The 227,009-nt window shown below is 63.9% G+C and carries 228 protein-coding genes, 1 tRNA gene, 1 pseudogene and 1 riboswitch (1 of these 231 running past the window's edge); of the genes and pseudogenes, 157 read left to right on the top strand and 73 right to left on the bottom strand.

Annotated features, from left to right (window positions below; genetic code table 11):
* Positions 1-53: 53 nt before the first annotated feature.
* Together LDN90_RS15885 and LDN90_RS15880 are read left to right on the top strand one after the other, a co-directional pair.
* The gene (locus LDN90_RS15885; protein WP_223946323.1) at positions 54-1,853 is read left to right on the top strand and encodes a dynamin family protein; all 1,800 of its coding nucleotides are present in this window, start codon (positions 54-56) and stop codon (positions 1,851-1,853) included.
* On the top strand, positions 1,850-3,469 hold the full coding sequence (locus tag LDN90_RS15880) for a GTPase (protein WP_223946322.1): 1,620 nt from the start codon (positions 1,850-1,852) through the stop codon (positions 3,467-3,469). Before LDN90_RS15885 ends, LDN90_RS15880 begins: the two co-directional genes overlap by 4 nt.
* A 6-nt stretch (positions 3,470-3,475) precedes the next feature.
* Here the strand turns inward: LDN90_RS15880 and LDN90_RS15875 are convergent, their stop codons facing one another.
* Both LDN90_RS15875 and LDN90_RS15870 read right to left on the bottom strand, forming a co-directional pair.
* On the bottom strand, positions 3,476-4,012 hold the full coding sequence (locus tag LDN90_RS15875) for a DUF1697 domain-containing protein (RefSeq protein WP_223946321.1): 537 nt from the start codon (positions 4,010-4,012) through the stop codon (positions 3,476-3,478).
* Between the two features lie 27 nt (positions 4,013-4,039).
* Positions 4,040-4,759: an IclR family transcriptional regulator gene (locus tag LDN90_RS15870; protein WP_014922101.1), complete on the bottom strand. Its 720-nt coding sequence runs from the start codon at positions 4,757-4,759 to the stop codon at positions 4,040-4,042.
* A 151-nt stretch (positions 4,760-4,910) separates the two neighbouring features.
* Between LDN90_RS15870 and leuC the strand changes: the two genes are divergently transcribed.
* The 6 genes from leuC to LDN90_RS15840 all read left to right on the top strand — a co-directional run bounded on the left by leuC (position 4,911) and on the right by LDN90_RS15840 (position 11,536).
* A complete protein-coding gene (gene leuC / locus LDN90_RS15865) occupies positions 4,911-6,362 on the top strand; it encodes a 3-isopropylmalate dehydratase large subunit (RefSeq protein ID WP_223946320.1) in 1,452 nt (483 codons plus the stop codon).
* Between the two features lie 9 nt (positions 6,363-6,371).
* Positions 6,372-6,971: a 3-isopropylmalate dehydratase small subunit gene (gene leuD, locus LDN90_RS15860; protein WP_216923874.1), complete on the top strand. Its 600-nt coding sequence runs from the start codon at positions 6,372-6,374 to the stop codon at positions 6,969-6,971.
* A gap of 206 nt (positions 6,972-7,177) precedes the next feature.
* Entirely contained in the window at positions 7,178-8,503 is a 1,326-nt protein-coding gene (gene murA, locus LDN90_RS15855) for a UDP-N-acetylglucosamine 1-carboxyvinyltransferase (protein WP_223946319.1), read from the top strand.
* An 11-nt stretch (positions 8,504-8,514) separates the two neighbouring features.
* Complete coding sequence (locus LDN90_RS15850; protein ID WP_216923872.1) at positions 8,515-9,348, top strand: lysophospholipid acyltransferase family protein; 834 nt, start codon at positions 8,515-8,517, stop codon at positions 9,346-9,348.
* Complete coding sequence (locus LDN90_RS15845) at positions 9,345-10,397, top strand: NAD(P)H-dependent glycerol-3-phosphate dehydrogenase (protein WP_223946318.1); 1,053 nt, start codon at positions 9,345-9,347, stop codon at positions 10,395-10,397. Before LDN90_RS15850 ends, LDN90_RS15845 begins: the two co-directional genes overlap by 4 nt.
* Positions 10,397-11,536: a D-alanine--D-alanine ligase family protein gene (locus tag LDN90_RS15840; protein WP_223949306.1), complete on the top strand. Its 1,140-nt coding sequence runs from the start codon at positions 10,397-10,399 to the stop codon at positions 11,534-11,536. Before LDN90_RS15845 ends, LDN90_RS15840 begins: the two co-directional genes overlap by 1 nt.
* A 72-nt stretch (positions 11,537-11,608) precedes the next feature.
* Here LDN90_RS15840 and LDN90_RS15835 read toward each other — a convergent pair whose 3' ends face one another.
* Positions 11,609-12,118: a DUF3515 domain-containing protein gene (locus LDN90_RS15835; protein ID WP_216923870.1), complete on the bottom strand. Its 510-nt coding sequence runs from the start codon at positions 12,116-12,118 to the stop codon at positions 11,609-11,611.
* A 245-nt stretch (positions 12,119-12,363) separates the two neighbouring features.
* Between LDN90_RS15835 and thiL the strand changes: the two genes are divergently transcribed.
* From thiL to rsmD, 4 genes are read left to right on the top strand one after another with little or no spacing between them, the layout of a single operon-like run.
* Entirely contained in the window at positions 12,364-13,323 is a 960-nt protein-coding gene (thiL, locus tag LDN90_RS15830) for a thiamine-phosphate kinase (protein ID WP_263426298.1), read from the top strand.
* A gap of 22 nt (positions 13,324-13,345) precedes the next feature.
* Positions 13,346-14,425: a DAK2 domain-containing protein gene (locus tag LDN90_RS15825; protein WP_223946316.1), complete on the top strand. Its 1,080-nt coding sequence runs from the start codon at positions 13,346-13,348 to the stop codon at positions 14,423-14,425.
* Entirely contained in the window at positions 14,415-16,670 is a 2,256-nt protein-coding gene (locus LDN90_RS15820) for an ATP-dependent DNA helicase RecG (protein WP_223946315.1), read from the top strand. The genes LDN90_RS15825 and LDN90_RS15820 overlap by 11 nt, the downstream gene beginning before the upstream one ends.
* A 57-nt stretch (positions 16,671-16,727) precedes the next feature.
* Positions 16,728-17,294 (top strand): 16S rRNA (guanine(966)-N(2))-methyltransferase RsmD, encoded by a 567-nt coding sequence (rsmD, locus tag LDN90_RS15815; RefSeq protein WP_216923866.1) that lies wholly within the window; start codon positions 16,728-16,730, stop codon positions 17,292-17,294.
* Here the strand turns inward: rsmD and LDN90_RS15810 are convergent.
* On the bottom strand, positions 17,291-18,085 hold the full coding sequence (locus tag LDN90_RS15810; RefSeq protein ID WP_223949305.1) for a fused MFS/spermidine synthase: 795 nt from the start codon (positions 18,083-18,085) through the stop codon (positions 17,291-17,293). The two genes, rsmD and LDN90_RS15810, sit on opposite strands and share 4 nt — an antisense overlap.
* Entirely contained in the window at positions 18,082-19,332 is a 1,251-nt protein-coding gene (locus LDN90_RS15805; RefSeq protein ID WP_223946314.1) for an aminotransferase class I/II-fold pyridoxal phosphate-dependent enzyme, read from the bottom strand. The genes LDN90_RS15810 and LDN90_RS15805 overlap by 4 nt, the downstream gene beginning before the upstream one ends.
* 35 nt (positions 19,333-19,367) lie before the next feature.
* On the opposite strand from LDN90_RS15805, the gene coaD reads away from it, so the two are divergent.
* The 9 genes from coaD to LDN90_RS15760 all read left to right on the top strand — a co-directional run bounded on the left by coaD (position 19,368) and on the right by LDN90_RS15760 (position 26,064).
* A complete protein-coding gene (gene coaD, locus LDN90_RS15800) occupies positions 19,368-19,850 on the top strand; it encodes a pantetheine-phosphate adenylyltransferase (RefSeq protein ID WP_216923864.1) in 483 nt (160 codons plus the stop codon).
* Between the two features lie 183 nt (positions 19,851-20,033).
* A complete protein-coding gene (locus LDN90_RS15795; protein ID WP_216923863.1) occupies positions 20,034-20,561 on the top strand; it encodes a DUF177 domain-containing protein in 528 nt (175 codons plus the stop codon).
* A 33-nt stretch (positions 20,562-20,594) separates the two neighbouring features.
* Positions 20,595-20,798, top strand: coding sequence for a 50S ribosomal protein L32 (rpmF, locus tag LDN90_RS15790; protein WP_011775139.1), 204 nt, complete (start codon positions 20,595-20,597; stop codon positions 20,796-20,798).
* A gap of 23 nt (positions 20,799-20,821) precedes the next feature.
* Positions 20,822-21,532 (top strand): ribonuclease III, encoded by a 711-nt coding sequence (gene rnc, locus LDN90_RS15785; protein WP_216923862.1) that lies wholly within the window; start codon positions 20,822-20,824, stop codon positions 21,530-21,532.
* A 19-nt stretch (positions 21,533-21,551) separates the two neighbouring features.
* A complete protein-coding gene (gene mutM / locus LDN90_RS15780; protein ID WP_223946313.1) occupies positions 21,552-22,508 on the top strand; it encodes a bifunctional DNA-formamidopyrimidine glycosylase/DNA-(apurinic or apyrimidinic site) lyase in 957 nt (318 codons plus the stop codon).
* Between the two features lie 46 nt (positions 22,509-22,554).
* Positions 22,555-22,989 (top strand): hypothetical protein, encoded by a 435-nt coding sequence (locus LDN90_RS15775; protein WP_216923860.1) that lies wholly within the window; start codon positions 22,555-22,557, stop codon positions 22,987-22,989.
* A complete protein-coding gene (locus LDN90_RS15770; protein ID WP_216923859.1) occupies positions 22,986-23,693 on the top strand; it encodes a hypothetical protein in 708 nt (235 codons plus the stop codon). Before LDN90_RS15775 ends, LDN90_RS15770 begins: the two co-directional genes overlap by 4 nt.
* A gap of 8 nt (positions 23,694-23,701) precedes the next feature.
* Positions 23,702-25,030 carry an MFS transporter gene (locus tag LDN90_RS15765; RefSeq protein WP_223946312.1) on the top strand — a complete coding sequence of 443 codons (1,329 nt, stop codon included), beginning with the start codon at positions 23,702-23,704 and terminating at the stop codon, positions 25,028-25,030.
* On the top strand, positions 25,027-26,064 hold the full coding sequence (locus tag LDN90_RS15760; protein ID WP_216923858.1) for a hypothetical protein: 1,038 nt from the start codon (positions 25,027-25,029) through the stop codon (positions 26,062-26,064). Before LDN90_RS15765 ends, LDN90_RS15760 begins: the two co-directional genes overlap by 4 nt.
* A 143-nt stretch (positions 26,065-26,207) precedes the next feature.
* Here LDN90_RS15760 and LDN90_RS15755 read toward each other — a convergent pair whose 3' ends face one another.
* A complete protein-coding gene (locus tag LDN90_RS15755; protein WP_223946311.1) occupies positions 26,208-30,950 on the bottom strand; it encodes a DUF4082 domain-containing protein in 4,743 nt (1,580 codons plus the stop codon).
* A gap of 367 nt (positions 30,951-31,317) precedes the next feature.
* Here LDN90_RS15755 and smc point away from each other — a divergent pair, with 367 nt between their 5' ends.
* Together smc and ftsY are read left to right on the top strand one after the other, a co-directional pair.
* Positions 31,318-34,902, top strand: a complete 3,585-nt coding sequence (smc, locus tag LDN90_RS15750; protein WP_223946310.1) for a chromosome segregation protein SMC — start codon at positions 31,318-31,320, stop codon at positions 34,900-34,902.
* A 20-nt stretch (positions 34,903-34,922) separates the two neighbouring features.
* Positions 34,923-36,131, top strand: coding sequence for a signal recognition particle-docking protein FtsY (ftsY, locus tag LDN90_RS15745; RefSeq protein WP_216923855.1), 1,209 nt, complete (start codon positions 34,923-34,925; stop codon positions 36,129-36,131).
* 57 nt (positions 36,132-36,188) lie between these two features.
* Here the strand turns inward: ftsY and LDN90_RS15740 are convergent, their stop codons facing one another.
* A complete protein-coding gene (locus tag LDN90_RS15740; protein ID WP_223946309.1) occupies positions 36,189-37,418 on the bottom strand; it encodes an MFS transporter in 1,230 nt (409 codons plus the stop codon).
* A gap of 227 nt (positions 37,419-37,645) precedes the next feature.
* On the opposite strand from LDN90_RS15740, the gene LDN90_RS15735 reads away from it, so the two are divergent.
* Both LDN90_RS15735 and LDN90_RS15730 read left to right on the top strand, forming a co-directional pair.
* A complete protein-coding gene (locus LDN90_RS15735; RefSeq protein ID WP_216923853.1) occupies positions 37,646-38,977 on the top strand; it encodes an ammonium transporter in 1,332 nt (443 codons plus the stop codon).
* Positions 38,974-39,312 carry a P-II family nitrogen regulator gene (locus LDN90_RS15730; RefSeq protein ID WP_017199639.1) on the top strand — a complete coding sequence of 113 codons (339 nt, stop codon included), beginning with the start codon at positions 38,974-38,976 and terminating at the stop codon, positions 39,310-39,312. The genes LDN90_RS15735 and LDN90_RS15730 overlap by 4 nt, the downstream gene beginning before the upstream one ends.
* 96 nt (positions 39,313-39,408) lie before the next feature.
* Here the strand turns inward: LDN90_RS15730 and LDN90_RS15725 are convergent, their stop codons facing one another.
* Positions 39,409-40,809 (bottom strand): glucose-6-phosphate dehydrogenase, encoded by a 1,401-nt coding sequence (locus LDN90_RS15725; protein WP_223946308.1) that lies wholly within the window; start codon positions 40,807-40,809, stop codon positions 39,409-39,411.
* 172 nt (positions 40,810-40,981) lie between these two features.
* Between LDN90_RS15725 and ffh the strand changes: the two genes are divergently transcribed.
* Positions 40,982-42,559, top strand: a complete 1,578-nt coding sequence (gene ffh / locus LDN90_RS15720) for a signal recognition particle protein (RefSeq protein WP_216923851.1) — start codon at positions 40,982-40,984, stop codon at positions 42,557-42,559.
* Between the two features lie 106 nt (positions 42,560-42,665).
* The gene (locus LDN90_RS15715; RefSeq protein ID WP_223946307.1) at positions 42,666-43,388 is read left to right on the top strand and encodes an alpha/beta hydrolase; all 723 of its coding nucleotides are present in this window, start codon (positions 42,666-42,668) and stop codon (positions 43,386-43,388) included.
* Here LDN90_RS15715 and thiC read toward each other — a convergent pair.
* Positions 43,371-45,218 (bottom strand): phosphomethylpyrimidine synthase ThiC, encoded by a 1,848-nt coding sequence (gene thiC, locus LDN90_RS15710; RefSeq protein ID WP_275963194.1) that lies wholly within the window; start codon positions 45,216-45,218, stop codon positions 43,371-43,373. The genes LDN90_RS15715 and thiC overlap by 18 nt on opposite strands.
* Positions 45,214-45,321, bottom strand: a riboswitch (TPP riboswitch). It overlaps the preceding gene by 5 nt.
* Before the next feature lie 84 nt (positions 45,322-45,405).
* Here thiC and LDN90_RS15705 point away from each other — a divergent pair.
* The 14 genes and pseudogenes from LDN90_RS15705 to LDN90_RS15640 all read left to right on the top strand — a co-directional run.
* Positions 45,406-46,488, top strand: coding sequence for an amidohydrolase family protein (locus tag LDN90_RS15705; protein ID WP_216923849.1), 1,083 nt, complete (start codon positions 45,406-45,408; stop codon positions 46,486-46,488).
* 77 nt (positions 46,489-46,565) lie between these two features.
* On the top strand, positions 46,566-47,438 hold the full coding sequence (locus LDN90_RS15700; protein WP_216923848.1) for a VOC family protein: 873 nt from the start codon (positions 46,566-46,568) through the stop codon (positions 47,436-47,438).
* 106 nt (positions 47,439-47,544) lie between these two features.
* Complete coding sequence (locus tag LDN90_RS15695; RefSeq protein WP_223946306.1) at positions 47,545-47,997, top strand: hypothetical protein; 453 nt, start codon at positions 47,545-47,547, stop codon at positions 47,995-47,997.
* Positions 47,998-48,185: 188 nt separating this feature from the next.
* Entirely contained in the window at positions 48,186-48,605 is a 420-nt protein-coding gene (gene rpsP, locus LDN90_RS15690; RefSeq protein WP_017199647.1) for a 30S ribosomal protein S16, read from the top strand.
* Position 48,606: 1 nt separating this feature from the next.
* Positions 48,607-48,849, top strand: a complete 243-nt coding sequence (locus LDN90_RS15685) for an RNA-binding protein (RefSeq protein ID WP_144659985.1) — start codon at positions 48,607-48,609, stop codon at positions 48,847-48,849.
* Between the two features lie 131 nt (positions 48,850-48,980).
* On the top strand, positions 48,981-49,535 hold the full coding sequence (gene rimM / locus LDN90_RS15680; RefSeq protein WP_223946305.1) for a ribosome maturation factor RimM: 555 nt from the start codon (positions 48,981-48,983) through the stop codon (positions 49,533-49,535).
* The gene (trmD, locus tag LDN90_RS15675) at positions 49,536-50,345 is read left to right on the top strand and encodes a tRNA (guanosine(37)-N1)-methyltransferase TrmD (protein WP_223946304.1); all 810 of its coding nucleotides are present in this window, start codon (positions 49,536-49,538) and stop codon (positions 50,343-50,345) included.
* A 254-nt stretch (positions 50,346-50,599) separates the two neighbouring features.
* On the top strand, positions 50,600-50,953 hold the full coding sequence (rplS, locus tag LDN90_RS15670) for a 50S ribosomal protein L19 (protein ID WP_014922079.1): 354 nt from the start codon (positions 50,600-50,602) through the stop codon (positions 50,951-50,953).
* A gap of 81 nt (positions 50,954-51,034) precedes the next feature.
* Positions 51,035-51,709, top strand: a complete 675-nt coding sequence (lepB, locus tag LDN90_RS15665; protein WP_223946303.1) for a signal peptidase I — start codon at positions 51,035-51,037, stop codon at positions 51,707-51,709.
* Positions 51,710-52,543 carry a signal peptidase I gene (gene lepB, locus LDN90_RS15660; protein WP_216923844.1) on the top strand — a complete coding sequence of 278 codons (834 nt, stop codon included), beginning with the start codon at positions 51,710-51,712 and terminating at the stop codon, positions 52,541-52,543.
* A gap of 5 nt (positions 52,544-52,548) precedes the next feature.
* Entirely contained in the window at positions 52,549-53,259 is a 711-nt protein-coding gene (locus LDN90_RS15655) for a ribonuclease HII (protein WP_216923843.1), read from the top strand.
* Positions 53,260-53,327: 68 nt separating this feature from the next.
* Positions 53,328-53,672 carry a DUF2469 domain-containing protein gene (locus tag LDN90_RS15650; RefSeq protein WP_216923842.1) on the top strand — a complete coding sequence of 115 codons (345 nt, stop codon included), beginning with the start codon at positions 53,328-53,330 and terminating at the stop codon, positions 53,670-53,672.
* Positions 53,673-53,788: 116 nt separating this feature from the next.
* Positions 53,789-54,154, top strand: a complete 366-nt coding sequence (locus LDN90_RS15645) for a YraN family protein (RefSeq protein WP_223946302.1) — start codon at positions 53,789-53,791, stop codon at positions 54,152-54,154.
* Positions 54,154-54,837 (top strand): annotated as a pseudogene (locus LDN90_RS15640) (magnesium chelatase domain-containing protein); the annotation flags it as partial. The gene LDN90_RS15645 and the pseudogene LDN90_RS15640, both read left to right, overlap by 1 nt.
* Positions 54,838-55,310: 473 nt before the next feature.
* Here the strand turns inward: LDN90_RS15640 and nhaA are convergent.
* From nhaA to LDN90_RS15615, 5 genes are all read right to left on the bottom strand, one after another.
* On the bottom strand, positions 55,311-56,642 hold the full coding sequence (gene nhaA, locus LDN90_RS15635) for a Na+/H+ antiporter NhaA (protein WP_142938773.1): 1,332 nt from the start codon (positions 56,640-56,642) through the stop codon (positions 55,311-55,313).
* Between the two features lie 74 nt (positions 56,643-56,716).
* Positions 56,717-57,106 (bottom strand): CBS domain-containing protein, encoded by a 390-nt coding sequence (locus tag LDN90_RS15630; RefSeq protein ID WP_142938774.1) that lies wholly within the window; start codon positions 57,104-57,106, stop codon positions 56,717-56,719.
* A gap of 33 nt (positions 57,107-57,139) precedes the next feature.
* Positions 57,140-57,490 carry a transcriptional regulator gene (locus LDN90_RS15625; RefSeq protein ID WP_142938775.1) on the bottom strand — a complete coding sequence of 117 codons (351 nt, stop codon included), beginning with the start codon at positions 57,488-57,490 and terminating at the stop codon, positions 57,140-57,142.
* Positions 57,487-58,971: a DUF1538 domain-containing protein gene (locus tag LDN90_RS15620; protein WP_142938776.1), complete on the bottom strand. Its 1,485-nt coding sequence runs from the start codon at positions 58,969-58,971 to the stop codon at positions 57,487-57,489. Before LDN90_RS15620 ends, LDN90_RS15625 begins: the two co-directional genes overlap by 4 nt.
* A gap of 132 nt (positions 58,972-59,103) precedes the next feature.
* On the bottom strand, positions 59,104-59,376 hold the full coding sequence (locus LDN90_RS15615; RefSeq protein ID WP_142938777.1) for a hypothetical protein: 273 nt from the start codon (positions 59,374-59,376) through the stop codon (positions 59,104-59,106).
* Positions 59,377-59,546: 170 nt separating this feature from the next.
* Here LDN90_RS15615 and LDN90_RS15610 point away from each other — a divergent pair, with 170 nt between their 5' ends.
* Both LDN90_RS15610 and LDN90_RS15605 read left to right on the top strand, forming a co-directional pair.
* Positions 59,547-60,566 (top strand): histidine kinase, encoded by a 1,020-nt coding sequence (locus tag LDN90_RS15610; RefSeq protein ID WP_142938778.1) that lies wholly within the window; start codon positions 59,547-59,549, stop codon positions 60,564-60,566.
* A gap of 25 nt (positions 60,567-60,591) precedes the next feature.
* The gene (locus LDN90_RS15605) at positions 60,592-61,224 is read left to right on the top strand and encodes a response regulator transcription factor (protein ID WP_238703402.1); all 633 of its coding nucleotides are present in this window, start codon (positions 60,592-60,594) and stop codon (positions 61,222-61,224) included.
* A gap of 438 nt (positions 61,225-61,662) precedes the next feature.
* On the opposite strand, the gene LDN90_RS15600 is transcribed toward LDN90_RS15605, so the two are convergent.
* Complete coding sequence (locus LDN90_RS15600) at positions 61,663-61,938, bottom strand: hypothetical protein (protein ID WP_142938780.1); 276 nt, start codon at positions 61,936-61,938, stop codon at positions 61,663-61,665.
* A gap of 171 nt (positions 61,939-62,109) precedes the next feature.
* On the opposite strand from LDN90_RS15600, the gene LDN90_RS15595 reads away from it, so the two are divergent.
* Complete coding sequence (locus tag LDN90_RS15595) at positions 62,110-62,385, top strand: NAD(P)-binding domain-containing protein (protein ID WP_160147639.1); 276 nt, start codon at positions 62,110-62,112, stop codon at positions 62,383-62,385.
* Here the strand turns inward: LDN90_RS15595 and LDN90_RS15590 are convergent.
* Positions 62,360-64,195 (bottom strand): GAF domain-containing protein, encoded by a 1,836-nt coding sequence (locus LDN90_RS15590; protein WP_160147640.1) that lies wholly within the window; start codon positions 64,193-64,195, stop codon positions 62,360-62,362. The two genes, LDN90_RS15595 and LDN90_RS15590, sit on opposite strands and share 26 nt — an antisense overlap.
* 167 nt (positions 64,196-64,362) lie before the next feature.
* Between LDN90_RS15590 and LDN90_RS15585 the strand changes: the two genes are divergently transcribed.
* From LDN90_RS15585 to LDN90_RS15575, 3 genes are all read left to right on the top strand, one after another.
* Complete coding sequence (locus LDN90_RS15585; protein WP_202979311.1) at positions 64,363-64,797, top strand: MFS transporter; 435 nt, start codon at positions 64,363-64,365, stop codon at positions 64,795-64,797.
* Between the two features lie 4 nt (positions 64,798-64,801).
* Positions 64,802-65,287, top strand: a complete 486-nt coding sequence (locus LDN90_RS15580; RefSeq protein WP_202979312.1) for a hypothetical protein — start codon at positions 64,802-64,804, stop codon at positions 65,285-65,287.
* 178 nt (positions 65,288-65,465) lie between these two features.
* Positions 65,466-65,789 carry a hypothetical protein gene (locus LDN90_RS15575; protein ID WP_202979313.1) on the top strand — a complete coding sequence of 108 codons (324 nt, stop codon included), beginning with the start codon at positions 65,466-65,468 and terminating at the stop codon, positions 65,787-65,789.
* A 147-nt stretch (positions 65,790-65,936) separates the two neighbouring features.
* On the opposite strand, the gene LDN90_RS15570 is transcribed toward LDN90_RS15575, so the two are convergent.
* Both LDN90_RS15570 and LDN90_RS15565 read right to left on the bottom strand, forming a co-directional pair.
* Positions 65,937-67,781 (bottom strand): helix-turn-helix domain-containing protein, encoded by a 1,845-nt coding sequence (locus LDN90_RS15570; protein WP_142938783.1) that lies wholly within the window; start codon positions 67,779-67,781, stop codon positions 65,937-65,939.
* A gap of 10 nt (positions 67,782-67,791) precedes the next feature.
* A complete protein-coding gene (locus tag LDN90_RS15565) occupies positions 67,792-68,850 on the bottom strand; it encodes an alcohol dehydrogenase (protein WP_142938784.1) in 1,059 nt (352 codons plus the stop codon).
* Between the two features lie 253 nt (positions 68,851-69,103).
* Here LDN90_RS15565 and LDN90_RS15560 point away from each other — a divergent pair, with 253 nt between their 5' ends.
* The 5 genes from LDN90_RS15560 (at position 69,104) to LDN90_RS24210 (ending at position 74,681) form a co-directional block, all read left to right on the top strand.
* Positions 69,104-70,039, top strand: coding sequence for an alpha/beta hydrolase (locus LDN90_RS15560; protein WP_142938785.1), 936 nt, complete (start codon positions 69,104-69,106; stop codon positions 70,037-70,039).
* 85 nt (positions 70,040-70,124) lie between these two features.
* Positions 70,125-71,750, top strand: coding sequence for an NAD(P)/FAD-dependent oxidoreductase (locus tag LDN90_RS15555; RefSeq protein WP_142938786.1), 1,626 nt, complete (start codon positions 70,125-70,127; stop codon positions 71,748-71,750).
* 103 nt (positions 71,751-71,853) lie between these two features.
* A complete protein-coding gene (locus tag LDN90_RS15550) occupies positions 71,854-73,233 on the top strand; it encodes an NAD-dependent succinate-semialdehyde dehydrogenase (RefSeq protein ID WP_142938787.1) in 1,380 nt (459 codons plus the stop codon).
* The gene (locus LDN90_RS15545) at positions 73,230-73,988 is read left to right on the top strand and encodes a glucose 1-dehydrogenase (RefSeq protein WP_142938788.1); all 759 of its coding nucleotides are present in this window, start codon (positions 73,230-73,232) and stop codon (positions 73,986-73,988) included. Before LDN90_RS15550 ends, LDN90_RS15545 begins: the two co-directional genes overlap by 4 nt.
* Before the next feature lie 66 nt (positions 73,989-74,054).
* Positions 74,055-74,681 (top strand): hypothetical protein, encoded by a 627-nt coding sequence (locus tag LDN90_RS24210; RefSeq protein WP_263426265.1) that lies wholly within the window; start codon positions 74,055-74,057, stop codon positions 74,679-74,681.
* A 65-nt stretch (positions 74,682-74,746) separates the two neighbouring features.
* Here LDN90_RS24210 and LDN90_RS15530 read toward each other — a convergent pair whose 3' ends face one another.
* The 5 genes from LDN90_RS15530 to LDN90_RS15510 all read right to left on the bottom strand — a co-directional run bounded on the left by LDN90_RS15530 (position 74,747) and on the right by LDN90_RS15510 (position 80,225).
* Positions 74,747-75,616, bottom strand: a complete 870-nt coding sequence (locus tag LDN90_RS15530) for a 3-hydroxyacyl-CoA dehydrogenase family protein (RefSeq protein WP_142938789.1) — start codon at positions 75,614-75,616, stop codon at positions 74,747-74,749.
* A complete protein-coding gene (locus LDN90_RS15525; RefSeq protein WP_223946301.1) occupies positions 75,616-76,422 on the bottom strand; it encodes an enoyl-CoA hydratase/isomerase family protein in 807 nt (268 codons plus the stop codon). The genes LDN90_RS15530 and LDN90_RS15525 overlap by 1 nt, the downstream gene beginning before the upstream one ends.
* Positions 76,422-77,645, bottom strand: coding sequence for an acetyl-CoA C-acyltransferase (locus LDN90_RS15520; RefSeq protein WP_142938790.1), 1,224 nt, complete (start codon positions 77,643-77,645; stop codon positions 76,422-76,424). Before LDN90_RS15520 ends, LDN90_RS15525 begins: the two co-directional genes overlap by 1 nt.
* 63 nt (positions 77,646-77,708) lie before the next feature.
* Positions 77,709-78,914, bottom strand: coding sequence for an acyl-CoA dehydrogenase family protein (locus tag LDN90_RS15515; RefSeq protein WP_142938791.1), 1,206 nt, complete (start codon positions 78,912-78,914; stop codon positions 77,709-77,711).
* Between the two features lie 66 nt (positions 78,915-78,980).
* Positions 78,981-80,225 (bottom strand): CoA transferase, encoded by a 1,245-nt coding sequence (locus tag LDN90_RS15510; RefSeq protein WP_142938792.1) that lies wholly within the window; start codon positions 80,223-80,225, stop codon positions 78,981-78,983.
* 106 nt (positions 80,226-80,331) lie between these two features.
* Between LDN90_RS15510 and LDN90_RS15505 the strand changes: the two genes are divergently transcribed.
* From LDN90_RS15505 to LDN90_RS15485, 5 genes are all read left to right on the top strand, one after another.
* Positions 80,332-81,252, top strand: coding sequence for a LysR substrate-binding domain-containing protein (locus tag LDN90_RS15505; RefSeq protein ID WP_142938793.1), 921 nt, complete (start codon positions 80,332-80,334; stop codon positions 81,250-81,252).
* 90 nt (positions 81,253-81,342) lie between these two features.
* The gene (locus tag LDN90_RS15500) at positions 81,343-81,774 is read left to right on the top strand and encodes a hotdog domain-containing protein (protein WP_142938794.1); all 432 of its coding nucleotides are present in this window, start codon (positions 81,343-81,345) and stop codon (positions 81,772-81,774) included.
* Between the two features lie 877 nt (positions 81,775-82,651).
* On the top strand, positions 82,652-82,969 hold the full coding sequence (locus LDN90_RS15495; RefSeq protein ID WP_142938795.1) for a hypothetical protein: 318 nt from the start codon (positions 82,652-82,654) through the stop codon (positions 82,967-82,969).
* An 894-nt stretch (positions 82,970-83,863) separates the two neighbouring features.
* Positions 83,864-84,589: a hypothetical protein gene (locus LDN90_RS15490; RefSeq protein WP_223946300.1), complete on the top strand. Its 726-nt coding sequence runs from the start codon at positions 83,864-83,866 to the stop codon at positions 84,587-84,589.
* A gap of 110 nt (positions 84,590-84,699) precedes the next feature.
* Entirely contained in the window at positions 84,700-85,857 is a 1,158-nt protein-coding gene (locus LDN90_RS15485) for a DUF4238 domain-containing protein (protein ID WP_142938797.1), read from the top strand.
* Positions 85,858-85,963: 106 nt separating this feature from the next.
* On the opposite strand, the gene LDN90_RS15480 is transcribed toward LDN90_RS15485, so the two are convergent.
* Entirely contained in the window at positions 85,964-86,689 is a 726-nt protein-coding gene (locus LDN90_RS15480) for an NYN domain-containing protein (RefSeq protein ID WP_162520268.1), read from the bottom strand.
* Between the two features lie 103 nt (positions 86,690-86,792).
* Between LDN90_RS15480 and LDN90_RS15475 the strand changes: the two genes are divergently transcribed.
* Positions 86,793-88,076, top strand: a complete 1,284-nt coding sequence (locus LDN90_RS15475; protein WP_142938799.1) for a hypothetical protein — start codon at positions 86,793-86,795, stop codon at positions 88,074-88,076.
* 550 nt (positions 88,077-88,626) lie between these two features.
* Here the strand turns inward: LDN90_RS15475 and LDN90_RS15470 are convergent.
* Complete coding sequence (locus LDN90_RS15470) at positions 88,627-89,697, bottom strand: DUF4238 domain-containing protein (protein WP_160147641.1); 1,071 nt, start codon at positions 89,695-89,697, stop codon at positions 88,627-88,629.
* A 342-nt stretch (positions 89,698-90,039) separates the two neighbouring features.
* Here LDN90_RS15470 and LDN90_RS15465 point away from each other — a divergent pair, with 342 nt between their 5' ends.
* Together LDN90_RS15465 and LDN90_RS15460 are read left to right on the top strand one after the other, a co-directional pair.
* Positions 90,040-90,636 carry an RNA polymerase sigma factor gene (locus LDN90_RS15465; RefSeq protein WP_223946299.1) on the top strand — a complete coding sequence of 199 codons (597 nt, stop codon included), beginning with the start codon at positions 90,040-90,042 and terminating at the stop codon, positions 90,634-90,636.
* Complete coding sequence (locus LDN90_RS15460) at positions 90,602-91,636, top strand: CU044_5270 family protein (RefSeq protein ID WP_142938801.1); 1,035 nt, start codon at positions 90,602-90,604, stop codon at positions 91,634-91,636. Before LDN90_RS15465 ends, LDN90_RS15460 begins: the two co-directional genes overlap by 35 nt.
* 492 nt (positions 91,637-92,128) lie before the next feature.
* Here LDN90_RS15460 and LDN90_RS15455 read toward each other — a convergent pair whose 3' ends face one another.
* A complete protein-coding gene (locus tag LDN90_RS15455; RefSeq protein WP_142938802.1) occupies positions 92,129-92,830 on the bottom strand; it encodes an AbiV family abortive infection protein in 702 nt (233 codons plus the stop codon).
* A 96-nt stretch (positions 92,831-92,926) separates the two neighbouring features.
* On the opposite strand from LDN90_RS15455, the gene LDN90_RS15450 reads away from it, so the two are divergent.
* The 8 genes from LDN90_RS15450 (at position 92,927) to LDN90_RS15415 (ending at position 101,554) form a co-directional block, all read left to right on the top strand.
* Positions 92,927-93,385 carry a hypothetical protein gene (locus tag LDN90_RS15450; protein ID WP_142938803.1) on the top strand — a complete coding sequence of 153 codons (459 nt, stop codon included), beginning with the start codon at positions 92,927-92,929 and terminating at the stop codon, positions 93,383-93,385.
* A gap of 163 nt (positions 93,386-93,548) precedes the next feature.
* The gene (locus LDN90_RS15445; RefSeq protein ID WP_142938804.1) at positions 93,549-94,463 is read left to right on the top strand and encodes a hypothetical protein; all 915 of its coding nucleotides are present in this window, start codon (positions 93,549-93,551) and stop codon (positions 94,461-94,463) included.
* A gap of 18 nt (positions 94,464-94,481) precedes the next feature.
* Complete coding sequence (locus tag LDN90_RS15440; protein ID WP_160147642.1) at positions 94,482-94,619, top strand: hypothetical protein; 138 nt, start codon at positions 94,482-94,484, stop codon at positions 94,617-94,619.
* Between the two features lie 15 nt (positions 94,620-94,634).
* A complete protein-coding gene (locus LDN90_RS15435) occupies positions 94,635-95,036 on the top strand; it encodes an SHOCT domain-containing protein (protein WP_223946298.1) in 402 nt (133 codons plus the stop codon).
* Positions 95,037-95,910: 874 nt separating this feature from the next.
* On the top strand, positions 95,911-96,729 hold the full coding sequence (locus LDN90_RS15430; protein WP_223946297.1) for a nuclease-related domain-containing protein: 819 nt from the start codon (positions 95,911-95,913) through the stop codon (positions 96,727-96,729).
* A gap of 502 nt (positions 96,730-97,231) precedes the next feature.
* The gene (locus LDN90_RS15425) at positions 97,232-97,684 is read left to right on the top strand and encodes a hypothetical protein (RefSeq protein ID WP_223946296.1); all 453 of its coding nucleotides are present in this window, start codon (positions 97,232-97,234) and stop codon (positions 97,682-97,684) included.
* A gap of 54 nt (positions 97,685-97,738) precedes the next feature.
* Positions 97,739-100,888 (top strand): hypothetical protein, encoded by a 3,150-nt coding sequence (locus LDN90_RS15420; RefSeq protein ID WP_160147643.1) that lies wholly within the window; start codon positions 97,739-97,741, stop codon positions 100,886-100,888.
* Between the two features lie 9 nt (positions 100,889-100,897).
* Positions 100,898-101,554, top strand: a complete 657-nt coding sequence (locus LDN90_RS15415; protein ID WP_142938808.1) for a uracil-DNA glycosylase — start codon at positions 100,898-100,900, stop codon at positions 101,552-101,554.
* Between the two features lie 75 nt (positions 101,555-101,629).
* On the opposite strand, the gene LDN90_RS15410 is transcribed toward LDN90_RS15415, so the two are convergent.
* The 7 genes from LDN90_RS15410 to ung form a co-directional block, all read right to left on the bottom strand.
* Positions 101,630-102,046, bottom strand: a complete 417-nt coding sequence (locus LDN90_RS15410; RefSeq protein WP_142938809.1) for a hypothetical protein — start codon at positions 102,044-102,046, stop codon at positions 101,630-101,632.
* Entirely contained in the window at positions 102,018-102,317 is a 300-nt protein-coding gene (locus LDN90_RS15405; protein ID WP_142938810.1) for a DUF4193 domain-containing protein, read from the bottom strand. Before LDN90_RS15405 ends, LDN90_RS15410 begins: the two co-directional genes overlap by 29 nt.
* Positions 102,318-102,466: 149 nt before the next feature.
* Positions 102,467-103,219, bottom strand: coding sequence for a PP2C family serine/threonine-protein phosphatase (locus LDN90_RS15400; protein WP_142938811.1), 753 nt, complete (start codon positions 103,217-103,219; stop codon positions 102,467-102,469).
* Positions 103,220-103,900, bottom strand: coding sequence for a VWA domain-containing protein (locus LDN90_RS15395; protein ID WP_142938812.1), 681 nt, complete (start codon positions 103,898-103,900; stop codon positions 103,220-103,222).
* Between the two features lie 36 nt (positions 103,901-103,936).
* Positions 103,937-106,309 carry a hypothetical protein gene (locus tag LDN90_RS15390; protein WP_142938813.1) on the bottom strand — a complete coding sequence of 791 codons (2,373 nt, stop codon included), beginning with the start codon at positions 106,307-106,309 and terminating at the stop codon, positions 103,937-103,939.
* Complete coding sequence (locus LDN90_RS15385; RefSeq protein ID WP_223946295.1) at positions 106,309-106,677, bottom strand: helix-turn-helix domain-containing protein; 369 nt, start codon at positions 106,675-106,677, stop codon at positions 106,309-106,311. The genes LDN90_RS15390 and LDN90_RS15385 overlap by 1 nt, the downstream gene beginning before the upstream one ends.
* Positions 106,678-107,230: 553 nt before the next feature.
* Positions 107,231-107,854 carry a uracil-DNA glycosylase gene (ung, locus tag LDN90_RS15380; protein WP_142938815.1) on the bottom strand — a complete coding sequence of 208 codons (624 nt, stop codon included), beginning with the start codon at positions 107,852-107,854 and terminating at the stop codon, positions 107,231-107,233.
* A gap of 479 nt (positions 107,855-108,333) precedes the next feature.
* On the opposite strand from ung, the gene LDN90_RS15375 reads away from it, so the two are divergent.
* Both LDN90_RS15375 and LDN90_RS15370 read left to right on the top strand, forming a co-directional pair.
* On the top strand, positions 108,334-109,158 hold the full coding sequence (locus LDN90_RS15375; protein ID WP_223946294.1) for a hypothetical protein: 825 nt from the start codon (positions 108,334-108,336) through the stop codon (positions 109,156-109,158).
* A gap of 65 nt (positions 109,159-109,223) precedes the next feature.
* Positions 109,224-109,922, top strand: a complete 699-nt coding sequence (locus LDN90_RS15370; RefSeq protein WP_142938816.1) for a DUF6308 family protein — start codon at positions 109,224-109,226, stop codon at positions 109,920-109,922.
* A 90-nt stretch (positions 109,923-110,012) separates the two neighbouring features.
* Here LDN90_RS15370 and LDN90_RS15365 read toward each other — a convergent pair whose 3' ends face one another.
* Positions 110,013-111,224, bottom strand: coding sequence for a hypothetical protein (locus LDN90_RS15365; RefSeq protein WP_223946293.1), 1,212 nt, complete (start codon positions 111,222-111,224; stop codon positions 110,013-110,015).
* A gap of 444 nt (positions 111,225-111,668) precedes the next feature.
* On the opposite strand from LDN90_RS15365, the gene LDN90_RS15360 reads away from it, so the two are divergent.
* Both LDN90_RS15360 and LDN90_RS15355 read left to right on the top strand, forming a co-directional pair.
* On the top strand, positions 111,669-114,332 hold the full coding sequence (locus LDN90_RS15360; RefSeq protein WP_142938818.1) for a UvrD-helicase domain-containing protein: 2,664 nt from the start codon (positions 111,669-111,671) through the stop codon (positions 114,330-114,332).
* Between the two features lie 186 nt (positions 114,333-114,518).
* A complete protein-coding gene (locus LDN90_RS15355; protein WP_160147644.1) occupies positions 114,519-116,288 on the top strand; it encodes a recombinase family protein in 1,770 nt (589 codons plus the stop codon).
* A gap of 10 nt (positions 116,289-116,298) precedes the next feature.
* On the opposite strand, the gene LDN90_RS15350 is transcribed toward LDN90_RS15355, so the two are convergent.
* The 3 genes from LDN90_RS15350 to LDN90_RS15340 form a co-directional block, all read right to left on the bottom strand.
* Complete coding sequence (locus LDN90_RS15350) at positions 116,299-116,529, bottom strand: hypothetical protein (protein ID WP_142938820.1); 231 nt, start codon at positions 116,527-116,529, stop codon at positions 116,299-116,301.
* A gap of 137 nt (positions 116,530-116,666) precedes the next feature.
* Positions 116,667-116,954: a hypothetical protein gene (locus LDN90_RS15345; RefSeq protein WP_056387699.1), complete on the bottom strand. Its 288-nt coding sequence runs from the start codon at positions 116,952-116,954 to the stop codon at positions 116,667-116,669.
* 19 nt (positions 116,955-116,973) lie between these two features.
* Entirely contained in the window at positions 116,974-117,309 is a 336-nt protein-coding gene (locus LDN90_RS15340) for a hypothetical protein (protein WP_142938821.1), read from the bottom strand.
* Positions 117,310-117,902: 593 nt separating this feature from the next.
* Between LDN90_RS15340 and LDN90_RS15335 the strand changes: the two genes are divergently transcribed.
* On the top strand, positions 117,903-118,484 hold the full coding sequence (locus LDN90_RS15335) for a hypothetical protein (RefSeq protein WP_071416348.1): 582 nt from the start codon (positions 117,903-117,905) through the stop codon (positions 118,482-118,484).
* A gap of 129 nt (positions 118,485-118,613) precedes the next feature.
* Complete coding sequence (locus LDN90_RS15330; RefSeq protein ID WP_142938822.1) at positions 118,614-119,078, top strand: hypothetical protein; 465 nt, start codon at positions 118,614-118,616, stop codon at positions 119,076-119,078.
* Between the two features lie 107 nt (positions 119,079-119,185).
* Here LDN90_RS15330 and LDN90_RS15325 read toward each other — a convergent pair whose 3' ends face one another.
* The 5 genes from LDN90_RS15325 to LDN90_RS15305 form a co-directional block, all read right to left on the bottom strand.
* Positions 119,186-119,698 carry a hypothetical protein gene (locus LDN90_RS15325; RefSeq protein WP_142938823.1) on the bottom strand — a complete coding sequence of 171 codons (513 nt, stop codon included), beginning with the start codon at positions 119,696-119,698 and terminating at the stop codon, positions 119,186-119,188.
* 77 nt (positions 119,699-119,775) lie between these two features.
* Positions 119,776-123,417 carry a hypothetical protein gene (locus LDN90_RS15320; protein WP_223946292.1) on the bottom strand — a complete coding sequence of 1,214 codons (3,642 nt, stop codon included), beginning with the start codon at positions 123,415-123,417 and terminating at the stop codon, positions 119,776-119,778.
* Entirely contained in the window at positions 123,414-125,699 is a 2,286-nt protein-coding gene (locus LDN90_RS15315) for a hypothetical protein (protein ID WP_202979317.1), read from the bottom strand. Before LDN90_RS15315 ends, LDN90_RS15320 begins: the two co-directional genes overlap by 4 nt.
* Positions 125,700-125,740: 41 nt before the next feature.
* Positions 125,741-126,640: a hypothetical protein gene (locus tag LDN90_RS15310; RefSeq protein WP_142938825.1), complete on the bottom strand. Its 900-nt coding sequence runs from the start codon at positions 126,638-126,640 to the stop codon at positions 125,741-125,743.
* Positions 126,641-126,893: 253 nt separating this feature from the next.
* Positions 126,894-129,311 (bottom strand): type IA DNA topoisomerase, encoded by a 2,418-nt coding sequence (locus tag LDN90_RS15305; RefSeq protein ID WP_142938826.1) that lies wholly within the window; start codon positions 129,309-129,311, stop codon positions 126,894-126,896.
* A 240-nt stretch (positions 129,312-129,551) separates the two neighbouring features.
* Here LDN90_RS15305 and LDN90_RS15300 point away from each other — a divergent pair, with 240 nt between their 5' ends.
* Positions 129,552-130,043, top strand: a complete 492-nt coding sequence (locus tag LDN90_RS15300; RefSeq protein ID WP_142938827.1) for a hypothetical protein — start codon at positions 129,552-129,554, stop codon at positions 130,041-130,043.
* 157 nt (positions 130,044-130,200) lie between these two features.
* Here LDN90_RS15300 and LDN90_RS15295 read toward each other — a convergent pair whose 3' ends face one another.
* From LDN90_RS15295 to LDN90_RS15285, 3 genes are all read right to left on the bottom strand, one after another.
* Positions 130,201-131,631 carry a hypothetical protein gene (locus tag LDN90_RS15295; RefSeq protein WP_142938828.1) on the bottom strand — a complete coding sequence of 477 codons (1,431 nt, stop codon included), beginning with the start codon at positions 131,629-131,631 and terminating at the stop codon, positions 130,201-130,203.
* Positions 131,632-131,748: 117 nt separating this feature from the next.
* On the bottom strand, positions 131,749-132,786 hold the full coding sequence (locus tag LDN90_RS15290; protein ID WP_202979318.1) for a hypothetical protein: 1,038 nt from the start codon (positions 132,784-132,786) through the stop codon (positions 131,749-131,751).
* Positions 132,783-133,193 carry a hypothetical protein gene (locus LDN90_RS15285; RefSeq protein ID WP_202979319.1) on the bottom strand — a complete coding sequence of 137 codons (411 nt, stop codon included), beginning with the start codon at positions 133,191-133,193 and terminating at the stop codon, positions 132,783-132,785. The genes LDN90_RS15290 and LDN90_RS15285 overlap by 4 nt, the downstream gene beginning before the upstream one ends.
* 272 nt (positions 133,194-133,465) lie before the next feature.
* Here LDN90_RS15285 and LDN90_RS15280 point away from each other — a divergent pair, with 272 nt between their 5' ends.
* The gene (locus tag LDN90_RS15280; protein WP_160147645.1) at positions 133,466-133,621 is read left to right on the top strand and encodes a hypothetical protein; all 156 of its coding nucleotides are present in this window, start codon (positions 133,466-133,468) and stop codon (positions 133,619-133,621) included.
* Positions 133,622-133,701: 80 nt separating this feature from the next.
* Here the strand turns inward: LDN90_RS15280 and LDN90_RS15275 are convergent, their stop codons facing one another.
* Both LDN90_RS15275 and LDN90_RS15270 read right to left on the bottom strand, forming a co-directional pair.
* Positions 133,702-134,094 carry a hypothetical protein gene (locus LDN90_RS15275; RefSeq protein WP_142938829.1) on the bottom strand — a complete coding sequence of 131 codons (393 nt, stop codon included), beginning with the start codon at positions 134,092-134,094 and terminating at the stop codon, positions 133,702-133,704.
* Positions 134,091-135,332: a hypothetical protein gene (locus LDN90_RS15270; protein ID WP_142938830.1), complete on the bottom strand. Its 1,242-nt coding sequence runs from the start codon at positions 135,330-135,332 to the stop codon at positions 134,091-134,093. The genes LDN90_RS15275 and LDN90_RS15270 overlap by 4 nt, the downstream gene beginning before the upstream one ends.
* A gap of 438 nt (positions 135,333-135,770) precedes the next feature.
* Between LDN90_RS15270 and LDN90_RS15265 the strand changes: the two genes are divergently transcribed.
* Positions 135,771-136,271 carry a hypothetical protein gene (locus tag LDN90_RS15265; protein ID WP_142938831.1) on the top strand — a complete coding sequence of 167 codons (501 nt, stop codon included), beginning with the start codon at positions 135,771-135,773 and terminating at the stop codon, positions 136,269-136,271.
* Positions 136,272-136,366: 95 nt separating this feature from the next.
* Positions 136,367-136,804, top strand: a complete 438-nt coding sequence (locus LDN90_RS15260; protein WP_056388145.1) for a hypothetical protein — start codon at positions 136,367-136,369, stop codon at positions 136,802-136,804.
* Positions 136,805-136,881: 77 nt separating this feature from the next.
* Here the strand turns inward: LDN90_RS15260 and LDN90_RS15255 are convergent, their stop codons facing one another.
* Entirely contained in the window at positions 136,882-137,715 is an 834-nt protein-coding gene (locus LDN90_RS15255; protein WP_202979320.1) for a hypothetical protein, read from the bottom strand.
* Between the two features lie 323 nt (positions 137,716-138,038).
* On the opposite strand from LDN90_RS15255, the gene LDN90_RS15250 reads away from it, so the two are divergent.
* The 16 genes from LDN90_RS15250 (at position 138,039) to LDN90_RS15175 (ending at position 145,497) form a co-directional block, all read left to right on the top strand.
* Positions 138,039-138,689: a hypothetical protein gene (locus tag LDN90_RS15250; RefSeq protein ID WP_142938832.1), complete on the top strand. Its 651-nt coding sequence runs from the start codon at positions 138,039-138,041 to the stop codon at positions 138,687-138,689.
* Positions 138,690-138,762: 73 nt separating this feature from the next.
* Positions 138,763-139,074: a hypothetical protein gene (locus tag LDN90_RS15245; RefSeq protein WP_142938833.1), complete on the top strand. Its 312-nt coding sequence runs from the start codon at positions 138,763-138,765 to the stop codon at positions 139,072-139,074.
* A gap of 85 nt (positions 139,075-139,159) precedes the next feature.
* Positions 139,160-139,447, top strand: coding sequence for a hypothetical protein (locus LDN90_RS15240; RefSeq protein WP_142938834.1), 288 nt, complete (start codon positions 139,160-139,162; stop codon positions 139,445-139,447).
* 173 nt (positions 139,448-139,620) lie between these two features.
* Positions 139,621-139,968 carry a hypothetical protein gene (locus LDN90_RS15235; RefSeq protein WP_142938835.1) on the top strand — a complete coding sequence of 116 codons (348 nt, stop codon included), beginning with the start codon at positions 139,621-139,623 and terminating at the stop codon, positions 139,966-139,968.
* The gene (locus LDN90_RS15230) at positions 139,968-140,207 is read left to right on the top strand and encodes a hypothetical protein (RefSeq protein ID WP_142938836.1); all 240 of its coding nucleotides are present in this window, start codon (positions 139,968-139,970) and stop codon (positions 140,205-140,207) included. The genes LDN90_RS15235 and LDN90_RS15230 overlap by 1 nt, the downstream gene beginning before the upstream one ends.
* A 19-nt stretch (positions 140,208-140,226) precedes the next feature.
* Positions 140,227-140,490, top strand: a complete 264-nt coding sequence (locus LDN90_RS15225) for a hypothetical protein (protein WP_142938837.1) — start codon at positions 140,227-140,229, stop codon at positions 140,488-140,490.
* A gap of 232 nt (positions 140,491-140,722) precedes the next feature.
* Positions 140,723-141,214 carry a single-stranded DNA-binding protein gene (locus LDN90_RS15220; protein WP_021473537.1) on the top strand — a complete coding sequence of 164 codons (492 nt, stop codon included), beginning with the start codon at positions 140,723-140,725 and terminating at the stop codon, positions 141,212-141,214.
* 175 nt (positions 141,215-141,389) lie between these two features.
* Positions 141,390-141,653 (top strand): hypothetical protein, encoded by a 264-nt coding sequence (locus LDN90_RS15215; RefSeq protein ID WP_142938838.1) that lies wholly within the window; start codon positions 141,390-141,392, stop codon positions 141,651-141,653.
* Positions 141,650-141,880 carry a hypothetical protein gene (locus tag LDN90_RS15210; RefSeq protein WP_142938839.1) on the top strand — a complete coding sequence of 77 codons (231 nt, stop codon included), beginning with the start codon at positions 141,650-141,652 and terminating at the stop codon, positions 141,878-141,880. The genes LDN90_RS15215 and LDN90_RS15210 overlap by 4 nt, the downstream gene beginning before the upstream one ends.
* Positions 141,881-142,247: 367 nt before the next feature.
* Entirely contained in the window at positions 142,248-142,661 is a 414-nt protein-coding gene (locus LDN90_RS15205; RefSeq protein WP_142938840.1) for a hypothetical protein, read from the top strand.
* A gap of 66 nt (positions 142,662-142,727) precedes the next feature.
* Positions 142,728-142,873 (top strand) — tRNA-OTHER (locus LDN90_RS15200).
* Between the two features lie 71 nt (positions 142,874-142,944).
* Positions 142,945-143,253, top strand: a complete 309-nt coding sequence (locus LDN90_RS15195) for a hypothetical protein (RefSeq protein ID WP_142938841.1) — start codon at positions 142,945-142,947, stop codon at positions 143,251-143,253.
* 17 nt (positions 143,254-143,270) lie between these two features.
* Positions 143,271-143,573 carry a hypothetical protein gene (locus LDN90_RS15190; protein WP_142938842.1) on the top strand — a complete coding sequence of 101 codons (303 nt, stop codon included), beginning with the start codon at positions 143,271-143,273 and terminating at the stop codon, positions 143,571-143,573.
* A 165-nt stretch (positions 143,574-143,738) separates the two neighbouring features.
* On the top strand, positions 143,739-144,386 hold the full coding sequence (locus LDN90_RS15185; RefSeq protein ID WP_142938843.1) for a thermonuclease family protein: 648 nt from the start codon (positions 143,739-143,741) through the stop codon (positions 144,384-144,386).
* 37 nt (positions 144,387-144,423) lie between these two features.
* Positions 144,424-144,762, top strand: a complete 339-nt coding sequence (locus LDN90_RS15180; RefSeq protein WP_071416399.1) for a hypothetical protein — start codon at positions 144,424-144,426, stop codon at positions 144,760-144,762.
* A gap of 141 nt (positions 144,763-144,903) precedes the next feature.
* Positions 144,904-145,497 (top strand): hypothetical protein, encoded by a 594-nt coding sequence (locus tag LDN90_RS15175; RefSeq protein ID WP_142938844.1) that lies wholly within the window; start codon positions 144,904-144,906, stop codon positions 145,495-145,497.
* A 62-nt stretch (positions 145,498-145,559) separates the two neighbouring features.
* On the opposite strand, the gene LDN90_RS15170 is transcribed toward LDN90_RS15175, so the two are convergent.
* Positions 145,560-145,781, bottom strand: a complete 222-nt coding sequence (locus LDN90_RS15170; RefSeq protein ID WP_142938845.1) for a hypothetical protein — start codon at positions 145,779-145,781, stop codon at positions 145,560-145,562.
* Positions 145,782-146,032: 251 nt separating this feature from the next.
* Between LDN90_RS15170 and LDN90_RS15165 the strand changes: the two genes are divergently transcribed.
* The 6 genes from LDN90_RS15165 (at position 146,033) to LDN90_RS15140 (ending at position 148,515) form a co-directional block, all read left to right on the top strand.
* The gene (locus LDN90_RS15165) at positions 146,033-146,272 is read left to right on the top strand and encodes a hypothetical protein (protein ID WP_071416402.1); all 240 of its coding nucleotides are present in this window, start codon (positions 146,033-146,035) and stop codon (positions 146,270-146,272) included.
* A gap of 67 nt (positions 146,273-146,339) precedes the next feature.
* Positions 146,340-146,669 carry a hypothetical protein gene (locus tag LDN90_RS15160; protein WP_142938846.1) on the top strand — a complete coding sequence of 110 codons (330 nt, stop codon included), beginning with the start codon at positions 146,340-146,342 and terminating at the stop codon, positions 146,667-146,669.
* Between the two features lie 5 nt (positions 146,670-146,674).
* Positions 146,675-147,055 carry a hypothetical protein gene (locus tag LDN90_RS15155; RefSeq protein ID WP_021473549.1) on the top strand — a complete coding sequence of 127 codons (381 nt, stop codon included), beginning with the start codon at positions 146,675-146,677 and terminating at the stop codon, positions 147,053-147,055.
* A 36-nt stretch (positions 147,056-147,091) separates the two neighbouring features.
* Positions 147,092-147,355, top strand: coding sequence for a hypothetical protein (locus LDN90_RS15150; protein WP_142938847.1), 264 nt, complete (start codon positions 147,092-147,094; stop codon positions 147,353-147,355).
* Between the two features lie 155 nt (positions 147,356-147,510).
* Positions 147,511-148,233, top strand: a complete 723-nt coding sequence (locus LDN90_RS15145) for an HD domain-containing protein (protein ID WP_142938848.1) — start codon at positions 147,511-147,513, stop codon at positions 148,231-148,233.
* Positions 148,234-148,272: 39 nt separating this feature from the next.
* On the top strand, positions 148,273-148,515 hold the full coding sequence (locus LDN90_RS15140; protein ID WP_142938849.1) for a hypothetical protein: 243 nt from the start codon (positions 148,273-148,275) through the stop codon (positions 148,513-148,515).
* A gap of 111 nt (positions 148,516-148,626) precedes the next feature.
* On the opposite strand, the gene LDN90_RS15135 is transcribed toward LDN90_RS15140, so the two are convergent.
* From LDN90_RS15135 to LDN90_RS15110, 6 genes are all read right to left on the bottom strand, one after another.
* Complete coding sequence (locus LDN90_RS15135) at positions 148,627-148,839, bottom strand: hypothetical protein (protein ID WP_142938850.1); 213 nt, start codon at positions 148,837-148,839, stop codon at positions 148,627-148,629.
* A 79-nt stretch (positions 148,840-148,918) separates the two neighbouring features.
* On the bottom strand, positions 148,919-150,373 hold the full coding sequence (locus LDN90_RS15130) for a site-2 protease family protein (protein ID WP_202979321.1): 1,455 nt from the start codon (positions 150,371-150,373) through the stop codon (positions 148,919-148,921).
* Positions 150,374-150,608: 235 nt separating this feature from the next.
* Positions 150,609-151,082, bottom strand: coding sequence for a hypothetical protein (locus tag LDN90_RS15125; RefSeq protein ID WP_142938851.1), 474 nt, complete (start codon positions 151,080-151,082; stop codon positions 150,609-150,611).
* A 3-nt stretch (positions 151,083-151,085) separates the two neighbouring features.
* Positions 151,086-151,472: a hypothetical protein gene (locus LDN90_RS15120; protein WP_142938852.1), complete on the bottom strand. Its 387-nt coding sequence runs from the start codon at positions 151,470-151,472 to the stop codon at positions 151,086-151,088.
* A gap of 26 nt (positions 151,473-151,498) precedes the next feature.
* Positions 151,499-152,812 carry a hypothetical protein gene (locus tag LDN90_RS15115; protein WP_142938853.1) on the bottom strand — a complete coding sequence of 438 codons (1,314 nt, stop codon included), beginning with the start codon at positions 152,810-152,812 and terminating at the stop codon, positions 151,499-151,501.
* Positions 152,813-152,864: 52 nt separating this feature from the next.
* Positions 152,865-153,332: a hypothetical protein gene (locus LDN90_RS15110; protein ID WP_142938854.1), complete on the bottom strand. Its 468-nt coding sequence runs from the start codon at positions 153,330-153,332 to the stop codon at positions 152,865-152,867.
* A 2,147-nt stretch (positions 153,333-155,479) separates the two neighbouring features.
* On the opposite strand from LDN90_RS15110, the gene LDN90_RS15105 reads away from it, so the two are divergent.
* Positions 155,480-155,812, top strand: coding sequence for a hypothetical protein (locus LDN90_RS15105; RefSeq protein WP_071416415.1), 333 nt, complete (start codon positions 155,480-155,482; stop codon positions 155,810-155,812).
* A gap of 168 nt (positions 155,813-155,980) precedes the next feature.
* Positions 155,981-156,469 carry an SLOG family protein gene (locus tag LDN90_RS15100; protein WP_071416416.1) on the top strand — a complete coding sequence of 163 codons (489 nt, stop codon included), beginning with the start codon at positions 155,981-155,983 and terminating at the stop codon, positions 156,467-156,469.
* A gap of 123 nt (positions 156,470-156,592) precedes the next feature.
* On the opposite strand, the gene LDN90_RS15095 is transcribed toward LDN90_RS15100, so the two are convergent.
* Positions 156,593-156,928 (bottom strand): Lsr2 family protein, encoded by a 336-nt coding sequence (locus LDN90_RS15095; RefSeq protein WP_056387574.1) that lies wholly within the window; start codon positions 156,926-156,928, stop codon positions 156,593-156,595.
* A 206-nt stretch (positions 156,929-157,134) separates the two neighbouring features.
* Between LDN90_RS15095 and LDN90_RS15090 the strand changes: the two genes are divergently transcribed.
* From LDN90_RS15090 to LDN90_RS14950, 29 genes are all read left to right on the top strand, one after another.
* Positions 157,135-159,060, top strand: coding sequence for a DHH family phosphoesterase (locus LDN90_RS15090; protein ID WP_142938855.1), 1,926 nt, complete (start codon positions 157,135-157,137; stop codon positions 159,058-159,060).
* A 19-nt stretch (positions 159,061-159,079) separates the two neighbouring features.
* Positions 159,080-159,904 carry a type II CAAX endopeptidase family protein gene (locus LDN90_RS15085; protein ID WP_142938856.1) on the top strand — a complete coding sequence of 275 codons (825 nt, stop codon included), beginning with the start codon at positions 159,080-159,082 and terminating at the stop codon, positions 159,902-159,904.
* A gap of 101 nt (positions 159,905-160,005) precedes the next feature.
* The gene (locus tag LDN90_RS15080) at positions 160,006-160,485 is read left to right on the top strand and encodes a hypothetical protein (RefSeq protein WP_223946291.1); all 480 of its coding nucleotides are present in this window, start codon (positions 160,006-160,008) and stop codon (positions 160,483-160,485) included.
* Between the two features lie 1,119 nt (positions 160,486-161,604).
* On the top strand, positions 161,605-163,533 hold the full coding sequence (locus tag LDN90_RS15075; RefSeq protein ID WP_200953126.1) for a phage/plasmid primase, P4 family: 1,929 nt from the start codon (positions 161,605-161,607) through the stop codon (positions 163,531-163,533).
* A gap of 7 nt (positions 163,534-163,540) precedes the next feature.
* Positions 163,541-163,777, top strand: a complete 237-nt coding sequence (locus LDN90_RS15070) for a hypothetical protein (RefSeq protein ID WP_056387559.1) — start codon at positions 163,541-163,543, stop codon at positions 163,775-163,777.
* Positions 163,778-164,075: 298 nt separating this feature from the next.
* Positions 164,076-167,300 (top strand): hypothetical protein, encoded by a 3,225-nt coding sequence (locus tag LDN90_RS15065; protein ID WP_142938858.1) that lies wholly within the window; start codon positions 164,076-164,078, stop codon positions 167,298-167,300.
* A 163-nt stretch (positions 167,301-167,463) separates the two neighbouring features.
* On the top strand, positions 167,464-167,913 hold the full coding sequence (locus LDN90_RS15060; protein ID WP_142938859.1) for a hypothetical protein: 450 nt from the start codon (positions 167,464-167,466) through the stop codon (positions 167,911-167,913).
* A 6-nt stretch (positions 167,914-167,919) separates the two neighbouring features.
* Positions 167,920-168,249 (top strand): VRR-NUC domain-containing protein, encoded by a 330-nt coding sequence (locus LDN90_RS15055; RefSeq protein WP_223946290.1) that lies wholly within the window; start codon positions 167,920-167,922, stop codon positions 168,247-168,249.
* Positions 168,246-168,665 (top strand): dATP/dGTP diphosphohydrolase domain-containing protein, encoded by a 420-nt coding sequence (locus LDN90_RS15050; RefSeq protein WP_142938860.1) that lies wholly within the window; start codon positions 168,246-168,248, stop codon positions 168,663-168,665. Before LDN90_RS15055 ends, LDN90_RS15050 begins: the two co-directional genes overlap by 4 nt.
* A gap of 200 nt (positions 168,666-168,865) precedes the next feature.
* On the top strand, positions 168,866-169,492 hold the full coding sequence (locus LDN90_RS15045; RefSeq protein ID WP_223946289.1) for a hypothetical protein: 627 nt from the start codon (positions 168,866-168,868) through the stop codon (positions 169,490-169,492).
* Between the two features lie 39 nt (positions 169,493-169,531).
* The gene (locus LDN90_RS15040; RefSeq protein WP_056387546.1) at positions 169,532-171,400 is read left to right on the top strand and encodes a DEAD/DEAH box helicase; all 1,869 of its coding nucleotides are present in this window, start codon (positions 169,532-169,534) and stop codon (positions 171,398-171,400) included.
* A 98-nt stretch (positions 171,401-171,498) separates the two neighbouring features.
* Positions 171,499-172,575, top strand: coding sequence for a hypothetical protein (locus LDN90_RS15035; protein WP_187697160.1), 1,077 nt, complete (start codon positions 171,499-171,501; stop codon positions 172,573-172,575).
* On the top strand, positions 172,568-173,104 hold the full coding sequence (locus LDN90_RS15030) for a hypothetical protein (protein ID WP_142938862.1): 537 nt from the start codon (positions 172,568-172,570) through the stop codon (positions 173,102-173,104). The genes LDN90_RS15035 and LDN90_RS15030 overlap by 8 nt, the downstream gene beginning before the upstream one ends.
* Before the next feature lie 328 nt (positions 173,105-173,432).
* Entirely contained in the window at positions 173,433-173,732 is a 300-nt protein-coding gene (locus tag LDN90_RS15025; RefSeq protein WP_142938863.1) for a hypothetical protein, read from the top strand.
* Positions 173,733-173,821: 89 nt separating this feature from the next.
* A complete protein-coding gene (locus LDN90_RS15020) occupies positions 173,822-174,340 on the top strand; it encodes a hypothetical protein (protein WP_142938864.1) in 519 nt (172 codons plus the stop codon).
* 104 nt (positions 174,341-174,444) lie between these two features.
* Positions 174,445-174,762: a hypothetical protein gene (locus LDN90_RS15015; protein ID WP_056387538.1), complete on the top strand. Its 318-nt coding sequence runs from the start codon at positions 174,445-174,447 to the stop codon at positions 174,760-174,762.
* On the top strand, positions 174,759-174,959 hold the full coding sequence (locus LDN90_RS15010) for a hypothetical protein (RefSeq protein WP_056387535.1): 201 nt from the start codon (positions 174,759-174,761) through the stop codon (positions 174,957-174,959). The genes LDN90_RS15015 and LDN90_RS15010 overlap by 4 nt, the downstream gene beginning before the upstream one ends.
* On the top strand, positions 174,956-175,225 hold the full coding sequence (locus LDN90_RS15005) for a hypothetical protein (protein WP_056387532.1): 270 nt from the start codon (positions 174,956-174,958) through the stop codon (positions 175,223-175,225). Before LDN90_RS15010 ends, LDN90_RS15005 begins: the two co-directional genes overlap by 4 nt.
* Positions 175,222-175,902 carry a hypothetical protein gene (locus LDN90_RS15000; RefSeq protein ID WP_142938865.1) on the top strand — a complete coding sequence of 227 codons (681 nt, stop codon included), beginning with the start codon at positions 175,222-175,224 and terminating at the stop codon, positions 175,900-175,902. Before LDN90_RS15005 ends, LDN90_RS15000 begins: the two co-directional genes overlap by 4 nt.
* 59 nt (positions 175,903-175,961) lie before the next feature.
* The gene (locus LDN90_RS14995; RefSeq protein ID WP_142938866.1) at positions 175,962-176,303 is read left to right on the top strand and encodes a glutaredoxin family protein; all 342 of its coding nucleotides are present in this window, start codon (positions 175,962-175,964) and stop codon (positions 176,301-176,303) included.
* Positions 176,303-176,770, top strand: a complete 468-nt coding sequence (locus LDN90_RS14990) for a hypothetical protein (RefSeq protein WP_142938867.1) — start codon at positions 176,303-176,305, stop codon at positions 176,768-176,770. Before LDN90_RS14995 ends, LDN90_RS14990 begins: the two co-directional genes overlap by 1 nt.
* An 11-nt stretch (positions 176,771-176,781) precedes the next feature.
* Positions 176,782-177,126 carry a hypothetical protein gene (locus LDN90_RS14985; RefSeq protein ID WP_071416432.1) on the top strand — a complete coding sequence of 115 codons (345 nt, stop codon included), beginning with the start codon at positions 176,782-176,784 and terminating at the stop codon, positions 177,124-177,126.
* Between the two features lie 202 nt (positions 177,127-177,328).
* Entirely contained in the window at positions 177,329-177,739 is a 411-nt protein-coding gene (locus LDN90_RS24300) for a WhiB family transcriptional regulator (RefSeq protein ID WP_142133561.1), read from the top strand.
* 29 nt (positions 177,740-177,768) lie between these two features.
* The gene (locus LDN90_RS14975; RefSeq protein WP_142938868.1) at positions 177,769-178,083 is read left to right on the top strand and encodes a hypothetical protein; all 315 of its coding nucleotides are present in this window, start codon (positions 177,769-177,771) and stop codon (positions 178,081-178,083) included.
* A gap of 29 nt (positions 178,084-178,112) precedes the next feature.
* Positions 178,113-178,565: a hypothetical protein gene (locus tag LDN90_RS14970; RefSeq protein ID WP_142938869.1), complete on the top strand. Its 453-nt coding sequence runs from the start codon at positions 178,113-178,115 to the stop codon at positions 178,563-178,565.
* A gap of 3 nt (positions 178,566-178,568) precedes the next feature.
* Entirely contained in the window at positions 178,569-179,870 is a 1,302-nt protein-coding gene (locus tag LDN90_RS14965; RefSeq protein WP_056387510.1) for a replication-associated recombination protein A, read from the top strand.
* Between the two features lie 108 nt (positions 179,871-179,978).
* A complete protein-coding gene (locus LDN90_RS14960) occupies positions 179,979-180,341 on the top strand; it encodes a hypothetical protein (protein WP_142938870.1) in 363 nt (120 codons plus the stop codon).
* A gap of 28 nt (positions 180,342-180,369) precedes the next feature.
* Complete coding sequence (locus LDN90_RS14955) at positions 180,370-180,717, top strand: hypothetical protein (protein ID WP_133830752.1); 348 nt, start codon at positions 180,370-180,372, stop codon at positions 180,715-180,717.
* Between the two features lie 160 nt (positions 180,718-180,877).
* Positions 180,878-181,567, top strand: coding sequence for a class I SAM-dependent methyltransferase (locus LDN90_RS14950; RefSeq protein WP_056387501.1), 690 nt, complete (start codon positions 180,878-180,880; stop codon positions 181,565-181,567).
* Here LDN90_RS14950 and LDN90_RS14945 read toward each other — a convergent pair.
* Together LDN90_RS14945 and LDN90_RS14940 are read right to left on the bottom strand one after the other, a co-directional pair.
* Positions 181,564-182,649 carry a hypothetical protein gene (locus LDN90_RS14945; RefSeq protein WP_142938871.1) on the bottom strand — a complete coding sequence of 362 codons (1,086 nt, stop codon included), beginning with the start codon at positions 182,647-182,649 and terminating at the stop codon, positions 181,564-181,566. The genes LDN90_RS14950 and LDN90_RS14945 overlap by 4 nt on opposite strands.
* Before the next feature lie 2 nt (positions 182,650-182,651).
* Entirely contained in the window at positions 182,652-183,341 is a 690-nt protein-coding gene (locus LDN90_RS14940) for an SDR family NAD(P)-dependent oxidoreductase (RefSeq protein WP_160147647.1), read from the bottom strand.
* A 125-nt stretch (positions 183,342-183,466) separates the two neighbouring features.
* Between LDN90_RS14940 and LDN90_RS14935 the strand changes: the two genes are divergently transcribed.
* From LDN90_RS14935 to LDN90_RS14905, 7 genes are all read left to right on the top strand, one after another.
* Positions 183,467-184,024 (top strand): hypothetical protein, encoded by a 558-nt coding sequence (locus tag LDN90_RS14935; protein ID WP_142938872.1) that lies wholly within the window; start codon positions 183,467-183,469, stop codon positions 184,022-184,024.
* Complete coding sequence (locus tag LDN90_RS14930; protein ID WP_133830748.1) at positions 184,024-185,145, top strand: hypothetical protein; 1,122 nt, start codon at positions 184,024-184,026, stop codon at positions 185,143-185,145. Before LDN90_RS14935 ends, LDN90_RS14930 begins: the two co-directional genes overlap by 1 nt.
* Positions 185,142-185,780 (top strand): hypothetical protein, encoded by a 639-nt coding sequence (locus LDN90_RS14925; protein ID WP_142938873.1) that lies wholly within the window; start codon positions 185,142-185,144, stop codon positions 185,778-185,780. The genes LDN90_RS14930 and LDN90_RS14925 overlap by 4 nt, the downstream gene beginning before the upstream one ends.
* 230 nt (positions 185,781-186,010) lie before the next feature.
* The gene (locus LDN90_RS14920) at positions 186,011-186,328 is read left to right on the top strand and encodes a transcriptional regulator (RefSeq protein WP_056387481.1); all 318 of its coding nucleotides are present in this window, start codon (positions 186,011-186,013) and stop codon (positions 186,326-186,328) included.
* 61 nt (positions 186,329-186,389) lie between these two features.
* On the top strand, positions 186,390-187,025 hold the full coding sequence (locus LDN90_RS14915; protein WP_223946288.1) for a hypothetical protein: 636 nt from the start codon (positions 186,390-186,392) through the stop codon (positions 187,023-187,025).
* Positions 187,026-187,241: 216 nt separating this feature from the next.
* The gene (locus tag LDN90_RS14910; protein WP_142938876.1) at positions 187,242-187,538 is read left to right on the top strand and encodes a hypothetical protein; all 297 of its coding nucleotides are present in this window, start codon (positions 187,242-187,244) and stop codon (positions 187,536-187,538) included.
* A complete protein-coding gene (locus LDN90_RS14905) occupies positions 187,531-187,872 on the top strand; it encodes a hypothetical protein (RefSeq protein ID WP_142938877.1) in 342 nt (113 codons plus the stop codon). The genes LDN90_RS14910 and LDN90_RS14905 overlap by 8 nt, the downstream gene beginning before the upstream one ends.
* A gap of 70 nt (positions 187,873-187,942) precedes the next feature.
* Here LDN90_RS14905 and LDN90_RS14900 read toward each other — a convergent pair whose 3' ends face one another.
* The gene (locus LDN90_RS14900) at positions 187,943-188,500 is read right to left on the bottom strand and encodes a LysM peptidoglycan-binding domain-containing protein (RefSeq protein ID WP_202979322.1); all 558 of its coding nucleotides are present in this window, start codon (positions 188,498-188,500) and stop codon (positions 187,943-187,945) included.
* 171 nt (positions 188,501-188,671) lie between these two features.
* On the opposite strand from LDN90_RS14900, the gene LDN90_RS14895 reads away from it, so the two are divergent.
* From LDN90_RS14895 to LDN90_RS14825, 15 genes are all read left to right on the top strand, one after another.
* Positions 188,672-189,610: a hypothetical protein gene (locus tag LDN90_RS14895; protein ID WP_142938878.1), complete on the top strand. Its 939-nt coding sequence runs from the start codon at positions 188,672-188,674 to the stop codon at positions 189,608-189,610.
* 136 nt (positions 189,611-189,746) lie between these two features.
* Positions 189,747-190,778 carry a hypothetical protein gene (locus LDN90_RS14890; RefSeq protein ID WP_142938879.1) on the top strand — a complete coding sequence of 344 codons (1,032 nt, stop codon included), beginning with the start codon at positions 189,747-189,749 and terminating at the stop codon, positions 190,776-190,778.
* A 218-nt stretch (positions 190,779-190,996) separates the two neighbouring features.
* Positions 190,997-192,241: a MoxR family ATPase gene (locus LDN90_RS14885; protein WP_142938880.1), complete on the top strand. Its 1,245-nt coding sequence runs from the start codon at positions 190,997-190,999 to the stop codon at positions 192,239-192,241.
* 103 nt (positions 192,242-192,344) lie between these two features.
* On the top strand, positions 192,345-194,036 hold the full coding sequence (locus tag LDN90_RS14880; RefSeq protein WP_142938881.1) for a hypothetical protein: 1,692 nt from the start codon (positions 192,345-192,347) through the stop codon (positions 194,034-194,036).
* 148 nt (positions 194,037-194,184) lie between these two features.
* Positions 194,185-196,119 carry an AAA family ATPase gene (locus LDN90_RS14875; RefSeq protein WP_142938882.1) on the top strand — a complete coding sequence of 645 codons (1,935 nt, stop codon included), beginning with the start codon at positions 194,185-194,187 and terminating at the stop codon, positions 196,117-196,119.
* A 106-nt stretch (positions 196,120-196,225) separates the two neighbouring features.
* Positions 196,226-196,429 (top strand): hypothetical protein, encoded by a 204-nt coding sequence (locus LDN90_RS14870; protein WP_142938883.1) that lies wholly within the window; start codon positions 196,226-196,228, stop codon positions 196,427-196,429.
* Positions 196,430-196,757: 328 nt separating this feature from the next.
* Positions 196,758-199,547, top strand: coding sequence for an AAA family ATPase (locus LDN90_RS14865; protein WP_142938884.1), 2,790 nt, complete (start codon positions 196,758-196,760; stop codon positions 199,545-199,547).
* 107 nt (positions 199,548-199,654) lie between these two features.
* Entirely contained in the window at positions 199,655-200,275 is a 621-nt protein-coding gene (locus LDN90_RS14860; RefSeq protein ID WP_142938885.1) for a hypothetical protein, read from the top strand.
* 62 nt (positions 200,276-200,337) lie between these two features.
* Positions 200,338-201,279 carry a hypothetical protein gene (locus LDN90_RS14855; protein ID WP_142938886.1) on the top strand — a complete coding sequence of 314 codons (942 nt, stop codon included), beginning with the start codon at positions 200,338-200,340 and terminating at the stop codon, positions 201,277-201,279.
* Between the two features lie 36 nt (positions 201,280-201,315).
* Positions 201,316-202,017 (top strand): hypothetical protein, encoded by a 702-nt coding sequence (locus LDN90_RS14850; protein ID WP_142938887.1) that lies wholly within the window; start codon positions 201,316-201,318, stop codon positions 202,015-202,017.
* A 2-nt stretch (positions 202,018-202,019) separates the two neighbouring features.
* The gene (locus LDN90_RS14845; RefSeq protein ID WP_142938888.1) at positions 202,020-202,283 is read left to right on the top strand and encodes a hypothetical protein; all 264 of its coding nucleotides are present in this window, start codon (positions 202,020-202,022) and stop codon (positions 202,281-202,283) included.
* A complete protein-coding gene (locus tag LDN90_RS14840) occupies positions 202,280-202,564 on the top strand; it encodes a hypothetical protein (protein WP_071416456.1) in 285 nt (94 codons plus the stop codon). Before LDN90_RS14845 ends, LDN90_RS14840 begins: the two co-directional genes overlap by 4 nt.
* Before the next feature lie 28 nt (positions 202,565-202,592).
* Positions 202,593-203,087 carry a hypothetical protein gene (locus LDN90_RS14835; RefSeq protein ID WP_142938889.1) on the top strand — a complete coding sequence of 165 codons (495 nt, stop codon included), beginning with the start codon at positions 202,593-202,595 and terminating at the stop codon, positions 203,085-203,087.
* A gap of 157 nt (positions 203,088-203,244) precedes the next feature.
* The gene (locus LDN90_RS14830) at positions 203,245-203,616 is read left to right on the top strand and encodes a hypothetical protein (protein WP_056387433.1); all 372 of its coding nucleotides are present in this window, start codon (positions 203,245-203,247) and stop codon (positions 203,614-203,616) included.
* On the top strand, positions 203,609-203,794 hold the full coding sequence (locus LDN90_RS14825; RefSeq protein WP_142938890.1) for a hypothetical protein: 186 nt from the start codon (positions 203,609-203,611) through the stop codon (positions 203,792-203,794). Before LDN90_RS14830 ends, LDN90_RS14825 begins: the two co-directional genes overlap by 8 nt.
* 167 nt (positions 203,795-203,961) lie before the next feature.
* On the opposite strand, the gene LDN90_RS14820 is transcribed toward LDN90_RS14825, so the two are convergent.
* Positions 203,962-204,141, bottom strand: a complete 180-nt coding sequence (locus LDN90_RS14820; protein WP_160147648.1) for a hypothetical protein — start codon at positions 204,139-204,141, stop codon at positions 203,962-203,964.
* A gap of 54 nt (positions 204,142-204,195) precedes the next feature.
* Here LDN90_RS14820 and LDN90_RS14815 point away from each other — a divergent pair, with 54 nt between their 5' ends.
* Together LDN90_RS14815 and LDN90_RS14810 are read left to right on the top strand one after the other, a co-directional pair.
* Positions 204,196-204,510, top strand: coding sequence for a hypothetical protein (locus LDN90_RS14815; RefSeq protein ID WP_142938891.1), 315 nt, complete (start codon positions 204,196-204,198; stop codon positions 204,508-204,510).
* Between the two features lie 11 nt (positions 204,511-204,521).
* The gene (locus tag LDN90_RS14810; protein ID WP_142938892.1) at positions 204,522-204,764 is read left to right on the top strand and encodes a hypothetical protein; all 243 of its coding nucleotides are present in this window, start codon (positions 204,522-204,524) and stop codon (positions 204,762-204,764) included.
* Between the two features lie 70 nt (positions 204,765-204,834).
* Here the strand turns inward: LDN90_RS14810 and LDN90_RS14805 are convergent, their stop codons facing one another.
* Positions 204,835-205,614, bottom strand: a complete 780-nt coding sequence (locus LDN90_RS14805) for a hypothetical protein (RefSeq protein WP_223946287.1) — start codon at positions 205,612-205,614, stop codon at positions 204,835-204,837.
* A gap of 28 nt (positions 205,615-205,642) precedes the next feature.
* A complete protein-coding gene (locus LDN90_RS14800) occupies positions 205,643-206,704 on the bottom strand; it encodes an ATP-dependent DNA ligase (protein ID WP_308292712.1) in 1,062 nt (353 codons plus the stop codon).
* Between the two features lie 111 nt (positions 206,705-206,815).
* On the opposite strand from LDN90_RS14800, the gene LDN90_RS14795 reads away from it, so the two are divergent.
* Positions 206,816-207,190, top strand: coding sequence for a hypothetical protein (locus LDN90_RS14795; RefSeq protein ID WP_142938894.1), 375 nt, complete (start codon positions 206,816-206,818; stop codon positions 207,188-207,190).
* Between the two features lie 10 nt (positions 207,191-207,200).
* Here LDN90_RS14795 and LDN90_RS14790 read toward each other — a convergent pair whose 3' ends face one another.
* The 9 genes from LDN90_RS14790 to LDN90_RS14750 form a co-directional block, all read right to left on the bottom strand.
* The gene (locus LDN90_RS14790; RefSeq protein ID WP_223946286.1) at positions 207,201-208,178 is read right to left on the bottom strand and encodes a hypothetical protein; all 978 of its coding nucleotides are present in this window, start codon (positions 208,176-208,178) and stop codon (positions 207,201-207,203) included.
* A gap of 222 nt (positions 208,179-208,400) precedes the next feature.
* On the bottom strand, positions 208,401-208,772 hold the full coding sequence (locus tag LDN90_RS14785) for an HU family DNA-binding protein (protein ID WP_133830707.1): 372 nt from the start codon (positions 208,770-208,772) through the stop codon (positions 208,401-208,403).
* A 109-nt stretch (positions 208,773-208,881) separates the two neighbouring features.
* Complete coding sequence (locus LDN90_RS14780) at positions 208,882-209,247, bottom strand: hypothetical protein (protein ID WP_142938896.1); 366 nt, start codon at positions 209,245-209,247, stop codon at positions 208,882-208,884.
* A gap of 30 nt (positions 209,248-209,277) precedes the next feature.
* On the bottom strand, positions 209,278-211,032 hold the full coding sequence (locus LDN90_RS14775) for a hypothetical protein (RefSeq protein WP_142938897.1): 1,755 nt from the start codon (positions 211,030-211,032) through the stop codon (positions 209,278-209,280).
* Between the two features lies 1 nt (position 211,033).
* A complete protein-coding gene (locus tag LDN90_RS14770) occupies positions 211,034-216,595 on the bottom strand; it encodes a hypothetical protein (protein WP_142938898.1) in 5,562 nt (1,853 codons plus the stop codon).
* A gap of 166 nt (positions 216,596-216,761) precedes the next feature.
* Positions 216,762-220,856 (bottom strand): type IV secretory system conjugative DNA transfer family protein, encoded by a 4,095-nt coding sequence (locus tag LDN90_RS14765; protein WP_142938899.1) that lies wholly within the window; start codon positions 220,854-220,856, stop codon positions 216,762-216,764.
* 124 nt (positions 220,857-220,980) lie between these two features.
* On the bottom strand, positions 220,981-223,038 hold the full coding sequence (locus tag LDN90_RS14760; protein ID WP_142938900.1) for a hypothetical protein: 2,058 nt from the start codon (positions 223,036-223,038) through the stop codon (positions 220,981-220,983).
* A gap of 132 nt (positions 223,039-223,170) precedes the next feature.
* Positions 223,171-224,925, bottom strand: coding sequence for an AAA family ATPase (locus LDN90_RS14755; protein WP_202979323.1), 1,755 nt, complete (start codon positions 224,923-224,925; stop codon positions 223,171-223,173).
* A gap of 165 nt (positions 224,926-225,090) precedes the next feature.
* The gene (locus tag LDN90_RS14750) at positions 225,091-225,363 is read right to left on the bottom strand and encodes a hypothetical protein (protein ID WP_142938902.1); all 273 of its coding nucleotides are present in this window, start codon (positions 225,361-225,363) and stop codon (positions 225,091-225,093) included.
* Between the two features lie 16 nt (positions 225,364-225,379).
* Here LDN90_RS14750 and LDN90_RS14745 point away from each other — a divergent pair, with 16 nt between their 5' ends.
* Complete coding sequence (locus LDN90_RS14745; RefSeq protein WP_142938903.1) at positions 225,380-225,907, top strand: hypothetical protein; 528 nt, start codon at positions 225,380-225,382, stop codon at positions 225,905-225,907.
* A 363-nt stretch (positions 225,908-226,270) separates the two neighbouring features.
* Here LDN90_RS14745 and LDN90_RS14740 read toward each other — a convergent pair whose 3' ends face one another.
* Both LDN90_RS14740 and mobL read right to left on the bottom strand, forming a co-directional pair.
* Entirely contained in the window at positions 226,271-226,810 is a 540-nt protein-coding gene (locus tag LDN90_RS14740; protein WP_071416492.1) for a hypothetical protein, read from the bottom strand.
* A gap of 159 nt (positions 226,811-226,969) precedes the next feature.
* Positions 226,970-227,009 carry the 3' portion of a relaxase MobL gene (gene mobL / locus LDN90_RS14735; protein WP_142938904.1) on the bottom strand. The gene runs 2,237 nt beyond the window's last position, so only the last 40 of its 2,277 coding nucleotides appear in the window; the start codon falls outside the window, past its right edge; it ends in the stop codon at positions 226,970-226,972.

The raw sequence follows: 227,009 nt of genomic DNA, 5'->3' as shown, positions 1-227,009 counted from the left end.
CAGCCGGGCTCCTGATGACCCGCTGACAGTCCTTAGGCTGGCATGATGATGCTGTGACCGCACATGAAGAGCCGCCAAGAGCAGGGACCAGTCCTGTCACGAATAAAGCCCAGGCTGATGCCGTCAACACCCTTGAAGCGGCCCGGAGCGAACTAGCGGGCGCAGCCTTGCCACTCGCCTTGCCCGATGCCGAAGCCGGGCGCCGCTTGATCAGGGAGACCCTCGCACAGCTCGACGACTATGTGATCCCCAGGTACCGCAGCCTGGACGCGCCGCTGCTGGCCGTCGTCGGAGGTTCCACTGGTGCCGGTAAATCGACGCTGGTTAATGCGTTGGTAGGCTACCCGGTGACACGTGCCGGAGCTATTAGACCGACAACGCGCCAGCCGATCCTCCTCCACCATCCGCAGGATGGGGAGTGGTTTGAGGGCCAGCGCATTCTTCCCAACCTGGAGCGGATCAGGGGCAGCGTCTCTGAGGAACCGTTGCCTGCAAATCAAGCCGGGATGGCGCCGGATGCCCAGGCAATCACCTCCCTGGTGCTCGTGGGTCACGACCATGTGCCCCAGGGCGTGGCGATTCTGGATGCGCCGGACGTCGACTCCATTTCCGATAACAATCGCAGGCTGGCGGGTCAGTTGCTCGCCGCAGCGGATCTTTGGGTGTTCGTCACCACGGCAAACAGATACGCCGACGCCGTCCCGTGGCGCCTGCTCCTGGATGCGGCTTCGCGGGACATTACGGTCGCCGTGGTGCTGGACCGCGTGCCACCGGCAGCGGAGGAAGAAGTCAGGACGGACCTCAAGGCGATGTTGGATCGTCAGGGCTTGGCTACTGCAGAACTCTTCGTGGTTCAGGAAAGTGCATTGGACGATTTGGGCATGCTACCTGCCGAAGCGGTCGACGGATTGCGTCATTGGCTCGCCGGTCTTGCCGCTGATGCTGCCGGACGAGCGGACGTCGCGCGGCGTACGCTCAATGGTGCCATCAAAGCAGTGAGCGCCCGGTTTGAAGCCATTGCAGCTGCGGCTGCAGCCCAGGATGCTGCGGCGCATGAGCTGCGCTCCGTCTGCATTCACGAATACGACGACGCCCTGCTTCGCATTCTGGAAGCAACCAAGGACGGTGCGCTGCTGCGCGGGGAAGTGCTGGCACGATGGCAGGATTTTGTGGGCACGGGAGAATTCTTCCGTGCACTTGAGCAGAACATAGGGCGTATGCGGGACCGGATTGGGGCATTCTTCAGGGGTGAACCCGCCCCGGCTGTGAAAGTCGAGACCGCGATCGAGACAGGTTTGCAAGCAGTGATTCTTGATGAGGCCGCCAATGCCGCAGAAAACGTCGACAGGCGCTGGCGCTCGGACGCGGCAGGCCGCCAGCTCTTGGGCGCCGCAGATCTTTCAGGGACCAGTCCTGGCTTTGACGCGAAGGCCGCGGCCGCCATCCGCTCCTGGCAGGAAGGACTCATGGAACTGATCCGCACCCAAGGTCAGGAAAAGCGCACGCAGGCCCGGTGGCTCTCCTTCGGCGTGAACGGGCTGGGCGCAGCGCTGATGGTGGTGGTTTTCTCCATGACTGCCGGTTTGACAGGGTTGGAGATAGGCATTGCGGGTGGAACGGCTGTGGTGGGGCAGAAGCTGCTTGAAGCTGTCTTCGGTGAGGATGCCGTCCGTCGGCTTGCCCAGCAAGCCAGGGCCGATCTTCACACGTCCTGCCAACGCCTTCTCGAGGAAGAACGGGACAGGTTCCTCGGTCGGCTGGAGGCCACTGGCTTGGACGGTGGCACCGTCCATAGCGATATGCACCTCGACCACCATGCCAAGGCACTCCGTCGCTTGGCAGGAGCGGCATGAGCCGGCACAGCCAAGTCCGGGAATCGTCCCAACTCCAGCGGCGGCTCGAAGCGCTGAACACAGCACGGGAGCTGGCCGAGGGAGTGCTGCCCGAGGAGGAACTGCAATCCGTCTATGAGGTCCTTGAACGGGCCTCGTCCAGACGCTCGTTGTCGGCAGGACACACGGTGGTGGGCTTTTTCGGGGCCACAGGAAGCGGCAAGTCATCCTTGTTCAATGCCGTTTCCAGCAGCAATCTGGCAACCGCGGCAGCCCGTCGGCCCACCACATCCGCGCCGTTGGCAGGAATTTGGGGCGAGGACGGAAGTGGGCCGCTGCTGGACTGGCTCGGAGTGCAGGAGCGGCACAGCCTGCCCGGGCTCCCAGGCCTGGCCTCTGCGGAGAGCGGCCTGATCCTGCTGGACCTTCCCGACTTTGATTCAACGAAAGTGGAGAACCGGGAGGTAGTCCAGCGCATGGTCGGGATGGTGGACGTCCTGGTCTGGGTGCTGGACCCGCAGAAGTATGCAGATGCTGCCGTGCACAACGACTTCCTGCGTCCGATGGCCTCCCATGGAGCCGTCACACTTGTTGTCCTGAACCAAATAGACAAGCTCAACGACGCCGACACCGCTGACGTGCTTCATTCCCTGAAAGGCATCCTTGAGCGCGACGGCCTGGATGACGTTCGCATCCTGGGCGCCTCGGCACTGACTGGCGAAGGCATCGATGCCGTCCGTGGTGCCATCCGGGACGTCGTGATCCAACGGGAGGCCGCCACAAAACGCTTGGCTGCCGATGTCTCCAAGGCTGCTGCCGAACTGTTCCAGGTTTCAGGTGCAGGCGAGGCTCGCGGCATCAAAGCAAACACCAAGGCTAGACTCGCCACTGAATTGTCGACGGCGGCCAACGTACCTGTGGTGGTTGACGCGGTAGCGCGATCCTTCAAGAGGGAATCGGCGCGGCGGACGGGATGGCCCGTGACGCGCTGGTTGCTGCGATTCCGGCCTGATCCCCTGCGGAGGCTGAACCTGGGTAGGCAGGACACCAGGCCCGAACTCAACCGGACTTCCTTGCCGGTAGCGGGCGCACCCGAACGTGCGAGGACGGATGCCGCAGTGCGTGATTTTGTGGATGAGGCTTCGGAAGGCGCTCCTGGCCCGTGGCGGGCGTCCATCCGTGCTGTGGCCAGGGAAAGCCGCGAGCAACTGCCGGATGCCCTGGACCAAGCCATCGCCGGGACGGATCTCAAAACGTCAAAACGCCCGTTCTGGTGGTTGTTGTTCAACTCACTTCAATGGATCGCACTTCTCCTGGCGGTCGGTGGACTTGGTTGGCTTGGGCTCCTGGCCGCGCTCGGCTATTTCCAAATGCCTGTGCCGGAGGTTCCGAGGACTGAGGGATGGCCCTGGCCTACGTTGATGGTGGCCTGCGGAGTGGTTTTGGGGATTGTTCTTGCCATCTTCGGCAGAATCATCGGCGGCTGGGCCGCTCGCCTGCGCGCCAAGGGCGTGGCCAAAAGACTGAAAACCGCGATAGCAGGCGTAGCTGAGCAGCGCATCGTGGAACCGGTGGAGGTGCAGATTGCCCGTTTAGGTGCCTTCAACGCGGCGATAGAAACCGCGCGCAAAGGATAGGGACGTCTATAGATCGGCCGCAGCGTCCTTGACTTTGATCAGGGTCCGAAGGTTCCGCGTTGTGGTGCTGGCCTTGTACCGCGGCTTGGCAGAGAGTTTGCTGAAGGGACTATCCAAGGTGCCTCCGGCCGGTGATAGCCAAGCGGTAGCTTCCGGTCCGAGCCGCACCTGTTCCACGCCACCAAGGGCCTCTCCGGCCTCAAAGAGCTCGTCCAGCATGGCTTTGTCCGAGGTGAGCGTGATGTAGCTGTGCGTGGCTTTGTCGTCGGCAGGGTACGGGCAGGCATCCACGAGTTCGGCCACCCGCGAAGAAGTGAGGACAACAACCCAGGCGTCGTAGCCGAAGGATTCACGCAGGCACTTTTCGAACTGGGCTTTTACATCCTTGATGCTCAGATCACTCTTCAGGACAACGTTTCCACTCGCCAACAGCGTCTTCACGTCAGAGAATGGGTAGCCCTTAAGTGCCGATTTCAGGTCGGCCATCTTGATGTTGATCCCGCTGACGTTGATGCCCCTCAGGAATACTGCGTAGGTGGTCATGGACGTCCCCCTTCAAAGACAGCAGGTCTAGTCGTTGTTCTTGCGCAAGGCTTCTGTCAGTACCCGGGCGGCATTGCAGACGACCTCGGCGTGCAATCGTCCTGGCTGACGCGTGAGGCGCTCAATGGGACCTGAAATGGACACTGCGGCTATGACCCGTCCAGAGGGTCCACGGACCGGAGCGGAAACCGAGGCGACCCCCGGCTCGCGTTCGCCCAGGCTCTGACCCCAGCCCCGGCGTCGTACTCCTGCCAGGACGGTGGGCGTAAAGCGGGCGTTCTGGAGTCCTTCCAGCAGGCGGTCGTGGTCTTCCCAAGCGAGGAGGACCTGCGCGGCCGAGCCAGCTTTCATGGACAGCTGGGTTCCCACCGGAATGGTATCGCGCAGCCCGATCGGACGCTCCGCTGAGGCAACGCATACGCGCCAATCGCCCTGCCTGCGGAAAATCTGGGCGCTCTCGCCGGTAGCGTCCCGCAGTTGGATGAGCACCGGCCCTGCAGAAGCGATGAGCCGGTCTTCACCGGCCGCGGATGCGAGTTCCACCAAGCGGCTGCCCAGAACGAATCGTCCCTGGATGTCGCGACTGACCAGCCGGTGGTGGACCAAGGCCAGCGCGAGCCGGTGAACGGTGGGCCGGGCGAGGCCCGTGGCCGCTACAAGTTGTGCAAGTGTTGTTGGCCCGGCCTCGAGGGCATCGAGTACTTGGGCCGCTTTATCAATGACCCCGACTCCACTAGAATTGTCCATGTAATGATATTGCCGTCTCAATATCTGAGATGCAAGTTGTTTCACTGGCCTATTTTGCGGCCCTGCTGGTTCAGTGGTTAGAAGAGTTCAGTGGTTAGAAGAACAGTTCAGTGGATGAAGAACATCCAACTTCAGTGAAGGGAGCAAGGCCGTGGGAAAGACACTGGCCGAGAAAGTCTGGGACGCGCATGTAGTGCGCAAGGGTGAAGGCGAAGGAGCCAATGCCCAGCCCGACCTTCTTTTCATTGACTTGCACCTGGTCCACGAGGTGACGTCACCGCAGGCTTTCGAAGGGTTGCGCCTGGCTGGCCGCAAGCTGCGCCGCACCGATCTCACCATTGCCACGGAGGACCACAACACTCCCACACTGGACATCGACAAGCCCATCGCGGACCTGACCAGCCGCACGCAGATTGAAACGCTGCGCGCCAACTGCAAGGAATTCGGCGTCCGCCTGCACTCGCTCGGCGATAAGGAACAGGGCATCGTGCACGTTGTGGGTCCGCAGCTGGGCCTGACCCAGCCGGGCATGACGGTGGTGTGCGGCGACTCGCACACCTCCACGCACGGCGCCTTCGGTGCACTGGCCATGGGTATCGGAACCTCTGAGGTCGAGCACGTCATGGCAACCCAGACGCTGTCCTTGAAGCCGTTCAAGACCATGGCGATCAACGTTGAAGGGACACTGCGTCCCGGCGTCACTGCCAAGGACATCATCCTGGCCGTCATTGCGAAGATCGGGACGGGCGGTGGACAGGGCTATGTCCTGGAGTACCGTGGTTCCGCCATCCGGGCCCTGTCGATGGATGCCCGCATGACCATCTGCAACATGTCCATCGAGGCTGGCGCCCGTGCCGGAATGGTCGCCCCGGACCAGACCACCTATGACTACATGCAGGGCCGTCCGCATGCGCCCGAAGGCGCTGACTGGGACGCCGCCGTCGAGTACTGGAACACTCTGCACACTGACGCCGACGCGACGTTCGACGTCGAAGTGGACCTCGATGCCAACACCCTCGAGCCGTTCGTCACCTGGGGCACCAACCCTGGCCAGGGCGTTTCGCTGTCAGCCAAGGTTCCGTCCCCGGAAGACTTCGGAGATGAGAACGCCAAGGCTGCCGCGGAGCGCGCGCTTCAGTACATGGGCCTTGAGGCAGGCACACCCATGAAGGACATCCGCGTGGATACCGTGTTCCTGGGCTCCTGCACCAACTCCCGGATTGAGGACCTGCGGGCCGCGGCGGACATTATCCGCGGCCGCGAGAAGGATCCGGAGGTCCGAATGCTTGTGGTGCCGGGTTCCGCCCGTGTCCGTCTGGAAGCTGAAGCTGAGGGCCTGGACAAGGTGTTCAAGGATTTCGGTGCCGAGTGGCGCTTCGCCGGTTGTTCCATGTGCCTGGGTATGAACCCGGACCAGCTGGAGCCGGGGGAGCGTTGCGCATCAACGTCCAACCGCAACTTTGAGGGCCGCCAGGGCAAGGGTGGCCGTACGCACCTTGTCTCTCCCGTGGTGGCTGCCGCGACAGCCGTTCGCGGAACATTGAGCTCGCCGTCGGACCTTGAGCCCGCTTCTGCAGGCACATTGACCGAAATCGCAGTCTAGGAGGATCCCATGGAAGCATTCACCACCCACACCGGCATCGGTGTTCCGCTGCGCCAGAGCAATGTGGATACCGACCAGATCATCCCGGCGGTCTACCTCAAGCGCATCACGCGCACAGGCTTTGAAGACGCCCTCTTCGCTGCGTGGCGCAAGGACGAGTCGTTCATCCTCAACCAGGCCCCGTTCAAGGCCGGCTCCGTGCTGGTGGCCGGCCCCGACTTTGGCACGGGTTCCTCCCGTGAGCACGCCGTCTGGGCGTTGAAGGACTACGGCTTCAAGGCCGTGTTGTCCTCTCGTTTCGCCGATATTTTCCGTGGTAACTCAGGCAAGCAAGGACTCCTGGCCGCCCAGGTTGCCCAGGATGACATCGAGCTCATCTGGAAGGTCCTGGAAAATGCCCCCGGCACCGAAGTCAAGGTGGACCTGGTCTCCAAGACGGTGGAATGCGGCAACGTCGTGGCCCCGTTTGAGATCGACGACTACACCCGCTGGCGCCTCCTGGAAGGCCTCGACGACATCGGCCTGACCCTCCAGCACGAGGAAGACATCACCGCTTACGAGGCCACCAGGCCCGCCTTCAAACCGAAGACCCTTCCGGCGAAAAGCTGACGGATCCGTCGTCGGCTGAATGCTGCGGAACCAGGACCGGTGGGCCCCTTAGGGTGGGCTCGCCGGTCCTTTTTTCGGAGGATTGATGGATACAGGATCTGCCCGGCACGGGGCGGCTCCATTTCGGTTAGGTAACCCGAGCTTCTATGCTTAGCTGGAGCCTTTGTAAGTATGGGGGGCGAGTAGTCGTGAGGAAACCGGTATAGATGAGTAGTGTTCTGACAATCCGCGGTGGCGTCCCGTTGACAGGGCGGGTGACCGTTCGCGGTGCCAAGAACCTTGTGCCCAAGGCCATGGTGGCGGCGTTGCTGGGCAGCGAACCATCAGTGCTTCGGAACGTGCCGGAAATCAAGGACGTGGAGGTTGTTACCAGCCTCCTGAAGCTCCACGGGGTGACTGTGGTCAAGGACCCCGCCACGGGCGATCTGACACTGAATCCGAAGGATGCCAAAACCGCATCCAGCACCGCTATTGACGCGCACGCCGGCGATTCACGCATCCCGATCCTGCTGTGCGGCCCTTTGATCCACGCGATCGGAGAGGCTTTCATTCCGGACCTCGGCGGCTGCAAAATCGGCGATCGTCCTATCGACTACCACCTGAACGTCCTGCGCCAGTTTGGCGCCGTCGTGGAAAAGCGCCCGGGTGGCATCCACATCTCCGCGCCCAACGGCCTGCACGGCGCCAAGATCTCCCTTCCCTATCCATCTGTGGGTGCCACCGAGCAAGTGTTGCTGAGCGCCACGCGCGCGGAAGGAATCACGGAACTCAGCGGCGCTGCAACGGAACCGGAGATCATCGACCTCATCTCCGTGCTGCAGAAGATGGGTGCGATCATCAGCGTCCAGACTGACCGCACTATCCGTATCGAGGGTGTCAAGGACTTGGGCGGCTATAACCACCGGGCCCTTCCGGATCGGAACGAGACGGCGTCCTGGGCCTCGGCCGCGTTGGTGACGCGTGGCGACATTTTTGTTGAAGGCGCTTCACAGCGGGACATGATGACCTTCCTGAACACCTACCGCAAGGTGGGGGGCGGCATGGACATTGGTGATGACGGCATCCGTTTTTACCACCCCGGAGGCAAGCTTTCCCCACTGGTCCTGGAGACGGATGTGCACCCAGGCTTCATGACTGACTGGCAGCAGCCCTTGGTGGTGGCTTTGACCCAGGCGGAGGGTGTGTCGATCGTGCATGAGACGGTCTATGAGAACCGTTTCGGGTTTACCGATGCCCTGGCCCGGATGGGTGCAAACATCCAGGTCCACCGTGAGTGCCTTGGCAGCGTCCCCTGCCGCTTCGGCCAGAGGAACTTCCTGCATTCTGCCGTGATCTCCGGTCCCACGCCGCTGCGGGGGACCGAGATTGACATCCCTGATCTTCGCGGTGGCTTTAGCCACCTCATCGCAGCTTTGGCCGCGACGGGCACCTCCAGGGTCACTGGCATCGATATCATCAACCGCGGATATGAGCGCTTTACGGAGAAGCTCGCTGGCCTGGGCGCCGATTTCGACATCATCACCACCAAGTAGCGGGGGACCCTTTGAAGGAATCGGCCAAGAGCCGGGCTACGTTCATGCTCCTGGCGGGCATTGCGCGTCCGTTGATGAACGTGTTGATGGGCAAGAAGTGGGAGGGCACTGGGAAGCTCCCCGCGGGCGGCTTCATCGCAGCACCGAACCACTGCACCGAAATTGATCCCGTCGTGATCGGGCACATGCTGTACAACCAGAAACGTCCTCCGCACTTCCTCGCGAAGGCAGGACTCTTCAAAGCACCTGTGCTGGGAACTTTGCTGCGGGCGACGAACCAGATTCCGGTTGAACGCTCGACGGCGGGAGCGAACCGCTCGCTGCAAGTCGCCAAAGAGGTGGTGGACGCCGGAGGTGCGATCATCATCTACCCCGAGGGAACCCTGACCCGGGACCCGGACCTGTGGCCGATGAAGGGGCATACTGGCGCTGCCCGCTTGGCATTGCAGACAGGTGCACCCGTAGTTCCAATGGCTCACTGGGGGGCCCATGAGGTTTTCCCCCGATACGCCAAGCGCTTCCATATCTTTCCTCGAAAGACCGTCAGGGTTCTCGTCGGTGAGCCCGTGGATCTGAGCGCTTTCGCGGACCGGCCCATGGACCGGGCCACGCTGTCCGAAGCTACAGACGTCATCATGGACGCGGTCACCGCGCTCCTGGCAACCCTGCGCGATGAGGAGCCGCCCGCCGAACGCTGGGATCCGGCCGTTCATAAGCAAGCCAAACATGGCCGGTTCGTGGAGCGGGGTTCAAACGCTGCACTGGGCGCAGCGCCTGAAACGGCTGCAGAACCCGCTGGCAACGAAGCATCTCTTGAGGATCCGGAATCGGAGGGCAGCAAATGACGGTCATTGAAAGCCCTGTCCCTGCTCCGGACACCGTAGCGGTACTTGGCGCAGGTTCGTGGGGAACTACGTTCGCCAAGATCCTCGCGGATGCTGCTGCAACTGCCGGGGTGGAGCGGAGGATCCGTATTTGGGGGCGGCGCGCCCGGGTAGTTGATCAAATCAACGCGGATCACCGCAATGAGCAGTACTTGAAGGACATCGAACTTCCCCACGCAGTCACCGCATCAACGGATGTTGCAGAGGTCCTGCAGGATGCCGGTCTCGTGGTCCTGGCCGTGCCGGCCCAATCGCTGCGGCCCCAGTTGGGAGAATGGAAGCGCCTGCTCGCACCGGACGCAATTGTCGTATCGCTCATGAAGGGCCTCGAACTGGGGACTGATGCACGCATGAGCGAGGTCATCGCCCAGGAGCTCGGCATCCCCGAATCACGTGTGGTGGTGGTCTCTGGACCCAACCTCGCCATGGAGATTGCAAGGGAACAACCCACTGCGTCTGTAGTTGCCTGCAGTGACGCCGATACCGCCGCCGCAATCGCACTCTGCTGCACCGCACCGTACTTCCGTCCCTACACCAGCACCGATGTTGTGGGCGTTGAGATCGGCGGGATCGTCAAGAATGTGATTGCCCTGGCCGTGGGGATCTGCGAGGGGCGACAGATGGGTGACAACACCAAAGCGTCAGTCATCACACGAGGCCTCGCTGAGACGTCCCGGCTTGCCTTGGCGCTGGGTGGAGAGGCCCACACTATGGCGGGTCTCGCGGGGCTCGGCGACCTCGTTGCAACGTGCTCATCTGCGCTTTCCCGAAATCACACAGCTGGAAGGCTTTTGGGCGAGGGGCTGAGCCTCGAGCAGGTGGCGGAACAGATGACGCAAACCGCTGAAGGCATTAAATCCGGCCCTGCCGTGCATGAATTGGCGGGCAAACTGAACGTCGAAATGCCCATTACCGCCGCCGTTGTGGCGGTGCTTGAAGGCAAAATGTCCGTTGATGACCTGGGGCCGCGATTGCTGGCCCGGGCCCTTAAGTCCGAAGGCGACTACTGATTGTGACTGAAGAATCCACCCCCGTGACCGGCCGTCGACCCCGTGTAGCGGTCCTTTTCGGCGGACGTTCCAGCGAACACGCTGTTAGTTGCGTAACGGCGGCAGGCGTCATGGGTGCCATTGATAAGAGCAAATACGATGTCGTGCCGATTGGTATTGCCAAGTCCGGACAATGGGTCCTTGCATCGGGGGACACCAGCCAGTGGTCCTTGAGCTCGTCGGCGCTTCCTGAGGTTTCGCCGTCGGACCGGACTGTCACCTTGGCAGAGGTGGGCGGCGAGCACCAGTTGATCGTGACCGCGCCGAATGCGATACCCGAGGAACTCGGTTCCGTGGACGTCGTCTTTCCTTTGCTCCATGGCCCTTGGGGCGAGGATGGAACAGTCCAAGGCCTCTTGGAGCTATCCGACACACGCTATGTTGGTGCCGGCGTGCTCGCCTCGGCAGTCGGCATGGACAAACACTTCATGAAGGTAGTTTTTGAAGCCGCTGGACTGACCGTGGGGCCCTACATCGCCGTCACGGACCGAGAATGGCTCACGGACGCCGAGGCTGTCCGCAAGCGCGTAGACAAGCTCGGTTTCCCGGTCTTCGTTAAACCTGCCCGTGCAGGCTCCTCCATGGGAATTTCCAAGGTGGATTCTTTGGAAGGCCTTGACGCCGCCATCGAGGAAGCCCGCCGCCACGACTTGAAGCTGGTCATCGAAGCCGGGATCGTCGGGCGCGAAATCGAGTGCGCTGTGCTGCAAGGCAGGGGCACCGATGCGCCCCGCACCTCCATGCCCGGCGAAATTGCGGTGGCTATGGGGGAACACGAGTTCTATGACTTTGCTGCCAAGTATGTTGAAGATGGTGCTGCCGCGTTGAGTTGCCCGGCTGATATGCCGGACGAAGCCATCGCGCGCGTCCGGGAATTGGCCGCTGCCGCCTTTGACGCCGTGGGCGCGGAAGGCCTGAGCCGGGTGGACTTCTTCTACACGCCCGCGGGTGAACTGATTATCAACGAAATCAACACCATGCCGGGCTTCACTCCCAAGAGCATGTACCCGCAGATGTGGGCGGCCTCAGGCCTGTCGTATCGCGAGCTTATCGATGAACTCATCCACTTGGCACTGACCCGCAAAACGGGCCTGCGCTGAACCCTGGCAAATAGCAGCTGGTGTCGGTTGGAACGACCGGCACCAGCTGCTGTGTATGCGGTTGAGTGCCCGCTACTTGGCGGTCGGGAGGTTCTGCAGGTCTTCCTGACCCACGCAGTGCCGCGTTGCTTTGATTTTGCCGGCAGCGGCGGCAAGTTCGGTGAGGACTGTGGCAGAGCTGATGTTGGCGGCTTCCAATTTGACCGGATCGACGAGGATTTCCGTTGCCGGTTCGCGTCCAAAGGTGGTCAGGGTATAGACGCCATCGCCTTCTTTGATCACCCAGTCGATGTCATTCACGCTGACGCAGCGGTCAGTGGTTGGTCCAGGGACGTTTACACCGCAGCGCAGGATGATCTGGGAAGGATCGCCCCAGGCAGCAGTGGCCTGGCTGTTGGTCTTGCGGAGCGCGGCATCGCCGATCTTGTCCGGCAGCGCCACCATCATTGGGGCGCAGGCCGGATTGGCGGCGTCGGTTGCCGCCGTGACGTCCACGGTGGGGGCGCAGGCTGACACTGCGAGGACGGACGCTGCGGCCAGGCTGAAGGCCACGGCGGTCCGCGGAAGGGTCTTTCGGTGCATCACTCCAGCCTATCCCGCCCACGAGGCCGCTTGGCATGCGGTTGGTGCACCGGTTAGGAGAGTCACATTGCCGACGGGGCGCCCGGCTCAGGCTCCGGCGGTATTTTGTCGGTGTCCCGCGATAGCGTAGAGCCGTGCCCCCAAAACAGTCATCCGAAGCCCCAAAACAGTCATCCGAAGTCCCGAAACAGTCATCGGAAGATTGTCCAACAGTCGCAGATCTCTCGGAGTCCGAGCTCCTTGCCCTGATCTTCCCCCGCCTGAACAGCAGCCCCAGTGTCCTGCTGGGTCCCGGCGACGACGCCGCTATGGTTGCCGCCACGGACGGCCGCACACTGATTTCCATCGATACCCAGACCCAGGACCAGGACTTCCGGCTGGAGTGGAACAACGGCTATCGAACCACCGGATACGACGTCGGATGGAAGTCCGCGGCACAGAACCTTAGCGATATCAACGCCATGGGCGGAACGGCTACCTCACTGGTGGTGAGCCTAACCATGCCGCCGGCCACGCCAGTTCAATGGGTTGAGGACTTCGCGGATGGCCTCACCGCTGGGATCATCGGGCTGGGGGTTCCTGATTGCTCCGTCGCTGGGGGTGACCTGGGCCGTGGGCGGGAGATTGCGGTGACTGTCGCCGTCGTCGGTACTTTGGCTGGACAGACGCCTGTGTTGCGTTCCGGTGCGAGGCCGGGAGATGTCGTGGCAGTGGCAGGCACCCTGGGGCGAGCCGCCGCCGGCCTGGCGCTGTTGGAAAGCGATGTCACTGTAACGGACCTCTCAGCTGAGCAGCGTGCACTGTTGGATAGCCAATGCCGGCCCTTGCCTCCGTTGGCTGCCGGGCCGCTAGCCGCACGTTCGGGCGTAACAGCAATGATGGACATTTCAGATGGTTTGCTGCGCGACGGCGGCCGGCTCGCCGCAGCAAGCAACGTCATCCTGGACTTTGACGCTGTTGCGTTGAAGGCCCACGCCCTTCCGCTCGAACCCGCTGCCGCCTTGCTGGGCGTAGATTCCATGCCGTGGGTTCTGGGCGGCGGAGAAGACCACGGACTGCTGGCTACGTTCCCAGCTGGAATTCAGCTGCCGCAGGGCTTCACTGCGATAGGCTCAGTTCAGGCCGTTGTCCAGTCTCAAGGCAGCGGCGTCCGGATTGCCGGACAAGCTGCTGACACCGTGGGATGGGATCATTTTGCAGACTAAGATCGCCGCGAATGCGCACGCCATGAAACGTTGGCTCGGCAAGACAGAGGTGGTCCTTGGCAACCATAGCGACCGCCTGAACGCGATCAACATCTTTCCCGTCGCAGACGGCGATACTGGAACCAATCTTTATCTCACCGCGCGCGCGGCTGTGTCCGCGTTGGCTGGCACCGCTCCTGACGCTGTCGAGACCGGTAACGACGTCGGTGCTGTGCTGTCGCGCGCTGGTCAGGCCGCCATGGAACAGGCAAGGGGTAACTCCGGCACCCTCTTTGCTGTTTTCTTGTGCGCGGCGGCGGAGCCGCTTGCTGGAAAGGCGCGCCTGAGTGCGCCACTGCTGGCCACGGCCCTTAACAGGGCCCAGATCCGAGCCTGGTCGGCCTTGAGCGAACCGGTATCCGGAACCATGCTGTCCGTCCTTGAAGCAGCGGCCCATGCGGCCCAGGCGGTGGATTCCTCCCAGAATAGTGATGACAGCAACCACGCACTGGGCCTTGCCTTGGACGCCGTGGTGGAAGCTGCCTTTCAAGCCGTCGTACGCACAGAGGATGAACTCGCACCCCTGCAGGCGGCGCATGTGGTTGACGCCGGCGGTGTAGGTATGTTGCTGGTGCTGGACTGTCTCCGCTCTGCAGTGCTCGGCGAAGAACTGCAGGATGAGCTCCTGGATGGCCTCCACGGCTACCAGCTGCAGGATCCGCACATCCACCAGCAGATGCCGGCCGACGACGGCGTTGAAGTGATGTGTACCATCAGCCTTTCACCCTTGGACGCGGCCGTGCTGCGCCAACGCCTGGACGAGATGGGTGATTCCGTCATCATGAGCCAGGTTGGCAATACAGGTCACCATCCAGACGACGACGAATCCACCGCTGAGGCCAGTTATCGTTGGCGGGTGCATGTCCACGTACCTGATCCCGCGCCGGCAGTAGCGCTGATCCGGTCTCTGGGGGAGCCAACGGACATCGCAGTCAGCCAACTTGCCCTTCCCCGGGATTCTGAAGAGGGGTCCCGGGATTCTGAAGACGGTCACCGGGACCAGCAAGCAACACAAACTGCAGACCCCAGCAGCATCCCGGGCAAGTCACGGCATGAACACTGAGCTGGAACTGCCCCTGGAACGCAGGATCGGCAAGCGCTCGGCGTCCGTCATTGAAAAGCATCTAGGCCTCAAGACAACCGGCGCGTTGCTGAACTACTTTCCGCGCAGGTATTTGAGCAGGGGCGAACTTACTCCCATCAGCAACCTTCCCCTGGATGAGGAAGTCACTCTCATTGCGCGGGTCCTGTCCAACAGCACCCGTCAGATGCGTGCCCGTCGGGGTTCCATCACGGACGTCGTGGTGACCGATGAAGCCGGTGGAAGCCACGTTTCCGGCACCCTGAAAGTCAGTTTTTTCAATGGTTTCCGGGCCAAGGCCGAGCTCCTCCCGGGACGCCGTGCAATGTTTTCCGGCAAGGTGACCCGCTACGCGGGAGCTTTGGGCCTGACCAATCCAGACTTCCTCCTGCTGGATGAGGATCCGGATGCTGACGGTTCGATGGACCCCGAAAAGCTGGCAGCCATGCCGATTCCCGTCTATCCCGCCACGGCAAAACTAACAAGCTGGTCCATCCACAAGGTGATTACCGCGTTGCTGCAAACCCTGGACCTCGATGCCTTGGCCGATCCCCTTCCGGAGTCGATTGTCAGCAGGGACGGACTGGTCAGTGTGGCTGAGGCGTACCGCCTGATCCATTCGCCTGAAACGGCAAAGGACTGGCAGCGGGCACAGGAACGGTTCCGCTACCAGGAGGCGTTGGTGCTGCAGGCAGCTTTGGCGCGACGACGTGCCCAGCTTGCTGCAGAGGAAGCCACTGCCCGACGCCCAGTCAGCGACGGCCTGCTGCGCGAGTTTGACCGGAACCTGCCCTTTACGCTCACCGCTGGCCAGACAGCAGTGGGAAAGACACTTTCCGAAGAACTTGGCCAGGACACTCCCATGAATCGACTCCTGCAAGGTGAGGTCGGTTCGGGCAAAACCATTGTGGCACTGCGGGCGATGCTGCAGGTGGTTGACGCGGGGGGACAGGCAGCACTCCTCGCGCCCACTGAGGTTTTGGCTGCACAGCATTTCGATTCCATCCGCAGGACCCTGGGTCCGCTGGCCCGCGATCATATGTTCGGGGGTGCCGGCATGCTTGGTGCCGATGCCGGGCAGGCTGGCGTCATGGTGACCCTGCTGACTGGATCCATGCCTGCCTCCGCCCGAAAGCAGGCCATGCTCGACGCCGCCTCGGGCAACGCCGGCATCGTGATCGGCACCCACGCTCTGTTGAGCGACAAAACCAGTTTTCAGGACCTCGGCTTGATCGTGGTGGACGAGCAGCACCGCTTCGGCGTGGAGCAACGTGACGCCCTGCGTGCCAAGGCCCAACGTCCGCCGCATCTGCTGGTTATGACTGCCACGCCGATTCCCCGCACAGTGGCGATGACCGTGTTTGGCGACCTTGAGACTTCCATCCTCGATGAACTCCCCGCTGGGCGCGCGCCCATTTCCACCCATGTTGTAGGGCTCGCCGAGAACCCGGGCTGGGCGGAGCGAATCTGGAAACGATCGCGGGAAGAAGTCGACGCCGGTCATCAGGTCTACGTTGTATGTCCCAAAATCGGGTCTGACGACGACGGCGACTTCAGCCCAGGAGAGGCGGAACCAACGGATGCCGAACTTTCGGATGAAGGTCCGGCCCGCGAACTCGCTTCGGTGACAGCCGTCGTCGAAAGCCTGGTGCAGGAGCCATCCTTGGCCGGGGTGCCCGTGGCGCCCCTCCATGGTCGTCAGGACCCGCTGCTTAAAACCGAGACCATGGCATCGTTCGCGGCAAACCAGACCAAGGTGTTGGTCTCCACCACGGTCATCGAGGTGGGTGTCGACGTTCACAATGCCACCCTGATGGTCATCCTGGACGCCGATCGTTTTGGTATTTCCCAACTCCACCAGCTTCGTGGCCGGGTTGGCCGTGGCGGTCTGCCGGGGACTTGCCTGCTGGTCACTAATTTGGAGCCTGGGCATCCGAGCCGTCGAAGGTTGGACGCAGTGGCGTCCACCACCGACGGGTTCGCGCTCTCCCAGGAAGACCTGAAGTTCCGCCGTGAGGGCGATATCCTCGGTGCCTCACAATCAGGTGGGCGCTCCACGCTTAAGCTGTTGCGTGTCCTGGAGCATGAAGATCTGATTGCCCGTGCTCGCGCGGATGCACAGGCGCTGGTGGCACATGACCCGGCGCTGCGACACCAGCCGGTCCTGGCGGCGACCATTGATGAATACTTGAACCCTGAAAAGGAGGCGTTCCTTGAACGCGGTTAGAGAATCCCCAGGTACGCGAATCGGTAAAGGGTCGGGCACCGGCAATGGAGAGGCGCTGTGAGCCGGATTATTGCCGGAGTTGCTGGTGGCAATCCGCTCACGAGCGTGCCCGGGACCGCAACGCGGCCTACTACGGACCGTGTTAAGGAAGCACTGTTTTCCCGGCTCGAGTCTTTGGCTGTCATCGACGATGCCCGGGTGCTGGATCTCTATGCCGGTTCCGGAGCCCTGGGTGTGGAGAGCGCGAGCCGGGGCGCCCGCAGCGTGGATCTGGTGGAATTCGATGCCAAGGCCAGCGATGCCTGCCAGCGCAACGCGGACTTGGTCAACCAAATCCTGGGTGGCAAGAAAGTCTCAGTGCATCGATCCAAGGTGGAGTCTTTTCTGGAGCGCGCCACAGCACGCGATGTGTGGGACCTGGTGTTCCTGGATCCGCCATACCCGCTGGACGAACCAGCGTTGAGTGCCGTGCTGGCCAAATTGTCGCCTCACTTGGATGAAGGGGCGGTTGTGGTGGTGGAGAGGTCGTCCAGGAGTGCCGAACCGGCCTGGCCTGAAGCGTTGGAATGTTTCGCTGACAAGAAGTACGGCGAGACCAAACTATGGTTCGCTGAACCCTCCTAGTCTGAAATTCTGTCCAGGTCCACGCCATGGAGGACTGTTGCCGGGTGTGGGCCCCGCGAGAGCAGCGCGCTGGTCCACGCTTCCGGCCATGGCGTTCGGGTGCCTACCAGGATGATGTTGCCGGGGTAGCGCCCCGCGAACATTCCCGTCTCGGCAAATGCGACTACGTCCGCCATGGCTTGCCGGAGGGCTGCTACCTGGCTTCGCACCAGCGTTAGTGCCGGTTCGTCGCCGACGTTGACGATCAGTACGCCGTCTGGCCCCAAGCGGGCAGCGGCCTCTTCGTAAAACTCCCTGCACGCGATGTGGGCGGGTGCTTCCGGCCCGGAGAAGATATCAAGGATGACGACGTCGAACCTCACGTTCGCGGGAAGTTCGGCCAGCGCCTCGCGTGCGTCGCCTATGTGCGTATGCAGCCGCGTGCCCTCGGGCATGGGTAGCTTTTGCAGGACAAAGTCCAGTAATTCGCGTTCGAGTTCCACGGCATATTGGTCCGAACCTGGACGCGTGGCCTGGATGTAACGGGCCAATGTCAGGGCACCGGCGCCGAGATGAAGCACGGAGAGTGGCTCACCAGGCTCTGCGGCCAGATCCACAACATGGCCGATCCTGCGAAGATATTCGTAGAAGATCTCCGAGGGGTTGGCCACGTTCACGTGGGATTGTTCAGCGCCACCGATGCTGAGGATGTAACTGCCTTCAATGAGCGTATCGGCATCAATAGTGGCGTGCTGTCCTGTGGTTCGCAGGAAACGCGTGGCGTGATGGCGGCCGGAGTCGTTGCGGTTCAGAGCAGGTCCTTAAGCGTGGCCAGTCGTTCGGCCGCTTCTTCCAGGACACTGGTTTTTTTGCAGAAGGCGAAACGCAACAAGCTTCGGGTCCGCTGCGCTCCTTCAGGATGGCAAAAAACAGGAACCGGGATCGCAGCGACACCTACCAGGCCAGGCAAGCGGCGTGCCAGGTCCACGGAGTCTTTGATGCCCAGGGGTTCTGTGTCGACGTTGATGAAGTACGTACCGCGTGGCGTGAAGACGTTGAATCCTGCAGCGCGAAGGCCTTCGGAAAGGATGTCGCGTTTGCGTCGGAGCGTTTCGGCTATGCCGGCGTAGAAGGTGTCGGGAAGGGCGAGTCCCACGGCGATGGCGCTTTGGAACGGCGTGCCCGAGCTGTATGTAAGGAACTGTTTGACGGTGCGGACCGCGGCAACCAGGTCCTGGGGGCCGCTGAGCCAGCCGATCTTCCACCCGGTGAAGGAGAAGGTCTTTCCTGCAGACGAGATTGTGAGGGTCCGTTCCGCAGCCCCAGGCAAGGAAGCTACTGGAATATGCGTTACGCCGAAGGTCAGGTGCTCGTAGACTTCGTCGCTGACAATGATGGCGTCGTACTTCCTGGCTAGCTCAACCACCTTTTCCAGGACCTCTTGGGGGAAAACGGCGCCTGTGGGATTGTGTGGGTTGTTCAGGAGCACCACTTTGGTGCGGTTGCTGAATGCCTCTTCAAGTCTGGAGAGGTCCGGAAGGAAATCCGGAGCGGTCAGGGGAGCAGTGACATGTTGTGCTCCGGCCAATCCGATGATGGCTCCATAGGAGTCATAGAACGGTTCGAAGGTCAGGACTTCGTCGCCGGGCTGGATGAAAGCCAAAAGTGACGCCGCTATGGCTTCCGTAGCGCCCGTAGTGATGACGACTTCTGTCTGCGGGTCTGGAGTGAGTCCATAGAACCGGAGTTGGTGTTCCGCGACAGCTTCGCGCAATTCCGTGATGCCCTTGCCAGGAGCGTATTGGTTGGCTCCTGCGGCGATGGCTGCCTGCGCTGCGGCTTTTATCTCCACGGGTCCGTCTTCGTCGGGGAAGCCCTGTCCGAGGTTGATTGCGCCGGAGGATATTGCCAAGGTGGTCATCTCCTCGAAGATGGTCACTCCGAGGTTTCCGTCAGGGGAGAGCAGGTTGGCGCCAGTAGCGGCCCGTTGCCATGGCGAGGAACCGTGGGCCGTTGTGTTGAGCGGTAAAGTGCTGCCTGCTGGTGACATGTCAGCCATGGTATCCCGGCGAAGCTATGGGGTAGGTTCGTCTCATGAGACGTGCGGTATGCCCTGGATCCTTTGACCCTATCCACAACGGACATCTCGAAGTCATCGCGCGGGCGGCTGGCCTGTTTGACGAAGTCATCGTGGCCGTGTCCACCAACTACGCCAAGAAGTACCGCTTTAGCCTCGAAGACCGGATGGAGATGGCCCGCGAGACTCTGGCGTCCTTGCGTGGCATCATCGTTGAGCCGATGGGGGAGGGGCTGTTGGCCGAGTACTGCCGGCATCGGGGTATTTCGGCAATTGTTAAAGGCCTTCGCTCGTCTTCGGACTTTGACTACGAATTGCCGATGGCCACCATGAACCGTCAGCTTACCGGCGTCGAAACCGTCTTCCTGCCGGCAGAAGCGCATTACGTCCACCTTTCTTCCACCTTGATCAAAGAGGTCAATGTCTTGGGCGGCGACATTTCCGATTTCGTACCGAAATCCGTGTTGAAGCGGCTCCTCGCTGGCGAGTCTGGAACGTAACCCTCCCGCAAGGGGGTAGTCTTTATAGGTACCTCGCAGCTTCTTGCGGTGGATCCCAGCTGAAACCGTGACGCTCTTCGCGCGCCCGGCACCGGTTTGAGTCCTCAGGCTTGATCAGGCTAAGATGGTACGTCGGTCATATGTTCTACAGGAGTTCTCATTAAGCGAGATGCAAGTTCGCCCTTGGCGCTGGTAGTCAAGGACCTTGGACGCAGTCCAGGGACCATGCGGACACTCAACGAACATGTACCTGCGCCAAGTGACCTTGGTGTGGCGCTCATTGGCGTGAAGGAAGGCTCGGATGTCGAGTTGGATCTTCGCCTTGAGGCCGTACACGAAGGAATTCTGGTATCAGGATCCGTAATCGTCGAAGTAACCGGCGAATGCGGTCGATGCCTGGATCCCCTTGCGTATGACCTTGAAGTCAATGTGCAAGAACTTTTCTTCTATGAAGGCGTCGAGCTTTCGGACGAAGAAGACGATGAAGAGCAACGTCGAGTCGAGCACGATCTGATCGATCTTGAGCCGGTGTTGCGGGACGCAGTTGTCACTATGCTGCCGTTCCAGCCGGTGTGCCGGGAAGACTGCCAGGGCCTTTGCTCCGAATGTGGAGTACGCCTGGAAGACGAGCCGGGGCACCACCACGAGGTCATTGACCCTCGCTGGGCTGCCCTAGCTGATCTGGCTAAGACTGACCGGCAAACTGATTAGTAAGTGTTGGACTAAGAGAGAAATGAGATAGCCGTGGCTGTTCCCAAGCGGAAAATGTCTCGCGCAAACACACGCGCCCGCCGTGCCCAGTGGAAGGCAACTGCCCCCAACTTGGTCAAGACCATCGAAAACGGTCAGGTTACTTACAGCCTGCCGCACCAGGCAAAGGTCGTCACTGACTCTGCCGGCACCGCGCTGTTCCTTGAATACAAGGGCCGCAAGGTAGCAGACGCCTAATCTGCCCAATAGGCTGACAAAGGATGTCTTCAACTGAAGAGCTTCTGAAGCGTCTCGGTGTCTCCATTGACACCGAGACGCTTCGTCTTGCTCTGACACATCGCTCATATGCGTATGAGAACGGTGGGATTCCCACCAATGAGCGTCTCGAGTTCCTCGGCGACTCCATTCTGGGGTTCTCTGTGACCGATTCGCTTTACCGCGAGAACCCAGCGCTGCCTGAAGGTGAGCTCGCAAAGCGGCGATCCGCCGTCGTGAGCACGCGCGCCCTCGCAGGAATTGGTCGCGAGCTTGGTGTGGGCGAGTTCATCTACCTCGGACAGGGCGAGAAGCTCACCGACGGCAAGAACAAGGCCTCGATCCTCGCGGATACCATGGAAGCGCTCATTGGCGCCACCTACCTCTCCAACGACATCGAAACGGCACGCCAGCTGGTGATGCGCCTTGTGGGCCCGCTCCTGAAGGACGCCGGCGCCCTTGGAGCCGGCACCGATTGGAAAACGAGCATCCAGGAACTGACCGCCAGCCGCCAACTCGGAGCAATCCACTATGCCGTGGAAGGCTCGGGCCCGGATCATGCTCGTACATTCGAGGCTGTCCTGAACATTGGTGGGACTCCTTATGGTCGCGGCGCTGGCCATTCGAAGAAGGAAGCCGAGCAGGAAGCTGCCGCTGACGCTTGGCGCGCCCTGACTGCGCTGGACCAAGCTCCGGCCGGACCCGCTTCCGCCTGAAGCCGAGTCCACAGACCCAATGCCTGAACTTCCCGAAGTAGAAGTGGTTCGCCGTGGCCTGGCCCGCTGGGTCCGTGGCCGTACGATCACCGCGGTTGACGTCCTTGACGCCCGCTCCATCCGCAGGCATGGCCTCGGCACCGAGGACTTCATCGGGAATCTTGAGCACGCCACGGTAATGGACGTCGTCCGGCGCGGTAAGTTTCTTTGGATGCCGCTCGCCATGGACACCCTGGGTTCCGTTGACAGCACGCTGCCCAAGGTAGCGCTCATGGCTCATCTGGGGATGAGCGGACAATTGCTCATGCAGGACCCCCATGTCCCTGACGAGAAGCATCTCAAAGTCAGAATCTGCCTCAGCCCGGAGGACGGCATGCCGGAGCAACTGCGATTCGTGGACCAGCGCATTTTCGGTGGCCTGTTCGTGACGTCCCTGGTGCCAACTTCCGACGGCGGCCCTGGAGGTTTGGGAGAGACGCCCCTGCCCGAAATCGCCGAGGAAGCCTCCCACATTGCCAGGGACCCGCTGGACCCTTGCTTTTCCTTTGACACCTTCTATCGCAAAGTAAAGAGCCGAAAAACAGGCCTGAAGCGGGCATTGCTGGACCAGTCGGTGATTTCCGGGATCGGCAACATCTATGCTGACGAGGCCCTGTGGCGCGCCCGCCTCCATTACGCAAGACCTACCGACACGTTGCGGCGCCGTGATGCCGCCCGGCTTGTGCAGGCCGCACAAGAGGTCATGTATGCGGCGTTGGCTGCCGGAGGCACGAGCTTTGACTCCTTATATGTCAACGTCAACGGCGATTCGGGATACTTCGCCCGCTCTCTCAACGCCTACGGACGCGCAGGCGAGTTGTGCAGCCGTTGCGAGGCAGCAGGCTTGCACAGCATCATCAAACGTGAGCAATTCATGAACCGCTCGTCCTACACGTGTCCGGTTTGCCAGCCACGGCCGCGAAATGGGCGTTGGTAGGGCCAAAACTGTTCCGGAATCCGGATCGCAATGGCAGACTGTCCCCATGAAAAGCTTGGCGGTTCGGATCGCCATCGCACTGGTTTTCAACGCCATCACGTTGTGGGTGGCGTCAGTTCTTCCTGGGGTCCGTTTGGGAGCCGGGTTTCTTTGGGCCGTCGTGGTGTTCACGGCGGCCACGCTTTTGGTCAAGCCCTTGATCCTGGCCATGTTCCACCGCCGCCACGCGCAGCGGGCAGACGGGCGTAAGCGGGTCCTCAGCAAGGCAGTGACGATGGCTGCGGGACTCCTGGCCACCCTGGCAATTCTTGTGGTAACAAGCATCTTTTCGAACGGTTTCACCATCAACGGCATCTTGGGCTGGATCGCCGCGACCGTGGTGATTTGGCTGGCATCGTTCATTTACGATTTCGTCGACGACGGGCTTGAGGCGAAGGCCAACGAGCTCCTCGGCGGCGCGGCAAGTACGGGCAAGCCATGATGGCGCGGCGCTTGGTGATCGCGGGCATCTGCCTCGCCGTCCTCATCGCCGCGGTAGCCCTCGTGCTGGACCAGATGGCTTCGAAACCCGGACCGGCAACGGCCCAGAGCTCCGTATCGTCGGGTCCTGGCGGGGATCCGTCGAACGGCAACGCTTCCGGCAGCGCCAGTGCGCCTCCCTCCGGCAGTCCGACGTCGGGCGGTCCGACGTCAGGCAGTTCGGCAAGCAGTCCAGCGGACGGTTCAGGCGACGGTGGAACAACAGCCAAGCCGCTGGAGGTCCTGCCTCCTGTGACAGCCACACCCACCGGGCTCCCGGTGCCGTCTGCACCGGCCCCACTCATCACTGGTCCATTGCCGAAATCCGCCACAGCGAAGGGCTCACTGGTAGAGGGCTGGCCCAGCAGCGTTGTGACCATGCCGGCCGGGACTACCGTGGGCTCCACCAGTATTTCCACTTCGGGCAACGTCCTGCAGCTGACGGCGGACGGAGTCGTGGGCACGTCTCAGGAGGAGGTTCTGGGAGCCTTCCGCCAGTCGTTGGTCGGGCAAGGCTTCTGGTCCGAGGATGCGCCCGCACCGGACGGAGCTGTGGCCGCGAGGTTCGTGCGCGGTACGGACACGGTGACGGTGTCAGTTTCGGTGACTGGAACCGGCGTTTCACGCTTCCAGCTTTTGGGCAGCCTGCACACGACGGCGGACTAGGGGCACCTATGTACATCTCACTTTCGGATCGCAGCGGTGGCAAACGGGAAAAACCCCGGGGAGCCACAACGGCACTATCCAGCGAGGTGCCGTTTCGTTTGTCTCCGGTCATCCTGTGGCTAGGCCTTGTCAGCATGGTGACGGATGTGTCCTCAGAGTCTGTGACGGCAATCCTCCCGCTGTATGTGACAGGATTCCTGGGCCTTTCGACCATCGCCTTCGGATTCATCGACGGCATCAACCAGGGCGCGAGCGCACTTGTCAGGATCGCCGCGGGCTGGGCTGCGGACCGCAGCGGACACCCAAAACGCATCGCATTGGCTGGTTACGGGTTGTCCATGCTCGCCAGGATAGGTTTCCTTTTCGCAGGAGGGTTCTGGGCGGTAGCCGCGATTGTGACCGGGGACAGGATCGGCAAAGGCATTCGCACGGCGCCACGCGACGCGCTGATCACTGTTTCAGCGCAACCGGAACACCTGGCCCGTTCCTTTGGCGTACACAGGATGCTGGACAACATCGGGGCGGCTGCGGGGCCGATGATTGCCTTCCTAGTGCTGCTCATGATCCCCAATGGCTTCAGCACCGTTTTTGTGGTGTCCCTGGCCTTTGCGGTTATCGGCGTTGCAGTTCTGGGGCTGGTGGTGCCGGACCTGCGGGCGGATAGGCTCAAGGGGATCGAAGGCCTCAAGGGGATCGAAGGCGCAGGGCAAACAGCCGTCCTCCCGAAGCAGCGACGCCGGCTCTTCGCGTTCTCGTGGAGCCACCTGCGGGAGCCAGGCCTGGGAAGGTTACTGATCTCTGCGGGTCTCCTTGGCTTGCTGACCATTGGTGACGGTTTCATCTACCTCGTGTTGCAGGACCGGGACTCCTTCGCCGTGCAGTGGTTTCCGTTGCTTTTCGTCGGCACCAACATCGTGTTCCTTGCGTTTGCGATTCCGCTGGGGCGGCTGGCTGACAGGGTGGGCAGGGTGCCGGTCTTCGTGGGCGGCCACATCGCGCTGCTTGCCTGCTACTTGCTGGCGGCGGCCCCGTTCGGTGGCTTATGGAGCACCCTGGGTTGCCTGATCCTTCTTGGCGGGTTCTACGCAGCCACTGACGGTGTGCTGGCGGCACTGGCCAGCCAGTTGACTCCACCAGGGAAGCTTGCCACAGGTATCGCCTCTGCACAGACTGTGGTTGCGTTGAGCCGGATGACGGCCGCGGCCGGCTTTGGCGTTCTCTGGTACGCAGTAGGAGCCTCCACAGCCATGGTTGCAGCCGGAGCGTTGTTGGCATGCGCCGTGGTTGCGGTCGTCTTCATTCTGCCTGGAGCCAAGCCAAAGCCGGTCAACGCATGATGAGCACCCTCACGGGAGGGAAACTGCGTTGGGGCATTCTCCTGGCAGTCACATTGCTGGTGCTTGCGGCAGCGGGCATTTATGCGGTTGGCGCCTATCAGCGTTTCGAGGAGAGCCGTACGGCTGCGCCCTCTGTGGGTGTTACTGCGGGCCAGCCACTGCCTGGTGTCCCCTTCGTCCTGTTCCGGAACACGGCAGGCGGACAGGGGTACGGTAATGCGGCCACGGTGCCGCTCTCGAACCCTGGCGGCACGCGTGCTGTCAGCGAACAGGCCTGTGACAGGGTCTACGGAACTGCCGTTACAGTGGTTTGCCTCAGGACGAACCGGGGGATTGTGACTGCCTTCGAAGCGGCCGTCCTTAATAGAGACTGGCAGCAGCAGCGGGCATGGCCCCTGCCGGGAATACCGAGCCGGACGCGAACCAGTCCAGACGGATCCATGATTGCAACAACTGTGTTCGTTACCGGCCACTCGTATGCCACAGCAGGGTTCTCCACCGCGACTGAAATCAACTTCACGGCGGCTGGTTCAGGTGGTTCGGGGAATCTGGAGGACTTCGCCCTGATAGTCAACGGCGAGCGCTTGCAGGCCACGGACAGAAACATCTGGGGGGTCACCTTTGCGCCTGGGCAAAGCGACGTCTTCTACGCGACTGCGGCTTCCGCCGGGCGGATCTGGCTTGTTCGTGGCAGTTTGTCGGCCAAGACCCTGACTGCGGTCCACGATAACGTCGAGTGCCCTTCCATCTCTCCTGACGGCACGCGAATCGCCTACAAGAAGAACGACGGCGGGACGTTGACTGCGCATTGGAATGTCGCTGTCCTTGACCTCGCTACCGGACAGGAAACCGTCCTGCCCGAGAAGCGAAGCGTGGATGACCAGATTGAATGGTTGGACAATCAAAACGTCCTTTACGGATTGGCCGACGAAAATACCCCAGGTGACAGCAATATCTGGAAGCTGGCAACGGATACCGCGTCACAGCCAAGCCTGTTTATCCCCCATGCGTGGTCGCCGAGCGTAGTCCGCTGAAGACATGGTGCGTTGAAGACTTGGTCCGGTGAATAAGCCTGGCCGGTGAGTACGCGTTGCGTTGAAGCTTGTTTGCTGACGTTAAATGCCGACGTCCGGCCCTGGAGTTCAGGGGGCCGGACGCCAGCAGTTCGGAGGCGGACCTAGCCGCCGGATTGGATGGAGTAGACCACGTCTACAAAGTAGTTCGTGGCATTCCAGGAATTGTTTGGCATTGTCCCAGAGGCACCGTACCGATACACGCCATTATCGGGACCGGAAGCCGTGAAGACGCCACTGGTCCACGTTTGGTTGAAGAAGCCGGTGGTGTAGGAGTACCTGCCATTGGGTGCCCGGTAGGAGACTACATACCTCTGACCTGTAGCCAGTGCCACTGGTGTGGACAGTGTGGCTGTTTGCCATCCGGTTGCTGTCTCGTTGACGAAGGTCACTTGTGCCAGGCGGGTGCCGGCCGCGTTCCACAGCGACCCAACATGGGTACCGGTGTTCCCGGTGCCTTTATAGAAACGAATGCCTGTCACGTTGCCTGCCTGGGAGACGCTGAATGCGGTCCCCAGTTCCACCGCTTTCGTTTCCGAAGCGGAGGCCACTTGCGGTAGGAGCGACCCAAAGATGGTGGACTGTTGCACGGTGGGGCTGGCTGTAGTGAACTGCCAGCTGGTTGGCGGCAGGGTTTGCCCCTGTTGCGAAACCACGTTCGTCACGCTGACGGATACTGACGCGCTGCTGGGCAGGGCCGTTGTCGGGGTAAACGTCACGGTCTTGCTGTCTGCTGACAACGCGGTGGTTCCCGCTACAGACGCGCCATTGGCAGTCAACGCCATCGATGCCCCGGATCGAATAGCAGCGGAGAGCGTTATCGAGGGTTTGACGTCGGCAGGGATGCCCGTAGCGCCCGGTGCCGGCACCTGGGCCGTGACCGTCAGTGGAGGTTCCGGCACCGTGAGCACCAGGTCCACCAGATAACTTGCCGTGGAGGGCACGTTCGGGAAATCGCTGCTGTAAGAGTACGCGCCTGCGTCTGACGCGGTTCGCAGGGGTCCGCTGGTGAGACCCTCGCCGAAGCCGTTGGCGGTGTAGGAGTACTTGCCGGTCGGAGACTTGTACGCAACAACGTATTCAGTGTCAGCGGCAATATTAACTGGTTGGCTGAAGGTTGCTGTCTGCCAACCCATACTGGACTCGTTGGTAAACGTGACCGATGCAAGGAGCTGCCCGGCGCTGGAGTACAGCGAACCCGTATGCGTTCCGGTGTTTCCAGCGGACTTGTAGAAGCGGATGCCCGTCACCTGGCCTGCAGTGTCGCTGGAGAAGCGGACGCCCAGCGTCAGCGGTGTACCATCATCAACCTCGGCAGTCGTCGGTGTGACGCTGTCCTGGTACAGGGTGCAGGGGCACGAGCCCGGAACACGAGGGGCTGGAACCGTCGTGAAGGTCCAAGTGCCACCAGTCAACTGCTGCCCGGAGGCAGACGATGTTGCAGCCAGAGTGGCCGTGAATGACGTACCCGCGGCGAGAGGCGAGGCGGGGGTGAACGTCACCTGGCGCGTTGTTTGGTCATAGCTCGTTGTTCCGGCTACGGCGGCGCCACTGGCTGCTTTCACTCCAAGCGTGACGCTTGACGGTGTGGCTGCTTCGGACAGTACGGCGCTGACCTTGGTGTCCAGCGGGACACTGGATGCGCCGGGCAAAGGCGACTGTGCGCTTGCCGTGAAGGCGGGCGGTGGAATCATGGCGACCACGTCAACCAGATAGCTGGCGGTTGAACTGGAAGCGGGGAAGCCTCCGCTGTACGTGTAAGCACCAGCATCCGAGTCTGTCCGCAAGGGCCCAACACTCATGCCCGAACCGAAGCCATTTGTGGTGGCCGAGTATGTGCCGGTCAGCGATGTGTAGGAGACGATGTATTGCGTGTTGGCAGCGATCTGGACAGGCTGGCCGAAGATCGCTGTTTGCCATCCGGAAGCACTCTCATTGGCGAAGGTTACTGTCGCCAATTGTTGTCCGGCCGCGGTGTACAGGGCCCCATTGTGGGTGCCCGTGTTGCCGGCCGACTTATAGAACCTGACGCCGGTGACCTCGCCGGCCCTGACGCTGTAGAAACGCACGCCAAGCGTTAGTGGAACTCCGTCCCGGATCTCGGCGATTCCAGGGGTAACGCTGTCATCGAAGAGACTGCACGGGCAATCCCCGGCGACCGGCAGGGTTGCCGCCGTCGTGAAGGACCAGGTTCCGCCGGCAGTTACCGATCCGCCGATCGAATCGGTGCCGGCGAGGGTCGCCGTGTACGTCGTGCTGAAAGCCAAGGCAGATGATGGCGTGAACGTCGCCCGACGCGTAGCGGAGTCGTACGCGGTGGTGCCCGCCACGGTCCCGGAGGCGGACTTCAACGTCAGCTGGACGCTGGATGCAGTGACTGGTTTGGAGAACACGGCACTGACCTTGGTATTGACGGAAACGCTGGAAGAGGACGGGTAAGGATTTTGTCCGGAAACCGTCATCGGCGTGGTGTCAACCGTGCTGAAAAGAGCGTCAACGAAGTAGTGGCCGCCGTTGTGGCTGGCGATCGGGAATCCCGATCCGCTGTAGACGCCCGCAGGCTGGGCACCGAAGCCGCCGGCAACTGTTAACGGTGCTTCCGTTGAACCGCTGTAGGCCCACTGGTATTCCTTGCTGGCATAGTGGCCGTTCGGATCCCAGTAAGAAACTGTGTACGTTTGGCCTGCTGCCACAGGGACGGCTTGGCTGAAGAGGACTTGCTGCCAGCCGGAGGTTGTTTCGTTGGTGAAAGTGGCCGTGGCCAGGCGCTCGCCGGAGCTGCTCCAGAGTGAACCGATGTGCGTTCCTGTATTGGCCTGGCTCTTGAAGAACCTCACACCCGTGACGAAACCATCTACGGTTGGTGAGAACCGCAGTCCGAGTTCATAGGCCCCGGCGTCGCCGGCGTCCTGGATGGCGGGGACAGTCTGGCCAAAGACGCTGTAGGGGCCGGTGATTGTGAGGTTCCGGGTGGACGTGGCACCAATGTTGGCGCTGTCATCGATGGCCCGTACCTGGACAGTGGCCGATGAGAGGCCTTTCTGGATGTAGTTGTAGGTCCAGTTTTGCTTCCCTTGTGCCGGGTGCCACGTCGCGCCACCGTCGGTTGACACCTCGACGCCGGCCACAACGCCGCCGCCGGTGTCTGAAGCAGTACCGGATACGGTGACGCTTGTTCCGTGGGCGATGGTGGCAGCGTTGGCTGGTGCGGCAATGGTGACGGTTGGCCCGGTCAGATCCGTGCTGGCCGTTGCGGCGGCTATGCCGGCTGCCCGTGTAGCGGGTTGAGCACCCATGTCTGCGAGCAGGTTGACTTGGGCCTGCCGCATCCGGGGATCGGCCGCTGCGCCGCCGCCATCATGTTCCTGGTCCAGGCCCCAGGTCCACTGGACGCTGCCGGCAGAGAACACCAAGGCACCACTGGGGGCACGGTACAGAGTCAGGTGGTGTGTTGTGCGGCCCGGTTTGACCGTGTTGCCGAAATCCTGCAGGTACTGATCAACGTCCCCAACTGTGGTGGACAGCTGGATCAGCCCTGCCGGCCTGAAACCATTGTCCAGGTCCTCGTTGGACTCATATCCGATGGTGTGGGGGGCCAAAGCAGCCGAGGAACCTGCAGGCAGCGAAGTCAGGGAAGTATTTCGCCACAGCCTCGTCTTCCCTTCCTCTGCGGATACGGTTACGGGGAGATCGGTGTAGTTGGACATATAGAGAGTCCCGGTAAGCCCGTTTTCCGGTAAGCCTGCGCCAGCACTTTGCGAAGCAAACCGTGGGTCCCGCCACGTACCAGTCCATTGGGTGCTTGGGTCGCTCTTGGTGTTGGCCCACGTCTCCTTGTAGCAGGTCAAAGTGCGGCCAGCGCCCCCGTCAACCGTCGAGGCCTCGAAACGCGTGCGCCAGTACATCTCATTGCCGGAGAGGAACTGCAGGTTTACCCCCGCGTCCCTGGCCGCGGTGACGGCGGCGCGTTGGGGGCCGGACCAGTATTCATCGTGGCCCACTGACAGGAAGACCTTGTGGTTAAGCAACTGGGCGCCGCTGCGGTCGGTATCCAGACCACTTATGTAGCTGACGTCGTACCCGTTCTGCTCCAGGAAGCGGACCATCGGATACTCATTGGCGAAGTAGAAGTCCCGCCCGCCGATCCCGCCACGGGTATCCATGGGACGGTTGTAACTGAGTTTGTAGGCCCGGCCGTTGGCCGCGCCCTGGTAGAAGTTGGAACCGCCATAACCGTTGTACGCCTGCCACGTGGTGTCTGAGGTCTGGAAGACGACGTCGGAATGGTTGCCATCGTTTCGCACAATGAACGTGATGTGGCTCTGGTCTCCGTTGTCAGGCCGTGTGAGAAGAGCTATGTAAATGCCCGAGACGGCTGTCGACGGAACCTGCCAGGTAGCTGAAACGGCCCAGTTGCCGCAGTCATAGAGTTCGGTGGTCAGATCGCTGATGCATTGGGGTTGGTTCTGTCGCAGTACCGAGGGTGTCACATCGGCAATCTTCCGGGCGCCGTTCCCGCCGTACCAGCCTGTGCGGTAGATGGCGATCGTGTAGTTGGCGGCGTTCGTATCGATCTTAAACTTGATCGGCTGCCCGGCGTTGACACTGATCTCCGTGGAAAATCCCTGTATCCCGGCATCCCCGGCGCCGGCTATGTCCCACTCTGAAGGTGGACTTCCGGCTTTGGAGTTTTCACACACCACGGGGTTCATACCGGGGTCGCAAGGTCCCGCTGCGACGGCCGCCGGGGCAGTAAGAGGCAGCAAAGCTGCAACCATGGCAATCACCAAAGGCAAGAGGAAGCCTTTGAGGACTTGCTGTGGTCGGGTAGCTGAAGGACCGGTCATCAGAACTCCTGGAGTGGTACGCCAATTGCGAATATGGGTCCGCGTTTAGCGCACGGTCCCTGCTTGCCGCTCCCCAGCCAGGGTCAAACCAAGATCTTCAGTTATGGAATATGGGTCCTGCACTTGGATGATCGTTTCCGAATATCTGGACCGTATCCAGCCTTTACCCGAGGGACCTTCAGGTCAAAGCCGGATCACCGGAGCGAATCCGCCAAGTAACCCTTGGCAGGAGTGTAGGGGCGCGGCATCCTTGCCGCAAGGCTTTCCCGTTACAGATCCATGGATTTCGGCCAAACGGCAGTAGATTTAGGGAGATACAGCCGCCCCCAAGGGCTGACAACAGGCCACCCAGGAGAACCGAACCGCCTTGCATTTGAAAAGTCTGACTGTCCGCGGATTCAAGTCGTTTGCGTCGGCCACGACGTTCGACTTCGAGCCCGGCGTCACCGCCGTCGTCGGTCCGAACGGCTCGGGTAAGTCCAACGTCGTGGATGCCTTGGCATGGGTGATGGGGGAGCAAGGTGCCAAGACGCTGCGCGGTGGAAAGATGGAAGATGTCATCTTTGCCGGCACGTCCGGCAGGCCTCCTTTGGGGCGGGCGCACGTTTCCCTGACCATCGACAACGCGGACAACGCGCTTCCCATTGAGTACAGCGAAGTCACCATTTCCCGGACATTGTTCCGGACAGGTGGCTCCGAATACGCCATCAACGGTGCGCCGTGCCGGCTCCTGGACATCCAGGAGCTTTTGTCCGATTCAGGACTGGGACGCGAGATGCACGTGATAGTGGGCCAAGGCCAACTGGACCGCGTGCTACACGCGACGCCCGAAGACCGCCGCGGTTTCATCGAGGAAGCAGCCGGGATCCTCAAGCACCGCCGCCGCAAGGAAAAAACCGTCCGCAAGCTCGAAGCCATGCAGGCCAACCTTGCCCGGCTTGGCGACCTCACCGCAGAGATCCGCCGCCAACTAACACCCCTGGGCAAGCAGGCAGAAATCGCCCGACGTGCACAAACAGTCCAGTTCGATGTCAGGGATGCCCGCGCACGCCTCCTCGCCGACGACATCGTTGCACTGACATCGAGCCTGGAACAGGACGTCGCAGACGAAGCCGCCCTCAAGGAACGCCGCCAGGTGGTCGAGTCTGAACTGGGCCACGGCCGGCGACGCCAGGCCGCATTGGAACAGCAAGCAGCGGAAGCAACCCCCCGGCTCAACGCAGCACGGGACAACTGGTACCAGCTGTCTGCAGGCCGTGAGCGGCTCCGCTCGCTGGGCTCCCTCGCAGCCGAGCGTCGCCGGCTGTTGGGCTCCTCAGAAGCTGTGCCGGACTCGGGCCGGGACCCCGAACAACTGGAACGCCAGGCGGCGAAGGCCCGCGGCGAACAGGCCGCCTTGGAACATGACATCCTCGCCAAGCAGGCCGCCCTCCTGGAAGCAACAGTGGCTAAGGATTCTGCGGAGGCGCTCGCAGCCGCCGAGGACAAACGGCTGACGGCCATGCTAAGGGCAGCGGCAGACCGTCGTGAAGGACTCGCCAGGCTCGCGGGCCAGGTCGCGGCGGCACGCTCCAGGGCAGAAGCGGCGGAGGCCGAGCGTGGCCGCCTCCGCGAATCACTGGCCGCGGGCAACGAGCGACGCCGCCACGCCCAGAGCGAATTCGCAGCACTCGAATCGCAGGTTGCAGGGGTTGAAGATGGCGAAGAGAGTCTTGACGCCGAGTACGAGAATGCCACCGAGGCCCTGGACGCCGTGCTGGCGGAGATCGAAGAGCTGAAATCCGCAGAAAGGGAAGCACTTCGCCAGCGGGATGCCCTGACCGCCCGCCGCGATGCACTTCTTTTGGGGCTGAATCGCAAGGACGGCTCGGAGCATCTGCTTTCCGGCGATGTCCAGGGCATTCTGGGGCCCCTTGCCGGGATGCTGGCTATTGAGCCCGGTTATGAGGCCGCGATAGCAGCGGCACTGGGCTCTGCATCGGACGCCCTCGTGGTCGGGGACTCCACTGTCGCCGTCGCCGCGATCCAACAGTTGAAAGAGGACGACGCCGGCAGGGCTGCGTTGCTCTTGGCCGACGTCGGCCGCGGGGCTGGTGAAGCGGCGTTCCCCTTGGAGCTGCCGGCTGGCAGCAGATGGGCAGTGGACGTCCTTAAGGTCACGGAACCAGCTGCCCAGGGTGCCCTGGCCCTGCTGGCTGGGATCGCCGTCGTCGATGATACGGCAGGTGCGGCAGCGCTGATTGGTGGACACCCGGAAATCAAGGTGGTCACCCGTGCAGGCGACGTCTTCACTGCACTGACGGTCCAGGGCGGTTCAGCCACGGCGCCCTCCCTGCTGGAGATCCAGGCAGCAGTGGACGACGCCGTGGCCGGGCTCCACGAAGTTACGGCACGCTTGGAGCGGGGACGGTTTGCCCTGGCTGGCGCTGAAGCTCGTCGCGCCGAAGCCCAGGACCGGGCTGATGCGGCATTGGAAAGGCTGCATGAATCCGATGCCCGCCTTGCTGCCGTGGCAGAGCGCCTGGGGCACTTGAACTCACTTCTTCGCAGTGCGGTGGGTGAAAGCGAACGCCTGGAGGCTTCACTGGCGCGTGCAGAAGCGAATATTGCAGAAGCCCGGTTGGACCTTGAAGTTGCGGCTGAGCGGCTCGCCGCCGCCCAGGAAGCTCCGGATGAGGAGCCATCCACGGACCAGCGGGATGAACTCGCGGCGCAGGCGCGGTTGGCCCGTTCCAACGAAATGGACGCTCGGCTGGCCCTTCGCACCGCCGAAGAACAAGTGGGGGCCATCGCTGGCCGGGCTGCCTCCCTGGAACGTGCAGCAGCCACAGAGCGGCGGGCCCGTGAAGAGGCCGCCCGCCGGGCGCAGAGGCGGCGCGCCCAAGCCCAACGTGCTGGTGCAGTGGTGTCGGCAGTTGAGCAGGTGCTTCGATTCATCGATATCTCAGTGGATCTCGCCGGCCATGAACGCGACCTTGCCGAGCAAGCGCGTGAGCAACTGGAGAAGGAACTGTCCGGCGTGCGTTCCGGAAACGATGACCTCGCAAAGGAACTCGCCGAACTTACCGACTCCGTGCACAAGGACGAGATGGCCAGGACCCAACAGCGTCTTCGAATCGAGGCGTTGGAGGCCCGTTCTATCGAGGAACTCGGGCTATCGGCCGAACAACTCGTTGCAGATTACGGCCCGGATCAACTTGTCCCTCAGCCAGCCGGCGCAACCACTGACAAGTGGGCGGAACTCCGTGCGCCTGTGGACGAAACGGGTGCACCGCTGGTGGAAGGAATTCCCTTTGACCGGGCGGAGCAGGAGAAACGGCTCAAAAAGGCTGAGCGGGAACTGGCGGCACTGGGAAAGGTCAACCCTCTGGCCCTGGAAGAGTTTGCCGCCCTTGAGGAGCGTCACCAGTTCCTCAGTTCGCAGCTGGAGGACCTCAAGTCCAGCCGGAAGGACTTGCTGGACATCATCAAGGAAGTGGATAACCGCGTCCAGCAGGTCTTCACCGAAGCCTTTGCCGATACTTCGGCCCAGTTTGACCGCGTCTTCGCGCGGCTCTTCCCAGGAGGCGAGGGCAGGCTGGTCCTGACGGATCCAAACGACATGTTGACCACTGGCATCGAGGTCGAAGCCCGGCCGGCAGGTAAGAAGATCAAGAGATTGTCCCTGCTCTCCGGCGGCGAACGTTCACTCACCGCTGTGGCACTGCTGGTGGCGATCTTCAAAGCCAGGCCGTCGCCGTTTTACGTCATGGACGAAGTGGAAGCGGCCTTGGACGACACCAACCTGGGCCGGCTCATCACGATCTTCGAAGAGCTCCGGGAGTCCAGCCAGTTGATCGTCATCACACACCAGAAGCGCACCATGGAAGTGGCCGATGCCCTTTACGGCGTCACGATGCGCGGCGACGGGGTGTCCACCGTCATCAGCCAACGGCTCGGTGCCGGGGCATAGCTTTATGAGAAGGTAGGGGAGTGAACGATTTCCTACCCATAATTCTTTCCATTGTCGCTGCGCTCGTCGTGGTCGGCGGGCTGGTGCCGGTACTGATGAAGGCCCGGAAGTCCGGCGCCAACTACCCTGGAACGCGGGATGCCAATGACCCCGCTCAGTCATCGGCCGCAGGCAGCGGAACCCTTGTGGAGGACCGACCGGATGCCGTAATCGCACCTCCTGCCCCAACTTTCGACGGAAGAGTCGAAGGTGCTGATGTTCCGGATGATGCCGCCGGGTTGGAGACCATCGCTGTAGAGACGCCGGCGCCTGTGGAAGGGCGCCTGACCCGCCTCCGTGCCCGTTTGGTGAAATCGAACAACATTCTGGGCAAGGGTCTGCTGGCTCTGCTGTCCGGGGACAAAATCGACGAGAACGTGTGGGACGAGGTTGAGGAGACGCTGCTCCTCGCCGATCTTGGCACCGAGCCCACCATGCAGTTGGTCGATGCACTCCGGGAACGCGTCAAGGTGCTGGGTACCCGCAGCCCCGAGCATGTCAAAGACATGCTCCGTGAAGAACTCATCAAGCTCGTGGATCCCACCATGGACCGTTCCCTCAACGTCGAGCGCAAAGCTGACCGACCCGCCGTCGTGCTTGTTGTTGGTGTCAACGGCGTGGGCAAAACCACAACCGTGGGCAAACTGGCGCGCGTGCTCGTGGCCGAGGACAAGGACGTGCTGCTCGGTGCTGCGGACACTTTCCGCGCAGCAGCTGCTGAGCAGTTGGCCACGTGGGGCCAACGTGTTGGCGTACCCACCGTCAAGTCCGACATCGACGGCGCCGACCCCGCCTCTGTTGCCTACGAAGCCGTCAAGGCCGGCATCGACCAGGAGGTCGACGTCGTGATGGTGGATACCGCTGGGCGCCTGCAGAACAAGACCGGCCTGATGGACGAACTCGGCAAGGTCAAGCGTGTCATCGAAAAACTGGCTGAAGTGGACGAGGTCCTACTGGTCCTTGACGCCACCACGGGCCAGAATGGCCTGAACCAAGCACGCGTCTTTGCCGAGGTGGTCAACATCACAGGTATTGTGCTCACCAAATTGGATGGCACAGCGAAGGGCGGCATTGTGGTGGCTATCCAGAAGTCGCTGGGTGTGCCCGTCAAGCTCATCGGTCTCGGCGAAGGTCCGGACGACCTCGCACCGTTCGAAGCCGAGGGCTTCGTGGACGCCCTTCTTAACTAGCGCAATCGCCCAACTGACTGGCAATAGTGGTTGTTTTCGAAGCGCTCTAACCAACCACTATTGCCAGTCACTTTTGCTTTTAAGCGGTTCCCGCGCCAACAGCCAGCCAGCGGCGGTGAGCAGCAGCACGCCGCCCGTGACGGCAAACGCAAGCCCGTAGCCGAAGCGATCGGCGAGGATGCCGGCTACAACGGGCCCGATGATGGCGCCCGTGTCTGCGGCCATCTGGAAAATCGCCAGTACTTTTCCGCCGGAGCGGCCCCGGCCAATGACATCAGCGACCGCGGCCTGTTGCGCGGGGCCCAACAGACCGGAACCGAAGCCTGCCACAGCGGAAGCGGCGAAGAATGCCGGAAGGTCCGTCGTCCACCCGATGACACCGGTGGCGAGGCCAGTGATGACAAGGCCCGAAATCAGCAGGGGCTTCCTTCCCCAGGCGTCGGCGAGGCGTCCCGAGAACGTCAAAGCTGTGGCATTGCCTACGGCAAAGACGGCCAAGGCCCACGCCGCCGTCTCCGGCCGCGAGTGAAGTGCCGCGACGGCAAAGAGCGGGATGGTTGCCATGCGGACGCCAAAAGTCACCCAGCCATTGCCGAAGCTGGAAAACACTGCAGCCCGGTAGGCGGAATCCGTCACCGCCTCCTTCAGCGTCATGGGTGGGGCAGGGCTGCCATCCTGGGCTGAGGTGCCCTCGCCGCTGAGCATCGTGCGGACTACAAGCGCCGCAACGAGCAAGGCCGCCGCGTAGGCAAGGAACGGTACCCGAAGGCCAAAGCCTGCCAGCAGGCCACCAACAACCGGGCCGAGGACACTGCCAATCAGAAAAGCCGACGCGTACGCGCCCGACACCCGGCCTCTTCGTTCAGGTGGCGCCAAACGGATGAGCAGTCCCATGGCGGCGACTGTAAACATTACGGACCCCGCTCCGCCGAGGCCCCGGAAAATCAGCAGCTGCCAATAATTCTGGGCGAAGGCGCAGGCGGCAGTGGAAACGGCAACGATCAGTAGGCCGGATACATACACGTTCCGCTCGCCGAAGCGACCGATGAGGGAGCCCCCTGCCGGCGCAAAGACCAGGCGCATAAAAGCGAAGATGCTGACAATGACGGCGGCAGCGGTGGCACCGACGTCGAAGGTAGTGGCAAATTGCGGGAGCACCGGCGCTACAAGACCGAAGCCCAGCGCAATCAGGAAGGCTGCGGCCAACATCACCTTGATGTCGCGGGGCAGTGGTTCCTTCTCCGGCCTGATCCTTGGCTCTTCAACGGATCGGGGCTGTTCAGTCATGCGGTGCGGGTCCTTCAAATTCTGGCTGTTTTCGGGGAAGTGTGACGCATGAAACATATCCGTAACAACGGGGATATGCACCATTTACGTTGGGGAGGTTGTTGTAACGAGCCCGCAATGTAAAACCTGCGCAGGCGAAACACGGTGGCACAAAAATCTTAAGCAGGACGCAAAACGGCGTCAGACCGCGGTTGAACCGCAGATCTAGCAAGAGAGGAACGTGCACCATGGAACTTACCGCAGGTCACGTATGGGTCATGGTGGCGGCGGCACTCGTGCTGTTCATGACTCCCGGTTTGGCATTCTTCTACGGCGGCATGACGCGCGCCAAGGCAGCACTGAACATGATGATGATGAGCTTCATCTCCATCGGCATCGTGGGTGTTGTCTGGGTGCTGTGGGGCTCGTCGATGAGCTCCGGCGAAGGCTTCATGGAGATCGTGGGCAATCCGTTTGCCACCTTCGGCCTTGAAGGCATCAGCACTCCCGATGGTTTGATCAAGGTCGGCTATGCGGCCACCTTCGCCATCATTACGGTTGCCCTTATCAGCGGTGCCATCGCAGACCGCGCCAAGTTTGGCGCCTGGAGCCTCTTCGTTCCAGTGTGGGTCACCCTCGTCTACGCGCCGCTGGCGTACATGGTGTGGGGTGGCGGCTTGTTCGGCGCTGAAGGAGCCATCGGCAAGGCCCTCGGCCCGGCCATTGACTTCGCAGGCGGCACCGTCGTACACATCAACGCAGGTGTTGCAGCACTCGTCCTCGTTCTGATCATTGGTAACCGCCGCGGCTTCGGCAAGGACCCGAACCACCGCCCGCACAACATTCCGTTCGTCATGCTTGGTGCAGCCATCCTCTGGTTCGGTTGGTTCGGCTTCAACGGCGGTGCAGCAGCCACTGCTGAACAGGCTGGCCTCATCTGGATCAACACGCTGGCGGCCCCCGCCGCCGCCATGATCGCCTGGCTCGTCACCGAACGCATCCGCGATGGGCACCCGACTTCATTGGGGGCAGCGTCCGGTGTAGTTGCGGGCCTGGTTGCCATCACTCCCGCTTGCGCCAATGTCAGCCCGGTGGGTGCCCTTGGACTCGGTGTTGTAGCCGGTGTCGCTTCAGCCCTGGCAGTCGGCTTGAAGTTCCGCTGGGGCTTCGATGACTCCCTGGATGTTGTCGGCGTCCACCTCGTGTCGGGCATCATCGGCACCGTGGCATTGGGCTTCATCGCCACCCCAAGTGAAGGCGTCACTGCCGGTGGTCTCTTCTACGGTGGCGGTATGACCCAGATGTGGGCCCAGCTCGCAGCTGCCGGAGTCGCAATTGCCTTCTCGGCAGTCATGACAGCCATAATCGCCATTGCCATTCACAAGACCATGGGCTTCAGGGTCTCCACGGAGCAGGAGAACGTGGGTGTTGACCTCAGCCTCCACGCCGAAACGGCCTACGAGTTCGGTGTCAATGGCCACGGTGGCAGCTTCCAGCCGCTGCACGAGGCCATGACCGGAAAGTCTGAGTCCGCAGCAGCCAAGACGCCCGCAGAAGGCAAGGAGAGTGTCCAGGCATGAAGCTCATCACAGCGATTGTCCGCCCGGAAAAGCTTGAAGCAGTCCGGGAAGGCCTGGAAGCGTACGGCGTCCAAGGCTTGACGGTCAGCGCAGCAAGCGGCTACGGCCGGCAACGTGGCTACACCGAGGTGTACCGCGGCGCCGAATACAACGTGGACCTGTTGCCAAAGATTCGCATTGAGGTTCTTGCCACGGACGAGCAAGCAGACGATATCCTGGATGTCCTGATCGCAAGCTCGAACACCGGCCGGGCCGGAGACGGCAAGGTCTGGACCGTGGATGTTTACGAAGCAGTTCGAGTAAGGACCGGGGAGCGCGGCGCTGCCGCTATCTAAGTCCTAATAAATAAAGCGGGCCGGATACCTCTCAGGTATCCGGCCCGCTTCATGTCTGGACGGTTTCCTAACGCCCTATGAGGGTCGCCGCCCGGCCTAACCCACGACGGCGGTGGGCCAGTCCGCCGGCCCGGCGCCACCGGCGTCGTACTCCTCCAAGGGGACTGTATCCCGTTCCCAAGCCCGAAGGACGGGCTCAATGATCCGCCAGCAGTCCTCGGCTGTGTCGCCCCGGACGGAGAGCAAGGGATCGCCCGTGAGTACGCCTTCAAGTACTTCACCGTACGGAAGCATGTCTGTCGCGTACAGCTCTGCGACGAGGCTGGCCCGGTCCAAGGCGAAGATGTCGCCTGGACCGTTGACATCGACGTCGAGTTGGAGGGTGTCTGGCCCGAACCCAATCCGGAGTTGGTTGGGGGAGTCCACGCCGGAGAAGCCGGTGGGCAGGTGCGGTACTGGCCGGAAGGTGATCACGGCTTCCTTCCTCCGGCGCCCCAAGGCCTTGCCGGAGCGCAGGAGGAAGGGAACTCCCTCCCACCGCCAGTTATCAATGTCCACCCGGACTTCGGCGAGTGTCTCGGTGTTGCGTGAGGGGTCAACGCCTTCCTCGGCGGTGTAATCCGGCACTGTCCGTTCCCCGAGCGTTCCTGCCGTGTAGCGCGCCCGCCGCGTTGAATCGCGGTAAGGGGCTTTGATACTGCTGGCCCTCAAGACCGTAGCCACGGCGTCGCGGAGGTCACGTTCATTGATGCTGGCTGGCGCGTCGATGGCGATGAACGCCATGATGTGCAGCAAATGGCTCTGGATCATGTCACGCAACGCACCGGCGCCGTCGTAATAACGGGCCCGTCCTTCAAGGGCGAGGTCCTCGTCAAAGACGATTTCCACCTTTTCGATGTGGTCGCGGTTCCACACAGGCTCAAGGAATCGGTTGGCGAACCGCAAGCCGAGGATATTCAGGACAGTGGCCTTGCCCAGGAAGTGGTCCATTCGGTGGATGTGGTCCTCAGGCACGAGAGTGGCCAGCGTTTGGTTGAGTTCGCGTGCAGATTCGCTTCCGGAACCGAAGGGCTTTTCCATCACCAGGCGGGTGCCGGCGGGCATTTGCTCGCGACGGAGGACTTCACACGCTTTCTGGCTGATGTGGGGCGGCAGGGCGAAATAGATGGCTATGGGTCCCTCCAGGCGTGCCAAGAGGTCCGCCAAGGGCCCGTCGGTAGTGACATCCACTCGGTGGTATTCGGTGGATCCGGCCACAGCTGCCAAGGCGTTGCGTCCATTTGCATCGGCGGTCTTTGACGCAGCCGCAAATGCTCCATGGACGCGTTCCTGCCATTGCTCCGGCGTCCAGGGGTCGGACCCGGCCCCCACCAGTCGCAACCCGGGCGCCCGACCCGTGGCTATAAGCCCTGCCAGTCCCGGGAGGAGCAGCCTGCCTGTAAGGTCCCCGGACGCGCCGAGGATGAGCAACGTTTTCACAGTTGTTTTGCTGGTCACTGTGCCAGCATGCCATCTTGCAGGTGCGACTTGGTACCCTAGATAGTCGAGTCCCTTGGTTGACACGGATTTGTTGGGGTTGAGGCAAATTTGTTTGGGGCAAGAATAAGTCAAGACTCTGGCGTGCCGCACTGGCCGCCAATCGCAGACCATCGAAAGAAGTGCACGGCGCGTGTTCAATTCACTCTCTGACCGGTTGACAGCAACCTTCAAGAACCTCCGTGGCAAGGGCCGCCTCTCCGAGGCTGATGTCGATGCCACCGTCCGGGAGATCCGCCGTGCCCTTTTGGACGCGGATGTTGCCGTTTCGGTGGTCCGCGAATTCACGTCCCGCATTCGCGAGCGGGCTCTTGGCGCCGAGGTTTCCGGTGCCTTGAACCCGAGCCAGCAGATCGTCAAGATCGTCAACGAGGAACTCGTGGAGATCCTCGGCGGTGAAACACGGCGCATCCGCTTGGCCAAGACCGGCCCCACCATCATCATGCTGGCCGGCCTCCAGGGTGCAGGCAAGACCACCCTTGCTGGCAAGCTGTCCAAGTGGCTTAAGGCGCAGGGCCACAGCCCCATGCTGGTTGCCTGCGACCTCCAGCGGCCCAACGCCGTAACGCAGCTTCAGGTTGTCGGCCAGCGCGCAGGCGTCCCTGTCTTCGCGCCGCACCCGGGAGCAACCTCCGAGCTGGACCACCCGGCCGGTGACCCTGTGGCGGTTGCCAGTGCCGGTGTGGAAGAAGCGCGCCAGAAGCTGCACGACGTCGTGATTGTTGACACCGCGGGCCGCCTCGGCGTTGATGCCGAGATGATGGACCAGGCGCGAAGGATCCGTCAGGCGATCATCCCGAACGAAGTCCTCTTCGTCATCGACTCCATGATCGGCCAGGACGCCGTCAACACGGCCATGGCGTTTGATGAAGGCGTCAACTTCACCGGCATCGTGCTGTCCAAGCTCGACGGCGATGCCCGCGGTGGTGCCGCGCTCTCCGTTGCGTCCGTCACTGGTAAGCCGGTCATGTTTGCATCCACTGGTGAAGGCCTGGACGACTTCGAACTCTTCCACCCGGACCGGATGGCTTCGCGCATCCTGGACATGGGTGACGTACTGACCTTGATCGAACAGGCTGAGAAGGCTTGGGACAAGGACGAAGCTGCCCGGATGGCGAAGAAGTTCGCCGACCAGGAAGACTTCACCCTGGATGACTTCCTCGCCCAGATGCAGCAGATCCGCAACATGGGTTCCATGAAGAAGATGCTCATGATGATGCCGGGTGCCCAAAACATCCGCCAGCAGCTGGAGAACTTCGACGAACGCGAAATCGATCGCGTTGAGGCGATCGTCAGGTCCATGACGCCGCACGAGCGCGTAGCTCCCAAAATCATCAACGGCTCCCGCAGGGCCCGCATCGCAAAGGGTTCAGGTGTGCACGTCTCCGAGGTTAACGGCCTCCTGGAGCGCTTCGCCCAAGCCCAGAAAATGATGAAGAAGATGGCCCAGGGCGGTATGCCCGGTATGCCGGGCATGCCGGGAATGGGTGGCCCCGGCGGAGGCCGCAAGGGCGGCAAAAACGCTCCGAAGAAGAAGGCGCGCTCCGGCAACCCCGCAAAGGCAGCCCAGGAACTCCGGGACGCCGAGGCCAAACGGGCCAATGCGGCCTCGGCAGCCCCCACGGGAGCGGCGTTCGGTCAGGGCGCTGCGGACTTCGATCCGTCCACGCTGAACCTCCCCAAGGGCTTCGAGAAGTTCCTGGGCAAGTAACCCGGAACCTCCGACTCACTGTGACAGTTGGCGCCGTTGTGAATTCCCATAACGGCGCCAACTGCTTTTTGGCGGGGATGTCAGGGCTCTGGACTAGGGTGAATCCATGCACAAGCAGCGCGTAGTCTTCGTCCACGGACTGGGGAGTTTTGGCGCCTCGGCATGGCCCAAGCAGCACGGCATGGCCCTGTCATATGACGCACTGTTCCTCCGCCGGCACGGCTTTGATCCCGTGGCTGAACCCATGGAATCCGACGTAGCTGCGGATGTCGGCATCGTGGTTGCTTCGCTGGTGGATTCTGGTGGCGGCCATGTGGTGGCGCATGAGCAAGGTGCAATCTCCGCCATGCTCGCAGCAGTTGAACGCCCGGACCTGGTGCATTCACTGACACTGGTTGAACCGGCTTGTTTATCCCTGACAGCCGAGCTGCCTGCCACGACATTCCATCGTTCGCTCATGGAACCGCTGTTTGACGTGCGGAACCAGCTTAAGGACGCCGACTACCAACGCGAATACTTCAGGCGTGCTTTTTCGGCCGAAGCCAGCGGGCTGGACACGCCCGAAGCGCGCCGTTCCGCACGCCGCCTCCGGCTGCAGGCACCTCCTTGGGAGGCGTCCCTGCACATCGTTCCTGGCGTGCCTACCCTTGTCCTTACGGGCGGGTGGGAACCACTGTACGAAGAAATCGCAGGGTACCTGGAGGACACCGGTGCCCTCCGCCGCGTAGCAGCTGGAGGGCACCGGCCCCAGGATTCAGTGGATGGAGACCGGATTATTCGCTCTTTTGTTGCCGATGTTGTCCGGACGAGGTCAGTTAAGGTTTCCTGAAGTCTCCGCCGTCCGGGTAGTGGGAAGCTGCAGCTCAGGCAGGTACACCTTGCCACCCGACGCCAGGAATTCTTCGCTCTTTTCCCGCATGCCGTCGTATATACCGGCAATGGCGGCCTGCGCGTCGGCCGAACCGAACTCGTCCCTGATGTCCTGGCTGATGCGCATCGAGCAGAATTTTGGTCCGCACATCGAGCAGAAGTGCGCGGTCTTGGCAGGTTCGGCGGGAAGTGTTTCGTCGTGGAAGGCTTCTGCGGTAACCGGGTCCAGGGACAGTGCGAACTGGTCGCGCCAACGGAACTCGAACCTGGCCTTGGACAAAGCGTCGTCGCGTTCGTTTGCGCCCGGGTGTCCCTTGGCGAGGTCCGCTGCGTGCGCTGCGATCTTGTACGTGATCACACCGGTCTTCACATCGTCCTTGTTTGGCAGTCCAAGGTGTTCTTTGGGCGTCACGTAGCAGAGCATGGCCGTGCCATAGCGCGCAATTTCCGTTGCACCGATTGCCGATGTGATGTGGTCGTAGCCAGGAGCAACGTCCGTGACCAGCGGTCCCAAGGTGTAGAAGGGGGCACCTTTACAGAGTTCCTGTTGGCGTTCCACATTCTCGCGGACCAAGTGGAAGGGAATATGCCCGGGTCCTTCAACCATCACCTGCACATCAAATTCCCAAGCGCGCTGGGTCAGCTCGGCAAGCGTATCGAGCTCAGCGAACTGCGCGGCGTCGTTGGCATCGGCTGTGGCGCCGGGACGCAGGCCGTCGCCCAACGAGAAGGCGACGTCGTACTTGGCAAAGATTTCGCAGAGCTCATCAAAATGCGTGTAGAGGAAGTTCTCCTCGTGGTGCGCCAGGCACCACCCCGCCATGATCGAGCCGCCGCGGGAGACGATTCCTGTCACACGGTTTGCCGTCAAGGGCACGTACCGCAGGAGCACTCCGGCGTGGATTGTCATGTAGTCAACGCCCTGTTCGCATTGCTCGATGACGGTATCCCGGAAAATTTCCCACGTGAGCTTGTTGGCTTCGCCGTTGACCTTCTCCAGGGCCTGGTAGATGGGTACAGTGCCGATCGGAACGGGGGAGTTGCGGATGATCCACTCGCGGGTTGTGTGGATGTCGTCGCCAGTGGACAAGTCCATGACGGTGTCGGCACCCCACTGGGTTGCCCATTGCAGCTTGTCAACTTCCTCGGCGATGGAACTGGTGACGGCCGAGTTTCCGATGTTGGCGTTGATTTTGACCAGGAAGGCCTTGCCAATGATCATGGGCTCGGATTCCGGGTGGTTGATGTTGTTGGGAATGATGGCGCGCCCGGCAGCCACTTCGCTGCGTACCAGTTCGACGTCACAATTCTCACGCAGTGCGACAAACTGCATTTCCGGCGTGATGATGCCTTGCTTTGCATAGTGCATCTGGGTGACCGTCTTACCTTCGACGGCGCGGCGGGGCACCGGTTGCGCCCCCTTCCACTCCTGGGATGCTGCACCGCGGCGTACCGCTGATTTGCCGTCGTCGAGCAGGTTCCTCTCCCGCCCGGAATATGCCTCGGTATCTCCCCGGGCTTCGATCCATCCGGTGCGGAACGGTTCCAGGCCCACCACGGGGTCGCTGCCCGGTCCGGCAGTTCGGTATACCTGCAGTGGTTCGTTGGCCTCACCGTTGGGGGAGGGCTCCAACGCAATCTCCGTAACGGGGACCCGGATACCATTTGCCGGGTCTTCCAACCAGGCCAACGAATGGGACTTCAGCGACTGCGTGACGGTTTCCGCCGCTTTTTCGCTGGTGTTGGTCTGGTTTTCGGCAGAGCTGTGCTGTGTTTTGGTGGTGCTCAAAGGATTACTCACTTCCTTCGCCGGCATTACCCGGACAGGTTCAACGGTCGCAGACTGCTTCAGTCCGATCTCAGCCCTTGCAGGGGCCCCCGTGTGGTCGTAGACGAAGCTACCACAGCTCCGATCGGCGTCCCAGTCACACCCGGTCGTGAGGATTGGCCCATGCCTGGCAGATTAGGCTTTTGCCATGGCCAACATCATCGAATTCACCGGTCCTGTGCTTGTCGCAGGAGACGAGCAACGACACGGACTGTGGTCCGTTGATGGCAAACTGACGTTCGACCGTCCCGTTGCCGCGCCCGATTCCACACTGGAGGGGTGGGTCCTTCCTGGTTTTGTAGACGCCCATTGCCATATTGGACTTGGCGTCGGCGGGGCGGTTGATGAGCAAACAACTCTTGCCCAGGCACAGGCGGACCTAAAAGCCGGCACATTGTTGATCCGCGACGCCGGCTCGCCAAGCGATACACGTTGGGTTCAGCGGCGGGAGGACCTCCCACGGCTGCTTCGTGCCGGACGCCACATCGCCCGGAGTCGGCGTTACCTGCGTGGCTTGGGCCACGAAGTGGAGCCGGGCGAGCTCGTGGAGACAGTCCGTAAGGAAGCCCGGGACGGGGACGGTTGGGTGAAACTAGTGGGCGACTGGATCGATCGCGGTGCCGGTGACCTCTCCGCCTCGTTTCCCGCGAACGTCGTAAGGGATGCCATCGCCGCCGCCCACGACGAAGGGGCCAGGGTGACGGCCCACTGCTTCGCTGAAGACACCATTGATGACATGCTCGACGCCGGGATTGACTGCATTGAGCATGCAACCGGCCTTTTGCCCCGGCATATTCCCCGCCTGGTGGAGCAGTCTGTCCCGATTGTTCCTACGTTGGTAAACATCGCGACTTTTCCGGATATCGCCGCCCAGGCCGCACCTAAGTTTCCGGTCTATGCCGAGCACATGACCCGGCTTTGGGAGCGGCGCCGAGAACGGGTGCTGGAGGCCTACCAAGCCGGTGTTTCCATCTATGCGGGAACTGACGCAGGGAGCGTGATCAAGCACGGCAGGATCGCTGACGAAATGAAGGAACTGCACGACGCCGGCCTGCCGCCCACTGCCGTTCTGGGCGCCGCCACATGGGGCGCACGGAAGTGGCTCGGAGCCGAGGGCATCAGCGAAGGGGCAAGTGCCGACGTCGTGCTGTGCCGGGATGATCCCAGGAAGAACCTCGCAACTGTGGCAAGCCTGAAGCATGTAGTCCTGCGCGGAAAACTGGTCTACTAGGAATAAATTGAAGCTTCAAGTAATTTAGATAAGTAGAACGTGCCGAAGGGCGGCCATCTATGAACCGGGAGCTTCACATGACGACGATATCCAACCAGGATCTCCTTCCTGCCGAACTCACCATGGGCACCGTCATGCTCAAGGTCGGCGATATGAGGGTAATGAGTGACTACTATCAGCGTGCCTTGGGCTTGGAGATCGTGGCCGAGCAGGATGGCGGGCTGTACCTCGGGCGCTTGGGCAAGCCTGTAGTCCACCTCGCTCCCGCTGCCGGCCTGCAGATTCCAGGCCGTGGGGAAGCGGGGCTTTTCCATACGGCCATCCTGTTCCAGGACCAGCCTTCCCTGGCGGCCACCATCGCCACTGCGGCAGAGTATGAACCGCGCGCCTTTGTAGGCAGTGCTGACCATTTGGTGAGCGAAGCGTTCTACTTCACTGATCCGGAAGGCAACGGCATCGAGCTCTATTACGACAAACCGCGCGATGTGTGGCAGTGGGATGGCAAGACCGTGGTGATGGACAATGTTGCCTTGCCGCCCCAGCGTTTCCTCCAGCAACACTTGAGTGAGGCCGCCGTGACTGGCCAGCGGGAAGCCGCAGCCGGCGTCGGGCACGTGCACCTTCAGGTAGGTGACGTGCAGACCGCCCAGGATTTTTATGTGGACACGCTGGGTTTTGAGAGGACGGCGGGCTGGCACGGGCAGGCGTTGTTCGTATCTGCCGGCGGGTACCACCACCACATGGCGATGAACGTGTGGAACAGCCGAGGGGCTGGACCCCGAAAGGACACTCTGGGCCTGGGCGAAGTCTTGATCGAGGTGCCGTCCGCGGATGACGTCGCTGCACTGGCTGACCGGCTGAAAGTTGCGTCCGTGGCGAACCACCATACGGGCCTGGAGCTTCAGTTCGAAGACCCTTGGCGCAACAAGCTGCGCGTGGCAGTGCGCTAAGCATCCTCGCGCTGGCTTCCGCGAGCATGGGCAGGGACTGCATTAGGCTGGGCATTGACGGTATTTGCCCCCTTGGGCCTTGCCGCCGCCCCGTCAGCACGAACGAATGAGAGCACTCTCCATGGGCTTTGCCGAAATTTTTGTAGCCACCCACGATGAAGCACTCAAGAGGGCAGCTGCCTTGGATCGGGGCGCTGACGTTACCGGCCCCGCCGTCAGGATCGATGGCATCACCGACTTTGAGGTCGAACAATTGGGTGACCTTGCGGGTAAAGCCGTCCACGCTGCCGGCGCAGACTACGAACTGGCGCTGGTGGATGTCACCAGCGACGCCCTCCTTGGTGTTCCGGAGGCGATGGTGAGGGCGCTGGCCGAGCTGCTGACGTATGAAAGCGAAGGCGACGGGAACGTTCTTGACGACGTCGCTGCGGCGTGGGCGGCTCAGGACGACATGCCTTTTGGTGCGGACGAATCGCGTCAATACGTGCAGCAGTTGGCCGCCTTGGCCACTGACGTGGAAAAGGCGGAGCGGTCAGGGCTCTACGTTTGGTCTGTCTGACCGTTGTGGCCGGGAGTGGCGAAAGTCGTAATTACTTCCGGCATCTGGCACAATGGTCAGGTACTTGATTGGCGCGGCCCCTCTCTCCGTGCCCAAATCTTGTCCTTTCGAACCCCCAAGTATGGCCCGCCCCACGGGTGCAGAACGTCGGGTTCAACCCCGTTTCAGAAACAGGAGTGACCACAAAAGTGGCCGTAAAGATTCGCCTTAAGCGCTTCGGTAAGATGCGCGCACCGTACTACCGCATCGTCGTCATGGATGCCCGCGCCAAGCGCGATGGCCGTGCCATTGAAGAAATCGGCAAGTACCACCCCACCGAAGAGCCGTCGTACATCGAGGTCGCTTCCGAGCGCGCCCAGTACTGGCTTTCCGTTGGCGCCCAGCCGACCGAGCAGGTTGCCGCGATCCTCAAGATCACCGGTGACTGGCAGAAGTTCAAGGGCCTGCCGGGCCAGGAAGGCACCCTGAAGACCAAAGCTCCGAAGGAAGCCTTCGTAGCCCCGGAGAAGGGTTCCGTCATCATTCCGGAAGCCATCACCAAGAAGGCCAAGAAGGACGAAGCCGAAGCTCCGGCCGAGGCTGAAGCAGAGACCACCGAGGCTGAGTAAATTGCTGGCAGAAGCGCTCGAGCACTTGGTCCGTGGGATCGTTGACAGCCCTGAGGATGTCAAGGTCAGTGCCAGGAACAACCGCCGCGGGGAATCCCTCGAGGTGCGCGTTCACCAGGAGGACCTCGGACGGGTGATCGGCCGTCAGGGACGTACCGCACGCGCATTGCGCACTGTGGTTGCAGCCCTGGCAGGTGGCGAGCAGGTCAGGGTCGACGTCGTCGACACCGATCGTCGCCGGTAACGCGCTCAGCAATACTTGTCTTAGATCCGGCCCCTTCACCGAATATGGTGGAGGGGCCGGATTGCTTTATCGATCATTTCACTTCCGTTGCTGCCAGGCAGCGCGGGCACAACGAGAATTCAGAGGAACCCATGCAGCTCCAGGTGGCCCGGATCGGCAAACCCCATGGCATACGCGGCGAGGTGACGGTGCAAGTGCTCACCGACGCCCCCTCCGAGCGCTTCGTCGCTGGAACCGAATTCGTCGTGGAACCGGCCTCTGCGGGCCCGCTGACCATCCGCAGCGCCAGATGGAACAAAGACATCCTCCTGCTGGGCTTCGAAGAAATTGCAGACCGCAATGCCGCCGAGGCCATCCGTGGCGCGAAGCTTTTCATTGAAACCGAAGAACTCGACGACGAAGACGACGACGAAGGCTGGTATGAGCACGAACTCGTTGGGCTGGAGGCGCGGGTTGGCTCACAGGTTGTGGGCAAAGTTGCCGCGCTGACCACAATGCCGGTTCAGGACCTGTTGACGGTCAAGACGGAGGAAGGAAAGGAAATTCTGGTTCCCTTCGTCGATGAAATCGTGCCAGAGGTCAACATCGAGGACGGCTTCATTCTCATCACCCCGCCTGCTGGTCTCTTCGAAATCAACGATGACACGGCCGAGGAGTCCAAGGACGGCGCCGGGGATGATGCCTGAATGAGGATCGATGTCGTCAGCATCTTCCCTGAATACCTTGCCCCGCTTGAACTTTCGCTGATAGGCAAGGCACGCCAGGATGGGCTCGTGGAACTTAACGTCCACGACCTCCGGACGTTCACCACTGACAAGCACCGGACCGTGGACGACACTCCCTATGGGGGCGGCGCCGGCATGGTGATGAAACCCGAGCCGTGGGCGCAGGCGCTTGAGTCGGTTGCGGGGGTTCGTGAGGGCACCAAACCTGTGCTGATCGTGCCTTCGCCGGCAGGGGAGAGGTTTACCCAGGCCCTTGCCTATGAGCTCGCCGAAGAGGAACAGCTGGTCTTTGCCTGCGGGCGGTACGAGGGAATTGACGAGCGCGTCATCGACTGGGCCCAGGAGCACTTCACGGTGCGGCCTGTCAGCCTTGGCGACTACGTCCTCAATGGCGGGGAAGTTGCTGTCCTGGCCATGGTTGAAGCAATCGGCCGTTTGCTCCCCGGAGTGGTGGGCAACCCCGAATCGCTCGTTGAAGAATCCCACTCGGACGGCCTCCTTGAGTATCCGGTGTATACCAAGCCATCCTCATGGCGGGACCACGAAGTGCCGCCGGTCCTGCTCAGCGGCAACCACGGGAAGATCGCGCAGTGGCGGCGTCACGAACAGTTCCGCCGCACTGCCGAGCGGCGCCCGGATCTCCTTGACAACTTCGACGCCGGTCAGCTGAGTCGTGCGGACCGCAACGCACTCGCGGACCTGGGTTACAACGTCGTGGATGGTCGCTTGCGCCGCCGCATGGAAAGCAACACGGCACAGCAGACCCGCTAACCGCCCTCGGGCATTTCGAGTCCGCATAATTGGCCGGATGCTGCGGCATGTGGCAGAATTAACCCTTGTGTCTGCTGGGCTAGCACCTGCCACAGGGGGAGCGAAGCCAACAGCCGGACAACCCGGTGCCGCCAATCAGTGGCGGAATCGGACACCAAGAAACTTCGGCGGAGATTTCCGGTTGGCTTTGTGCCGCGGGCTTGTCTGCCGTAACCCAAAGTGGATGACCTGTGGCGTTCACCAGGAGTGGATTAATGCATATCCTCGATAGCGTAGATGCAGCCTCGCTGCGTAACGATGTTCCCGAGTTCCGCGCGGGTGACACCCTCAAGGTTCACGTCAACATCATCGAAGGCAAGAACTCCCGTGTCCAGGTATTCCAGGGCTTTGTCCTGGGCCGCCAGGGTGACGGCGTTCGCGAAACCTTCACCGTGCGCAAGGTTTCCTTCGGTGTCGGCGTAGAGCGTACCTTCCCGGTACACTCCCCGATCATCGACAAGATCGAGGTCGTTACCAAGGGTGACGTCCGTCGCGCCAAGCTTTACTACATGCGCGCACTGCGCGGTAAGGCTGCGAAGATCAAGGAAAAGCGCGACTTCGCCAAGTAAGTCCAGCGACTTACGCAACGGGTCCAGGATTCGTGCCCGGTTTGTCCCGGAGCAATCCGCAACGCAACAGGGATACGAGTCATGGACACATCAGAACGCCAGCCCCGGAAACAGGGCTGGCGTTTTGTTTTGCTGGCATTGGTCCTTGCAATCGCGATCAGCGGCTTGGTCCGCTCCTTGTGGGTCGACGTTTACTACATCCCTTCCGAGTCCATGGAGCCGTTACTGGGGACTGGGGACAGGATCCTGGTTTCCCGTACAGCATTCGCCTCCGAGGCGATCCAGCGTGGAGACGTCGTTGTCTTTGACGGGCGTGGGTCGTTCGCCCCGCTCAGCAGCGGTAAGGGTCCCCTTGTTGACACGGCTGCTGCAGTGACTCAGTGGTTCGGGCTCACTGGAAGCGATACCACATATGTGAAACGGGTCATTGGGATTCCGGGTGACCACGTTCAGTGCTGCTCCTCCGAGGGGCGGCTCACAGTGAACGGTCAGGTACTTGAGGAACCCTATGTGTACCCCGGGGACGAACCCAGCAAACAGAAGTTCGACGTCGTGGTTCCCGAGGGCCGGCTCTGGCTTATGGGCGACCACCGATCCCGCTCTGCTGATTCCCGCGGATTGCTGGGAGCACCTGGTGGGGGAATGGTCCCGCTTGACCGGGTGATCGGCAGACCAGTCCAGATTATCTGGCCCCTTGATAGATTTGCAGAGGTGCCTCGCTCCCCGCAGGCCGAACCATCAAAGAACGGACAATAAATGCCGGACAAAGTTCCCGAGAACCCCGAGCGGCACGACGACGACGCGCGGCTCTCGGACGGAACGGCTGGCGTGGCCGGAGTGGCTGAGCCCAGCCCGGCCGCTGACGCTGCCGCCGATACCGGCAACAAAACCGACGAGGACGAAAAGCCACGCAGGAACCCTGTCCTTGGATGGCTGAAGGAAATCGTCACGGTCGTGGCCATTGCTGTAGTGCTCTCCTTCCTTATCAAGACATTCCTTTTCCGGGCGTTCTACATTCCTTCTGAATCCATGGAAAGTACCTTGGACGTGAATGACCGCATCTTCATCAACCTGCTGGTGCCGGAGCCCTTCGCTTTGGAGCGGGGCGACGTGGTCGTCTTCAAGGATTCGCAAGGTTGGCTGCCCGCAGTTCTGAAAAAACCGGCGGGCCCCCTTGATTGGGTAGGCGACACTTTGGAGTTCGTTGGGTTGGCGGCCGACGACAATGAGCAGCACCTGGTCAAGCGTGTGATTGGGCTTCCCGGCGATCACGTTTCCTGCTGTGACGCGCAGGGTCGGGTCAGCATCAATGGCACACCAGTGGACGAAACATACATCAATCCTGCAGAAGTGCCCCAGCCCAACCCGTTCGACATCGTCGTTCCAGAGGGCAAGGTCTGGGTGATGGGAGACAACCGCAACCACTCCGCAGATTCCAGGGCCCACCAGGAGGTCAATGGTGGTTTCATTAATATCGAGGACGTTGAGGGCAAAGCCACAGTCATAGCCTGGCCCGTCAACCGGTGGACGGTGCTGGACAATTACCCGGATGTCTTCAAGAACGTTCCCGCGGGCACGTCAGGAAAATAGCGGCCATGGCAAGCACCCGGCTGAAAACCAAGACACCAATCGAAGTTCCGACCCTGGACGTCGAGCGTTCCTTCCTGTCTCCCCGGGTGCGGTTGCTGGCAGGTGTGGACGAGGTTGGCAGGGGCGCCCTGGCTGGCCCCGTCAGTGTGGGAATCGCAGTGGTCAATCTCGAGGACCACGTACTTCTGGCCGATGTCCGGGACAGCAAGTTGCTCAAGCCCGAGGACCGCGACAGGTTGGAGCCCATGGTCCGTGACTGGGCTGTAGCTTCCGCAGTTGGACACGCGTCCGCCCGCGAAATCGATGACGTCGGTATCATAGCTGCCCTGCGCCTGGCGGGAACACGGGCGTGGTGTGAGATTTTGGCCGGTGGCATCACGCCCGATGTCGTGTTGTTGGACGGCAGCCACAACTGGCTTTCTCCGGAAGTTCAAGCCTCACTGTTCGACACCGCACCCACAGGACCCTGGTGTGAAGCTCCGGTCCACACAAAGGTAAAAGCAGATATGAGCTGTCTCAGCGTGGCTGCTGCCAGTGTTTTGGCAAAAGTAGCCCGCGATCGGATCATGGTTGATCTCCACTCCGAAGTACCGGCCTACGGCTGGAACGAAAACAAGGGTTACGCCACAGCAGCGCATCGCGAAGTGATCAGGGTGCAGGGTCCCAGTGCCTATCACCGGACGAGCTGGAACCTCACCGGGCCGGACGTTGTCTGACAGCCTGCTCTGCAGCGTGTGTCCTGCTGATGGCGTCCGGTTCGCGGCAGATGGTGCAAGATGGAACTATGAGCGCCGAGGACCTTGAGAACTATGAAACCGACATGGAGCTGCAGCTCTACCGTGAATACCGGGACGTTGTCGGTTTGTTCAGCTACGTTGTCGAAACCGAGCGGCGTTTCTACCTGGCCAACCATGTTGATTTACAAGCCCGCAGCGCAGACGGCGAAGTCTATTTCGATCTAACCCTGCAGGATGCCTGGGTTTGGGATGTCTATCGTTCAGCCCGCTTCGTGAAAAATGTCCGGGTCATAACGTTCAAGGACGTCAACGTCGAGGAACTCCCACGCAATGAAGACCTTGCGTTGCCCAAGGATGGTGGCCTCGGGGATCTGGGAGACCTCGGCAACTAGCACCTGCAGCCCGCGGGTACTCTTCCTCCACAAGAGAAAGATGTGACGGGTTTACCCACATAGCATCAGGGCCGTCTGTCACGAGCCGCTGCCAGCATCAAAGCTGGATAGCGGAGGTGATGCTCATGAGAGCAAAAGACATACTTGGCCGTAACGGCGAGGCTTTGGCAGCAGGATTCCTGGAACACCAGGGCATGCGGATCGTCGATCGCAATTGGCGGTGCGCCGATGGTGAAATCGACATCGTTGCACTGGAGGGCGACACCCTGGTGGTCGCGGAGGTAAAGACCCGCAGCAGCCTGGATTACGGACATCCCTTTGAGGCAGTAGGTTCGGCCAAGCTGGCTCGCCTGCACCGGCTCGCTTCATCGTGGTGCCGGGAGCATGAAGTGACTGCTCGACGAAAACGTATTGATGTGGTGTCGGTCATCCACGACGGCATTGGGGATCCCCAACTGGAACACCTGAGGGGTGTTGGCTGATGGGGGTCGGGCGCAGCTACTGCATTGCCCTGGTTGGCCTCAACGGCTACGTCGTTGAGGTAGAAGCCGACATTGGCCAGACTCTCCCAGCATTCGTGATCCTGGGACTACCCGATGCCGCCCTTAACGAAGCAAAAGAGCGAATACGCTCCGCGGCACAAAACTCGGGAATTCCTTTGAGTCGGAGGAAGATCACCGCAAATCTCATTCCAGCATCCTTGCCCAAACGTGGTTCGGGCTTTGACCTTGCCATCACCATGGCTGTTCTCCGTGCTGCCGAGGACATTCGTTCGATCGATGGGACAGTCTTCATTGCTGAGCTCGGTTTGGACGGCCGGCTTCGGCCGGTGAGGGGCATCCTCCCTGCCGTCATGGCAGCCGTCCAGGCCGGGTATCGGGAGATCGTCGTGGCCGAAGCTAACGTCGCCGAGGCAACGTTGGTACCGGGGGCTCACGTCAGGGGATACAGGACTCTCGCCCGGCTCGCCTACGACTTCGGCGCGGACCCCAAAGAACTCGCCCTGGACTACGACCCGCCCGGCGGTGAGCCCGGGGACGAAAACGAAGACGAAGTGGGCATCGTGCCTGATCTTTCCGACGTCTCGGGGCAATTAGAGGCCCGGCGAGCGCTGGAAGTCGCAGCTGCAGGTAGCCACCATATGCTGCTGACCGGTCCACCGGGGGTACGTCCTTAACCATGTATGCGTGAAGGCATTCGAGCGGCGGGGCTTACCGTCAAACATGTGCGCGGAAGCAGCGCCTGCCCGAACCCGCCAAGCTGCTGCCCGGGCTCGCCGTTGGTGCGGACTCTGACGATCTTCAGGCCATGCCTAAGCATCGCGGCCGAGATGGGTTCACGACTCCGGGCCCAGCCGGGTCACGAGGTCGAAGCTATACGTTTCCGTCTACGACGTCGCGCTTGCCGTCGGCCCCTACCGGTACAGCGACACTGGCGTCCGCCCGAAGGCCGGAACGCGCTGGAGGAGTACGCGCAGGCGTTGGCTGTCTGGGTGACGGTCCTGCCCTCGGCGAGTAACGCTAGACCGCAAGATCGCAGTGATGGTTCTCTTCCGGCTCCATGATCTGGTGCAGCGGGTTGCCGTGGCAGGTCGGCCGGCAGCCTTGCTGCGGTGCCAGGCCCGCTGCGTCGAAGAGTTCATGCAGCCGAATGCGAAGACTCTTCGGAGCCTGGGCCGGCCGCGCTGGAAGGCCGGGACGAGTTGGTGCGCCGGTAGTGCCGGTTCCTGGGCAGCAGGACTGCAGCAGCCAGGAGTGAGGCTATGAGGGACGCCGCCAGGATCCCTGTCGTCGCCTGGTCACCATAGTTGCTGCCGTGGCCGAAGCTGAGCTCCGCGACCAGCAGGGAAACGGTGAAGCCGATCCCGCCGAGGAGCGAAACCCCGAAAATATCGATCCACTTGATGGAGCGGTCCAGTCTTGCCCTGGTGGCCTTGGTAATCAGCCAGACCGTTCCGAGAATTCCGACTGGTTTGCCCATGACCAAGGCGATGATGATCCCGACGGTCACCGGGTTCGAGAACAGGGATCCGATCCCATCCCGGCCGCCGACCTGTACACCGGCGGAAAAGAAGGCAAACACCGGCACAGCGATACCAGCCGAAACGGGGCGCAGCCGGTGCTCCAGGATCTCGGCCAACCCCCCACCCGGCTGCGGTCCGCCCTTGGAGTGAGCGAGCGGAACAGCGAAGCCCAGCATGACTCCTGCAACAGTCGCATGGATCCCTGAATTGCGGACCAGTACCCAGACGGCAGCGCCCAGGGGAAGCAGGATCAGCCAGGCCGCTGTCCGTGTAGCGAAGAACCGCCGGTACCGGTGTGCAAGAAGGGTGTAGGAACCTAAGGCGAGCAGCACCAGCAGCAGCAGCTCCGGACGAATGTCCTGCGAATAGAAGAACGCGATGATGCCAATGGCGATCAGGTCATCAACCACGGCGAGTGTCAGGAGGAAAATCCGCAATGCGCCCGGCAGGTGCGAACCGATCAGGGCCAGAACAGCGACGGCGAAGGCGATGTCCGTCGCCGTCGGGATCGCCCATCCCCTCAGCGTTTCTGGACTGGCCAGGTTGACCACGGAATAGATGATGGCGGGAACAGCGACCCCACCGGCGGCGGCGGCAACGGGCACGACCGACTTGCTGGGCTCGCGCAGATCCCCGATCAGGAACTCCCGCTTAAGTTCAAGGCCGACGAGGAAGAAGAAGATGGCCAGCAGACCGTCCGACGCCCACTCGCCCAGGCTGAGTTCCAGATGCCACGGCCCGTATCCGATCCGGATATCCCTCAGCTGGAAGTAACCGGCGGAGAGCGGGGAGTTTGCCCAAATCAGCGCGATGATCGCAGCTGCCACGAGCAGCGCGCCGCCGACAGTCTCTTTGCGCAGGACGGAACCGATGCGCAGCAACTCGGAAGAACTTTCCCCTCCGAGCAGGAAGAAGCGGGGGCGGGAGTCCGGTGAGTTCTGGTCCATTCGGTGCGTCCTCGAGTAGTCCCGACAAGACAATGTCCCTCGCCGACGTAGTGGTCAGCGCAGCCGGGCGAATGTCACGTTAGCTCCTCCATGAGCCGGGCGAGAATGTCATTCATGGCGAGCAACCCGACGAGCTGATTGCCTTCCACAACGACGAGCCGGCTGAGGTGATAGCGGCTCATCAGGGCCGCTGCCTGGCGGACGGACAGGTCCTCGTTGACAGTGATCGCGGGGATCGTGGCGGCGTCATAGACGTTCAGGAGGTCCACATCCCCCTCCTGCGCTACGACGGTGTCCAGGAGTTCTCTGTAGCTGAGCAGGCCGTAGGCGTCGTGGGCGTGCTGCCGCTCCACTACCAGGCTCTTCACCTGGCGCTCCTTCATCATCGACAGCGCCTCCCGCAGCGTGCTGTAAGGGGAGATCGTGACGACCTCGGCGACCATGACATCTTTGACAGTGAGCATCTCTTTCCTCCTCGTAACGTTTCCGGGCCTGCTTCAGGAGCCCTCGCGGCGCAGATGCTCCTCGAACCTGACCACCTGCCGCATATCGATCCCGGTCAGGTGCTCAATCGGAATCGCGAAGGCCAGGCCCCGGGATTCCGTTCCTTGAACCAATATCGAGTGCAGTTCCTTCAGGATGGGGGCAGTCAGGTGAGCGCCGACGACCATCAGCAACACGGACTGCGTCCCTTCGAAAGTGAGCCCGAAAAACGTCTTCCGGGCCTCACCCCCGATGCCCTTGCCCGGCAAAATGGTCACCCCCGTGGCACCGGCCCGCTGCGCATGTTCAATCACCCTGTCTTCAAGCTCGTCAGGGGCGATCACGATGACTGCTGTGAATTTCATGCCGGTTCCCTCCTCAGACGGGGAAATCTCTCCATCACCATGGCATACACCATGACGGAAATGACGGGGAAGATCGAGGCATACGCGATCAGCCCAAAACCGTCGATCAGGGCGTCGCGTCCTTCGACCGCTGTTGCCAGGCCGATGCCAAGGGCTGTTACCAGCGGCACGGTGACCTCCGACGTCGTCACCCCGCCCAGGTCGAAGGCCAGCGCGATGATGTACTTCGGGGCGAAGAACACCAGCACGATAGCGACGGCGTAGGCAGTCATGATGAAGTAGTGGAACGGCCCTCCCACCAGAATGCGGTAGACGCCGAATCCGATCCCGAGGGCGACGCCAACGGCCACAATGACCCTGACGGTGAACGCGCTGATCTTCCCCGGGGATGCTTCCTGGGCCTGTTCTCCGATGGCGACCAGGGCTGGCTCGGCCATGGTGACCGCGAAGCCGATGAGGAATGCGAAGAGCAGGATCAGGGCCGGGATTCCCTTCTGAATCAGCTGTTCCGCCATCAGGGTCCCGAGCGGGAACAGCCCTAGCTTGAGCCCCACGACAAAGGCATACAGTCCCACCAGGACCATGATGAAGCCGATGACGACCCGCAGGGGGTGGGGCAGCTTGCGTCGGAGCGCAACCCATTGGAAGAAGAGGACAACGCCCACGATTGGCAGCACTTCCCGGATCATTCCGGCGAGGCCAAGGATCACGCCGACCACCCAATCCGTTGGGGCCTCCCCGGTGTCGGTGACCGGCGGAGCCGGCCCGGCATCGCCGAAGGTGTAGACCCAGATGCCGTAGAGCTGGACCCCGATCATGGGCACCATCACGCACAGCGCGACCAGGCCAAAGCCGTCGGCCAGCAGGCTGCGTCCCCTGATGGAATTCGCCAATCCAAGGCCGATCGCCGCGATCAGCGGGACACTGACGATGTTGGTGGTGACCCCGCCCGAATCGTAGGCAAGACCAATGATCTCGGGCGGGGCGATATACGTCAGTCCCAGCGCCATCGCGTAGCCGGCGATCAGCAGTTTGTACACGGCCCAGCCCCGCAGGACACGCAGTACGCCCAAGATCAAGACCAGACCCACCGACACAGCGATGACAAAGCGCAGCACCAGCGCATTGATCCGACCATCGCTGACCAGCTGGGCCTGCTCCGCGACAGCGATCACCGCCGGCTCCGCGACGGAGGCAGCGAAGCCAATGGCAAACCCAAAGGGCAGCAACAACCCGAGCGCCCCGCTCCGGACAAACTGATTAGCCAGGTTCTTACCGACCGGAAAGATACTCAGATCCAGGCCATGCAGGAACAGGGCAATGCCCACAGCCACGATCAGGAGCCCCGTCACCAGCTCCAGTGGGTCATCGGGCATGGAGCGGAACACCAGCAGTTGGAACAGAACAACCACGATAACGATGGGCAGAAGGTTCCTGAGCGCCTTAAGGAATTCGCGGGCAAATCGGCTGAGGTGCGCCATCGGGTCCTCTCCCGGAATGATCCTGCGAGTACCTGGCTGAGTACCTGGCTTTTCAGTTCGCCGATCCAGCCCAGTCGCGTCTGCCAACCGAGGCTCCGGTGTGAATCGGCGACACGGGCGGGTCCACGATCGTCATCGCTCCATCCCTGCGAGCCGGGCGACCCGGCGTTCGAGTTCGGCTATGCGATCGGTGATCGGCTGGCTGTGCAGGAGCTCGGCGACCTGATCGGCCTCGTCCTCCTCGAGCACGATCCTTGCCACGGCCCGATCGGGCTCGGCCGAGTCGTAAACGAAGATTTCGCGTCTGCCGGGATGCGCGACGAGGATGCGGAATTGCTGGCCGTCGCGGGTCTGGCAGTCGTGCAGCACGCCGGAGCCGGGAACGGTGGAGTGGGTGGTCTCCATTGGGCCCTCCGTTCCGTCGGTTCTAGGGGTAGATCCAGTCTCCCCGTGCGGTCAGGGAGGTGCCATTGGGCCTGACACCCATTTCTGGTGCGCCGCGCGCACGGGTTTCCGCCGCCCGTGGGTGCGAGCCCTCATGGACAAAGGTCGCGGGCCGCGCAAGGCTAGTACGCATGCGGACCGCGCTCGAAACCAGGGCCGCCGGAAAGGCACGCGGCGTGCCTCCGAAAGGACCGGCACAGTTGCTGTTCTGGCGACTGTTCTTCATCAACGGATTGCTCTTCGCGGCCGGCACACTCGTGTTGGCGCTCTCGCCCGCGACGGTGTCGTCGCCCGTCCTGCTCACCGAGGTGCCGGTCCTGCTCATCGGACTGGCACTCATCCTCGCTGCCAATGCCGCCCTGGTGCGTGCAAGCCTGGCGCCGTTGGACGCCTTGACAACCGTGATGCGCCGAGTGGGCCTGCTACGGCGCGGTGGCGATCGGGCGCCCGAAGCCGGTAACGGCGACCTCGGGCACCTGATCCATACCTTCAATGAGATGCTCGACCGGCTCGAGGCGGAGACCAGCGCGAGCAGCGCCCTCGCGCTGGCCGCGCAGGAGGGGGAACGTCAGCGGATCTCGCGGGAACTGCACGACCAGATCGGCCAGAGCCTGACCGTTGCTCTCCTCAGTCTCAAGCGAGTTGTCGACCGGTCTCCCGACGATCTTCGCGAAGAGAGCCTCGTCGCGCAGGAGGCGGTCCGGGCGAGCCTGGAGGAAGTCCGCCAGGTGGCGCAGCGTCTGCGCCCGGGCGTGCTCGCGGACCTCGGCCTGCGGAGCGCCCTGACTTCGCTGGGTACAGAGTTCTCCCGCTCGAGCGGGATCCCGGTGACCTGGGAGCTCGATGACGAACTCCCCGAGCTCAGCGGGGAGGTCGAGCTGGTGCTCTACCGCATTGCGCAGGAGGCGCTCACCAACGTCGCCCGGCATGCACACGCGACACGAGTCGATTTCGCGCTCACCTCGTCCACGACGGGGCTAACCCTGCGGATTCGAGACAACGGGCAGGGCGGTGACCTCCGCGAGGGCGCGGGCATCCGCGGGATGCGCGAACGGGCCCTGCTCATCGGTGCCGAGCTGACAGTCGCCGCACGGGCGAGCGGGGGGACCGACGTTCGCCTCGTCGTTCCCGGAGTCGAGGCGGGGAGCTGATCCGATGGGCGTACCTACACGTATCTTGCTCGCCGACGACCACGCCCTGGTCCGCCGTGGCCTTCGCATGATCCTCGACGCGGAACCCGACCTCACCGTTGTGGCCGAGGCCGCCGACGGCACAGAGGCCGTCGCCGCCGCGACCACCGGCGGGGTGGACCTCGCTATTCTCGACATCGCCATGCCCCTGATGACCGGCATCCAGGCGGCTCGACAAATATCGCGGAACGCGCCCGACGTGCGGATCCTCATCCTTTCGATGTACGACAACGAGCAGTACTTCTTCGAGGCGCTGCGCGCCGGGGCTTCGGGGTATGTGCTCAAGTCGGTCGCCGACCGCGACCTCATCGAGGCGTGCCGTGCAGCGATGCGCGGGGAGTCGTTTCTCTACCCCGGCGCGGTCACCGCGCTCATCCGCGACTATCTGGAGCGCGACCGCCGTGGCGACCGGATGCCGGACAGTATCCTCACGCCCCGGGAGGAGCAGATTACGAAGCTCATCGCAGAGGGGAACTCCGCCAAGGAGATCGCGGACATCCTCAGGATCAGCGTGAAGACCGTCGATCGCCACCGGGCCAACGTCCTGCAGAAGCTCGGGTTGCGCGACCGGCTGGACCTCACAAGGTTTGCCATCCGCACCGGGCTCATCGAGCCATAAGCGGTCCGACCTGAGGAGCGGACGGCTCATGACTGCACCACCACAACCTGTCGTTGAAACTCTCGGCCTTGTCCAAGATTTCGGCAGGACACGTGCACCGTGCAGCCCTTACCCGAGAGTCGCCGGCGGTGAATTCCACGATTTTCTGGGCCCCCACAGTGCAGGCAAATCCACCACGCTGAGGATTCTCCTGGGCCTCATCGGCCCCGCCGCCGGTACAGCCCGGTTGTTCGGCCTGGTCTCCTGGACCGATCCTGTCGGAACGCGCCGGGACGTTGCAGTCCTCCGGCTCACGGTTGTACGTAGGAGGGCGGGAAGCGGTCATGGCCCTGTCAGATGAAGAGCCTGCTTCTCGCGGGGTGTGGGCGTTCACCATCGATACCTCACCTGACAGGAGACTTACCGATGAAGGTATTGATCACTCCTGCAAAGGAACATCTACAGTTCCTTGCGGCGGAACAGCATTACGGCCAGACAGACCAATGCCAGAGAGAGCACGAGCGACGTCGTAATCGCCCAGAATGACGTCGGAACCTCAGCGCCGGAGGCAATCGACGTTGCCTGGCCGGTTATGCCTGCCGGGGAGTAGCTGTTGAGCGGGTTCCAGTTGGCACCGATGGACAACAGCACGTACGCTCCGAGTCCGGCCCCGGCGGCTCCCGCCGAGGATGGTACCAGGATGGACAAGAGGGCCATGAGGGCAACAAAGAGCACGCCCAGCACTAGCCAGAGAAGCGATGACCTCCACAGGGTGTTTCCCGGTGCTTCTCCGAAGACAGAGGCGGGGGTACTTAAGAGATACAAGCCGAAAAGGGGCTCTTCATCTCAGGTCTCGGGATCGGGATGCTGACCGCGACGGCGACCGCTCACCTTCACGATCTGCACGTGCGGCACCGTCCTGGAGCGTCGAAGCAGCGTTTCGAAATCGTGTCCACGCTCGCAGTGGGGCGCGTCGGCGCCGTGGCCGCCCGCACAGCACTGGCCGCCGGACTCGACGTCCACGTCGCCGGTTCCGGACCAGCGGAAGACATCGCGCTACTCGCCGAGGTGGTTATCCCGGGCGCCCGCGCCATGACGGCTGAGGACGCGGTCGAGGATGCGGAGATCGTTCTCATCGCCGTACTGCTGCACAAGTTCAACGACCCTGTCTGGCCTCGATGACGTCGTCGATTTCGAGGGCATTTGAGATGCGCGTTAGGTCGGCAACGCGTGAAAGGTCAAGTGCGAGCAGAGCCTCGATCCGTCGGCGGGCTTCGACGACGATGTCTTCTTGGATATGAAGCTGTTCGGCCGTCTTACTCGCACTGAGATTATTGTGAATGAGGGCTGACAAAGTTGGTACGAGCGACGGATCTTGGGCCGCGTCGTTGGCACGTAACGGGCCAAGCACGTCGCTCACATAGTGGTCCAGGGCGGATACGTCCGGGAGCTGAAGCAGAAGCCCAGTCAAACCTAGATCGCGCAACACCAGGGTCGCGGGGGGACCCTCACGAAGGGCCGCCAGCTCAATGGCTCCGCGGGCCGTTGCAAATGCTGCCGGATAGTCAGCGATGCTTGTGACCGGTCCCGTGATGACAGCGTGCGCTCGATCGGTGTTTTGGGCGCTTTCTGATGGAATCCGGCTGACTTCGTCGCCCATGCCTCGCACTTCGTCGATTGGCGTCGCCGGCCCCAGCGGCCAGAGAGCAACAACGTACCCCTCGTGAGATCCGAGCAGCGGCTTTGGTGAGACTTGTTGGGCCATCCGCGCGAACGTGGCGGCAAGCCAGTAGGGTAGGGCGCCCTCGTTGTAGCGTTCAAATCGGACTGCGATGACTGCGTGGGGAAGTGACAGATCGTGGCCGAGGCGTGCGGCTTGGGTCAAGAGCGCTGTAGACCCGTGCCCTTTACCTGACAGGAGTTCGGCGAGAATCTCGCCAGTTTCCCGCCACTCTGCCTCGGTCGCTGTCCGGGTTCGAAGGAGTTCCAAGGCCAGGGGCGCCGCGGCCCGTTCCATCGCCTGGCGATCCAGCGGTCGGAGCTCGGCGACCCTACCGCTCGTCCAGATCCACGCGACGGCCTTCTCCTTGATCAGCACCGGAACCTGAACAACAGTCCGCGTCCCTCTTGGATCCGGAAGATGCACATCGGTCAGCAATCCGGCATTATCTGCCGGCTTGGCATCAAGGAGTGGGAGTCCGGCCGCGTTCGCGAGGAGGGTAGCCGGGAGCGCAACGCCATGACGTTCGGTGTTGCAGAGGATGGTCCCGTTGGTATCGCACACGGCGACGGGACGATCCAGGATCTCTGCCAGGGCTCCGCCAAGGGCCCTAACTCCGCCCCCTTCGAGCGTCAGGGCCATCAACCGCTCGTGGATCGATTCGGCTTGCCTTTGCTGTTCGTACTGCTCCTCGAGCGACTCATTCAGCTCCTTGAGGGCCGTGATCCTGTCCGCCTGTTCCGAGCGCAGCCGACTGGTGGAGATGGCTACGGCCGCCTGGTCTGCCAACATCAGGAGACGCGATTCTTCTTCCTTAGTGAAGTGATGGGGTGATCGGGTGTAGCAGTTGAGGGTCCCGAGTGTTTCATCGGCGGAATTCAAAGGCACTGAGATCATGGAGCTGTAACCTTGGTCTCTTGCCGCAGCTCTCCAAGCGAGCATCGCCGGATTACTTCCGAAGTCTTCGATCTGCACTGGAACGCCCATCGCGAACGCTTGGCCGGACGGCGTGGGTGTGTGAACGCCATGAAGTCGGAGCGGGTGCGCTGAGTTTATTTCTCGGATGTAATCGGCTGAGAGGCCGTAGGAGCCTTCGATCAGCAGGACTTCCGACGCCTTGTCCGGGATAGTGATCGCGCAGAAGTCGTAGGACATCAATTTGCAGGCGGTCTTGGCGATCAGGTCCAACAGCTCGTTCAGCGAAACGCCGTGGTTGACCGCCGCACCTACATCGGCCAGCGCCTTCAGCCATCCTTGAAGATGCTGGGCCATACGATCAGGCCCCATTTTCACACTTAGAGTTTTTCACGAATTCCCTGGACCAGCGAGGGCGAGGTTCAGCAGCGGAAGTCGGTGGGCTTTGGCACAGGCGCTGATGCCACCGTTTCACATTGGAACACTGTGGGCTGAATCACGCCTCTACTGTGGAGGCGGATGCCGTGTCGGCCATCACATTGGTGGCGTCCGCGGCAACGCATGCTTGGCACCTTGCCCTGCTGACCTCCCAGTCTGTTTTAAAGGAGAACCCCAAGAAGGAGAACCCCAAGACTAGAAGCACCTCGTCGCCTCCTGCGATGACCCCTCGTCGAGCGGCGACGGCTGCACTCCTCGGCAGCGCACTCGAGTACTACGACTTTTTCGTCTACGGTGCCGTAGCGGCGCTCGTTTTCAAGGTGCTGTTCTTTCCGTCCAGCGACCCCGCCGTTGCCTTGGTCGGATCGTTCGCCACCTTCGCGGTGGGCTACGTGGCCCGGCCCGTCGGCGCGATGGTGATGGGTCACTTCGGCGACCGCCTTGGCCGCAAGCGGGTCATGCTTGCCACGGTGGTCATGATGGGGGTTGCCTCCTTCGCCATCGGGTCTACCGACGTTTGACCAGATGGGCCTGTTGGCTCCGGCGCTGCTGGTGGTGCTGCGCGTGGTCCAGGGCTTCTCCGCGGGCGCCGAATCCGCGGGATCCTCGACCCTGACCGTAGAGCATTCCCCGTGGGCAAGCGCGGGTTCTTCACCAGCTTCGTTATGGTCGGCTACGCCGTCGGCTGCTCGCTGGCGATTATCGTCTTCCTCCCTGTGGCGCTCCTGCCCGGCCGAGCGCCAGCACCTCTACGGCTGGGGCTGGCGGGTTCCCTTCTGGCTTAGCGCCGTCGTCGTGGTCATCACCTACTACGTTCGCAGCCACCTGGACGAGACCCCGGTGTTTGCCGAAGCGAAGGAAGAAAGCGCCGTTCGGAGGCTGCCGCTGAGCGATGTGTTCGAGCACCCCTGGCGCTCCGTCATCTGTGTGGCCGGATCCTCGCTGATGGCAGCCATGCAGACGCTGTTCGCCGTGTTCAGGCCTGTCCTAGGCCACCTCGGTTGGCGTTGACCGCAGCGCGATGCTCGGCGTCATCTCCGGGGCCATTGCGCTCTCGATCGTTGGCATCCCCGCGGACAGTTACCTCTCTGACGTCATCGGCCGCAAGCCGACCATGCTGATTTCCTCCGCCGGCTGAACGCTCACGCTATTCGGGTACCTCTGGGCGATTTCGACGACGGACATCCTGATGATCGCGCTGTTCGCCTTCGTCAAGATGACACTCTTCTTCAGCTGCTACAACGGCGTGTGGACGTCCTTCTTCGCCGAGCAGTTCCCGGCACCCGTCCGGTTCACGGGCATGGCCGTCAGCAACCAGCTGGGCGACCTCCTGGCCGGATTCGCTCCGATGGTCGCGGCAATGCTCCTTCTCCCCGGCCCGTCAGGCTGGCTGCCGGTGGCCATCTTCGGTGCGGTGGCCGCCGCGATCGATGCTGTTGCGGTGCTGGTCGGTGCTGGGAATGCCCGAGACGGCGAAGACTCCCACGGAACTGCTTGGCGGTCCGCGGGTTGATGCCCTGGCCTGCCCCCGGCTGAACCTGCCGAGTCCAAGCGATCTGACGCCGTCATGAGTTAGTCCGCAGGACTCCACAATGAACAAGACCCCCGACGCAGCGTCGGGGGTCTTGTTCATTGTGGAGGAGGTGGACCGGTTCACGGGTTACGCCCCGGGAGCGATCATGCGTTCGTCGTCAGAAATTTTCAGGGCACGCATCTTGCGGTACATCGTGGTGCGGCCAATGCCAAGGATTTCCGCGGCGCGGGACTTGTTTCCGTCCGCTTCGGCCAGGGCGGCAACGATGGTATCGCGCTCGGACTGCTCATAACGGCTCAGCGAGGACAAAGAAGGCTGACGCATGGTCGCTGGCAGGTCCTTGGTCTGGATCAGGCCGCCGGCGGCCGACCGATGCAGGCCGGCGAGAAGCCGGGTCAGCTCGGCCGCGTTGCCGGGCCAGCGCCAGGCCAGCAGGCATTGGAGGGCGGCGGGGGAGAAGCGTGGAGCCGGTGCCCCCGGGAAGAGCTCGGCCGAGACTTCCCTCACGACGTCGGGGAGCTCGCCGCGCAGTTCCGCGAGGGAGGGAACGCGCACCGGCGCCGGCAGGCCTTCGGCTTCGTAGCCGGGGGTGGCTGGACCGCTGGTGCGTTCAGTTAGGATGACGCGCGCGCCCGGGTGGACACCGGGACGGGCAACCTGCGCGAATGCCGCCAGTCGGCCGGGCAGCTCACCGGCGGGGCTGCCTCCTCCGACGACCACGATCCCGCAGCCTTCGCTTAACGCGGACTCCATGCCTGCCCAGGACGTTTCGTCGGAAACGAGGTCGCCGGCGCTGAAAGACCTGGGCTCCTGGCCGGTGTGCTTCCGCAGCCACTTCGATGCCTGGTGTCGCTTCCCGGCTCCGGGTCCGCCAACCACACGAATCAGCCCTCCGACGGCAGCAGCGGCGGTGAGCTGCTGTTGGACCACGCTGTAGGGGGTGGGCCGGGCCTGGCGGGAGGACAGCCCATCGAGCACGTCGCGGAGTGCGGGCGTGGGCGTCCGCGTCGCGGTATGGCCCTGGTTGTGGACCACCGCGACCCCGGCCTCGGTGATGGTACTTGCCGGCTCCATGAACTCCAGCGCGAAGATCGCATCCTGGCCGGCGCGGCCGAGGCGCCGAACCATGGCCTCGGTGCCCAGCACGGGGAGTTCCAGCTGCAGTTTGTCCTGGTCCCAGTGGTGCAGGCGCAGCATCTCCCACAGATAGGCATGGGATTCCGCGTCAAAGTGGGCCAGGGCGGGCAGGTCCGTCATAACTGTTTCGGAGTTCATGACCAGGACCGGGTGCTTGGAGGATCGGAACTGGCGGTAGGTCCGGGCCAGCTCGAGGTTCCGGGAATCGGCCATCAGCTCAAGCGCTTCGGCAATCTGGTAACCGGCCTGCCGGGCCATGGACACCATCAGGGGACTGGAGGCGTCAACGTGGGAGGCAACGGCGAGTGAGCCCACGATCCGGCCGGTGATGGGGTGTTTGATGGGAGCCCCGGCACAAGCCAGCCGGGACAGGGCCTCGTTGAAATGTTCGCTGCCGCGGACGAAAACCGCGCCGCGTCCCTCGATGGGTGTGCCCAGGCCGTTGGTGCCCAGGGCTTGTTCGGAGAAGACAAAACCTTCTGCCGCATTGGCACCGTCGAGGGTTCGCTCATCCTGGGCGTCCACAATGCGGCGGGATACGATCCGGCCGTCCTCGTCGGCGAGGAAAAGGGCCATCCGGGTGTCCGTGAGGTTGTTTTCCCACTGGTCCAGGATCCTGCCGGCGGCACGCAGGATGGCGCTGTCCGGATCGATCTCGCCGAGGATGTGGGGCCCGGCGGCGGGATTGACGTGGTGCGAGACCGAGCGCCGCCAGCTCTGCTCGATTTCCTCGGCCACCAGGGACGCGGGAACGGAGGCGCGGACGAGGCCCTCAGTGATCAGCCGTTCGCGGGCGCTGCGGACAGCGTCTTCGCGGTGTGATTTGTATATCACTTTCCCATTCTCAAGCAGTCAGGACGATGCGTCCAGCCACGCCGCCGGTGGTCAGGTCGTCCAGGGCGCGGGACACTTCGGCCGCGGACAGTGTGCGTTCCACGACGGGGATGGTGGGCAGTTCGCCGGTCTGTGCGATCCGGACCAGATCCTGGAGCTGCGAGAGCGTCCCAACGAAGCTGCCTTCAATCCGGATCATGCGCAGGGCCAGCATTGCGGTGGGGAGGGTGACTTCACCGCCGAAGAGTCCCACCTGGATCATGGTGCCTGCCTTGGCGAGGACATCGAATGCGGCGGTGGCGGTTACTCCGTTGTTGACGAAATCGACGACGGCGCTGGCGGGGCCGCCGATTGCCTGCTGGATGTCCCCAGCCCCGCTGTTTTTTCCTGAGAGGACGGTGCTGGTGGCGCCCATGTCGCGGGCCAGTGTGAGGTTGCGTTCGGCGACATCCACCGCGCAAATGTTGCGGTGGCCCCGGGCGCGGAGGATCGCGATGGCCGTTAGGCCAAGGCCTCCGGCGCCGAAGATGACCACCGGCTCGTCCGGTTCGAGGGGGAGTACCTTGTCCACGGCGCTGTGGGCTGTGAGACCTGAGCATGCCAGCGTGGCAGCCCAGCTCGGATCGATTCCATCGATGTCCACTAGGTACTTTTCATCGGGAACAAGGATGTAGTCGGCGTAGCCGCCGTGGCGGGCCACACCGAGGTTCCGCCCGGCGGCACAACGGTTGTCGTGCCCTTCGCGGCACTGCCGGCATTCGCCGCAGCCGATCCAGGGGTAGATCAGGCGCACATCGCCTTCCCGGACGGAGGTCACGTCCCCGCCGACTTTCTCGACGACGCCGACTACCTCGTGACCGAGGACCATCGGGTACTGAATGCCCCGGTCCTTCATGCTCAAGTGCCCGCGACTGCCGAGGTCGTAACCGCCTTCCCTCAGGTGCGTATCGGTGTGGCATACGCCGGCCCGCACGACTTTCAGGATGACCTGCCGGCCTTCAGGGCTTGGCGTGGGAAGCTCCAGGTCATGAATGGTGGGGTCATCGGGGAGGACAGCGAACGCATGCATGGAAGAGCACCTCATTGTGATTGGGGTATCAGGATATCCCTTCATCATGGCTAACTTTTTGGTAATCATCCAATACCAAGTCCGGTGATGATTGATGTGTCTGAGGCAATAATCGGAAGCTTGCGGGCAGTGTTTCACATTGGAACACATGTGGGGTGGAACACAGACCTACCTTTGAAGTAATCACCGTGGCGCCCGTCACATACGGTCCGCCGAATACGGAAGAACGAGAACCAAGTCAAAGGAGACTCTCATGAGCACCAACGTTGCCGAACAGTCCTTCGCTACCTCCTCCGCCGTCGAGGGCCAGGACGTGCTGCGCGATCTGTACGCAGACTGGGCGAACATCATGGCCACCACGCCGGACCTGACCATGCGCCTGTTCCGTTCCATTTTCGACGAGTGGCACCAGCCCACCGTTGAGCCCGAGGGTGTCACTTACCGCGAGGACACCGTTGGCGGAGTCCCGGGCATCTGGTGCCTGCCCGAGGGTGCGGACCAGACCAAGGTCCTCCTGTACACTCACGGCGGCGGATTCGCCGTCGGTTCGGCCTCCAGCCACCGTAAGCTGGCCGGCCACGTTGCCAAGGCGCTCGGCGCTGTCAGCTTCGTCCTGGATTACCGCCGTGCCCCCGAGTTCCAGCACCCGGCCCAGATTGAAGACGGTGTGGCAGCTTTCGACGCGCTCGTCGCATCCGGCATCAGCGCGCAGGACATCACCACCATCGGTGACTCCGCCGGCGGCAACCTGGCCATCGCCATCGCCCTTTCCCTCAAGGAACAGGGCAAGGGCCTCCCCGGCCAGGTCATCGCCTTTTCACCGTGGCTGGACATGGAGAACAAGGGCGAAACCCTCGTCACGAACAACGATACGGACGCGCTGATCACCCCCGAACTGCTCGAAGGCATGATCGCCGGTGTCCTCGGCGGCACGATCGATCCGAAGAACCCGCTGGCCAACCCGCTGTACGGCGACTTCGCCGGATTCCCGCGCCTCTACGTCACGGCCGGCAGCGTGGAATCCCTCCTGGACAACGCCACCCGCCTTGAGGAGCGTGCCACGGCGGCAGGCGTGGATGTCACCCTGTCCATCGGCGAGGGCCAGCAGCACGTCTACCCGTTCCTGGCCGGACGCTCCGTCCTCGTGGCCGAGGAATTCGAGAAGCTCGCCACCTGGTACCGGAAGTAACCCCGGCTCCACCGCGCAGCGCCTTCCCATTTAGCTTCACCACAAAACCTTCTTTCCCTGCATCAGAACGACAAAGGAGTTCGCCATGACTGCACAGAACACTTTTCAGACCGTTGACGCCGTTGTAATTGGCGCCGGCTTCGGCGGCATATACGCTGTCCACAAGCTTCACAACGAACAGGGCCTCACCGTGGTGGGCTTCGACAAGGCTGGCGGCCCTGGCGGCACCTGGTACTGGAACCGCTACCCGGGAGCCCTCTCGGACACGGAAAGCCACGTCTACCGTTTCTCCTTCGACCGCGACCTTCTGCAGGACGGCACCTGGAAGCACACGTACGTCACCCAGCCCGAGATCCTCGAATACCTCGAAGGTGTGGTGGACCGCTTTGACCTGCGCCGCCACTTCCGTTTCGGCACCGAAGTAAAGTCGGCCGTTTACCTGGAAGACGAAGCGCTGTGGGAAGTCACCACGGACGCCGGTGAGGTGTACCGCGCTACGTACGTCGTCAACGCCGTCGGACTGCTCTCGGCCATCAACCTCCCGAAGCTGCCCGGCCTGGACACCTTCGAGGGCGAGACCATCCACACGGCAGCCTGGCCGGAAGGCAAGGACCTCGCAGGCCGCCGCGTCGGCGTCATCGGCACCGGCTCCACCGGCCAGCAGGTCATCACGGCCCTGGCGCCGGAGGTGGAACACCTGACCGTTTTCGTCCGGACCCCGCAGTACTCCGTCCCGGTGGGCAAACGCGCCGCGACCGCGGAGCAGATCAACGAGATCAAGGCCGACTACGACAACATCTGGGCACAGGTAAAGTCATCCGGCGTGGCCTTCGGCTTCGAAGAAAGCACCGTGCCGGCGATGAGCGTCTCGGCGGAAGAACGCCAGCGCGTCTACGAGAAGGCCTGGGAATACGGCGGCGGTTTCCGCTTCATGTTCGAAACCTTCGCGGACCTCGCCACGGACGAGGACGCCAACGAGACTGCAGCGTCCTTCATCCGTAACAAGATCGCCGAGACCATCGCGGATCCGGAGACAGCCCGCAAGCTGACGCCGACCGGCCTGTTCGCCCGCCGCCCGCTGTGCGACGACGGCTACTTCCAGGTCTTCAACCGGCCGAACGTGGAAGCGGTGGCCATCAAGGAAAACCCCATCCGTGAAATCACTGCCAAGGGGGTGGTGACTGAGGACGGCGTCCTGCACGAACTGGACGTGCTCGTTTTCGCCACCGGCTTTGACGCCGTGGACGGCAACTACCGGCGCATGGACATAGTGGGCCGCGACGGACTGAACATCAACGACCACTGGGACGGGCAGCCCACCAGCTACCTCGGAATCGCCACGGCGAACTTCCCCAACTGGTTCATGGTGCTCGGGCCCAACGGCCCCTTCACGAACCTGCCGCCAAGCATCGAGACCCAGGTCGAATGGATCAGCGACACGATCCAGTACGCGCAGCAGAACGGCGTCCGTGCGATCGAGCCCACCCCCGAAGCCGAATTCGAGTGGACTGAACTCTGCACGACGATTGCCAACATGACGGTGTTCACCAAGGTGGAATCATGGATCTTCGGTGCGAACATCCCGGGTAAGAAGCCGAGCGTTCTGTTCTACCTGGGTGGCCTCGGCAACTACCGGGGTGTCCTCGCGGACGTCACGGAGAACGGATACCGCGGCTTTGAACTGAAATCAGAGGCCGCAGTCGCTGCCTGACACCGCCGAACGGGGCCGGGTGCCCGCCGAAATGCGGGCACCCGGCCGACATTCTTCATAACAGTGCCTTCAGCACAGCCTTCACCACAGAGGAGAACCACCCATGGGTGTGTACAAGACCATCGACCCGGCAACCGGCGAAGAGTCCGCACAGTACGCGGAGATTTCCGACGCCGAACTGGACGATCTCATTGCACGCAGCGCGGCTGCCTATCGTTCCTGGCGCACTACGGAACTTGAGCAGCGCCGCGCCGTTCTCCTGCGTGCCGCGGAGCTCCACCGGGAACAGGCCGATGAGCTCGCCAGGCTCCTGACGCTGGAAATGGGCAAGCCGATCGCGCAGGCGAAGGGTGAAGTGGCGCTGGTGGCCTCGATCTACCAGTACTACGCCGAGAACGCGGAGGAATTCATGGCCGACGAGCCCCTGAAATTCCAGGGGTCAGGCACTGCGGTGGTCCGCACCGAGCCCATCGGTCCGCTCGTCGGGGTCATGCCGTGGAACTACCCGTATTACCAGGTGGCGCGGTTTGCTGCTCCGAACATCGCCCTCGGCAACACCATCATCCTCAAGCACGCCCGGAACTGCCCGCAGTCCGCCCTCGCCATCCAGCGGATTTTGGATGAGGCCGGCCTGCCAGCAGGCGTCTACTCCAACGCCTTCATTTCATCGGCCCAGGTCGCGGCCGCCATTGCGGACCCGCGCGTCCAGGGTGTCTCACTGACAGGCTCCGAAACCGCCGGCGCAGCCGTCGGCGCCGTCGCCGGCCGGCACATGAAAAAGAGTGTTCTGGAACTCGGCGGTTCGGACCCGTTCATTGTGCTGGAGGACGCTGACATCGACGCGGCGGCCGCCGCCGCCGCCGTAGGCCGCCTCGCCAACGCGGGGCAGGCATGCACTGCCTCGAAGCGTTTCCTCGTGGAAGACGGCGTGTACGACGCATTTGTGGAAAAGTTCGTGGCCGGCATGGCCGGCTGGGAGCTGGGCGACCCGACCAGTCCCGAGACGAAGCTCGGCCCTATGGCTTCAACCGCAGGCGTGGAAGAGCTGGACGAACTGGTCCAGGACGCGATCTCCCACGGGGCCACGGTCTTGCTGGGCGGCACCCGGCCGGACAGTCCCGGCGCCTACTACCCCGCGACAGTACTGGCTGGGGTGACCTGTGAAATGCGCGCCTTCAGCGAGGAACTGTTCGGCCCGGTTGCGGTTGTCTACCGCGTCAATTCCCTGGACGAGGCCATCGACCTGGCCAACGATTCCCCCTTCGGTCTTTCCTCCAGCGTCTTCACCACCGACCAGCAGAAGGCAGACCGGGTGTCCGCGGAGCTTGAGACGGGCATGGTCTGGGTCAACAGCACCAGCAAGAGTTCGCCGGACCTGCCGTTCGGCGGCACCAAAGCGTCCGGCATCGGCCGCGAGCTGGCCAACTACGGTTTCAATGAGTTTTCCAACAAGAAGCTAGTACGTAACCCGAAAGGACAATGATGGCCAATCGCGTAGAGGGCAAAATTGCAGTGGTAACCGGCGGCGCAGCCGGCATGGGACGGGCGCATTCCCTGCTGCTGGCGCAGCAGGGAGCATCCGTTGTAGTCACGGACGTCGACGGCAGCGGGGGCAAAGAGACTGTCCAAATGATTGAGGCCGCCGGCGGGACTGCCTCCTTTGTGCAGCACGATGTATCCAGTGCCGCGGACTGGGCTGCCGTGGTGGACCATGCCGTGGAGCGCCACGGGCGCATTGATGTGCTGGTGAACAACGCAGGCATCCTTGCCTTCAAGTCCCTGCAGGACACCGATGACGAATTGTGGGACCGCATCTTTGCGGTCAACGTCAAAGGCACCTTCCTAGGCTGCAAGGCGGTGATCCCGGCAATGCAAAAGTCGGCGGCGCCGACCATCGTCAACATTTCGTCGATGTACGGGATCATTGCCGCGCCCAATGCTGCGGCATATGAGGCCTCCAAGGGTGCCGTGCGAAACCTGACGAAAGCCGCCGCAGTGGACCTGAAGGAATTCGGCATCCGGGTTAATTCCGTCCACCCGGGCGTCATCGCCACGGCCATGACGAACGACATCCTGGCCTCTGAGGAGGGAACGAAGGCACTGCTCGGGACCACCATTCTGGGGCGGCCTGGCCGGCCCGAGGAAGTGTCGGCCGTGGTGCTGTTCCTGGCCTCCGACGAGTCCTCTTTCATGACCGGCTCCGAAGTGGTAGTTGACGGCGGATACATCGCCCAGTAACCACCGGTTTAGCAGTGCTCCGCGTCCTGGTTGTTTCCGCCCGGACGCGGAGCATTGCCGTATCCCGTGACTGCCCCGGTTCTTGGTAGCCCCCTGGAGTTACTGCGTCCGCTATGGCGCGAAGGCGGGAAGCAGCGTATCGACAAGCCGCTTGCCAAATCCCTTGTCCATGGGGGATCCGCTGAGGAAGAACCGGTAGTAAATAGGGCCAAGCAGGAGATCGGTAGCCACTTCCGAGTCCGGGCCCGCCTTCAGTTCGCCCCTGGAAATGCCTCGCTCCACGAGCTCTGTGACGTCCGCCAGTCAGTGGGTGACCACGCGTTCCCTGTAAACGCGGGCCAGTTCAGGATCCGCCGCGACCTCAGAAACCAGGCCCTGCATGACCTTGCCCAACTTCGAGTGGCAGGTGAGTTCCACCGTCCGGTCCACCAGGCGCACCAACTCGGCAGCCGAATTTCCGTTGTAGGGCTGCGTACTGACGTCCCCCACCATGTCCAGCAGGACAGCGAGGGCAAGATCGTTCCTGGAGCGGTATCTGCGCCAAATCGTCGTCTTGGCCACGCCCGCCCGTTCTGCGACACCCTCAGCCGTCAGGCTGCCGAACCCGTTCTCTGCCAGCAATTCAATGCCCTGACCCTCCTCAAGGAAGTCATGGCAGAGCGCGGACTCACCCCGGAAGCAGAAGCGGACTAAGTCGAAACAGGCGAAGCTGGCCAGGACCTCACGGTCCCGGCCAGCTTCACCTGTTTTGGCTTGGGTCAGCTCCAGTCGAAGAAGCCCTTGCCGGTTTTTCGTCCCAGCTCGCCGCGGGCCACTTTGTCCCTGAGGATCTGCGGCGGGGCGAACCGCTCACCGAGTGTCTCCTGAAGATACGTGGCGATGCCCAGGCGAACATCCAGGCCCACGATGTCCGTGGTGCGCAGCGGGCCGGTGGGGTGTTTGTAGCCGAGGACCATGGCGTTGTCGATGTCCTCAGCGGAGGCCACGCCTTCCTCGACCATGCGCATCGCTTCCAAAGCGATCGCCACCCCCAGCCGTGAGGAGGCGAAGCCCGGGGCGTCGTTGACCACCACGGCGGTCTTGCCCAGTCCCTGGACCCAGGTCCGGGCCTGCTCGACGAGTTCGGGACGGGTCTGCTTGCCGATCACCACCTCAACCAGCGTCGAAGCGGGAACCGGGTTGAAGAAATGCAACCCGATGAAGTCCTGCGGGCGTGCCAGCTCCTCGGCCAGCCCGGACACGGACAAAGAGGAGGTGTTGGAGGCCAGGACCGTGCCGGGCGCGATGTGGTCCTCAACCCTGCGGAGGGCCGCGACCTTCAACGCCCAGTCTTCAGGGACGGCCTCCACCACCAGCTCGCGGTCCCCGAAGGCTGCGTAGTCCACTGAAACGGAGAGGCGGGAGACCATCCCGTCGAGGCTGCCGCCCTGGGGGTCCCGCTCGATGGACTTCGCGGCGGAGGCCTCAACCCGCTCCCGACCGGCCTGCGCGGAGGCTTCGTCGCGCTCGACCACCACCACATCGGCCCCCTTGACGAGGAATGCGTGGGCGATTCCGGCGCCCATTCGGCCGCCGCCGAGGACCCCTACCCGCGCCGGGAGTCCGGCCGGCACAACTGCGTCATTCATTACTTCTTCTTCCTGTCGAGGAACGCCTGCATGCGGTCGAACTTGGCCTGGGATTCGAAGAGTATGCCCTGGGCCAGGGTGTCGATAACGGGATGGGCTTCCCGCGGGGTGTGGAAAACGGCTTTGGTGATGCGTACTGCCAGCGGGTCCTGCGCCGCGATGGCGTCTGCCAGCGCGTGCGCCGCATCCAGCAGCGTTTCCGGGTCCACTAGTTCGGTGACCAGCCCGACGGCGAGGCATTCTTCACCTTTGAGGACTTTGCCGGCCAGCAGGATCTGCTTGGCCACGGGTTCGCCGACGAGCTCCTTCAGCCGCCAGGTGGCACCGGCCGCGGCCAGGATGCCCAAGTTTGTCTCGGGATTGCCCATCCTCAGTGCAGGGGTGCCGATGCGGAAGTCGGCCGCGTAGGCCAGTTCCGCGCCGCCGCCGAGCGCAAAGCCGTCCAGCGCCGCGATGACGGGCATGGGCAGTTTCGCGATCCGGTCGAACGCCGCGGAGTTGATCCCCGCCAGGGCGTCGCCGCGGCGCCGTTCGCGCAGCTGCGCGATGTCCGCCCCGGAGGCGAAGACCGCTTGTGCGCCGGTTGCCGGGTTGGCGGGCGTGCCGGAGAGGATCAGGATTTTCGGTGTGTGCTCGAGGTGGATGCACACGGCGTGCAGCTCGTCCACCATTGCCTGGTCGATGGCGTTCTTCACTCCGGGGCGGTGCAGCCGGACCGCTAGACGGTCTTCGCGCTCCTCAACCAGCAGCGTGACGAAACCCGAGGTATCAAGCCGCGTGCCGGCGTCGTTCATTACTTCTGTCATCAGATGCCTTCCAGCAGGAGTGCGGTGCCTTGCCCGACGCCGACGCACATGGTGGCGAGGCCGAGCTTGCGGCCCTGGGTGGCTCCGCGTTCGAGGCGCCCGAGGAGGGTGATGACCAGGCGGGAGCCCGAGGAGCCGAGCGGGTGGCCGAGGGCGATGGCGCCGCCGTCGTTGTTAACTGTCTCCGGTTCGAGTTTCAGTTCGCGCATGCAGGCCAGGGCCTGGGATGCGAAGGCTTCGTTAAGTTCGACGGCGGCCAGATCCGCTACCGTGAGCCCGGTGCGGTCCAGGACTTTGCGGGTGGCCGGGACCGGGCCGATGCCCATGATCTCCTGCGCCACACCGGCGGACGCGCCGTCGAGAATGCGGGCGCGGGGAGTGAGGCCATACTTCTGCACGGCGGCCTCGGACGCGACGATGATTGCTGAAGCGCCGTCGTTGAGTGTCGAGGCGTTTCCGGCGGTGACCACGCTGCCGCCCTTGACCACCGGGCGCAGGCCGGCGAGGACGTCCGTGGACGTTCCGGGCCGGGGTCCTTCATCGGTATCCACGATGGTTTCGGCGCCCTTGCGGCCCTTGACCGTCACGGGGACGATTTCGTCGGCGAAGCGCCCGGACTCGATCGCGGCGAGGGCGCGCTCGTGGGAGCGGACGGCGAAGGCGTCGCAGTCCTCACGGGAGATGTTGTAGGCGCGTGCCACTTCCTCGGCGGTTTCGGGCATGGAGTAGGTGGCTTTGCCATCACGGGAGAGTTCCCCGGAGAGGAAGGCGGGGTTGGGAAAGCGCCAGCCGATGGAGGTGTCAACGACGGCGCCGGGTTTGGCGAAGGGTTTGTCCGGCTTTTCCATGACCCACGGGGCGCGGGACATGGACTCGACGCCGCCTGCCACCACAATGTCCGCGGCGCCGGCCTTGACCATGTGGGAGGCCATGATGATGGCGCTCAGGCCGGAAGCGCACAGACGGTTGACGGTGATGCCGGGGACGGTGTCCGGGAAGCCGGCGAGCAACCAGGCCATGCGGGCGACGTTGCGGTTTTCCTCGCCGGCGCCGTTCGCGTTGCCGAGAATCACCTCGTCCACGAGGGCCGGGTCCAGGCCGGCGCGTTCGACGGCGGCCCGAACCGCGATGGCAGCCAGATCGTCCGGGCGTACGGAGCTCAGGGCGCCGCCGTAGCGACCGACGGGCGTGCGTGCCCCGCCGATGAGGAATGCTTCAGACATGGAAAAACTCCTTAGTGAATCTTGGTATGGGAGGGGACGGGGCGAGGCAGGGCATGTGTCCGGTTAGCGGAAGGCTGAGATGCCGGTGATGTCGCGGCCTACCAGCAGTGCCTGGATTGAGTCCGTGCCCTCGTAGGTTGACACCACCTCCATGTCTGTCAGGTGGCGGGCCACATGGTTTTCGAGCAGCAGGCCGTTGCCGGCAAGGAGCTCACGTGCCTCGTTGCAGATCCATTTGCCTTTCTGGGAGGTGGACATCTTGACCATGGAGGCCATGGCGTTGGTCAGCATGCCCTGATCGGCCAGTTCCGCCATACGGTTGCACATCAGCTGCATCGCCGTCAGCTCGCTGAGCATATTCGCCAGGCGGTGCTGGACCAGCTGGTAGCCGGCGATCGGGTTGCCGAACTGCTCACGCTTGGCGGCGTAGTCGACGGCGATCTCAAAGCAGGCCATGGCGTGGCCCACGGCCTCCCAGGCGGCGCCGCCACGGGTTGCCTGGAGGACGCGGGAGACGTCGGCGAAGGACCTGCAGTTCTCCAGCCGGTTGGTTTCCCGGATCTGCATGTTCTCGATGACGATGTCGGCCTGCAGGATGGCGCGCTTGCCGATCTTGCCGGTGATGACGGTGGGGTTGTAGCCCTCCGGGTGGTTGCCGTCTGCGTCCTTCTCGACGACAAAGGCGTTGACCTTGCCGTCCTCCGTGTTGCGGGCAAACAGCACGATGACGTCGGCCGCGTGGCCGTTGCCGATCCAGCGCTTGTGGCCGTTGATCACCCAAGTGTCGCCGTCGCGGGTTGCGCTGGTTTCCAGGGCCACCGAGTCGGAGCCGTGGTCCGGTTCAGTCAAGGCGAAGGCGCCGGTCTTCTTGAGCTTGGCCATGTCCGGGAGCCAGCGCAGCCGCTGTTCGTCGTTGCCGAGCATGTTCAGTGCCCCCATGCACAGGTTGGAGTGTACGCCGAGGAAAGTGTTGATGCTCCCGTCGGCCCGTGCCATTTCCCGGGCCACCATGCCCGCGGCCTTGCGGCTCATTCCCGGGCAGCCGTAACCCTTGATGAACGTCCCGATGATGCCGAGTTCAGCCAGCGGAGGGAGCAGTTCCTCGGGGAACTCCGCCCGTTCCCAGTAGTCGTTGATGATGGGAAGGACCCTCTCTTCGGCGAACCGGCGGACTTTGTCGCGGATTGCCAGCTCTTCTGGGCCCAACTCGTCGTCGAGGTTGAAGTAATCGGAGTTCACGGTGCTGCGGGCAGTTGCAGTGGTTGTCATGAGAGGTCCTTTATGGTTCCGCGGACGGGTGCTGGTTGCTTCTGGGATGGCTGATTGGGGAGAGGGCTAACGGTGCGGCGTCGACTGCAGCCACTGAAGAATGTCCCCTCGGTCTGCGTCGATGCCGGGCGGCACCAGGTCATAGCTGGCGGGTGTCGCTGAGAAGGTGATCGGGTTACGGACGCCGGGGATGGAATCCTCACCGGTGCCAACTTCCACGACCGGTTCCAGCCCCAGGCGCTGGGCAAAATCAATCCCGCTGCGGACGTCGTTGATCGGAGCGCACGGCAGCCGTGCCTCGGTGAAGATGTCGAACCACTCCGATGCGGTCCTGACGGCCAGCAGTTCCTGCAGGATGGGGCGCAGCGCCGATCGGTTGAGGCTGCGGTCCGGGGGTGTGGAGAACCGGGGATCGTCTGCCAGTTTGGGGGCACCAATGACGTTGCAGAGCGTCCGGAACTGCCGGTCGTTGCCGATGGCAAGGACGATTTCCCCGTCCGCGGTGGGGAGCGGTTCGTAGGGGTAGATGCTGGGGTGCTCGTTACCCATCCGAGTGGGTACGTTTCCGCTGAGCAGGTATCCGCCGGTCTGGTTAACCATGCCCGACAGGGCCGAGGACATAAGGTTCACCTCGATGCGTTGTCCGCGGCCGCTCTGGCTCCGTTCGTGCAGCGCCGACAGGACACCAATGGCGGCATGGAGTCCTGTAATGACATCAAAGACCGCAACACCGGACCGGTATGCGGGGAACTCCGGGTCCCCGGTGAGGCTCATGAGCCCGGACATGGCCTGGACGAGCAGGTCGTAACCCGGCAGGGCTGCTCCGCCGGCGGCGCCGAACCCGGTGATGGACGCGTAGACCACAGCGGGGTTGCGTTCGGCGATGGTCGCGTAGTCCAGGCCGAAGCGGTCCAGCCCGCCAGGTTTGAAGTTCTCGATGACCACGTCGGCGCCCGCAGCAATGTTCCGTGCCGTGTCGATGTCATCCGGATCGCCGAAGTCCAGTGCGATGGATCTCTTGTTCCTGTTGATTGAGAGGTAGTACGTGGATTGGCCATCGAAGACCGGGGGCTTCCAGGCCCGTGTTTCATCGCCGGACGGGCTTTCCACTTTGATGACCGTGGCACCCATGTCCGCCAGGAGCATGGTGCAGTACGGTCCGGCGAGGACCCGACTGAAGTCGGCAATGACGATTCCCGCCAAAGGACCGCTGGCGTTGCGACCGAAGGCGTCCCGGCGTGCTTGATCGGGCTGGCGGTCGTGAGCAGCAGCCCCTGGAGCCAGGGGAGCGGCGTTGCTCTGCAGTGTCATGGGTCCTCTTCCATAGGCGGTTCTTTTTCACTATCCCACCGGGCATTACAGCGCGTCCAATACTTATTGGGAGTCCGATTATTGATGCTTCTGCAATAATGGCGGAATGGAGATTCAACAAATACGGGTGTTCCTCGCCGTGGCGGAGGAGTTGCATTTCGGCCGGGCTGCAGCCCGGCTCCATATGGCTCAACCACCTGTGAGCCGGATCGTGCGGCAGCTGGAGCGGGATCTCGGGGTCGACCTCTTCATCCGGAGCACACGCAGCGTCCAGCTAACGGCGGCCGGAGTGGCCCTGATGGCATCGGCCCGGGAGGTCCTGGCTGCAGCGGAGCGTGCAAGGGCCGGCGCACTTGCCGCTGGCCGCGGAGAGGCGGGAATGGTCAAGCTCGCCTACGCCGGCGCATCAACCCATGTTCTCGTGGGAGTACTGGCACGGGAAGTCCGAAAGGTCCACCCAGGCATAGAAGTTCACCTCAACAGCCAGGACTTCGCACTCCCAGCCCTCGCCCGGGTCCTCCGCGGTGAAGTTGATATCAGTCTCGGCCGTTGGGACTTTGTGCCCGCGGGCATCAAGTCCCGCATCGTCGTGGAGGAACATCTCGTGATGGCCGTCCCTGCATCACACCGCCTGGCCTCGCAAGGCGAAGTTCGTTTGGTAGAACTAGCTGGGGAGCCATTCGTCGCACTGCCCCCACATGAAGGCTCTGTCCTGACCGACCGCCTGCGCCGGTTGAGCCTGGGAGCCGGATTCGATCCCAACATCGTGCAAAGTGCGCCCGATTCGTGGACCGCAATGGCCCTGGTTGGAGCCGAAGTAGGATGCTCCCTAACGGTTTCCTCTGTCGCGGAAAACGTGACCGACCCGCATGTAAGGTTCTTGCGGGTGCTCGACGAGACCCTGCCGGTCTATCTCAGGATGGCGTGGCGCGGGGATTCGGACAACCCGGCCCTCCCACCGGTCCTCACGCTTGCGGAACAGGTTTGGGCCGGTCGTCCCGACAGCCTCGCCAGTGTCAAGGAATAGCTCACCAAGAGGTGGACGCTGCTACAACCGCCGGAACTCGTCTCAAAGACATGAAAACCGACCATCTACACTGCAGAAGTAAGGCCACACATGGAATCCTCCGATATAACCTTCCGCACCCGAAAATGGGTGCGCCCAGAAGACCTAAACGCCAACGGCACCCTGTTCGGTGGAAGCCTCCTCAAATGGATCGATGAGGAAGCAGCAATCTATGCCATTCTCCAGCTGGGCAATGGCCGGGCGGTGACGAAATATATTTCGGAAATCAACTTCGTCAGCTCAGCAGTCCAAGGAGACCTCATAGAAATGGGCCTAACGGCAACTAAATTTGGCCGCACCTCCCTGACCATGCGGGCGGAAGTCCGGAACATGATCACCCGACGAAGCATCCTCACCATCGAAGAGATCGTGTTCGTGAACCTGAACAGCGAGGGCAAGCCCGAGCCTCACGGCTACACGGAAATCACTTACGACAGAGACAGGATCCCCACACACCACCTCACGGAAACCTCACACAACTAGGGACAGCGACCGCGTCCGTGATGTGGCAAGCATGCCGATGGTGCGTCGGACGTGGTTCTTTCATCTGTTTGGACTCGTCCTGTTTGAGCGCCGATAACCGCCGACGTATAACCCATCGCCAGCCGACGGGGCTCTGTGGCCCAGCCCCGCTTAGTGAGTCGGGGCGCCGTCTCAGCGGCGACCGCCGCCCACACTCCGATTCATAGGCCGGGGTTGTTCAAAGCGAATGGCGGGCGCATGAGTCCGAGGCCAACATGCTCTCGCGTGTAGAGCGTTTCGCGGCCTGTCGGTACCCGCGAGATCGCAGGGTTGGTCGGATCGGGTCCTGGCTATCGTCCACACGAATCAGCCAGAGTTTCGATGTCAGCAGGGCGCGCGCACACATGGTCTTTACGCTTTCCTGCACCTCCGGGAGTCCGTCCTTAAATGTATGGAGGTGATGGAAAGCCCTCGAATGAGCAATACCTGGTTCTGAGGGGTTTTATGAACCCGCAGTGCTAAAGAAAGGCGGGGGCGTTGATCGCTTCGACCGGACCGTTCGATGCGCCTCCACGCTTGTAGAACGCCGGCACCTGAGCCCATCCGAGCCACAGCGTCCTGCCCCAGCCGGGCAAGCTCTTCAAGCCCTTCCGGCAGGACCTTGCGCAACTGCTCATTCACTTTCTGCATGCCACGCTTGCTGGTCCACCCATCGGTATGCTGAAAGGCGTCGATGACGTCCTGGTACGCCAGGTAAGTGACGTCCAAAGCAATGTAATGATCGTGGTCGGCCCGCTGGCGTTCCAGCCAGGCGGAGCCCGGCCGGGGGCATCCTGACGGTCTCAGATCGAGAGTCATCACAGCCGAGTGGCAGTCCCAGAACCAAGGAGAAGCATCCATGAACAAGAACGAGCTGGCCCAGTTGGGCCTCGATACGGATGGCCTTACGCCGGACGCCGACTACGTCCCGAACCCCTTCACCGCCGATGACGGTGTGCATGTCGACCTCGTGTACCGCGCCTACCTGCAGCTCGAGCAGATCAACGCGCTGGGCGGTATCAGCCTTCTCGGCGGCTCGCGCGAGCGGCTGGAGGACATCTATGGCGCACTTGAGGATGGCATGGATCTGCTGACGGCGGTGGCGCGCTTTGGCGACGATGAGCAGCAGCATCGCGCCCAGCAGCTCATCGCGGCAGGGAAGATCAGTGGCTCCTGACAGGCCTCAACGGAACCCCGACAGCTCAGGCTGTCGGGGTTCATTCTTTTCGTCATGCAGACCGAGCTGGCGAGAACCCCTGGATTTGCCGGGGCCCGGCATGCCTCGCGCGGACATCAACTGAACCAGACGAGCGCCGATCAGCGGGCTCACACTGGTGGTCGGCTCTCAGATATGTGCCTCGCTCGTCTCGTCTGAAGACGTGATTCCTTGTGCACTCCATGATGAATCATCATGCAGTGATCACACTAGCTGTTTACTGGTTGTGCTGGAACTGCAGTGGGCCACCTGTAACACGTTGATGCCGTCTGCACCAGGTCTATGTTCTAAAACATGTATGCGTGAAGCATGAGCGGTGGCCGAATTGCCGCCGAAAATGCGCGCGACATCCATCGCCTGGAAGCAGCGCTGCCCTGAGCTCGCGGGCGAACAGTGAGCGTGAGGGCCGACCTCGACGCTGCGGTGAAGGCCAGCAGACCAAGCCGCCTGCCGGCAGGTCTCCGGCGAAACTTCTCAGATGGGTACCTCCGTTAGGCTTAATTCCAAAACTCCCACTAGTCCAAAGGACACCATGGCTGAGAAGACGAAAACGGGTCCCAGGGCTGATAGCGGATCCGATGGGACCACTCCGCCCCTTCCAACTGTAACGATCTACCAGAACCCCGATTACGTCAGCGGAATCCTGCAGCAGCTTTACCGCCAGCCGCTAGTTAAGGGGAACACCTTGGAAGAAGGTGGTTCCCACGAACGGTCGGAAAATCGTAGCGTCGAGGGCAGCGGTCAGATCAAGGGCAGCGTAGGTTGGTTCGGATCTGGTGCTGAGGTGGCGGGCAAACTCGCTGCAGCCGCTGGGAGTGCAGACAAGGATTCCACGTCGGGGAAGCGGACCTCGGTTTGGGAGTATACGCAGGCTACTATCTTCACGTCGTTCGCGAATCATTGCGTAACTTCGGCTTGCTGCATTCAATCTCCGGCTTGTCCGAAGCCGAAGACCTCAAGGTAGGCGATTTCGTCGAATTTGAGACTGAATTCGTTCCCGACCAGATGGCAGTCTTCCTGGATGTACTCACGCCCGAGCTAGTGTCTGCAATTGTGCGTCACCAAGTGAAGAAGCAGGCACTGGAAGCATTCGATGGAGACTGGAGCGACCATGAGGCGCGTGAGGGCTACTTCGAAAAAACAAGAATGCGAGTCCAGACGCAGACGGAGCTCGCCGAGGCCATAACATCCGCCGTTCGCACGGATTTCCGCAGTGAGGGTACCAAGGAGTTCTTCGGCCGGTTGGGGAGCCCGGATGGGGAGGCTGTTACCGTCATCACCATGTGCGATCGATCCTTTTTCACTGTGGAAGACTCAGACAGAATCTTGGACGGCCGGTTCACGGTCCTCGGCAAAGTAACAGCCGAAATTGATATGGATCGACCCACTCTGGAGAGGAACAAGCTTCTTAGCTCGATTCCTCCTGAGAGCATCGACAAGCTCATGGGGAAGATGAAAAAGCAGCTTGACGCCGGCATCGCAGATGCCAAGATGACGGGGGCCATGGCTTTCGAACCGAAGTTCTCGGCCAGAGTGGAAGGCGCTTCACTCAAGGTCGTCCCGATTGCCATCTATGTTTGACTCCTCCTGCCGAAATGGGGGTCCCGGTTCCCAAGCTGTGCGCGTAGTCGGAATGACGGTTAGCCAGGCACAGTTCTTCCAGTGCTGTTGTCTCCGGATACGCTCCTGAGATGGGGTCAAACCTTACCTACGACCTCTGGGCTACGGCAGCTGCGCGGGCCGCTGCGATGACAGCCGCGGGGCAGGAGCCAAGACGCCATCATCTCGTGCCCCGGTTCTACCTTGAGCGCTGGGCAGTGGATGGGAGAGTACGAGTCGTTGATCTTCTGCGCGGGCGGAACGCCTACGAACTTTCTCCGGCCCAGGCTGCGTTGGAGACTGACTTCTATCGACTCGATGTGCCGGGCGATCAGACGTCTCCGGTCTATTGGGAAGCCTGGCTTTCGGAAGTAGAGGAGAAGGCCGCGGCATCGATCGCACGCGTCGATGCTGCCGGCCCGGGGGCCATGGACGACGAAGCACATCAGTGGCTGTGTCTCTTTCTGGCTGTGCAGATGACGCGCAGCCGCTCTGCGCGTCTGCGGCGGCGTGCAATGATTGCCGAGCAGATGGCCCGGGTCCTGGAGATCGGCGGACCTGGAGAACTAGCTCGCGAATTGTCCACCGGTGACCGGTCGTTCGCCTCCGAAGACCTGGAAAAGCTTGTTGCGGATGTCGAACGTTTCCGCGCCGATCCGTCGCAACTGCCGCTCGCACGGAAAGAAGACCTGGAGTCTTCAGCAAAAACAGCGACACATATCGCCGGCATCCTCATGACACGCCTTGTGACCCTTTATGGGACTCGAAGGGCGTTAATTACTTGTGATGAGCCTGTCGTCGAGCTGCACGAGTACATGGCCAAGCCAGCCATAGGGGGTGGAGTGTGGGGCGCTCCGATTTTGGCCTTCCCTTTTGGTCCGCATTCAGTGCTTGCTTTGTACCGACGTGATCTGGAACCTCCCTTGGAGCCGGGGTCGATGTTAACGACGAGCGAAACGATCGACCTCAACAGTTCGATCCTCGCGAATGCGCATAGCTTCGCGATTGCTCCCGCGGGTGACCACATTGCGGAGGGGCTGTACCTTCCTTCGCAGCCAGTCAGCATCCGGTCTCAGCTGATCGACTTACCCAAGTCGGACGAATCCCTATTTCGGTTCTGGACGCCGCGGAGGTGGGAGGGCCAGCACGATGCGCCCGTCCGTGTGGTCAATCGGTGGTGGCCCGGGCACGTGCCCGCAGCTCCTCGTCCGACTCCTGAGGAACAGAAGATATTTGACGCTTGGGGTTAGTGGTCGCTGCCAAGCACCCATGGTACGAGCAGGGCACGGTGTCCATTTAGATCACAAGCCACGTCGCATCGAGCCGACGTTGGATGCGTCGCCACCGGGAAGTGCTCTATCTCAAGGTTCGCTTATCCCGAACGAGAACTTGCTGATTCCCCCGCTTGAGTTCGAACAGGCCTATTCCCTCAATGAGGTCACTCAGCTTCTGATAGCCATAGTTGCGGGGGTCCAGCGATGCTTGGTTACCTATTTGATTTCCAACTGCGGAGAGGTGCGCCCAGCCATCATCTCCACTAGCAGCTTCGACAGCGTTGCGTACCAGAAGCACGAGTCTGGCGTCGCCGCGCATCTCCTTCGTTCCACCAAGCCCGTCTAAAGACTTGTCAGGGATGGTGTGGGGTTGCCCCAGTCCCTCGACATAAGTGAACAGCGAGCAAGCGTTAACAAAGGGCTCCGGCGTTTTTCTCTCTCCAAATCCATACACCTTTAGGCCGTCCGCCAAGATGCGCATCACCAACGGGGTAAAGTCGGCGTCGCTCGAAAAAAGGGCGAGCCCATCCACCGAGCCTGCCGTAAGCAGGTCCATAGCATCAATCACCATCGCCATGTCAGCCGCGTTTTTTCCAGTGCTGTACGCGAATTGCTGCATGGGCCGTATCGCGTACGGATGAAGAGCAGCTTGCCATTGCTGCAAATAGGGGCTCTTCCAGTCCCCATAGGCCCGCCGCACGTTGGCCACGCCGTGACGTGCAACTTCAGCAAGGACGAGATCAATCTTCGACGCTGGTGCGTTATCGGCATCAATGAGCAAGGCAATGCGCTTCTCGTCAGGATTCACCCTGTTGATCATGCAGGGAGACATGAGCCCGGTCAACTTGTTTGGTGTGGCAGCGTGAGTTGAGATCCGAGAAGTGCAACGATAATTAATCGAATCAGACCAAATGATGCAACTTGACCTCGGCGGAAGGCGCACCACCGTGTATGTACCGGCAAGACGTGATGAGATGCTCCGCTTCTTCCGGGCGCGGATTTTGGGTGATTTGCCCAGGTTCAGATGGGGTCTCTTTCAAGAGGCTGTCCGGGCCGGAAACTACCAGCGTGCGCTGGACATAGCCGCGCAGGCGTTGGACGAAGAAGCAGAGCGTTACGCAGTCCGCAAGACGATGTTCGGCAGCAGCCACGTCAATGTATCTGCACCGGACAGGGTTCCCCTTTACCTGGCCTCAATTTTCGGGCGATTGGACGTTATCGATCGGGTAATAGCCCTTGAACGGTTCGCGCTGGATGAGGCAAAAAAGCCCTATGACGGAGCAGAGGGGGAAACGGGCCGCATCCGGTACGACCGCAATACGGCCTTCGCCGTGGAAACCCATGACAGTCGGCTGGAGCAAGCCCTCGAGCACAAGGCCGATTACGAACGCTTCGCAGCCATCCTGAGTGCGGTGCGCCAACGTCCCGGCATCCTCCAGGTGGACCTGACGGGAGTGGTCACAGACAGGGACACCAAAGGGGTCATTAGGATGGTGGACCAGTTGGAGGCCACCGATCTGGTGGCGACAAAGAAGGTTGGAAGCCGCGTCGGTGTCTGGCCTGCAGAACACCCGAAAGGTCCGTCCCCTTCTGATCGCCGCGAACAGCGATGGTATTGGGCAGTCGATGATTATTGGGAGGAGCGGCCTTTCGAGTGGCTGGATCTGTCCGCCACGATCTCCGGCATCGAAACCTTGGCGCGAATAGTGGAGGAAGCGGCACGGCAGACCGGCATTGACGGTGGTCTCCGACCAACACCGTTGGACTTTATCCAAGGCAGCAAATGGCATTTCGCTTCCCCCGCACTGTCCGGGGGAATACCCACTCATGAGGACCCTGATCAGCTTGCCATGGTCTTCTGGGGCCACCAGGACCTCACTCAGGCAGCTGCGATGGCCGGGAGGATCATTCACGACGGGGGAGCCCAAACGACTGCGAACCAGAAGAAGAAATGGTTGCTGGCCGAGCCGCGGCATACGCACATGGAACGGATGCCGTTCACCGAGCGTTTTAGCCTCGACACGGGCCGTCACACGGGGTGGCTCCTGCGTGAAGTCCCGGAACCGACCGCAGACAGTGTCCCGGCCACCGCGTTCACCGCCGCCGGAGTATGCACGGACCAGGAGAAGGCAGCCGAGCTGGGCGTCGCGTGCTGGCTGAAGCGGAGCAAGGGGCGGGCCCTAAGACCAGCATGAGGTCAGATGCGGATCCCCTCGAAGGCAACGCCAGCTGTGAGGCTGCCGAAGCCTGAGGTGCCTGGCTGAGCGATGTGATTGTCCGAACAAGGGCTTCCATGCCTTATCCCACAGCTCGTCATGCGGTCCTGCCGGGTAATAGTCCGGACTGTCGCTCATGGCCGTTTTCATCCGTCTGGGTTCTGTTGGCCTGCATCCCGGACAGTGGCGAGTTTGAGTGAGACCAAATCCGGAAGGTGATCGATCTGAGCTGGGCCCGCCCCGGACCCTAGAGAGACTGCTTCAGGTGTAAGCAGGTGCGGCGAATCAGCGGCTATCAGCGGATCGGCTGGCTCATTTCGAAAACGCCTCCGGCTCCGGCCTCGTCGCCGGACCGTGATCGGAAGTCGATCGAGGCTCGACTCGCCGCGGCGGAGGCAGAGGTCCGGTGGCTGCGGATGCAACTCGATGATGCGTGAGCTGTTCTTCGGCGCGCTGACGCGTGCGCGGCTTTCCGCGCTCTTTCTGTCCGAAAGGCAAGAAGCGGACCATGAAAGAACGCATCGGGTACTCACGTCCTGTCGAAGTCTTCATCCCTAACTTCCGGCGTTTCCAACTTCCCGAACCACGGTCCGCCATCGAACTCCGCGTCCATGAATCCACCTGCAGTCATGTTGATGAGGTTCGGCCCGGGGAGGCCATCCGGGACAAACTTCGCGTCTTCGGGATGGTGGTAAACATATTCCTTCGCGGAGTGCGCCAAATGCTCGTTGAAGAGCTTCTCCATGGCTGTTGTGCCCCTTTGTATTCTGTCGGCCTCCCCTCGGAGAACAGCACCTCTGATCTTCTGAACACGCGGATCGTCTGATTCGAGGCCGTCAACCATGACCATCGGATCGCTCATGAGTAACCCGAGCTTCCGTGTGAGGGGAAACGTAATGCCCCATGCCGTCATGAAACCCACACCTTCCGACGGCTCATCCTTTGGATTGGGGATCAGATTCACCGGGGCGTCCGAGGTGATGAGGGAACGTTGCTCAAATTGCACCAGGCTCCACGGTCTGGTTGCGAAGTAGGGCGTCAACTTTTCGGCCGTATCTACCATGTGCTGAATGTGTGCAATGTTTGAGAAGCTGATCGGCGGGCCGCCAGGCTGAGTAGCTTCGGCCCAGATCCGATCTGCCTGTTCCGGGGACGGATCGAATCCCAGATTCTTCCTGGCCCAGTTACCAACGTTCTTACGCCCGCCGGCACCGATCTCGACGCGGATGAACTTAGCCCGAAGATGTTCCATGGTCTTGCGAGTGTCCGGTCCGCGCACGCTCTGAAGGGCCATGTAGTAGGAGAATGTCCACCGGTCGCTTTCTGATAGAGGGAACTCGTTCCCTTCGAGCTTCCCGATGATGCTGATGGCTTCCCCCTCCATGCCACTCAACGCCTTCTCGAACTCGTCAGGTTCCTCTAGGTCGTCTAACGTGTGAAAGTGTGTTTGCGCTGCCACGTTCTTAACTGATGAGGTGAACGATTTCCGGGAGCGATCGAGGGGCACAGCAACGATTCGCCCCTTTTCGGAAGCGAATCCCCGAAGGTATCCCTGGGGCACGTAATGGTGAAGCTTTGCGGTATTGCCCTTGCCGGTCATGTCTGGCATCCTGCCACAGGCAGGGCCAGGAAGCGCTGGCGACGGCAAGACCTATCTATGGGAGTTGAGGATGACGACTGCAGGTAGGTGCGGTGCGCGGCCACTGCTGGCTACAGCCCGAGGAAGCGCCTGCTTTGCAGTCCGGCTGGACGTATGGCCACGGTAGCGGCCAGCCGTAGGGCCTTAAGAGGATCCCCGAGCAGGTAAGACCGTGCCGCCCACGCAGCCCGACTACTGGGAAAGGTAGAACGCGCGTTGGCCAGCTGTACGCTTCGGTAGGGGAGCTATCGCAAGGGGAAGCAACCCCGTGAACCCTTTTCCGGCCAACGGGCAATACATAGTGTGAGCACAGACAACGACATCATCAGGCGGTCACGCGACAGCCCCGCAGCTTTCGGGGAGCTATACGACAGACACGCCTCAAGCATCTACAGATTCGCCGCGAGACGGGCCGGCGAATTCGTTGCCGACGACGTTACGTCCGAGACTTTCCTGGTTGCTTGGGAGCAACTGGAATCCTACGACCCGGACAGGGAGGATGCCCGGCCTTGGCTTTTTGGCATTGCCACCAATCTCCTGCGGCGACACCACCGCGCTGAAACCAAGGTCCTTAAAGCGGCCGCAAAAGCAGCCCTAAAAGACTCTGTCGCAGATGATACGGAGCGTATCGCTGCGCGGGTTGACGCTGTAGTGGCGTCCGGACGCATTGTTGGTGCCCTGAAGTCTATGGCTGCTATCGACCGGGAGACGCTGTTGCTCTACGCCTGGGCCGACTTGACCTATGAAGGCATCGCCTTGGCTATGGATGTCCCTGTGGGGACCGTCCGCTCCCGCTTGAACCGTGCTCGTAGGACCCTTCGGACCGAGCTGAACCTCGAAATACTTGATGAAACGGAGAACGACCATGGACGACTTGCAGCTGCTCCGCGAAATGCGTAACGACATCGGCACCCCGCCGCAGGCCGCTCTGGCGCGCGGGCGCAATAAAGTCATGGACAAAATCAGCCAGGCCTCTGCTGCTCCCACAGCTGTCGCACCCGCAGCGGCCACTGTTACGCCCATCCGGTTCAAGCGCCGCATACTCTTCGCTTCGGCCGCTGCCGCTTTGCTCGTAGGCGGAATGGTGGTCGCGGACGTAATCAAGCCGACTGGCCCTGGAGCTAGCGCCCAAGCCGCCGAAGTTCTGAACAAGGCAGCGGCAACAACCATCCGAACAGCTGACCCCGTTGTAACCCCCGGACAGTACCTGAAGATTCAAAGCACCAACCTGTGGGCCTCGGCCGCAGTGGACGAAAACCGAGAAGAATATCAGTGGCTGGATACGGAAAAGCAGACCATGTATATCCCGGCCGACAGGAACCAGGAATGGGTATGGGAACGCTCAGGCCGGATCCCCACGACATTCTTTGATGACGTGTCGAAGGCGTATGTAGAACGCACTCAACCTGGCGGCCCGAAGGCATACGTCCTGCGCGGGGCGAACGGAGCCTTCTACGGGCCAGGAAGCGATTCCACATTCCCTTCTCTCAGCTACCTTGACTCCCTGTCCAGGGATCCCCGAATGCTTCTGGATGACATCTATAAAAAAACCTCGGGAAAGGGTCAGTCAGTTGACGGTGAAGCACTAGTCTTCATCGCCGATCTGCTCCGCACTGGAGTCGTTCCCGGCGATCTCCGCGCCGCGCTGTACAAGGCAGCTGCGCTGATCCCAGGAGTGACGGTCACCGATGAACAAGCAACCCTCGACGGCCGCAAGGGCATAGCCATAGGCCGTGTAGAAAATTCCTCTCATTTCCGGCAAGACATCATCATCGATCCCCAAAACGGGCTTCCCATTGGGGAGCGGCAAGTCCTCACCGAACCACGAGGCACGATGCCAGCCGGAACGACGACCGCATGGACAACGGTAGAAACCACAGTCTCAAACAACGCTCCCTAGTTGCACTGCAGATGTCCGCCTCCGTCACGCACAAGGGGCGGAGGCGGACGTCTCGTAACATTTAGGTCATCGCAGCCTAAATAATGCGGCACCAGTAGAGGATCCTGCATTGGGAGAGCTTCAAAGTCGACCCGACAGCCCGGGATATGGGCAATCGCGCGGCTGAGCACTCCCTGGCCGCTGCCCGTCTGGACAAGCACGAGGGCGTCGCGGCGAGCGGCAGGACCTGGTCGTCCAGCATCGGATTGCCCGGCTCCATCGAGAAGCCCCTCCGCCCATCGCCATGGTCGGTCCGGCAGTCATGTTCCCTATTGCTCTGACGGCGTGGTCGAGGAGAGTGGTTAGCTCCGCCGTCTGAAGCCGAACTTGATGTTCATGTGATGATCGCACCCTTTCGCCTGGTATTGCAGCGGTTGCAGTATCACTCTTCATGCCGTTATTCGCACTCCTCCGGGTCCATGTCCTTAAGTATGAATGCGTTGCGTCGGCTTCCTACGCCTCGGGATCCATCCAGTAATCGCCGCGTTTGAACTCTTCTGGCGCGGTAGCCCAGTCGTCGGGGTGGGAGATGGGCAGCAGTCGATGCTGCTGCTCGTGAGTGCTGTCGTACGGCGTCGCCGCGTAGAACTTCATCCGGCTGTGGTCTTTGATGAGCAACATCTCGATAACCTGAGCTGCGGTCTGCAGGTCCTCGGCGATGTTCCCGGAGGTTATGTCAGTGGGGGAGAGGACAGTCTCGCCGGTCCCATCCATGTCCACGTAGAAGCCCGCCATCTTCTCGTCGTTGGCGCGCTGTCCCGCTGCTGTGGCCTTGCTCTTCCTCTCAGCAAAGAAGGCTTCCCAGCCGTCCTGTGAGTCCTCCTCTGGAGACTCGATGCAGTCGTAGTCGCCCCAGAATGCTGCGAGGTCCTGACCGAAGACGAAGGCGTCCATGTATTTGGTCGCGTGGTGACGCCCGTGGGTTTTCAGCTTCGCTACTTCCTTTGGTGCCTCAGCGCCCGTGTTCCAGGACCTTTCAAAGGTCTCGTAGATCCACAGGGCTTTGCCCAGTTCCTCCTGGGCAAGGACAGTGAGTGATCGAGCTCGGCCGAATGACTCGCGTTCAAGCAGGGCATGTGCGTCGGCGATCAAGCCGGTGGCGTTGTCCATCAGGGCCTTCCAAAACTCGCGGGCTGTGCTCGGGGTCATCTCCATGCAATTCATTCTCGTGCACGAGCACACCCCGGCGATGCTGACGCCTCGCCGATTAGCAGCACTCACTGCCGCAGATTGGCACGTATGGTTGAGCCCATGGTCGATACCCTCGATGCCGAGAAGGAGCAATTCTTCCGGGTAATGGCATTGCACAAGTACTTTCTCAATGCTGATTTTGCGCGCGATGTGTTCATGCGCCGGACAAATCGAGAGCAATCGCCAGCCGGGGTCGACTTCGCCTCTTCGATGGACGACTCGATCGCACTCAGTCTCTGGTACGCAACTGTGTACGTTGTAATCGAAGGATGGCGCGCTACAGGGATCTCCGATTCGGAGGTTGATGCGCTCCTTGGAGATGACCGTGTCGACGATCTGCGTCGTTTTCGCAACCAGATCTTCCACTACCAGCCGGCGTACGACAATCCCAAGCTTCTCGAGTTCTTAGGAACCGAGGATGCGGATGCTCAAGAGGCAACCGCCTGGATCCGGCGCACACACGCGGCGCTGGGTAGAGCTATCGCGCAGGCATTGCAGGGCCTCGTCGATCCCAAGTGAGCGGAGGGAAACAGCGCGCCTGGCGATCGCCGGCGTCCACGTGTCCCGACGATCATGGACCTATGGACTTGAGCAATGTATCGCTTTCAAGCCCGCGCTCTTCCCGTTGGTGTCCCCGGCGCGTTCCCTCGATTTGTCCGGTGCTCTGGGCGAGGATCAAAGAATGAGCGCGGCCGAGACTGACACTGTTCCCGATGACCAGACTCCTGAGCCTGGGAGACTGCTGACGCGGGTACCGGGGCGGGCACGGCCCCAGAAGCAGGCCCTCCGGGAGTTCGAGGAGGGTGTCGCCCAGTTGCGTCAGCAGTACGACCCGGTATTCTGGCCGCTCTTCGTCCCGGAAGCCAAGAACATGTTTCGCTGGCGCGTCCAGTTGGAGTGCGGATGTACGCACGAGGTCTACACGCACGGCGAGGATAAGTATCCGGACGATCGCCGCTACCTCGACCGCTTCACCCGAGGCCGGTTTCCCGCCGACGAGTACTGGTGCCCGACCAACCACGGACCTGCTCAGAAGCCGTATCGGGACATCGTCGAGTGGGTCGATCGCAAGGTCATGGAGTTCCCGGCGGACCCTGTGGAGCCGGAATACGACTGGATGGACGCCGAGGACTGGGCGAAGATCCGGAAACCCAAGCCACACTCGTCGGCGTTCTGGCGGGTCAAGCTCTCCTGCGGGCACTATGAGCAAGTCTGCACTGATGTGGATTGGAAGCTCGAGGACGGGCCCAAGCTGGTGTCCGAGGAGCGCATCGTGGAAATCCGCCGTGATTTCGAGGAAAGCTGGGCGGCAGCGGATAATCCTGGATGGCCTGAAAAGGGTTTCGAGCGAGACCACATCCGGAAGATGATCGATCTGCGCTGGCCGCGCCCCGAGCCCGAGAGGGACTGCTTCACCTGTACGCAGGTGCGGCGGATCACTGGCTATCAGCGGATCGGCTGGCTCGTTACGAGGACGAGGCCGGCACCGCGCCCGTCGACGAACCTCGATCGGGAGAAGATCGAGGCTCGACTCGCCGCGGCGGAGGCTGAAGTCCAGCGGCTGCGCAAGCAACTCGACAACCCCGACAACGCTTGAATCCACAACGACGCGATCTTGCCTTCGTATTTTGGGAAGGGTCGCAAGGACTACACCCCCGATGGGAACGGGAAGCGGACCAAGGACGCCTATGACGAGTTCAGCGATCGACAGTTCATCGCGTTCACATCAGGGATGTTCTATGAGTATTCGTAGGGCTATCCTCGGCAGATGAACCAACATGCAGTACCGACCGAACCAGGCCATTACATATTCGCGTTCAGCCTCAGTCGAGGGTGGCTCCGGATAGCTGGGACGGGTGCAGTTGCTGCGGTGGTTATTGCCGTCGTGGCAAACGCAACGGAGCCGTTCCGAGCCCCCTTGGGAATCGGGCTAGGCGTCCTGGCAATAACCCTACTCATCGCATTTGCCATCGAAGGTTCATCACGACGGCAGACGCAGGAACCAGCGGCAGCCCACGCCCGCATGGGCGGGCATCGGATGTTGCTTGGCAACGTGCGGGGCAGAAGGTCCTTGGCGGCAGAACTGGCTCTCCTTGCAGAACTCCATGCGAAGGGTGCACTCTCTGACGAGGAATTCAGTGCCGCCAAGCTCCGTACCCTTGCGGACTGATATCCAGCGGTTGCTTCGTCAGTCTCTTAGCGACTTCAGGGGCGACTTCGGCCAAGAATTTGCCCATCGTCCCCCGCAGCGAGGGAAAAAGAAGGCCCACCGATGGGGGACCGGCAGGCCTTCAGCACTCCACGCTACAGCGGCGCGCATTGAATATCGACTGGACTAAGGGGTCAAACGAAGGAGCAACAAGTTGTTGTTCTTCTCGTTTCCTGGGGCATGGATAGGGGTTGTTTCCGGCGTTGGAAACGCCGCCCGCCGCACGGAAGAGTGCACTATTCAGCTGCTGCTATCCGCGCGACCGGGGGCTCGGCGCTCGGTCGCAGTGTCCCGGACGCATTGGGGGGACATTGATACTCTGGGCAGAGGGGAAAGGGGGAACAGAAATGGGTCTTAGAAGTCTTTTTCGGCGAAGAGGCGCAACCGCGGCACCCATAACTCCAGTCGTGGCGGCGGAACGTGTCCCGGGCGCGCCCATGTCACCGGAGCTCCAAGCGGAACTGCGGGAAGCGTGGGCAGAACTAACTGAGGCTGCCAAAGCATCGAAAGTGACAAACTTCCACGCCTGTACACGTACGGCCCGGCACTGGACCGAGGACCCGGCGGCAGTCAGGGCCATAGCGGCCACACTCCGTGAATTCCCGGATACAGACAGCCAGCAGACAACATAGTGACCTACGGGCCGTTCGCCCGAGGTCATCACAGCTGGCCGGAAGGCCGGCGGTGCGAGATTTCCACTAAGATCCTGGGGCAAGTTTGCAAGGTCTGGACGTTGCCGTGGGCGAGGATTGAGCCATGGTAAACGTATCCGCGGTTTAACCGCCGTGATCTACAAGCAGATTGGGTCCGTGTCGATGCTCCACCCTGTGTCCTCATGAAGAAGATGAGGCTCCGGTACGCCGGAGCGTGTCGGCTGTGCGGTGCATCTCTTCCGGCCAGGACGGAAGCGATCTACGAGAGCGAGACGAAGACCGTCCGATGCTTGGAGTGTGCCACCGAGACCCCGGAAACAACCCCCGACCTGGAACGACTTGATGATAAGTCGTTGTCGGCTGTATCCGGAGTAGCTGGGTCGTCAGCCCGACGCGAGTATGAGCGTCGCAAAGCGAAAGATGAGGAAAAGCTCCGCGAGAAGTGGGGCCCATTCGGGGGCATCGCAGTCACCCTCTCTGACGAACGCCAAAGCACCAAGTCCTGGGATCGAGGCGCGATTGGCGAGGAACGCCTCGGCGCTCGGCTGGATGCCCTGGCCGCCGATGGCCTGGCCGTCCTTCACGACCGACGCATCCCCGGATCGAAGGCCAACATCGACCACATTGCCATCACTCCCAGTGGAATCTGGGTCATCGACGCCAAACGGTACAAGGGACGGCCTGAACTGAAGATCGAGGGTGGCATCCTTCGCCCCCGCGTCGAGAAGCTCCTCGTCGGCCGACGTGATTGCACGAAACTGGTCGATGGGGTGCTCAAACAGATCGACGTCGTGCGAGACCTCGTCGGGGATGTTCCGGTCACCGGGGCGCTGTGCTTTGTTGAAGCCGACTGGCCGTTGATCGGAGGCGCATTCTCGACCCATGGCGTTCATGTACTCTGGCCGAAACGGCTGGCCAAAGTGCTTGTAGAAGAGCCCGCCGGCGACCTTGACGTGGCGAGGATGCGTGAGACGGTTGCCTCCCGGTTCAAGCCTGCTTGAGTCAGGTGCCCACGTTCCAGGCCGCTCGGAACCATACCGAGGGGACAGCTTACGGGAAGGAAGCCAGGCATCGATGGATAGTGAATTTCAGTCCGGCCGCCTGCGCAGGATCCCATGATGAAGCATCGGCCGCCTCGCCGTCGGAGCATCTTCCGCTGTCGCCTTCTACGCCATGGGTTACGGTCTCCGAGTCGGTAGCACCAAGGTTCAAACGCTGTGTCGGTGCCGGACAGTACCTTTATAGCAATTGCTGACCACATCCGAAGCGTGCACTCGAGATCCAGGAGAACCGCCACATGACACCGATAAGCGGCGACGGACATCGCGCCGCGCTGCACCAAAAGAGCCGGGGCACTGCGAATGCCGTGAGCGGTGACGTTCACGGCTGGACTCCTGACATGCGTGAAACGATATGAACAATCGCCGCATGCGCCTTGGGGATTTCTCTCAGCTCGCTAGACAATGCCGCGAGAGCGGGTACGGATTCGCCCAGTTTCGGCAGATGCCGAGCGTCAGCCAGCTTCGCTGGCCAGATGATGTTCTGGAGCAATGGGTCTTCGACCACGCTGAGAATGTTTCATTCCTGAATGACTACGGGGAGGTCGATCTCACGCAGATCGATTGGCAGGTCGAAGACTTGCCCGTCGACGATTTCATGGAAATGCCGACAGGACCGTCCGACCGAGGAGCCATCGAGGATTTCGCGGAGAATCCGGACCACTGGATCGCCGTGCGCAGGTACGGCGTGCACATGGGTGTGGAGCTGTGTTGGGAAGTCCACGGCACCTGGAAGCGGTGGCCGATCGTGCTGGACCGGGACCTGGTTAATCCAGGGGATCTCAGACTTCAGCTTGTCGAAGGGCGCACCCGTGTGGGCATCCTGCGCGGCCGTCGACGGCGGGGGAGCGTGGTCGCAGACAGGCATCTGGCCTGGGTCGGCCGCCGACGAGCATGAGCGGCCAGACACCAGCCCGCGGCGCGGCGATCAACGCTCATCATGAGATGCACTATGAAATCCTCACCTATCCGAAAGCCCTCCACCTTGACCTCGCCAACCCAGCTCGCCACTATGATCCGCTTTCACCTAGAGACCCTTGGCGAGACTAACGCGCATCACCCGTTCGAGCAGCTATGTCTCGGTCTGACCCGCCGTCGCATCGTCAGCAACGTCTTGCCTGCGACGGGCCCGGTCTCAGCCGGCGGCGACGGAGGACGTGACGCCGAGAGCTTCTGGAGCCTGGTGGCCAAGGAGCTGCCGGACACGTCACTCTTCACCGCTCTTGCCACTGAGGACGCGGTTGTCCTCGCAGTGACAGCGCAGCGCGAGAACGTTCCGTCTAAGATCCGGTCTGACCTTGCGAAGATCTGCGGCAAGGGGGAGCCAGTCGACCGCGTCATTTATTTCACGGTGACGCCTGTCGACACGGCGAAGAGGCATGAGCTCCAGGCACACGCGCGCGAACAGCATTCGATTGGACTGCAGATCTGGGATGCGCAGGCGATCGCGAACGAGATCGCCAGTGCGGACCTGTTCTACCTCGCCGTCGATTTCCTCCATCTACCATCCTCCATCGCGCCCGCGCGCGGAGAGTCCAGTGATGAGCTCCCTGACTGGTATATCGAGGAACGCGATCGCTGGCGAACACCCTCAGACCGCTCAGGCTCGATGGGGGAGTTCGTCGACCTGCGGGAAGGCCTTCGGTTCTCCAGCCTAAATCCCGAAGCGCGTGCCGACCTACCCGACTGGCTCGCTTCGGCGCGGGTACTGAGAGATGCAGCACATAGAAGAGACGATGTGCTCAACCGCATCGACTACGAAATCATCCTCGCAACCGGGTTCGGGCTCAACACACTGAAGCCTGTCGACGGGATCCTCCGCGGCTACTTCGGGCGGCTATCCTCCCAAGCATCCGACTCCGGCGTGCTGGTCGACGCCATCACCCTGCTGCGCCTCGTGCAGGCGACGTTGCCGCGAGGCGGGACCACCATCACATCGGAAGAAGCGGAAGCGTGGACCGAGGACTTGGAGAGGGTGCTTGAAGCCAAGCTGCGTGCAGCGCCCGGGATGAATGCGAAGGTGGGCCTGCTGTCAGCCGGTGCGATCCTCGCTCTTGGTCCCCGGGGCTTCACGCCGGAGGAGCTCGACGACGTCTCCGGCCCTGGTCCGTTGATGTCGGAGATCCACCAGAAACTGAGCGCCGCCAAGCGGGAAGGACGCGGGCTCCCGGCTGTGCCGTCCGACGCGGAGCTGCGCGACCTCGAAGCAGGCATGAGGCATTTGGTCGACCTCGTGGAGACCCTGCCGGCGGCTCCGATGGTACCCCTAGATGAACTCATGTCGATCTTCGATTTCACAGCGCCTGCCCTGATCGACCACCCTGACTATCTCAAGGTGCGCCAAGCGCTGGACGATGTAACGATCGAGCGCTCGGGGCGGGCTTCGGCAGGAGATCGGGCACAAAGCCGCGCCATGGCTCTGCTCCAAGGAGGCCGGGCCTTGGACGCCCTTCGTGAGATTCATTCCGCGAAGTTCAGCTGGCTCAACGGCGACGCTGCCGAGGGCGCGGCCATCATGATGCTGCTCGCGTCGGCCGTATACAGCGACCTCGGACTTCCGCTGGCCGCGAAGCAGTACGCGATGAGCGCGGTATCGGTCGCAAGAATGAGCGGCGGCCCCGATCTCGCCGTCCTCGTGGCCCGGGGCATCATCTTGACTGCGACGTACGAGCACCAGGCCGGCCAGTGGCTAACCGCCACCGAAACGTTCAAAATCGGGATCTGGGCGCAGGCGCAACTGGCGGGTGATCCGTGGAGCTTCGAGCGCTATCCGTATTTCATGGACATGCTGATCGACCAGTGCCACGTCCTGCGGGCCGCGTCTTCGCTTCGCCCCGGGCTGTTGCCTGCCATCGAACGCGTGGTCCAGTCCACCCAGCTCGACGAGCTCGTCGCTCCGATGCTGGCCTCGGTCGCACACATTGAGCCCCCCGGAGAGGATGAGACCGCAGACGCGGCGGACCGCGGGGGCCTTGGGCGGCCCTTCTCCGATGCAGGCCCGGTGCGCGAGTACAGCTGGGCTGCGCTCGGCAACGTGTGGGTCGTAAACGCACCGAACGATCGGATCCATGTGTTGGCGGCCGAGAGGTTCGTGGCTGCTGTGCAGATCACCCTCGCTGACCTCGCCGGCGAGGACCTCCTTCTCGTGCCAGGTGAGATCCGCATCGCGGTTGAAGTCTCTGACCGGCCCGTCAAGCCCGGATCGGTGTTCACCGCGGAGTCGGAGCGCGGCCGTGGCACGGTAGGGCATCGGGTGATCCTCTCCCGTTCGGGAGCGTTGGCACCCGAAGCGGACCAGCTCGAGGTCACCTCCGCGGCGCTCCAGGCGATCGTCACCCAGTCGCTACTCGGGCAGCCGGCATTCATCGCCGTGATGGAGCGGACCTTCGAACGCGGGCTTCCGCACATGCTGACCTGCGTGCGCCCCTACGACGACCTCGTCGACGTTCACAAAGACTCGTTCTACGACGAGATCAGCGGATTGTCAGGGGGTCTCATCGGAGCCGACAGGCCGCGGTCGCCAAAGCCCGCCACCGGACTGCGCAGGAAGCTTCCGGAACATGCATCGGCCTACGACCGTGCCGCGGCCATTGATGCGATCGCCGGACGATACGAGAAAATGCTGCCACCGGTGCGGCTGACGCTCCCGCGGCTTGCTGGGGACCCGGCCTTCATTCAACTTGTGACATCGCTGCGTGCCGAAGGGTGGAAGGACTGGCACCTTCTCCTCGCGGTCGTCAACATTGTGGTCAATGGACGCGCAGCGCAGCGCGGCCTGAACATGACAACCTCGATCACCAAGGCCGACGTCGAACGAGTCAGTTTGCTCACGCAGGAGGAGGAACGGGCGGAGGACCCGGAACCGCCGCTGAAGATTTTCACCGAAGACAGGATGTGGTTTCACCTCTCGAACGCCGCGCTCACGACCGTACGTCGGTGGGGACTGGAGGTGCGCCTCAACCGTGTGGACCCACGATCGTTCCTCGGACTCTTGGGCGACCGCTTCAACTACTGGGACGACGACGTTGAACATGAGCCAATCTTCACGAGTAGCGATGATCACAGCACACCGCACGACGGACCGGGACGGGACGACGGCTAGTATCCAAGGATGGTCAAACAGATGAGGGACCCGGCCTTCAAAGCTGAGCAGTTTGCCGGTGTGCACCTTCCACACGTCACCGCAGTGAACCAGCTGGTCGAGTCCCTCCGGGAGCCTGAGCCTTCGACCGGCCGGGGGTGGGTGCCGTACGTCGCGCCTCTTCATGGGGGCTCAGAGGCCCGGATCCTGAGCATTTTGCGTGATCCCGGGCCGATGACCCACGAGACCATGGGCTCCGGAATGCTGTGCGTGGAGAACGACGACGATTCCGCAGCCCTCCAATGCCAACTGCTCGCCTCGGTGGACCTGACGCCTGCTGACCTGACCCCTTGGAACGCCTACCCATGGTACCGCCACGATCAGTCCAGCGGTCTGAGGAGCCCGCAGATCACGGAAGGGCTGAACCCTTTGGCCCGGTTGATCGACTTGATGCCAAAGCTCGAAGTTGTAGTCCTCCAAGGCGGCGAAGCGCAGACCCTGTGGAAGCGGTTCGCCCGCAAACACCCCCGTGTCGCTGCCCGATATGCAGCAGTGGAAACCTACCACCCCGGCAGGACGGCACTCAGAGACCCTGATCCGACAGTTCGGGAAGCCCGTGCCAACCGCCGTTTCGAAGCTTTTCGCGAGGTTCGTCAGATTCTGGACCGCGGGCAGGATGCCCGCTAGGTCGGGTACATGTGCAGCCATTTATCCATGCCTTCCACGAAGCCATCTGACTTCGGATACGGCAGAGCCAAGCCGCTAGTTGGGCTTTTCGGCCGGCCGGTACCTGTCACCAAAGGCGACCAAGGAGCTCTGGAGCAGCGTCATGCTGCCCAGTATGTCCACTGGCCGGGAACGGGTTTCTGCCGGCAGTGGGCTGACCATCCAGGCGGCGAACACGTTATGAGGAATCTTCAGGCTCATCGCCTGGTCAAAGAGGCGCAGCACAGGTTCGTGGAAGAGCCCATCTTTGAGCTGGAAGCCCGGGCAGAAGGTTCCTTCGCCGATGAATACCCGAACTGCCCGGCGCATGGCCTCCGGGTCGCCGAGGGATTGGAAATGCGTCTCCAGGTCTGCCGCTGTCGGCAGGGTGAATTCTTCGCGGATGCTGTCCCAGATATGCTCCGGGACAGCCGGCCAAAACCGCTCAGCCTTCACATTCGACGCAGTAGGCATGGCCGTCCTTCTCGCTCGCCTTTTGCGAACGGTGGCGGACCAGGAAGCAGGACCAGCAGGTGAACTCATCGTCAGCCTGCGGGATGACCTGGACGACGAGCTCTTCGGCAATGAACTCCCCGCCAGGGGTCAGGCCGTCCAGGGTGTCAGCCTCGTCGAGCTCCTGAACCACGGATTTAGCATCCGGGGCTTTGGCGGACTTCAGGGCCTCCAGGGAGTTTTCCTGGGATTCCTTGACGTCAGTGCGCAGTTCATCGTAATCGGTTGCCACGAAAGTGCATCTCTTCTCTGTTGAAGGGGTATTACCGGTCCTGCAACTTCCGCCTTCGCACACAGCGGCATGCGGCCCCGATCGGCAGGGGGCGCGCTGCAATGGCAACGTTTAGCCTTGGATAGAGTCAGCAGGCTTATGCGTCGGCTCTAAGCGAGCTTCCTGGCCAGGACAGCGATCGCACAGTCGTCCTTCGTTGCGACCCGGATCTTAGTATCCACGAGACGGCGGAGTTGTTTCTTGTGCTTAGGATTCTTAGCCTGACGAGTTGGGGCAGACGCGAGCAACTCCACGATTTTTGCACAGGCCGGGGCTAGCCCCTTAGTGCGAGAGTTGTACAGGCTGTTGGCCGTCCCGTCACTCATGAGGATGAAGCCCGTAATACCGTCCAGGCCCCCACGGATGATCCTCATCCCAACGGCCGACCGTTCCGAAGTGAGGAACGTTGTTTGGTTGGCGAATTCAGAATTATCGGGTCCTGAAGCTACCCGTGCAATTCCGTCCTTCACGTACCCGACGACGCCGTCACCCACATGAAGGACAAGGAACTGGTCACCCGCTGTCGCGACAGCCAGGAATGTGCCGGCCAAGTCGCGAATTCCGACCGCACGGCGTTCCGCGACATCATGCAGACGATCGAGTAGGTAATTCACGATCTCAAGCTTTAAAGCGACCCCATCATCGCTCGACACAAAATCTCCGAAACGCTCCGAGAGAAGTTTGCAGCCAGTATCCACGAGCGCTTGCGCACCAAACTCAGAGTGCGTTGCCGAGCCGGCACCGTCGGAAAGACAAACCACTTGCACCCCACTGCGAGCAAGGTAGGCGGTTCGATCTTGACCGCGGCTGCCATCGAGAACGTGCCCTCGTCCCCGAACCTGATAGTGGAATTCTCGAAACAATTAGAGATCCTCGATGCCTCGGATTGAGCCGAAGTCGATCGGCGGCTCGCCCCCAGGCATCGACTGCGAGACTTTTGAAACGGACTTGGAGAGCCACTCGAAGAACTCCTTGAAGTCGATTCCCTTCAAGCGAAGAGGAGGCTTCTCCGGAGTGAATCGACCCAATACATCAAGATCTGCGTCGCTTCCGATCCCGATAGGGAAGACCGTGAGCTTCTTGCTGGCGACCATGCGCGTCACGCGCTGGATCGCCCGCTCCAACTCGCTCTTGTCACCGTTTGGCTGTCCGTCTGTCATAAGTACAAGCCAAGGCTGGAAGTATAGGACGCCGGTGTCGGAGTACAGTGACTTGCGCTTCTCCAGCGTATCGAGGGCGAGGTTCACGCCCTCGCCAAGATGGGTAAGACCGCTCGGCGCAATCGTGATGTCCCGCTGAAGGCCCTCGACACTCGCAAAATCCTGAACGAGGTTGGCTCCGGTGTTGAAAGCGACGACGCTAACCTCTGCGGAGTCGTGAGCATCATCGTCCTCATCGATGGCGTCATAGAAGAGGCCGATGCCCTCAACAAGTTCGCGGATCTTGTCGCCAGCCATTGAGCCACTTGTGTCGATGCAGAGAGAGACCGGGACTCGGGGAGTTGGGTTCTCGACTAGGTCGGCGGCTCGGATATCAAATGTCATTTGTTCAAAATTCCTTTCGGGATGAGTTTAGGGATTTCAACCGTTCCACCACTTCTTCAAGCGCTCCCAGAAGGTCGGCTGCGGCCGAGCACTTGACTTCGATGCCGCCTGTTTGGTGGTCGTGGTGGCTGCGCGTGGAACATTTGGGTAACGCTGCGATGACGCAGGTTGGACGCTCGTAGTCCTCGGTGGGCACTGTTTCTTGATCGCCACGTGAGATTTCGCGACATCAAGTCCTTTGCCCTTGAACCACTCAATGTGGTCGAAGTCAATGAATGATTGACGACAATCTGTGCATAGCCTCAACGGATCGAGTTCATTACCTCGCCTCTCGCACGCGGTGCAACGACCGTAGGAAAGATCCGACTTCAGAACTGACTTCTTGCAGCTCTTGCAGGTTCCCAGCTGACACTGGGAGCAGCGGCCACCGACGAGGTAGCGATGGGGCGTCTCCGTTCCGCATCTCTCACACGTACCGAAGTCACGCTTGCGATTGCAATCTCGGCACCTGCCGTCCTTGAGAGCGCCGGCCGGTCGCGGGGTGCCGCAATCAGAACACCTCGGCCGATTCTGCTGACTACAGTCAAAACACATTCCGGGGATGACGTGATCTTGAGTGGCCTCATTCCATTCCCCCACCAGGGCATTGCGGCGGTTGCACTGTGGACATTCGAGAATCGGAGTTTCAGGTTTGAACGCCTTGAACCTGAAGGGGTAGACATCGTTGGACATTGGGTCGAAGTTCTTGTCGCTTCCGAGCCACCAGCGGTATTGCCGAAATGCTCGGAGCCACTCCTCGGCAGACGGTGGAGAGGTGTACCGCTGGCCTTCCCGATGGAAGGTATTCCAAAACATCTCCTTGAGGCCGCGTGGCATGTGGCTCCACATGTACTTCCAGTTGCCCTCGGGTTGGTCACGATTTGAGCGCTCTCCGACCTGAAACGCAAAATTGCCGTCTTTGATGAGGCGAGCGATGTCACCATCGGACCCCGTACGCGCATAGGGGAACTGGCCCGTGATCAGAACCATGAAGAGCATCGTTGCGACAGCGAAAAGTTCTTCTTCACTCGTCCGCAGTGATTCGGCATACGGGCGGCCAAGTGCAGATGCTGCAGTGAACATTGGAGTCCCGACCGGGCACGGGTATCCATCGACCTGCCAAGAATCTGCATCAATCATCCAGACGTTCTTGCTGGCATCAACGATGACGTTCTTGGGATTGATGTCGCCGACGATCACGTTGAGTGAGTGCAAGTACGACACCTTCTCCAGGAAAGAGATGCAGACATCGACGAGGTCGGCCTTGGTCCACCCGGGGAACGCCTTGAGGAACCGCCGCGGGTTCATAATCACGCGGAACTCATTGCCACGAGCCCTTGGCATCATGTACCCGACGAACTCGCCCGCATCGTTTGTGACAACTGCTTCGGGAAAGCAGATGCCTTGTGAGTACAGACTCCGGGACGCAAACTGTTCGACCTTCGCTTGGCGGTGGCGCGTCACATGGTCTCGGTCGAAGATCTTGACGACTCGATCCCCATGGACTGCATAGGCAGCGCCCTCTCCGCCCTCTCCCAGGAGTTCATCGAGGACCACCGACCCACTGCCCGAAGGGGAGCTGAAGTGGACCTTGTCTCCGACACTTGGAATGGTGGCAACCTCAAGTAATGAGTCGGCCCCCTTAAATGCCGGCTCTCTATCAAAAGGCTCGACCCGGCAGCGAACCCCTGATTCCGCGCTTGGCGACCCGAGTACCGGTGATCCCGTCCGGCGATCCGCCAGCTCCGAGGTTCCGAACTGACCCTTGAAGTCAGCGAGGAGTGGGCTGAGCGCGGCCACTTCTCGCGCATCTCCCTCGTCTTGCTTGCGACGAAGTTTCCGCACCCCACGCTCGTACAGAATTTGGTCGCTCTCGATTCTGACGCGGCCATCGCTGGTCAGAGACCCAGCTACGAGCTTCTTGCTGCTCGTGTGCGACAGCAAGCGGACATGAAGAAGCGGCGTAATATCGTTGATCAGGAGGCACATGTCGTACTGGTTTGCATAGCGTGTGAAGATGGCCTCGAAGACAGAGTCGGCGTAGTGGTTCGAGTCGTGGCCTATGTCGGTACGTACCAGCCCGAGCGCCGCAGCGTCCCCGATGAACCCAAGCGAAACTCCAGCCCGGCGAATCGCCTCTGCTCGCTCCGGGTCAACCTTGCGGCTCTGCTTCGTCAGTTCCTCAACCACGTCGATCGGGATCACGATCGGGTTGTCGTTCAGCCGAATCGTCTGACCACACCGTTGGAGCAGCGCCTTCAGACCACCTCGCCTTTCCGGTCGGTCGTCCATAAATACGCTTGTGTCAATTAAGAGACGGCCGCTAGGACCAACGAAATCAATCGGGTCCAGCAGTTCCTGAGCCGCCATCAACTTTGCTTCCCAAACGTCACGTTGTTCTGGAAAGCTTCCTTCGCATCGTGTGCAAACTCCTCGAGTGCCTTTGCGGTGCGGTGTTGGCTTTCTGTTCTAGCCTTCTCGTATCGCAGGATTGCTGGCGCAGGAATCCGGTGATGACTGGCGACCTTGACGCTGTCGATTTCTCCCGAGTCGATCAACTTCATGAGGGTTGAGCGTGAGATACCGAGCATCCTCGCGGCCTCAGTGGTAGTGAACTGCTCCTTGACTGGAACTACAACGGCACCAGCTCTACCTTCTGCTTCCAATAGTTCAAGGATCTTCTCAGCGCTGTTGCGAGGCAACGAGAACGCAACCTCGATAGGGTCGCCCGGCTCCATCAGAGCGGTTCGAACTGCCTCGATGGCGCTCTCAACATGACCGACCATCACACCTCGTAACTGTCACAAATCCACCTAACTGATGCATCTAAACGGTAACTGTTGCAAGTGTAACGCCAAGTCGACTTTGTCCACCACCTTTTCTGGCTGAGCGGCTACTGTGTCGGATCGTCGGTGAGGCACGCCGGCGGGCAAACCGGCCCTGACCGCACTTGTTGTACACACTAGCGACGGGATGGTTAGGAAGGGATACGCCGCGGTTGTCATCGAGGCGGGCGAACCTCCCGCAGAGGACGAGAACGCCCGGAACAACATGCTGCTGCAGCGCGCTTCGAGCGCGACCGCCATTTTGGGCCGGTCCTCGCGCCCAAGGTCGCCCAGAAGCTCCCTCGACAATACCCTAGAGCCATGCCCACCCGACCAAGCTGTCAGGTCGCTGTCACGAAGTGGCCTCGAATCGACTCCAGTCGATTCGATCAAATTCAGCCAGATCTGCGTTCGCTCGCGAGAACGCACTCGAACCAACAAGAGGGTTCTTGGCATTCAACCTCGCCTATGGATGCGCGGTCTCAATCACGGAGTGAACTGATTCATCGATGAGTTCGCGCTTAGCTTTCGCGGGACCGCCAAAGAGCAGGAATACAACCCGCTTCGATCGACGGCTGAGTGCGCGTATCGCTTCGTCGGTGAAAATCTCCCAGCCCTGGTCCTGATGGGATCCGGCCGCGCCGCGACGGACTGTGAGAGTGGTGTTCAGCAGCAGGACACCCTGTTTGGCCCAGCCATCCAGGTTGCCGTGGGACGGCGGTTCGATCCCGAGGTCGCGCTTCAGTTCCTTGTGGAGCTTCCTCAGCGAGGGCGGCGTGCGCACGCCCTTGTGAACGGAAAAGGCCACGCCGCGCGCCTGTCCAGGACGGTGATAGGGGTCTTGTCCGAGGACGACGACGTCGACACACTCGAACGGCGTCTTGCCGAATGCCGCAAACGTCTCCGACTGCGGTGGGTACACATCACTTGTTTTGCGTTCCGCCTCAACGAACTGCTGCAATTTGCACCAATACCCCTTCTCGAACTCGTCACCGAGCTGGAGGGCCCACTCATCGTGCAACCGGTAGTCCTGTCGCACCGGCTGTTCAGGAACAGAAGCCTCCGGAAAGGGTGGAGTCGAATCGGCCATGATGGCTTGAGTACTCGCTCGAGGAGCACTATTCGGGGTGACTCGCAAAAAGTGAAATATCCGGCACCCAGAAATTCCTAAACGTCGGATATTCTACTTTTTCACAAGCCACCCCTACAAGGGAGCCGAGAACATGCCGACCCGGACGGAAAACGTTCTCAGTCCACACGGTGGATTCGGTGAGTCCTGAGTTGTCCAGGGCGTCCGCCAACCGGACGGCTACGTCTTTCCCCTCATTGGATGATCCAAGAAATACCTTCGACCTATCCACGGTTCTAGGCCGAAGGCTTGATGGGGATGTATGGGACACGGGAGAAATTCCCTATAAGAGCGGAGCTGCATGGGCACACAATAAGAACCTCAGGGAACATGGCATTGCCGACGGTCAGTGGGGCACCTGGGGTTTCAATATCAGGAAGTGACACCTAGTCTGGGACAGAGCCGATGGCCGCGACATTTGCGGACCCAACCACCGGTTCGTGCGTCTTATAACTCTGGTCTTTGGGGGAACCTTGAGTGATCCGGAATACCCGCAGCAGCAACAGCCGCGCGTCTTCGATACTTCGTTCAATTACATGACCGACACCCCTCCAGGGACTGACCCGGGCAGTGGCAGTCCGAATCTCCGGGCGGACCACGAGCTGCTGTGGACCAAGACGCTGAACTCCGGCGTCCTGTTCGAACCGACCGCGCCGCCGAAGCGTACGGACGGCTACCTCATCTTCACCGACCCCTCCAGAGCGATGCATTGGTACGGCAGTGACGCCATCACCCACTCCTACACCGGCCGGGCACGTACGGCGTCTCTGGCGAACGCCATCGCCTCGCTGAATGAGGAGCAGCGGGCCCGCTACCTGAAGCCGCCGTACACCATCGGCAGTGCGATGATCTGGCCCGTCAGGAAGAAGGACCGGCCCACGATGAACCAGGCGAGGGGGCTCAGGTCGCTCATCGCCGACCGGATGGATCTGACCCTGGAGTGCATCCGGCGTCATTACGCAGGAGAACCGGAGAGCCCACTGGCCAATGTCATCAACGCGTACGCGGACTTCTTTGCGTTCTTCGACGGATTCAAGGAGTTCGTGGACTTCTTCCACTTTCAAGACCTCGTGACGCCCGACTACGAAGAGGTTCGGTTCTACCTGCCCTTCGACAACTTCAAGCGTTCCGGGATGCCGGCCACAAAAGACGAGTACGTAACGTACCGGGAGGCCACGCTGGAGTTCATCTCGGCACGGAACCGTCGGATGGCCGCTTGGGTCATGGAGAACCACCCCGGGATTGAGGTACGCCATACAGACTGACTACCCAGCGACGTCGCAGGGTCAGTCAGGGTCATAGTCCGCGCATTGAAGCCATAGGGGGATTCATGGAACTACCAGCCATCCTGAAAGACGAGAACGTCGAAGCCGCAGCCGAACTGCTCCGGCGCTACTACCTTGAACCGTCCACAAAGACGGGGCTGCTCAGTACCGGCAGTTACTTTGATGAATGGGCGAACCGCGGCGACAACCCGGAGGTGAGGGACAGGATCACCGACAGCGACGCTGTCGCCGTGTCCATGCTCAGCGTCAAAGTGCCGGCCCAGGCCATCATCGGACTGCAGGAGAAGCTGTTGTCGGCGAATATACGGGATCTCCTGGCTGATATACCCACCGACGTGAAGATGAGCGACCTCACGGTCGCGGAAGCAGAAGCCACTCTCGGGGAGGGCAGCCCCTCATGGCTGCTCTGGCAGGAGCTGAGACGCACACCCAAAACGCGCTGGGATGTCGGGGCCACCACAGCCAGCAAGATCATGGCGAGGAAGCGACCGCATCTCATCCCCATCTGGGACAAAGTAATTGGGGCAGTCGTGGGCAAAGACAGCTCTGAAGGCCAATGGCTGAATTGGCACAACCTCTTCATGGAAGACCCCGACCTTGCTGGACGATTGGGGCGCATTCACAAGCTTTCTATGGTCCAGACACCCATTTCCGAACTGCGCATCATCGACGCCATCCTGTGGCGCTACGGCAAGGACCATGGCATCAAGGGCGGGCGATCCGGCAAACTCGGAATCACCTGAATCCCGCCAGTGTCAGCCATGCCACGAGGAACCTGGTCGCATAGCGGGCCAGCGCCCGCGCCAAGTTCGTAGCCGGCCAAGGTCTGCTGACTATAGAGCTCCATCGCCTTTCATCATTTGCTGCGCCAAACGAATCGGATCGTTGGGGTCCTGGGCCGACACAATTTCATTAAGCTTCGCTGTTAGGTATGCGAGAAGCTCGCGGTTCCACTCCAGTGGCGACCCGTCAAAGGAAATCGGTCGTTCTCTGCCCGCATTCTGAATGGCACAAACGACCAGACCGTACATCTCCTGTGTGGAGTCGAGGATGAAGTCCTTTAGGGCCGCGTGTTCGGATGCGCCCAGATCACCCTGCTGCTGGTGATGATTACTGTGTTGAAGCAAGCACAGGCTTTGTCCCGCGTATGAAATGTACTTCTCAATGAGCCATTGACCATCCACTTCGTCATTGGTCATGTAGGTCCTCAAGGAGTACCGGTAGAGCATGGGTTGAAGGTACTGCTCCATAAGCGGCCACAGCATCCGGGGGTTGTTGCCGTTTTCAAAGTACCTAAACGACAGCTCTTCCATGGCGGCGTCAAAGGCTGGCAGAGACCGCGCATCCGCAAGGTCAGGTATTCGGACGGCAGGCCTTGAATCCTGGATATGTTTGGGCTCCGGGCGCAGCGGTATGTGGTCCGTTGACGTATTGTCCAGGCTGGGAGTCAGGGCTTTATCAATAATCCGAAGTAGCTCGGATATACCCTCCATCGCCTCGCCGTAGAGGTTTGGTGGGAGCCCTTCCAGCCAGACCGCGATGCGCATTCGATTGCCGTCACGGAACCGGAGCGAGGCAATGAGATTGTTCGAAGGCCCTTGATAGTCGATATGGCTGAGCGCCGGAGCGGACGAGGCGGGCATCAATATGGAGCAGGCGTTGAGTTCTCCAAGCTGAGCAAGTATGGGGCTCCCTTCGGCAGGGTCATCCGCCAAGAGGTCGCTTTCCTCGAAGAATCCGATTACACCGTCCTTTGTAATGAGCCAGCCATCCCATCGCCGCTCTTCTGCCCCTTCCCCAGATACGTAGGTAGCAGGGAGCATTACTCGATCCCCGAGGAAGGACAGGTCGACTGTCTCGAAGTAGCGGTCCGCTCCTTCCGCCATCGCTTTTACTTCGCGCTCCGCTGTTCCTGCCGGATACCCAGCATCGAATACAGCGCCGCCGGCCGCGCCGAATACCCGATCACACATCTCCTGGACGAGAGCTGCCCTGGCGAAGGGATCCTGGTCGTTCTTGAGTTGCTCCTCGTACTTGCTGATCAACCAGGCCGCTTCTGCTCTTCCAACTATCGGTTGGGGAATACCGGGGATCCTGCTGTTACGAGGCAAGTAGGCTACCTGTCCCATAGCGATAGCAATCGCAGGAGGCACACCCAGAGCCTCAAGTCGACGTCGGACATCATCGGCTGCGCCGTCCAGGATTCTCCCCATGGTCATATGATCTGACCCCAATGGTTCAACGACAACCCTAAGCCGAGAAACTCCCTGCCTTGACAGCGGCCGAAACCATGTCTGGTGGAGACGGGCCCGGCGGGAAGAGACCTGGTGCGAAGGATTGCCCCCGTCCCGCTCGGTTTGGTCGTGTTGCCTGTAGGCTGCAGATCAGCACGAACCCGGTGAACGCACTCGACGACACACAATTCCTCGCTGATACCGTGGAAAGAGGGCAAATGGTCTCCTTTTGAACATGTGTGAGTCGGGGGAAGCATGACGGAATGGAAGCCGGGTTGGTGGGCACGCGCGTTCAGAGGTGCCGGGTCATGGGTGCTGTCGATCCGTGAGGGCCGCCTGCGCGTCTGCGGAATCCCCCAGGAGGTGGACGCTGATGTCATCGACGTCCTCGGACTCGCAGTCGATGCAGGCTCAGGGCAGCTCATCGTCACTCTCGTCCACGGGACGGAGACGGTGCTCAATGGGCTGTCTCGTCGCGCAGTGCGTGAGGTCGCCGCGGCGTACCACTCCGAGCTCGATGAGCGACGGCATCTCGCCGCCCTGCTCTCAAAGGCTGAGGAGCAGGGCGAGACGGCGCGCCTGTGGTGGTCCCGGGTGCAAGAGGTGATGAACCGACCCCGGTGGGCGGACCAGGACACGATCGCCGCGCTCGAGGGCTCCCGTCCGGACGTCGCTGTGTGGCTGGCTGCCGACAGCGATCCGAGGCTCTCCGGGCTTCCCAAGGGTAAACGTGAGGACCAGCGTGCCGCAGTCGACGCCTGCCGCACCACTGACTTGTCAAGGTGGGCTGCCCAGCGGAACGAGGCGTTCCTGGAGTGGGAGAAAAACGAGTTGGCGGACTTCTTCCGCAAGGTCGAGAAGTCGCCGTTGACGGAAGAGCAGACGAGGGCGACGGTCTGCTTCGACAACCGGGTGCGTGTTATCGCGGCCGCGGGCTCCGGGAAGACGTCGACGATGGTAGCCCGCGCCGGGTATGCGATCCGGCGTGGCATCGCCCAGCCGACGGAGATTCTCGCCCTCGCATTCAACAAAAAGGCAGCCGGTGAGCTTTCGGAGCGGCTCTTCTCCCGCCTCGGCGATGATGGTGCCGGCGTGGCGTCGAGCACGTTCCATGCCTTCGGGCTGCGTATCATCGGCGAGGCCACTGACCGCAAGCCGTCCCTTCCCGATGACCTGACCGCGGACAACGGGATCGGGCGGCTCGCGAGGATCGTGGATGTCCTCCGCGACCAGGACCAGGCCTTCCGGCGGGACTGGGACCTCTTCCGGCTCGTTTTCGGCCGGCAGCTTCCGGATCTCGGTGATGAAGCCGATCCTGAGAAGTCGGACAGGAACACAGGTATTAACGGCTTCGGCACTCTCGCTGGAGAGGTCGTCAAGAGCCAGGAAGAGGTGATGATCGCCAACTGGCTCTTCCTCAACGGCGTCCGATATGAATACGAGCGACCCTACGCGCACGACGTTGCGGACGCGCACCACCGTCAGTATCAGCCGGACTTCTACTATCCGGACACCGACGTCTGGCATGAGCACTGGGCGCTCGGTTCAGACGGCAACCCGCCGCCACATTTTGACGGGTATGCCGAGAGTATGGCGTGGCGGCGTCAGACCCACAATCGATACAGCACAAGACTTATCGAGACAACCTCGGCAACCATCCGGGACGGGTCCGGGTTCGAGCACCTCGAACAGGAGCTCCGCCGACACGGAATCCAGCTCGAGGAAGACCCCTACAGGGAGGCACTCGGGGAACCGCCGATCAGCGACCAGGCGATGCTGGCGCTGACACGGTCCTTCATGTCACACGCGAAGGGCAACCGCCTCACCCCTGATCTGCTGGCGGAGCGGGCCGGCCGGACTTTGCGGGCCAGGCTCTTCACTCGCCTGTACGGCGTCGTCCTCGCCGAATGGGACAGCCAGCTCCGCGCTGCGGGCCAGATCGATTTCGAGGACATGCTGAATCTCGCCACCGATCACGTAGAGTCCGGCCGGTGGATGAGCCCTTACCGGCTCGTCATGGTCGACGAGATGCAGGACACCAGCGCTGCCCGTGCGGCGCTGGTGAGGGCGCTGATGAAGACTCCTGGAAACTACCTGTACGCGGTCGGCGACGACTGGCAGTCCATCAACAGGTTCGCGGGCTCAGACCTCAGTGTGATGACCCGCTTCGATAATTGGTTCGGGACAGCGTCCACCATCTGGCTGGACCGCACCTTCCGGTCCCCGCAGTCCCTGTGCGATGTCGCCGGTGGGTTCGTGATGAAGAACCCCAATCAAATCTCCAAGAACGTCCGATCTTCAGCGCCGGAGACTGACGAGACGGTGTGCGCCGTCAGTGTACGGGAGCGCAGCCACTACGGATCGGTCGTTCGGCAGCACCTGACAACCCTTGACTCAGAGCTCACTGAGCCGGCCACTGTGCTGCTGCTCGGCCGGTACTCCCGGTCCAAGGACGATGTCATCTCGGCGCTGGAAGCCAGATACGCCAACCTGACCATCGAGTTCAACACCGTGCACGCCTCAAAAGGAAAGGAGGCAGACTACGTCGTTGTGCTCGGCCTTGAGAGGAACGGATTCCCCAGCATTGTCGAGGATGATGCTCTCCTGCAACTGGCCATGGCCGCCCCCGACTCCTACCCACACGCAGAAGAACGACGCCTGTTCTACGTCGCACTGACCCGTGCCAAGCGCTCAGCGCTCCTGGTCACGCGCGCCGGTAGGGAATCAGCGTTCCTCCTCGAGTTGGCCGGAGATCGTGTCGTCAAGATCCGATCCGCGACAGGCGACGATATCACCCCAGTGGTCTGCCCGAAATGCAAGAAACACACGATGAGGGAACGCAAAGGGCGCTACGGCCGGTTCTTCGGCTGCACCGGGTACCCGACCTGCAAAGGAACGATGAAACTCGCCGATAGTTAGGGACAAGGATGCCTTCCATGTTCCGAGGCGCACGTTCTACGCTTCGCGATTTTTTGGCCGGCTGACGAGTCCGACCCACGTGGTCGGCCAAGCCGAGCCTTGCGGAATGCAGCACTTGCAGAGGCCATCATCACAACGATACGCAGACCACGCGGGTCGCCACCCTTAAAAATGTATGCTTTACGGGTGCGAGCCGTTGCCTATATCCGCAGATCCAAAGATCCCACCGAGGGCAACGCGTCGCTCGTCGACCAGCGTGTTTGGATTATGGCGGAAAGCCGGAAGCACCACCACACGGTCGCCAAGCACGACATCTTCGAAGAAATCGTCAGTGCCTACCGCGACCGGCACCGCCCCGAGCGCGACCGCCTCGAAGGGGTCCTCGCCGAAGGCGACGTCAAGGCGCTCTACGTCCGGGACCTTGACCGGCTGGCACGGCGGTTGATGGACACCGCCCGCATCGTCGACACCTGCAACCGCCACAACGTCACGATCTACACCCATGACCGCGTGTTCGCCCCTCGATCGCCCGACACCATCCTGCTGATCTCCGTCCTCGGCGGCCTGGCGGAGACCGAGGCGGCGACCACGAGCAAGCGGCTGAAGCGCACCGCTGAGAACATCCGCCAGAAGGGCGGCTGGAACGGCCCTGCGCCGTACGGCTGGATGCGGCCCGAGCAGCGCAACGCCGACGGCGTGAAGACGCTGAAACTGCACCCGCAGGAGAGCAAGACCGTCCGCCGCATCGTCGAATGGCGGCTCGACGGACTCTCCGTCGCCGAGATCGTCCGGGAGCTCAACCAGCAGGGCCTGACCAACCGCGAGGGCCGGCCGTTCCAATACCGCGCCGTCGCCTCGCTACTGCGCCATCCGCTCCTGGCCGGATACAATTCCCTGACTGCCAAGGCCGATGGACGCAGCGGCGGCCCAGGTCCGGACTTCCGCGACACGCGCAAGATCGTCATCGACAAGGATGGGCGTCCGGTCAAGAGTCATGAGGCGGTCTGCACGGAGGCCGAGTGGGAAACCCTGCGCCTGCTGATGAAGCCCCAACCGCTCAAGCGGACCCGGGCCCGCGCCGGAGGCCTTCCCCTGGTCGGCCTCGTCTACTGCGCCGGCTGCGGCACCAAGATGACCAGCAACAGGTCGATGGGTGAGTCGGGATCGTACGTGTGCAACGGACGGATGCGCGGCGCTAACTGCCCCGGCGTTGCAATCAACAGGGAAGCCCTGGAGCGCTTCATCCGCGACGTCGTCGCCGGATCGCTCGACAGCCCCGAGGTGATGGAGCTGCAGGCCGAGAGGCTGAACCAGGCCGCGGAAGGGAGCGCGAGCTCGGAGTTGTCCGAGCTCCACGAACAGGCTGATGCCCTGGGGGACTCCATCCTGATCCTGCGGGCCCAGATCAACACCGCGCCGGCCAGCGCGATGTCGGCACTGCTGAACCGCATCGGTGAGGAGGAGGCCCTCAAGGGCCAGATCGAGATGCGGATCTCGGAGAAGACCGAGGGGCGACCGAGGGCGATCCCCGACATCAGCGGGGCCGAGTTCCTCGAGCTCTCCGAGACGGAGCAGAAGTCGATCATCAGGGCCTTCCTCCGCAAGGTCGTGGTCTACGCCGACGACGGAAAGCGCGGGTCGGTCAAGGGGATGTTCGGCTCCCAGGGCACGAACCTGAGCCGGATCGGCTTCTGGTATCTCGGCGAAGCTGACGACCAGGAGCCGCGCCGCGGGGGCGGGTACTCGCTCATGCCCTCGAACGGCAGCTACCAGTGCCCCAAGTGCGAAGAACCCCGGACGTTCCGCTACCGGAACAACCTGCGCCACCACAAGAACTACGCGCACCCGCAGCCAGTGCCGTGTCCTGAGTGCGGCCAGGAATTCCCTTTGCCCGGGCTGCCCAGCCACCGCCGCAACAAGCACGGGGTCAAGGGCTCACGCCAGTCCTGGAGCTGACTCTCGGGGACTAGGCGGCCCGACGGCGACCCAAGCGCGCAGGCTTGGCAGCCTCAGCTGCCTCCGCCCGCCGGATGGCCACCGAGGCCGCCACGGCGGCTCCGGCCTTGATGGCCTCCACCGGGATCGGGCGGACGGCGATCGCGGCTGCAGCTGCCGCCGAGATCTGCACTGGCCTGCGCGGGGAGGCAGATGCAGACGAAGCCACACCGCGTTCAGCGGTGGTGACCTGTCCTGCCATGACTGCCTGCCTCAGATAGCTGTGCCTTGAATGCCTATCGGCACTCTATCAACTAATGAGTCAGAGGATCAATCGAATGGAATCTGATACGAGTCGAATCGTCACACTCGGGGATGAGTCGACGAGATGGAGCGGGCTCAGGCCGCGGCAGCCCCGGTGTCGCTGATCCCGGCCAGCAGCCACTGCTCGGACAAGGGGTCGCGGCGCAGCTCGAAGGTTCGCAGCGCCGAAGTGGACGTCAACCGGACCTGAACCTGCCAGTGTTCGACGCTGATCAGGTCGCCGCTGCCCACCGGTGCCCGCTTGGCGGTGTTCCACCAGTCGGCACGGGTGAACCAGTGCACAGGTTCCGCGGCCACGGCCCAGATCCTGCCGTCATGCCTGACGGCCAGGGGAACCCCCTTCGCCGTGAAGCGGACCTCCACTGGAGCGTCCAGAGGTTTGCTATTTGATGCTGTTGCTGCCACGGGTCCGCTCTCCAAGATTCCTGTTCATCATTTCTTCCCGGCGGGTAACCGCCGAACTCCACACCCAGGTCCGGTACGTCACCGGCCCGTCCTTCCATGTCACTTCGACCGCTTTCGCTGTCCAGGCGAAGACCTCGCCGTCCACCAGTTCTGCGCTGTTCGGGAACCGGATCCATGCCTTGACGGGGATTCCGGGATACCCGTTCTTGGCCGGGAAGTGTTCGAAGTCGAGCTCTTCCACGGTCAGCCCGATCGGGCTGGCCCGCCGCGCATACTGCGCTTGCAGTGCAGCGGCGAACTCTTCGGAGGACATAACACAACCTTAGAACACATATTCGAATAGGCGACCCACATAGATGGCGGCTACGGCCGGCCGCCTCGCTCCCGGGAATCACCGTTGGTCCTGTTTTTCGATCCCCTGGGCACCAAGCTATAAAAGGGCTCCGACAACGTCCGGAACGGACTGATCCTGGTCCGCTGCCGGCTCGGCACAAAACGGCGCAGTGTCCGACAATGGGGACATGCCAGCTGCTTCTGCCCCCTGCACCGTCCACCACCTCTACTCCACACCCGGTCACCTCCTCCCCGCGTGCGGTGTAACCCCCGGCCCCGACGGGTCCGAGTGGCACACCGGACACGACGCCGGGGTCCTGCAGGCGTTCTCCGCGCAGGGATCCGCGTGCTGCTCTCTGTGTCTGGAGTTGTGCCTGTCATCTCCTGACTGACATGTGCAAGGTGGTACAGGTGGTACGTGGTCTGCCATACTGGTAGAGAAAACAGGTATACGAGTGGAAATCCTGCTCAGCCCCGGCTGAGCAGATCGTCCGTCCAGGCGGGCGCGGATAGTCCAGCTTCGGCTCCCGGGCATGGCCTGGGAACGGGGGCTCGGGGAAACAGTTCTGAACTGTGGAGCCGAGACGCTGGACCTTCCGAACACTCATTGCCTGGACACAGAGCCAGGACGACAGGACCGACCAGAAGGACGAGAAGACCATGGACATCACCAGGACCGCACACGTGACGCGGACGAAGCTGGCCGCGACCGCTGCAGCCCTGGCATGCGCCGCGCTCGTGCTCAGCGGCTGCAGCAGCTCCGGCGGGGACGGGCGGTACTTCGCCACCTCGGAAGGACAGAACGGCGACATCGTCGTCGTGGACGGTGACCAGATCACCTACTTCGACACCGCCAGCCGCCAGGACCTCGCCTGCCACTCCATCAACTCCGTCCTCGACGACCCGAAGGCGGCCGCGGCGAAGGGCGAGCTCAAGGACGCCTACACCGTCCGCGGCACCGGCAAGATCAACGAGTCCAAGTCCTCCGTGGACTGGACCGAGGCTGGCCGCAGCACCACCGAGACCGGCTCGATCAGCTTCGGCAAGGACAAGTCGACCATGGAGTTCGTCTTCTCCAACGGCGTCAACGACGTCGTGCTCGTGCCAGTCGACAGCGAGCAGGGCAAGGCCGTCAAGACCAAGTACTGCGGCTGAGGAGGCTGACCCCTTGACTGCCCCGATCGACCTGCAGTACCGGAGCCCCGTGGACCACGCGTCCGCGGGGCTCTGCTTTTTCTCTCCCAGGACGCGCCCGTGCGCCAGACAGGATGCAGGAGGTCGGGCATGACGCTCATCGGACCGATCAGGTACTACAAGGGGCGGGTGGCGTACCCCTGCGACGAGCAGCTGCGCACGGCAAGAGCCACCTGGGATTTCGACGACATCCGCCGGCCGACGGACGATGTGGACTGCACGCACATCCAGCTGATCGAAGTCTCCGGCCGCAACGCGGGGGAGCGGCGGCAGCTCGAGGAGGAGAAACTCACACGCTTCTTCGACTACATCGGCACCCGGGCCGGCTTCCGGGTGCTCACCCACCAGAAGAAGCCGGACTCGGCCACTTCGGCCTTCGTTTCGCACGAGATCGTCTACGTCATCGAGTCCCGGCCGACCAGGGGGTACGCCAAGCTCACCCTGCGCTCGGAGCTGCCGCGCAGCGGGACCGCCGGTGCCGTCTCGGACATCTTCAGCGCCGAGGGAATCGACCGCATCTCGCGGATCTTCGACAAGGGCCCCCGGAGGGATTGAGGCCGGTGCTGCAGTACGACTGCCGCCCGACGGGAAAGGAAGACCCCATGGACATCACGTCCACGGGGTCTTCTTGTGTCTGACTGGCTGGCAGTCCCGTATGAGCCCTACAGCCGTCCGCCCTTCAGGCGCAGCGCCCGGTACTCCTCGATCGTCTCCGGCGGCCGTCCGTACTTTGGCGCATGTGTCTCGACGAAATCGATCTCGGCCCAGGTGTCCCGGTGCCGGACCCGCGACCTGGCCAGCACCGCAAGCGCGGTTACTGAAACGACCACGTTGGCCAGCCACCACAAGATGGCGATGAGGACCGCCGCCTGGACCAGTCCCCGTTCAGAGGAGCCCGTCTGTGCTGCCACGGCCGCCAGGGCCGTTGAACCACCCAAAGCCATGCACCCGAGCAGGAGCCCGGCCACCCAACCCTCCGTCGGCACCCGCCGGCGCGCCAGATCAGCGGGGCTGTCGCGATGGCGGACCAGCCGCAGCGCCTCGCGCAGGAAGAACACAGCAGCCAACGCGGCCAGGCAGTTCACCGCCAGCTCGCGCGCTCCCTCGAGCCACCAGCGCCCCGAGTGCCACCAGCCCAGCGGAAACTCGTCGCGCGCCTTGCCTCGCAGATTCATCCGTTCCATCCTTTCCCCCGTGGCAGGCAAAGGGCGGCGCACGCCTTGTCGGAGTGCGCCGCCCTCATCACCAACGATCAGTTCTTCGGGTCCTCAGCCGGCTTCCTCCGCGACACGGGACCGTCCGTGCGCTTCGGAGCCGGATCCGCCGTCCGCCGCGGCTGGGCCGGAGCCGGCTGCGACGGCTTCGGGGCCGGGGCCTTCGGAGCCGGGGTGGGAGCCGAAGCCTTCGGAGCCTGAGCCGCCGGTGCCGATCGACGTCCGCTGCGTGGAGTCGGCTGGACACCCTGGCTGCCCTGAGCGCCTCCGGCAACCCGGCCACCGACACGGGGCTGGATAGGAGCAGGAGCAGGAGCAGGAGCAGGAGCAGGAGCAGGAGCAGGAGCAGGAGCAGGAGCAGGAGCAGGAGCAGGAGCCGGGGCCTGCGGACGCTGACCGGACTGGCCCTGCGCCTGCGCCGGAGCGCCGGTGCGGGGCTGGATCGGAGCCCGGTGGACACTGCCCTGGCCGGTCGGAGCCTGGACCGGAGCCTGCGGGCTGCGGCGCTGACTGCCGCTGGCCTGCGGGATACCCGGTCCCGCCTGCACAGCACGGGAGCCGGAACCCGCGTTGGCCTGCGGCTGCTGGCCTTCGGCGGCCCGCGTCGCCCGGGTGCCCGGAATCCCCGGGACCGCTGCGACGACGGGGTTCACCTGCGCGGGCCCGCCGGTACCAGCGGTGAAGCGCGGGCCCTGGCCCGAGGAGGCCGGAGCCGCCTGCTGTCCGGTGCCGAACTGCGTCGGTGCCGACTGGCCGGCGTCCGCCTTGCGGCCACCGCTGGTGTGCGCACCGCTATCGGTGCCGCCCGTGAGCCCGTCCCGCTTCTGACCCTGACCCTGGCCATGGCCCGGCTGCCCGGTACCAGGAGCACCCTGCGCGCCGCCGAGCCCATGGCCGCCCCGCGAGGAGGGACCCTGGCCGGTGCTGTAGCCGAGGTTCGACAGGCCGCCCTTGCCGCTCAGGGTCTGAGCAGTCTCCTTGTCGGAGCGGGAGCTCCCCGCCTTGCCTCCCGTGAGCTGCAGAGGACCGCCCTTGTCGCCGGGACCCTCGGGACCACCAGCGGACGGACCACGGCCGCCGCTGTCACCACCACCGCCGGGAACCGGACCGGGGCCGGCGGGGCTGCCGCCGTCGGGGCCGGCTTCCGGACCGTCGTTCGGACCGGCGGCCAGGGCCAGTGGGCCCTTCCCGGCAGCAAGCGACTTCTGCTCGCCGTTCAGGCCGCCGGCGTTGGTCGACGAGCCCTTGCCGCCACCCGGGGTGCCGCCGGGCTTCGTGGCCCCGCTGCCGCCGAGCTTGCCGCCGACGCCGGAGGCGAGCTTGTTGCCCATGGCCATGCCCGCTCCGGCCCCGGCTCCCGCAGCCAGCGCGGGGAGCATGCCGCTCTTGTCCGGCTTCGGTGCGGTGTTGGTCTCGAGGAACTTGTCCACGAGCTTGGTGAACACCTCGTCCATCGCCTGCAGCACAACCTTGCGCACACGCAGGAGCGCCAAGGTGATGCCGATGATCAGCAGCGAGGAGATCAGGGTCAGGATGACCACGATGATCCCGCCAAGCATGCCTGAGCCCCACAGGCCGTCCTGGGACATCCAGGCCGACACGGGCCCGGAGATGATGTCCGGGATGGAGATCAGCAGCTCCGAGACGAACTGGTAGATGAACAACGTCACCAGCACCTCGAGGATCAGTGCGACGGAGTAGACGATCACCTTGCTGATCGCGGCGATCGCGCCCAGCGTGGCGAACGGCACCGCGGCCACGAGGCTGAAGGTGCGCTTGACCGCGCCCACCAGCATGCCGATGGCGTACCAGAATCCGAGCAGGACCATGCTGCCCAGGACGACCCCGGCGTTCTGCCAGTACATGAACTTCGCCGGGCCCGTACCGACCTGGCTGACCGCCATGTGGTCCTCGCGGGTCAGGCCGCTGGTGACGTTGTTCGAGCTGTACATCGTCATCGAGTCGGGGCCGAAGCCGGTGTTCAGGTAGTTGTACGCCGACAGCGCCGACATGTTGCAGGAGACCGGGGCGTTGTCCGCCCAGACTGAGAACCCACAGCCGTGCTTGGTGCCCTGGGTCGAGAAGCTCGTCGTGTTCCCGCCCGGGTTCGAGGAGGTCAGGCCCTTGCCGCCGGCCGCCAGCACCGGGTGGTTGGTCGGGATGTAGTCCGACTCGCCGTGCCCGCCGAAGTTGTCGCTGTCACCGTAGGACTTCTTGTCGATGAACCACTCCTTCTTCACGTCGCTGTTGACCGGCAGGTTGGTGATCGCGCTCTTGATGCCCGACTCGAAGTCCGACGCCGATGTAATCTGGCCCGAGATGTAGCTGTTGAGCATGCCGAAGGTCTCGCCCACGGCGTTGAAGTCACCCGCCGGGCTGCCATCCATGCCGACCAGGCTGTTCTTCCAGGCCGTCTCGGCATTGGTCGCACCGGGGCCCACGCTGATGTCGCGGAAGGTCGAACCGTGCGCCTGCTTGTTGATCGCCAGTGCCGTCGTGCGCACCGACATCATCGCGTTGTTGCTTGCCTGGCCGTTGTCCCAGGCGATAACGGCCTCATCGGGAACGCCGAGACGGTCGTTCATCATCCAGGCCTCGAAGTCCACGTACGTGGAGAGCACCACACGGGTCGGGCCGGCGTGCTGGCCCAGCAGCGAGTCATCGAACTTGTCCAGGACGCCGGTGTACATCGAACCCATCAGCGGAAGGCCCACGCCAATGAAGACGACGCGCACGACGAGCTTCTTGATCGCCGAGCCGCGGTCCATCTTCTTGAACAGCACCAGGCCAATAATCAGGAACCCGATGAAGAGCGGGACCAGCGCCTCCCAGGCGATGGACTGCAGCAGGCCGTACCAGCTTGCGATCCAGTGCTGCAGGCCCGCCAGGGCACCGCCGCCGGCCTGGCCACCGGTCATCCCGTCGGCGAGGTCCTGCTGGTGCGCGCTGTTCGTATTGCCGCCGGAGTCCGCGACGCCTGCGACCGCCTGGTAGAACCACATGAACGGGTTCAGCACCTTCAGCAGCTGGATGATGAGATAGAACAACGTGCCCACGGCCAGCGCCATCGCGTAGAGCAGCCAGATCGCGCCGCCGCCGATGAGCGACAGGATCTGTCCACCGATGCCCGAGGACATCGTGTCCAGGCCGAGGTCGGCGTTGGCCGCGCCGAAGTGGGCGTAGTCCACCATGCCGGAGTAGACGTTCTTGCCGCTGCCGCTGGCTGTCGCATTCAGCGTGTCGTACCCGATGGTCTGCGTGGAGCCCGTCGCCTCGGCGAAGAGCCAGCCGACTACGTTGAAGAGGCTGAATTCGGAGTCGGCGTAGCCGAGCATGTCGCCGCCCGTCGCCGGGTCGGCGGTGATCGCCCGCCAGTCCTCGTTCATCCGATCCTCGGGCTTGTCCTTGCCTTCGGGGGAGTTCTCCTGACTGAAGTACGTCGAGGCATTCGACGCCAGCTGGTACAGCGAGTAATTGTCGCGGTCCTCGTCGTCGGCAGCGTGTGCTGACGGCGCGAACACCGTCATCAGCAGCGGCACAACCAGTGCCACGAGCAGCGACAGAGCAAGGACGCGCACCAGCCCGCCCCGGGCAGTCGCCGCGGCCCGGGCCCGCGCCGCGAGCGTGATGGTCCCGTTCATCTTTCCCTTCCTGTCTGTCGTGTCCGTGATGGCCGTCATGACTTGCCCAGCTTCCGCGGGGCGGTCCCGGCCTTCTTCATGGCCTTCCTGCGGTCGGCCCGCGCCACCTGGTCCTCAGAGCGGTCCTCCTCGGACTCGACGCTCTGGCGGGCGCTGGTGAGCTTCGCGCCGGGTGCCGGCTTGTCCTTCATCAGCTGGTCCATCCGGGCCGCCTCGTCGGCCTTGGCGGCCTCCAGGCGAACCTGCCTGCGCTGGGCCTCGCGGAAGGGGTTGATCCCCAGCGCGAGGTCGAGGTGGAAGACCACGTTCGACACGTCCCGGCGCAGGTAGGTAAGGTTCTCGCCCTTGGTCGTGATGAGCTGGGCGAGGTCCGGCGGGATCTGCTGGTGCAGCTGCTTCTGGTACTCCGCCACCGTGCGGTCGCGCATCGGCCCGAAGAGCGTGTAGTCCGCGGCGTCGAACTTGTTGAAGTCCGAGTCCGCGAGCATCTTGTCGACGTCGTTGTAGCTGTAGACCACGCGGCCGCCGCGCTCGTGCATGTGGTCGAACTGGTCGCGCAGGTACTTCTTGACGCGGTCGTCAATCTGCTCGGTGCCGTGGATCACCACGGTGTCCCCGAGCCCGAGCTTGCCGACGGCGAAGCCGACGATGTTGACCAGCTGGGCCATGGCCACACCCTTGCCGCGGCGCATCAGCCGCGAGAAGTCGTAGACCACGCGCCGGGCATCCCGGACCCCGTCCACGGCCGATGCCGTGTGGTTGTTGAACAGGTCGCCGTTCGTGCTGAGCATCGTGTTCGCGATGCCGCGCAGCACGTTGTACGCGCGCAGCTGGTCGGGGTCGGTCTTGCTTGAGTTCAGCAGGGCCTTGTGCGCGGTGTCGAGGTACGAGACGAACATCTGCAGCCGCGGCACCTGCTGGTGCGGGATGTTGACCACGCGCAGGCGGTGCCGCTGGTCCTTGGCGTTGTGCCGCCACATGCCCTGCTCGACGTAGAAGTCGGTCGCCGTGTCCTCCAGCGCAGAGCGGATGATCGAGCCGATTGCCCCGTCCGTGGTCTCGTAGAGCTGCTCAAACATCAGCTTGAGCTTCTCCATCTGCGCTGCGAAGACCGTCAGTTCGTCGTCCTCGTCGCCGAACAGCTCGAAGGGGTTGACGTCACCGCGGTTCAGGTCCACGCGCGAGGTCAGCCGCTCGAAGTTCGGGCCGAGCTTGTCCAGGTCCGCCCCGTCCAGCACGAGGTGGACCACCGAGCCGTTGCCGAGCATGCAGGCCTGCGAGATCTTCGAGCACCACATGTTCGACACACGCTGGCGGTCCAGGTACTCGCTCAGGGTCGCGTCTGCCACGACAACGTGGTGCTCGTACCGGTTCACGTCCATGAGTACGGCCGAGTTGTTGACGTCGCCGACCATGTAGCCGACGTACTCGCCGCCCCGGTCGTTCAGGCCGTTAGTCACCAGCGAGTACGAACCCGCGAGCTCGGTCGAGGTGAAGTGGAAGCCCTTGCCGCGCTTCTTCTCGTTGTTCTTGAACAGGCCCGAGAGTTCCTGGCGCTGCTCGCCGGCGTACGCGGCAGCCTTGAGCGTGCCGAAGCGGTCGATGTACAGGCGCGTGACGCGGTCGACCGAGTCGTCCAGCGTCTCGAGGTCCGGAGCCTTGAGAAACAGGCGGTTGTGCACCGACAGGTAGCTCGCGCCGTCCTGGATCTCGCCGATGGTGACCTCCAGGTCAGAGGAGATCTTGGCGGCCTTGCGCTTGGAGGAGGTCGTGCCGGTCTCCTCCTGCTCGTTCGCGTCAAGGCGGTCGAGCTTCTCCGACTGCTTGGTGAACGAATCCACCCACTTCTCGTCCATCCGGCGCACCTGCTCCAGGACGACCGCGGTGACGCGCTCGTCGAGCCCGTCCGGGATCCGGTCGATGCCCCAGAACGCGGCGAAGTTGTCGTGGGCGGCGTCGTCGTGGAAGAACGCGAGCACGCACGCCACGGAACCGTCGACCTCGAAGTAGTCGGAGCGGAAGACGTACTTCTCCCGAGGCTTGAGCGCCAGCAGGTGCGGATACGAGTCGAACCGGCCCTCCAGCTTCTTCATCTCCTGGCGGCGCTGCCACCAGTTCTTCTTCGGCTCGGCCACCTCGGCCGGCTCAGCGGCGACCGCCGGCGCGGTCACCTCAGACGGCTCCGCCGTCCCGCCCGTGGCGGGATCGGCGTCGAGAGCGGCCTCCAGTTCATCCACGCCCGGCACGGCCGTCGCGTCCCCGCCCCGGGGCTTCTTCCCCGGAATGCCCAGCTGCGCGCGGGCCTTCGTCATCAGCGCCATGTCACCCTTCGTCCTTCCTTTGTTCGTCCAGCTCGGCCCGGTCAGTTCAGTGAGGCCTTGAGAGAGTGCAGGTCGTCCTCGATGCCCTGGTAGAAGACCCGCAGCATGGGCTCGGTCTCCTCGCGGTCGAGGACCGTAGCCTCCTTGATCATCAGCGCGGACCCCTCGACCTCGGACTGCAGCACCATGTGCGCCCGGCGCAGAGCGTCAGCGCTCTTGCCCTTGAGCAGCAGGTACTGGTGGATCGAGGTGAACTTGCCACCGACGTGCTGCGTGAGGATGTCATACTGCTCGTTCTGCAGCTCGATCAGGTCAGGGTCGCGGACCTCGAGGGCGTGGTTGCGGTGCTCGAGCGAGGCCACCTGGTGGTAAATCCGCTGCGGCTCCTTCGTGGTGACGAAGGACCACTCGCAGTTCGTGTCGATCTTGCGCCAGAAGGCGTCGACCCGGTCCAGGATGCCGATGCGGTCCTCGTCGAAGAGCAGGTACGACGCTGAGCCGACGACCAGGTAGACCTGCCCCTCACCGCCGTCGGAGAAGTGGATCCGGCCGTCCTCCTCGATGCCGTCGATGCCGACGATCGAGTAGAAGTCGCTCGGGTCCGAGCTGCGGCGGGTGAAGACGTTGCGTGCCCGGGACGGGGCGTACGCCAGCAGGGCGGGCACGTTCATCGCCCGCAGCTCCTTGGTCTTGGTCATGCCGCCGAAGTAGACGATCAGTGCCAGGCCCCAGATGACGAAGAGCGTGATGAACACCGGTCCCGAGCTCGCCACGAAGGTCTGCGTCACCGCCCACAGCAGCGCCAGCGCGCCCCCGCCGAAGAAGAACAGCTGCTTGATGGGGGAGGGCTTGGCCGCCCAGCCGCCCTTGCTGAGCGTGATCTCGTGGTCGAGGAACGACCTGTTGAGGCTCGTCGGCACCTTGTACGAAATCTTCGCCATGAATCTCTCCCTGCTGCCACCACCGATTTGTCTGCGCCTGTCCGAATGCCCTCATAGACGAGGGATACATGACTACTCTACCTTAGATAGACCTATCGAATCGAGCGTGATTGACGCACGAATGGCATCGCCCAACGGACTCGGACATGCGATCCGATGCCGTTGGGCGATGCCATGGCGTGCTGATGTACGTGGACGGGCAGTCTATCGGACTGACCTCCGAATAATCATTCAGGAGCGAGTCTGCGCAACCTCAGCCGAAGGAGGGGACGAGCTTCCTCTTGCCGCCCTCGTCCTTCCAGGCCAAGGTCGCGTCGAACTTCTTTCCCTTGCTCGAGGTGAAGCCCGTACCCTTGATCGTCTTGCCCGCGGCCAGTGCCGCGAGCTGATCGTCGGTGAAGGCAACCCCGCACCAGCTCTTCGGCGGGGAGTCCAGTGAGGCCTCGAAGTCAGGCACGATCTTCTTACCCTCACCCTTCTTCTCCTCGCGGAAGAAGACCTTGCACTGGAAGCGGTTGCCCTTCTTTGAGACGAAGTCGCTGGACTCGACGCCCTCGCCAGCCATGAGGCGGTCGATCTCCTCGGGCGTAAAGGTGTAGTGGCACCAGGACGCCGGCGGCAGCGCGTTGCCGCTGGCATCGCGCCGGCCGAAGCCTAGCTTCTGGAACCCGACGAACTTCCGGCCCTTGAAGGTGCCCTCGTCAAGCTCGCCGAAGACCTCGTAGGCCTTGCCCGTGGTGCTCTTCGCCGAAAACTCGATCGTCTCCCCGGCCAGCAGCCGGGCGACCTCGTCGTCGGTGAAGCGGTGGCCGCCCCACTCACGCGCGAACACCACATCCTTGCCCGTCTTGGCCCAGGTGCCCTGCGCCCGCTCCTTCCGGGTGACGGCCTCCTCCTTGAGCCCCAGTGCGGAGCGCATCGTCGCGGCGTTCTTCTGCATGGTCACGATGTCCTCGCGCACCCAGTCGGCCACGACCGCGAGGCGGTCCTCTGCGCTCGGGCCGGTGCCCGCGGCAATCTCCTTCATATCGGCATAGACCTTCTCGGTCAGCGCCAGATCGCCGATCCGGGTCCCCGGCAGGAGCCGCCAGCTCATGTCCCCGGCCTCGGCGAGGGTGAGCTTGCGGCCCTTCTCCAACAGCAGCGGGTACTTCGTCTTCGTCGAGGTCACCTCGGAGTACGTCGAGGTCCGGGTGGCACCCGTACCCACGTCGCGCTTCTCCAGCTGCTTCATCAGCCACTTCATGCTCGGGTGCTCGGGGCGCTTGTTCGCACCCTCGAAGACGAAGGGCTTAGCGTTGGTGCCCAGGCCCTTGGCCGACTCGTTCTCGTCACCCTCGGCGGTGTCGTCGCCGGCGTCCGGATCGAACACCGCCTTCCAGCCCGCCGACAGCGGGACGTTGGCGATGCCCACGAAGTCCGGGTAGTCCTTGACGTGGCCCTTCTGCTGCTCGTAGATGTAGTCCTCGGCGATCATCGCCAGGTAGTTCTTGCCCAGCGTCTCGTAGATCAGGCGGCCGGCCTTGCCGAAGCGCTGCTCGACATCGTCCAGCGAAGCGGGCACCTTCGGGCCCGGCCGGTTCGCACCGTGCGCGCCCTGGGGCTTGACGTGCGTCTTGCGCGGCTGGCGGTGCGTCAGGAGCTTCACGTCCACACCCACGACCCCGGCAATCTTGTCCACCAGGGGCGCGAGCTCGTCGAACTGCTCGGGCGTGATCGTCACGTCGGCAGTGCGCGGGTAGCTGACGGCCTGGGCCTCGTACATGGACTGGTAGGTCGAAAGCACGAGCTGGGCCTTGATCCCCTTGCCCACCAGGAGCGAGGACAGTGCGGCCAGGTCCAGCAGCTTCGGTGGCGCGGTCTGCTTCGTCGCCTTGCCGTCGAGCACAACGGGGGAGGGGCCGTACTGGTTCGGCACCTGGTCCTTCTGGTCGAACCGCGGCTCCTCCGGGTTCGTGTACATCACGTCGTTCTCGTCACGGAACCGGTTCTGGAAGAACGGCTTCTTGACGTAGTCGTTGTATGCCTTCAGCTGGTCGCCGACGAGCTTGACCATCGCCGACTTCAGCCGGCCCTGGCGCAGCACCGTGTCCTGCCCGGACTGGCGCGCCATGTTCGTGGCGATGCGGGTGAACTGCATCGAGAGCAGGTCGAACTGTGAGCGGTAGCGCGCCTTGCGGTACTCGTCGAAGTCCAGGAGCGACGGAATGACCTTGCGCGCGGCGAAGGCCTTCTGCAGCGAGGCCGGAGCCTCATCAGTGAAGTACATGCGCGACCACTTGCCCGGCTTCAGCCCCAACTCGAGGAAGGCATTGACCGCGATCATACCGCCCTCGCCCGTGGGGTCGAGGTCGGTGGCGATCACGATCTCGTCGCACTTGCCCAGGGTCCGCTTCACGTCCTGGGCGACAGAGCTCGCGTTCTTGATCACCTCCAGGCTCCAGTCCAGCTGCTGAGGGTCCCAGGGCAGGTTGCCCAGGTCCCAGGTCCGGTACTTCCCGGCCACGTCCGGATCCGCCACCATCCGGTGCGGATCGACGAACTCGTACAGGTGCCCCCGGGCGTGGGCGATGACGAACTGCTCCCCGTTGTACGTGCCGTTCATGCCGCCGAGGGATGCAGCGAAGTGCCGCGCCGCGCTCGGCTTCTCGGTGAGGATCCCGACAACCATCTTGACTCCCTTTCGTCGGTGACTCATAAACCAGTCGACTCATAAATCAGTCACAAGTCTATCGACAGAACGAGTCGAATGGCGAGTCTGAGCAAGTCGCATAGCGAGTCAAGTGGGAGCGGCGAGACCCGCGCCGGCACGCCCGTCAGAGAGGGCCTGGATCATTCACGGCGACCCCGGATCGAGGTAACGTCTATAGAGTCGCCACCCGCTCACGCCCGACCCAGGAGCACGAATCCCATGGCCCTCGACCACGCTTTCCTGCGCACACCACAGGACTTCAGCAGCATGCTCATCGAGATGCAGGAGGGCAGCTGGCCGCCGGACGAGGCGGACATCATCCGTATCGCCCAGGGGTGCTCGATGCTGATCGAGTGCATCGACGCCTGGGAGAGCGCCACGCACGGCAAGAACGTCTTCGACGTCGCCCGCGGAGAGATCTGCACGGCCGACGTACGGCGGCTCCTCGCCCAGGAAGTCTCACTGAGCTACGAGGGCGACGTCGCGGTGCTGCTGGTGCCACCTGCGGACGAACGTGTGCGCGTGGAAATCCGTGCCGACGTCGACGAATACCAGGGCCTGCTGCGCCGTCCGGAGATGGTCCTGGATTGGGAGCAGGATGGCAAGCAGCACGAGCACTACATCTCACTCAAGCCCAAGGGTGCGCACTGGTACATGCTGTCGCAGCTGCGCGACGACATGAAGGAAGGCCGGCTTGCCGTCCGGTCCTAGCTCCGCCGGCCGTGGGCCTCCTGCGGCCTCTAGAATGAAATCAGCCCGTTGCCTGATGGCACCGGGCTGATGGGTTCGACTACAGAGGGGCGCAGGTCAGCGGCCCAGGTTCACGGGACGGCCGGTTTCGCCATTCCGACGCGCCGGAGAGCCGCATTCACTGCAGCGATTCTTCTTCAGTATCGTTGGCACTGCCTGTCAACTCTGCGCGTCGGGCCTCAAACAGCATTTCATTGATTGCGAACTCCGCGTTCCCTGACCACGCTTCGCTGCCGAATGCAGTGATGTCGTAGTACTCGGGGATGCCGTCGCCTTCCGGATCGGTAAAGCCAACCCCAAGGTCGTCGCATTTCAGCATGACCTTCCGCTCGCCATACGAAGCCGTCAACTCCCAGTTGCCGAAGTAACTGCCGTAAATGGTGAGATCCAAGGGGACCCCGGCAACGTCTACCAGCAGATTGGAGGATTGACTCCTCCTCTGTTCCGGCCAAGACGCCAGACCATCAAGTTCGACGGTGACCCCCGGGACCAGAGTAAGAGCATCCATGACGTTGTCCAGCGCGTCACTTTGCTCCCTCCAGCCACTTCCACCTGCATCGACATAGCAATTTGTCACCAGCGCATCCTCAGCTGACGTGGACCCGGCGGGCAGGGAAATATCCGCTCGCAGAAGGGCCCTTGGAACAGTTGCTTCCTGCGTCCTGGTGCTTCCACGGCTCCAATGAGATTCCAGAAGGCCTGCGATCCTCACCTCCGCAAGATAGAAGGCCGTGAACGTCAATGCAGTGGCGTCCTGCTTGGTGTGGTTGAGGCCGACGAGTTTGGCCGAGGCGGCATCGACGTCGAACGAAAGGGAGGAAATATCGTCGGGCACCAGATCCTCCCAGTCACCCATATTCCCTTCGCTGATCGTGACGTCCCGCAACAGAACATTGCCCTCGTAGGCAAGCCGCAGAGCCAAGCTGAGCCCGTCGGCATCACTTGGAACTGAACCAAATATCTTTTCGGTGGCCCTCCTGAGATCGCTGAAGATGTGGGGACCTTCGGTCCCGAGCCACTGCTGATAGGCGGTGCGGGTGTCCTTATCTGCCGAGACAACTACATACTCCAGGTCCCGACTTCGCCCCTCATGGATGTACGCCCGGAGGTGAGCACTGTCGGCTGTGCCGGTTTTTACCTCACTCTTTCGTTTGGCCGGTCCTTCCAGCAGGATCTGGTCACGAAGAGCTTCATGGGCAAAATCTGCGGTACTGAGGATACGGATGCTGGACCCCAAGGATGTGATGACCCCGCTCAGGTCCAGCGCGATGTCTTTGGCTGTCTTTTCATCCGGGACCTCCACCGAAAACCCGGCACTGTGAAGCTTCTTTGTCGCAGCCCGGAGTGATACGTGGTGGGCGTGTAGGTGCTGGCCCCATTCCCAGATAACGGTGTCCGTTACCCAGATTTCAATGCGCCCGTGCTTATCAGCGCGGGAACAAAGAGACCTCAGTGTTTCCATGCCGGGCGCTTCGGCGAAGATGTTTGTGTCGAGCGCGATTGCTCCGACGCGGCTGAAGTTCGGATCGGACCCGGGAGCAGTTTCCATGCCCTGATCGTCGGGCAAAGTTCACCGATTCGACAAATTGTCCCGTCACAAGCCCTTTTTACGGTTCGCGGAGACGCACCCCAGGACCGTTCGCTGTATCCCAGTGCGTCACGGCGCTCATCGGATCGGCCGCCCTTCCCGCTCGCGCTCGAGCTTCGCCTGCTTCTTCGTCGCCTCCCGCACCCGGTCGCGGACGAAGACCGCGTCCTTGTGCGTGATCGGTGCTTCGTGGATGTTGTGCGATCCGCGCAGGAAGTTGCTCGTGCGGTCCGCGATCGAGTACGCGAGTGCCTGCTCGATCGCCGCGCTGGTCTCCTTTACCTCACCCAGCTGCCCGTGCAGCGCGGCCAGGCCCTCGGTCTGCTCACGGCCCCTCCGTTCCAGGGCTTCCATGCGCGCCGCGATACTGCCCAGCAGCGGATCACGGGAGCGGAACAGCTGCGCCGCGCGCCGGGTGGCGGCATCGGTCGCCAGTCCAAGGTCGAGCTGGGCCAGCAGAAAGGCCGTGACCAGGCTTGCCTGGCTCAACCGCTCGGCGAACTCGCGGGCTGCCGTGTCGCCGACACCGAGCTCACGGACGGCCGCTGAGCGCAGCTGCTCCCGCAGCGCACCGACGATGGCCTCGGGCACGGCCCGGACGGCAGGCTGGCTCTTCACGCCCTCGAGCCGGAAGCCGCTCTGTGGCAACGACTCGCTGCCTTCGTCACCTCCGCCGGAGCCGCCCCTGGCCGCCGCAGACTGCACGGCCTCCTGATGGTCGGTGTGCTGGAGCGGGACGGGCGGGATGAGGTTGGCATCTTCCGGCGGCGACACCGGGAGGGCCGCGGGGTGCGCTTCGGCGTCAACGTCGTCGTGCACCTGCGGCATTGCTGCTGTGTCCACGGCGACCGCGTCGCTCTGGGCCGGGGGAGTGGCGCTGCCTGCTCCCGAGCCTCCCCGCTGTCCGGCACCGGTGTCCCGGTCAAGGTTCTCGGCGCTCTGCTGCGGGGCCTCATCCTTCTCCGGCGTGTCCTGCTCCGGCTCCGCCGGCTGTGCCCGTTCCTGGGCCCGCTTCAGGCCCTCGCTCCCGCCGGTCCGGTACGCATCGAGGAAGGACGTATCGACGTCCATCAGCTCGTCGGTGGACGGCATGATCTCGTTCAGACCCTGGCTCACGTCAGCTCCCCGTTCTCCTCGTCCAGCAGATAGTTGTCGCCCCTGGTCAGCCCGAGCAGGGAATCGAAGCCCATGGTCACGACCCGCTCGAGGTTGGCGTTGTTCGTCGAAAGCGCCTTGAGCTCGTCGACGACCTGGTTGATGCGCGCGGTGAGCAGATCAGGGATGTCGAAGTCGAGATTCTCGCGCCGGATCTTCTCGGCGATCGCCTCGGCGTAGTACTCGTTGGCTGAGGGGTAGCCGCGCCGCTGCGCCCAGTACTCCGCCCGCTGCTTCTCGTCCGAGGACAGGCGGGTAAAGACCCGCTCCCTGCGGTCGCTGCCGTTCTGGTCGGTGCTCGGTCCACCGGACCTGGTCGCAACCCGCGCAGCGGGAGGCGCAGCCTTCGGCTCGTCGACGACGGTCATGTCTGGCCTCTCCTGTCATATTCGACTGATGTACGAGTCCATCCTAACGTCATTCGAATGCCTGTCACGAATGATTGAGCAATGACTTGTGACAGACCTTTGCGGAGAGGTCAAGCAGAGAGGTAGAGTCATCTGCGTCACCCGGTCAGCGCCTGATCGCGTGTCCCCCTAAAGTGAGCGGCCCCGGGTCATTCGGCCCCGATGCCGGGGCCGCCCCACAAATGGTTCGACCTGGGCGCGATGGAAACCACGCCGGCATTATGCTCGAACCTGTGGAAATTACGCTGACCGTTGAAGATGCCCAGGGCGGACTGACCTATGTCACTGCCACGGGTCCCAACTATGACACGGCCCTGGCCGCGGCCAAGGAGAAAATCCCGGAAGAATCCCGCGCGATCGTCATCCGCACCGAGAGATCTGAAGCGTAGCGGCATCAAAACAAAAAAGAACCCCACCCGGCTGTAGCCGGGTGGGGTTCTTCGCTGTCAGGCAGTCAACCTTGCAAGGTTCAGGTGCTGCGAGGCCTTCGGGCCTTCAGACCAAGAATGATGAGCCCAAGCAGGCCGAGAGGAATGCTCAGTATGCTCAGGACGATATAGACGAGGACTTTTCCGATCATGTGAGCAATGAGGAGCGGCCCCGCGAGAATGAACCCGCTCAATCCGCGCGCTATCGGGGCCGTGGCCCTGAAGTAAAGTTCCCGCGCCAAGGGGAACAGCCCTATATGCAGGACCGTCACGACCGCACCCAGAACCCATTCCGCAAGAACACCAGCTCCGGTCCGCCGTCCGGCCTGGAACCCCTGGGCCAGGGCAGCCGGCGCAAACGGCAGGGCCAGCAGAAGGCTCGACGTCAGGTACGTGAAACGGAGATCCTTCCAGGCGGCCAAGAGGCCGTTCACTCAGCTTCCTTGACCAGCGCCGTCCGGACGCCGGTGTACTCCCGCTCAGGTTTGAAGAACCTCCCGACCTTTTCAAAAAAGGTGTACGGCTCCCCTTCGACAAAAGGGACCTCGCCGGTGTAGCCGGCGGATGCGGCGAGTTCCCGGACCTGGGGATCCAGCGGCCGAAGCTGATCCCGGTGATAGTAATGCCCCCATACCTGGACAGCTCCCTGCACTACCACGACGGAAGGGAACGACTGGACTCTGGAGCCGTTCCTGCTCGCACCCTTGACGTAGCCGTGCTCTCCGGCCGAATGGTCATCCAACAAGAAGGAGATGGTCCGCTCGCCCCGGGCCCATGAGGGCAACGCCTCGGGGGACTGATCGAGGAAGTTGAACCATGCGGTCACGCTGTCCACCTCGTGGGTCGACGGGTAGAAGCCGCTTTCGTCCGGGTCGGGGGCATTGTCCTTCAACCGGAGACCGTGGGAGGTGGACAGGCTGTCAAGGCGTTCACCTGTGTGAACGACGAGAGTGCCGTCTTCCCTGAGCTCGGGCATCTGCCGGGGCTCCACGGGCCACCGGGCGCTGGTGTCCCATGCAGGGTCGGCCGTGTCCAGGGCACTGACGTCGCAGAAGCGGGAGTCAACGATGCGGGCTGCCACGGGCTCCGACAGGCCGGCACTGCGGAGTGCCTTTTCCGCATAGCCTGGGCCATGGCCGCCATAGCCCACGCTCACGCCGTCGATGCCGATCCACTCGCCCGTGCCCAGCTGCCAGAGCATGTGTGGCACAAGGTACTTGTCCGGATGGCGGTACCTGAAGGCCTGGGGATGGAAGCCGCTGCGCATCAGCACGTCTCCGGAGTGGAACCCACTGATTGAGCGCACAACAACGGTTCCGCACGCATCCACGAAGTCGCCGGCCAGCAGATACGGCAGTACGGGAACACGGCCGCCCTCTACCGGGTTGTCCCCGGATGCCCATTCACCCACGTTCCATGGAGTGCTTTGCTCAAAGTCATAACCCAGCAACCTGTCCAGGTTGCTTCTCTGGTCCTCGCCCAGAATCTTCGCCGCCTGGTACTGAATGTCCTGTTCGGCGGTCTGAATCCGGTAGTAGGCCTCGGCCTTGCTGTTGGCCTGATCCTCATCATCGTCGCCGACGTCCTGCAAGCAGGCCCTGTAATACGCAGCCCGCCATTTGTTGCGCTCCGCAAGCAAAGCAACGAGGGTCTTGTATTCGTCCTGGTGCACTTGGTCTCCTTTTGACGGCCAGGCAATAGTCCATTTGCTGGGGATATGCCGGGCTGGACACTACCCGGTGGTTACGTCAATGAGAAGTCATATGTGTGTTTTCGCAAACCAAGACACCCTGGCTCCGCGTGCCCGACCGGGATGTCTGTGGTCATTGCCAGGTCTGGCCGCACCAGCAACGGCCCTCTTCGTGTTCCTGGATGACCAAGACCCGTTCCTCGCCGAGCAGAATGATGTCTTCGTAGCTGAGCATGCCTCCAGTGCAGCATCGGTTGCCGACTGCAGGTAGGGGAGTCCTGGCGTATGTGGAAAACCGCAGGGACGATCAAGCTCGTTCCGGTATGCCCAGCCGCCTTATTCCATGGTCCTTCAACCTCCATCCGAGCCAGGCCTACCATGGAGGAGGGGAGCTCCGTCGGCCGATTGTCGGGACAGGTCATGGCACCACACAACGCGAATAGGCGGGACAACCGCACCCCTGGAATTGCAACATTGCGCCCCGGGCACCGCATCAGGGAAATACGCCAGGACCTCCATGACCGACACCCCGCCCGGGCCCGCTACCAGGTCATTGCTGCTCATCATCCGTTAGCCGGCGGGGCACCCCTTGTGCCCCCGGCCTCGGATGAATACCAGATCCGTCTCTACACGCGGTCCCGCAGCGGAGACGTAAGGATGCGACTCGCCGCGGTCAGGGAGGCCATAGCAACCTCGCCATATGTCTGGGAGGACCTCGCCGATGATGGCGTGCGGGAATGGGTTGAGCCTTCGATTGAGGACGATGTGCTGTTGTCGGCTGCACTGGTGTCTCTGGGAACTTTGAGCGCCGAGGAACGCCCTTATTTGGGCAAGTTCGTGGTCGAGGAGATCTACGAGATTCTGACAAGTGCAGAAGCGGAATACTGGCACCGGGCCGTATCAGGCCGCCGCCGGCACTGACCGAATCAGCCTGGTTCCGAGATCCTACGGACCAAACGTCGTTCTTGAACCTATGAAGCATGGGCCTCTCGGCTGAACTCTGCAAGAATCACGGCATGGTCGACCGCACTGCGTCCGATGAGCACTACGTGCTTGACCTGTGCGATGGCGTCCTCGGCATGAGCAGCTGTCGCCAAGCGACGTTCGATTGGCTCCGCGGCGACCCGTCCCCTTTGCGACCCCTCGGAACCAAGCTGCCCGTGGACGGCTTTTGGTCCGATCTCAAGCTCGTCGTCGAGTTCCAGGAGGAGCAGCATTCGAAACCGTCACCGTTCTTCGATCGGCGGCAGACCGTCTCTGGTGTGGGTCGCGGCGAGCAACGTCGCCTCTACGACGAACGCAAGCGACTTCTTATCCCCGAACATGGATTGAAGCTCGTTGTGATCGAGAAGTCCGCGTTCATCGTCAAGTCGAAGCGTATCCGGCGCGACCCGACGAGGGACATTGCCGTGGTGCGCGCGCACCTCGGCAATGCGCAGCCAAAACGGCTCTAGTGCCGACGTCGCCATCGAAGTGCTGTGATCGGTAGAAGCCAGTCAACGGCATGACGAAAACCCGCGATGGATGAGCCTCAGACCTTTGCGCTGGCAGTGCAGTCCACGAGTGCCGAGGTGAAGTCCTTCGACTTCCAGATCTTCTTGTCCTCGTCCTTCGGCAGGAAGTCCGAGATCGATCCGGCCCCTATTGGTGCGCCGCCGGCGAGGAAGCGCAGCGTCTCCTGTGAGAACCCCGCCTGGAAGACGACGCCCGCCAGGCAAGCGCCCGAGGCTGCGTAGGTCTTCTTCTGATCCTCGTTCAGCGCATAGGAGGAGAACGTCGAAACGAGCCCCGCGGTCAGCTGTGAGGAGGAGTTGATGCTCGTGCCCTGCGGCACCGTGAACTTCGGCGTGAGATCCGGCTGCCGGGCCTGGGGGAGCTCCTGTCCCTGCTTCGGCGGCACGTAGACCTGATCCTTGCCGTCCTTGCTGGTCGTGGCACCCGGGGCCGGGGTCGGCGGGATCACCGCGTCGACGCAAGCGTCGAACTTGTCGCGCAGCTCGGGGGAGAGCATGATCGCGGCGTCCATCGCGCTGACCTCGCGCAGGCCATTTGCCACCGCGGCGATGTCGTCGCTGCCCTTGCCCACGATGTAGGCCTGCGCGGCGTCCGAGAGCTTCTTGTCCTGGACGGCGCGGACCAGGCACGCGCCGCCGTCGGTGCTCTTGGCCCCGGTGCCCTGGAACACGAGCCGGTCCAGCGCCTTGCCGAGGTCCTGGCTGGTCACCTTCGCCGCGCTGGTGCTCGGGCTCGGCGACGGCTGCGCCGTCTCTGAGCCGGCGGAGCATCCGGCGAGCAGGCTGCCCAGCACCGCCAGTGCGGCGGCGGACAATGCCGCCTTCCTCGTCATCGGGGTCTTCATCGCCATGGCCTCTCCTGTCGGGTCGATGTCTGCGCCGGATGGCACAGAGCCCGCATCCGACTGGTCTTCCAGTACATCTTATCCGATAGGCAAATCGAATGGTCTATCGATTGATGCGCGAAGAGCGACACCAAAGGCGGCTGACAGAAGGTCTGCGCCAGGCCCTGGCGATGCCTGGTATCGCCAGGGGGCAGCTGGGCTGGGAGGGATCAACGGAGTTGATCCGGACGGGTGCTCGACGCGTCCCGAGCGCGTCACCGGTCCCTGAGTGGGCCGGGTCGGGACGGCTTGCCGCGCCCGGACGACGCCGAGCGAGAGAGGGACTGCCAATGACCCGGACGACTGTGCCGACGGACCTGATGCCGCGCTGCCAGATCGCGGACCCGCAGGTGCAGGAGCACCTGCCGTGCCAGCACCACGAGAGCGGCGGCGTCCAGTGCGAGAACCCCGATCCGCACACGGACGATCACTGGATCTCGGAGCACACAATTTCCCACGCGCTGGCCGGAAACGGCTACGCCTGCACGGCATTCGACCCCGCAGAGCCGGCCCGAGCCTTCCAAGGGCCTGTCCAGGCCTACACCGAACAGCAGATGGTCGACGCGCTCCTGCGCTGCGCCGCGGACCGGGACAGCCTCCCGCGCAACGACTACATCCGCCGCAGACACGACGACGAACCATCCGCGCCGCTGCTGGAGCGCCGGTTCGGCTCCTGGAATGCAGCCCTGGAGAGAGCGGGGCTGAACACCACCGAGCAGCCGCTGCACTTCCAGGGCGCGACCACGAAGTGGACCGAGGAGATGATCCTCGACGCCCTGCGCGAGTGCTGGATCAAGACCGGCTCCATCGCCGTGCTCGCCTACGAGGCCTGGCGCACCGGCGGCACCGACGGCATCTGCCGGACCCATGTTCCGCCGGCGGCCACCATCCGGTTCCGGATGGGGAGCTGGTCGCGGGCCACGCAGCTCGCCGTGGGCTGAGCCGGCGGCCCTGGCGCAGGTGGCTGCCATCCCGCTCATCCCACTGACCGCACACAGACCGAAGGACTCCATCATGACGATCGCCCGCCCCCTCCATGACGTCATCGACGACGCACCTCCGTCGGACGCCATCGCACAGCAGATCCAACTGCAGGCCGCCGCTGCGCTCCTGCCCGAACAAGAGTGGTGCGGCGGCTGCACCCCCGGGGACGATCCGGTCCCCGACGTCGAGGGCGGCATCCCTGGCATGCCGCAGGACGTCGTCCTGCGCACGACAGAGCAGCTGTCGCTGCCCGCGGACTGGAAGGCCGCCTGGGGCCCGGCCCCGCTCTACGACATCGCCCACCTCGCCTGTGGGCACACCGTTGCCCGCCGGGCCTCCTGACCCGGGCAGGGATGCAGCGACGCAGCGCAGCTGCGCCGGGGGACTCATCGACTGAACCATCGACCAGTGAAGGAGCGTCCCGCTCATGCCCATGACACCACTGCAGAGCTGGGCCCTCATCGTGCTTCTCGCCGTCTTTGTGCTCGGGCTCATCTGGCTCTCCGCCGAGGCCGAGGCTGCGCTCCGGCGCAGACATACAGACAAGGCGGCAGCACAGCAGCCGCAGGACGAGGAGGCAGACAGCTCACTCGTTCCCAGTCCTGTACCCACCGCCCGCCCGACCCTTCGTCTCATCCAGGGGCAGGGCCAGGGCTCCGCGAGGTCCCGTCGCGGTCCCGCCGAGGTCTACGACTGGGCCCGCCGGGGAATCTAAAGAGACCCCTTCCGGCCCCTGGCCTCCTGCGGGGCTGGGTCAAGACTTCATGCGGCCCACCGCCGCACCACGAACAGCCCCGGGCCGTCGCGAGAAGCGCCGGACACACCGTTCCTGCCGCAGCCCGGCAACGAAGCCACGGCGGCCCGGGGTCAACAACCATTCACCTGCCCGTGCAGGCATCGAAAGCGAGAAGAACCATGGACCAGACCATCGCACCGCCCGTCATCAGGCACAGCGTCGCCGTCGACTTCGGCGTCATCGAGCTCACGGGCACCCTTCAGCACGCCGACGCCCAGCGCAGCCTCGTACTCCTGACCGAGGAGGCCCCCGAGCGCATCTCGGTGAACCTCGAGGCATATGGCCTCGTAGCCGGCCCGGGGCGAGTGTTCATCAAGGACTGGTCGGAACACGCTGGCCTGGCCGAGCGCCTGCAGGAGGCGGGGCTCGTGCGCATCATGCGCTCCGTGACCGTCGGCCCGTTCGCCTCCACCGCCCACGAAGTCGAGGTGACGCTCTGATGGCCGCGGACACCCATGCGCTGAGCATCCTGAAGCTGAGCACCGGCCGCCTCGAGAAGATCGAACAGCTCCAGGGACGGATGCTCGCCCTCGGCGAGGAACAGCTGGAGGTCGCGCGCCGCCAGCTCGAGGCCCAGGACACTCAGAACGTCCTCGCCTGGCTGCAGCTGCAGCAGGCCCAGGGGCCTACACCGGACCCGACGCTCGTGGACCTGGTCCGCCGGCGGTTGCGAATCTGAAGCAGACAGGAGAAACGCCATGGACAACATCATCGAGAGCAGCGGAGTCCTCATCGCCACTCTTGCCTTCATGATCTGCCTCGCGTGGCTGGGCTGGTTGCTGTTCCGGCGACGGTTCCCGAACCGGGACGGGCAGATCGCGTACCTGGAGGAGGACTACCGGCGGGCCTGCGAGAGCGGAGACGTAGCCGCGGCCGATCAGATCGAGGCTGAACTCTGGGATCTGGGGGCAGCGCCAGGCTGGCCTGGGGCCGGACGTACCGGGTTCGATCAGCGCAGCTGATGCGGGACTTGTGATGCAAGGGCATCTGGGATCAACGCAGTTGATCCGGAAGGAGCACTGAGGAGCGCTCGATCAGCACAGCTGATCCGAGTCTTCATTCGAAAGATCATCGTCTGATCAGCACAGCTGATCCGGATGGGGGTCTGAGAGACAACCGAACACTTCAACTCACCATCGCGCGCGGAGCAGGGACACTGCCCGCGCGTTTCGTGCACAACGAGGAGAAACACTCATGTCGAACCCCCGCAACTCCGCCACCGTCATCGGCCGCCTGACCAAGGACCCGGTCGTCTTCAACAACCAGGACGGCTCCAAGAAGGTCGCGTTCACCCTGATGGCCGATCACAACTACACCGACAGCCAGGGCAACCGCGGAGCTGACGCTGTGCCGGTCGAGGCTTTCGTGCGCGCGACCACCAACGGCATCGGCCCGTTCGCGAGCATCCACAAGGGTGACCTCGTGGCCGTGAACCTCAAGCTGCGCCAGGACCGCTACACCAAGAACGGTGTCGAGGTCTTCGAGCTCAAGGCAGTCGTCGAGGACATCACGTTCCTCGAGCCCCGCTCAGTGACCCAGGCCCGCGTGAACGAGCGCGTCGCTGCCGCCGAGGCGCAGAACCAGGCCCTGCAGACCCAGCCGGCTCCGGCTCCCGTCGCAGCCGCTGCCGCACCGCAGCCGGCCGTCGCCAGCGCCGTCCACAGCGAGGAGCTGCCCTTCTCCTGAGAAGCGCGCCCCGCACCCAGCACAACCCACAACTGAATAACAACCGAATAGGCGGGTCGCACACGCCGACAGTCCCCGTCCGAGGAGCCTCGCGCTGCTCGGACGGGGATCTGCTTTTGCTGGCCGCCGTCCTGCCCTGCCCCCAACGTCATTAGCCAAGAGAAGGAGTTCCGCCATGCAGATCGTCGCCGACGCGACCGTCGAGGCCACCGATCACGACCAGGCCCTGCACGCAGGGCTCACCGCCGTCGTCGGCTCGGTGATCACCGACCACCCCGGACCGGATGTCGAGGCCATGGTCGACGACGTCGTCACCGCCGTCATCCAGAAGCTGCGCCTTCACGCCAGCCAGGTCTTCGTCGCCGATCACGGTGGTGCCCGCCCCGTGGAGCGCTTCCGCACCGTCACCGGGCGGATGGACCTGGAGGACCCGGAATGAGCCTGGTCCAGCAGCTCGAGCCCGCCGCCGAGGTCCAGCCGGCTGCCGGGCTTCCCGCGGCGGCGTGGATCCTCGCCGAGGCATATCCCCAGATCGTCGACTTCGACCCCAGTGGGATGACGATCGAAGAAGTGCACTACTTCCTCGGTGAGTCGGCTGCCGTCGCCTTCTTCCAGTTCCTGGTCCTCACCAAGCGGTGCAAGGCCGCCGTCGGGATCCGGCGCTGAGAGCTTCCGTACAGAGCGGTTCGATCCCTCCGTGGCTCCGGCCCCACCAGCGCCCCGCGCGCCCTGCCCTGCCCTCCCGGCAGCAGCGGCGTGGCGGGGCGCTGTCTTTTCGTTCAGGTTTCGTTCGTGGCCTGTGTGGAGGGGATCGGCACAGCCGATCCGGATCTGACGACGAAGGACAACGTCCCCGTCCTGCCACACTTCACTGGAGGTCCGCCATGTCTGGTCTCAGCTGCCCCAACGATGGCGCGCCGATGGAGTCCGACGCCACCGCGCCGGCCGGCGCGGTTGCGCCTGCACCCACACCTGCCCGGAGTGCGGCTACTCCGAGATCCCCTGATCACCGCCCATCAACCGAGGAGGGGCCATGTCGACCTCCGTGCAGCACCGTCATCACCGCAACAACGACCACACCCTCACCGGCTTCCTGTCCGCCGTCACAGCGGTCTGCCAGGAGCTGAACGCCGCCGACGACGCCGACGAGCTCGAGCGCCACGTCGGCTGGGTCTCGCACTCGTGCGAGCCGGACTACCAGGTGCTCGTCGAGCTGATCGGCCCCGCGCCGGGCCTCGCCCTGCAGCTGGTCATCGACCTGGACATCGACTCGACGGTCGCCTCCGCGCAGATCGTCGGCACGGCCGATGACGAGTCGTTCACGACGGACGTCGAGGTCGGAGTCCGGTTCCTGTCCCATCTCGTCGAGCACCACCTCGCGCCAGCGGCCAGGCCGTGCGACGGCTGCACGGCTCCGGACTCCCTGCGGGCACCGACCTGGAAGTGAGTGGCGAACGGCTCCTCGTCCCTTTCGTCACAACCCCTCGCCGGCTCCTTCCCGGAACCGGCCCACGGCGCTCTAGCTCAGCGGAAGAGCACTCGGCGTTCTGACTGCCCGCGGTTCGATTCCGCATCAATCCCTGGTCGGGCAGACCCAGGCAACAGGCCCGTTGCAGGGCGACGCACGAGAGGTCACGGGTTCGATCCCCGTGAGCGCCACAGAGCCAGGGTCGTACAGGCCCGCGCGATCCATCAGCTGCACCAGCTGCACCAGCCAGAAGGGCACTGCCATGACCGACACCATCACCCCCGCCTTCCTCGACATCGTCAAAGACGGCGGTCCTGCGGTCCAGGAGGTTCTGTTGCGCTCGACCGAGCGCCACCGCATCCTCGGCGGCAAGAGCGCTCGGATGCTGCGCCGGGGCGACCGGGTCGCGCTGCGCGACCTGAACCCTGATCTGGATGGCGGCACAGCCGTCGTCGAGCAGGTGCGGCCCTCGGTGGGCAGCACTGTCCACATCCTCACCGTCGGCGGTGAGGCCCACCTCGTCCGCGGCTCGCGCCTCGTGCTCGTCGCCCGCGGACCTGAACAACCCTGACCAGCAAGGAAACCGCCATGTACACCGGACCCATCAGCAACGGCATGCTGCTCGGCATGACGCACAAGGGACGCAGCGCATTGATCCGCGAGCTCAGCCCGGACGTGCGCCGCAAGCTCGCACACATCGCCTCGCTCGGTGCCGAACAGGAGACCAGGAAAGCCGCAGAGCACTTCGACGCTGGCCGGCGTGTCTGGGCCGGTACCAGGCTCGACCACGCCCAGTCACTGAGCCGGCTCGCTGCTGAGCTCACGGGCGAGCCCGACGGCGTCTTCATCGTCGAACCCATCGACTCCGGATCCGTCGCGGCAGGCAACTGATCTCTCTCACTGGACCCCTGGCACCGAGCCCATCGCTCAGGGCCGGGGGTCCTGTCTTTCTCTTTCCGGAACAGCCAGCACAGCTGGCTCGGGCGTGCCCGTGGAGAAGCACGCCTGCCACCCCGGCCAGAGCGCCCGACGACCCCTCCAGCAAGGAACCCCACCATGAAGCGCACCCCCTCCAGATCTGTCTTCGGCGGCCTCATCGCCGCCGTGCTCTGTATCGTCACGCTGACCGGCTGCGAGGACCTGCCGAAGGCCCCCGGCGTCCCGGGTACGCCGTCCACCAGCACTGCGGCAGCCCAGGACCCGGGACAGGTGTCCTCTGGCAAACCGGCGAGCGTGGAGACCAAAGTCATCCGTGTCATCGACGGCGACACCGTCGCCGTGCTGCCGGTGGCCGGCCTGCTCGAGGCGACCGACAAGCATATCGGGATCCCCGAGCACACAGTCAGGCTCCTGGGCATCGACGCGCCCGAAATGAACTATCACAAGGATGCCGAGCCCGAGTGCGGCGCTAGGGCCGCCACTGATCATCTTGGCGGCATCCTGCCGCAGGGCATGCCAGTGACCATCGAGTTCGACCCCGGGGCAGACAGAACTGACCGTTATGGCCGTTCTCTCGCCTACGTCATCACACCGGCCCACAACGACGCCGCGCGACAGCAGGTCACCGACGGCTACGCCATGCCCTGGTTCCCCAAGGGCGAGCCGGAGCCCCAGCGGATCCCCGAGTACCGCACGGCGGCTGACAACGCCGTGGCACTGCATGCCGGTGCGCACTCACAGTGCTCCTCCATCGGCCGCGGCTGAGCCGCTGCACTTACAGACTACGAACCAGGAGAACCACATGCCCATCCCTACAGCACCCTCTGAACTGGACGAACTCCAGGTCGGCGACAAGGTCCTCGTCAAGAGGGTCCTCGACCACCCCGCCTGGATGAAGCAGGTCCCGTGCGATCCCCGCAATGGCTCCACCACGAAGTACGTCCGCGACCCGCAGGTCGTGGAGGAGCTGGGGGTGAGCAGCGTGATGGACCGGCGGGCGGTACCCGCGATCGCAGCTGCCGGCAACTGGCCGGGACGTGAGGCGCACACGCTGGTCCGCCTGCCCAACGGCTTCTGGTACGACTGCGCCACCGGCCTGCAGGACGGGTCCGGATCCACGCGCATCGAACGCATGCACTGAGCCTGAAAAGAGCCCGGCACGGGGGAGAGCCCCTGGTGCCGGGCTCGTCTCTTTCCTGGCGGCTCGTCAGATCGGCACAGCCGATCCGGATCTGGACTCGAAGGAGACACCCGCTCCTTCCCGACCAGAAGGAGCAGCACGATGAGCAACGACGACCACAAGTGCAGCCTGGCCCAGCTGGAGCGGGCGCTCGAGGTGCTCGACGGAAAGCTGAAGCGCCTGGGGCTGAACGCCCCGGTGCAGATCCGTGCGATCGGCGGCTTCGCGCTCATGAAGTACGGCATCCGTGCTGCGGACCGGGCATTCACCGTCGACATCGACAGCGTCACCGGTGATTTCGCGCCAGAGGTCATGGCGGCAATCCATGAGGTGGCCGACGAACTGAACCTGGAGCGCGACTGGATCAACAACGACAACGTGATGGACGGCGACGACGCTGAGCTGGTGGCCTCGATATACCAGGCGCGCTGGATCGACGACGACACAGCGTACGAGAGCATCAGGCTTCAGCTGGCCAGTGTCCCCACGCTGACCCGCGCCAAGATCATCGCCGCGGACACCGCGGAGTTCTCCGGTCGTGCACAGGACCTGCCGGATCTCCTGGAATTGCTCCGATTCCAGGGCATCACCACCGCTGCCCGGTTCGATGCCGCTTACCCGGATCCCTACGACGAATACCCCGCCGCCCGCGAGGCCGTGCACGAGCACTTCGCTGCGGACAGGACGTTCGCCTGAAGAAGACCCCACCGTCAGAGCGCGTGCTCCGGCGGTGGGGTCTCTTTTTTTGTGTCCGTGGTTTACTGCTGGCCGGAATCTTCGGAGTTACCTCCGTCGTCGATGTCCTTCAGCCGCTGTTCCAGCCGGGTTGCGTGGGCCTCTTTGACTTTCCGGTAAACCTTGACGCCACCTGCAATGACCAGACCTGCAGCCGCCAAGACCCCCGCGGCGATCAGGTCCTCTGTACGGGCATCCTGCTTGCCTGCGTAGTAGCCCTTGCCATAGACCGCGCTTCCCGCCACGAATCTCTCCCTTTGTTGAATTTTGAACTCCGCCGAAAGCCTATCCCAGGGTGCGTGAAGGGGTTGTGCCGATGCTGCGGATCATCCGCGCCTTGCCGGCGCGGGGTCGGAACCTTCTTGTTGTTCTTGTTCATCTTCGATTCTCAGGTGCAGCCAGTGGTGGTGACAGCGGAGCTGTCACGGAGGAGTCATCGACGAAGGACGGCCTGCAGTGCAGCGCCGCGCCCCACAGGATTCCGAGGAGAACCGCCATGAGCACCATCGCCGCACCCATGCAGGACGCGCTGCCGTTCGACTTCGGCTCTGATGTGCTGGTCGTCAGCGCGCCCGTCTACGACGAGCAGGCCCGCCAGACCGACCGCGAGCTGTGCCAGCACTACTTCGCCGCATGGTGCGGCACGGCGTTCACGGCGGACGGCACACGGGCAGAACGCGCCCAGACCACCTTCGCGGACTTCCAGGCGGCCGCCCGCCGTCTGGCAGAGGGCTGAGGAACCAGCGCAACTGATCCAGGTTCGGCATCGAACAAACGACTTCATCAAACAGGAGGGGATCACCGTGTCCACTGCCACCACTTCCGAGCCCGACCTCGACGCTGAAGCTCAACGCGTTGCCGCCGTCCACCGGCTCGCCACGAGCATGGCCTTCTACCCGGAGCTGCGGCGCGCCGAGGCTCAGGCCCGGGTCCAGCTCGCGGCCGCCGTCATAGCAATGGACGAGGTCGAGGACCGCATCGCCGCCGGCGAGAAGATCCACTCACTCTACGAGCAGGCTGCAATCGAACGGGCCAAAGACGCCTACGCCCAGGCGCTGGCTGATCTCGTCCGCGGCGAGTCCAGCGTTGAGGCTGAACCGTCGACTTCCCAACCCATGAACCAGGAGCACTGATCACCATGTCCTTCCTCGAGAAGATCGGATTCGTCGAGACCGCCGAGCAGGAGGCCCAGCGCCTCGCGCAGTCGCCCGAGGGCTCGGCCAACCACGAACTGTCCAAGCTGCCGGTCACCATCGAGCAGTGGCCCCAAGACCTGCTCATCGAGCTGCCCTGGCACGCCACCGAGCGGGGCTCCGGCCACCGCGTCGTCGTGGTGCCCATCGAATACCGGGGCGAGGCCCGCACCGAGGGCGAGGAAGAACCCCGTCCTCGCAAGCGCCACGCTGGTTGGTGGAACTGCGCGGTCGTCGCCAGCGACCACCCCAGCTACCCGGTCGGCGGCTACCGGCTGAGCATCCCCGCTGCCGAGCTCGCCCGCGGCAAGCGGATCGAGCTCTGAGAGAACACATCCCACGACGAAGGAGCGTGAACCGCCATGCCTGACACGATGCAGACCACCGGCCGCCGCGAGCGGATCCTCCGGAGTATCGGCAGGACGCTCCTCGTCACGGGGATCGTGCTGAACGTCCTCGCCCTGCTGCCCGCGATCGCAGCCAGCGCCTGGACCGGCCACTGGACGGCGAGCGTGGTGCTCGTGGTCCTGTCCGGTGCGGTCTGGGCTGCTGGACTTCTGGGCCTGAAGACCTGGGCTGCCCGGCTACGCCGTCACAACGACACCCAGCCCAGCCAGCACCAATGACCAGTCGCCCTGCCTGATCCCACCAGAGCCCCGGCTCCTGCGCTCCGGCGCGGGGCCGGGGCTCTCGCTCTGTCTCTGAGGCGGGTCCACGCGCTGCGGGGCAGCGCCTGGTGTTTTGCAACAGCAAGAGAACCATCCCGAACAAAGGAAGAGCCATGACCACCCTGACCACGACGCGTGTCCCGCTCAAGCAAATGGACCCTGCGATGCTCGTGTTCGAACTCGAGCGGGAGATCCAACACCTCATGCCCGGCACCACGAACACGGAGCTCGTGACCCGCGCAGCTGCGACGGCCTCGTTCCTGCACCGGAAGCAGACCCGCTTCATCAGGGGAGACATGCCTCGCGTGCCGTACATCGAGCATCCGCTGCGCGTGGCGTTGCGCCTCCTGCGCTGGGGCGTCACCGACGCTGAACTGATTGCCGCAGCACTGCTGCATGATGTCGTCGAGGACTGCAGCAAAGAGCTGCTTGCTGCTTTCGGCCAGCCGGGTGAGGATCCCCTGGGCTGTCTGGCGCGGCTGTACGGCCGGCGCGTCTCGGTGCTCGTTGGGGCGGTGACCACCCCTAACGGCAGCACCTCCTACGAGGAGCACCTCACGCGGCTTGCCAACTCCGGTTCCCGGGCGCTGCTCATCAAGGCCAGCGACCTGAAGGACAACGCCGGTTCGATCCGGCACCAGCTCGGCCACGGCCAGGATTCGCGCATGTACCGCATGCTCTTCAAGTACATGCCGGCCGTCGAGATCGTCGGAGCAGGTCTGCGCCGTTCGCTCTGCTGCCCTGCGACCCAGCAGTGCACCAGGGCCGCTATCGCCGCGATGGAAGATCTCAGCCACGATCTTGCAGCCCTGTCGGCCGAGCATGGCATCGACTGATCAGCATGCCGCATGTCGCAAAATTCAGAAAGGAACCTGATGGGAAGCAGGCAGGTAACTCTCACCTCATGTGATCGCTGTGGAATTGAGACGGAGTCGGATGTTGCCCATGAAAATTCAGACAACTACGACCCGGCCGCCCACGTATGGCGGACATTGAAATTCCACTACATCCAGCCGTGGTTCTTCCTCTGTCCCGATTGCGTGAAGGCCTTCCTCAAATTCATGGCCATGGAAGCAGTGCTGCCGGTCAAAGTGATCCGCAGGCCCGACCGTGCCTGAACCAGAGAACCAGCACTACAGCAGAGACCCCACTGTCAGGAGCATCAGCTCCGGCGGCGGGGTCTCTTTTTTCTCTGGTCACTCCTTTCTCCAGCGGACCGGATACTCCGGCTACCAGCCGGAGCTGAAGGGCAAGCGCACGTCACCGGAGAGGATCCCGCCGCACAGGAACAGCAGTGCCGAGACGCCGATGAGGCCAACGGCGAAAGCCACCGGCCGGTCCTCGTAGATCTGCCGCAGCCGGGAGACGAGGCTCTGTGGCTTCTTACTGGTCTTGTTCGGGTCTCCTGCTGGACTCTTCCGGGTCTCGTCGTGGTCGGTCATGGGTCTGCATCCCTTCTGATCGGTGTGTGGTCTGGTACTGGGCGGTGGATGGTCTCGTCGAGGGCTGGTGCGGGTCCCGTCAGAGCCCCGACTTCAGCGGCACGACGATGTCGCCGACCATGAGCACCAGGCTCATCGACAGCATCGCCAAGCCGATCACGTAGGCGACCGGCAGCTGCCTGGCGACGTTGACGTGACCGGGATCAGGTCGGCTGAACCGCCGTGCCAGGCAGCGCCTGGCCCCTTCAAAAGCGCTGCCCGCGATGTGGCCGCCGTCCAGCGGCAGCAGCGGTATCAGGTTGAACACCCCGATGAAGAGGTTGAACGAGCCGACCACCAGCCCGAGCAGCGCAGCCTTGCCGCCGATGTCGAGGCCGGGTTTGGTAGATGCCGCGACCTCGCCGGCGAGCCTGGATCCACCGATGACCGACATGGGTCCGTCCTGGGCACGCTCGCCCTGACCAAAGATCGCCTGGGCGACGTTGTACACCCGGGCGGGCAGCTGCACGATGGAAGACACTGCGTGCCCGGTCATCTCACCCATGCGCTCCATCGTGTAGACCGGGCCGTGCCTGGTCACCACCTCGCGGGACTCCGGCTCGACACCGAGGAAGCCCACTGTCGCGGTCTGCTTCGGGCCGCCACCATCGAGGTCCCGCGGCATGGCGATCGTGTGCGAGGCCTGGAGCTTCACCTGCGTACCATCGCGCTCCACCTCCATGGCAGCGACGCTGTCGCCGTTGGCGTGGATCAAGTCCGACAGCTGTGACCACGAGGTGACTGGCTGGCTGTTGAAGCTGACGACCACATCGCCGGGACGCAGCCCCGCCGCCCGGGCGGGGGAGACCTGGTCGCTGTCTTGGCACGCAGTGCGCTTGGCGTCCTGGGGGATCACGCAGTCGGAGACGACGGAAACCGCAGGGCGGCCGGTCGGCTCGACCGAGTGCACGCCGTAGATGCCATAGACACAGAGGAAGCAGAGGAACGCCAAGGCGATGTTCACCCCGGGGCCCGCCACCATCACCAGGATCTTCTTCGCCGCGGGCAGCTTATAGAACAGACGGTCAGCGTCGCCGGGTTCGACGAGCTCGAACTCCGCCGCCCGGGTCTGCGAGACCATCTGTGCGAACAGGCCCGTGTTGGACTTGCGCAGCGTGAGGGGCGCATCCGGGGTCGCGGCGCTGGCTGCAACGAGGACGTCGCTGTGAGCTTCCTGGCGTGCCGGCGCGGCTGCTGTATCGGCTGGCACCTGCTCGCCGCGGGAAATCTGCTGCTCGCGGTCCGTCTCGGGCGGGAACATACCGATGATCTTCACGTAGCCGCCGAGCGGGATGAGCTTGATACCGTACTCGGTCTCGCCCTTCTTCAGGGACCAGACCGTCGGACCGAAGCCGACCATGTACTGGCTCACCCGGCACCCGAACTTCTTCGCGAAGTAGAGGTGCCCCAGCTCGTGCAGCGCGATCGAGACGAAGATCGCGGCCAGGAAGATCACCACACCGAGCGCGTACAGGGCGACCTCCGGACCCGTCACGGCGTGTACCCCTCATCGGGCTGGCTCTGTGCGATCGTCATCAATGCATCCCCTCGTCGTGCCTCGTCTGTCGATGCTCTATCGCGATAACAGCGAACATCGACTCGTATACGTCAATTCTCGCATGTCGAATGCCATTCAGACAGGACGCGGCATTGATGCCGAGAGATGCGAAGAGCCGTTCCTGATCCTCTTTCGATGATCAGGAACGGCTCTTCGCCCACGCGGACCCGGGTCAGTCCGAGTCACCGCGCGTCAGCTCAAGAGCAGCCGCCTCACGCTCCCTGTAGACCTCGTAGAGCGTCCGGCCCGCCGCATCGACCTGCAGGAACGCCAGCAGCGCCTGGTCGACGTCGATCATCCCGGCGGCCACAAGCGCGAGCTGCGCCTCGAGCCAGGTCTTCATCACGCGCCACGCAACACGCTCAGCCTGGGCCCGGCTGGTCCGCTCGGCGCGCGATCCCGCCTTCAGCCGGCCGGCGGCGTCCTCCTTCCGCAGCAGCGCCTCCATGCGGTCGACGCTGGCTGGAAGAGAGAAGCCGCGCTGACCATGCGGCGTCGCGAGCAGGAAGTCCAAGGAACTGGGCACGCCGGAGGCGTCGTAGTCGACGCTGATCCGGCGGGCCCCGTGCTGCGCGAGCAGCGCCTGCATCTCGGCGAAGGTCTGCGCCGCCGAGATCTTCGTGGAGTAGTTGACCGGCGCGGCCACGGCTCAGCTCTCCTGGTCGTCGTCCACCGGCACCAGCTCGCCAATGCCGCGGACCGTCCAGTCGCCGCTCGCCACATTGACGAGCGTGCAGTTCGACCCGGCGGTCGCCTCCGAGTCATACTCCTCGAAGACGTAGACCCGTGGCCGCGTGTGCACGCCTTCGTAGACGTCCTCATCGAGCATCACGCGGCCGCCGAGCTCGACGCCCTTGTGCACGACGACGTCGGGCGACTGTTCCGCCTCGTCGTCCCAGTCGACGGCGTGGGTCCCGGCGGCCGGGGCCGGAGCCCCGGCCAGCGAGCCGAGAAGCTCGGTCCGGCGCACATCGAGCTCAGCCAGCCGACCGAGGAGCTGACCCTGCTCGTCCTGCAAGGCCAGCAGCTCGGTCACGGCCACGGAGGGGCCAGGCGCGACTATCACGCCGCGGCCTTGCTGCGCTTGCCCTCGGGCTTCTGGATCTCGACGGCCTTCGCCGCCAGGTACAGGCCCTCACGGTTCAGGTGGCGCGAGTACGCGGCGTCGAGGTAGAGCACCGGGATGCCGCCGGCGGCCTTCTGCAGGACAGGGCGCAGGATCTCCTTGATCGGGCCCGAACCGCCGCCGTAGACGTACACCACCTCGGTGGTGCCGCCGACCTCGGCGAGGACGTCCTCGAAGCGTGCGCCGATCTCCTCGGCCAGGTACTCGGCCTCCTCGTCGACGTAACCCTTGGCGCGGTCAAACCTGCCCTGGAGGAATACGCTGGGCTCCTGCTGCAGGAAGTCGGCCAGCGCCTTGCGGTTCTTGAACCGCAGGTCCTTGTCTCCGCTGGTGCTCATGCGGTCCAGCGCGTTCGTCAGCGCGGTGCCGTAGCCCTGGTCCAGCGTGCTGGCCGCTTCGGAGTTGAACGCGCCGTCGGTGAAGACGGGGAAGTTCACGGTGCCCTCGCCGACGTCGACGCCGACGGTGTTGCGCACACCGACCAGCAGCTCGGCGGTGACACCCTGCAGGCGCGCGGCCTCCTCGGGGTCCGAGGCCCGAAGATCGTCCAGCAGAGCCTGCGCCAGCGGCGCGCCCTTGTCGGTGATCGCGAACTGCGCGGACGCGCCCTCGGGCAGGACCTGCACATCCTCAAACTGGAGGCGCACGGTGACCGGCGTGGAGAAGTTCTTCACGGTCACCAGGTGCACCGTGGGGTCAGCCGCGCCCAGGAGTCCCACGAACTGGGCAGCGTAGGCGCTGCGGCGCTGCACGTACTCGGCAATCGGCAGAGCGAGGCCCGTGCGCACTGAGGCACGCAGCTCGCGGTCCGGCAGCGCGCCGTGCTCGCGGACATAGTCGCGCAGGGCCTTGGCGGCGAAGACGCCCAGGACAAGCACCGAGCTCAGTTCCTGGTCAGCCTTCGAGCGGGATCCGACGACCTCGAACTGCGTGAACTTCGACCCCGGGGTGCTCAGTGCCGCGCGGCCGAAGGTGCGCAGGTCCGAGTGCCCGATCAGGGGAGTGGTGAACGAGGCGGCGACGCGGTTGTAGAAGTCGTCCTCCACCACGATCTTGAAGGCACCCGAGTCAGCCTCGGGCACCTTGGGCGTGGAGCGCGAGGTGCTCACCACGGCCGAAGGAAGGTCGATCGTGTCGAAGACCTCCTTGCCGTGGACCTCGCCGCGGATGACGCCCTTGACGTATCCGTTGCCGACGTCGATGCCGCCGGTGAGCTGGATGGTCTTCTCGGCGGTGCGGGTGTTGCTCATGGTTGTGTCCCTCTCGGTCAGGAAGTCGGTGTCTCAGGAAGTGCGGTGCGGATCAGCGGGTGAGGAAGGCATCCAGCCCCGAAGGGACAGAAGGCTCCTCGACGGGAACAGGGTGGGGCTCGCGGACGGGAGGCGTGGGCGGCGGCTGAACAGCCTGGGCTGCCTCGACGCGCTGCACGGGCTCTGAAGGAACAGCAACAGGCACGGCAGCCTCGTCACGGCTTTCGCGACTCTCGTGCTGGCTTTCACTCCCGTCACGGCCGTCATCGCCACGTTCCTCTCCTCCATGGGCCTCGCTGCGCCCAGGGTCCTGCTCGCCCTGCGGCGGGCGGCCGCGCCGGGGAAGCTGCTCGACGGGACGGTTGACCACGTCGATGTAGCCGTCGCGCTGGATGGACTCGCGGATCAACAGCTGGAGCGACCTCGAGATGTCGTACTGCTCGTCGAGCCACCGGTTCGTCGACTCGTCGGCCCGCGGGACGCTCCAGCGCAGACGGCGCGGCTCGGCCTTATCGGTCATTGCGAGCACCCCCTTGCGCCCTCGTGCTGATGGACACTGTCCTCGGTCATCGCGGCCCCCTCTCATGCGCGGTCCCCGAGGCGCTACTGCCAGTCGGGGACCTTTCGACTCATTTATCAGTCATCATTCTACTGGTCTTTCAATGGTCTCTGCAAGGACCACGCCAAGACCAGCAAAAGGCCACCAGCAGATCAGGCCTGCATCACCGTGAGCGACCCCTGGCCGCGGCGGGGCCCGTGGGAGCCGCCGGCAGGACCCGCAGAAGACCACGGGTCAGCCGAGGAACCAGAAGAAACAGGACTCATCAAGGGCTCACCCGGGACCGGCACGCGGTCCGCTGCGGACCAGCAGAAGACCTCGATCAGGCCACGGCACATTGGAGGGCGCTCGGTGGTCCCACACAAAGCACAGAAGCGCCCTCGAAGAGACCAGCAACAGTCCACCGCCATGAGCCGTGCCATCGCAGACCCGCAAAAGACCACCAAGGGACCAGATGTGCGCCTGAAGCAGCCCCGATGCGCGCCATCCGGCACTCAATGGAGTCCGACTGGCCTTTCTGGACCCTCTCGGGTCTTGTATGGGTCTTGTCTGTGTCCCTGTCTGGCCATGCTGGGACATAGATCTGTCCACTCCGGGACCAGAAGGAGTCCAGCAATCCGGGCCCCGATAAATGCCTGGAACACCCGCCGACGGCACCTCGAGGCAGTCCTGGGAACGCCGGCGGAGCGAGCGGAGGAGCTGTCGGGGCAGGGTGGAGCAGTTGTGGTTGCGCCTGTGGCGTCACCGATCCGCCCGGGGGCCGCAGGGAGAGCAGAGGGAAAAGGCGAGCCGGGTTGTAGGGCCCCGCATGGAGCGACAGGGCAAAGACTCCGCTTCCTTCCGTGCCTCACGGGCGGTGGGTGTCCAGAGGGCGAAAACCCGTGAGCCCCTCCAGGAAGCTGCACCTGGTGGGAGACCCGGACGGCTCGGTGACGCTGTGGAAGCTGCGGCTCAGGTGGATCCAGGAAGGCTGCGTGCTTCCCGGGAAAGCTCCTCTTCTGATGCGTCCACGAGGGACCGGCCGGGCGGTGGACGGCAAGGACTCGCTGTCGCTCATCCGTGGGTGCAGCTGCCACCAGGAAGGAAAAGTGACCGGCCCCGAACAGGCCCCGGCAAGAGAGGGCTGTGGGGCCGCCTCGGACGCGGTGCGACAGGTGCTGGCGCGACGTCGAAACACAGTGGGAACGACCCCCGCAGGCCGGTGCAACGAGCGCACCGACAGATCAGTGCAGTGCTGTCACTGCAGAGGTTTCCACAGCCTGACGCGACAGGTCGCGGGGAGTGGTGGACTGCTGCGCGCGGCGTCTGATGCGCCTGCGGCAGCAGGATGCACCAAGGGTGCAGACCGGGCTGCGCCCGACGTCGCTGACGCTATGTGTGAGGACCCGTACGGGTACCCGCTCGTGCCTCGCGGTGATGCGGACGATTGCACCCGTACGGCGTTGCAGCGGACGGCAAAAGGGCTGTACACCCAAAAGCCCGTAAATCCAGCGGAAACGACGTGACCCGTACACCCGCTGCGCGGATGAAGAGGGGGTGTACGGGTCAAGGGCGTACGGGTCGTTTCCCGTGATATTCCAGGCTTCCGCTAACGCTCCAGCCGTGGAATGGCGAAATGGCGGCAAGAGAGGAAAAGGGCATAAGGGAACCTGGCAACAGCGGTCCTGCGGACCCTCCGCTTCGCTCCGGTCTCTCGCTGCGCTTCGAGACGCTGTTGGTCGGCATAGCCGACAGGTTCCACCGCTCGCTTCGCTCGCCGGTCCGTCAGTCGCTGCGCTCCCTCCGGCTATGCCCAGCGCTGCGCTTGAGTGGAGGACGCCCCCGCCTGCCCCGCCGCATTTGTCCACAGGTGGACGACGCGGCAAAGGGTGCAGCCAGGCGGTGGATCACCTGGCGCTGCGCACCAGGTTTGTCCGAGGAGGACGGCCCGTCGGCCGGCCCGCTGCGCGGCCCAGTCGGAGCAGTTCCCGACATGGTTCACCAGTGGGCCGTCAGGCCAGCGGAGCTGGCACGGGAGCTGGACCGTACATCGAGTCTCCGCGGACCCCTGGCGGGACCTGCACTCGATGCCCGACACCTGCATCCCGAGAAACAGAAGAGGCATCGTCATGACACACGCCCGGAAGGCATCCAGGTCCGCACGCCGACCACAGCCGCAGCTCTCGCCCTACGACACCGGAGCCAGGTGCGAGGCCAAGCCGTGGATCCCCTACGGAGAGCGAGTCACTGCGGCGACTCCGGCGGAGAGCTTTGGCAAGGTCGACTTCGACGATGAAGAGAGCGGCACGGTCTGCGTCGCCTACCTCGAGCGCGACATGGACGGTGGATACACCCTTCACGTCGCACCGCTCAGCGAGGACCGGAAGGTCCGGGTGGCAATCCATTACGAACGCGGCGTCGCCAGGGTCAACAGTGCCCAGGCGTCGGCAGCTGCCGCCTAGTGACCTGCCGACTGAGAAGGAACACCGGGAATCATTTCGGAAAACATTGCGGCGAAAGAGGACGCGAATGATGCAGCGACAGACGAGTATCACAATCCGGACTGCCACCGCGGCGGCCTCAGCAGGATCTATGCCGATAACCAAGATGACCAGCCGGGAGGCATCGCGATGACCAGTGGATTCAGCCATGCCCTGCTCGTGACCGGTTCCCGGACCTGGGACGCCGCGGAGGCCATGAAGGCGGCTTTGAACGAGGCCTGGAGAGCCTGGGGACCGTCTGCGGTCGCCCGACCCGTGCTCCTCTCAGGGCACTGTCCCAAGGGTGCTGACGCCATGGCCGAGCGGCTGTGGCGGGCTGCAGGCTTCGAAGTAATTGAGTTCCCGGCCGACTGGAGCGCTGAGCCCAAGGCGGCGGGCTTCACCCGGAACCAACGGATGGTCGATGCCCTCGTCGCCATCCGCGCCGGGGGAGCGCAGGTCCGTGTCGCCGCCTTCCTGGACCTTTGCAGCAAGTGCGATCAACGCACCGGCCAGCAGCAGCTGATGCCCGGAACGCCAGGGCACTTCTCACATGGCACCGTGCACGCCCGCTCCCGCGCCCTGGCTGCAAGCATCGAGGTCGAAGACATCATCCACCCGCGCCTGCCTCCGTTCTGACAAGTGCACACCCCGGACATGACAACAGCCCTGCAGCTGGTGCTGCAGGGCTGTTGATCCTTGATTCGAATAGGTGGCCGGAAATCTCTCCGGTATGGCCCGAAAGACTGCGGAAAGGGTGGGCTAGAGAGTCCGCTCGATGCCGTGTGCCTCATCGTGGGCCTTCATGACAGCTTTCGGAATGCGACCGAACTCGGGCACTTCATGACCGTTCTCGCGCGCCCATTTACGGATCTCCTCGCGTTCCTCGGGCGTCGTCTCGGGCACGAGTCGCTTCTTCTCGCCCTTCTTAGTGGCCTTTCGACCCTTACTGATGTATTCCTTGAGATTCTTCTCAAGCTCTTTGCGCTCTTCGTCGGTCAGGTCTATCTCGAACCAGGTGTCGCCCAGTCCGAAGGTGACTGTGGCAGCATCCGGCTTGCCACTGATGTCCGACTCCACAATATTTCGAATAGCCATGTCTTGAATGGTAGACGATCCGAACCACCTTAGAGAAGTCTTTGGGCACGCCAGAACGACAGATCTTTCGAATGCCTTCATCATAGGCCGAAAACGCTGCTATACCAGCATAATAAACCCGCGGCACTGCTAAAATCACACTGCCAGTGCGTGCCTTTCCCCACCCCTGTAAACCGACCATTCGACACGATCGAGAGGCCCCCACCATGACCATTCTCCAGACCGTCGACGACCATCCACTGACGGACGACGGCGTCGACCTGTTCGCCCTGATGTGCCAGCGCCGCGGCTGGACCGACGAATACCTCCGCGAGATCGAATCAGCTGAACACGACGAGCTCCTGGGCCTGGCCGAGATGGTCGAAGCCCTGGAAGACGCCCGGGCCGCCGGCCAGAAGGTCACCATCGCCCCTGACTTCGACATGGACGGGATCTCCTCCGGTGTGCTCGGCTACGCCGGACTGTCAGAGCTCGGCTTCGACGTCGAGCTGCACGTGCCCGACTACCGCCGCGGCCACGACCTCACGCCCGAGGACATCGCAGAGATCGCCGCGACGTGGCCGGACACCAAGGTCCTGCTGACCTGCGACGGGGGAGTGAACTCCCACCGCGGGATCGCCGCCGCCCGGGCTCTGGGATGGAAAACCCTGGTCACCGACCACCACGAGGAGCTCGAACCCGGTTCGAGCGCCGACGTCACCGTCGACCCCTGTCGGATGGACGAGACCTACGCCAACACCGGCATCTGCGGCGCGCACGTGCTCTATCAGGTGTTGGAGGCCTATGCCCGCGTCCACCGGCCGGAGAAGCTCTGGGAGATCCGCCTGCTGCGCCTGTTCGCCGGCCTGGGCACCGTCTCCGACGTCATGCCCGTGCTGTACGAGAACCGGCAGCTGGTGCGCGACTCGCTGTCCATCGCACGGCTGCTGTACGCGCCCGCGCCGCGCACGGTCCCGACCCCCTGGGGCTTCGACCCGGACCCCGAGGCGATCGACGTCGGGCAGTCGACGCTGATGCAGCTGCTGCGCGTCGACCCGCACCACCCGGCCTTCGTCCGGGCCTTCGAGGGCTTCGCGGTCCTGCTGAAGGCTTTCGGCCAGGCAGGCAAGGTCCGCGACATCGACAGCATCGACGAGGGCTTCTACGGGTTCTACCTCGCGCCGGCGATGAACTCCCCGCGCCGCACGGGCGACCCGCTCGCACCGTGCTTCGGCGTGTTCACCGCGCCTGACCAGGACTTGATGCTCGAGGCGGCACACCAGGTCATCGCGACCAACGAGAGCCGCAAGGAGCTTGTCGAGGTCCACACCCAGGAGCTCGAGGAGGGTGATCAGCCGCTGGCCCCCTGGGTCTACTTCTCCGAGGCCTACCCGGGCATGTACGGTCTGCTCGCCAACCGGCTGATGGAGCGCCACGGCCACCCGGTCGTCGTGCTCAACCGTCCCGCCGGGCCGGATGACTACGTCGGGGGCTCCGGCCGGGCACCGTCGTGGTTCGGCATCATCGACACGCTCGAGCACCAGGACGGCATGCGCGCCATCGGCCACCAGCAGGCCTGCGGCGTCAAGGTCGACCGGGCGGAACTGCTCGACGGTCTGGTCGAAGCATTGCGGGAGGCCACGCAGGTTGCCCTGCTGGCTGTCGTCCAGGATGAGCGCCGGGCCGACCTGGTCCTGGGCCCGGACCGGGACTGCGATGCTGGCGTGGACGACCTGGAGCCTCTGGTCGGCTTCGTCCGGCGTGTGGAAGCGCTGCGGCCCTTCGGCCACGGCTTCGTCGAGCCGGTGGTCGAAATCGCTGTCGAGCCCCTCGGGCTGCGGGTGGACCGGATCGGTTCCGATACTGACTGCGGCCATGAGCGCACCGACGCCAACCTGATGACCAACGCCCGCGGCTACCGCGTGTGCCGCCTGTGCAAGAAGCACCTGCGGCTGGTCACCAGGTCCGGGCTGTCCTGCCTGTGGTGGAACGTCGCCGAGGAGAAGGAGCCGGAGATTTCGGCTCTGACGCGGTCGGCCAGCCGCACCGAGGTCGGAACGCTGCGTTTCATCGCGAAGCTGCAGCTGAACACCTTCCGCGGCGAGACCCGCGTCCAGGCCGTCATCGAAGAGCAGATCCCCGCGTCTGTCTGACCACGGAAAGGAGGCGGGGATGCCCGCTCCACCCATCAAGTCCCGGCTCGTCTCCATCGCGTGGTGTGTCCTCGTGCCCCTCGGCGTGCTCGCCGCCTACCTGGGACTTGGCCTTGCCGTAGTTTCCGTGGTCGGCGAGCCCGTCCTGGGTACGGCGGTGCTCGGAGGCCTGGTGGCGCTGCTCGTCGGCGCTGCCAGGCTCTTCCGGCCCCGGTGGTTCGCCAACGCGCCAACGGTCCGACCGATGTCCGGAACACCGCGCTTTACCCGAACGGTGCTTGGGTGCCTGGCTCTGGCGTTCTTCGCCGGCCAGTCCCTGGCCCTGTGGCTCTATACCCTGGGCGGCTCGGCGGGATTCGATGAATCGACCCGAGCCAGGACAGACGCCGGTCCCGTCGTGGCCCTCCTGCTCGCACTGGTGGCAGCGCCGGTGGCCGAGGAGATGCTTTTCCGCGGCCTGCTCTACCCGCTGCTGCGGCGCAGGGTCGGCATCGTCGCGGCGGTGCTCGTCACCGCCGCGGGCTTCAGCCTGCTGCACGCCAACGTCGTCCAGTTTGCTGCCACGCTGCCCCTGGCGGTGCTGCTGGCGCTGGTCTACGAACGCACCCGCGTCCTGTGGCCGTGCGTGCTGCTCCACCTGGCCTTCAACCTCACGGCCGTCCTTGTCCCCGCCCAGCTGCTGGGCGCACTGGCGAACCCCGTCTCAGCGCTGCTGATGACCGCGGCGTTCCTCGCGTGCGCCCTGGCGGTGTACCGCATGGCGGCACCCGCGCCCGGGCCTGCACAAGACGACAGGGAAGCCGGCGGGGAAGAAGGCAGGGAAAACGAGCCACAGGCCGCATAGCGGCCGGGCTCAATGTGCAGGACTGACGCTGGTGCCCTCCGGGCGACCTTTCGGCCGTGGGCCGACGGTCGCTCCGGAGGGCCTGCTCTCGGGTGACCGGGGTGATCCGGTCACCGGGGGATTGGCTGAAGGATTTTCGTCAGCCAGACCTGAGAGGAGGTGGATCCACCATGGCAGTCGTCAACAAGTGCACGTATGACGCGCAAGGCCGGCTCGTGCGCCCCAGCGGCAGCGAAGTGCGCCGCGCGCGGTTCGCCAGCGACTTCGACACCGGTGAGAGGCCGACCTTCGATCGAGGGTCCATGCACTTCTTCACCATGAGCACCAGCGGCCGCACGGCGGAGCAGGCGCACGAACGCGCCCGCGAGATGCTCGCCCGCTTCTTCGAACGCGCCGAGTCCGTCGCTGGCTTCCGCAAGCTCGAGATGCGCCGGAGGCAGGGTGTGATGCCCTGCAACCGCAACGTCTCCATCACCTACGAGATCCTGTACGCCGTCGAGGACGGCCACCGGGTCCGTGCCCACATACCCGAGTCCCCCAATGCGGGATACCGGCGAGGCCGCAGCGCGGCCGCCTTCTAGGCGGTCGGCGCACCCAGGGCCTCGCACCAGCGTGAACGCGCAGAAAGGCCGGAGAGCTCCCTTCCCACGGGGATGCTTCTCCGGCCTTTCTGTTTTCACGTTCCTGTGACAACAACGCCTGGTGACGGTTCCTGGCCCTAACACCGATGCCCACTCTATCAGTGTCGATTCATCATGTGCAATGCAGTCGGCATCCCATTCCGGCGACCATTCGAAGGCCTGTCTCGAATCACTCAGAATAACTCGGAAGCCCGGTCGACCAGGACGCCGGACCCATCGCGATCGCTCCCGTCAGGGCCGTCAGGGCCTGATGCTCCGCTGCGCGGGAGGACGCAGCGCCGAGGTGTACCACATGTCGTGGTACACCTCCCGATCCCAGTGCTGGCCTGCTCAAACGGCGGGTCAGGCGACCACGGCCGAGGGAGTCTGTACCACGTGCCCGAGCGGACGTGGTACGCCGTATTGCCTTGGCAGATCAGCGTTTTCGGCAGGTGTACCACGAGTACCACCAGATTCCGAGCGTTTACATATGTGCGCGAAGGACGCCTCCGATCGGTCATCCAGCCAGTAAGAGCTCTTATCCCCATGCGCGTATATCTAGTCTTTATTTAGTGGTACAAGTGGTACAGGGGGTATATAAAGCCCGTCTGACCAGGGCCAACGCCTGTACCACGTGCAAATCTCCATGTGGTACACCCCGTTTGGCGAAGTCCTGAAATCCCCGACTGACCAGGGGAAACAGGTGTACCACGTCAAGTGGTACACCTTCCGATACCCATAGGGGGTATACCGGCTCGCTGCTGCAGCCGGATCCCGGCTCTGGAGGTTCCCGGCCGGCCGGTCGGAAGAACTCCCCGAACCCCGACCAGGGGGTCGGGCGGCTCACGCCGCCCGCGGGGGAGTGCTCGAGCATGAGAAGCCAGCGGCTCCGTGGGGCATACGCCCCCGGAGCCGCTGTTTCTCATTCCAGACCGCACGCTCTCGTCGTGTCGCCGTGACCTCCGGGTCTCGCGCGCGACCCCTCCGAGCCCCACCCGGGTACCACCCGGGACCTCTGTCGGACCATGAGTCGGCTATCAGTCGACTCGTTGCGAAAGACCATTCGGATGGCATAGAGTCGTGAGCACGTTCCTATTCGATTACGAGACCAATCGGCTTCCCACTCATTGCCGGCAGGTACTCGACGCGATCGAGAAAGACAGCAGCATGACGACTCCTGACGACCCAACGCCCGTCTTCGACGAGGACTTCGACACCCCCTCGACCAACCCTGTCGCCGACGCCTTCACCGAAGTCATGACGTACTTCGCCGACGGCGGCGACATCGCCCCGCAAAACGAAATAGTCACGCGCGCGACCGAGGTCTACCTCCAGCTGATCGACCCGTCGGACCCGCCGGCACCGCGCCTGCTCGAGAAGCAGCTGCTCGCGATCGTGAACGGCGTCTCCAAGGCCGAGAACAGCAAGACCAAGGTGGCTGCCGAGAAGCTGCCCCTGGCCCGGCACCTGACCTACTGGCAAGTGGCGCAAATCCTGTTGAGCCTGCACCACGTGATCCGCATCGCCCCCAGCGCCAAGGACACTGACCGCGAGTACGACCTGCTGGCGATGTACCAGGCCACCGGCCCGGGCCGCGGCACGTACACCACCAGCGAGGACGACATCCGCACCACGGCGCGCCGTTACAACACGCAGCTGACACTCAAGGAGTTCGCCGAGGTCCTGGCAGTACTCCGCGAGGACAGCCCGCGCCGGCACCAGTGCAGCCACAGAGACCTCATCGCCGTGAACAACGGCGTGTTCCACTACGGCCGCGAGGCCCGGGACATCCATGAGGGCGGCAAGGCCTTCCACTTCGAACCCAAGTCGCTCGTACCCTTCGACCCGGCACTGGTGTTCCTGGCCAAGTGCCACATCGACTACGTCGAAGACCCGGACAACCCGGTGATCGTCCACCCTGTCGACGGCTCGGTCTGGGACATCGAGTCCTGGATCCGCGAGCTCTCCGACGAGGAGGGTATCCCGGAGCTGCTCTGGGAGGTCATCGGCGCGATCATCCGGCCGCACGTCAGCTGGGGCAAGACTGCCTGGTTCTATTCAGAACAGGGCAACAACGGCAAGGGCACGCTGTGCTCGCTCATGCGCAACCTGTGCGGGCCACGCTCGCACACCTCGATTCCGCTGAGCGACTTCGGCAAGGACTTCGCGCTCGAGCCGCTCGTGCGCGCCAACGCGATCATCGTCGACGAGAACGACGTGGGCACCTTCATCGACAAAGCGGCCAACCTGAAGGCGATCGTCACCAACGACGTCATCCAGATCAACCGGAAGTACCGGATGCCGATCGCCTACCAGTTCTTCGGCTTCATGGTCCAGTGCCTCAACGAGTTCCCGCGCGTGAAGGACAAGTCCGAAAGCTTCTACCGCCGGCAGCTGTTCGTACCGTTCAACAAGAGCTTCACCGGCATGGAACGCAAGTACATCAAGGACGACTACCTCCAGCGCCGCGAGGTCCTGGAGTACGCCCTCTGGTACGTGCTCAACCGCGCCGGCGCAGCCGACCCGGGCAACTACTACCAGCTCTCCGAGCCGGTGGCGACCAAGGTGGTCCTGGCCGAGTACAAGGAGGCCAACGACCCCGTGCGCGCCTTCTGGGAAGAGTTCCGCGAGCGGCTGGTGTGGGACCTGGTGCCTTTCACCTTCACCTATGACCTCTACAAGGCCTGGTTCGCAGACGTCTCGCCCTCGGGGTCGCCGGTGAGCAACAAGCAGTTCATCACGGACCTGGTTGCGATCGTGCGGCCTGACCCGCTGTGGCACTGTCCGGACAAGAACAAGAAGATCCGCCCCGGCCAGATGATGGCCACCCCCGAGACGACCATCGCCGAGTACGAGCTGAAGAAGTGGATGAACCCGCACTACAGCGGCTCGGACCCGAAAAAGAAGTCGCAGCCGGTCCTTCAGGCCAACTACCGCGGCCTGCTCCGGCACACAGGTCCCGCCGCCCAGGTGGACGCCGACGACGAGGACACCACAGGAGAGGACTGATCTGACCATGCCCACAATCGCCAGGGCCATCACCGAGCTCGCCCGGGCGGTGACCGACCTCGCCAAGCAACAAGGCAGGGCGAGCACCGCGCTGGCCGATGTTGCCCGCGAACAGCGGATCACCAACCTGATCGTCCGGTCGCAGATCAGTGCCGACCCGGAGGAGAAGCGGCGGCTCGTGGCTGAGGCCTCCAGCCGGATGGACGCCCCGCGCCGCCGCTCTCCACACAACCCGATCGACTGAAGACAAGAACGGAAAACAGGACATGACGCAGCCGCACCCGAACGAACCGAACTGGAAAGACGGATGTGCAGGAGAGGGAGTCTCACCCGGAAAGGAATGCGCCGACTGCACCGGCCAGCGTGAGCACTTCGGCTACTCCCTGGTGGGAGGTCGATGGGCCCGCGGTGCCCGGCCGGTCCCCGCGCCCGTCACAAGGAAGAAGCGCGGCCTAAGGCCATCCGCGGCAGCGCCCGGCACCCCGACCAGATAACTGCATACCCCGGCCGTGACGGCCGGTGACGACCGAAAGGCCAGACACATGACCACCCAGCGCACCCCCGTCACAGCTGAGACCGCGCTCTTCACGTTCTACGACATCGAATCGCTGTCGAACGTCTTCACGCTGTGCGCCTACACCCCGCGGCCGGGCCGCGCCGTCCACGACCTGGAGATCTTCTTCCTGGCCGACGACCCGGCGCTGGTCGCCTCCGTCGACCCCCAGGCCCTCTACGACACCGTGATCCGCTCCAACCCGGGGCTGCCCGCGGTCAGCGTCCAGCTTTGGAACCTCGGCGGCGAACGGGGCAGCCTCCGGCTCGCCGAACTGATGGGCCTATCGAACGCCGACCAGGTGTGCAACCACTCCGACCCAGGCGGGTACCCCGCGGCGCTGCGTCCGGTCTGCGACACAGACCCCGAGTACGACCCGGCACTGCATCCGTTCCTTGCTGGCTACAACTCAATGAACTATGACACGACCATGGTCGCGCTCTACCTCAACGAGGCGTTTCCGGCCCCGGGCAGCGGTCGGCCGTTTCAGCCGACCACGGCCCGTACTCTGCGCGACCACAACGACCAGCTCTTCTCGTCCCAGCACATCGAGTACATGCCTGGCTACCTCGGCTGGGACGGGGCGGCTGCGAAGATCCGCCGCGCCATGCTTCACTCGGGCCGGCACCTGGACGTGGCCCGGCTGAACGAACTGCAGTCCAAGGTCAGCCTCAAGCGCCTGCTCGGGATGCTCGGCCGCCAGATCAAGGAATCCGAGAAGCTCAGCCATGACACGAGCATCGAGGCGGTAGAGGATCTCTATGAGCTGCTGGCCTACAACGTCTCGGACTGCCTTGGTCTGGCCCAGCTGTTCCGGCACCCGGCGTACGCGAGCAACTTCGATCTCAAGGCCGCTCTGCTCGCCCAGTTCACCGAAACGGTGTTCACCAAGAACGGTGCGGTGCGCAAGGACCGGCTGGCAGTCGACTCCTCATCGGCAAAGTTCGTGGGCCGCATCCTCGCACCCTACGCCTCACTGGATGACATCGAGGCGGTGTCCTTCGTATATCCGCACCCCGAGGTCGCTAAAGAACGCGGGATCGAGCCGGTCAACGTGCTCGACGAGTGCGCGCGCTTCTTCGAGGAGAACGTCGCGCCCGACCCGGCCACCCACTCCGAAGTGACTGCAGTCCAGCGCGAGGCCCACCGGCAGTTCCTGCAAGTCGTGGCGTACTACCGCTCGATCGAGGGGCAGAACTTCAACGACTCCGAGGAGTACCGCGACAAGTTCAGCCTTCCGGCCCGGTCTCTGCGCGATGTGCCCAAGACCCCGAACAACGTGCCGTATTTCCGGGCGGACGCCTCGCCGTCGTCCTGCTTCGCCACGTTCTCCACCGGCGGCATCCATGGGGCCGAAGCCGACCTGTCGGTGTTCAACGCCGACAAGGTCGAGCACAACGATCAGACCATGATGCTCATCCGGGCAGCGCAGGCCTTCCCGGACGCAAAGGACTTCGTGGCCGAGGCCAAGCGTCAGCACGCCATGCTCCGCCTGCCCGACGGCACCTTCGTCGACAAGCGGCTGGTCCTGCTGGGTTCGGACCCGGAGAAGGTCAAGTACCGCAAGCCGAAGAAGGACGACCCTGACCAGGCCGGGACGCTCGCCCGCGCCCAGGCCCAGGTGCCTGACCCGGCGGACCTGTTGACCACCCAGCGGCCCGAGGCGGAGGCGCTGAATGTCGTCCTGCCCGACGGCGGTGTCCTGGAAGGCAAGGTGGTACTCGCCAACAGCACGGTCACCAATGCCGCCTACCGCGATGAGCCGGCCAAGAAGAAGCCAGAGCTGTTCATCGCCAAGGAAGACGGCTCCGACAAGCTGCACCCGAAGTTCGCACGCACCTCGGCTGGCCTGGTGATCCACGAGGACTTCACCAGCTACTACCCGAACCTGCTGCGCAACATGCGGGCGTTCTGGAACCCCGAGCTGGGTGAGGACCGCTACGCGAAGATCTTCTTCGACAAGGAGCGCTACGGCCAGGAGATCAAGGGGCTGAAGAAGCAGCTGGCCCAGCTTCCGGGCGACAGCCCTGAAGCTGGGCGGCTGAAGGCTCAGATCGCCGGGCTCGGCGTGCTGCGCAACGGCACGAAGCTGATCCTCAACTCGGCCTCGGGCGCAGGCGACGCAAGTCACCGCACGCCGATCCGGATGAACAACCGCATCATCTCGATGCGCATCCTTGGCCAGCTGTTCAGCTGGCGGATCGGACAGGCCCAGACCCTGGCCGGGGCGCGGATCATCTCCACCAACACCGACGGCCTCTACTCGGTCGTCGGCGGCGAGAACGGATTCGACGAAGCGACCAACAACCGGGTGCTCGCCGAGCAGCAGGAGGCCATCGGCGTCGACATCGAACCTGAGCTGATGTTCCTCATCAGCAAGGACTCGAACAACCGCCTGGAGCTGGAGGCCCCGGAGCCGGGGCGGTCCGTGGCAGACAGTCCGATCATCGCCGCCGGTGGCGGCACGCTGGCCTGCCACGCGGGCCCGACTCCGACGAAGTCGCTGGCCCACCCGGCCGTGATCGACTTCGCCCTGGCCCGCTACCTGCAGACGGTGGCGAGCAGGGGAGAGTCGGCGATCGCGGAGCCCTTCGACCTGATGCTGGGCCGGAAGGTGATCGAGGAGGCGGTCCTGGAGGACGACCCGATCCGGTCGCTCCTGTTGTTCCAGAACGTCATCGCGGCCTCCCGCGGCTCGATCACCTACCCCTTCTCGGCTGCACCCATCGACCCCGCCGTGGGTGTGAAGTACAGCGAGCAGGGTCACGTGACCAACGTCCGCGACCCGCAGGTGCTGCAGATGGTCAACCGGGTGTTCATCGTCCGCGAGGGCACTGAGAACGCCCGGAGCCTGCTCAACGCCGGTGCCTGGAAGGTCACCGCGGCCAGCCAGGCCAAGCGCCGCGAGGAGGACATCGGCCGGACCAAGCGCGACCCGGTCGCGCTGGAGGTGCTGCGCCATCACGGCTGGGCCCGCTCCCGCGCCGAGGCCAGCGTGTCGGACGGGCTCGCCGTGCTCCCGGACGACCAGGACGTCGTGGTGCGGCGCATTAACGCCATCGACCCAACCTGGTCGATGGTCGTCGTCAACGACGACCTGCACCAGCTGCCGGCCGACCGGATCGAGCGGCTCATCGCCTCGCTGGACCTGGACACCTACGTCCGGATGCTCGAGGAGACGTTCACCAAGAACTGGATGAACGAGGCCGCCTGAGCCGATCGACCACAGCCCGCACAAGGGGGCCGCGCACGCCGCGGCCCCCTTGTTCAACTCTGTGCACCATTGTTAATGGTTCCGCATAGATCATTCACTTCGAGTCATAATTGAGTACGAAAGGCAATTCAGACTCGACACGACACGACCACGAGAGGCCATCATGTCCCAGTCAACACTCCCTGTCCGCTCCACTGACCCGGAGACCTCCTACGCCGCCGCCGTGAAGGCCGCGCTCGGCGCATCCCGCGTCCGTCCCATCGTGCTCGACATCGTCCGCGAGAAGGGCCCGCTCACCCACGACGAGCTCATCGCCGCTTACCACGACCGCGTCGTCACCAGCCTCGGCGAGGTGCCGCGCTCCTCGGACTCCGGCATCCGCACCCGGCTCAAGGAGCTCGCCCACCAGGGCCTGGTGACCGTCGCCGACGTCGACGGCTTCTCCAACTACGGCAATGCGGCCAAGCGCTGGGTCGTAGTCGACCCTGACGACCCGAGCTTCGTCTACGACCCGGACGCCATCGCTGCCTACATCGACGACGAGGACATCGTCGGCTTCGGGCACTTCCTTGACGGCGACGCCTCCGACGCTGCCGGGACCGACGAGGACTGAGCCCCCATGCCGAGGAAGAAGAACCAGCGGGAGAAGGCCGTCGAGCAGTACCTGCTCACGCAGTGCCGCCGGCACGGTCTGTTCTGCCTGAAGTTCGTGTCCCCGGCCCGCGGGGGCGTCCCCGACCGAATCGTCCTCACGCCCATCGGCACGGTCTTCGTCGAGGTCAAGCGACCCGGCGGAGACCTCGAGAAGCGCCAGCGCGTCATGCACGCCAAGATGCGCCGTTTCGGTGCCGAGATCCACGTCGTGGATGACGAGCAGGCCGTCGACGCCTTCATCACCCACGTGCTCGGTTACCGCCGGATCGAGAGCCAGCAGAAAGCAGCATCATGACCGCAACAGCCACGGCCGCGGGCCCGGAGACAGCCGCCCGCGACTACGAAACGAAAGACTCGGGATCACGCAGGGTCACCGCCTCCGGCATGCAGCGCGAGGTGAAGACAGGCCAGCCCCGCTTCGACCTGCTCGTGCCGCTTCAGGTGCCCTACCAGGACCAGCTGCTCACAAGGACGGCCGCGCTCGTGGAGCGTGGAGCGCGCAAGTACGACTCGCGCGACTGGGAGCAGGCCAGCACTGCCCCAGAGATGGAGGAGTTCCGCGCCAGCGCCTTCCGCCACTTCATGCAGTGGATGTGCGGCGAAGACGATGAGGACCACGCGGCTGCCGTGGTGTTCAACCTCCTGGCCGCGGAAAGCACCCGGACGGTGATCGCCCGCGGTGACGCCGGAACCCCGGAGGCCGCCCGATGAGCGGCCGCGTCACCAAGGGCAACGGCCAGGCCACCTCGGCCTTCCGCCAGCTCACCCGGGCCGACCTGGGCACCTTCGATCGCGAGGCCACGGAGCTCGTGCTCGAAGCGATGCGGGCCGGCTGCGTTGGGCGTGTCTCGTCCCGGGGCCACGCCATCCTACGCAACAATGCCGGCGGATCCGTCTCGGTGCCGCGCAACATGACCTCACCCAACCGCACGGCGCAGAACGCCCGTGCCGACATGAAACGGCTGCTCGGCGGGCACCGGGCCGATCATGCAGTATCCGCCGCAGACCGCAGGCCACGCGGGAAACGGCAGATGACCGTCGCGGTGGCCTTCGTGGAGCACCCAGCCGCCTTCTCCCGCTGGTTCGACGCCCAGCCCGAGGGCCTGCCTGCGGACCAGCTCATCGAAGTCTCGTTCGACGGGGCCGGGGAGCCGGCCTTCCAGGCCGTGCCCGTCGACGCGCCCGCACAGCCCGATGCACCGGAACAAGACCAGCCGGAGCCCGCGACGGCCCGGCCCACCCGCCGCCGGGGACACCTGATGATCGCGCCCGAGCCCGGGCAGGAAGCAGAGGACGACATGACCGCCGAGGCCAAGGAAGATTTGCCGTTTGCGACGCCCATACCCGATGCGGCCGTCGGAGATGCCTCTGCCGAAGCGGTGCTTGAGCGCGTACGCACCGCGCTGGGTGAGGACCCGCGTGTCACCGCCCTGCAGCGCAGGATCGTCGGGCTGGAGGCAGAGCTCGCCGCCCAGACACGCCGGGCCGATGACGCCGAGGTCCGCCTGGGCCTTATCCGCGAGGCATTCCATGCCTGATCCCGACTACCGACAACCCACGAGAGGAGGCCGCACACCGTGACCACGACCATCGCACCACCGCAGCCGTCACCCGCGCCCATCGTGCTCAAGCCCTACCAGCAGCAGATCCACGACTTCCTCGTCAGCCGCCCCTTCGCCGGAGCCTGGCTTGGTGTCGGAGCCGGGAAGACGCTTTCGACCCTCAGCGTCCTGCAGACAGTCCGGCCGATGGGCCACATCCTCGTCGTCGCACCGATCGCGATCGCTCGCTCGACCTGGCTCGACGAGATCGACAAATGGGGATTCCCGATCCGAACCAAGTCGCTCATCGTCAACGAGAACGACCGGAAGCTGCCCAAGGAGAAGCGACTGGAACGCTTTCGGGAAGTCTTCTCCGACCCGCCGACGATGTACTTCGTCAACCAGGAGTTGCTGACCCAGCCCTCCCAGGGTGCGCGTCTGCTCCAGCTGACCGGCGACCCCACCGGCGATGCCATCGCCGCCGGGATCTCACCGGAGGCCGTGCGGCTGCGCGGGCTCATCGAGACGATCGGACCAATGGCCCAGGAGCAGCTGATCGGACACTTCCTGCAGCTGGCTGCCGGGCAGTCCGGAACCAAAGCCCCCACCAAGACCGCGGTCAAGGAGGCGATCAGCGAGCTCGTCACCCGCGGCGCGCTGGAGCGCGAGAGCCACGACTGTCGCAGCTGCGGCGGCGACGGCTGCGCGCAGTGCCGCTACGGCCTGGTCGACCAGATGCCGATCCAGTCCATCAACGGACAGGACACCCTCATCTGGCCGTTTCAGACGGTGATCATCGACGAGTCGCAGGGCTTCAAGTCCCACAGCAGCGCCCGGTTCAAGGCCTTGAAGGCGGTCCGGCCGGCCATCACGCGGCTCATCGAGCTGACCGGCACGCCGAGCCCGAACGGGCTGCACGACCTGTGGAGCCAGATCTACCTGCTCGACCAGGGCGAGGCCCTGGGCCGGACCATCACGGAGTTCCGCAACCGGTGGTTCATCCCGAAGATGGTGCCTGGCACCACCACCCCGGCGAAGTGGATCCCGACCCCGAACGCCGAGGCCGAGATCCATGAGGCCATCAGGCACCTGGTGATGAGCGCGCAGAACACCAACCTCAACCTGCCGGGCCTGACGATCCAGGACGCCAACGTCACCCTCCCGCCGGACCTCATGCAGGCCTACAAGGAGTTCAGGCGCGACCTCGTGCTCGACGTCGTGAAGACCTACCAGGACGAGGACGGCAAGCTCACCCAGAGCGTTGAGTCGATCGTCGCCGAGAACCAGGCGGTCCTCACCAGCAAACTGATGCAGTTCGCCTCGGGGACGCTCTACACGGCCGACCCGGAGGACCCGGCGACCAAGGGCCAGTACGAGGTTATCCACGACAAGAAGCTCGAAATGGCCGAGTACCTGGTGCGCAACAGCGGGGGAGACCCCGTGCTGGTCGCGTACCACTTCCGCTCTGACCTGGAGCAGCTGATGGCGCGCTTCAAGAAGGCGGGCATCGACGCGCAGGTCTTTGACGGCTCGCGGGAGATGGTCCGCCGGTGGAACGCCAAGCAGATCCAGGTGATGCTGCTGCACCCCGCGGCGGCCGGCCACGGCCTGAACCTGCAGGACGGCGGCTCGACGATGATCTGGTACACGCTGCCGTTCTCGCTCGAGCACTACCTGCAGACCAACGGCCGTCTCTACCGCACGGGGCAGACCAAGCCCGTGGTGATCCACCGGATTATCACCAAGGGCACTCAGGACGAGCGGATGCCCGGAGTCCTGGCAGAGAAGCAGCAGGTCCAGGACGACCTCATCTCGGCTGTGTCCGGCGAGGAGGCGATCCTCGTCGCCCTCGAGGAGGAGATCCAGGACGACCTCAACGACCTGTGGGTCTCCGAACGGGTCTGACCAACCCATTCCGACGCCGAGGAGCGCCAGCCACACGCCGGCGCTCCGCGGCGCACCACCCCGACCCCAGTGCCACCCGGCCCGAGGAGGACTGATCCATGAATGACCCGAAGCACCAGGCCTGGCCCGACGGAGCGCGCGTGCGCTTCACCGCCGAGGCCAGGGAAGCCATGCAGGCGCGGCCCGGAACGAAGCCGCTGCGCGCACCGGCCCTCGGGCCGAACACGGACTACACGATCGACAACACCGACGACGGCCTGCACGACGTCGTGCTGCGCGAGACCGGGGAACGCTACGGCGTGCTCTGGCTCCAGAGCGCAGAGCACGAACCCGTCGACCCCGACGTCGCGCTGCTCGAGGAGCTCTTCGACCGCGAGCTGCCGGCCAGCTTCGACCCCGCCCGGGGGACAAGGAGCGTCACTCGCCATCACGGAGCAGGGATGGCCACAGCCGGAGCCCGGCCCGCCACGACCGTAGTTCCGCGCGGCAACTGGATGCAGACCTACACGGGTCGCCGGTTCTACCCGCTGGACCCACGGCCCGAGGACATGGACATCGCCGACATCGCACACGCACTGTCCATGCAGTGCCGCTACAACGGCCACGTCCGCCGGTTCATGTCCGTCGCCGAGCACTGCGTACTCCTCTCGCGACTCGTCGCCCCGGAGCACGCACTCTGGGCGTTGCTGCACGACGCGACAGAGGCATACGTGGGCGACATGGTCCGCCCGCTGAAGCTTCACATGCCCGAGTACCGGGCCGTGGAAGACGGCGTCATGGTCGCCATCGCCCAGAAGTTCAGCATCGACCCCGCCATGCCCGCCGAGGTGAAGCACGCCGACTCGCGGATCCTGCTCGACGAGCGCGCGGCGCTGCTGGGCGAGCCGGCGGGGGACTGGGAGGTTCCAGGTCAGCCCTTCGGGATCGAGATCCAGGCCTGGAGCCCGGATGCTGCCGAGCTCGAGTACCTCCTGCGCTTCGCCGAGCTGACTGGAGACCCGGCCGGTCTGCCCGTCGGACTGTGCGGAGACCGGGAGGACCACCTGCCCCACACCCACCGCACCGCCTCGCTTGGCGGGCTCTGGTGCTCCGCTGACCAGGACTCCCGCCTCCCATGGGCCGCCGAACGTCGGCAGACCGACACCGGAAACGAAGGAGAACAGCCCCATGACTGAGACCAGGATGACCGAGTTCGAACGCGGAGCCTGCGCTGCCGCAGAAGCCATGCGCCACTACTTTCTCAACGAGAACGAAGCGCCGATCTATGACGTGGGTTCCGACGAACTCACGTCGTACGAGACCGGAGCCGTTGCTGATGCGCTGGCGGACGAGCGCCGCCGCCTCGAACGGGAAGGGAATGGGGGCCCCCGGGTCGTCCCCTCGGTCCACCGCGTACTGCCCACCGGTTACGCCGACTCCGGGCTCGTGGACAAGCAGCACTTCGAAGTGACCCTCGAGTGGCGCGGCCAGGACCCCGAGACGCAACTGGACCGTTGGGCAGTCATGCATATGGGCTACTGCCTCTCGGCGGAGGGCACCTGGGAGTTCGTGCTGCAGCCCTCCTCGCGGGATGAAGAGTTCACGCGCCGCTTCCGGTTCTCCTTCGAGGACGCCCTGGAACTGGCAACCTCTGCCGTCGACAGGGTGAAGGTCAACGGCGGCACGCTCGCCCAGCACGAGGAACGCATCGCTGCTGGTTCATGACCGACCGGTGACCAGCACCCTGCGGGTGCTGGTCACCGGAGGGCACAGCGTTGGGGTCGGCAGGGCCGACCCGGGTGCCGGGGCAGTGATGCCGGGGGTCGGGTCTCAGCCCGGTCCCCCCTAATTGCCACGACACCACCACGAGAAGGAGCGAGTCCCATGGCTGAGCGGCCCTCTACCGGCTCCCGCCTGCGGGCTGGTCGGACTTCGGCGCACACATAGACCAGCCGAAGGTCCGCCTCGAGTTCTCGGCCGAGACCGGCGAGGACGGGATGCCGCTCTGGGAGCGGCCCATCAACATCCGTCACGACGACCAGGAGGTCTCGCCATGAAGGCGTACAGCACGCAGACCGAACGCACCTACGATTCCTGGGAGGACCTGGTGGCCGAGGAGGCCAACGGCTACGGCGTCGTGGTGATGATGCAGGCCGAGAGCCTGAAGTCCGCCAGCCCCCAGACCTACTCTCACCTGATTGGGCCGTTCGACGACCAGAAGAAGGCCCGGAACAAGGCCGCAGCCGTTCGCCGCGCCTGGAAACGCGCCAAGGACCGCGACCCCCGTATCCAGCTGCTGCGCGTCTCGGTCGAGCCCATCTGGCCCGACCTGCGCTTCGGCACCAGGAACTGAGACCTAATTCCACAACCAGCGCCACGGGCGCGCTGTCGGGGCCGACGCTCCGCAGACCATCAACGACACGACCGACGAGGACATCCGCCATGACCATGACGACCACCGCCCGCCCCGCACCTCCACGCCTGCAGGACCCGCTCGACGCCGTGATGCGCAGCTGCCTGCGCGATGACGCAGTCTGGGCCGAGGTCACCACCACGCCGGCCGGCCTCAACCAAACCGAGCACTGGCTGAAGACCACCGCCTCAAGCATCGACCAGCAGCTCTCATTCCGCCAGGACGACGCCGAGATCTGTCGGCTGTCCCCGCTGGATCACAGCACACAGCTGATCGAGTTCCTCGAGTGGCGCAAGGGCGCGCTCTACCTCAAGAGCCTCTGCGAGAAGCGCCTCATCGACATCAAGCGCCTGCGGACCGCCGACGAGGAGCGCGCCGAGGAGATGAAGGTCCTGCTGGTCCGCCTGGCGCAAGCCGTCGTCGCCCACGAGGGCGAGCTGATCGGAGACGAGGACCTGTACGGAGCCCTCGACCGGATCTCGCTTCCCGGCGCGGACGCGCCGACCCTGCGGGAGTACCTCCAGTTCCGCGACGGCTCGAAGGACTGACCCAGACCACACGACCGCAACCTCGCCGCGGCCGGGTCCCTGTGGGACGGCGGCGCGACGGGGCTCCTCGATCCCGGGCCAAGCGGCCCGGCGGAAAGAACCGCATGACGCCCCAGACCACCACGACCACCGCAGAAGAGCTCGTCCCTGAGATCGAGCAGACCCTGCTCGATTCGCGGGCGGACCGTGCCCTGCACGAACGCCGTGGGGTGCACGAGCACTCCGAGCAGACGGAGCTGAGCGACCACGAGCGCACCGTGATGCTCGACGTCACCCTGGCGCTGCTCATCCGGCATCGGCTGCCCATCGACGCCGACCGCGCCGCGAAGGCGGTGGCCGCCGCGCAGACCGCCGATGCCCGCACGTGGGCGGCTGGCTGCGCCCGCCACATCGCCCGCGTGGCGGAGGAGAAGAACCCATGAGCCGAAAGCGCAGGCAGCACTACTCCACCGAGGGCTTCCGGCCGTCGGCGAATCCCGAACAGGCGCACTGGATGCGGGAACTCCGCAAGTCCAGTGCGACGCAGCGGCACACCCCCAAGCCCCGCAAGGGCACCCGCCGCGAGCGGGAGCGACAGGCGATCCGCGACCAGCAGCGACACCGAGGAGACCACCCATGACCGACAACAACCGAGGGCCCGCAACCGGAATCGCGCTCGACGCAGAGTCACTGCGCGCCGAGCTGCGGGAGGCCCCGGAGGCCCACGGCCTCGATCCGGAGCAGGCGGCGGAGATCGCAGCGCTCCCGGACGGACAGATCAACAGCTGGATACACGAGCTCGCCGCGCGCGACGACGCCTTCTGGGCGCTTTACGACGGGCTCCGCCGGCGCACCATCGCCCATCTCGCCGAGATGCACAGCACAGCCAAGGACGTGAAGCCGTGAACGCGCCCCTGCCCGACTGGTGGGTCGACGCGACGCCGGACGGCAAGCGCGCCAAGCACCCCGGCAAGCACGAGGTCTACGTCTACGGCCAGCAGCGCGCAGACGGCATGGCGTGCATCGGGTGCAGCTGGCAGCACAGCACGGTCATGTCGACACCAGCAGCCATCGCCCGGCACGACGCCGACCAACACCTCGAGCACGACCACGGGCTCTGGGTGCCCATCGATCGCGGCCCCCTCGCGGGCACCTGCCCGTGCGGGAAGCCCGGGCTGTACGCCGACTCAGTGCTGCGGACCAGGGTCCGCGCAGTCCTCCAGCAGGCGCAGCCGTGGAGCCCGACACCGGACCAGCTGGCGGACCTGCTCGTCGGCGCGCTCGTGCCCGACCACGGCATCCTCGTGGCCTTTACAGCCGAGCAGCAGACCGAGTCCGACTGGGAGCTGGGCTACAGCGCCTCGTACACCGACCTCGCTGCCCCCGAGGTGCTCGGCCACCGCCTGAGCGAGCGGGAGCTCGCCGAGCTGTACTTCCAGATCGAGGCCATGGGTGGACTCGGCGAGTCCGAGGCCTACCGCGACCTGGACAAGGCCGTCGAGCGCCTCGGCGAGGAACCCGCCCGGCAGCTGCGCGAGCGTGTGGCCCAGCCCGGGCTGTTCGACCTGGAGCCCGACGTCTGAGAGCCAGGGCCTTCACACCACAACGACCCCCAGCAGGGGAGAGAAGGAAACCAAGTCCCATGACCCCCACCACGATCGGCGACCTGCCCCGGACCGCCCACACCGCGCCGAAAATCACCGTCTACGGGCCGGCGGAGTGCCCCAACTGCGACAAGGCCAAGAGCCTGTTCGATCGGCAGCAGCCCGCGATGCAGTACACCAAAATCGACATCGAGCAGGGCGATGAAAACCACCGCCACATCACCGAAGACCTCGGATATGCCCAGGCACCCGTGATCGTCGTCAAGCTGGCCTCCGGCCGCACCGTCCACTGGGGCGGGCACCGCCAGGACATGCTCACCGCCCTCGTCCGGCTGTGCACCAAGGGCATCGTCCCGGAGGACCGGAAGGCGGCGTCCTGATGGCAGCGGCGCAGCAGCGCCTCGGCCTCAGCATCACCGCCCGGCAGGCCGACATCCTGCTCGATACGCTCGTCGACAAATCCGTCGAGACGGACCACTACCTGCTGTCCTATCCCAAGGACGAACCCGACAAGACCGACACCTGCTGCGACGCGCACCTGGCCCGGTTCGAGCAGCGCGCACTCCAGCGCAAGGCGCTGCTCGAACGGAAAGCAGAGGTACAGCACCTCATCGCGCTCATCGAGGCGATCCGGCCGGCGTTCGAGGCCTCCGAGTCCTCCCCGGTAAGCACCACGGCCGTGGACCTGTCCGGCGTGACGCTCGTCTACCGGGACACGGCAGGCAAGACGCACGAGCAGCCGCTGGCCGACATCGGATCCGCCGGGACCCTCGACCCCGACACCGGAGACGACCTCGAGCTCATCGCCGCGCTGGTCGCAGCAGACCCCACCCGAACCAAAACCTAGGGAGCAACCCCATGAGCCTGCACATCGACAGCCTTGCCGACCTCGTCCGCGGAGCTGTGTCCGGCGGCGACACCACCCGGGAAGACTTCGAGCGTGCGCTCGACCAGGTCTTCCCCCGGGATCAGCTCGACCCGTTTGAGGGCACCGGCAGCGAGGAGTACCTCGTCGGATGGACGATCGACCAGGATGCTGCATCGCCCGCTGAGGCCGCCAGCAAGGTCTGGCGGGAGGTCTTCCAGCGCGGACCATGGCAGCCCAGTGCTGACGAGGGCTGCGTCTTCACGGTCTCTCGTGAGGGCCAGCGTGTCGAGATTGACCTCAGCGACGAACACTTCGCGCACCTTTTCAGTGATTAAAAGGAACAGCGGGAGCAGCGCGCGGCGCAGCCGCCCCGGAGTACAGGACGGAAGCCTCGCGCACAGAGCCCCGGAGGAATGGGATCCTCCGGGGCTCTGTGCCCGCACACCCCGAGAACGAAGTACCGACACACGCACGACAACTTCTAGGAGGAGCCACGGTGCACGCACAGCAGAACACCCGCCTCCCGGCCGCACCGTCATGAGCGGCGAGGACCCCGACGAGAAGTGGCGCAGGGATGCCCTGTGCGCAGAAACAGACCCCGACGCGTTCTTCCCGGAGAAGGGCGGCAACACCACCGACGCCAAGAAGGTCTGTGCCCAGTGCGGGGTGCGCGCACAGTGCCTGGATTATGCGTTGAGCGCCGACGAGCGCTTCGGCATCTGGGGCGGACTCAGCACCGCCGAACGCGACCGCCTTATCAAGACTTCACCGGTGGCACACCGTAGCGCCGCCCAGGCGCAAAAGCAGGAACGCGACACCCTCATCGTCGCGATGGCCGGCAGAGGGATCGACCCCCGGACCATCGCCGACATGGCCGAGGTCACCGACCGCACCGTCTACCGGGTGCTCGCCCGGCACAAGGAGCGGGAGGACGCCGTCTCCGCCTGAGCGCAGCACCGTCAATTGGAAGGACCGCCATGCCACTGTTCCCGCGCCGCTTCAGGCAGCAGAACCTGCTGCCCGGGGACGCCTATCCCCCTGAACGGACTACAGGCGCGCCCATGCCGGCCAGGAAACGCGCCGCCATTGACCGCAAGCTCCACCGGATGGTGAAACAGCATCGGCTCCCGGCCGAGCCGGGAGAGTACTTCGACGCAACGGGCGACCGCTGGACGCTCGACGCCCAAGGCGGCTGGACCGACGCCGGCGGCGTACACCGAGACGCCCGGTACGCGCCGATCATCGCCTTGTTCGTCCACAACTCCGGCCCGTTCACGCGCATCGAGAGCTGATGGCCACCCCCGCCGCAAAAGGAGCAACCATGCACCCCCGCATCGAAGACAGCCACCTCGACCCCGGACTCCTGCCGACCGTCAATCCACAGCAGCGCACCGACACCCAGCTCGTCGAGCCGGTGCTCCGGGCCATCCACGCCGCCGTCGCGGACTGCAGCGTGACCGCCGCCCAGGTCTTCGCCGGCCGGATCCACACGCGCAAGAACGAGGAGTGCACGACAGCGTTCGGCCGGCCGCCCAGCGTCGGTCACGCATCTGACGGTGACGACTTCTACTTGCAGATCAGCGTCCGGGTGCCCTCGTACGCAGCCGCACCGGTGCTCGAAGCGATCCACGCCGTCGAGGCCATGTCGGACGCGCAGGCGCTGCGCGAGGCGCGTGCCCGGCTCGCCGAGGCCAGGGCGCGCACCGCCGCGGCACAGAGCGAAGAAGCCCGGGTCGAGGCCGAGATCGCCCGCCTCGAACCAAACAAGGAGTAGACCATGAGTGCCATCCAACCCCTGGCCGCCCGCATGCGTCCCACCTCCCTCGACCAGATCGTGGGCCAGGAGCACCTGGTCTTTCCCGGCTCGCCGCTCGAGCTGCTCGCCCAGGGCGAGGGTGCGACCTCGGTCCTGCTCTGGGGTCCGCCCGGCGTCGGCAAGACCACCATCGCCTCGGTGATCGCCCGCCAAACCAGCCGCCGCTTCGTCGAGCTCTCTGCGACCAGCGCCGGCGTAGCCGATGTCCGCAAAACGCTCGCCGGAGCCCAGAAGGCCCTCGACGACGACCTCCAGACGTTCGTTTTCATTGACGAGATCCACCGCTTCTCCAAGGCGCAGCAGGACGTCCTCCTGCCCGCCGTGGAGGCCGGGGTCATCTCGCTCATCGGCGCGACCACCGAGAACCCGAGCTTCTCGGTCAACTCGGCACTGGTCTCGCGCTCAATCCTGCTGGTCCTACGCCCTGTGGAGGACGGCGAGGTCGTGAACCTGCTCTCGCGTGCCCTAGAGGAGGACCCGGTCCTCTCAGCCACCGGGATCGGGTTCGCCGACCCCGCGCTGCAGATCATTGCAGGGCTGTCCAGCGGCGACGTCCGCCAGGCGCTGAACCGGCTGGAGACCGCTGTCGCAACTGCGCAGGCCGCAGGCAAGAGCGTCGTCGACCGCGAGGTGCTGGAGCAGGTCACCGGCGCTGCGCTGCAGCGTTACGACCGCGATGGCGACCAGCACTACGACGTCGTCAGCGCATTCATCAAGAGCATGAGAGGCAGCGACCCGGATGCGGCCCTGCACTGGCTGGCCCGGATGATCGAGGCGGGGGAGGACCCGAGGTTCATCGCACGGCGCTTGGTGGTGCACGCCTCCGAGGACGTCGGCATGGCCGACCCCTCGGTGCTGGGCATCGCAGTGGCCGCCGCCCAGGCAGTCCAGCTGATCGGTATGCCCGAGGCGCGGCTCAACCTCGCTCAGGCAACGGTCGCAATCGCCACGGCCCCCAAGTCGCCGGCCGTCATCCGCGGCATCGACCAAGCGCTGGAAGACGTCCGGCGCGGCCGGACCGGGAGCGTGCCAGTGCACCTGCGCGACGCGCACTACCCGGGCGCGAAGGGCCTCGGGCACGGAGAAGGCTACTTCTACCCTCACGACTTCGAACACGGAGTTGTCTTGCAGCAATATCTACCCGATGCCGTCCGCGGCACACAGTATTACCGTCCTACCGGCAATGGCTTCGAACAAACCATCGCCAGACGGTTGGCTGCGATCGATCAGATGACCGTGGAGGACAGGAACCCCCTCGACTAGATCGCGGACCAGAGGTAGAACCGTGACCGCATCATCCTGGATCGTCGCTGCATGGAAAATCACCAGCAAAGTCGTCGGCTTCCACAAGACCTACGAGAGGGGATGAGCATGATCAACGACAACACTGAACGCGCGAGGCAGACCCCGGAGTCCGACAAGCCCAGGACTGTGGACGACCGACTCTCAGCAGATCTTGGTATCGACGTCGCCGCCGTCGAAGCGCAGGCACGGTTGCATCTCGACCTGCTGCGCATGCAGCGCCGCGAGCCCGGCGAACTAGGCTACGTGCTCATCGACCGGGAGTTCCATCCCCGCACAGCTGTCGTCTTCGCATCTCCCACAGAAGCCCGCAGCGCGCTGGAAGGCCACCCTTTGATCGATGCCCTCTGTGAGGAGGACAGCGTCGATGCATGGGTCCCGGATCCGGCCGTTCTCTCCGACCTCGCCTCCCGCGAAGTCATTTTGCCCTGATCGCACGGAATCGCGAAGGAATGGAAACATGACCAACACCGGTATCTTCACCCAATCAGCAGCTTCAGTCCTGCAGGACGTCGAAGAGTTCTACTTCGGTGGCGCGCTTCCCTGGTACCACGGGAGCAAGCTGACAGAGGACGGCTTGCACGTGAGCATCACACTTGACGATCCAGAGTCTGATGACGAGTCCAAGACCAAGGACTACGAGCTGTCGGCCGCCCAAATCAAGGAAGCCTTTCGAAAGGCCAAGCAGAAGGGGTACCACCTCTGCTGCTCTGCCGCCATCGAGTCCGAACAGCTCGGATTCGGCTGCGTCCAAGACCTTGACATCATCCTTCAGACCGCTTGCTACGGCGAGCTGGTCTTCGGCTGACGCCGCACCGGCTCGACTTCACCAGTGGAACTACTTCCACTAGGATGCAATCTCAGAGCTGCCCAGTGGACACGGACCCCAGCACAGCCGTCCTTGCTCCTTCGTGAAACCACCCTGCTCACCCTCACTTCGCCGACCTCGACCGATAGGCTCCGATCACATGAACGACCAGGAAGTGCGCCGCGGCGCAGGTATCTACAGCAAGCCGGTGCTGGGCTTCTACGACCTGCTCGTCGTGAAGTTCTCCAATTCGCTGGCCTGGCGATGCCCCAGCCAGCTCATGCTAGACCAGTACAACCGTTGCATCGGCACCCGCCATCTCGATGTCGGTCCCGGCACTGGTTGGTACCTCGCCAATGCCGACCTCCCCGAATCTGCTGAGATCACACTCATGGACCTCAACGAAAACAGCGTGGAGCACGCAGCGTCCAGACTCGCCCACACCCACGTAAGCACCAGAGGTGTGACCGCGAACGTCCTCGAACCGATCCCCGAGGCTCTCGGCCAATTCGATTCCATCGCGGCGAACTACGTCTTCCACTGCGTTCCCGGCTCCTGGGCGGACAAGGGCGTAGCTTTCAAACACCTAGGGGAGCGGCTCGCTGCTGACGGTGTGCTGTTCGGCAGTACCATCCTGGGCAGTGGCGTGAGCCACAACCTCATCGGCCGCGGCTTCATGGCCCTGTACAACCGCCTGGGCATCTTTCACAACCGCGAAGACGACGCCGCAGGACTTGAGGCTGCACTGCGGCGAAGCTTCGACCAAGTGAAGGTCGACGTCATCGGTACCGTGGCGGTGTTCAGTGCACGAAACCCGTTGCGAAACGGCGGGGCAGGTGGACTCGACTAAAAGTCGAGCCTGATGACTGCATCCCGCCCTTCAGCCCCAGACCTGACTCCGGTGGCGGTGATGCGCACATTCTGCACGGAACCGTCGACCCGGCGAAGCGCCAGACCCATCGATTGAGAACGAGCGGTATCCCTCGCCGCAGCCGCGATGAACCTGTGCAACTCACCTGAAGCGTCAATGGCAAATTCACCAAGGCCGCCGACATACCCGAAGTCTTCCCGACGCCACGATGGCGACGTCATAAGAACATCCAGCGTTGCAGAGTCGACGACGGCCATCGGTTCCTTGGCCAGGGCCATGACTCCGCGAAGCACGTCGTCCACCCGCCCCGCATTGGCGTCTTGCTCGAAGGCCATATCGTGAAAAGTCTCCGGGGCCTCGTAACTGAAGCCCTGCAGATAGATCTTGTCGTGATCGGGCTCGATCGGCGGAATCACGCCGACCAGGCGCATGTGCCGACGGTCCTGTGAAGCCGTGCCGTAACCTGTGACGATGTTGTAGGTCAGGCACCGGACCTTGCCCGTTACGCCCATCAGCCCGTCCTGGATGCCGTCGCGGATGAGGCTGTTCACGCGCATCCGGTCGGACTGGTCGATGAGCTCGCTCGCCCATTCCCCGGCTTCCCAATAGCCACTGCGCTGCTGGGCGACGCTTGTGTCGACGTTATAGATACGAAACAGGTTCCGGTCCCAGTACGTGCGCCGGCGCAGTGTTGGTTGACCGTCGGCGTCACGCTCGATCTCCCATTCCCAGCCACCGACCAGCGGTGGTTCCGGAAGCGGATCAGCCGCTTTGGCCACGCCGGCGAGGACACCGATCACCGTGGAGGTACGTGGAGAGAAGACGGGCCGTACCTCAACTGCCCACTGCTCGTCCGCATGGGGGACTGTCTCGGAAATTACATTGCCACTGCGCATCACCTGGGCGATGCGGTTCTCATCAAGTAGAAGACGCCTGGGAATTGCACGCGTGGGCTTCCGAGCGGAGACCGGACCACAGGGCTTATCGTCCACCAGAACCAGCTGCTTGCCGTCGCTTCCGCAGAAAAGGCCCCAGGAACCTACATCCAGCTGGACCTGCATGATCAAATACCGCCTGAGACCTGCACAGTGGCCCCCGACATGTAGGTATTCTCCGCGGTGTGAATGATCGCCGAAGCGACTTCATCTGCCGTCCCGAACCGACCCAGCGGGATTCCTTCCAGCATTGCCATCCGTGCCTCCTCAGCAACATCAGCCATCATGTCCGTATCAGTTGCGCCGGGAGCAACAACGTTCACCCGGATGTTCCGGGCTGCGTACTCCCTGGCCATCGATCGTGCAAACGCTTCCAATGCCCCCTTGGATGCAGTGTAATTGCACTGGCCGACAACGCCGTACTTCACGGACATGGATGAAACCAGCACGATCGATCCGCCACGCTGCCGCAGCATCGGCCCCAGGGCCGCCTTGCAGGCCAGCATCGGCCCGATCGCATTGACCTGCATGACCTCGCTCAGGTCTTCCTCGCTCATCCGCATGAGCAGCTTGTCGCGGGTGATCCCTGCTGCGACGACGAGCACATCCAGACCACCTAGGTCGGCGGCAGCCGCCTTGACGCCAGCTGCGATCGAATTACCGTCACGCACATCCATCTCGAGGGGGAGCACCCCCTCGGGCACGGTCCCCCCGGTACGATGCGTACCCGCCGTCCGGTAGCCGGCGGAGAGCAGGGCTCGAGCCGTGGCCGCCCCGATCCCACGGGTTGCACCGATCACCAGGGCAGTTCTCCCCATGTCGCTCATTTTTTTCTTACCCTCCCAGGTTGTAAAGTTGTGACACGGAACTTTACTGGACTTGTACCCCTTCGTTGACAAACGACAGGCGGTGTCCGCTCTTCTCGCTATTTTGAGGAACGCTGATGCCTGCCTTCATTCCATCCGCTGCGACCGCCAATACGCCTCGGAACGGCCAGCCCCGTCACCCCCTGTTCGCCCGACTGATGCGCAAAGGCGCTGCCAAGGTCGGTCCCACCAGCTGCACCCCGAAGCCCGCTCAGCTCGACCTCTTCGACTGGCCGAACGAGTTGAGCCTCGAAGCACTCGGGAAAGCCATCGCCTCAGCTTGCGGCCTCGAGATCGTGATACGGCCCATCCCGGATGAGATGCGCCATCATGAGGTCAGCGGCCTCACCACTGTGATCGGACGAGTGGCCCACGTCTTCTACGACCCTGAGCTCCCGCCCCTCAACATTGAGCAGACAATCCTCCACGAGTTCGCCCATATCCTGCACGGCGACGTCCGGGCCGACACCGACTGCACCCATCTGCGCAGCATGTTCGACGATCCGGTGGAGAAACGCGCCGAGACCACCGGCATGCGGCTGATGGATGCTCTGCACCGGAAGCGGCGGGCATCGGAAGAACGCAGCGAGGTCCTCGCCTTCCTGTCCGGATCAAACGAGGACGGTGAGATCTGATGACTGAGATCATCATTGTCGGTATCACCATGGGCCTGATCATCATCGTCTCTGCCCTGTATCAAGGACGCCGACGCCGGGTTAACCTTCTCAGGGTCACCTGTGCCGCCCTCTTCGTGGCCACGGTCTGCCGTGGCGTGGAGCCGCCCTTAGACGGACCTGCCGTCGACCTCCTCAAGCGCCTTGCCATCCTGACCGCCCAGGTATCCGTGGCGCTGCTCATCCTCACGTTCCGCGCTACTCCGCTTTCACGACGTGCAACCCGGTTCATCTACCTCTTCGCCGGGATCATCGCCCTGGGCGAGGCCGTGCTGGTGTGGTTCATCCCCGTCCATGCCGACGGCACCATCTACGACCGGGTCGACATCGACGCCGCCCTTGCCCGCGGCCAGGCCTGGGCGCTGATCTCCTACAACTTCCTGTACCTCTCTGCATTCGCCGCGGCAACTGCCGTAGTTGCCGTCGGCTGTTGGCGGACCATGACGCAGAAGAACCAGCCCTTCTCCGCCCGCCTTCCGGTTGCATTCGTCTTTACGGGGGCCATCGGATCTGCCCTGTTCATCGGCTCATCACTCCTGGACCTCTTTGGCAGTCCGGTCGTCGGCGGAACTGAACTGAGGACACAACTCCTCGTCACCGTTGTCAGCTTCTTCTTCCTGGGACTCGCAACAGGGGTCATCCGCCGCATCAGCATAGAAACGCAGGTGAGGCTCGCGCTCCGCCTCGCGCACGAGGTCGTCGTACCTCTGTGGCGAACGACCACCACTCTTCATCCCGACGTAAAGCTTCCGCCCGAAGACAGGCAGGGGTTCGATCAGCTGATGACGCTCTCGAGGCTCACCATCGAAACCCACGACGCGCTCAGACTCATCCGCGAGGACCACGACCCCGCACTGGAACCCCTGCACAGGCAGCACCCCGAGGATCCGCACCTGTCGGCGGGGCTGGTGCGCCATCTCAGCGGCGAGAACGCCGTTCCCAGCCTCGGGTGGTTCACACTCGCCCTGAGCCGGCTCCGCACGCTCAAGCTGAAAGACGACGAAACCCTGGCCGCCTCTGTGCAGAGCCTCTACGAGATCCGAGTGGCGATGAGTGCCATGAATGGGACGGACGGGCGATGACCGGGAACGGAACGAAAATCCGCATCCCCGCGGCCGGCGATCCTGCGACCCGGGCCGCCCGGATCCTCGGTGACGTGTTCGCGCCCGCTGTGTCCGTATTCCTCATCTGCGTCCTCTGCGGCGTCACAGGCCACCCGCATACATGGGTTGGTCTCGGATGGGGCATCCTGATCGGCTCTTTCTGCGCAGTGATCCCGACAGCAACCATCCATGTCGCGGTGCGGCGCGAGCAGCTCACCGACCGACACGTCACCCGGCGCGATCAACGCTGGTGGGTCTTCCTGGTCTGCGTGGCGTCTGTGCTTGGAGGCATGGCAACGGCGGTGCTGCTGGACGCACCGCCCACGCTGCTGTGGATCCTGCCGACGATGGTTGCCGGGCTCGTCCTTGCCGGGGGAGTGACCCTCCTGGGACCGAAAGTCTCCATGCACGCGTTCTGCTTCACCTCCCTCGTCGTCCTCGCGGCGATGCTGCTCTCGCCCTGGTGGCTGCTCGCCCTCCCAACCCTGCTGCCCGTGGTCGCCTTCGCCCGGCTGAAGCTAAAGCACCACACACGCCTCGAGCTCACACTCGGATCCGGCCTGGCGGCCGCCGTGATGCTCGGAGCCAGTGCGTACATGCCCACGGCCGGCTAGGACTGCCCGCTGCTCCGGCGCAACCGGAAATGTGCCGATGCCACCGCATTGGAAGATCTTCCACTAGTATGAAGGTGTCGTCGCGTGCACCGTTCGCCTCGATGACTTCATGTCTGAAATCACGAGGAGGATCCAGCTCCGTGACCATCGCCCAGCGACTAGAACGCTTGTTCGCGGAGACGGCGGGACCACACGGTCGCCCCGTCACCCTGCAGGAAATCGTCCAGAGAATGGAGCAGCGCGGCATCTCCTCGATGTCGCTCAGCTACCTGCAGCAACTGCGCAAGGGGGAGGCCCACAATCCCCGCCTGCAGCACCTCCGAGCCCTGGCCGACGCCTTCGACGTCCCCCTGTCCTACTTCCTGGAGGAGAACGAGCCAGACAGCGCCACCGAGCAGGAGCTGACCCCGCAGGAGCGCACCATCGCCCTGCGTGTGCACGGGCTCAGCGACGGCGCACTGGCCAGCATCCGGGCCATTGTGGAACTGGCGCGCAAGAGCGAGCAGCTCGATGACCCTCCCAAGAGCCCTGATTCCGCTCAAGACTGATCCCGCCGCGGGGTCCCACCACCCTGCGGACGTCTTCCTCGTGCCGGCGTTTGGTATTTGAGTGGAATCTTTTCCACTCCTGTGGCAGGATGGGAATCACGGCCCGGCGATTCCGTACATCGTGATGTCCCGCCGGACTAAGGTGATCACGCCCGTGAAGGAGCATCAGATGGTCGATATGCAGCCCCCCTCCGACGAGTTCCGCGGATTCGACGAGGCCCGGTCGATCATGTGGTGCTACGAAGCCCGCTCACGCACCTATGCCCGTCTGAGCCAGACGGACTTTCTCGCCAACGACGCCGTGGCCGCCGTGCACGTCGAGAACACCTCCCGCGCCGACCGCGTCTTTCTCGCCGCCTTCGACCGCTCCGGCGGGCTGCTGTTCGGCGACACGCTTTACATCGACGACCCGACACAGCGGCTCGACGTCACACCCGAGTTCGACCACGACTTCACCGGTATGACCGTCGCCGCTGGCTCCGAACTTGAGGAAGCCGTCGAACGCGAGAACGGCTGGGTGGTCAACCTGGATGCCCTGCGCGACTACGACCCGCTGGAGGACCGCCGGACCACGCAGCGCGCGGTGCTCCTGGCGCACCTCGGAGACATGATGGCCAGCGGCCAGGCCCGGGGTTTCCTGTTTGACAAGCACGACGCTGCCGAGGATCCCGGTGAGGCCGACACCGACGCCGCCTGAGAGCGACGCAACACTTCTTCTGGCGTTCGTTCGACCCCGCCCGGCTTCGGCCGAGGCGGGGTCTTTTGCGTCCCGGGGGAACCGGTGGAAAGACCGTGGACCGGCTCACGCCGGTCCCGGGGGTCGTTCCGTGGTGGTCGCAGCCGCGCGGTGCGCGGCGCGGCCACCGTTACCGAATCGTCTGTTCTTGAGAGCCTCGACCCACAGGAGTAGCCCATGACCGTCCCTCTCCGCGCAGCCCAGCTGCCAGTCAAGTACGAGCGGCTGCGTGAAACCCATCGAGCCGGTCAGACCATTTACGAAGTCCCTGGATCAGGACTGTATCGGGTTCTCGAGCTCAACCACGGCGAATACACCGTCGAAACGCTCACACAACTTGGGTGGACGACCCTTATCAAGCTCGATGAGCAGGATAAAGCCTCCACAGTCCTTGAGGTCATGCAGATCTGGCTCGACATCCAGACGCCTGCCCGCAACGTCCGGCAGGAAGAAGAGAGCGAAGGCGATGACTGATGCAAGCGCCGCCATCAAGGATGCCGCCGAAGAAGCCGCCAATAGCGTCATCAGCGCCCACGGTATCACCGTAGACGACGACGAAAGCTGCTTCGAGGCACTCTGCTGGGCATTGGGTGCGGACGTGCCCTACGAAAAAGGCCTTCTCCAGTTTGCCCAGGCAATTGTCGACGGCTTTGATCTGAACGGACTCGTCGAGGCGAAGATCGAGCTGCTCGGCGAGTACAAGCTCGACTATCCCCAGGACTACGAGCCAGACGACGTCACCCGCATGCAGGAAGAGCTGCTGCGGCTGCGGTCGCTGCAGCAGATGCTTGCAGGACCCGCCGTCTGACCGTTTCCGGACACAGCAAGAGGCCCGAACAGCGCTGAAGGTCAGCGTTGTCCGGGCCCCAGGCCTGCTCTCACGCCGTGGGCGGAATGAGCAGAGAAGCGCCGGCATAGATGAGATTCGGATCCTGGATCCGGTTCTCCTCGACCAGGGTCCCGATCGGCACTCCGGTCTCCGCCGAGATCTCCGTGAGGGTGTCACCCCACTGGATCACGTAAACCCGCGGCTGAGGCTTCGGCTCGGGGAGCTGTGCCGGCTTGTCCTCGTCACCCTTGCCCGACGCCGAGGTGCCCGAACCCTGACCGTCCGTGGACCCCCCGTCGCCGGCCTTGTCCTCGAAGGCGTCCGGGACCCCGTTGCGGTCCCGGTCCGGCAGGGTCACCGTCACGGTGCCCTCCTCGTGCTGGGAAGCTGCCGCCGCATTGCTCGCCGGGCTCCGGTCAGCAGTGAGGAGCTGCGTCGCGCCCCAGCCTGCGAACAACAGCGCCCCGCCGGCCATCAGCCCAGCCGCCAGTACCGGTCCACCGCCATACCCGAGAGGCCCCAGCCGGTCCCTCCGCTGCACCGCCACCCGGGCCGGGGGAGCCGCATCAGCGACCTTCTCCTCGGGCCTGTGCATCGTATCCGTCATCCCTGTCCCTCTCTATCCTGCTCGCCATTTCCGACCATTCGAGTCCTCATGCACATTCTACTCGTAGTCCAGTGCATCTTGATAGAATAGGAGAAGGAATAGACGAGTCATAGATCAGTCCGACAGGCCGCCACGAACCATCGAATCACTCAACAGAAGGAACCCGCCACCATGGCCAACTACGCCATCTCCGCCAACCAGCTCACCGAAGGCACCAGCGTCTTCATCCGCGGCAAGCTCGCCTTCGCCCGGCTGACGAGCCTCATCGAGGGTGCCGCCCTCGCCGCCAGCGACCAGCGCAAGGTCCAGAACGGCATGAGCCCCGTGGGCAAGCCGCACACCACGGCGACGATCACCGAGGCCGAGGTGCAGTTCGCCGACCCGGCGAACCCCACGGTCGAGGAGCAGTTCGTCTCCGAGCGCCGCTACACCTCGAAGAAGAACCCAGCCTCGGGCGCGAACTACTCGATCGACTCCAAGGGCACGAACCTGCCGATCATCGCGATCCCGTCCGAGAAGGGCGATGGCACCTACGACCAGGACACCTCCGGCCAGGAGCTGGCACAGGGACTGGACGTGACGCTCGTGCTGCGCGTCTACAAGCCGAAGAACTTCGCCAACCGCGGCCTGTCCCTCGACCAGGTGATCGTGCACGAGACCCCGCGCTACTACAACGCCGGCGGCGTCGCCAGTGGCGAGCTCGCGGCCCGCGGCATCGTCTTCAACACCCCGCCCCGCGCGGTCCAGGCCCAGCCGGGCACGGATTCCGCCGTCGGCAACGGCGAGGAGCCGGTCGCCACCGAGGTCGAGGACGGCTTGTCCTTCCCGGCCCCGCAGCCCGCCGTCGCGGCTCCAGTCGCGGCACCGACTCCGGCCCAGGTGCACACGCAGGTCGCCACCGCACCGGTCGCGGTGCTTCCGGAAGCTCCCGCGGCCCCGGTCCCCGCGGTGCAGCCGCAGCAGGAGACGCCCGAGCAGAAGCTCGCCCGCCTCGAGCGTGAGAACGCCGAGTTGAAGAATGCGGGCTCGGCCGTGGGTGCTCCCGCTGGCCAGGGCCCGTGGGGCGGTTCCGGCGATGCCCAGCAGGCCGGGATCACCTACCAGGGCTGATCTAAAGCCGATCCGACCGACCGAACCCCAGACGAGACCCCCGTGCAGGCATCCACGCCGTACGGGGGTCTCGTCTTTCAGAGCCGCGGTGCAACGCGGCTCTGTTTTCATCCGCTCCCGACAAGAAGGCATTGATGTGACCGCCGTCGATCCCCGCGCGATCTTCCCCAGCTTCTACGACAACCCCGCGATCCGCGCCCTGGCGACCGCCTGCCGCTGGACCATCTCAGGAAGGCTCGGCGAGCTCGACGACGAAGACACCGGCCGCAAGGCACCTATTGACGTCCGGCACCTGCTCGACGGCTGCAATGCGGGCTGCCGCCATGCAGGCCCCCTGCGCGGAGCGTTCGCCCTGGACGCGACCTGCCTGCTCACCCTCGACCAACTCGCCGACACACTGCCGAACGCGGCGAACGCGGCGTTCTACCTGCAGGCACCCTCGGACGGCCTGGTGGTAATCGACGTGGAACCCGGCTGCCCGGCAGACGTGGCCGCCGAGATTCTGCGCCTGCCCGGAATCCTGTACTCGGAGCTGTCGATGTCGGGCCGGGGCTTCCACCTGGTCGCCCCGCTACCCGCCAACCTCCACGACTTCCCGATTGCCGCTGACAAGCGCGTCCTGCGCGAGGAACACGGCTGGTACGAGATCCTCCTGGACCACTGGTGCACCTTCACCCGCAATCCGGTGCCGCAGCGCATCGTCGAACACGCTGCAGCACGGCCGTCCTCGGGCCGGTTCTCCTCGGTAGAGGATCTGTACGCGGAGCTGGCAGCGAAAGCCAAGCCGAGCATCAGCATCCCCTCGACCGCTGTCGGCACCGACGGCGAAATGCCCGACATCCCGTACGCCGAGGCCATCGTCGAGCAGACACTGGCCGGCTCCCGCGACCGGCTGAAGACACCCGAGGACTTCGACAACGACCGCTCCCGCTGGGAGTTCTCGGTGCTCGGCGTGCTCTACACCGGCATGCAGCTGCCGTTGCGCACCTACCGGTCCTTCGGCGCGCAGTTCTCTTCCGGTGACGAGGCCTGGCTGCTGTACAAGACCTCACTTGCGGTCATCGAGCCGCGGCCCAAGCACGCCCAGATGCGTAACGGCAGGCCCTTCCTGCTGGACCGTGCTGCGGCTCTCGTAGCGGCACGGGAGGCCACCGCCGAAGCGGGGTGACCTCCCGGGTTGCCCATCGGTTTGGCGGTGGAACAAAGACTGGATCGGGCGGAGCCCGATCGGGGATGGAGAGGCGGTGGGCTTCTGAGCCCGACCGCCCCGTCACCGGGCCTTGTGGCCCTGCTTCCGACATGTCCCGTACGGCTCTCAGCCCTGCCGTGGGTCCGTCTCCCCGTCTCACCTGCTCACAGCTCACCCACGACCAGAAAGACATTCCCATGAAGTTCAACGACACCCTGACGACCCTGATCCAGCAGTCCCTCGAGGTCGGGGCCACGCCCGCACTCATGGGCGAGCCCGGCATCGGCAAGTCCTCCTTCGTCGAGGCCCTCGCCTACTCGATGGGTACCAAGGCCTTCGTTCTGCCCTGCAACCAGCTCGCCGACAAGGCCGACCTCACCGGCGCGCGCCTGGTGCCCTACGAAAAGAGCGACGGGACACAGTCCTACAAGCAGGTTTTCTACCCGCACCAGGTCATCCAGGAGTGCATCGACTACGCGCTGGAGAATCCGCGCGAGTGGCCGATCCTCTTCCTCGATGAGATCAACCGCACGACCTCCGACGTGACCTCCGGCGCGCTCACCCTGGTGACCCTGCGACGCATGGGCCACATCGAACTGCCGGAGAACGTCCGCCTCGTCGTGGCGGGCAACGACAAGGGCAACGTCACGACCCTCGATGAGGCCTCGCTCTCGCGCTTCGCGATCTTCCACGTCGAGCCCGACGCAGCGACCCTGATGTCCGTCCTCGGCGACGCGCTGAACCCCTGGGTGAAGAAGGTCCTCACCCAGCACCCCGGACTCATCTTCCAGAAGTCGACGCCGAACGCCATCGTGGCCGACGGCCGCGACGACGACGATGACGACGGCAACGTCACCATGGCCGAGCTCTTCGACGGCGGCGAGGAGATGAACCAGCTCACCACGCCGCGCACCATCGACCACCTCTCACGGTGGCTGAACAAGGTCGACCGCCAGGAACTGGCGAGCCACCTCGCGACCCCGGTCCACATTGGCAGCCGCGAAACCTCACTGCTCAACGAGGCCATCGAGGCATTCACCGGCGACACCATGTTCACCACCCAGCTCGTGGCGGTCATCGCCGAAGACCTTGCCTCGAACTCGGGCGGCCCGGCACACAACCGCGTCAACGTGCCCAAGCCGAATTGCTACGCAACCCTCAAGTCCGCGGGCACGGTCACCGACCTCGCCGCGCAGATCTCGGGCCTGACCCAAAACGAGGTCTCCGGCTCGCTGCTCTACGCGATGAAGGAGAAGGAGGACAACTCCCGCCTCATCGAGCAGCTGGCCCAGGCGGCCGTCCAGATCGAACCGGAGCACACCCGTACCCTGTTCGAGCTGGTGACCACCGGGCAGTTCGACCGGCAGAACCTGGAGGCGTTCCTCGAGGTCGACTCGCCGATCGTGGCCGCGGTCAAGCCGTCCCTGTCGGCCTTCCTCTGAGCCGACCCGGCACCGGGCGGCGGGGGATGCCACCGGCTCCGTTCCGGAGCGTTCCCCGCCACCCCACGACACCCGTCGCCTCAGACTGCAATAGGAGACCACGATGACGATCACCGTCACGAACCAGAAGCCGGCGGTGCTCGACGCCCTGCACACGATCTCGTGCACGGGCGACTACGACCCCATGCCGGCCATCCAGAAGGTCCTGGTCGACCCGCTGCTGGAGCCGCTGAACCCCAGCGCTCCGGCCAGCATCGTCGACGGCTCGGGCCACGACATCACCGGCGACGTCCTGGACATCGTCATGCGCTGCCTCGGCGAAACGATGGACCCGGCCGCTGAAAAGAACGCCAAGGAGCTGCTCGGACAGACCCTGGTCAGCTATGACCAGGGCACGCCCCTGCCGGTGGGTGAGCTGTTCGCCGTCCAGGCCGGGCAGCAAAACAAGTGGCCCGCGCCGTCAGCCCGGGTCCTGTACTCAGCCCAGAACGATGTCATCCCCGCGGCCAAGGGCCTGCTCGCCGGCTCGGCCGACGAAAGCGCCTTCTTCGCCTCCGTCGCCTACACCTACCACCCGAACACCCTCGGCTTCTGGTTCCAGTCCTCTGCCGCCTTCGACGGCTTCAAGATCTGGCTGAACCAGCAGTTGCAGGCGATGGCCGGCGCGAACGCCATGCCCGCAGACACCCTCCGGCTGCTGAACGACTTCGCGAACCTCTCGCTCAAGGGGCTGACCGAGTCGCTGCTTCTGCGCAAGGACGACTCCGACGGCAACGACGAGTTCTCCTTCGCCCGGCTGGTCATTCGCATGCTGATGACCTACGTCGACCAGCGGCGCAAGGCCGCCTCAACAGGCGCGGCTGCCCTCGACACCGGCATCATGCCGTTTACCGTCGGGGAGCTGTTCTGCCCGCGGTCGCTGGTCCTGGTCAACGTCGAGGCCCACGCCCGCGCCACCGCCGCGAAGGTAACGGGGGAGTGGAACCTCATCAACCAGTCCCTCGCCTCGCCCGTGAAAGTCGTCTCCAACGCCGCGCTGTCCAAGCTGACCTCGCTCCCGCGGGCAGCTGCCAGGGCCGCTGCCATGGGCGCACGGCAGCAGCCGGGCCAGCCCGGCTCGCGTTCGGCCCAGGTAAAGTTCCGCAAGGCCCCGCCCACGAAGCTGGACCTGTTCAAGGACATCACCCGGGTGCTCAAGCGCATGGGCAAGGTCAACAAGTCGCAAAACATCTACCGGACCACGAAGACGACCTTCCTCAAGGCCAACCGACGCAACCCGGACGACTTCAACAAGCCCGGCCGGATCACCTCGGTGCAGTACATGCCAGACCTGCACATCTACATCGACACCTCCGGATCGATCTCCGAGGAGAACTACCAGGAGGCGGTGCTGATGCTGATCAAGATCGCCAAGAAGCTCAACGTCAACCTGTATTTCAACTCGTTCAGCCACATGCTCTCCCAGGAAACGTTGCTGAAAGTAGAGAACAAGTCGACGCGGCAGATCTGGAATGAGTTCCGGAAAGTGCCCAAGGTCACCGGAGGCACGGAGTTCAAGCAGATCTGGGACTACATCAACGCCTCGCCAAAGCGCAAGCGCCAGCTGTCGCTGATGATCACCGACTTCGAGTGGCCTCCGCCGTCCAGGCGCGAGGAGCACCCGGCGAACCTCTACTACGCCCCGTGCTCGGCCATGGACTGGAAGTACATGGTCCGCTCCGCCGAGGCGTACGCGAACGGCATGCAGCACATCGACCCGAGCATCCGGCAGAAGCTGCTGGGCATGGTCCTCTGACCCTGCCCTCCAGCCATGGAGGAGACGCCGACCGGCCGAACCGGCCGGCGTCTCCTCCTCCCTCAGACCTACCCGTAACCCTGCCAGGCATCCCGGCGCGCCCACCCAGCGCGCCGCCCGGCGAACCCCACCGAAGGAGGGACCCGCGATGGGCCTCAACAACTTCACGTCGGGCTCCGACGACGACACAAACAGCGGCGGCACGCCTCCGAGCTTCCCGCCCATGGGCGGCATCCCCAGCCAGGGCGGCCAGTCCGACGACGCCGTCAAGGAGCTCCTCGTCGACTACAACGAGAAGTTCAAGAACGCTGACCCGACGATGTTCCGCGACGCGCTCATCGAGCAGGTCCTCTCCGTCCTGATCAGCCGGAACAAGCCGAACGTGCTCCTGAAGGGCTCCGCCGGCGTTGGTAAGACCCGGATCGTCGAGGACATCGCCCGCCGGATCGCCCTGGGCGACACCCTCATCCCGGACCAGCTCAAGGGCTTCACCGTCTACGAGCTGCCCATCACCAACCTCGTCGCCGGCTCCGGCATCGTCGGGCAGCTGGAGGAGAAGGTCCAGACCGTCATCGACTTCGCCTCAGACCCCAAGAACAAGGTCATCCTGTTCATGGACGAGATCCACCAGATCACCGGTGGATCCACCTCCCACACCGACTCAGTGCTGCGAAAGGTCTCGCAGGTGCTCAAGCCTGCCCTGGCCCGCGGCGACATGCGCGTCATCGGTGCCACCACCTCCACCGAGTCCCGGGCCTTCGACGACGACCCTGCCTTCGCGCGGCGCTTCACCCCGCTCATCGTCGACGAACTGACCGTCGAGCAAACCCTCACGGTGCTCGGCAGCGTCCGGCCGGGCCTGGTGGCGCACTACCGCCATCAGATCGCGGTTTCCGACGATGTCCTGGCGGAGACGGTCCGGATCGCGGAGGAGAATTCCCGTGCCGGGCAGCACCGCCCCGACAGCGCCATCACGCTGCTGGACCGGGCGATGGCCGACCGTGTGCTGGAGCAGAAGAAGCTCATCGTCCAGGCCGAGGCAGCCGGAGACACGGCACTCGTGAACACCTTGCGGTCGATCCCGCAGGTGCCGCTGACTACCAAGCGCGTCCTGGACGTGGCCAAGCGTCTGATGACCGGAAACGCCCAGCGCCCGGAGTTCGACGTCGCAACCCTCCGGGCGACCCTGCTGGGCCGCCTGCGCGGACAGGCCGACGTGCTCGAGAAACTTGTGGACCGCCTGGCCCGCGAGGAGCTGGACCTGTTCCCGACGTCGACCCCGACAACCTGGATGCTCGCCGGAGCCTCGGGCGTGGGCAAGACCGAGACCGCGAAGATCATTGCGGAGCAGATGACCGGCACCGAGCCGATCATCCTGAACATGACGGAGTTCCACACTCCCTCGGACACCGCGAAGATCGTCGGGGCACCTCCCGGCTACGTGGGCTCGGACTCCAACCGCGAGCTGCCATTCGACGCGCTCGAGTCCAACCCCCACCGGGTGATCCTGCTCGACGAGTTCGAGAAAGCGGACAAAGCCGTGCAGCGGCTGTTCCTCTCGGCCTTCGACGAGGGCTACATCCGCAACGCCCACGGCAAGGTGCTGGACTTCTCCAAGGCGCTGGTGATCTGCACGACCAACGCCGCGCGGGAAGCCCTGAACCGCAAGCCGGTCGGCTTCGGCTCGGCCCCGCCGGCGGTCTCCCACCGGTCCCTGACCAAGGAGCTGGCTCAGTTCTTCGACGCAGAGCTGCTCGGGCGGTTCTCACTCGTCGTGGGTTTCAACCCGGTCGACGAGCAGGCCTACCGGGAGATCCTCGCGGCGGAGTACAGCCGCCAGCGCGAACGGATCCTGGACGCCAGGCCCCGCCTGGGCCAGACACTGCCCGCGTCGATCCCCGACGACGAGCTGCGTGCCGTCGCCGAGGAGACCTACGTCGATTCCCAGGGTGCGCGTCCGGCCGGCAAGGCTGTGCGCGTGTGGATCGAGGACCGGCTGCTCGCCGCCCAGGCAGCGCCAGTCCCGTCCGCACCACCTGCGGCCGCCGTCTCCGACGAGCCGGAAGCACTGTCCATCGACTGATCCGGCACCACACTGCGTTCGAGCACCCCTGTCCCGGATACCGGGGTGGGGGTGCTCGTGCGTACGCGCATCGCGTTCCACCACAGGAAGTAAGGACGTCACCGCCATGACCATCACGACCACCCACACCACCATCCGTGCAGCACAGCCCGAAGACAGGAGCGAGCAGATCTGCGACGACGCACGGCTGCTGGTCTCCGCCCACTCCGAGGACGCGGCCGACTGCCGTGATCTCGTGCTCATGCTCGGCCTTGTCGAGGTGGACCCCTCGGGGTCCGTCACCAAGGCCAATCCCTGGAACGCCGACTGAAGGTGCTTCCCGCCGGGCCTACCCAAGAGGTGAGCCTGCGATGAACGACCGCGCGCCTGGGTAGCACGCGGTGTCCGGGTCCGCGCGGCTGACGCCGCTGCGCCCGGATTCAGGGGCCTCACGGCCCCTGACGGGTGGGTTGAGAGGAGTGCGGGAGGGCTCGTCGCCAGAGGCGAGCCCTCCCGCTCTCATGCCCGCGCCCGTGACCCAAGCGCTCGTCTAAGAGCATTCGACTGACCATTCATCTCCTGTGAGTATGGTCTATACGGCTCCCATTCGATAAACCCTCTCGACCTGCCTACTGATTCGTTCGAAGAAAGACGACACCATGCCTATCCTGCTTGACGACATCGACCTTTCCGCAGCCGCCGTCGCTGCCCAGAAGACCGTCGACCCGAAGTTCTTCTCCTCTCGTCTGACCGGGTCCGGCAAGAAGACCGGCCTGCTCAACGAGAGCCTGCGGCCGATCAACACTGCGACCAACACCGCCTACGCGGTGGACCGCGACATCGAGGTCAAGCAGAGCTCGACCCACCACGACATCACCACCGCGCTGGTGCCGCTTGCCCCGATCACACGTCGATCCCTGCTCTCGGGCGGCTCGTTCACGCTCCCGGTGCCCCATGTCGACGACCGCTTCGAGCTCGACCTTCCGACGCCGGCCAACTCCTGGGACGTGCACTTCGACATGACCCCCCAGGCCCTGACCGTGTACGAGGACAAGGCTGGCGACAAAATCCGCCGCGACCTGGTGATCCAGTACCGCCTGGAGCTCTACTTCCTCAAGCAGGGCGTGGCTGAGCCCGAGCGCGCCGTCTCGGTGTCCCGCTCCGTCGGCTACGGCAACCACGACGCGGCGGTGTTCCTGCAGTGGGACACCAGCCCTGCCGAGAACGCCCGTGAGTTCATCGAAGATGTGCTCTCGGCCGCAGGGTTGAGTGCCACCAACCTCGACAAGCTCGCCGACTGGATGGACGAGTACCCGATCTACGAGCGCATCACGCGCCTGGCCCGGATCTGGGACTCCGAGGCCATCTCCGACACGGTCTGCCAGTACGTGCAGGACATGCCGGCCAGCCCAACCGAGGAGCAGCTGAACATGCTCGCGGTGCAGCTGCGCTACCTGGAGAACTACAACGTCCCGCTGGAGGCGTACCGCCGGATCCACCAGCAGCTGGACACCACGTTCTCCGCGCCGATCGCGGCGAAGCTGTCCAAGCAGAACCTCAGCCTGCTGATGAACCACACCCTCGACCACCTGGAACGGATGAAGGGCCAGCTCATCACGCCGCCGCAGCCAGCCACGGCGGCGGTGTTCCCGCCGCACCTGTCCAAGCAGCAGCTCGACGCGCTCAGCACGCACGAGCCGCTGGTGATGACGCAGGCCGGCGCGGGCACAGGCAAGTCGACCGTGATCCTCGAGCGCATCAAGTACCTCGAGACCTGCGGGGTGCCCGCCAGCGACATCACCGTCCTGTCGTTCACCAACGCCGCCGCCGACAACATCACCGAGAAGAACCCGAACGTCGGCTCGATGACGATCGCCAAGATGATCATCGACATCTATTCGATGAACCACCCGACCCACAAGGTCTCGGCCATCGACACGATCATCAACTCGATCGACATCTTCTACCCGAACAGCCAGTTCGCGGCGACGTTCCGACACCGCCTGCTGGAGGTCGACCAGAACAAGACCGGCGCGTTCACGGCCCTGAACACCTTCGTCGAGAACCACTTCGACGAGGTGATCGCGCTGCTCGACCGCATCGAGCAGACCTCGCTGGAGCTGCAGATCATCATCTGCTACCAGAAGATCGATGACATGTCCGAGCCTGCCCACGTGCAGAGCAAGTACCTGATCATCGACGAGGTCCAGGACAACTCGGTCTTCGAGTTCATCTACGTGCTGAAGTACATCACCAAGCACGCCCAGTCGCTGTTCATCGTCGGCGACGCCAGCCAGACGCTGTACGAGTTCCGCTCGGCCAACCCGAGGGCGCTCAACACGCTGGAGGGCTCGGGGGTCTTCGCAACCTTCCGGCTCACGACGAATTACCGGAGCAACCAGGAGATTCTCGACTTCGCGAACGTCGTGCTTGGCGGTCTGGAGACCAACCAGTTCGCCAACATCCAGCTGCAGGCCAACTCGCTGGCGGTGCCCACGGCCGACTCCTTCCAGGAGAAGGTCACCCTCAACTACCACGAGGTGGCCCGCCTGACCGGCTTCATCGCCAACGACCTGCAGCCGCTCGTGCGCAACACGGTGATCCCGGAGTACGTTCAGGCCTGCCTGGACCGCGGCGAGCAGGTGGCCTTCCTGGCCTACGCCCGCCGTGAGGTGGCGCTGATCCAGGAAGTGCTCGAGAAGGCCTACCCGAATAAGCACGTGGCCTCGCTCGTCAGCGACCGCGTCTACGCCACGGACATCTTCTCGAAGTACATCAAGTTCTTCTGGAACGACGTCCTGCAGGTGCAGCCGGCCAACGCCTCGTTCGTGGTCTCCCAGGGGATCAAGGACAACATGGGCAAGCTGACGAAGAATGCCGGAAACGTCAACGTCGAGAAGGCAATCCTGCGCACCATCTCCGAGTGGTGGGTCGAGAACAGCGCCGCGATCAACGGCTGGGTGGCCCTGTGCAACCAGGGCAGTCTGCCTGCGAACGTGTTCTTCGACCGGCTCCGCGACAACCTCCTGTCCTTCGAGATCACGCGCAACCAGCAGAAGCTGAACGTGAACAAGCAGAAGAACCAGGAGCGCAAGCGGAAGAACCTCGAGTCCAAGGCCGATCTCGTCGTCTCGACGATCCACGGTGCCAAGGGCCTCGAGTTCGACAACGTCGTCGTCCTCTACAAGGAGGACGCGAAGATGACCCAGGACACCAAGCGGATGTTCTACGTCGCGTTCACGCGCGCCATGAAGAGCCAGTACGTGCTCTCCTACGGCACGGCGAAGAACCCGCCGATCCAGAGCAGCTACGAACAGATCGTCAACGCCCTCACCGAGCGTGACGAGAAGAACGCGCAGCGCGCTGCGGGCATCGACCCGACCCTTCTGGTCGACGACGAGGACGCCGGTACCCCCGGCGACCAGCAGCAGGTCGCAGAAGCCGTCTGACCGACGGCACCGGCGCGGGCGCTCCACCTCCACGAGAGGTCGGAGCGCCCGCGCCTCCTGCTTCCCATCCCATAAACACAGCCAATGCAGCTTCGAAGGAGCACGCCATGACCGCCACTGGAATCCAGGCCGGCTCAGAGGAGCTCGTGCCGGGCCCCGACAGTGCCTACGACCTGGTCATCTGCCACGACGACCGGATCGTCTTCCACGACCACTACCCCTCGCCAGCATTCCGGCTGCGCATGTGCGCGCAGCTGCTGACCGCCTCGGACGTCGTCCTGGGCGCAATCGACGCCTCCGCCGCGAACGAAGTGCACGAGCTGTACCAGTCCAGCTCCGGGCAGTGGGAGAGCGCCCCGGACAGCGTGGTTAACGCCATCGCCAAGCTCTGCCGCCGATGGGGCGTCCAGGTCTACGTGAGCACAACCCGCAAGAAGACCGAGGTTCCCGCCGCGCTCTATTCGGTGATCACCGAGTACGGCCCCGGACAGACCGTCGCCGAGCACTTCACCTCCAGAGAGGCCCGCCGGGCCAGCCTCATCGAGCGTGCCGACATGTTCTTCAGCTCCCGCGGCAGCATCCCCGAGCGGGTGCTGGCCGACGAGCAGCGCCTCGCCGCGCTCGTGGGTGCGTTCCTCATGCCCGCCACCGTGCTCCTCACCGAGGCCGTGCTCGACGAGGCCGACGGCCACTACAAGCCCTCCGGCCGGCCACTGCCGATCCTCTGAGCACCGCCCGAGCGGACGGCCCCGACCACAACCCTGACCAGCAGACCCGGAAGGGACCCGCCATGTCCGCACCTGACACCGTCAAGCCCGAGAACCCGTACGCCCATACGTACGCCGACTTTCTCGCCCAAACCCGGGAGCACGTCCTCGTCGTTCTGCACGACGAGGATCTCTACCGCCACTTCAGGATCCAGGCCCCAGGGACCCGCATGTGGTCCTGGGACGTCACCACCTGGCCCGGCCATATGGCCACCAGCGGCGACATCGCCGACGGCTACATGTTCACCCGAGAACCAGACATGATCGGGTTCTTCGCGTCGGCCGGCAAGAGCGAGGGCTACTACTCCGACGGTGCGCCAAGCATCGACTTCCGCTACTGGGCCGAGAAGCTCTGCGGCGGCCGCTCCCGCGAAGTAAAGCAGTACGACCCAGATCTCTTCATCCAGCTGGTGCGGGAGCACCTCGAAGAAAGCGAGGGACTCGGCACCGAGGCCCAGGAGGTCCACCATCAGCAGTTGGCGCTGCTGGCGCGCCTGCACGAACTGCGCGGCCTTGACGGGGACGCACAGTTGGCGCTCTTCGAGGCCCACTGGAACGCCCAGGAGCACCTCGCGGCCACCGGCACCGTGCTGAACCACGAGCGCCGGAACGCGGCCGCTGCCGCGCGCGCTGCCCTCTGGAGCACCGACGGCATCCCCGACGAGAAGTTCGACCGGCTCACAGAGGAACACAACTGGATGGAGCTCGCCGACATCGAGGTCCCACGACATTCCCCTGCCGAGCGGCGCATGGAAATCATCGAAGACGCCCGCTGGCACGCCGACAGCGAGTCGGAGGCCCACAAATGGCTGGCTGAGCACGAGGACACCGTCGGCTCCGACACCTGGGAGTGGGACCTGCGCGACTGGGACATCCACTTCCTGTTCACCTGCTACTGCGTCGACCTGGCTGTGCGCCTCTACCGCGAGCACGCCGCCGCGAAGACACAGCAATCCGCCGCCTGAGCCGACCCCACCCACATCCCGACCCAAGGAGAACCCATGAGCGCCGATATGCTCACCGCGGCCATCGCCGTCCCGGCCGACCGCACCAAGCCGATCGACTTCGAACGCGGCCGCCTGATGGTCGAGGAGACCGCGGACCCTGAATCGTTCCGGTTCGACGACCCCGAGTCCCAGCTCGAGGAGCTGGTCGAGGACTTCGACCCCGACATGCACCTGGACGCCGAGGGCGAGCCGAGCCCGGAGGTCATCAAACGCGTCGGCCGCAGGGTCATCGACGAGCTCGAAGAGGCGCTGAACTCCAGCGAGACGGACACCATCGAGGTCGCCGGCTACCGGCTGTACCTCTCCGGCGGACTCTCCTCGGGCGATTCCCCCACCGACGCCGCCGACGCGATCTGGCACGCCCACCACCTGCCGGTGACCGTCCTGCTTGCCATGGGATTCATCCCCGACTGCCGCAGGCCGCTGTCCCGGACCAACGGCAACCCCGGACCTGTGACCGACACCGACATCGTCGACGCCATTGCCCTCGGCCTCGGCACCAAGCCGGAGTGGTCCGGTGCCGACGAACTGGAGTGGATCGCCAACGCGATCGGCTCCGTCCGGCCGCACCCGGGAGACCGGGACCCTGCCGAGTACCACGCGGAGTTCACGGAGCAGCACGGCTTCGATCCGGTCGACGACAACTTTCTCATCGGCTATGTCAGCCAGTACGACAACCAGGAAGGCGGGGACTGACCTTGGCCAGCGGTGTTTTCATCCTCTGCGCGTGCTGCGCCCTCAAGCTCGCGAACGACGACGAGTCGGCCTGCCGCGACTACCACGGCCACGACCACGCTCCGCTGCAGGTGCCGGCTGGCACCGCGATCACCCAGGGTCCCCACGAATGGGCGGGCTCTCTCGAACTGACCTGCCATGGCCATGAGAACGGGACCATCCAGCCCCTCGGGGAGTACTGGGTGGCCCAGCCCGGTCCAGCACCGGCCGAAGAAGGAGTGCGATGAGCAGCCGGACGCCAGTGCCCGATGCCCTCTTCGACGCCGATCTCTGCCAGCCTCTCGGCCGCGAGGACTGGGTTGACCGCTTCGACTGGGTGATCATCGACAGGCGCGTCGTGCACGCGCCTGTCACTTGGACATGGACGTGTCCCACATGCGGAGAGTCCGGCGTCATGCCCGATGGTCCCGACCTGCTGGCAGTCCCGCACGGGTCACAGCATGCTGCAGGACTTTTCGGGACGATCGTCCCGCTCGACGTCGAGGCCGAGCGTCCGTCTACTGAATAGCCTCACCGCCCGGAAGGAGGGACCCACCATGACAGAAATCAGCACTGCCACGGCCGCGGTCCTCTCGCCGGCCGTGATCGTCGACATCGACGGGACGGTCGCCACGCACACCCTTCCCGACGGACGCTTCATCAGGGGACACCACGAGTACCGGCTCGTCCCCTGGGACCTGCCCAACCCGCCGGTGATCGAAACCGTGCGCGCCCTGCACGCTGCCGGACTTAAGATCGTGTTCTGCTCCGGCAGGCCGGTCCTGGACGACAACGGCTGGGACGTCGGCCGCGCGACCTACGCCTGGCTCATCGAACATGTGGGGGAGTGGGCTGCCAGCTGCCCTCTGTTCATGCGCGGACAGGGCGACCGCCGGCCGGACGACATCGTCAAGCCCGAGATCTACGAGACCTTTATCCGCGGGCGGTGGGACGTCCTGCTCGCGCTGGATGACCGGCCCAGGGTTATCCGCGCCTGGCAGGCCCTCGGCGTGCCGGTGTTCGACGTCCAGCCCGGCTCGGGCGAGTTCTGATGCATGGCCCGCGCCCTCGACCCGCAGTGGGCCGCAGGGCGCGGGCCTGCTTCTCTTCAACTGCCCCGCTACGCCATTCCCCAGCGACTCAGTGTCCATCAGGAATGGTGGGATATGAGGCACTGGCATCCCATTCGACCACGAATAGACTGGAACCATGACTGACGACAAGACCCCCCAGGCCCCGCGCGAGGGCTCCCTGCCGAAGTTCTCCGTGAACGTCGCCCCGACCCAGAAGATTACCGCCGCCGACCTGGGCACCCTGCTCGAGCGCTTCCGCGCCGGGGATGCCGAGCCCCTGATCTTCGGTGACGGGAACGTCCCCGAGGCCGCCGTAATCCCGTTCGCGGACTTTGTCGACCTGCTCCGGCGGGTCCACGCCGACGAGACTGCCTTCCAGGCCGAGCTTTCCCGCCGCATCCGTGCCTCCGACGCCTCCGAGGAGCCCGGCCTGACCCTCGATGAGCTCGGCGATGAGCTGGGCGAGCCGGCCCGGTCAATGATCCGCAAGGTGCTCGACGATGACTGAGGGGCTGCGGATCAAGGTCCATCTCAGCCCCGGGGCCCGCCAGGACATCGAACGGCTCAACCAGCGCGCCCTGAAGAATCCGCACAGCCGGGACGAGGCGCTCCTTGAGGCCACCATCGTCATGCTCCACCGGCTCAACGGCCGCCGTCACCCGACTAAGCCGCTGGACTACGACTAGGCTTTGCCGACCTCTCCGACTGCGACACAACCTACGTCGGTGCGGACCCCCATGAGAAGCCGCCGCTGCGCATCGTCTCACGCGACGTCAGGCCCGAGCCGCCCGGCGGCATCACCCGGCGCGAGATCGTCGCCATCGGCGCACGCCGCGACAGTAAGGTCTACCGGTCAGCCGGCCAGCGCCTCGGGCGGCCCGTCGGGGTCACCCTCGACCAGCTCGCCGCCCAGCGCCGCGCATCCGCGGCGAAGAACCATGCCCCGCAGGCGGGCAGGGGGCTCGCCACACCCGCACCAGTCGGTGCAGACGTCGAGTTCGACTGACCATTGGGCATCGTTTCTGTTCGTCATTCAGCCTTTCTCATAGAATGGACATGAATGATGATTCGAAGGAGACGGGATGAAGTGATGCACGACTACGACACGGACCACCAGACTTGGGATCCGGCAGTCGCGGAACCACGCCGGGGGATGAGCCCGCGGGCGCAGCTGACAATCCGCCGGAGCCTTGCCCTGGCGATCGCCCTGGGAATGGCCTACGGCATCTTCCATGTGGTCTTCCGCACCGATGTTCTTGCGCCGGTGCTCGCGTACGCCGAACCCGTCAAAGACGGGATCACATGGGTGATCGAGGACCCGAAGCGGGCCTGGCTGGCCTTCGCCGTGCTCGTCATCCCGCACATCGGGCTGTACTACCTGCTGTTCGAGGACCGGAAATGAGGGGACTGGCCATGCTCAGGAACACCAGAACGATCGTGGGGCTGTGCGCGCTCAGCGGAGTCTCGGTCACCGCCGTCATCGGCTGGGCTACCGGCTTCTTCGCCTGGGCCGTGGGCTCCGTCCGTAGCCTGTGGGATGGCTTCATCGCCTTCCTCAACTCGCCGTTCAGCTGGGAGCACCTCGCCGCCGGCGCGGGCGTGCTGCTCATCCCGATCATCATCATCGTCGTGATCTTCGCCATCGCGGATAACTGAGTCGCGCGGCATCTTTTGCAGAACCCGCTCCGGCCGCCGATTCTTGCTTCAGCGGGTACAAATTGGCTGCTTAGGCCCGCGACAGCTCGGAATGCCGCTCGAGGCTGTACCGGATCAAATCCATAGCCGGGGTAAGGGCCCAGACAAGCAGCCTCATGGTCGGCCGGTTTTCCTTGGCGATGACATCATGCGGCAGAGAAGTTGACTGCGCCGGCTTCAGCACGGCATCCGCGGCCCAGCGCCTGCCGTGGGCAAAACCCGAGCACAGCTGCCATACGGACAAGGCGGACGTCCTGGGCACCAGGTCGCGGACCTGCGTGAGTATGTGCGTGCTGCTGGGGAGAATCAACTTTCCAGCGGCCCCGGAGGCATCGAGAATAGCCTGCAGTTGCGCCTTGTCGCTGTCGAAGTCCGGAAGCGTTCCCTGAAGATTCGGATGGCGACGTGCCAGTTCGCTGTACGCAGTCTCGCGGTCTTTGGCTACCTTCAGCGACAGAGACAGCGAACGAACTATCCTGGTCGCCTGTTCTTCTGGCGCTGAAATCCAGGCGGCCTGTGCGGCGCACTCAATGGCTGCCCTGACCAGCGAGAACGGGGCAAGAGTATGTGATGCTCCGGCACCAAGCATGATGCTGTCCAGCGCGTGCAAATGATCGATCGCGCTGACTACCGCATTGGCGATGTTGTGCGACGCCTGGTGGGGTTTGATGAGCCCATCGTCCTGCGCCAGACGGCTTCCGGCTTCCGGGATCCACGCCTCGTGGGAATCCCGGAAGCCCAGCCAGGTCCTCAGCTCCTGAAAATACGAGTCGGCAATCTCGAACTCTTCAGGTTCATCTTCTCGTCGCATGACTCCATTCTTCACATGGCTACATTCTTTATCGCCAGGCACGCTGGAAGCCTTCCGGGAGGGATACTTCCGTCGGCGACAACTCAGGCCTGACCCGCATGAGGCGGACTGAATGCCGGAATGCCTGACCCGACCAGGCTATGTCGGCCGAGACTTCAACCACCAACGGCTCCACCAAAGTCAAGCGAGTGGTGCCGCCCTCCTTGGTGAAGCGGTCCAGCACCCGTTCGCTGATTTCCTCCGGCCATGGATGCCTTCCCCGGGGAGGACGAAGATATGTGGCCAGATCCCTTCCCGCACGAGCCGTCAAGGACGTGGACCGGCCGACAATCCGCAGCCGTCCGTGTACCGGCAAACCCACCACCGCTGCCCGCGGGTGCGCCATGGGACCTATGACCGCCGCAAGAACCACATCAAGGGCGCTTCTGCTCTTGACCTTCAGCCAAATTCGCCGGGGCTCGTACGTCTGCCCTTCACCCTTGATCACAATTCCTTCCACGCCCGTGGCGGTCATGTCACTGAACCATGTGGCCGCCAGGGCCCGGTCGCTGGTCACCGGTGACAGATGCAGTGGCGGAATCCACCCGCGCGCCAGTTCCTCGAGCAGAGCCCGGCGATCCCGGAATTGAAGCCCGCGGGTATCCTGCCCGGCCACTGCCAGGACGTCGAAGGCTATCAGCGAGGCAGGGCTTTTCATCACGAGCTCCGCAAGAGCCGCCTTTGAGCTCACCAGGCGCATCTGCAGCGCATCGAAATCCAGACGGCCGCCGGACCACACCACAACTTCGCCGTCGACAACACAGCCCGGAGGGATCTGCTCACGCACGGAAGCCAACACGTCCGGAAAGTACCTACTCAGATCCTTGCCCTGTCTGCTGTACAGCCACGCCCCATCCGAACCGACCAGGCACACTGCCCGGAAACCGTCGAACTTCATCTCAAAGACTGAGCCGCCGGACAGTGCGTCACCGCGTGGAATCGACTCCACGGCCTTGGCCAAAGCAAGGGCAACAGGAGGATGCAGGGCGGCCGGCAAACCTTCGAACATCGTGGGCACAGCGTAAGCCCAGCGAAGCAGGGGTGGAAACAAGGCTTCCTCCCGGCTGGATGCAGCACCAAGCACCGGGAAGCGTCACAGCAAAGCTGTGACCGGGTCCTTCTTCGATCAGGGAAACCAACCACATTCGAAACAGGAGTCGTCATGTCCACTGAAGCTGTTACAAACCCCGCTGGGTCTGCCGGGACTGCCGATGGCCGGCGCTACAAGGAACCCACCTCACAGCAGATTGAAGATGCAGCGGCCCTGATGTTCCTGGCGGCGACAAGGAAAGCTCTGCGGGACCAGCAGCACATCTGGGATGTCCAACTGGAGTTGGAAGTCTCCTACACCGTACACAACCAGCGCAGGTACTGCGTACACGCCAGCACCCGTACAGGTGAAAGCCTCACGGGCCCACACGGTGTTCTCGTGCATCCGGCCAACGGAACTGCGGAAACGGCTGCCTGGAGCATTGCCGCAGAGGCTCGCAATGCAACGGCAAAACGCCGGCAAAAGGCGGCCATCAAGATTGCGTGACTACTGGCCTTTACCGGGGCGGGGCTTCCGCGCGACCTTCTGGCGTGGCTTGTGTTTTGTCACTGCCGATCTTTAGCCAGAACCAACCGACATACCAAAGAATCGCCGCCAGCCCGATCACAAAGCTGCCAAGCAACACTATCTTGGCCAAGACGTCCAAGCCCTTGGGCTCAAAGGCCATCATGACCAAAGGTACGAGGATCCCCAACGAGAGAACGCCCAGCATCCACATCGCCGCAGCCACACCCACAGGCTTGCCGACGCGGGCCAGCTCTTCATCCAAGCGGTCCCGCTCGGCAACAGCAGCCCGCAGTTGCGTCCGAAGATCGGCCTCAGCGCGGATTTCCTCATCCCGGTGTCGCACTTCGGCTGCGATCGCCCAGCCCGGTCTCAACGCCGATGCCAGATTTGTGTAGTCGAGGAGATCTCTAGATCCAAGAATCGATATTGCGGGAGGATTTGGCAGGAAGGCACGCCGGTGCTTGAATGCCTGTTCATAAATATCCTGGTCGGCGTCCGTGATTTCCAGACCGCGCTCGACGAGATCTGCAAGGTCAAGATTCCTGGTATCGCCTTTTCGGAGCTTCAAGTTGATGGCCTGCACTGCATTTTGCACCCGTTGCCGGAGTGCAACCGCGTATGGTCTGAGCTCTTCCTCTGTTGTTCCCCGTGGCAGGTGGTCCTGGATCAGGGCATCAAGGTCCAGAGCCGGCTCTTCAAGCAGTTTTTCCACTGCCACTCCGTAAAAGCTGCTCTTCGCCCTGTCAAACCGAATCCGCTGCGCGTCTTCCAGATCCGCCTCGATGTGTACGATGCGACCAACTGCCGCATCCACAAGCCTCCGGATTCCCTCCCGTTCGCTGGAGATCGCAACAAGCCGGCTGACAAGAAAACCTCCAATGATGGCGACGAGGACAGCCGACGCCTGGCTGAGGGCGGACAACAAAGTGCTCGGGTCCCAGTCCTGTTCCGCCGACCTGACAATCACGCTAAATGGATCGCATTGCACCACTGACTGGAGCAATGGCACACGGGAGGTACAGGTTAGGAATTCAGACGAGATCACCGAGCGATCATAAGCGACCCCTGACGATGCGCCGTGCACAGGGACCGGTCCTGGCACCTGCAGCCCCTTACTGACAGAAGAACCCCGGTGATGCTTCCGCATCGCCGGGGTTTTTATTTTTTTCTGTCAGCAGCTGCCCGTCGTCTATCCCGCCACCCGGGCAAGGACCTCCTCAGCCTCGTCAAACTCGTCGATCAGCCTCAAGGTCTCCGGGCCACCCAGGTCAGCGTCCGGATCGAGCCGTCGATTGATGCTGCGTGACGCGGAGAACTTCAGCACCGAGTAGTCATCCACGTCCTTCTTGCCGAACCGGACCTTGTGGCCTTTGTGCGTCTGCCGGGCGAAGCGGCCAAAGCCGGTGAGCACGACGGTGTCTCCACGGCGCACGGCGTCGGTGAGCTCCGCGATGAGCGACTCGTACACCTCACTCACCACCCTTATCGGCTGTCCGCTGCGGCCGGCCACCTTCGAGATGAATCCACGCTTGCTGATCCGCGGATGAACCGTCGTCTTCATGCCCACACCTTTGTCCTATCATCCCTCGTCGTCCGCTTCCTGCTTGAAAACCAGTTTATCCGACAGGCCTGTCGAAAAGCGATCCACAGACCTGTCGGTATTCATTCAACTAAAGCTCGATATCCGGATCAATGGACTGGCGGTCGTCCTTGTACTCGTAGTCAACTGACTCAATAATCGACCGAGTCTTCGGATCGCGCCGTGTGCTGACGATCTTGTCGTGGGACTCGTCGAACCGCTGCTGGTCGGCGATCCGGTGGGCCGCGTTGAGCTTGGCGTTGATGTTCTTGTCGCCGAACTCCATCATCGAGCTCACGGAGGACTTCGCACCCTGCTTGGTTGCGTTGACGTTCTTCTTGTTCTGCGCACGCTGCTGCTCCCAGCGACCGCGGTCCTCGGGCGTGACGTACCCGAACATCTGGGCGAGCCGGGAACCGTACCGCTCCTGCTGCTCTACCTGCTGGTCGTCGCTCATGGTCCTGTCTCCTTCTCGTTCGTTTCCGGACTATGCCGGCTGGTAGTCCTCGGCTCCGCGGTCGCGGCTCCACTGGCCCTCCGGCCCCGGCCGGGCCGAGGGGCCGGGCCCCTGTCGGAAGGGCTGGGGCCGCGTGCGCTGCGCCGCCAGGAAAGTAGCGGGATCGTCGACCGCGGCCCGCATCGTGTCCTGCCAGTCCTCGCCGAGGGCCAGCTTGAGCTCGTGCTCAAAATCCGGGTCCTCCTTGTTCAGCTCCTCGATGGCGTCCACGTAGGCGTTCGAGTAGACACGCTGCTGCTCCTCGTCCGAGAGACCATCGATCTCCATGCTTGCGAGCATGCTCTCGGACTGGTCGAGGCGCTGCTGGAGGTCCTCGGGCAGCCCGCGGGTGTCCAGGCCCTGCTTCTTGGCCGCGAAACCGATCATGTAGCCCATGACACTGCCGCCGAGGGCCTGTCCGTCGCCACGCTGGACGCCGTCCAGCATCGCCGCCTTCATGGTTTCCGCCAGCTGGACCTGGTGCTCGTCCGGCTCCATCGGCAGGCGCAGCGTGAACATGCCCTCGTCGGGGATCCGCCGGCCCAGGTGGTCGTCGAACTCCCCGGTCCAGACCTCGCGTACCCTGTCGGTGCCCGCGAGGCGGGCCTCGTGCGGCGAGGCCTTGACGATGCGGCCGTGCGCGACGCCGTTGAACATCAGGCGCAGCTCCGGCTCGGACTCCATCCGCTCGCCGATGATCGTCCGGGCGCGCTTGACCACCTCGGCACGGTCGAGCCCGTCGTCCTCCATCTGCTGGCGCAGGCGCTTGCGCAGGGCCTTGTAGCTGGCGTTGATCTGCTTCGCGTCCTGCTCGGGGTCACGCATCTTCCAGAAGGCGTTCTCCATGAGTGCGACCTCGGTCATGGCCGCCGACTCGGGAGTAAACAACTCACGGTTGCCCCGCTCGCGGCGCTCCAGGTCCTCCAGGCGGGTACGCCAGCGCCGGGAAAGGAAGTCGTCCCTGCTGGTGCCCCACCGCCCGCCCGACTTCCCGGACTGCTTCCCGCCGTCGTCGCCGGCGGCCTCCTGCGCCTCCGGCGCGCCCCCGAACAGATCTCCGACCAGGGCCGCCTGGCGCTCGGCCCTCTCGCCGATGTGCCGGGTCTTCGCGTCGATCCGGTCCTGGACCTTGTCCTTAAACGGCTGCAGGTAGGAGTCCATCTCCTTCCTGAAGTCAGGAGCGAGCATCCGCATTGCCATCATCATGCCGGCGGCCTGGATGACCGAGTTCGGGTTCACGCCGCGGGTGAGCGGACGCAGGCAGCCCTGCATCATCATCTGCATGTAGACCGCGTGCATCGCGTCGAACTCCTTCGTGCGCTCCCCGTCGTTGAAACCGGGCACGAGCAGCTTCGAATCGCGCAGCGTCTGCATGTACGCCTCGCCCGCCAGCCGCGTCTCCGCCCGGAGCTTCAGCAGCCGCTCCCGGTCGTCGAGGCCGTCATCGTCGGCCGCAGCGCGCTCCTGGTCGCGTGCACGCTGGCGCTCCCGCTCCTCGGTCCGCTCCCGCGTCGCGGCCCCGAAGAAGCCGCGGGCACGGTCGCGCAGCCGCTCGCGCTGCCCGCGTGAGGTGTCGTGTCCGCCCTGCGTCTCCGGCTCGTCGACAATCTCCGCGTCGATGATGTCCTCCTCCCCGCCGTCCATCCCGTACACGGCATGGACGTCGCCCAACGGGTCGACAGGCAGTGCCTTGCGCCCCCGGCCCCTGCCGCCCGGACCCATTTCCCGCTCCGTGTCCTGTGTCATGTCAGCCTCCCAGTCCATAGTCGTCGTCACTCTGCTGCTGCCCGGTCTCGTAGCTCGGCGTCCAGGCCGGGTGACGGCCGCCCACGCCGACGGCGTGTGCCGAGCGCCGGCTGGCACCGCGCGCCCTGGCGGCCCCGTCCCCGGTCTGCGCGAGCACGTCACGCTTGAGGACCGAGGCATCCACCGCGGCCTCCGCGGAGTCCAGGCCGTCCAGCCCGTCGAGGCCGTGCGCCGCGAACGCGTCGAGCTCGCGCGCCGCCGCGGCCCGGGCACGGCGGGTGCCCGCTGAGGCGAACTGCTCGTTCTTCTCGCCGTCGAAGACGCTCTCGCGATTCTTCGCAGCCTGCACCAGCGCCTCGAAGTCGCCGCCGTAGGCCATACGGTCCATCACCGTGCCCGCCAGGGACGGGTCCTCCTCGAGGTTGCGCACCAGGCCCGACTTCGGGTCCTCCAGCGCGCGGGCGACACGGGCGACGCAGTCCGGGTTGACCGAAACGTTGAACCCGTCCTTGGCCTCGTAGAACTCAACGAACTGGGCCTCCCACTCCTCGGCCGTGGCCTGGACAGCCTCGCCGTCGGCGAACTCGGGACGCCACTGGCCGGGGCCGGTGTGCTCAAGCTTGCGGCCGCGCCACAGATCGCGCCCGGGACCCTGCAACATCTCGTACTTGTGCCGGGCCTCCGCAGCGTCGTGCTTGGCCTGCAGGATCGACTGGGTCACCGGATAGGTCACCTCAAGCACCGCCTTCAGGTCAGCGCCGCGCAGGGCGCGCACCGCACGCTGGGAGAACGAGCCACCCAGTCCCGTGCCGTGGGCCTTGATCGCCGTGGCGAACATCGAGGCCTCCTGGTCCTCCTGCGTGATGCCCGGCGTACCCTGCTCGTCGCCGAGGTTGCGGGCGTAGTCCCCGAGCTTCTTCTCGCTGCCCTTGGCTCCGGTCTCGACGCAGACTTCGCGCACGCTCTGCAAGTGCGCCTCGCGGCTGCTGAAGGTCAGCGCCGAGCCGAACTCGCCGCGCTGTGCCGAGCGATAGAGATCGCTGAGCTCCTCGACGAGGACCTCGTGGCCGGCGGCAACCTCGTGCGGATCGCTGACGAACCGCAGGCGGTTCGCCTCCTTGACGGCACTCTCAAGACTCTCCGCCAGCTCCGGGTTCTTGGACAGCGCCACCTGGGTGTCCAGCGAGACCTGCATGGCCAGCGGGTGCGAGCCGTCGGCCTTCACCACGCCGGTGTCCAGGAGGTTCGCTCCGACCGAGAGCCTGGCCATCGCCTCGGCCTTGGCGGCCTCGCTGTGCAGCCTCACCACGGCGACCGCATCACCGTCGAAGTCGCCGTCGAAGCACTGGTCCATCACCGGGTTGATCGCCGCGCCGGTGAGCCGGTCGTCGATCGCCACGCGCATGTAGCGCACGCCGGCGTCGCGCAGGACCGGGTCGCGCCAGACCAGCGCGTGATCGCCTTCGGCCAGGCCCAGCTGCTCGGCCTTGACCGAACTCAGAGCGATCTGATCGATGTCCAGCCGAGGGTCGGCGGTCCAGACCATCGTGGCCGAGTCCGACAGGCGCGAGCTCATCAGCCCGGTCTTGAAGATGTTGTTCTTGCCGGTCAGCACGCGGTTCTGCACGTCCGTGGTGATCGCCTCGAAGGCACGCTGTGCCCGCGAGACAGACTCGCTCATGCCCCGGCGCACCTCGGCGCGCTTGTCCGGCGACAGGCCGTGGTCGTCCAGCTGCTCGGCCATGTACCGGTAGCGGCAGGCTTCGACGAAGACGTCCTGGTAGCTGCGCGTGTAGTCGTGCGTGACGGACGTGCCGTCGTCGAACTCCTGGCCGCTGCGCAGGTGCGAAGAGAGCACCGGCAGCTTCCACGAAGTCGCGCTGACCGTCTCGGTCAGCTGACCCGTCGGGTAGGTCAGCGGAAAGGGGATTTCCATGTCGCCGCCGCGATCGCCGATCAGGTCGCCGAAGGACTTGCGCATGGCCGTGGTGTTCAGCCCCGGCGTCGCGCCCTCGCTGCGCGGCTGCGTGCGCATCAGTTCTGGCATCGGGATCAGGCGGCGCTCGGGCCGCTCGTCGACACTCTCGGCTTGGCCCACGACGCGCAGGGTGCCGTCGGCCTCCATGTCCAGTCCCGCCACCAGCAGATACTCGCGCAGGTTCGACTCGGCACCGGAGTTGTGGCCGTAGAACTCGCGCATGATCGCCGGGCAGTCCTGGGACTGCAGCGCCCAGGCCAGCTGCGAGGAGGCCTTGCGCCCCTTGCCGGCGCGCACCTGTTCGTCGTCGTAGATCTTAGTCTTCTCGTCGACAGCCATGTGGGTGACCACGAACCGCATCTCGCCCAACCCTCCGTCGACCGGCCCGGCCTCGGGGCCCTGGACGGCCGGGCGGCGGATGTCGCCCACGGCACCGCCCATCAGCTCGCGCGCCGATCCGGCGTTGCGGCGGGAGATCAGCGAAAACGGGCTCATCACCACGTCGATGCCCGGGTTCTCCCCGAACCAGGCCACCTCCTGCTCCAGGCCCTGGGCACGCGCCTCGTCCGGGTCCATGTGGCGGTCGACCACCAGAGAGACGACACCCTTGTTGCCGTGCAGATCGCTGATCTTGTCGCCCACGACGAGGTCGCGCAGCTGGCCACCGGCCCCGCGGATGCGGTGCCGCTCGGAGAACTCCGTCGACACCACGATCGGGTCGTCGGCCGTCCAGCCGCCGAAGGTCATCAGAGCGGTGCCGGTCGGCTTCGTCACCTCGGAAGACTGCATGATCGTCGAGGCCGTCATCTGCTGCCGGTCGAACGGGTCATAGCGCAGCGTCTCCAGCTCCGGCCGGCTCATCAGCGGGGCGCGGGAGCCGGTCACGGTCTCCGGGTCACCCGGCTCAATCGTGCCGTCGGGGCGCACGGCGGCGTCCTCGGTGAGGTAGCGCACGATGCCCTGGTTGGTCGCGCCGCCGGTCATCACCGGATCGAAGAAGCCGCCGGGAGCCGTCACATGGTTACGGTCGGTTCCCGTGAGCACCGTCATGTTCCGTCCACCGGTGAGCCGCCAGGCGTCGAAGACGTTGTCGTCGGCCGGGTCGGTGCGATCGCGTTCGGCGCGGTACTCGGCGTAGATCGTCGAGCCCTGCTTGATCTCGTTGGAGTAGCGCACGCGCTTGGCCTCGGTCTCGAGGATCGAGGCCGTCCACTCGTCCAGTCGTGCGGTGGCCTTGCCGGTGGCGGGGTCGACCTCATACGTCGTGGCCCGTTCGATGAAGTCAACCGGGTGCTTGGTACCGTAGAGCTGCGAGTACACCGCGTTCAGCGAGGCCGGCTCGCCGGTCCGGCTGCGGCCGGAGACGAGGTCACCGGCAAGCTGGTACTGGATGCGCTCGTGCATCAGCTGTTCGTAGCCGCGCAGCACCGTGCGCTCCTCGACCGACTTGGGGGCCTCGCCCGGGGTCTGGGCCTTGATCCGCGCCTCGTAGCCGGGGACGATCAGCGCGTTCTCGCCACTGGCGAAGCGCGTGACAATTTCCCCATGGCTGCCGACATCGAAGACCTGGCCGATCTCACCGGAGACCGGCGTGGCCTTGCCGTCACGACGCAGCTTTTCGGCGGTCCAGCTGATGACGCCCTGCGCGTCGACCAGGATCTCACCCGGCGTCGCGGCGTTGCGCTCGATGCTCTCCCGGACGGTCTGACCGATCCGACGCATGAACTCCGAGGGATGCTCGGCGATGGGGGCGGCGGTGGCCGCGTGGAAGGAGACGATCCGGTCCTTGAAGCGGGTCGCCTGGAAGCTGGTACCCATGAGCTCGGTGGGAGGCACCCCGCAGCGGCGCAGCGCCGAGGCGAGATTGTCCAGGTTCGACCACTGGCCGGTCGGGCTGGTCATGTACTTGGCGACGCGGGCGGGGTCGAAGCGCTGGTCGAGCCACTCGCCGTCGATCAGGTGCGGCTCGGCATCCCAGGTGCCGACCAGCTCGAACGGAACGTCATCAGCGTGCGCACGGACCTTGTCGGCGGCCGTGCCACCATAGACCAGGTTGCCCAGGTCCGGAAGCTCACCGGCCTGCAGCTCGCCGATCTCCTCCAGGCGCTCCTGGTACATCTCCTCGGTCGCGCCCGGACGCAACAGCTCGCTGCGCGCTCCGGTGAGTACGTCCCAATATGAGCGCTGGATCGCCGCGACCTCGGGGTCAGAGGCATACTCCGGGGGCTCGATCTCGTCGAGCGCGCCCTCGGTGCGCTGCAGCTCAGACTCCGCGCGCAGAATCAGCTCCTCGACGCCCAGGGCGGCGCGCAGGTTCTCCCGCGCGGTGTCCACGGCCTCGCGACCGTAGGCCTCGGCCGGCTCTGCATCCACGAAGAAGGTCGGCAGGGAGCGGTTCTTGGCATCCCGGCGCAGCATGACCTTGGACCCGGGGCGCGGGGCGCTCTCACCGGGGACGATATAGTCCGCGACGACGAACATGCTCTCGCGGTCGACGTGATAGCTGTCCGGCACGTCGATGAGGGAGCGGCCGCGGCCATGCTCGGGGTGGCTGGAGCCGACGACGCCGACCACCGTGCCGGGAAGATCGTCGCGTTCAATGGGCAGGCCTTGGGCGAAACGCAACAGCCGCACGGCGTCCTCGGAGGTCGGGGCGGGCACGGCCATGCCGCCGGGCACCCGGTGATTGGTGCTGTAGCGCAGCACCGTTCCGTTGTCATAGATGCGCGCCCCGGCGTACTCCTCCTGGCGCGTGTCAGTGAGACGGATCTCCATGCCGGTCCCGGAGATCCGGGCCTTGATCTGCCCGGGCTCACGGTCGCGCAGGACCTCGTAGGCCACGCCCTGGGACTTCAGCTCCTCGAGCAGCGCCGCCGAGCGCGCCTCCGCCCGCTGGGACATAAAACGGTTGCGGTCAACGCGGCCGGTCTGCGGGTCGCGTCCGCCGTCGATGACCCACTCGCGGACCTGGTCGTACTCCTGGCGGCTCATCTTGTCCATGAGCGCCGTGAGGCCTGCGGCGTCGTCGTTGGTCATGGCGCGGCCGGCCTCGTACGGCTTACCGTCCTCGTCGAGCCGCCAGAGCGTCATGTTCCCGCGGCGCGGCTCAGACAAGGACTCCACCTCGCCGCCGGCGTTCTTCACGATCGTCTCGTCGGGAATGTACAGCAGCTCGGTACCTGCGCGCTTCACCGTCGCACGCTCGGACCAGGCCGGGTCGTAAGGGCTGATCGGCAGCCGCGCCGAACGCGGGTCAATCTCCGCTCCGACACCCGTGGCACGGGTGAACTCACGCTGCAGCGTCTGGTAGCGCTCGTTGGCGGGGGAGTGGTCGCCGAACTGCGGCTCGTAGTCCGGGACGCGCTCGGAGAAGGCCGTGTCGATCGCAGTCAGACACGCGGTGACGCCGAGTCCGGGATCAGCCAGGGCGGTTCCGCGCTGGCCGAGGATCTGGTCAACCCGTCCGCGGATGGCCTTCGCCTGGGAGATGGGAATGATCTCCCCGCTCTGTTCCCGGGCCTGCTCGACTGCCTTGTAGAAGACGTACTCGTAGAAGTACCGCCTCAGTCCGTGTGCCTTCTTCATTGCTACTCAGCCTCCTGTGGACGCTCGGGGACATAACTATGTATAGATCATACCCCGACGATTCGAATGGAAGCGATAGACGAGTCAGAAACGAGCCAAAAGACGAATGCCGGGACAGTCGAATTGCATCGACTGTCCCGGCACGGAGCGAATAGACCCGCCGGCACTACCCCCGGGACTTCATCTCTACGGCCATGGCCCGGTCGAAAGCCCCGTCGGCCAGGACCTCCCAGCTGGGCAGCGAGGCCAGGTACGTGTAAAAGGCGGCGTGCACCTTGACCGTGGCCAGCGACCGCAGATCCTCCTCGGTCACGTCCTGTTCGGCGAACACGCGCGAGCCCTCGTCGCTGATCTGGCCGTTGATCCTGCGGGCGGCGTCGGTGTAGGCATCGGAACGGACCTGGCTGATGTAGGTCTTTGACCCGTCGGCGCTGCGCAGCTCGCCGTCCCCGCCGACTGAGAAGTGCTCGCGGTCCCGCTGCATCTCCACCAGCGCGGTCTTATACGCCTCACCAATCTCAAGGTCCAGGGCCTTGACCTTCGCCGAGCCGTCGAGATTGATCAGCATCTCCTTGCTGACCGTGCCCTCGGCGTAGACCAGGCGCTTGTGGTCCTTCTGCGTCGCCTGGTGGGCAGCCACGGTCGCGGCCACCTCCACGTCCTCCAGGAACTCCTCGTCGTTGCCCAGCATCATGGCCTCGTAGTCGTCCGGGTCCACGACCACCGGGGCGTTGGGATCGCCACTCTCGTCGGTGAAAACCATCCGCGTGATGACCTCCATGACCTCGTCCGAGTAGACGTCCGGGTCGAGGCGCTCGATGTCGATGTCCTTGTAGTCGTACGTCTCCTGGTAGAGCGTCTTGGCGTCGGCCGCCCTGACCGCCTGGGCCATGCGCTTGTCGAGCATCTTGACGAAGTCCGGCTGATTCATGCGCACGTCGAACTCCATCGCGGAGCTGAGCGTGGGGATCGTCTGCAGCGAGTACTCGTGCCCCGGGTGGGTGATCGTGTTGCCGAGCAGCTTGAATGACATCGGCAGGATCGTCTCGTTGCGGTTCCAGACCGGCGCGTCGCCGGCGCGCAGCACGATCGAGTTGCGCGGCGAGAGGAAGGCGAAATCGTTGTACTTGATCAGCGGCTCCTCCTCCGTCGACCAGGTGCGCGAAATCGCTCCGTCCGTCTTCCCGCCGACCACCTTGTCCAGGTTCTGCGTGATCTGCTTCGAGCTGGCGTGGGTACGGTGAGTCTTGCCGCTCATCTTCTCCAGCGTCTCAATCATCGAGTCGTCGGTCGACTTGAGGAAGACGATGTTGCTGGTGTTTCCCTGCACAATCTTGTCGACCGACTCGCCGTAGACGTCGCGCAGCTGCTGCAGCGTCTGCAGGATAAGCGTGAACTGCTGCTCCTGGCCGAGGCCGATGGAGAGCATGGTCTCGAAGCCGGCGATGCCATTACCGTCGGACTGCAGGTTGCCGAGCTCGTCGAGCATGAACCGGGTGCGGTAGAGCGGCTTCTGGTTCGACTTGGTCATGTACGACTGGTCAAACGAGACGTCCACCAGCTGCTTGACCAGGATCAGGATCAGCTTGGCGTACTTCATCAGGTGTGGGGGAGTGACGAGAAAGACCGCCTTGGGCGACTCCGAGTACCGCGCCATCGTCTGCGTGATCGCGCGCGCCCGGACCTCGACCTCCTCAGGGTGCCCTCCGCCGGAGAAGTCCAGCTTGCGGCTCGGAAAGGTCGTGTCGCCGGGCTGGAACGAGAGGATCTTCCCGTCGCGGGTGCCACCCTCCCGCACCGGCCGCAGCTCGCGCAGCACGCCGTTCTTCACGATCTTCTTGCCGGTGACCGGCTCGACCACGAAGTGCCGGCCGTTGAGGGAGAGCTGGTAGCTCTTGCGGAAGTGGAAGTAGAAAGTGCGCACGAGCATGCCGCTCTGCGGGTTCTTCAGCTCCAGCTTCAGCCAGGCCTCGTCGCCGGGGAAGATTCCCTTGAAGTTGTAGCGCGCCCAGCCCACGCGGCCGACGATCTCCGAGTGCTCGAAGTCCTTGCCAAGGTTCTGGATGAACATCGGGTCCGCGTACGCCGACCAGCTCGCCATCTGGCCGAGCAGGTGGTCGCGCTTCATGAAGTTCGGCGAGAACCGCACGCCCAGCCGCCGCGGGAAGGACAAACCCGCCAGGTCAGTGTTCTGGCTCGGCTTACCCGAGGTCAGGGTCGAGATCGTCGGGTCGGTGAAGAAGCTCATGCCCGTGATCGCGATGCCGTAGACCGAGGACATCATCTTCTCCGCACCGGCCATGGCGACCAGGGCGTTGTGGGCGTTGCCGACGAGCGTGCGCATCGAGTTGCGCGGCAGGGCCTGGGTGGCGTTGAAGTAGAGCGTGAGCAGGTCCTGCTCGGCCTTGCCCTCCCACAGGAAATCCTTCTCGGCGACCTTGGCCTGCTCCTCGGCCAGGGCGTCCTCGTCCTCTTCGAACTCGCCGTTCTTGATGCGCTTCTCCAGCTCGGCAGCGGGGTTCTTCCACTTCTTCGAGGTCAGCTGCACGAAGAGCTGGTAGCAGTTGTACAGCGTGACCTTTCCCCACATGTCGTCCAGCCGCTGCTCCAGCGTGCCCGGGTCCATGCCGGTGGCTGCTGCGTACTCGCGCAGCTCACGCTCCTCCTCGAGGTAGTAGTCGATGAGACCGTAGGCGGCCCGTTTGAAGGCGTTGTTCGCCGCGTTCGGCCAGACCGGGTCCTCACCGCCGTCCAGCGGGAAGAAAACCTCGCCAATGTTCTCGATGTAGAGCGCGCACTTGGTCGAGTCGCCCTCGCGGGCGGCGTCGGCGGCCATGCCCAGCGGGTTGTAGATGTCGGTCTTCATCGCGTTGATCAGGTTGAACTGCACCGGCTCGAAGCCGCGCGTGACCAGCGGGATGTAGTTCTTGACGAGCAGCTCGCCCTTGGGGTCGTTGATGACCATGTTCGAGGGCTTCTTCTCCCTCGACCACATGTCGATCATCGGCTCGATGTAGGTCTGGCCCTTGCCCGCCCGGGTGATGGCCAGCACCATCGTGTTCACGGGAGCAGTGTCGACGATGTAGGCACCGGCAGGGCGCTGGACTTCGTACGCCGGGAACTCCCAGTCATCGGTGATCAGGTCAGACACCGTACGGTAGGGCCCGAGCTTGTCACGGTTCGCGCCCTGGAGCTTCCCAGGGTCCTTCGCCTCTTTGGCCTTGCGCCGGCTCTCCTCGGTCGGCGGGTTGTACGGGATCACCGTTGCGTCATACTTCCGGCGCAGCCGCTTGTCCCGGGGCAGGCCCGAGGCGTCGAAGAGCGCCTGGCCGAACTCCTCGTCGATCAGCGGCAGGGTCTCGACCAGCGGCTCGCCGTCGTCGCCGTCCATGACCTCACCCTTGTAGTAGACGATGTTGCCGTCCTGGTCAATCACGTCGGACTCTGCGCGCCGGGAGACCTTGACCGTGCCCAGCCCCTTCTTGCTGAGCATCATGTGACTGATCATCGAGCTGACCTGCACCCCCGAGTGCGCACCGGCGTCCGGGAACCAGTCGTAGTTCTGCTGGACCTCCTCCGGCAGCGCGATGTGCTGGTCGTTGCGGTGGTCGTTGATGTCCGTGTGGTCGACCGTCGCGTTGTGCTTGGCGACCTGGCGTCCGGTCCAGGTGGAGATCACGATCATGACCAGCGCGCCCGATCCCAGCGTCAGGAAGAGCTTGAACCCGGTGACGGACCCCAGCTGCCCGCCGACGTTCGTCGCCGCGGGCGTAGCCCCCTGGTCAACCTTCGGGGCGTCCTGGGCGGCGCTGCCTGCGTGGGTCCACCACGCTGGCACCGGGACGTCCTTGAGATCCGGGTAGCACTTCGAGCCGATCTCGGGGTTACCCTTCTCGTTGACGGCGCGGTAGCACGTCATCGGGGCCCCGCCCTGGCCTGTCGTCGTGTCCTCCACGTAGTACGAGTCCGGCTTTCCGCTGCTGTTTCCGCCCAGGCCACCGCCCATCGTCGCCCCGAGCGTGAGCACTGCCGTAGCAATGACCGAGTACAGCACCCACGCCACGATCGCGACCAACAGGCCAGCGACGCCGGCGAGCACGAGGCCCGACGTGTTCGACTTCTTGCTCAGCCGCTCGCCGCGGTCCAGCTGCTGGTCTTCATAGACGTCCCGGTTCGTCAGCGTCTCCTCCGGCCGACGCGCCGAGATCTTCTCCCAGCCGCTGGCCTTGGGCCGTGCCGCCCTGCGCTTGCTGCCTGCCATGGTTCTCCCTGCCTGTTTCCGCGTGTGTCTGTGTGTCCTGCGCCTGTTGTGATCCCGGAAGACGCCGACGGCGCACGGGGTGCGAGCCCCATGCGCCGTCAGACTCGTCGATCTCCGAGTCGGATCAGCCGCCCATGGCTGCCCCGCCGATGAAGCCGGCGACGCCGCCGAGCACGGGCAGCGCGACGATCAGGGCGATGAGCATCTTGTTGTAGCGGCTCTGGATCTCCGAAGCCCTTGCCAGCTCGCTGGCGTAGGACTCCTTGTCCGCAGCCATCTCCTCCAGCCGTGCCTCGTAACGGCGCTTGACCGAGTCCTCGACAACCTCCATCTGCTGCAGCAGGTCCGTGTTCCGCTGCGTGGCCGAGTCGGTCTTCTCCTTCTCGAGGGACAGGCTGTGCTGCCATTCCGTCTCGCGGGCCTGCATCTGGGTGATCGCGTCCTTGCGGTTGCGGTCGAGCTCGTCCTCCATCCGGCGGATGCGGTCGGCGTGCTCGTTGCGGATCGACTCCAGCAGCGCCTCCTGCTCGCGGCGCAGGACGCCGATCTCGTCGGTGGTGCGCTGGTGCTCTGCCAGAGCCTCGGCCTGGGCGATGTCCGCCTTGCGGTTGTCGTCGACGATCCGCTGGATCTCGGCCTTCCACTGCCCCAGACGCTGCTCCTCGGCCTCGAGGTAGGCCTTCTGCTTCTCGGCCAGGACCTCGAAGATCCGCGTAGTGCCGACCTGCATCTTCAGGGCGGCGTCGGAGCGGCGCACGCGCAGGATCTCCTGGCGGTCGTGCGAGTAGGAGTTCTCGAGCACCCGCTCGATCTCGGCGACGGCGTCGGCCTGCTCGCGCTCCATGCGGGAGCGGTTGCGCTCCTTGTACTGGATCTCCGCCTGGAGGGCGGCCTGCTCGGCGAGCTTCTTCGCCTGGGCCTCGTAGTCCTGGACGATCTCGGCCTTACGGGTGCGGATCCGCTGTTCCTTCTCGGACTCCCGCTCGCGGTGCGCCGCCTCGGTGCCGTCCTTGAGTGCCTTATAGCGCGAGCCCTCGCGGTCGGTGGCCACGTCACGGATGACCTGCTCGACGTGGGCCGACATGAGGTTCACGTACAGCGTGCGCAGTTCGTCCTCGTGCGCCCACCGCAGCTGGGCAAGGTCGGCATTGGCCTGCCGGTTGAGCTGGGCGACCTGGTCGCCGAGCCATTCGGTCGCACCCTGCGGCACCTCGATCTGCACGACCGGCGCGCCGATGGCGAAGGTCGCATTGAACTCGTCCAGGCGCACGTCGAGGTCCAGGTCCTCGGAGAGGAAGCGGCGGGCGATGACCTCGCGCACCTGCTCCTGGTTCTCCAGCAGGACGGCTTCCTCCTCGGCCGGGGCGTACGTCATATCGTCGGCGGTCACAGGACCGGACTCCTCGAAGCCGGCCGTGCCGTCGAAGCCGGGCTCCGGCTCCACCGCAACCGGGGCCGCGTCCTCGTATCCGAAGCCGACGGCTTCGTCGTCGAACACGGGCTCATCGCCCGCAGCGTCGAAGACCGGCTCGTCACCGGCACCCTCGCCCCCGCCGGGAATCGAGTCGAAGATCGGGTCACCTTCGTCGCCGGTGTCCACGGCAGCAACAGCGTCCGCGTCCACCGCGGGAAGGGTCCCGGGCTCGTCGGTGGTGACGCCGCTGTGCTCGCGCCAGGCCTGCGCTCCGACAGCCTCCTCGAGGCTCAGCGTGCCGGAAGCGACCTCCTGGGCCTGCTTGAACGTGGCCTCGGCGACCAGGTCCACCAGCAGCTCGCCGCTGGGCTTCTGCCAGACGACCGCCCAGGAGTACTCCGCGCCAGCCAGGAGCGAGTACTCCTCCATGCGCGCAAGCGTCTCCGTGTTGGGGATGATGCCGAAGACCTCTTCGCCCAGCATCTCTGCCGTGGCGACGGTCCTGATCTGGTCGGAGTCAATGAGCTCGATGAGCGAGCCCTTCGCCTCGTCGCGGCCGTGCCGCTTGCTCAGCCCGCCGATGGACTCGGCGGCCAGCACGAGCATGACCCACGCCGTGCCGCTGGGGAAGACGAACTTCGCGTTCGACCGCAGCAGGTCGACTGCTGCGGGGATCGCCGTCTCCCTGACCACGGACGAGAGCAGCTCGTCAGGCTTCTTCTTCCGATCCTTGTTCCGGCTTCCCGCAGCCGTGCCCAGAATGCCCATTGGTGTCGATCCCTTCGATGATGAAACGCAGTTCGCCTGGTATATGAGTATCCTATCGCCTATGAGTCGATAGGTGCAATGATAGGCAATTCAACACGACGCCGAATGGCCCGCAATGACCGCTGGCGCAGATCAGCGCACGGCGCTCACCTCGATGCACGCATCGGAGGTGAGCATGTCCTTGTGATCGCTCGCCAACTCGCCGACGACGTCGATCCGGATCCGCCGCTCAGAGGGATGCTCGTTGATGAACGTCGCCACTCCGGTGGTGACCTCGTCGGTCATCTTCGCCACCGCGCCACGGGCACCGCCGGCATTGGAGTCGGTATCGCCCTTGTCGTCGATGAGGTACTGCAGGACCCTCTGGTCGATGTCCACCCGCACGTTGTGCTTGATGAGGACCTCCTGCACCATGTGGCGCAGCTTGTTGCGCACGATCTTGCGCTGCGTGTCCTCGGAGAGCGGCTGGAACGGGACGATGGCGTCGATACGGCCCAACAGCTCGGGCGGGAAGCGGTTATCCGCCGAGGTCTCGGTGATCGAGCGGCGGATGAGCTTGTCGTACTTCAGCAGCTGCTCGCCCGAGCCCGTGTCGTCGGCCGCATACTGCGCGATGGTCTTGTAAATCTCCGAGCCTGCGTTCGTCGTCATGACGATGTAGGTGTTCAGGAAGCTGACCTCGCGGTTGTTGTCGTCGGAGAGCCGGCCGTCGTCGAGCACCTGCAGCAGCAGACGGGTGACCATCGCCGAGGCCTTCTCGACCTCGTCGAACAGCAGTACGGCGTGCGAGAGGTCCCAGACCCGCTTCGTCAGCTCGGAGCGAAACAGGTCCATCGAGGAGTCCTGGGCGTACTCGGACATGTCGAATCGGATCAGGTGGCGCTGGTCGTCACCGAAGAGCAGCCGTGCCAGCTGCTTGGCAAGCTCGGTCTTACCCACGCCGGTCGACCCCGTGAACAGCAGCGAGGCCTCCGGCCGGCCCTTGTCGTTCAGGTCCGCGACCGACAGCTGCAGCCGCCGCGCGACCGCACGCGTGGCCAGGTCCTGGCTGAACACCTTCGAGTCCAGCTGCTCCTTGATCTTCGCGCCGTCGACCTTGAAGGCAACGTTGACGCCCAGAGACTCCTGGAGCACGTCCGAGAGCAGATCGCGGTCCAGCGCCCGCTTGGTGAGGCGGTGCCAGCCAACCATGCTGTCCAGCACCAGGATCGACTTGCGCGGCTGCGAGCTCGCCGGCATGTAGCGCTCGGTGTACTCATAGATCTGCCGGTAGATGTGGTCGTCGTAGAACTGGTCGGCGACGTCGTAGTGCTCGGCCATGCCCTGCAGAATCCGGATCGTCGTCTCCTGGTCCGGCGGCGTCAGGTTGATGCGCTGCAGCCGTTCAACCAGCGGCTGATTCGGTGCAATGTGCCTGTGGAACTCGTCATAGGTCGTCGCGGCGATGATTCGGATGCCGCGTGCCCCGGAGGCGGCCAGCACCGGCTTGACCGCCTCAACCGCAGCATCGGAAAGCTGGATGATCTGGTGGAACTCGTCGATGAACAGGACCAGCTCCTGCTTCTCGTCCGCCACGAAGTGCTCGGCCTCGTCGAAGAAGCCCTTGAGCATGGCGGCCATGCGGTCCGAGTCACCGGCCTCGGAGATCATCCGGGACGGATCGACCTCGAGATAGAGCCGCTCGGCGTCAGCGGCCATCGTGGCCTGGACGAGAGCGGTCTTACCCGTACCTGCCTCGGCCAGGAGCAGGGCGTTGCACAGCTCTGGCCTGCTCATCGAGGCCAGCAGCTGGAGCTTCTCGTGCTCGCGGCCGACGATCTCGCGCTCGGCCCTCTTGAGCGGGTCCGACAGCTTCGACAGGAGCGGATAGCCCTCATTCAGGTGCACTTCATGGAACATGCCGTGGAAGACCTCTCGCCAAGACTTGAATTCATCTGATAGATCAGTCGAAAGTCTATCATGACACCATTCGGCTAGACTGTGATAGGACAGTGAAAGGCCCCCGGACTCATATCCGGGGGCCTCCTGGCCATTCACTCCGTAGGGGTGCTGTCACAGCCCCTGCTGGCGGTCCTCCTGGGACGAAGCCCCACCCTGCTCGAACTGGTAGTCGTACCGCTCGCTCAGCGGCCTGCTGGACTCCCGGTCGCACCGTGCCCGCTCGTTCGCCTCGCGCTGCTGACGCATCGAGGCACCCACGCGGTCGACCAGGGCGCGCCCGGCCTCCGCCCACATGTCCATGCCCTCGTCCGGGGCCGTGATCTCGTCCAGGCCCAGCTCCAGCAGGCTCGTGCCGCTCAGTGGGCTGGGATCGTTCGTCGCCATAGCCTTCTCCTCCTCCGTGCCTGTCTCAGGCCCCGCGCTGCTGCTCGGTGCCCTCGGGCTCGCCCTGGCCCTCGAACTGATAGTCGTACCTCTCGCTGACCGGCTTCCGTCCCTGCGGCGAGGTGCCCGGCAGCTGCTCCTGAGCACCACGGCCGACAACCGAGCCCATCCGCCCGACCAGGTCCGCCCCGGCAGCGGAGCCCTGGGGGGCCTTCTGTCCGCCATGTCCGGCCAGCTCCGTGTGCAGCCCGCGGGCTGCACCCACGGCAGCTCCCCTGGCGGCGCTGGCGGCGACGCCCCTGGTCGATGCACCAGACTGCTGGGCACGTTGGGCGTGGGCCGCGGCATCCTGCATGGCCTCGGTGCCGAGCCGCCTGGCTCCCTCGCGGCGGCCCCCGGACTGCACGGCCTGTCCGACCTTCGACCCGGCGGCCCGCTGGGTGAGCGGGACCTTCACCGGACCCTGAACCGTGCCGCCGGCATGGGCCTGCTTCGCCTGGGGCTGCTCCTGCCGGGCCGATTCCGGCTTCGGCACATCCGCTGAAGTGATCATCCCCGGTGCCGGCTCAGCCTGCGGGCGCGGCCGCCGCTCGACCATGTTGGGGTTGAACCTCGAGCCCGGCTGGCCGGGAGCGGGGGAGGAGGGCACGCTGTATCGGGGACCCCGCACCGCGCCGAGGCCCGCCTGCGAGCTCGGGCCCCGCTGCACTCCGGTATCGGGGGTGGCCCCGCGGATCGCCGCCAGCTGCTCGGGCGTGTACGACGTCGGGCGCTGGCCGTGCTCCGGTCGGCCCTGGGAACCTTTACTGAGATCTGCCATGATGATTCGTTCCTCTCTATGCGAAAGGCCCCCGGAGAGGTCTCTCCGGGGGCCTTTCAATGAGTTCTGCTGAGCCGTGGATCGGTGTCAGCCGACCGCGGGGGCCTCGGCCTCGACGACCTGCTCGGCCTGGGCGGTCTGCTCCGGACCGGCCTGGCTCTGCTTGGCAGCCGCCTGGGCCTCCTTGGCCGCCTTCATGGAGGCGAACTGGTTGTCCAGGGTCTTGGCGTCGACCTTGAAGTCGCTGGCCTCCACGGACTTGGTGTTGACCACCAGACCGGTGCCGCGCGAGGCCGGCATCACGTTGCCCTTGAAGCCGTAGACGGTGCCGACCTTCTCGCCGTCCTTGTTGAGCAGCGGCTCCGTATTCGGGCCCGCGGCCTTGACGATCTCCTCCAGCTGGCCCACCGAGTAGGGGGCGGTGTTGGCGAAGCGCTCCTTGCCGTCCGGGCCCTTCACGCGCTCGGACTTCAGGTGCAGGTTGCTCTGCTCCGGTCCGCGCGAGTCGCGGGCGTCGACCTGGATGTCGGCGTAGTGCGACTTGCCGTCCTTGGTCGCGCCGTTGTCATAGACCTTGGCGATGAGGTTGACCCCGGTCATTGCGCCCTTGCCCTTGAGAAGTGCCATGATCTCGTCCTTTCGTCGTTCCGTCCGCCACTCGGCAGAACGGCCTTGATCATTCACGTCGTCCGAGCAAAGCCCCGAAGTGCCTGCCGAACTGCTCTATACACTAATACTCCTATAGATAATTCCGCAACCATTCGAATGATCTTTCAACTCGTGTCCCTACTCGTGCTGGATGCCGTCGGGCCGCCCTGCCGGCTCC

The sequence above is a fragment of the Arthrobacter sp. NtRootA1 genome (assembly GCF_019976975.1).
Taxonomy (GTDB): Bacteria; Actinomycetota; Actinomycetes; order Actinomycetales; family Micrococcaceae; genus Arthrobacter; species Arthrobacter aromaticivorans.
This window is presented reverse-complemented; position numbering and strand designations above follow the sequence as displayed.

What these genes read in the sequence shown, in the direction of transcription:
- LDN90_RS15630 (WP_142938774.1), bottom strand. Translation starts at nt 57,106, where the DNA reads ATGCTCACTGTCAAAGATGTCATGGTCGCCGAGGTCGTCACGATCTCC.
- LDN90_RS15525 (WP_223946301.1), bottom strand. Translation starts at nt 76,422, where the DNA reads ATGACAGAAGTAATGAACGACGCCGGCACGCGGCTTGATACCTCGGGT.
- LDN90_RS15010 (WP_056387535.1), top strand. Translation starts at nt 174,759, where the DNA reads ATGAGCCGAAAGCGCAGGCAGCACTACTCCACCGAGGGCTTCCGGCCG.
- LDN90_RS15205 (WP_142938840.1), top strand. Translation starts at nt 142,248, where the DNA reads ATGTCGACCTCCGTGCAGCACCGTCATCACCGCAACAACGACCACACC.
- ung (WP_142938815.1), bottom strand. Translation starts at nt 107,854, where the DNA reads ATGGCCGATTCGACTCCACCCTTTCCGGAGGCTTCTGTTCCTGAACAG.
- LDN90_RS15325 (WP_142938823.1), bottom strand. Translation starts at nt 119,698, where the DNA reads ATGAATCTGCGAGGCAAGGCGCGCGACGAGTTTCCGCTGGGCTGGTGG.
- LDN90_RS15420 (WP_160147643.1), top strand. Translation starts at nt 97,739, where the DNA reads ATGAAATCCTCACCTATCCGAAAGCCCTCCACCTTGACCTCGCCAACC.
- LDN90_RS15485 (WP_142938797.1), top strand. Translation starts at nt 84,700, where the DNA reads ATGGGGTCAAACCTTACCTACGACCTCTGGGCTACGGCAGCTGCGCGG.
- LDN90_RS24300 (WP_142133561.1), top strand. Translation starts at nt 177,329, where the DNA reads ATGAGCGGCGAGGACCCCGACGAGAAGTGGCGCAGGGATGCCCTGTGC.
- LDN90_RS14900 (WP_202979322.1), bottom strand. Translation starts at nt 188,500, where the DNA reads ATGACGGATACGATGCACAGGCCCGAGGAGAAGGTCGCTGATGCGGCT.
- LDN90_RS15320 (WP_223946292.1), bottom strand. Translation starts at nt 123,417, where the DNA reads ATGACGGCCATCACGGACACGACAGACAGGAAGGGAAAGATGAACGGG.
- LDN90_RS15110 (WP_142938854.1), bottom strand. Translation starts at nt 153,332, where the DNA reads ATGACCGATAAGGCCGAGCCGCGCCGTCTGCGCTGGAGCGTCCCGCGG.
- LDN90_RS15820 (WP_223946315.1), top strand. Translation starts at nt 14,415, where the DNA reads ATGAACACTGAGCTGGAACTGCCCCTGGAACGCAGGATCGGCAAGCGC.
- rimM (WP_223946305.1), top strand. Translation starts at nt 48,981, where the DNA reads ATGCAGCTCCAGGTGGCCCGGATCGGCAAACCCCATGGCATACGCGGC.
- LDN90_RS15880 (WP_223946322.1), top strand. Translation starts at nt 1,850, where the DNA reads ATGAGCCGGCACAGCCAAGTCCGGGAATCGTCCCAACTCCAGCGGCGG.
- LDN90_RS14825 (WP_142938890.1), top strand. Translation starts at nt 203,609, where the DNA reads ATGACTGAGGGGCTGCGGATCAAGGTCCATCTCAGCCCCGGGGCCCGC.
- LDN90_RS14870 (WP_142938883.1), top strand. Translation starts at nt 196,226, where the DNA reads ATGACCATCACGACCACCCACACCACCATCCGTGCAGCACAGCCCGAA.
- LDN90_RS14905 (WP_142938877.1), top strand. Translation starts at nt 187,531, where the DNA reads ATGACTGATGCAAGCGCCGCCATCAAGGATGCCGCCGAAGAAGCCGCC.
- LDN90_RS15560 (WP_142938785.1), top strand. Translation starts at nt 69,104, where the DNA reads ATGAGCACCAACGTTGCCGAACAGTCCTTCGCTACCTCCTCCGCCGTC.
- LDN90_RS15060 (WP_142938859.1), top strand. Translation starts at nt 167,464, where the DNA reads ATGTCCCAGTCAACACTCCCTGTCCGCTCCACTGACCCGGAGACCTCC.
- LDN90_RS15445 (WP_142938804.1), top strand. Translation starts at nt 93,549, where the DNA reads ATGAGCGCGGCCGAGACTGACACTGTTCCCGATGACCAGACTCCTGAG.
- LDN90_RS15370 (WP_142938816.1), top strand. Translation starts at nt 109,224, where the DNA reads ATGGAACTACCAGCCATCCTGAAAGACGAGAACGTCGAAGCCGCAGCC.
- LDN90_RS14760 (WP_142938900.1), bottom strand. Translation starts at nt 223,038, where the DNA reads ATGGGCATTCTGGGCACGGCTGCGGGAAGCCGGAACAAGGATCGGAAG.
- LDN90_RS14985 (WP_071416432.1), top strand. Translation starts at nt 176,782, where the DNA reads ATGAGCCTGCACATCGACAGCCTTGCCGACCTCGTCCGCGGAGCTGTG.
- LDN90_RS15385 (WP_223946295.1), bottom strand. Translation starts at nt 106,677, where the DNA reads ATGGAGCCGGGCGACCCTATCGAGGTTGCGTTCTCGTTGCCTCGCAAC.
- LDN90_RS15460 (WP_142938801.1), top strand. Translation starts at nt 90,602, where the DNA reads ATGGACGACTTGCAGCTGCTCCGCGAAATGCGTAACGACATCGGCACC.
- LDN90_RS15410 (WP_142938809.1), bottom strand. Translation starts at nt 102,046, where the DNA reads ATGCCTACTGCGTCGAATGTGAAGGCTGAGCGGTTTTGGCCGGCTGTC.
- LDN90_RS15395 (WP_142938812.1), bottom strand. Translation starts at nt 103,900, where the DNA reads ATGACATTTGATATCCGAGCCGCCGACCTAGTCGAGAACCCAACTCCC.
- LDN90_RS15755 (WP_223946311.1), bottom strand. Translation starts at nt 30,950, where the DNA reads ATGACCGGTCCTTCAGCTACCCGACCACAGCAAGTCCTCAAAGGCTTC.
- LDN90_RS14785 (WP_133830707.1), bottom strand. Translation starts at nt 208,772, where the DNA reads ATGAAGACGACGGTTCATCCGCGGATCAGCAAGCGTGGATTCATCTCG.
- LDN90_RS15305 (WP_142938826.1), bottom strand. Translation starts at nt 129,311, where the DNA reads ATGGTTGTCGGGATCCTCACCGAGAAGCCGAGCGCGGCGCGGCACTTC.
- LDN90_RS14970 (WP_142938869.1), top strand. Translation starts at nt 178,113, where the DNA reads ATGCACCCCCGCATCGAAGACAGCCACCTCGACCCCGGACTCCTGCCG.
- LDN90_RS15875 (WP_223946321.1), bottom strand. Translation starts at nt 4,012, where the DNA reads ATGACCACCTACGCAGTATTCCTGAGGGGCATCAACGTCAGCGGGATC.
- LDN90_RS15265 (WP_142938831.1), top strand. Translation starts at nt 135,771, where the DNA reads ATGGCACCACACAACGCGAATAGGCGGGACAACCGCACCCCTGGAATT.
- LDN90_RS15190 (WP_142938842.1), top strand. Translation starts at nt 143,271, where the DNA reads ATGTACACCGGACCCATCAGCAACGGCATGCTGCTCGGCATGACGCAC.
- LDN90_RS15165 (WP_071416402.1), top strand. Translation starts at nt 146,033, where the DNA reads ATGAGCACCATCGCCGCACCCATGCAGGACGCGCTGCCGTTCGACTTC.
- LDN90_RS14955 (WP_133830752.1), top strand. Translation starts at nt 180,370, where the DNA reads ATGACCAACACCGGTATCTTCACCCAATCAGCAGCTTCAGTCCTGCAG.
- LDN90_RS15315 (WP_202979317.1), bottom strand. Translation starts at nt 125,699, where the DNA reads ATGGCGCTGATGACGAAGGCCCGCGCGCAGCTGGGCATTCCGGGGAAG.
- LDN90_RS14875 (WP_142938882.1), top strand. Translation starts at nt 194,185, where the DNA reads ATGGGCCTCAACAACTTCACGTCGGGCTCCGACGACGACACAAACAGC.
- LDN90_RS15230 (WP_142938836.1), top strand. Translation starts at nt 139,968, where the DNA reads ATGGCCGCGGACACCCATGCGCTGAGCATCCTGAAGCTGAGCACCGGC.
- LDN90_RS15245 (WP_142938833.1), top strand. Translation starts at nt 138,763, where the DNA reads ATGACGATCGCCCGCCCCCTCCATGACGTCATCGACGACGCACCTCCG.
- LDN90_RS15835 (WP_216923870.1), bottom strand. Translation starts at nt 12,118, where the DNA reads ATGCACCGAAAGACCCTTCCGCGGACCGCCGTGGCCTTCAGCCTGGCC.
- LDN90_RS14935 (WP_142938872.1), top strand. Translation starts at nt 183,467, where the DNA reads ATGCCTGCCTTCATTCCATCCGCTGCGACCGCCAATACGCCTCGGAAC.
- LDN90_RS15655 (WP_216923843.1), top strand. Translation starts at nt 52,549, where the DNA reads ATGGCAAGCACCCGGCTGAAAACCAAGACACCAATCGAAGTTCCGACC.
- LDN90_RS14920 (WP_056387481.1), top strand. Translation starts at nt 186,011, where the DNA reads ATGGAGCAGCGCGGCATCTCCTCGATGTCGCTCAGCTACCTGCAGCAA.
- LDN90_RS15550 (WP_142938787.1), top strand. Translation starts at nt 71,854, where the DNA reads ATGGGTGTGTACAAGACCATCGACCCGGCAACCGGCGAAGAGTCCGCA.
- LDN90_RS14975 (WP_142938868.1), top strand. Translation starts at nt 177,769, where the DNA reads ATGCCACTGTTCCCGCGCCGCTTCAGGCAGCAGAACCTGCTGCCCGGG.
- coaD (WP_216923864.1), top strand. Translation starts at nt 19,368, where the DNA reads ATGAGACGTGCGGTATGCCCTGGATCCTTTGACCCTATCCACAACGGA.
- LDN90_RS15250 (WP_142938832.1), top strand. Translation starts at nt 138,039, where the DNA reads ATGACCCGGACGACTGTGCCGACGGACCTGATGCCGCGCTGCCAGATC.
- LDN90_RS15765 (WP_223946312.1), top strand. Translation starts at nt 23,702, where the DNA reads ATGTACATCTCACTTTCGGATCGCAGCGGTGGCAAACGGGAAAAACCC.
- murA (WP_223946319.1), top strand. Translation starts at nt 7,178, where the DNA reads ATGAGTAGTGTTCTGACAATCCGCGGTGGCGTCCCGTTGACAGGGCGG.
- LDN90_RS15025 (WP_142938863.1), top strand. Translation starts at nt 173,433, where the DNA reads ATGAAGGCGTACAGCACGCAGACCGAACGCACCTACGATTCCTGGGAG.
- LDN90_RS15360 (WP_142938818.1), top strand. Translation starts at nt 111,669, where the DNA reads ATGACGGAATGGAAGCCGGGTTGGTGGGCACGCGCGTTCAGAGGTGCC.
- LDN90_RS15015 (WP_056387538.1), top strand. Translation starts at nt 174,445, where the DNA reads ATGACGCCCCAGACCACCACGACCACCGCAGAAGAGCTCGTCCCTGAG.
- LDN90_RS14945 (WP_142938871.1), bottom strand. Translation starts at nt 182,649, where the DNA reads ATGCAGGTCCAGCTGGATGTAGGTTCCTGGGGCCTTTTCTGCGGAAGC.
- LDN90_RS15115 (WP_142938853.1), bottom strand. Translation starts at nt 152,812, where the DNA reads ATGAGCAACACCCGCACCGCCGAGAAGACCATCCAGCTCACCGGCGGC.
- LDN90_RS15510 (WP_142938792.1), bottom strand. Translation starts at nt 80,225, where the DNA reads ATGACACTGCAGAGCAACGCCGCTCCCCTGGCTCCAGGGGCTGCTGCT.
- LDN90_RS15580 (WP_202979312.1), top strand. Translation starts at nt 64,802, where the DNA reads ATGGGCCTGTTGGCTCCGGCGCTGCTGGTGGTGCTGCGCGTGGTCCAG.
- LDN90_RS15310 (WP_142938825.1), bottom strand. Translation starts at nt 126,640, where the DNA reads ATGGCGAAGATTTCGTACAAGGTGCCGACGAGCCTCAACAGGTCGTTC.
- LDN90_RS15735 (WP_216923853.1), top strand. Translation starts at nt 37,646, where the DNA reads ATGGAACTTACCGCAGGTCACGTATGGGTCATGGTGGCGGCGGCACTC.
- LDN90_RS15220 (WP_021473537.1), top strand. Translation starts at nt 140,723, where the DNA reads ATGTCGAACCCCCGCAACTCCGCCACCGTCATCGGCCGCCTGACCAAG.
- LDN90_RS15210 (WP_142938839.1), top strand. Translation starts at nt 141,650, where the DNA reads ATGAGCCTGGTCCAGCAGCTCGAGCCCGCCGCCGAGGTCCAGCCGGCT.
- LDN90_RS15050 (WP_142938860.1), top strand. Translation starts at nt 168,246, where the DNA reads ATGACCGCAACAGCCACGGCCGCGGGCCCGGAGACAGCCGCCCGCGAC.
- LDN90_RS14990 (WP_142938867.1), top strand. Translation starts at nt 176,303, where the DNA reads ATGGCAGCGGCGCAGCAGCGCCTCGGCCTCAGCATCACCGCCCGGCAG.
- LDN90_RS15300 (WP_142938827.1), top strand. Translation starts at nt 129,552, where the DNA reads ATGGCCCTCGACCACGCTTTCCTGCGCACACCACAGGACTTCAGCAGC.
- LDN90_RS15100 (WP_071416416.1), top strand. Translation starts at nt 155,981, where the DNA reads ATGACCAGTGGATTCAGCCATGCCCTGCTCGTGACCGGTTCCCGGACC.
- LDN90_RS15030 (WP_142938862.1), top strand. Translation starts at nt 172,568, where the DNA reads ATGACTGAGACCAGGATGACCGAGTTCGAACGCGGAGCCTGCGCTGCC.
- leuD (WP_216923874.1), top strand. Translation starts at nt 6,372, where the DNA reads ATGGAAGCATTCACCACCCACACCGGCATCGGTGTTCCGCTGCGCCAG.
- LDN90_RS14930 (WP_133830748.1), top strand. Translation starts at nt 184,024, where the DNA reads ATGACTGAGATCATCATTGTCGGTATCACCATGGGCCTGATCATCATC.
- LDN90_RS14860 (WP_142938885.1), top strand. Translation starts at nt 199,655, where the DNA reads ATGACCGCCACTGGAATCCAGGCCGGCTCAGAGGAGCTCGTGCCGGGC.
- LDN90_RS14740 (WP_071416492.1), bottom strand. Translation starts at nt 226,810, where the DNA reads ATGGCACTTCTCAAGGGCAAGGGCGCAATGACCGGGGTCAACCTCATC.
- LDN90_RS15180 (WP_071416399.1), top strand. Translation starts at nt 144,424, where the DNA reads ATGCCCATCCCTACAGCACCCTCTGAACTGGACGAACTCCAGGTCGGC.
- LDN90_RS15240 (WP_142938834.1), top strand. Translation starts at nt 139,160, where the DNA reads ATGCCCATGACACCACTGCAGAGCTGGGCCCTCATCGTGCTTCTCGCC.
- LDN90_RS15285 (WP_202979319.1), bottom strand. Translation starts at nt 133,193, where the DNA reads ATGACCGTCGTCGACGAGCCGAAGGCTGCGCCTCCCGCTGCGCGGGTT.
- LDN90_RS15495 (WP_142938795.1), top strand. Translation starts at nt 82,652, where the DNA reads ATGAACAAGAACGAGCTGGCCCAGTTGGGCCTCGATACGGATGGCCTT.
- LDN90_RS15295 (WP_142938828.1), bottom strand. Translation starts at nt 131,631, where the DNA reads ATGGAAACTGCTCCCGGGTCCGATCCGAACTTCAGCCGCGTCGGAGCA.
- LDN90_RS14795 (WP_142938894.1), top strand. Translation starts at nt 206,816, where the DNA reads ATGTCCACTGAAGCTGTTACAAACCCCGCTGGGTCTGCCGGGACTGCC.
- LDN90_RS15695 (WP_223946306.1), top strand. Translation starts at nt 47,545, where the DNA reads ATGAGAGCACTCTCCATGGGCTTTGCCGAAATTTTTGTAGCCACCCAC.
- LDN90_RS14830 (WP_056387433.1), top strand. Translation starts at nt 203,245, where the DNA reads ATGACTGACGACAAGACCCCCCAGGCCCCGCGCGAGGGCTCCCTGCCG.
- LDN90_RS14770 (WP_142938898.1), bottom strand. Translation starts at nt 216,595, where the DNA reads ATGAAGAAGGCACACGGACTGAGGCGGTACTTCTACGAGTACGTCTTC.
- LDN90_RS15005 (WP_056387532.1), top strand. Translation starts at nt 174,956, where the DNA reads ATGACCGACAACAACCGAGGGCCCGCAACCGGAATCGCGCTCGACGCA.
- LDN90_RS15555 (WP_142938786.1), top strand. Translation starts at nt 70,125, where the DNA reads ATGACTGCACAGAACACTTTTCAGACCGTTGACGCCGTTGTAATTGGC.
- LDN90_RS15055 (WP_223946290.1), top strand. Translation starts at nt 167,920, where the DNA reads ATGCCGAGGAAGAAGAACCAGCGGGAGAAGGCCGTCGAGCAGTACCTG.
- LDN90_RS15455 (WP_142938802.1), bottom strand. Translation starts at nt 92,830, where the DNA reads ATGGAGATGACCCCGAGCACAGCCCGCGAGTTTTGGAAGGCCCTGATG.
- LDN90_RS15530 (WP_142938789.1), bottom strand. Translation starts at nt 75,616, where the DNA reads ATGAATGACGCAGTTGTGCCGGCCGGACTCCCGGCGCGGGTAGGGGTC.
- LDN90_RS15150 (WP_142938847.1), top strand. Translation starts at nt 147,092, where the DNA reads ATGCCTGACACGATGCAGACCACCGGCCGCCGCGAGCGGATCCTCCGG.
- LDN90_RS14850 (WP_142938887.1), top strand. Translation starts at nt 201,316, where the DNA reads ATGAGCGCCGATATGCTCACCGCGGCCATCGCCGTCCCGGCCGACCGC.
- LDN90_RS15500 (WP_142938794.1), top strand. Translation starts at nt 81,343, where the DNA reads ATGGAATCCTCCGATATAACCTTCCGCACCCGAAAATGGGTGCGCCCA.
- LDN90_RS14910 (WP_142938876.1), top strand. Translation starts at nt 187,242, where the DNA reads ATGACCGTCCCTCTCCGCGCAGCCCAGCTGCCAGTCAAGTACGAGCGG.
- LDN90_RS15650 (WP_216923842.1), top strand. Translation starts at nt 53,328, where the DNA reads ATGAGCGCCGAGGACCTTGAGAACTATGAAACCGACATGGAGCTGCAG.
- LDN90_RS15070 (WP_056387559.1), top strand. Translation starts at nt 163,541, where the DNA reads ATGCCCACAATCGCCAGGGCCATCACCGAGCTCGCCCGGGCGGTGACC.
- LDN90_RS15730 (WP_017199639.1), top strand. Translation starts at nt 38,974, where the DNA reads ATGAAGCTCATCACAGCGATTGTCCGCCCGGAAAAGCTTGAAGCAGTC.
- LDN90_RS15515 (WP_142938791.1), bottom strand. Translation starts at nt 78,914, where the DNA reads ATGACAACCACTGCAACTGCCCGCAGCACCGTGAACTCCGATTACTTC.
- LDN90_RS15775 (WP_216923860.1), top strand. Translation starts at nt 22,555, where the DNA reads ATGAAAAGCTTGGCGGTTCGGATCGCCATCGCACTGGTTTTCAACGCC.
- LDN90_RS14995 (WP_142938866.1), top strand. Translation starts at nt 175,962, where the DNA reads ATGACCCCCACCACGATCGGCGACCTGCCCCGGACCGCCCACACCGCG.
- LDN90_RS15255 (WP_202979320.1), bottom strand. Translation starts at nt 137,715, where the DNA reads ATGGCGATGAAGACCCCGATGACGAGGAAGGCGGCATTGTCCGCCGCC.
- LDN90_RS15450 (WP_142938803.1), top strand. Translation starts at nt 92,927, where the DNA reads ATGGTCGATACCCTCGATGCCGAGAAGGAGCAATTCTTCCGGGTAATG.
- LDN90_RS15610 (WP_142938778.1), top strand. Translation starts at nt 59,547, where the DNA reads ATGCGGACCGCGCTCGAAACCAGGGCCGCCGGAAAGGCACGCGGCGTG.
- LDN90_RS15520 (WP_142938790.1), bottom strand. Translation starts at nt 77,645, where the DNA reads ATGTCTGAAGCATTCCTCATCGGCGGGGCACGCACGCCCGTCGGTCGC.
- LDN90_RS15845 (WP_223946318.1), top strand. Translation starts at nt 9,345, where the DNA reads ATGACGGTCATTGAAAGCCCTGTCCCTGCTCCGGACACCGTAGCGGTA.
- lepB (WP_216923844.1), top strand. Translation starts at nt 51,710, where the DNA reads ATGCCGGACAAAGTTCCCGAGAACCCCGAGCGGCACGACGACGACGCG.
- LDN90_RS15715 (WP_223946307.1), top strand. Translation starts at nt 42,666, where the DNA reads ATGCACAAGCAGCGCGTAGTCTTCGTCCACGGACTGGGGAGTTTTGGC.
- LDN90_RS15185 (WP_142938843.1), top strand. Translation starts at nt 143,739, where the DNA reads ATGAAGCGCACCCCCTCCAGATCTGTCTTCGGCGGCCTCATCGCCGCC.
- LDN90_RS14805 (WP_223946287.1), bottom strand. Translation starts at nt 205,614, where the DNA reads ATGCGACGAGAAGATGAACCTGAAGAGTTCGAGATTGCCGACTCGTAT.
- LDN90_RS15145 (WP_142938848.1), top strand. Translation starts at nt 147,511, where the DNA reads ATGACCACCCTGACCACGACGCGTGTCCCGCTCAAGCAAATGGACCCT.
- rplS (WP_014922079.1), top strand. Translation starts at nt 50,600, where the DNA reads ATGCATATCCTCGATAGCGTAGATGCAGCCTCGCTGCGTAACGATGTT.
- LDN90_RS15620 (WP_142938776.1), bottom strand. Translation starts at nt 58,971, where the DNA reads ATGGCGCACCTCAGCCGATTTGCCCGCGAATTCCTTAAGGCGCTCAGG.
- LDN90_RS15085 (WP_142938856.1), top strand. Translation starts at nt 159,080, where the DNA reads ATGCCCGCTCCACCCATCAAGTCCCGGCTCGTCTCCATCGCGTGGTGT.
- LDN90_RS15095 (WP_056387574.1), bottom strand. Translation starts at nt 156,928, where the DNA reads ATGGCTATTCGAAATATTGTGGAGTCGGACATCAGTGGCAAGCCGGAT.
- LDN90_RS15340 (WP_142938821.1), bottom strand. Translation starts at nt 117,309, where the DNA reads ATGTCCTCCGAAGAGTTCGCCGCTGCACTGCAAGCGCAGTATGCGCGG.
- trmD (WP_223946304.1), top strand. Translation starts at nt 49,536, where the DNA reads ATGAGGATCGATGTCGTCAGCATCTTCCCTGAATACCTTGCCCCGCTT.
- LDN90_RS15350 (WP_142938820.1), bottom strand. Translation starts at nt 116,529, where the DNA reads ATGGCAGGACAGGTCACCACCGCTGAACGCGGTGTGGCTTCGTCTGCA.
- lepB (WP_223946303.1), top strand. Translation starts at nt 51,035, where the DNA reads ATGGACACATCAGAACGCCAGCCCCGGAAACAGGGCTGGCGTTTTGTT.
- LDN90_RS15175 (WP_142938844.1), top strand. Translation starts at nt 144,904, where the DNA reads ATGAGCAACGACGACCACAAGTGCAGCCTGGCCCAGCTGGAGCGGGCG.
- LDN90_RS15740 (WP_223946309.1), bottom strand. Translation starts at nt 37,418, where the DNA reads ATGACTGAACAGCCCCGATCCGTTGAAGAGCCAAGGATCAGGCCGGAG.
- LDN90_RS14765 (WP_142938899.1), bottom strand. Translation starts at nt 220,856, where the DNA reads ATGGCAGGCAGCAAGCGCAGGGCGGCACGGCCCAAGGCCAGCGGCTGG.
- LDN90_RS15805 (WP_223946314.1), bottom strand. Translation starts at nt 19,332, where the DNA reads ATGGCTGACATGTCACCAGCAGGCAGCACTTTACCGCTCAACACAACG.
- LDN90_RS15770 (WP_216923859.1), top strand. Translation starts at nt 22,986, where the DNA reads ATGATGGCGCGGCGCTTGGTGATCGCGGGCATCTGCCTCGCCGTCCTC.
- LDN90_RS14895 (WP_142938878.1), top strand. Translation starts at nt 188,672, where the DNA reads ATGGCCAACTACGCCATCTCCGCCAACCAGCTCACCGAAGGCACCAGC.
- LDN90_RS15260 (WP_056388145.1), top strand. Translation starts at nt 136,367, where the DNA reads ATGGTCGACCGCACTGCGTCCGATGAGCACTACGTGCTTGACCTGTGC.
- LDN90_RS15140 (WP_142938849.1), top strand. Translation starts at nt 148,273, where the DNA reads ATGGGAAGCAGGCAGGTAACTCTCACCTCATGTGATCGCTGTGGAATT.
- LDN90_RS15590 (WP_160147640.1), bottom strand. Translation starts at nt 64,195, where the DNA reads ATGGCCCAGCATCTTCAAGGATGGCTGAAGGCGCTGGCCGATGTAGGT.
- LDN90_RS15155 (WP_021473549.1), top strand. Translation starts at nt 146,675, where the DNA reads ATGTCCTTCCTCGAGAAGATCGGATTCGTCGAGACCGCCGAGCAGGAG.
- LDN90_RS15020 (WP_142938864.1), top strand. Translation starts at nt 173,822, where the DNA reads ATGACCATGACGACCACCGCCCGCCCCGCACCTCCACGCCTGCAGGAC.
- LDN90_RS14840 (WP_071416456.1), top strand. Translation starts at nt 202,280, where the DNA reads ATGAGCAGCCGGACGCCAGTGCCCGATGCCCTCTTCGACGCCGATCTC.
- LDN90_RS15625 (WP_142938775.1), bottom strand. Translation starts at nt 57,490, where the DNA reads ATGAAATTCACAGCAGTCATCGTGATCGCCCCTGACGAGCTTGAAGAC.
- LDN90_RS14820 (WP_160147648.1), bottom strand. Translation starts at nt 204,141, where the DNA reads ATGACGAACAGAAACGATGCCCAATGGTCAGTCGAACTCGACGTCTGC.
- LDN90_RS15475 (WP_142938799.1), top strand. Translation starts at nt 86,793, where the DNA reads ATGATGCAACTTGACCTCGGCGGAAGGCGCACCACCGTGTATGTACCG.
- LDN90_RS15195 (WP_142938841.1), top strand. Translation starts at nt 142,945, where the DNA reads ATGACCGACACCATCACCCCCGCCTTCCTCGACATCGTCAAAGACGGC.
- LDN90_RS14855 (WP_142938886.1), top strand. Translation starts at nt 200,338, where the DNA reads ATGTCCGCACCTGACACCGTCAAGCCCGAGAACCCGTACGCCCATACG.
- LDN90_RS15390 (WP_142938813.1), bottom strand. Translation starts at nt 106,309, where the DNA reads ATGGCGGCTCAGGAACTGCTGGACCCGATTGATTTCGTTGGTCCTAGC.
- mutM (WP_223946313.1), top strand. Translation starts at nt 21,552, where the DNA reads ATGCCTGAACTTCCCGAAGTAGAAGTGGTTCGCCGTGGCCTGGCCCGC.
- LDN90_RS15470 (WP_160147641.1), bottom strand. Translation starts at nt 89,697, where the DNA reads ATGACCGGCAAGGGCAATACCGCAAAGCTTCACCATTACGTGCCCCAG.
- LDN90_RS15435 (WP_223946298.1), top strand. Translation starts at nt 94,635, where the DNA reads ATGAACCAACATGCAGTACCGACCGAACCAGGCCATTACATATTCGCG.
- LDN90_RS14960 (WP_142938870.1), top strand. Translation starts at nt 179,979, where the DNA reads ATGATCAACGACAACACTGAACGCGCGAGGCAGACCCCGGAGTCCGAC.
- LDN90_RS14780 (WP_142938896.1), bottom strand. Translation starts at nt 209,247, where the DNA reads ATGAGCGACGACCAGCAGGTAGAGCAGCAGGAGCGGTACGGTTCCCGG.
- LDN90_RS15225 (WP_142938837.1), top strand. Translation starts at nt 140,227, where the DNA reads ATGGACAACATCATCGAGAGCAGCGGAGTCCTCATCGCCACTCTTGCC.
- LDN90_RS15425 (WP_223946296.1), top strand. Translation starts at nt 97,232, where the DNA reads ATGCCGAGCGTCAGCCAGCTTCGCTGGCCAGATGATGTTCTGGAGCAA.
- LDN90_RS14880 (WP_142938881.1), top strand. Translation starts at nt 192,345, where the DNA reads ATGACGATCACCGTCACGAACCAGAAGCCGGCGGTGCTCGACGCCCTG.
- LDN90_RS15105 (WP_071416415.1), top strand. Translation starts at nt 155,480, where the DNA reads ATGACACACGCCCGGAAGGCATCCAGGTCCGCACGCCGACCACAGCCG.
- LDN90_RS15330 (WP_142938822.1), top strand. Translation starts at nt 118,614, where the DNA reads ATGACGCTCATCGGACCGATCAGGTACTACAAGGGGCGGGTGGCGTAC.
- LDN90_RS15415 (WP_142938808.1), top strand. Translation starts at nt 100,898, where the DNA reads ATGGTCAAACAGATGAGGGACCCGGCCTTCAAAGCTGAGCAGTTTGCC.
- LDN90_RS15090 (WP_142938855.1), top strand. Translation starts at nt 157,135, where the DNA reads ATGACCATTCTCCAGACCGTCGACGACCATCCACTGACGGACGACGGC.
- LDN90_RS15505 (WP_142938793.1), top strand. Translation starts at nt 80,332, where the DNA reads ATGGAGATTCAACAAATACGGGTGTTCCTCGCCGTGGCGGAGGAGTTG.
- LDN90_RS14835 (WP_142938889.1), top strand. Translation starts at nt 202,593, where the DNA reads ATGACAGAAATCAGCACTGCCACGGCCGCGGTCCTCTCGCCGGCCGTG.
- LDN90_RS15825 (WP_223946316.1), top strand. Translation starts at nt 13,346, where the DNA reads ATGAAACGTTGGCTCGGCAAGACAGAGGTGGTCCTTGGCAACCATAGC.
- LDN90_RS15565 (WP_142938784.1), bottom strand. Translation starts at nt 68,850, where the DNA reads ATGCATGCGTTCGCTGTCCTCCCCGATGACCCCACCATTCATGACCTG.
- LDN90_RS15035 (WP_187697160.1), top strand. Translation starts at nt 171,499, where the DNA reads ATGAATGACCCGAAGCACCAGGCCTGGCCCGACGGAGCGCGCGTGCGC.
- LDN90_RS15065 (WP_142938858.1), top strand. Translation starts at nt 164,076, where the DNA reads ATGACCACCCAGCGCACCCCCGTCACAGCTGAGACCGCGCTCTTCACG.
- LDN90_RS14950 (WP_056387501.1), top strand. Translation starts at nt 180,878, where the DNA reads ATGAACGACCAGGAAGTGCGCCGCGGCGCAGGTATCTACAGCAAGCCG.
- LDN90_RS15700 (WP_216923848.1), top strand. Translation starts at nt 46,566, where the DNA reads ATGACGACGATATCCAACCAGGATCTCCTTCCTGCCGAACTCACCATG.
- LDN90_RS15870 (WP_014922101.1), bottom strand. Translation starts at nt 4,759, where the DNA reads ATGGACAATTCTAGTGGAGTCGGGGTCATTGATAAAGCGGCCCAAGTA.
- nhaA (WP_142938773.1), bottom strand. Translation starts at nt 56,642, where the DNA reads ATGGACCAGAACTCACCGGACTCCCGCCCCCGCTTCTTCCTGCTCGGA.
- rnc (WP_216923862.1), top strand. Translation starts at nt 20,822, where the DNA reads ATGTCTTCAACTGAAGAGCTTCTGAAGCGTCTCGGTGTCTCCATTGAC.
- LDN90_RS15045 (WP_223946289.1), top strand. Translation starts at nt 168,866, where the DNA reads ATGACCTCACCCAACCGCACGGCGCAGAACGCCCGTGCCGACATGAAA.
- LDN90_RS14965 (WP_056387510.1), top strand. Translation starts at nt 178,569, where the DNA reads ATGAGTGCCATCCAACCCCTGGCCGCCCGCATGCGTCCCACCTCCCTC.
- LDN90_RS15215 (WP_142938838.1), top strand. Translation starts at nt 141,390, where the DNA reads ATGCAGATCGTCGCCGACGCGACCGTCGAGGCCACCGATCACGACCAG.
- LDN90_RS14865 (WP_142938884.1), top strand. Translation starts at nt 196,758, where the DNA reads ATGCCTATCCTGCTTGACGACATCGACCTTTCCGCAGCCGCCGTCGCT.
- LDN90_RS15615 (WP_142938777.1), bottom strand. Translation starts at nt 59,376, where the DNA reads ATGGAGACCACCCACTCCACCGTTCCCGGCTCCGGCGTGCTGCACGAC.
- LDN90_RS15575 (WP_202979313.1), top strand. Translation starts at nt 65,466, where the DNA reads ATGATCGCGCTGTTCGCCTTCGTCAAGATGACACTCTTCTTCAGCTGC.
- LDN90_RS15545 (WP_142938788.1), top strand. Translation starts at nt 73,230, where the DNA reads ATGATGGCCAATCGCGTAGAGGGCAAAATTGCAGTGGTAACCGGCGGC.
- LDN90_RS14940 (WP_160147647.1), bottom strand. Translation starts at nt 183,341, where the DNA reads ATGGGGAGAACTGCCCTGGTGATCGGTGCAACCCGTGGGATCGGGGCG.
- LDN90_RS14750 (WP_142938902.1), bottom strand. Translation starts at nt 225,363, where the DNA reads ATGGCGACGAACGATCCCAGCCCACTGAGCGGCACGAGCCTGCTGGAG.
- LDN90_RS15135 (WP_142938850.1), bottom strand. Translation starts at nt 148,839, where the DNA reads ATGACCGACCACGACGAGACCCGGAAGAGTCCAGCAGGAGACCCGAAC.
- LDN90_RS15760 (WP_216923858.1), top strand. Translation starts at nt 25,027, where the DNA reads ATGATGAGCACCCTCACGGGAGGGAAACTGCGTTGGGGCATTCTCCTG.
- LDN90_RS15705 (WP_216923849.1), top strand. Translation starts at nt 45,406, where the DNA reads ATGGCCAACATCATCGAATTCACCGGTCCTGTGCTTGTCGCAGGAGAC.
- LDN90_RS14775 (WP_142938897.1), bottom strand. Translation starts at nt 211,032, where the DNA reads ATGACACAGGACACGGAGCGGGAAATGGGTCCGGGCGGCAGGGGCCGG.
- LDN90_RS14925 (WP_142938873.1), top strand. Translation starts at nt 185,142, where the DNA reads ATGACCGGGAACGGAACGAAAATCCGCATCCCCGCGGCCGGCGATCCT.
- LDN90_RS14885 (WP_142938880.1), top strand. Translation starts at nt 190,997, where the DNA reads ATGAAGTTCAACGACACCCTGACGACCCTGATCCAGCAGTCCCTCGAG.
- LDN90_RS14810 (WP_142938892.1), top strand. Translation starts at nt 204,522, where the DNA reads ATGCTCAGGAACACCAGAACGATCGTGGGGCTGTGCGCGCTCAGCGGA.
- LDN90_RS15430 (WP_223946297.1), top strand. Translation starts at nt 95,911, where the DNA reads ATGAAGAAGATGAGGCTCCGGTACGCCGGAGCGTGTCGGCTGTGCGGT.